The organism is Pyxidicoccus trucidator, assembly GCF_010894435.1.
GTDB classification, from domain to species: Bacteria; Myxococcota; Myxococcia; order Myxococcales; family Myxococcaceae; genus Myxococcus; species Myxococcus trucidator.
In genome coordinates, this window is the sequence record NZ_JAAIXZ010000009.1 from 167,342 (window position 1) to 398,027 (window position 230,686).

Here is a 230,686-nt window from a genome sequence, read left to right on the forward strand (position 1 = left end):
ACAGCGGCTGCGAGACTCCGGACTTGCTGGCGCAGGTGAAGCAGCTGACGGGGCAGGACGTGAGCTCCTTCCACGGCTGCTACCAGGCAACGTCCTTCACCCTGCGCGGGGACTTGAGCGCCGACTCCAGCTGCCCGAATGCACCCGGCGGCAACTACAACCTGAGCGGCTTCGTCAGCCCCGTCTGCTCGACCAATGGGGGCGACGGCGGCCAGGGCAACGACGGCGGCCAGGGCAACGACGGCGGCCAGGGCAACGACGGCGGCCAGGGCAGCGACGGCGGCCAGGGCAACGACGGCGGCCAGACGTGCGGCAATCCGGAGGTGCACGTCTTCGGGGTGTACGAAGCGAGTGGGGACCACACGTCCACGGGCGAGGCCACCGTCCACGTGGAGCGGACAGGCTCGCAGGTGCTCGTGCTCTCCTCTTATGAGTCGGTGCATTGGAAGGTCAGCGCCGTGCCCGGTGCCGACCTCCAGTACATCCTCGTGCTGGGGTACGACGCCCAAAGCGTGGATGCACCTCCCGGGGTGGAGGTGAAGGTGCTCGACACCGAGACGAGGGGCTTCATCCCGGAATGCGGGTACGAGTACCCGGACGACGACCCGCACAGCGGCTGCGAGACTCCGGACTTGCTGGCGCAGGTGAAGCAGCTGACGGGGCAGGACGTGAGCTCCTTCCACGGCTGCTACCAGGCAACGTCCTTCACCCTGCGCGGGGACTTGAGCGCCGACTCCAGCTGCCCGAGTGCACCCGGCGGCAACTACAACCTGAGCGGCTTCGTCGACCCCGTCTGCTCGACCAATGGGGGCGACGGCGGCCAGACGTGCGGCAATCCGGAGGTGCACGCCTTCGGGGTGTACGAGGCGAGTGGGGACCACACGTCCACGGGCGAGGCCACGGTGCACGTGGAGCGGACGGGCTCGCAGGTGCTCGTGCTCTCCTCTTATGAGTCGGTGCATTGGAAGGTCAGCGCCGTGCCCGGTGCCGACCTCCAGTACATCCTCGTACTGGGATACGACGCCCAGAGCGTGGAAGCACCTCCCGGGGTGGAGGTGAAGGTGCTCGATACCGAGACGAGGGGCTTCTTCGCGGGATGCGGGTACGAATACCCGGATGATGACCCGCACAGCGGCTGCGAGACTCCAGACTTGCTGGCGCAGGTGAAGCAGCTGACGGGGCAGGAAGTGAGTTCCTTCCACGGCTGCTACCAGGCAACGTCCTTCACCTTGCACGGGGACTTGAGCGCCGACTCCAGCTGCCCGAATGTACCCGGCGGCAACTACAACCTGAGCGGCTTCGTCAACCCCGTCTGCTCAGGGAGCGGCCCCTCCCCCTGAGCTCGTCCGAGTGGTTCGAATCCCGTCGGGTGATTCGACATTCCGAGGTGCGGACTGATTGAATCCGGAGGATGCGACTCTACAAAGAGAGCGGGTCCGACATGCTTGCTTGCGGCCTTGGGCGTATTTCACACCAGGGAGCGGCGTGGGCCTTCGTCGCGCTCCTGCTGGCTTCCGGGGTCGTGTCCTCAGGCTGTATCGAGTCTGTCGAGCCCGAGCCGGAGCTCGGCGCTTCCCAGGCGGAGCTGGAGCGGGTGGCCGTCACCGTTCCAATCGACCACTGCATGCTCCAGGGAATACCGGGAACGCCCTACTGGCAGACGATGCAGTCGAACTGCGTCGGCAACGGCGCGTGCAGAGCTTCGGCGAATGCCGAGTGCCAGGCGGTGGGCGACGTCTACCTGTGCCCCTGTCAGATGCTGCCGGAGGGCTGCGCGGTCTCCGAGCTGCTCCCTGGACTCGGCTCTCCCAGTTATGCCGAACGCGAAGCGGCTTCCGCGAAGCTCCTGAGCTGCTGCACGCACGACTCATATCTCGCCACCATCAACGCGCGAGCAGCCTCCACCTCCGATGAAGAAGTCCGGGTCCGCTTGCAGCGTGGCGCAGCGGCCTGCTCGGCGGCGCTGCACCCCTGCGGGACGAACATGATAGGTGGCATCAAGGAGGAAGAGGGGCTGTGCCTCTACACCGTGTCGGTGGCTCCGGATGCCACGAAGGCCCAGCCGAATACCGCCACCTGCGCGTACGACGCGGCCCGTGGCCTCTGGGTGCTGAAGGTATCCATGCCCTGCAAGACGACGCAGGTGCAGCTGTCGAGATTCCGTCCGAACTCGGGCGATGTGATCCCGACGCCGGTGCTGGGCCCATCCAACTGCGCTCAAACCCTGGTGGTTCCCGCGGACATGCTGCCTTCGGGGCAGGCCGCGTATGCCATCTCGCAGCCCGTCGCCGAGAAGGTGGATGGTGTGAGCACGGCACCAGAGCTGTGCGGTGACGAGGCACTCCGTGCGGAGGCCGCGGCGGACCTTGTCGCTGGCGGAGTGCCGGCCAACACGTGCACGAACGACCCCATCACCTACACGGATTGGGGCCGCCAGCCGCGAGCCCGAGCTATCACCTGCGGCGGAGTCACGCCCGGCTACTACTGGACCGATGCGCCACCGCCCCCCGCCATGGACGCGGGCACCGACGGAGGCAGCACCCCTCCGTCCCCCGGAGGCCCAGGAGGCCTGGATGGAGGCACGGACGGCGGCTCCTCGCCCCCGCCAATCTTCCATGACGCCGGCACCGTCCTCTCCTTCCCTTTGGGAAACTGAAGGCCGGTACACCCGCACGGCTCACTGCGAAGCGACCGTGTCCCCTTCCTCCTCCGGTTGCCTCAGCGGCCAGAGGAGGCTGGCCATGCGCATGTAGAGGTGGCTCAAGTCGCGGAGCTCCTCCTCACACACTTCGATGGCGACCTGGAGGACCCTCCCGGGCGCGAGCGTGACGGTGGAGGGGAGCCTCGCCTGGAGGCTGGGCTGCAGTCTCTGCGGCACGGCACTGACGATGTCGCGCTTCTTGAGGTCGTCGTCGTAGAGGCTTGCCCACTCCAGGAGTTGTCGCCGCAGCTCTCGCCGCAGTCTCTCCTCGGGACCGAAGACCTGCACGCACATCTGGAACAACTCCGAGCCGGCACCGGAGACGAGATCGGACCAGGTGTTGGCAAAGAGAGGCTCTCCCGCGGCCCGCCAGAAAACGCCCCACGTCGGGCTGGCGTGCTCCTGCATGAAGAGGCCGCGAGCTGTGAGGAAGCTCAGCATCGAATCGTGGAAGAACCGCACCTGGCTGGGTTCCTGGCCGGGCCGGACGCTTGGGTCGTCCGGTACCAGGACTCCCGCCTGCAGCAGCATCCCCATCCGCTCCCGAGCCGGCGCATTGCGATAGCGCAAGGTGTGGAGGCCCTGAACCCAATAGGTCTGAAGGCAGAGCTCTCCAGCCCAGGTCAGTAGCTCCGTATCGTCCTCGTGCGGTCCTGTCCCCTGCCGCCCGAGCAGGTGCCGGAAGGACTGCTCGTAGAGCGCGGCAATGCTCGTTCCCGCCACCTCGCCGAGCAGAATCGCCAGCCTGACCAGGATATTCAGGTAGGTCCCGTCCGGCCCCCGGCACGCCTGCCGGGTGCCTTCGCTGAGCGCGTGAGTCGCTCCAGGAGCGTAGGCCCGGATGAAACGGTCAAGCGCCTGCTCATCCAGACGCTGCGGCTCGGCGATGAGCCACCGCTCCGAGCATTCGACCGCCTGCCGGAACCCGGGGTGGGGACGGGAGGTGAGCAGGAGCCGCACCACGCTCCCGTATCGACCCTCGATGAATTCCTGGACCGCCTCGGGGCTGAGCGCCGACTCCGTGAGGCCATCCACGCACAGGACACAGTCGCCCCGGAGAAGCAGCACCTCTATGATGTCGGGCGTTAGCGGGCCGGACTCCCATGGCCATAGGGCGGCGTCTCCCAGGGAGGCAAGCCGGGCATCACACAGCACCGGAAGAGGTCGCGAGGGCTCCTTCTCAAAGCCTATCAGCATCAGGCGTACCACCTCACGCAGGAGCGCGCTCTTCCCTCGGCCGCCCGTAGACTCAATGAGGGCGTTGCCTCGCTGTCCGTCATCGGGATGCGAAAGGAAGCGGACGAGCCGCTCCTCCGGCGGCAGAAGGGATTCCTCAGGCAAGGCCGTCGGCTTCGAACCTTCGCTGGAGAGGGAGTGTATCCGGCCCTCGCGAAAATCCACCGGGAGCGAAACGAAATGCTCGTCGTTGGCTTGACGCCGCAAGGCCTCGAGCTTGCGCCGCACATAAGCGACGTAGTCCGCGAAGATGCGCCGGCGCGTGGCTGGCAGTTCGAGCGCCAGCGGGACCAGCCACTGAAATGGCTTGGCGGAGGACAGCAGGTAGAACACCTGTGGTGAGACGGCTCCCAATATCAGGCAGAGGAGCATCTCCACGAAGAGCACTCCCACGAAGGCAGGGAAATGGATTCTCGCTTGACGGGCCACGTTGGCGAAAACGAACCCGCTGCCCACGAGGACCTGAACGCTCCAGCTCATGAAGGGCAGCCAGCGACGGACGAGGCGCGTGCGCGGCAGCACCAGTAGGGGCACAACGAAGAACAGCGTCGCCACGAGGCAGGCCACTGCCGTTCGGAACCAGATCTGCTCGCTGAGCGGCGCCAGGAAGGGAACGTCCTTCACGACCAGCTCGGTGCGGGTTCCGATCTCGTCCTGGTACTTGAAGATGACCGTGTAGCGGCGCTTCCCCAGCGAAAGCTCGCCCAGCGCCCAGTTGAATCGGGGCTGCGGCGCGCCTGGGGAATAGCTCCGGATGGCCGAGGCCACCGGCTCGTCTGGACGGGCGGGATCCAGGATGAGAATCTCCAGGGCGCCCCCGACCTCGGCCGCGTAGGTCCGGCCCGGCCAGTCCAGGTCGAGACTGTCCACCTCTGTCCCGTGGAGCGAGGCCCGGACTTCGAGTCTTCCCTGGACGCGGACGTCTTGGCCGTTCTCGACCTCCAAGGTGCCCCGCTCGAGCTCCAGGACGGCTCCTACTTGCTGCAGGGGGACATAGGCGAAGCTGGCGGGAGTCGCCTTGATCCAGCCATGTCCCTTCTTCGCTGAAGGCAGGACATACGCCATGTCCGCGGTTGCCAGCACGAAGTGCTCTTCGAGATAGGCCTCGTCCGACAGGGAGATGAAATACAATGAGCCATCGCGTGAGGATTGAAGCCACACGCCCTCGCCCACGGGGTCCACATTCAACGAGCTGACGTCCGCGCCATCGAGCAAGGGGCTCGCCCTGACCGAGCCATGGTCGGCTCGCAGGTGGATGACACTGTTTCCCCAGAGGAGGAGGTCGTCGGAAGCTGTGGGAATGGTGGAGAGCGCTTCCACCGCATCCGAGTCGACCCGAGGGAGCAGCTTCGGCCCGCTGGCGAGAATCCTCCCACTCTCGTCCAACAGATAGGCGTCGCCCGAGTGGGTCAATGCCCAGACGCGACCGGAAGGAGTCCTGGACACGAGGACCTTCTGGCCCTTGAAGAGCGGTACCTTTGCCAACATGGACCGTCCCTGGAGGTCCACCAGATAGAGTCCGCCCTCCCAGCCGGCGGAAGGCTTCAGGGCTCCCGCTACCCACACACGCGTCCCGTCGTCCTGCGCGACGACCTGCCTGATCCCCATCCCATCCAGCAGCAGGGAGGAGCGGGCTTTGGCAGGTGCCTCCAGGTCGACAGAGAAGAGCCGCCGTGCGACTGGCACGGAGGGAGCCGGGGAACTCACCTCCGCCATCACCCATGCCCGCGTTCCGGAGCGCTCGGGGACGACCCAGATGTTCTCCTCCGCCGTTAGCAACACCCCCGAGCCTGGAAGCCTGGCTCCTGCATCGACAAAGAAGAGTTGCCGGTCCGTCTTGAACCAGGCCCCCGGTCCCTTGCCCACCGGTATCACCTGCCACGCCGCCATGTTCGCGCCGCCTTCAAGACCCAGCGCCTTGAGCGAGGAGACAGTCCTGACCTCCCCATCCGCATCGAGCAGCGCGAGGAAATCCGAGCCCCCACGGCTGAAAACGACCCAGAGGTCCGCATGCGGCTCCAGGTCCTCCTCGAGCACGTGTCGGGGATGGACATCGTAGGGAGAGAGGAAGACCTGCTCCCGGATATGAACGATCCGGTCGGCCTCGAGCACGATGCGTCCGGCAGGTCCTCCGGGAGTGGCGTCCACCAGGTAGACCCGAGCCCCGTTGTAGCGCGGCTCCTGCTCGGCGGAGATGACCCACGCCCGTCCCGGGTGCTCCGTCTGGATCAACTCTCCGGAGGGCCGCCAGGGGTTCCGCTCATAGGCGCGAGTTCCCTCGAGATCCACCACGGAGATGCCACCTTCGCTCACGACCCAAGCACGCTCCCCATCACCGAAAGGGACGAGGCTCGCCTGGGTGGCCGCCACGGGAACCGGCCAGAAGGAAGGGCCCCGCACCTGATTCTCCGCACGGGCCGGAGTCTGCCCGCACAGCATCAAGCCCGCCGCCATCAACAGGCAGAGAAGCTCTCGTACCTGTGAGCCGTGCCCAGCGCGGTATGCCCCCATGAGCAGGAAGCATCTGCATCCCCGCTTCCCCATCCAAGCCACTCCCAATCATTGTTCATGGACAGACACCTCCCCGGCATCCTGGCCCCACCTCCGGGGTCTTGCCGAATGGCGTGTGGTTGTAAAACTTCGTGTGGCAGTGCCTGAGATGACGCAGGGCCGCAAGGAAGCCTCGGAAGGGCGCGTTGGCCCATCCGTTACCTGGCCTGGAGGAGCACTGATGGAGAAGCCCCAAGAGTTGCCCGGCAGGGAAGGCATCCACTCAACCGAGAGCTCTGTGGAGTTCTGGGCCAGGAATCAACCTGCGGTGCATGTCCGCGTCTTCGCTCCATACGACTCGAAAGATAGCGACCCTGGCGCTCGTCAGGTGTGCTGCCATTGTAGTTCCTCCGAGCCGATTGAGGTTCTCGACATCACCGTGGCGGCCAACACCACGATGATCATCTACAGGAGCCCCACCACCACTGAGCCTCTCCACATCGTCACCGGTCCCGGAAGTCTCACTCTGGCCAATGCCCCTGCCGATCTGCTGGCGCAGATGAAAGTCATTCCGACCAGCGCTCGGGCTACAAGCGGGTCCAGATGAGCAGCGGCAGCGCCACGCCGAGCACAACCCCGGTATAGGCCTTCCAGTGCCTCGGACCCAGGACAGGCGTGATGAGCTGTTCCACCAGGAAGGACACCAGGGCCACCTTCACCAGGGGCAGGCCCCAGGCCCTGTCGAGCAGGTAGCCAATCCCTCCCGTCAGCCAGAGCGCGCCCACCGCGGTCACCGCGCCAATCTTGATCCACCACCGTTGGTCCGAGGCCGTGGGGTCCATGTCCTGGTGGACCTTCTTGGCCATGTCGAAGCGGCCATTGCGCATCTGGTGGGCGAAGACAGCACCGGATGCCGTCCAGAACCCGCCTGCCCCCAACATCGTCGCCAGTCCCACATCCATCGTCGTTCCCCTTTGCTCACTTGAAGGATTGTCAGCGTCCACCCGTCCACTCAGGTGCCGTGGTTGGAGCGCCGATTCGTACGTCCGTTGTGTCTCCTGCCGTCGCGGGGCGAGCTCGCCCGGTCGTCCCCCCCCGCGCGGAGCGGCTCAGGCCGAGTCACCCATCCACACGAGCGACTGCTGCCGCTCGGCCAGCTCCTTCACCGCCCGCAGGGTGGAGCGGGTCTCCTGGCCCAGCAGGTGCCGCGCCAGGAGATGGGCCTCGCGTCGGATGGAGGCCCTTCCCGGGGGAGGCTCGACCGGGTCGGGCTCCATCTCCAGGGTGTGCTCCGCCGTCACCACCACCGCGTCGCCCTCGGAGTCGAGCCGCCAGGCGCCCTGGTGCGAGCGGAAGAGCGGGAGCGAGTGCACCTGCTCGTAGTCGATGCGTCGGCTCTCATCCCCCCGGCGGACGGCGCGACACACGCGCGTTCCCGAGGGGCCCTCCGCCTCCAGCTCGAAGTCCTGGTAGCTGGGGGTCTGCTCCCGCAGCGTCACCCGCCGCACGTGTGGCAGGACGGTCGGCCAGCGCTCCACCTCCCATAGCAGGCCATAAACGAACTCGGCGGGAGCCTGGATGGTCATCGTCTCCGAGAAGCAGAGGCTCCCCGGGGTGGCCAGCGCGATCTTCTGGTAATACGCGTAGGGGGCCGTGGGGTTGCGCTGGATGAGCGCGTCCAGCTCCTCGGGAGAGTCGGCCTCGATGAGCCAGATTCCCGCGGCCATGCCGGCTCGCACGAAGGCATGCTTGAGGCGGCCGGATTCGGACAGCTCCTGGAGGTAGCGGTGCCCGCGATCGACGGTCTCCAGATAAGTGGCAATCGAGAGGTCGCGCGGAGCGGCCTCGGTCAGGACTGCGAACAGCATGGGATTCCTCCGGTTCGGGTTATGCGTTGTCCGCCATCGCCCGGGTCAGGCTCCCCAGGCTCTTGAGGGCGAGCAGCGGAAAGACCTGGGTCTTCTGGTACAGCGCCAGGGGGCCGAGCATGAGGAAGCGGTGCAGTTCCTCCGGCGACTCGACGTCGAAGATGAGGACGTTTCCCCCGCCCCCTCTCTGGACGAAGTAGGAGTGCAACTTCCCCTCGGCCTTCAGGCCCAGGTAGTACTGCTGCTCGCGTTCTCTGAGTTCCTCCACCTGCTGCGGGAGCAGATGGCGCGTGTCTTCTCGGGTGATGCAGGCAATCAACATGCTCACACTCCTGGGGGTGACGGCGGGGCAGCCCGCTCCTGGAGCCCAGCGTTCTGCTGGGCCCGCTCCCGGAGCACGCGCCGCAACAGCTTTCCGGCTCCGCTCCTGGGAATGGTGTTGATGAACTCGATGTGCGCGATGCGCTTGTAGCCAGCCAGTCTGGGATTGACCTCCGCGAGGACCCGCGCGGGCTCCGGGGCGGAGGGCCGCGGCACGACGAACGCATACGGAAGTTGCTCGTCGTGGCCCACGTCCACCCCCACCACGAGGCAGTCCTTCACGGCGGGGTGCTCCTTGAGGGCAGCCTCGAGCTCGGCGGGAGCAATGCTGTGCCCCTCGTGCTTGATGACATCCTTGAGCCGGTCGACGTAGTGCAGGAAGCCCTCGTCATCGACGAACACCAGGTCCCCCGTGTAGAGCCAGCCGTCGCGCAGCGCCCGGCGCGTCTCCTCCTCGCCCTTCCAGTAGCCCCGCATCACCTGGGGCCCGCGGATGCAGAGCTGGCCCACGGTGCCGGGCGGCACCTCGTGCTCGCCGGTGAGGGTGTCGACGATGCGCTGCTCGGTGTCCGCCACGGGAAGCCCGCAGGCGCCCGGGGGGCCCTGGTAGCCCGGAAACACCGGCGTCGCATGGGTGAGGGGCGAGGCCTCGGTCAGCCCGAACCCCTGCAGCACGGGGAGGCCGAGCCGGCGGCTCGCCTGCCGGGCCACCCGGACATCCAGGCTGGAGGCGCCGCTGCTGATGAACCGCAGCCGGGGCGCACGCAGGGACTCCAGGTCCTCCAGCGCGCTCAGCGCGGCGACCATCGGCGTCACGGTGTAGAGCTGGGTGGCCTCGTGCTCACGGGCCAGGTGCAGCAGGCGGCGAGGGTCCCAGCGGTCCAGCAGCACCTGGGTCGCACCGGAGGCCATGCTGGCACCCAGGTGCATGCTGAGCAGCACCGGGAGCCCGTTCAGCAGCACGTCGGCCTCGGACACGTGGTGGGCGCTGACGAACTGGAGCGCGTTGCTCACCAGGTTGCGGTGGCTCAGCATCACGCCCTTGGGAAGCCCTGACGTGCCGCTGGAGTACGGGATGGACAGGACGGCGTCCGGGGAGACCTCCACCTCCGGGAAGGACTCGGGAGACTGGCGGGCCGCCAGCTCGAGCAGGGAGCTGTCGCCGGAGGCAGCCCCCCCGAAGCCCACCTGCCGCCGCAGCCGGGGGAGCCGCTCGCGCAGGCCCGCCACGAGCGGGTACATGGCGCCCGAGAGCACCGCGGCGACGGCCTCCGTGTCGCGGAGCTGATGCTCAATCTCTCGCGGTCCATAGAGGGGGTTGATGGGGGTGACCACCGCGCCAATGCGCGAGATGGCGAGGAAGGTGACGAGCGCCTCCGGCCGGAGGCAGGCCGTGAGGGCGACGACCTCGCCTGGCCGCACCCCCAGCTCCTCGTGCAGCACCCGGGCGACCGCATCCGTCAGCGCATCCAGCGCGCTGAACGTCACGGAGATGCCGTCGTGGAGGATGGCGTCCCGATGCGGGCTGCGCCGGGCCGTGGCCCGCAGCAACCCGTCATAGCGGATGGGTGGAGGGCTGAACCGTGTGCGCGTCAGCGTCAGCAGCTCACTGATGGGGCGACGTCCCCCCTCGCTGGCCGCCTTGAGCGCCCGCAGCTCCTCCCGGCTGCTCGCGTCGAGCACCTTTCGGAGCCACTGCTCGGCCTCTTGCGCGCTCGCAAAGCGGTCCGAGCCGGCGCTCACAGTGCAGTCGCGGGTGAGCACGACCCGGCAGCCGAAGCCGGGCTCGGGCACTACCTCCCAGGCGCCGCTCACGGCCGTCAGCGGTGGCAGGGGGGACTCCTGCTCGAAGTCGATCCGGTAGCCGGATGGAGACAGCACACGCCGTGAGCGCGCGGTGTGAGTTCCACCGCCGATGTGCGCCGTGAGCTCGATACGCATCGAGCCCTCGCCCTGTTCGAGGACGGAGGCGGCCACGCAGCTCGGGAAGATCTCCGGCCAGCGGTCTACCGAGACGAGCAGCTCGAAGACCTGGGCGGGCTCCTGGCGAATCCAGGTGGAGTGCTCCAGGCGGAAGGACGCGGTGTCGGACATGTGGGCTGCCTCTCTCCAATCGTTGGGGCGCGGCCTGCTGGCTCGCCCTGCCAAGAGATTGGAGTGAAGGGCCGCCGCGTTGTGACCCGCGCTCGCGCGCGAGCTTCTTCCATCACAGAAGCAATTCATTCCTTCCATCTGAGGTGAAGACCGAACGGGACATCAGCCGAGGATGAACATGACGAACCAACCGCCCTTTCACCCATCAGCGTCGTCCGCGCCGGGAGCAGCGAGGCCCTGGCGGCTCGCGCCAGTCCACGAACCATCCACTCCCCTCTTCAATCGCATGCGACTGGGAGGACTGGAGTGGGAAGACATCCGCCCCTGCCTGGGGGCTTTCAAGGATGCGCCGCTCCTGGATGAGCAGGCCCTGTGGCACGAGCTCTGGACCACGCTCGGGCACACCGCCGAAGAGCTCGCCATGAAGGCGGGCGGCACGCGCGCGCGCGATACCCGCCGGCGGATGCTCCTGCGGTCCGCGGCCTGCCACCACTTCGCGCAACTGCTCTACTTCGACAACCCCGAGGCGAAGTTCATGACCCGGCGGCGGGTGACGCGGCTCTTCGAGTCCGCCAGCCCACTGCTTCCCTGGGAGGTCCGCTCGCTGAGAATCCCCTATCAGGACTTCTCACTGCCCGCGTACCTGCTGGCGGCGAGCTCCGTGGAGCGCACGCCCTGCGTCCTCCTGGTGAATGACCTGGGCACGGCCAAGGAGATTGAGCTGTATGCCCTTGCGCGGGAGTTCCTCTCGCACGGCGTCTCCGTGCTGCTCTTCGACGGACCGGGCCAGGGAGAGCTGGCGGGGCTCCATCGACTCCCGGTGCCGTTCGAGCAGGTCGTCGCCGCGGTGCTGGACAGCGTCTGCCGGCTCTCGCAGGTAGACACGGAGCGGCTCGGTATCTGCGGCCTCGGCCACGGCGGCTACCTGGCGGCCCGGGCGGCGGCGCTCCTGCCCCAGCGGCTCCAGGCCTGCGTCAGCATCTCGGGCGGGCATGACCACGACCACTACGCGAGGCTGCCCGAGCTGGCGCGCGAGGAATTCAAGTACGCCTACTGCCAGCGCTCCGACACCGCCATGGCGCGGCTCGCCCGGGAGGAGCTGAGCCTGAGAGGGACTCCGAGGCTGAAGGTGCCCCTCCTCGTCATCCAGGACCCCGAGGACTCCGCGTGGCCCCTCGCCTCCTGCATCCAGCTCCTCGAATGGGCCCGCGGTGACAGGGACTTCATGTGCCTTCCGCTCGAGCAGCTCGCGTTCGCGAGCCTCGGCCCCTGGATGGCCCAGGCCCTCTCGCGCGCGGACGCCTGAGCGCCCCGGGCCGCGTCACATCCTGAATCCCAGCCCACTGTCTCTTCCGAAAGTCACCCCATGCAAGCCAACACCACACAGCAAGCCCTCCAGTTCGTGGACGAGAGCGTCCCAGCCCTCCAGCTCGTGGACCTGAGCGTCCCGGTGGACGCGAACCACTGGGAGCCCGACGTCATCCGGTGCGAGTACATCGACCACCGGCGCGGGGCAGACCTGCTGGGCAGCGCGCTGATCCACTCCCGGGGCCGCGACTCACTTCGCGCCAGGGTGAGCGAATGGCTCAAGCACAAGCTCGGCCTCGGCGTGGACCATCGCGACTTCCCGGACGGCAAGGGCCTGTCGCTCATGCGCTACACGCTGACGACGCACACGGGCACTCATATGGATGCGCCCTTCCACTACGGCGACGTGGATGCGAAGGGCCGCCGGGCCCGCACCATCTGCGAGGTTCCCCTGGAGTGGTGCTTCCGGGATGGCGTGGTGCTGGACGTGCGGGGCCCCGCCGGAGCGGGCCCCGTCACGCGGGACGAGGTCCTCGCGGCGCTCGGGCGCATCGGCTACACGCTCAAGCCGCTGGACGTGGTGCTGCTGCGTACCGGTGGGGACACCCACGTGGGAAAGCCGGGCTACTTCTCTGGCTTCCGCGGCGTCACCGAAGCGGCGACGCGGTGGCTGGTCGAGCAGGGCATCCGCGTCATCGGCATCGACAGCTTCGGCTTCGATGCGCCCTTCCATCAAATGCTGGAGGACTACCTGCGCACGGGGAAGCCGAGCGCGCTCTGGCCCGCGCACCTCTTCGGCCGCGAGAGCGAGTACTGCCAGCTCGAGCGGCTCGCGAACCTCGACAAGCTCGAACGGCCCTACGGCTTCAAGGTGTCCTGCTTCCCCATCAAGCTCGCCCGGGCGGATGCCGCCTGGTGCCGGGTGGTGGCCCTCGTCTGAACCCTCTCACCAGGAGTCTGTCCATGTACCGCATGAAACATCAGATTGAGATTGATGCACCCGTGAAGCTGGCTTTCGAGCTGATCCGCTACGTCGAGTGCTGGCCAGCCATCTTCCCGCCCTGCAAGGCCGCCAGGGTCCTCGAGGAGGACGGAGGCCGGCAGCTCATTGAAATCTCCGCGCTCGCCAATGGCCAGCTCATGAGCTGGCACTCGGAGCGCGAGGTCCACCCCGAGGTGCGGCACATCTCCTTCCGGCAGGTGCGGCCCTCGCCGCTGCTGGAGCGGATGGAGGGAGACTGGCACTTCCACGCGCTGAGCTCGGGGACGCTGGCGGTGCTGGAGCACCGCTTCGCGGTGAAGCCCCGGCCCCATGGACTGGTGGAGGGAGTCTCCACCGAGCAGGAGGCGCACGACTTCATGGTGCGCTCCACGGACAACAACAGCCAGCATGAGCTCCAGGCCCTCAAGCAGTTCCTGGAGGCCAAGGAGCGGGCCGCCACGAAGCGGGCTCCGCCGCGCGCCGAGTTCGAGGAGAGCCTCACCATCTCCGCCCCCCCGGAGCGCGTCTACGAGCTGCTCCAGCTGGCCGTGGAGTGGCCGCGCCTGCTGCCCCACTGCCGCGCCGTGGACATGCGCTACGACGACGGGAGGAACCAGGAGTTCGTCATGACCGTGGACGTGCGGGGGAGCGAGGAGCGCATCCGCACCATCCGGCGGTGCAACACCCACGGACAGAACATCACCTACTTCCAGCCCGAGCCGCCCCCGGTGCTGCGCGTGCACACCGGCGAGTGGCGCGTGGAGCCCGTCCCGGGCGGGGCCCGCGTCGTGTCGTGGCACGCCGTCGAGCTCGCGCCGGAGAAGGCGAAGGAGCTGTGGGGAGACATCGGGACGGCCGAGGCCCTGCGCCGGGTCGCCAACGCCATCAACGCCAACAGCCTGGGAACCATGCAGGCCATCAAGGCTCGCGTGGAAGCGTGAGCACGAAAGGAACCACCATGACTGCAACGACAGACACGAAGACGGACACGCCGAAGGTCGCGCTGATTACCGGCGCGGGCCGGGGGATTGGAAGGGCCACCGCCCTGCGGCTGGCTCGGGCTGGGTACAGCGTCGGTTTGATGGCCCGCTCCCGGGAGCAGCTGGAGGAGACGGCGGACGGAGTGCGCGAGGCGGGAAGCCGCGCGGCCATCGCCGTCTGCGACGTGCGGTCGGCGGACGGAGTGAGGGAGGCGGTCAACGCCATCGTCTCCGAGCTGGGCCCCGTACAGGTGCTCGTCAACAACGCGGGGCGCGGCGGTGGCGGCGTCACCGCGAAGATGGAGGACGACCTCTGGCGCGAGGTGGTGGACACCAACCTGAACAGCGTCTTCTACGTCACCAAGGCGGTGCTCAACGGGAACTCCGACTCCACGCTGAAGTCCATCATCAGCACCGCGTCCACCGGCGGGAAGCAGGGCGTCATCTACGCGGCGGCCTACAGCGCCTCCAAGCACGGCGTCATCGGCTTCACCAAGTCCCTGGCCCTGGAGCTGGCGCCGCAGGGCATCACCGTCAACGCCGTCTGCCCGGGGTTCGTGGAGACGGACCTCGCGGGCCACGCGCGGCGCAGCTACGCGCGGCTGTGGGGCGTGGACGAGGACGGGGCCCGCAAGCGCATCGAGCAACGCGTGCCGCTGGGCCGCTACATCCAGCCGGAAGAGGTCGCGGAGATGGTGGCCTACCTGGCCTCCGCGGGAGCGCAAGGCATCACCGGGCAGGCCTTCAACGTCTGCGGCGGACTCGGAAACTACTAACCCCCAGAGCTGAGCAGGAGTTGCGCGTGAAAATCAGGGACATGAAGCAGAGACGACGGGTCGTCGTCACGGGCATCGGCATCGTCGCCCCCAACGGCATTGGCACGCAGGCCTTCTGGGCCAATGCCATGGCGGGACGCTCGGGCGTCCATCCCGTGGAGGTGTTTCCCACCCGGGGGTTCAAGAGCCGCATCGCCGGTCAGGCGCTGGACTTCGACCCGCTGGCGCAGGGGCTGAGCGCGGAGCAGTCGCGGCGGTTGGACCGGTACATCCAGTTCGCCCTGGTGGCGGCCCGGGAAGCGGTGAAGGAGTCCGGGCTCGAGTTCTCCGGCGTGGACGGCGAGCGGATGGGCGTGTGCGTGGGCAACGCCATCTGCGGCACGCCGCTCATGGAACGGGACTTCCTGACGCTGACCGAGCGGGGCACCGGGCCCATCCGGCCGGAGAAGGTCCGCCCCACCCTCTACCAGGCCTCCACCTTCAACGTGGCCTCGGCGGAGGTGGCCAGCCGCTACGGCGCCCACGGGCCCTGCGGCGCGCTCACCACGGGCTGCACCGGAGGGCTGGATGCCATCGGCTTTGCCCTGGACTGCATCCGGCACGGTGACGCGGACGTGATGATCTGCGGGGCCGCGGAGGCCCCCATCACCCCGGTGGCCATGGCGGCCTTCGACGTCATCGGCGCCCTGTCCAAGCGGAATGACGCGCCCCAGCGCGCGTCGCGGCCGTATGACGCTCACCGCGACGGGTTCGTGCTGGGCGAGGGGGCGGGCATCCTCATCCTGGAGGAGCGCTCCCACGCGCTGCGGCGCGGAGCGACCATCCTCGCCGAGGTGCGGGGCTTCGGCTCCTGCAACAACGCCTTCCACATGACGGACCTGCCACCGGACGGTGCGGCGCTCGCGCGCTCCATGCGGCTGGCCCTGGACGACGCCCGGCTGCAAGGGGCCACGGTGGACTACGTCAGCGCCCACGGCAGCTCCACCTCGCAGAACGATGCCAACGAGACGGCGGCGCTCAAGAGCGTGCTGGGAGCGCACGCGTACCGGGTGCCCATCAGCTCACTGAAGTCCATGGTGGGCCACCCCCTGGCCGCGGCCAACGCGCTGGAGGCGGTGTCCTCGGTCCTCACCATTCAACGGGGGGAGGTGCCCCCGACCATCAACTACGAGACGCCGGACCCGGCGTGCGACCTGGACTACGTGCCGAACGAGGGCCGCCGTCGGCGCGTGGACGTGGTGCTCAAGGGGGCCAGCGGCTTCAGCGGGATTCACAGCGCCCTGGTGCTCACGAGCCCGGGCTACGAGGGAGGACTGTCATGAGCCGTCGAGTGGTGGTGACGGGTATCGGGCTCATCGCGCCGGGGGGCATCGGCCACCGGGCCATCTGGGACAACGTGCGCGCCGGGAAGGAATCCATCCGGCGCGTCACCCGGTTCGACCCCACGGGCTACCCGTGCGCGCTCGCGGGAGAGGTGGATGGGTTCACGCCCACGGACTTCATGCCCCTGCGGCTGGCGCGCAAGCTGGACCCGTACACGCAATACGCCGTCGCGGCCTCGCGGCTCGCGCTGGAGGACGGGCGACTGGAGCTGGAGAAGGTGGACCGCGAGCGCATGGGCGTCTTCGTGGGCAACTGCTTCGGCGGGTGGGACTTCACGGACCGCGAGCTGCGCAAGCTCCACACGGAGGGCGTCAAGGAGGTGAGCCCCTTCCAGGCCACGTCCTGGTTCCCCGCCGCGCCTCAGGGGCAGATCTCCATCCACTTCGGGCTGCGCGGGTTCAGCAAGACGGTGTGTGGTGAGCGGGCGAGCGGGCACATGAGCGTCGCGCTCGCGGCGAGGAGCATCGCGGACGGGCTCTGCGACGTGAGCCTCGCGGGAGGCTCCGAGGCCCCCATTACCCCCTTCACCTACCTGGCCTGCGGCACCGAGGGCGTGCTCGTCGGACCGGACGCACCGGCGGCCGGCGCCTACCTCCCCTTCGATGCGGAGCGGCAGGGGCTGGTGCCCGCGGAGGGAGGGGCCTTCCTGCTGCTGGAGGAGCTCACACACGCGCTGGAGCGCCAGGCTCCCATCTACGCGGAGGTGCTCGGCTTCGGCCTGGCGAACGACGCGTGCCACCCTGCCCTCCTCCCGCCGGAGGAACGCCGCCTGTCGGTGGCGATGCGCAAGGCGCTCGAGGACGCGGACCTGACGCCCGACGCCATCTCGTACGTCCTGGCGGACGGGCTGGCGACGCCGGAGGGAGACAGGCAGGAGGCAGCGGCCCTGCGCAAGGTGTTCGGTGGCTCCTCCCGGCGCGTGCCCGTCACGGTGCCGAGGAGCATGACGGGACACCTCTACGGGGCGGGAGGCGCCCTGGACGCCGGGCTGGCGGCGCTGTCCATCCAGCATGCGCTGGTGCCGCCGACGGTGGGCACCGGGACGGCGGATGAGGCGCTGGATGTCGCCCTCGTCACCGAAGCCACCCCGCTGGAGCGGGTCGAGCACGTGCTGCTCAACGGCCGCGGCTCTGGAGGACTCAACGCGTCGCTGATCATCAGCCGCGTCGCCAGGGCCTGAGCCCTGGCCGCGGCCCCATCTCATTCAGGAGGAGAAGAAGCCATGACGGACAAGGAAAAGAAGGTACGCGAGGTGCTCTCAGCGTTGCTGGGACGGGGCGAGGCGGAGTTCGAGCCCGACGCCTCGCTCAAGGACGACTTCGACGTGGACTCCACGGAGATGGTGGAGGTCGTCTGCAAGATGGAGAAGGCGTTCTCGACGTCGCTTGGCGATGGCGCGGAGAAGAAGATCCGGACCGTGCGGGACATCTACACCCTGGTGGGCGCCGAGGCGGGGTGACGGCGGCCACGCCTGGCCGGAGGCAACACCCTCCTGCCGGGGAAAGGGGACGGGGATGATCATCGGTATGGGAATGGACCTGTGTGGGATTGAGCGGATGGCGGGGCTCGTGGCTCGGAACGAGGGCCGCTTCGAGGCACGAGTCTTCACTGCGGCGGAGCGGGCCTACTGCTGGGCACGGGGACAGCCTGCCCAGCACTTCGCGGCGCGCTTCGCGGCGAAGGAGGCGCTGCTCAAGGCGCTGGGCGCTCCAGACGGACTGGCCTGGCACGAGTTGGAGGTGTTCCACACGCCCGAAGGACGGCCCGCGCTGCGTCTGCGCGGCGCCGCGAGGCGGGCGGCGAGGAGGCTCGGAGTCCAGCGCCTCCACCTGACCCTGACGCACAGCGAGGGAATGGCGGTGGCCACGGTCATCGCCGAACGCTGAAACACATGCATCACGAAAGCCGCATTGAGGGCTCCACCCCATTGAAAGTCAACGAGGTGACACACCATGCGCTCTTTCGGCAAGACCCTTCCAGACCAGACATCGAACGAGAAGGCCCAGGGCATCCGTATCATCGCGAGCTCGCTGTTTCGCGAGCTCGTTGCCCATGGGTACTCGCAGTCCCACGTCATCAGCCTGACGTCCGAGCTGCTGGAGCTGCTCACGGCCTCGCTGGAGAGAGCGAGAGGCCAGCCGCGGGACGGCGCACTGGCCTCCCTCCTCGAGGACACGCCAGACACGGACCCATAGCGCGGCCGGTGGCGAGCTTCCGGCCGGCTCCGGAATCAGTGCTCGGGCGTCACGCGCAGGATGCCCTCGGGAATGGGCTCGTCATAGGCGAAGAAGAACTCCTGATCGTTGTAGGAGAACACCGCGCCGGTACTGTCGGAGGTCCAACTGGAGATGAGCGAAGCCAGCGCGTCCATGCGCCGCGCGGACTCCTTCTTCCAGGCGTCCCAGTCCGCATCTGTAATCTTGCCGCGGTACCAGTCGCGGTGTTTGACGTCGTGGTCCTTGTACTGCCGGGTCAGGAGCTCCTCGTACTGACGAGCCATTTCCCGTCTCCATGCCGGAAGCGCTTCCTTCCCTGTCGGGCCATTGCCAGTCCCCTGCTCCGGCGCCTGGACCGCTGGCCCCGCCATGAAGGCCGGGCCTTGCTTCTTTGCATCCCTCTCGTAGCGCTCGCGCAGCCGGACGAACTCATGCTCGAACCTGGAGAGGAGGACCAGCAGCCGCACCCACCGGTGCTCGTCGAAGTCGAACTTCTCCAGGGCCTGTGCCGCCTCCGCGCCCTTCGCCGCGATGACCTCGATGGTGTCCTCGTCCATCTTCAGGTTGAGCCCACCTTCGCCAGGCTTGAGGCTCACGTGCACCACCCGTTCCCGGTAGCTGGGCATCCGGGCCTGGGTGTTATCCCGATAGTTCTGGGCGGTGTCGAAGATGGAGCCCAGGAAGCCGCGGAGGTCCTCGATGGGGTAGACGTGGGGCCTGAGGACTTCCCGAGGCTGGGCCAGGAAGACGTCCGACTCGCTGCGATGGGCGGGGGCCTTCCTCTCCCCCGTGAAGGAGGTGGGGAGCTGCGAGTCCGCCAGGTTGATGCCGAACGTGGGCCGATCGGGGAGCCAGGCGTCGAAGATGTGGATGGGGAAGTTGCTCGCGATGCCGCCATCACTGAACCAGTTCTCCCGCAGGTCTCCGTCCTTGCCTGACTGGGGGCTCGTCACCAGCGTGTAGGGCCTCTGCTTTGTTCCCAGCTGACGCCTGCTCCTCTGGGTGTCGCTCTTGATGGAGTAGAGCCGCACCGCGCTGAGGAGCAGCGGGAAGCTGAGGCTCATCCTCGTGGCCACCAGGACGGGAAGCGCGTTGCCTGACGGAAAGGGGAAGTAACCCTGTTCCCCGGCTGCGGAGAGGTCGAAGCCCTCGAACGCGGCCTTGTCCCGCTGCCACTGCTTCTCGTAGGCCGAGTACTGCTTGGAGTCCCTCCACTCCTTGAGGTAGGTCACCACCTCTTCAGGAAAGAGCTTGAGCATGTCGTCCTCACGAAAGAGGTAGCCCGCATCCAGCTCCTCCGGGTGCGGCGGCGACTTGCGGTCCAGCTCTTTCGCATCCTCGCCGTGCAAGGTGTATGGCTGGCGTTGACTCAGATTCGTCGTCACCATCCGGAAGTCGATGGCGGCGTCCTCGGGCAGGCGCTTGTTCTTCAACATGCCGAGGGTGAGGACTTCTTGGCTGGTCATGCCGAGGCCGGCGAGCTGCTGGATGCGCTCATGAAGCCAGGGGGTCAGGGCAGGGTCCTGCCTGTTCTCGTTGGAGGACTCAGGCCAATTTCCGGTACAGAGGGCGTAGAAGCTTGCATCCTTGTCCAGCACGTACTCGAAGCTTCCCTTGAGCGAGCGATAGTTGGCGACGAGGCCGCGCGCGAGCCTCAAGAGGAACCATGCGGTCGAGCGCATGGCCAGCGTCTTCCGCGGTTTCGGAAGGGCGCGGGCAATCGACCGGACTGGCCAGGCCAGCAGTTTGGCGGAGCCACGCAGCGACACCAGGGAGACGCGCTTGCGAGGCTTGGGGCCCTCAGGGCTCTTCAGCACTTTCTGCATCAACTCCAGCAACCGGCCGTCCCCGCGTTCCCCATTCGACGACTGGTAGATGTCGATGACCTGGAGGACCTTATCGAAGAGCGGGCGCGCCTGAGGGGCTGGCTGGAAGAGGTGGAGGAGGAAGCCTTCCCGCTTGAGTTCTTCCATCATCTTGCCCAGGCCGGCGAAGCCCACCTCCGGGCTCGAGTCCTTCTCCCGGCCGAACTCGGCCGCCGCCGTGGCCGCCGCCGCGATGGCTCCCGCGGAGGTCCCTCCGACCGAACGGAAGCGGTACTTCTTCGCCAGTTGAAGGACTGCTGACGGATAGACGACCCCACTGGTGACCCCTCCCTTCATGATGAGGTCGCACTGTTCCGTGGGAGCTTGGTAGTCGGAGTTGCGGGCCGGCTTGTCCCGGTTCGGTTCTGCTTCCTGACGCATGGCTGTCTCCAGGGAGCCCGGTGAGTTCAGGACAGGGCTCCACATCCATGCTGATTTGTGACGTCAGGGTTTGTGACCGGCTGCCCATCTCCTCCACGGCCTACCCTCCGAAGACTGGCTCATGGGCAAGGTGGTGGTGACAGCACGTCACGAGCTGCAAGGGTTTGCCTTCCCGCCAGCGCCTCGTGCCGCAGTGGGCATGAGACGCTGGCGTAGGGTGGCAAGGCACCACCGACTCACTCCCGGTGGCGGACTCCCACGACTCACGCCTCGAGGCACTTGCCCCTCAGTGCTAATGTTCGTGGACGTGCGCCGGTCTCGGCGCCACGATCTCCATCGTCTCCGCCATGCCCAGGTCCGCGTGCACCAGGATGTGGCAGTGGACCATGAAGACCCCGATGTAGCGCGTGTAGCGGGTGCGCACCTTCATGCTCTGGAGAGGGGCCAGGTTGATGGTGTCCTTCCAGACGACCCTCCCGTCCGCGCGCTTGAACATGAACGGGTTGACGTGGATGTGGAAGGGATGGTCCAGGTCCCGCGAGGAGATGTTCCACTCCTCCACGGCGTCCAGCTTGAGCTTGCGCGGAGGGGCGTGGGGGTCGAACTCCTTGCCGTTGATGAGGAACTTGGGCTGGACGGCGGGGGGCGGCGGAGGATTGGGGTTGGGAGGGTCAATCGAGAAATGGGCCTCCTGGGTCCCGGTGATCTCGTCGTCCTCGATGGGCTTGAACGGGGCGAGGCCTTTCAGCTCGCTCTCCTTCGGCAGCGCCATCTCGCACTTGCCGCCCTTCACCACGACGCGCGCCAGGTCCCGGCTCGGGGTTCCACGCGCGGCCGGGTTCTCGTCCACGAGCCAGTAGACGCCCTCCGGCAGGGGCTTGCCCTTGTCATCGACGGCACGCACCAGCACGTCCGCGCGGTAGGCGGGGTGCAGCTCCGTCACATCCACCCTGTCGATGAAGCCCGTGGTGATGCCGTCCAAGGCGATCTGGTACTGGGGAATGGGCACCTCGGCTCGGGTTTTCGGGTCGCGCTTGACCAGCTTGACCTGGAGCGGCTCGCGGGTGCCCGCGTGGATGAACCGCCAGCGCTGCACCTCGCCGGGCTTGAGGATGAAGGTCGGCTCGACCTCTCCGTTGATGGTGAAGCGGCGGCCCTGCTGGATGAGTACGGGCCAGCCCCCCAGGGGGGTGAAGGTGGGGGCGTACCTCTCCACCTCGCCGATGCCCTGGGCGTTGAGCTCGTAGGCAATCTGCTGGAAGACGAAGATCCGCTCCTTGGCCTTCTTGATGGCGGGGACGCGATCGATGTCCCCGCGAATGATCAAGGCGCCGACCATGCCGCTGGCGACCTGGAGCGTCACCGAGCCGTGCTTGTGGGGGTGGTACCAGTAGGTCCCCGCGGCATGGTCGCGAGGAATCTTCACCTCGTATTGGAGGCGGTCCCCCGGGCCGGCGGCGATCATCACGTTGTCCGAGATTCCGGCCGGTGAGACATGAAGCCCGTGGAAGTGGAGGTTGGTGGCGTTGAAGCCGTGCGGGATGTTGTTGGGAGGGGGAGGCGTCCCAGGAGGAGGCGGCGGAGGTGGCGGTATCTCGGGGAGGTTGTTGTTCAGGAAGACGTTCAGCGTGTCACCGGGGCGCACCTCGATGACGGGTCCCACCAGCTTGCCGTTATAGGAGCGCAGCCGGACCTCATCCGACGCCACGACCTTCCCGTCCTTGAGCGTCTTGGCGATCTTGTTGAGGGCGTACCGGACTTCCAGCCGGACATCCACATCCTTGTTCGGCCGCTCCTCGCACCAGTCGTTCTCCTCCCTGTCCCTCTCATCAGGGGACCGGCGCACCTCCTCACGCTCGGGGATTGATTCATCACGCATCTCTCGCATGGGCATGCTCCAGGCACATCGGGTTCAGGCGAGGTGGAGTCGGCTCGACCTGGAAGTGACGTCCCGGTGGGCTGGCCCGCTGCCCGCTTCTTCTCGCCGGCCAGGCTCCAATCACAAGCCAGGAAAGCGCCGTCCACCTTTGTGGACCTGTTCACCCATTGAATGAGGAGCACCGCATGCAACGAATCACGAGCCTCGCCGATATGAGACCCGAGGAGCAGCAGCTGCAGATGGAGCGTCTGCCACCAGCCACCTACGAGGCCTGTGAACACTTCATCGCCCGCATGCAGCTGGGCGGACTGGAGTGGGGAGACATCACCCACGCGCTGCTCGGCTTGAAGAAGGCCAGCATCTACGAGGGCTGGGATGACTGGCACGACCGCTGGGCGGGCTTCGGGCAGACCTACGAGGTGCGGGCCGAGGAGGCGGAACGCCAGGGTGCGCGCGTGACGCAGCGGCAGTGGCTGCTGAAGGCCTCGGCCTGCTACCACTACGGGCAGTTCATGTTCTTCGACGACGAGGAGAAGAAGTTCCGCTCGCGTCAGAAGGTGACCGAGCTCTTCCAGCGGGCCCTTCCCTACCTCGACCACGAGATACGGATGCTGTCGGTTCCCTATCAGGACCTTCAGCTCCCCGCCTACTTCATGCCGGCGCGCGGCCCGGGCCCCTCACCGTGTGTCATCCTGGTGAATGCCCTCGAGTCGTCCACCGAGGTGGAGATGTACTCCTTCGCGAAGGAGTTCCAGGCGAGGGGCTGCTCGGTGTTCATGTTCGACGGGCCGGGCCAGGGTCTGCTGTCCAAGGACCATCCGCTGGATCCCCGGTTCGAGCGCGTCTTCGAGCCTGTCCTGAAGACGGTGATGAATCTGCCGGAGGTCGACCCGGATCGGCTGGGCCTCTGCGGAGCCAGCTTCGGAGGCCACCTCGTGTCCCGGCTGGCGGCGCTGTTTCCCCGGGAAATCAAGGCGGTCATCAACATCTCCGGAGGCTTCGACCATGACGCGTTCCTGGACATGAACGTCATGGTGCGCAAGGACTTCCGGCACGTGTTCCATCAGTCGAGCGACGAGGGCATGGCGCGGCTCGCGAAGGAGTCCCTGCACCTGCGGGACCTCCCCGGGATGACCGCCCGACTGCTCATGGTCGGCGCCCAGAAGGACATCATCATCCCCTACGAGTCCTTCCTCCGGGTCATGGAGTGGGCCCGGGGCGACACGGCCCTCATCACCTACCCGGGAACGCGGCACGTCTGCACGAGCTACTTCAGCGACTACGTCCCGCGCATGACGGACTGGATGGTGGACGCCCTGTCCCCCACCCGGCACTGAGCCGCCGCATCCCCCCTCCTCGGGACGGGAACTCCGTCGCCTCGCGGGGGGAGCAACCGCCCCCAGAACCCAGACAGCCTGGCCCTGGAGGCCACGCACGGGAGTCGTGAATCATGGCACCAGCAGCAGCTCTCCCTCGCAGGGTGCGCATTGCACGCAAGCTGCGTGAGCACCCCAAGCGCCTCATTCCCCTGGCGGTCCTGACCGTGGCGCTGCTGGCCTTTGGAGGCCAGCGCGCCTGGTCCGCCCGACAGCCCTACACCTGGGCTGGCACCGTGGAGGCCCGCGACATCGCCGTGGGCTCGCGCGTGGGCGGCCGCGTGAAGGAGGTGCTCGTCCGCGAGGGCGACCTCGTGAAGGCAGGTCAGCCGATGGTGGTCCTGGAGCCAGGAGACCTGCCGGCCCAGCGGCTCCAGGCGAGCGGCCAGCTCGTGCAGGCCCAGGCCGAGCTCGACAAGTTGATGGGCGGCACCAGCGCCGGGGAGCAGTCCGGGCCCGACGCTGGCAGCCGCAACGCACAACTGTTCCGCGCCCGCGCCGAGCTGACCTCCGCGCAGGTGGGGATGGAGAAGGCGGGGCTGGACGCGCGCCGGATGCGGACGCTCTTCCAGCAGCAGGCGATTACCCGCGCAATGCTTGACGACACCGAGGCCGGGCTCCGGCAGGCACGGGCGGAGCGGGACGCCCGCCGCGCCCGGCTCCAGGAATTGCGACAGGGCACCCGCGAGGACTTCCGCGCGCAGCAGGGCGTGGTGGAGGCCGCACGGGGCCGGCTGGAGGCGGTCGACGTGGCCCTGTCCGAGCTGACCATCCGCGCGCCCGTGGACGCCCGCGTGGAGGCGCTGGACCTGCGGCCCGGCGACCTCATCCCCGTCAATGCCACCGCCGCCAGGCTGATGGAAGAGACGCAGCTCTTCGTGCGCCTCTACGTGCCGGAGACGCACCTGGGCAGGCTGACGCCGGGGAGCCAGGTGCCCGTGAGCGTGGACTCCTTCCCAGGCCGCACCTTCCCGGGCGTCGTCGAGAACCTCGCTTCCGAGGGCGAGTACACCCCCCGCAACCTCCAGACGGCGGACGAGCGCGCCGGACAGGTCTTCGCCGCGCGCATCGGCCTGCGCGACGAGGGACTGCGCCAGCTGCGCGCGGGCATGGCCGCCTACGTCTCGGTGCCGAAATGAGCGCGTCCCAGCCGGCCATCTCCGTCCGGGGCCTGTCCCGCCGCTTCGGAGCCTTCACCGCGCTGGACGGGGTGGAGCTGGAGGTCGACCGCGGCTCCATCTACGGAATGCTCGGACCCAATGGCAGTGGCAAGTCCACGCTCATCCGCATCCTCTGCGGACTGCTGGCGCCCACGGAGGGAGGCGCGCGGGTGCTTGGCCTGGACGTGGCGCGCGAGGGAGAGGAGATCCGCCGCCGCATCGGCTACATGAGCCAGCGCTTCTCCCTCTACGCGGACCTCTCCGTCCTGGAGAACCTCCAGTTCTATGCGCGCGTCTATGGCCTGTCCGGGACACGGGCGCGGGAGCGGCTGGAAGCGGCGGTGGAGCTCACGCGCCTCCAACCGTACCTGGAGCGGCGCGCGGGGCTGCTGTCGGGCGGGTGGAAGCAGCGGCTGGCCCTGGGCGCGGCGCTGATGCACGAGCCCCGGGTGATGTTCCTCGACGAACCCACCGCCGGCATCGACCCCGTGGCCCGGCGCGAGCTGTGGGATTTGCTCTTCCGCCTGGCCGCCGAGGGCGTCACGCTCTTCGTCACCACGCACTACATGGACGAGGCCGAGCGCTGCGGCGAGGTGGGGTATCTGTACCTGTCGAAGCTGCTCGTCACGGGCACCCCGGAGGAGCTCAAGCGGCTGCCCGGCGTCAACCCACCGGGCGTGCGTCGCCTGGCGGTGGAGACGCGGCAGCCCGCGCACGCCCTCGCCTTCCTGAAGGCCGCGGACTGGTGCCGTGGCCCCACCCTCTTCGGGCAGTCCGTGGAGGCGCTGGTGGGCGAGGACCTGACGGACGCGGAGGTGGTCTGTCGGATGGAGGAGGCGGGCTTTCCCGCCTCGGGCGTGCGCGCCGTGGTTCCGTCATTGGAGGACGTCTTCGTCGAGCTCACCGAGCAGGCCGCGCGCGAGCGCGAGGCCACGAGGGCCGCGGTCCTCCAGTCCGAGCCCGTGGAGGTGGCGTCATGAGCCTGGGCCTCATCTGGGACTCCTTCGTCTCCATCCTGCGCAAGGAGCTCGTCCACATCCGGAGGGACCGGGCCACGCTCATCACCGCGCTCTCCATTCCCCTCTTCCAGCTCGTGTTGTTCGGGTTCCTGGACCAGACGGTGCGGCACGTGCCCACGGTGGTGGTGGACCAGAACCGTTCGAGCATCAGCCGCCAGTTCGTGCAGCAGCTCGAGGCCACCGACACCTTCCGGGTGGTGGAGGTGACGAGCAATCCACGGGAGGCCCGCGAGCGCATCGTCCAGGGCCGGGCGAAGGTGGGCGTGGTGTTGTCCCCGGACTTCGGCGCCGCGCGCGTCCAGGCGGACCCGGGCCGGCAGGCCTCGGTCCTGGTGCTCATCGATGGCTCGGACTCGGTGGTCAGCACGCAGGCCGTGGCGGCGGTGAACGGGCTGGCGGCGAAGGTGAGCCTGGACGCCGCCTCCGAGCAGGTCGGCGCCACGGCCCCGCCGCTGGTCGACGCGCATCCGCTCATCCTCTTCAACCCGAGCGGCCGCACGGCCAACTTCATCATCCCCGGGCTGGTGGCCATCCTGTTGCAGATCGTGGCGACGATGCTGACGGCGGTGGCCATTGTCCGCGAGCGGGAGCAGGGGACGCTGGAGCAGCTGCTGGTGACGCCCGTCCACCCGCTCGGGCTGATGCTGGGGAAGCTGGTGCCCTATCTGATGCTGGGCATGGGGGAGATGCTGCTCATCCTGCTGGCCATGCGCTTCGCCTTTGGCGTGCCCATCCGCGGCAGCCTGCTGTTCCTCTTCGCCATGGCCGTGGTGTACCTGTTCGCGCTGCTGGCGCTGGGACTGTTCGTCTCCACGCGCGCGAAGACCCAGGCGCAGGCGCTGCAGCTGGCGCAGCTCTTCATCCTCCCGTCCATCTTCCTCAGCGGCTACATCTTCCCGGCCTCGAGCCTGCCGTGGCCCCTGTATGCGCTGGGACGCATCCTGCCGGCCACGCACATGGTGGAGCTCATGCGCGGCGTGGTGCTGCGCGGCGCGACGCTGGGCGAGCTGCTGCCCAACGTCCTCGCGCTGCTGGCCCTGGCCACTGTGCTGCTGGGGTTGAGCGTGCGCCAGTTCCAGAAGGTGACGGCGTGAAGTGCCCGGTCAGAACGCCCGGATGAAGTCGAGCTCCGCCGAGGGCTTCTTCCCCGCCCCCGCGTCCGCGGGCGTCACGGCCGGGCCCTGCGTCGCCGGCACCGCCGGGCTGCCCGCCCCTTGCCACGTGGAGACGTGACGGAAGGAGTTCGCGTCGAAGCCCGCGAGCAGCAGCACATTGGGCAACGTCGACGGCAGCGGCGCGTTCTCATACGCCGCCAGATTCCACAGCACCACGTCCACCGGTCCCAGCACACGGTGCCACGCCTGCAACGCGGCCAGCAGTGGCGGCATGTTCGTTTCGAAGCGCACGCCCCGCCCTTGCAGCAGCTCCACCCTGCCCGACGCCACCGTCTGGAGCTCCGGCGGGTGGAACTGCATGTCGGAGAAGAAGTAGAGGGTGCGGGGCCTCGGCCGCGAAGGCTCATCCAGCAGGCGGAAGATCAGGTGCACCACCGAGTTGGCCACCTGCGTACTGCCCCACCCCTGGCCCTGGCGCAGCGACTGCGCGAGGTCGCAGACGCCCTGCTCCGGCTGGCGGTCCTCCAGGAAGATGTCGTCCGAAAAGGTCGCCGCGTAGCCCAGCTCGAGCGCCATCGCCGCGGCCAGCGTCACCGCCACGTCCCCCACGTGCGCGGAGCTCTTCGTGCCGCCCAGCGGCGCGGTGAACATGGAGCCGGAGATGTCGGCGATACCCAGGTTCTTGCCTTCCGGAAGCAGCCCCTCGCACACCCGCTCCAGGATGGCATCGAAGACGGGCTCGATTTCATGGACCGGGTCCGCATGGAAGCACGTCTCCTCCGCGTGGGTCTCCCGCGTGCTGCCCATGCGTGCCGCGCGCCAGCCCATGTACACCTGATGCGGCCACAGCCCCGCGAAGCGCCGCCTGCGCACCTCTCTCAGGAGCACCTTCTTGGAGACTCCCGCCAGGTACATCGCCCGCACGTAGCCCTTGAAGGCGAGGTCCGGCAGCAGCCCCGGCACATCCAGCACTCGCAGCCACGTCTCCTGCGTCGAGCCCATGAACGAGAGCGCCTGCTCCGTGGACAGCCGCCCCTGGACGAAGCGCTCCACGTCGGCCGCGCCCCCTCGGAAGAATGCGCGCCGGGCCGCCAGCAGCGGCAGCCCCTCCGTCAGGCTCCCGCGCTCGCGCGTCGGTGCGTGCAGGTAGCGGTAGAGCTTCAGCGTGCGCTCATCCAGGTGCGCCTTCGCCAGCCCCATCGCATCCACCAGCCGAAGGCTCGCGCGCTGGCCGTTCTTCCGGCGCCGCAGCACCGGGAACTGCCGCCCCGCGTACTTGAGCACCTGGTACTCGTCCATCTCCGCCAGCGCCCGGGCCATGCCCTTGCGCGCGGCCACGGGCACCTCGCCCAGCCCCAGGTTCTCGAAGTGCGTGACGAACAGCACCACGTCGTCCGCGCGGTGCCGCAGGCAGCGGAACGTGTACTCCTCCGTGAAGGCGCCCTCCGGGTCCGCCGCCGCGAGGATGGCCGGCGCGAGGCTGCCCTGGATGCGGTTGCCCTTCCCCTTCACCGGGTCTCGCATGTACGCCGCGAACTTCCAGCCGAAGCCGCGCTCATGCCGTTCGGCGGCGAGCAGGGCGGCCGAGTAGGCCCGCACCTCCTCCACCTGCGTCCGGTAGAACGAATCCTCCAGCAACGCCGCGCCCTTGGTGAAGGTCAGGTGCGTCAGCGGATCCGACTGGGACAGGTCGAAGGCGGCGGCGCCCGCATGCGTCAGCGTCCCGACGACGTCACGCAGTACCCGAGGCATGTTCCCTCCCGACCCGGAAAGAAAAGTCGGTGCCCCATCCCCACCGGCATTGCCGGCACGGATTCATGGACGAAGTAGGGGCACCAGATGTGGAACAGCCTACGCCAGATCCGCTGGGCGAGGCGAATGGTTCCTCATCGAGGCGCGCCGTGCAGGACCCGGTAACGGCAGACGAAGTCCACGACGCCTCGCGCTATCATCCCTCCGCACGGCGCTTCAGCGGGGCATCGGAGCTCGAGGCCCCGTGAAGCCCAGGCAGGCACACTGGAGCGCCACATGAGGGAGACGAGTCATGTCGCTGGCCGATGATGCCTCTGCGTTTGGTGAAGTCACCGGATGCGCCTCGCTTCAGGAGGTGCTCCAGTTTTTTCGAACGCGGTGTGACGACCGCAGCGAAAGGGCCGCTGCGGCGGCCTACGGAATGGTGCTTGTGGCGAAGTCGGCGGAGCGCGGTCCCTATCGTGAAGACGCGCTCGCCGCCCTGAATCAGCTCGCGAAAGCGAAGGCCGAACTCGACATTGCCGCCCTGCACCTTCCGCCTGTCATCGACATCACGACCGGAATCATGCTCGCCGCGCAGCGATACGCGGACGAGATGACCATCCCCTGTACGGAGTGGCCGTCCGTCGACGAGATTGCGGCTGTTGTCGAGCGCGAGGCCCGGACGTTCGTGAAGGCCTCGCAGCGCCCCTCGTGACCACGGCCTCCTCGGGCGCCTATCGGGGACGGGGCGCGGGCTTCACGTCCGTGTTCTGCCCGGCCACGATGCGCCACGCTCCGTCCGTGCGCTTCATCACGTACCGCATCTGCGTCCGCAGCAGCCCCTCCTCGGTGTTCTGCACGCCCGGGGGAAGGCCGGTGTGCCCCGTCACCTCATGGACCGTGTCCACGATGGCCACGTCCGGGGCCGGGAAGATGAGCGCGCGCACGGTGACGCGGTCCTGAGAGCCCTTGAAGATGCTGGCGAAGATGGCCGCGTGGCGCTGCTCGATCTCCGCGTGGCCCTGGAACACCGTGCCGACGATGTTGATGAACGCGGCGTCCGACGTGAAGTCCCGGCTCCACGCCACCGCGTCCTGGCGGTTCCAGGCCTCTGCCTGGGCGCTCACGAGCTCGCGGAGCACCTGCTCGTCCCTGGCGCGGTTGGGAGTCGCGCAGGCGGTGGACAGCAGCAGGCTCAGGGCCGCGAGGACCGGGACGGAAACAAGGCGTGTCATGGCGGGAAGCCTGCCATGACGGCCCTGCCGTGAGCACCGGAATCTCGCCCCTGGCCCCTCCGATGGGAGGCTGCCATCGTGGTACGTTTGCCCCACCATGAAGGTTCTCGTCGTCAACGTCGGCTCGACCTCAGTCAAATACAACCTCTATGAGATGGACACCGAGGCCCGTCTCGCGGCGGGGCGCGTCGAGCGCATCGGCACCGCGGAGGCCCTGCACGTCCACGAAGCGGGCAGCGCCCCGGTCGACGGGCGGGAAATCCAGGGCGCGCTGCGCTCCATCCTCGCGCACCTGACCCGAGCGGGGGGCCCACTGCCGGACGCAAGCTCGCTCGCGGCGGTCGGACACCGCGTCGTCCATGGGGGCGAGCGGCTCATCACCCCGACGCCCGTCGACGAGAAGGTCGAGGCCATCATCGAGGAGTGCGCGCGCTACGCCCCGCTCCACAACCCGGTGAACCTCGCCGGCATCCGCTCGGCCCGCGAGGTCTTCCCCTCGGTGCCGCACGTCGCGGTCTTCGACACCGCGTTCCACGCGCAGCTTCCGCCCCAGGCCTACACGTACGCGGTTCCGCACGAGCTCTACCTGTCCAAGGGCGTGCGCCGCTACGGCTTCCATGGCCCGAGCCACCAGTTCATGGCGCTGTCCGCGGCCGAGCACCTCAAGACGGACCTGTCGAGGCTCAAGCTCATCACCTGCCACCTCGGAGGTGGCGCCAGCATCTCCGCCATCGAGCGCGGTGTCTCGGTGGAGACCTCCATGGGCATGACGCCGCTGGAAGGGCTGGTCATGGGCACGCGCGCCGGGGACCTCGACCCCGCGCTGCCGCTGCTGCTCGCGAAGGATGGCATGACGCCGGAGCAGATCGACACCCTGCTCAACCGCCAGTCGGGCCTCGCGGGCCTGTCGGGCGTCAGCGCGGACTTCCGGGACGTGCAGCAGGCGGCGGACGCCGGCAACCCGCGCGCGCGCCTCGCCATCGACGTGTTCGTCCACCGCATCCGCAAGTACATCGGTGCGTACGCCGCCGTGCTGGGCGGGGCGGATGCGCTCGTGTTCACCGGCGGCATCGGTGAGAACTCCGCGCTGGTGCGCAGCCGGGTGTGCGAGGGGCTGCTCTTCATGGGCGTCTCCCTCGACGAGCGAGCCAACGAGACTCAGCGCCCGGCGGACCATGGCGGCATCGTGGAGGTCTCCGCGCCGCGCGCCCCCACGCAGGTGCTGGTGGTGCGCACCGACGAGGAGCGGATGATTGCCCGCGAGGTGATGCGCTGCCTGGTGGGGCCCACGGCAACGCTGCGCAGCGTGCGCGCGCGGCCGATTCCGGTGGGCGTCAGCGTGCGCCACGTCCACCTCAGCCGCGCCGACTGCGACGCGCTCTTCGGCCCGGGGTATGAGCTGACGAGCAAGCGCGACGTCACCCAGCCCGGGCAGTACGTCACGCGGGAGACGGTGGACCTGGTCGGCCCCAAGGGAGAGATCCAGCGCGTCGCCATCATCAACCCGCTGCGCAAGCAGACCCAGGTGGAGCTGGCGCGCACCGACGCCTTCACGCTCGGCGTGACACCTCCCCTGCGCGAGAGCGGCAAGCTCGAGGGGACGCCCGGCATCACCCTGCGCGGCCCGGCGGGCACCGTCACCATCCCGAGCGGCGTCATCCTCGCGCTCCGGCACGTGCACATGAGCCCGGAGGAGGCGCGCGACTTCGGCGTCAAGGACCGCAACGTCATCCAGGTGCGCGTCGAGGGAGACCGCGAGATGACGATGGGCGACGTCCTCGTCCGCGTCCACCCCGACTTCCGCCTCGACATGCACGTCGACACCGACGAGGCGAACGCGGCGGGGTTGACCAGCGACAGCGTCGTCGCCTTCGGCGGCGTGCAAACGGGCGGGGCCTGAGGGCTTGAACCGTGGGGAGGCGGGGCTGCTACCACCCTCCCCTCTGGAGGCACGCTCTACTTCAAGTGTGCCGGACCGGGGTTCGCCGCGCTGAAGGGCCCGGAGCGTGAGCTCGGGGCCCTTCAGCTGCCGGGCTACTTCTTCTTCTCTTCCTTCTCCTTCTTCTTCTTCTGCTTCTCCTTCGTCGTCAGCTTCGGCTTGTTGTCCTTCTTCGCCTTCTCTTGACCCTTGGGCATGGTGTTGCTCCTTGAGCTCGACAGCGGCGAGCCTCACACCCTCATGCCTCCTATCCCGTCGCGCGGCAAGTCCGAGCGCCGTGCGAAGCGCTGACCTCATGACTGAACGATGACCATCTCATGGGCGAGAGGACACCCTCTCGTCCGGGCGGCTGCGTACCTTGGCTCTCGGGTGCTCTCACCCGTTGTTCCCCAAGGGGCCGCCCGTGGCCCAACGCGCGAGGAGGCGCGTCTCGTTCCAACCATGCACTTCAATCTCTCAGACCTGTGGGATCAGATGGGCCTCTTCGCGCGGTTCGTCGTCACAGTGATGACCCTGATGTCGATCTTCTCCCTGGTCGTCCTCGCCGAGCGCGTCCTCTTCTTCCGCGCGTCCCGCCGTCACTCGCGCAAGTTCGCCTCGGAGATGGGCACGCTGCTCGAAGGGGGTGACTTCGAGGCCGCGGCCCAGAGCAAGACGGGAATGGACGTGGGCTACCTCGGCCGGACCATCCGCGCGGGGCTGACCGCCTACCGCGGCTCCGCCATGGACAGCCGTGAGGAAGCCATGGAGTCGGTGGCGCGCAGTCTGGAGCGTCAGGCGCAGCGCGAGGTCCAGAGCCTCAAGCGCGGCCTGGGCCATCTGGCCACCGTGGCCTCCACCGCCCCCTTCGTGGGCCTGCTTGGCACCACCATGGGCATCGTCACCGCGTTCGAGCAGATGGCCGCGGCGGGCGCGGGTGGCATTGGCACCATCTCGACGGGTATCGCCGAGGCGCTCGTGACCACGGCCTTCGGTCTGCTCGTCGCCATCCCCTCGGTGATGGCCTACAACTCCCTGCAGAGCTGGGTGGATGCCCGCGCGGTGGACCTCTCCGAGGCGAGCAACGAGTTCCTCGACGCAGCGGCCCGCGCCCTCAAGCGCGCACGCGCCACCGCGCGGTGACACGGTCCTCGCCTGCCTGACGAAGGCCCCTGGAGCACCATCGTGGCCGGAAGCCGCTGGAGCCAGCGGCTTCCGGCCATGCCCCAATGCAATACAACTCAATCAGAGATTCTTTTCGAGAATCTGGACGATGCGACCCTTCTTGTCCGGGAGGTCGTTCTCGTTGCCGCTGAAGTTGTGCCTGTAGAACAGGGTCTTGTCGGCGAAGCTGTAGAACTGCCGGTCGGCCGGCTCGATGCCACTGACAAAGTACTTCTTGAAACCGTCACGCAGCGCCTGCTTCGAGAAGTCGTCGACGGCGAGGGCTTGAATCGCCAGCCGCAGGGGCTCGAAGTAGATGACGTTGATTCCCTCCTCGAAGAGGTGGGCCTGACCCTCTTCGCCCAGCGTGGACCACTCGACCTCGATCTCCAGGGGATACCCCAGGAGGTCATTGAACTTCTTCTGCCAGGTCGGGAACACGTTCTGCTGATACAGCGCGAGCGCTTTTCTCTCTGCCAATCCCATTGCGTACCCTCGATGTCATTCCAGTGACTGGGGGGCGGCACGATTCTATGAACGCCCCGGGGTCGTCAAATGCACTGAGTCTGAGAATCCGAGATGTCTCAGCCCCAAGCCTATTCCAGCGCAAGCGCGCGCCTGATGGCTGTCTCCACCGGCGAGTAGGATTGCTCCAACCGTTCCAGCATCAGTGGCTCGGCCGGCAGGAGCGACGGCTGCGCCATGAAGCGCGGGTTCTTGCCCCGATGTGGCTGAGCGGCATGCACCAGGAAGGGATGGCAGAGATAGACGGTTCCCGCCTCGCCGGTCGCCAGCGCTTCGGAACGATGGGCGCTTCGCGCGAAGCCATCGGCGGCCAGCTCGCGCAAGGACATGCCCGCTTCACCGGCCGGAGCCAGTTGACGGGCCATGTCGAAGTGGGAGCCGATCCGGATGCGGGTGGGGGCATCGTCCTCCCCGACGTCGGAGAAGAGGAAGAGCATCAACAGGGCCCTGCCCTTCGAGGAGATGTTGACGCGCCACTCCATGAAGTCCGGATGCTCGTGGTTGAAGGAGACATCGACATGCCAGCCGGCGTCGCCCGGGTCGTCTGGGGAAGGAAAACGGACCGGGAACGTGCCGAGCGTGCCGCGTTTCTCCCAGCGACCGGGACCGACGAGCTGGTCGAGCGCCTGATGCAGGACCGGTGTATTGGCGGCGGCCCTGAACGGCGGATGCCCATACTGGTTGAGACGGATGACCGGCCGGGTCCAGGTGCTGGGGTCATCCGGCGTGCAGCCCGTATCGGCCCAGAGGATGGCGCGGGCCTCGTCGGCCAGGGCTCGCGGGAAGGCGTGGTCGATGCGGACGAAGCCGTCAGTGATGAACTGCTCGATTTGCGCTCGAGAGAGCGCGGGCGTAATGCCAGGCATGATGGAAACCCATGAGTTCGCAATGGCTGTTACGAAAGCACAGCCGAAAAGGGCCGGCCGTCAGGCCGCCCCGGAAGAATGCTCTTGAGGCGCCTCAGGCGCCCAGGAACACCGCGAACTGCATGCAATGGGTCATCATCATGTCGGGCCAAACGATAGCCGGCCCCTCTTGGGTGTCAACCCAAGGGGGCGCGGACGAGACGGCGGCTCAGCTCCGGGGCGGAGCGAGGCCGCCAGACGCCAGACGCCGGCCTCGCACGTAGGTGGCCCGCACGGGCCCCGCATCGCGCCGGAACAGCAGCGCATCGACAAGTGCATCCTGTGCCGACACGTGCGCGGGCACGTCCACCGCCACCAGGTCCGCCTCGTAGCCTGGAGCGATGCGCCCCACGCCCTCCAGCCCCAGCGCGAGGGCCCCTCCCGCCGTGGCGCGCCACAACAACTCCTCCGGAGTGACCGGCGACTGGAGGACCAACGCCGCGTCATACGCGCTCGCCGCCACCCGCCGCAGGGAGAAGGTCCGCCCCGCGCCCATGTCCGTCCCCAGGCCCACCCGGATGCCCCGCTCGGTGGCCTTGCGTAGCGGCATGCACCCGCTGCCCAGGAAGAAGTTGCTGTCCGGGCAGTGCGCCACCACCGCGTTGCGACGCGCCATCCGCTCCCACTCCCCTTCCGACAGGTGGATGCAGTGCGCGAACAGACTGCGGCTGCCCACCAGCCCGTGGTCCTCGTACACGCCCAGGTAGTCCGCCGACCCGGGGAACGCCGCCGCCGTGGCGCGCAGCTCCTCGCGGTTCTCCGACAGGTGCGTCTGCATCCACAGCCCGTGCCGCTCCGCCAGCCGCCCCGCGCCCCGCATCAGCTCCGAGGTGCAGCTCAGCGCGAACCGTGGCGTCACGCAGAAGCGCAACCGTCCCTCGTCGTGGCCGTGCCAGCGCTCGATGAGCGTCTCGCAGGCCTCCAGCGCCGCCGGGGCCTCGCGCAGCACCGCCGGGGGGGCGCCCCGGTCCATCAGCGTCAGCCCCGCCATCGCCCGCAGGCCTCGCCGGGACAGCTCGGCGAACAGCGCGTCCGTGGCCTCGGGGTGGCTGGAGCTGAAGATGGAAGCACTCGTGGTGCCCTGGGCGATGAGCGCGTCGCAGAACTCCACTGCCACCTGCTCGGCATAGGCCCGCTCCCGGAAGCGGCCCTCCTCCGGGAACACCGAGCGCTCCAGCCAGGTCAGCAGCGGTCCGCTCGCGCTGCCAATCATCCGCGTCTGCGGGAAGTGGATGTGCGTGTCGACGAAGCCCGGTAGCAACACCGTCCCGGGGTGCGTCTCCGGGACGCGGCAGTCCGCGGGGGCAGGCCCCACAGCCTGGATGCGCCCGCGCGCGTCCAGTTCGATGAGGGCATCCGGCAACAGCTCGAAGCCGGCCTGCTCCGCTCGAGGACGGAGGACGCGACCACGCAGGGTGGGAAGGGACTGATGGGACAAGTCAGGCTCCAGCGAAAAATCCCGCGCAGTATGGCTCAGCCCTGAACAGGGGCCACCTCCATGGGTTGGCCACGAAACACTGATAGTGAATTTTTGCTCACTCCCCGTGGATACGGGGATCCAACCTCTGCACACTGCCGCGCCCATGACGCCCGGCGGACCTTCGATGCGGGCGGAGGTGAAGAGCCATGGATCCCACCGAGCTGTCCTCCCTCTACCGGCAGGCGCTGAAGGTGAAGGACGAGGCGGTGCGTCAGACGCTGGCCCGGTCCGTCGCGCAGGTCGCCGCCTCGCGCACCGTGCTCGCCGACGCCCGGCAGCGCGCCAACCTGCCGCAGCTCGCCGAGGCGCTGATGAAGCGCGCCAACGCCGAGCTGGACGAGGTACAGAACGCAGCCCAGCGGGCCGTGGGAGAGAAGAACCCCACCGCCCAGGCCGCCGCCGCTGAGGCCATCGCCGCCCAGGCGCTCGCCGCGGAGGCCATCGCCGCAGAGGCCATCGCCGCAGAGACCTTCGCAGCGGAGCCGATGGTGGCCGAGACCTTCGCCGCCGAACCGATGGCCGCGGAGCCACTCGCGGCTGAGCCCTTCGCCGCCGAACCGATGGCGGCAGAGCCAATGGCTGCAGAGCCGATGGCTGCGGAGCCACTCGCAGCGGAGCCCTTCGCCGCCGAACCGATGGCCGCGGAGCCGATGGCCGCAGAGACCTTCGCCGCCGAACCAATGGCTGCGGAGCCAATGGCAGCAGAGCCCTTCGCCGCCGAACCAATGGCTGCGGAGCCTTTCGCCGCCGAGCCCTTCGCTGCCGAGCCGATGGCCGCAGAGCCCCTCTCAGCCGAGCCGATGGTGGCGGAGCCAATGGCGGCAGAGCCGATGGCTGCGGAGCCGATGGCGGCAGAACCAATGGCGACAGAACCAATGGCGGCAGAACCAATGGCGGCGGAGCCTCTCGCCGCTGAGCCATTAGCAGCCGAAACCCTCGCAGCCGAGCCTCTCGCCGCAGAGCCCCTGGCGGCAGAACCCCTCGCCGCTGAGCCCTTCGCCGCGGAGCCGATGGTGGCCGAGCCGCTCACCGCCCAGCCCTTCATGGCGCAGCCCGGCGCGGCCGCCCCCGGGAGGGCCGGCTTCGCGGACGCCTTCGGCGCCTTCGTGGCCGACGCCACCCGCCCCGGTTCCGGTAGCGGAGAGTGAGCCCTATGGCCGACTCCGTCCACGCGCTACGCGACACGCTGCTCAAGGACACGGTGACCTGGTGCACGACGCGCTCGCGCTTCTATCGGAAGCGCTTCGCGGAGGCGGCCAACCCGTTCCGGGGGCTGGAGGACCTGGCGCGGCTGCCAGTGCTCTTCCGCGAGGAGGTCGTCCAGCACCAGGGGGACCTCCTGTGTGACACGGGCACGCCGGCCGCCGTGCAGCACACCACCGGAACCACCGGCGCCTTCCTCCAGGTGTACCGGGGTCCCGCGGAGCAGGCCTTCGTCTGGGACTTCTTCGGCGCCCAGCTCATGGCCGAGCCCCGGCCCGGCCCGCGCCCGCTGTACATGAACCTGATGAACGCCTACCACGGCGCGCTCACGCCCATGCCCAGCCACGCCTACGTGATGTCCGTGGGCGTGCACGACAAGGCGCAAGCCGTCCAGGCGCGCGGAGTGCTCGAGCGAACCCACACGGTCCCCGGCGTGGCGCCGCGAGTCTCCGTGGTGATGGGCACCGAGCGCATGGTGAAGGCCCTCACGGCCTACCTGCTCGCCGAGGGCGTGGACCTGGCGAAGAACCCGGTGAAGACGCTGGTGCTCTTCGGCGGCCACGTGACGCCCGCCCGCCAGCGGCTGCTGGGCTCGCTGTGGGGCGCCAAGGTGCAGAACCGCTACAGCCTCACCGAGATGTTCGGAGGCGCGGTGGAGTGCGGCTCGGACGGCACCTGGGTGTTCGACCCGCACATCGTCCCGGAGGTGGTGCACCCGCGCACGCTGGAGCCGGTGAAGGAAGGCCCGGGCGTGCTGCTGCTCACCGGCCTCTACCCGTTCATGCAGCAGATGCCGCTGGTGCGCTACTTCACCGGGGACTTGGTGGAGCCGGTGGGCGAGCCACAGGGGCCAGCCGGCCTCCAGGTGCGCTACCTGGGGCGGCTCAAGCGCTCGGTGCTGGACACGAGCGGTCCGAAGGTGGTGCCGCTGCTGCTCTCCGGTCCCCTCTACGAAGCGCTGGAAGCATTGCCGGACCTCGCCATCTCCCCGCGCTTCCCGGACCTGCCCGGCGGCCAGGGCCTGGAGCTCACGGGGGACCTGCACTACGCGGTGGAGCACCGGCCCGCCGAGCCCGGCCACCGCCCCGAGCGCATCACCCTCACGCTGGGCCTGCGCTACGCGCCGTGGATGTTCCCCGAGCGCGTGAAGGAGGTGGTGCGAGACCTGGTGCTGCGGCTCTTCGCCGTCCACCCCGAGCTCGCCACCCGGCACCAGGACGGAAGGCTGGAGCTGAAGGTCCAACCGCGCGCGGCCAGCGAGGTCGCGCCCTACGACTCGAAATGACCATGCACGAGCGGCGCGCGCGCGGAGGAGAGCCCCGGACGGTGTTCCTCTCGGGGATGATTGACGGGCTGTCCCTGGAGGACGCCTCGACGTGGCGGCAGCGGGCCTCCCGGGTGCTGGAGGACGCCGGCTTCCTCACCTACGACCCCACACGGGTGATGGTGGCGGCGGGCCCGCAGTACCGGGCCACGCCCAACGAGGTCTTCACCAATGACTGCTGGCACCTGGCTCGTGCGGACGTGCTGCTCGTCAACCTGACGCTGCCGCCCACCATCGAAAGCCAGAAGGCGCCGTTCTTCACCATCGGCGAGATGTTCCTCGCGCACGCCGCGGGGCTGCCCATCCTCGTCTTCGGCAACTGCTTCCGGGGCCGGCCCGGATACGAGGCCATCGTCACCCGCGACTTCGACGGGCTGGAGCCGGCCCTGCAGTACCTCATCCACCACTACGCATAAGCCGCGGCTTCGCGGAAGGAGCGCGCCATGCTGTATGCCACGCCAGCGTCTGAACAGGACGCCCGGACCCGGCTGCAACGGGCCATCGCGGGCTCCGAGCTGCCCTGCTACGTCTACAGCTACCCCTCCAAGCGCGCCTACCGCCCGGTGCAGCCAGCTCGCACCCTGGCCGAGGTGTGGGCGGGCGCCCGGGACAGGCTCAACCTCTACGTCCACGTGCCCTTCTGCGGGTATCGCTGCTCGTTCTGCACGCTGTTCCTCACCACCAGCCACTCGCCGCAGATGGTGGATGACTACGTGGCCGCGCTCCAGCGGCAGGTGGCCATGTACGGCGCGCTGCTGGGACACCTCGAGGTGGTGTCCCTGTACGTGGGCGGAGGGACGCCCACCACGCTGTCGCCGGACCAGTTCTCCACCGTCTTCGAGGCCCTGCACCGGGCCTTCCCACGCTTCTCGCCCACGGCGGAGGTGGCCGTGGAGGGCTCGCCGGACACGATGACGGCCGAGCGGCTGGAGCGCCTCAAGGCCCTGGGCGTCAACCGCATCAGCATGGGCCTGCAGACGCTGGACGAGGAGGAGCGCAAGCGCGCGGGGCGGCCCTACTCCACCCAGACGCTCTACCAGGCGGTGGAGACCATCCAGCGCGTGGGCTTCGCCAACGTGAACTATGACCTCATCTACGGGCTGGAGGGCCAGCAGCGCGAGACGTGGCTGCACAGCCTGAGCACCACGGTGGGCTTCGGGCCCCGGACGGTGACGCTCTATCCGGTGGTGTTCCGCCCGCTGACGGTCATCGACAAGCGGCGCGAGAAGCATGCGGGGGGCTTCATGGACGACGGCTCCAAGTACGCGCTCTACGACGAGAGCGTGGCATGGCTCGCCGAGCGTGGCTTCCGGCAGAACAGCTTCGTGCGCTTCTCCACGCTGGAGCACGACGGGCTGCAGCAGGAGGTGGCGGACTTCGCCGGGGTGCCGCTGCTGGGGCTGGGCGCGGGAGCGCGCAGCTACGCCGACACCGTCCATTACGGCACCGACTTCGCCGTGCGCCGCCCGGAGACGCTCGACATCATCCGCGGCTTCATCTCCCACGAGCACCGTCCGGACGAGCCCCTGGGCCTGGGCTTCGTGCTGGACGAGGACGAGCAGAAGCGGCGCTTCTGCATCCTCAACCTCTCGCTGGGGCGGCTGGAGCCGGGGGCCTACGCGCAGCGCTTCCGGGGCGCGGGCCTGGACGACTTCGCCGAGGAGTTGGACGCGCTCATCCTCGAGGGCTGCGTCACGGTGGACCGCGAGGGCTCCTACGCGCTCACCCCCCTGGGTTTCAAGTTCAGCAACGTCATCGCCACGCTGTTCAAGTCCCCCACCGTGGACGCGCTCGAGCGCGACTTCCTTCCCACCTGAAGAGGGCCTCATGAAGACGACCCGGGAGTTCGAGCACCTGCCCTTCAACGCCTTCTGGGAGAAGGGATACAAGGACGGCAACGTCTCAACCATGGGCGGGCCCAACCACGACATCGTCGAGCTGGCCGACGCGCTGCCGCCGGGCGCCCGGGTGCTGGACCTGGGCTGCGGCGAGGGGCGCAACGCCTTCTTCCTGGCGGGGCGCGGGTGCCAGGTGACGGCGGTGGACCGCTCGGCGGCGGGCATCGAGAAGCTGAGCGCGCTGGCGCGGCGCACCGGCGTCCCACTGAAGGCAGTGGTGGCGGACATCGCCCACCTGGAGCTGCACGACACCTGGGACGTCATCATGGCCCACGGCGTCATCGACTACCTGGACAACGCGACGTGGCGGGGCCTGCTGGAGCGCCTCAAGGAGCACACCGTGCCGGGCGGCTTCAACGCCTACACGTGCATGCTCTTCACCGACGAGTACCCCGCCGGCCCCGAGTTCCTCGCCGCCGGCTTCAAGCACTCGCTCGGGCAGGGCGAGCTGGCCGCCTTCTACGGCGACTGGGAGAAGGTGCGGCACGACCGGTACGTGAAGTGGGACCAGCACCCGGGAATCCCGCTGCACTGCCACCCGGTGGACAAGCTCGTGGTGCGCAAGCCGGGAGGCAGCGGCCCAGGGCCGCGGCTGACGCCGGTGCCTGTGGGCAAGGTGGACCTGCCGCGCCCGGTGTTCGACAGCCTCGCCATGGGCCTGACGGCCGATGAGGTGCTGGCCCGGTGCGGAGAGCCCGCGGTGGTGGACACCTTCACCCTGGAGGGCGTGCAGCTCGGCGTGGGGCCCACCGACTCGCTGACGGTGGACGGCTACCGGCTGAGCCTCTGGTACTACGGCCGCGCCGTGCTGTACGTCATCAACGGCCGGGTGTGGGGCCGCGCGCTCTATGACTCACGGCCCGTGCGCATGGCCTTCGGGTAGCGCCTCCGGTCGAGAACTCGCATCGGTCCGGAAGCACCGCAACTTCACGGCGGGGCGCGGGTTGACGGGGCATGCGCTCCTTCCCACTCCTGCTCCCTGCCCTCCTCGCCTGCGTCGCCTGCGGCGCGGGAGAATCGACCCCGAAGCCCCCCGGTGACGTCGCGGCCGACCTGCCCACGCAGCATGACGTCACGGGCACGTCGAACGACGGAGTCCTCCAGCCCGAAGCGATGGCGGCGGTGTGCACCCCGGGCACCTCCGTCGCCTGCACCAGCCTGGCGGCTGTGTGGTCCGGCGGCTCCGCCACCTGTCGAGCCTCGGGCAATGGCTACAATGTCTCCTCCTGCACTCGCGCCGGCAATCCCACGCGGCGGCTGATGGAGACCGTGCGCCCCGCGCTGCGCGACCCCCGCTGGGCAGAGGCGCGCTGCAACGTGGGCGACGAGTTCGTCTTCCAAATCACCTTTCCCCCCGCGCCGCCCGACGGAAGCCCTCTCACGCAGTGGGTCCTCCGCCTGGAGGGCGGCGGCTTCTGCGCGTTCGACAGCACCAGCCCCTATGGAGGCTGCTCCAACCGGGACATCGACCTCGTCTCGTCGGTGAACCTGCCCGCCGATCGCGCCCTGCGCGAGAGCGCCCCCGCGCAGCCCGACGACTTCAGCGGCGCCATCGACGTGCTCGGACACTACTGTTCGAGCGACCTGTGGACGGGCACCGCCCTCGACGCGCCCGACATCACCTACAAGGGCACGAAGCGGGACTGGCGGTACGTGGGCGCCGCCAACGTGGAGGCGATGCTCGCGGTGCTCGTGGAGCGCTATGGCCTCGACGACAGCAAGCCGCTGCGCGTGCTGTTGCGTGGAGGTTCAGCGGGCGGCTTCGGCGCCTTCAACAACACCCACCGCGTCGTCCGGCGGCTCCCCAGGGCGGCGAAGCAGGGGCGGCTGCTCGTCTTCCCCGGCTCCGGCTACGTGCCGCTCAACTGGGACGAGCCTGACTACCCCGTGCTGGGTATCGGCTCGGGCCTGGAGGCCTTCGGCCAGCTGACGACGATATGGAAGTCCTCACTCACGCCGTCCTGCGTGGCGGCGCGGACTCCCGGAGACCCCGTGCACCCGCCGCACGAGTGCATCAGCGGCCCCGTGCTCTACGACATCCTCACCGCGCCGGAGTCCGAGGGAGGCTTCGACCTGCCCACCCTCGTCTGGCAGAACCGGCAGGACCAGCTCTACATGTCCAACTCCGGCCTGCCGTACCTGTCGGCGACCAACACCCCTGCCGAGCTCGCCGTCCGCGACAGGTGGGTACAGACCTTCAACCAGGCGATGGGCATCACCGGCAGGAACACGTCGTCGAGCATGAAGTGGCTCTATGCGCCGAGCGACCCCCTCGTGCAGCGCGCCAACGGCTCGCTCGAGCCGAACGTGCATGGGGCGCAGCTCTACAGCACCGAGCCCCCGAGCGGCCAGGCCAACTCCCTCAACGCGGTGCTCTCGCGCTTCTGGAACACGATGCTCGGCTCGGGCCCCGGCCGCGGCCGCGCCGCCGGCGAGGTGCACACCTTCGACTGCAACTGGGTGCCCGACCGCGACGCCAGGGGCTGCGAATAGCGTTGCGGTGGTGCGCGCCGCGTGGCGCGGCGCGCTCTCCGCGTGTCCTTGCAACAACGTGCCGGCGAGGTGGCTTGCCGGCACGTCGTCACCTGGGCCTCGGAGGGTCAGAAGAGGACGTCGTCGAGGATGTCGGTGTGCTTGCCCGGCAACCGGGGTGCTGCCTGCGCGGCAAGCTCCTTGATGCGCGCCGCGGAGCAGCTGCAGCCCAGGGCGTCCTTGAGCTTCTTCCCCCCTGGACCGACCCGCAGGTTCTTGACGGCGTTCCACGCGTTGATGAGGCCGAACTTCCGGGTGTGCACATTCTCGCCCCGGATCGCCTTGCAGATCAGCTCGAGGTCATCGTCATCGAACTCCGTCAGGTCACGGGCGGTGTCGTCACTCGGGTCGGAGGCATAGAACACCCTGCGTTGCCTGGAGAAGGTGGGCCGGGTGTTCAGCGTCTGCATGAGCGCACTGCCCGCGGTGAGGTCTCCCCGTCCGGGCAGACAGTCGGAGACGATGAGCGGAGCGTCCGTGAACCCCTGGAAGACGGGGTCGATCAGGGTCATCCGGAGGTCGAGTTGACTGGGGCTGGGCGCCGGCTCGAGCACGAAGCCCTTGCGATGCCGGCCGCGCACCTTCTTCATGAACCCGCAGTTGGTCGGGACCTCGGTCGGCATCCATTCGTCGTCCGCGAGCGAGTGGTCCGCGCCAGTCGCGATGAGCGCGCCGAGCGAATGCGCCACCACCTGCACTGTCGTGCCCGAGTGCGCTCTCCGCGCCTGCACGATGGCGTTGCGCAGGCAGTCCGCCGTCTCCATGGGGTGCCGGTTGTCCGGGTAGAAGAAGTCATAGACCTGTGCATTGGACGGGAACTTGTTGATGGCCGGGTCCATCACGTCGGGGCCGGCACTGATGCCATGCACGGAGATGTAGGGCACCTTGTTCGGATCGATGGGCCCTCTGGGCCGCAGCTCGCACATGCCGCAGCGCTCGCGCATCCGTGACCGCTCCGCGCCATTCGTCCGGTCAGCCGCCGTGGTCGGCGTGGGGTTCAGGACGGACGTTGGAGCAAGCGTGGCCGCGAAGAAGGCCTGCACTGTCGGCCCCTCGGTCAGGAAGGAGCCCGCATCCGAGCCACCGTCAGCGCCCGCATCCGCGACAGACCCCGTCCCCGAGTCATGCCCGCCGCCCGAACCCGCATCGGCGCCCGCGTCCGAACCCGCGTCGGCGCCTCCGTCCGAACCCGCGTCACCACCACCTCCTCCGCCACCACCACCACCGTCCGAACCTGCGTCGGCGCCCGCGTCCGAGCCAGCGTCGGCGCCCGCATCCACCCCTGCGTCAATGCCTGCGTCCACCCCCGCGTCGTCGTCACAGGTGGCGGTCTCGGTGAACTCCTGCTCCGGAGGCGGACAGCCCGCGTCTCCGGCGTCACCCGCATCTCCGGCGTCACCGGCGTCAGCGCCTCCGTCACACTCGTCACAGACCTCGGGCTCCTCCTCGTCCTCGATGGACATCCCCTCGTGCCACTGCTCCGTGCTCACGGTGCCCTCGTCCTGCGCGAGGCAGGCCGACACGCCGACGGTGAGCACGAGCATCGCCAGGAAGAGCGCGCGTGCAGCGAGGGGACTGGCGGTCGGGGGTGGCGGTGGCTGGGAAACCAGCATGGGATTGTCCTGGAAGGAGAAGGAGCTGCGCGCCCCCACGAGCATAGGACAACCAGGGACACCTCACCAAGCTTTCCTGGAAATACACGATAAACACACCCCACCGACATGACCGACGACAAGGCCCGGTGATATGAGCCGCTGTCCAGAACCGGGGCTCACCCGCGAGTCACCAACAACCCTGCGCCCGGTCTGAAGAGTCATCATGTTTGATTTCGAGGGAATCGTCCGAAGCCGCTGCTCGATTCGCCGCTTTCTCCCCACCCCGATTCCTCGCGAGCTGCTCGAGGAGGCGTTGTCGCTCGCGCAGCTCGCGCCCTCCAACTCCAACATCCAACCCTGGCGTCTCTTCCTCACGGAGGGTGAGCGCACGGAGCAACTGCGCCAGGCGCTCATGGCGGAGGTCATAGCCAATCCGCGGGAGCTGGCCCCGTTGCCACCGTCTTTTCAGGCGCATCGCCGTGCGCTGGGGGGCATCGTCTACGGCGCGATGGGGGTCGCCCGCGACGATGATGCCGGAAGAGCGCTGGCCTCGCGGCGCAACTACGAGTTCTTCGGCGCGCCCATGGTCGGCATCCTGTGCATGCACAAGGATCTCGGCCTCGTGGATGCGGTGGGCGTCGGGATGTACCTCCAGACGCTGGTCCTGGGACTGACGGCGCGCGGTATCGGAACCTGTGTCCAGGCCGCGTTGACGACGTATCCAGAAGTCCTTCGCCGTGAGCTCGCAATCCCAGACGAGCTGGTCATCCTCTGCGGGCTGTCCTTGGGGTATGCGGATTCTGACTTTCCAGCGAACCACCTCAAGATAGCGAAGCACCCCGTGGAGACGAATGTGTCGATTCTCGGCCCGGAGATGCGCTCGGACACCTGAGCGTGAGACGCGGCCTCGGATGCCAGGAGGTGGCAGCCTGCAGCCTCCTCCCGGGTGGGGGTGGAGTCCCTGGCTGTGGTTCCTCGTCGCGGCCGTGGCCTGTGTGTGCATCGTCCTGCTCCTCTGGCGCAGGTAGGCCCCCAGCCGCGCTCGGTGCCGGCGAACTTCACGGCCTCCGCGGTCTCCAGCAGTCAAATCGCGAAGGCGCGCCGCCCAGCCGCTCGCGGGGCCCTGAAGGGAGGTACGGGCGGGCGTCCTGGCCCGGGCCGTCGAGTGTCACATCCGCCACGGCACGCCACTTTCCGGAGTGACTGCGTGGCCGTCTGGCCATGTGCCCCCCAGAAACCCAGGAGCCGCACACCATGAAGCGCTTCAACCTCCATGCGAATTGCAAGCCCCTCACGCGTTGTCTCCTCGCGTTCAGCCTGCTGCTGGGTGCCTCCTCCGCCCTGGCCGAGCCCCGCTGGGGCGAGTTCAAGAAGGACAAATGCACGGCGGTGGGACTCCGCCAACACTCCGCCGTCCTCCATGACATCAAGGGCTCCTGGGAGGATGCCTGCTTCAAGACAAGCGCCACCATCGACGGCCACACCTTCGCGCGTCCGGCCCGCTGCAAGAACGCCACATTCAATATGTGGGGCGAGTTCGACGTCCCGGACCCGGGCTGCATGCCCCACTGGGGCGACTTCAAGGCGGATCACTGCGTGGGCGTGGGACTGAAGCAGTACTCGGCCGTCCTCTGGAACATCAAGGACTTCTCCTGGGAGGACGCCTGCATGACCATGCCCGCGGAGATCAACGGCGTGCAGTACGACCGCCCCACACGGTGCAGGAACGTCGGCATCAACATGTGGGGTGAGTTCGACGTCCCGGACAGGGCCTGCGGCCCGGAGCCCATCCCGTGAGCGCCCGAGCGCCGAAAGGTATCGCCATGAAGCCCCACTCCCACCGACTCATGAGCATCCTCGCGGCCCTGCTGCTCGCGGGCACCGCGCAGCTGGCCGAGGCTGAGACGCGGGTGCGAATCGTCACCTGGAACGTCCACCCGCGCAGCATTGGCGGAGAGACGCCCGAGAGCCGGATGACCCGCATGCTGGCCTTCGCCCGGACCCAGAACGTCGCCATCATCGCCTTCCAGGAAGTGCCCCGCTCCCTCTTCAACGCCCCGGCCCGGATGGATCCGCTGGTGAACGCCGCGACGGCAGCGGGGTATGAGATGGCGGCCCTGCCGAGCGAGTACCCCAACACTCCGGGCCGGACCCCCACCTCCACCATCCACAATGCCTACATGGTGTTCTACGACCCGAACGTCGTTGCCCCCAGCAATGTCCCGGCCGACGCCAATCCGGTGATGACCTTCTTCCACCCGGAGCTCTTCACCCAGGGGCCCCTCAACCAGGCACGTCCCCCGGCCACCCTCACCTTCGACGTGCAACACGCGGATGGCACCACCACTCCGCTGCACCTGCTCTCGTGGCACAACGAGGCCGGCACGCTCGCCCGTCAACACGTCGCCCAGCTCGAGCAGGCCATCCACACGCACCTGGTGACGCAGCAGGGAAGCTGGGTCGTCGTGGGGGACTTCAACGTGGCGGACTCGACCCAGGAGATGGAGGACCTGGACAGGGACTTCGAGCAGCTCACCCACGATGAAACGGGCATCGACCACATCCTGTCCAACGCAACCATCACCAACGTCATCAACGACGACCCGGCCACCGCGATTGACCCCCAGTTCCGAAGCGATGGGCGGCATCTGGCCCTGTTCGGGGAGCTGAACATCCAGGGCGCGTCACGCTGAGCCGGGGTGAGGCTGAAGGGCCCGACGTGTCTTGAGCTTCGTGCGGTGTACGGAAGCACCGGGCCTTCCGTACGCCGCGACTCAACGCGGGCAGCGAGAATGCGCCGCGGCGTGGAGCGAGGCGTCGACATGGGCTCCGCCGAAGCTGAAGGTCAATCCGAGTCGTCGATGTTCCACTGGTCGTCGTGGGTCTCCTGCTTGCCCTTGGGCCGCAGGTGCGCGAACGACAGGGTGAGCTCCACCTCGAAGTCACGCGCCTGCGGGGGCTTGCCCAGGAAGATGTACCGCGTCTTGTTGCGGATGCAGGCGTTCAACATCGCCACGGGCGCGGGGTCCACCTTCCCATCCGTGCCCTGACCGTCGGGGCCGAACTTCGCGCGCAGCCGGTAGCGCCGGGGAATGTCCTGCTTGCGCAGGATGGCCTCGCTGCCACAGAAATCGTAGGCCCTCAGGCGCTTCGCCAGCTGCTGGGTGCCCCAGGCCTCGTTCGTCTGGGGCGCGCGCGGGGCGGGCTTCGGCACCGAGGGCGGGGACACGGGCGCAGGAGCCACGGTCTGTGGAGCTGACGGGCTCTGCGCTGGAGCCTGCGGAGCGGGACGAAGTACCTCCTGGGCCACGGACCTGGCGACGGGCGATGGAGGCGGGGCGGGCGCGGAGCGCACTGGGTCGGGCCCGCGGATCAGGGTGAACGCGATAACCCCCGCGAGGAACATCACGACGACCGCTCCGCCGGAGACGAGCAGCACCAGCCAGGGCCCTTGCTGTGGACGGGGCGGGGAAATGGGAGCAGCCCGCTGCGGAACCCCGGGCCTTGGCCGCGTGGCGCCGCAGTGGCCGCATACCGGCTCTTCAGCGAGCGACTTCAGGAAGGGAGCGCCACAGTGGAAGCATCGAGGAGCGATAGCCACGCCCCTACTCTATTACGCCCCGGCCACATGCGTGACGGCACCCGGCACGAGCCTCCACCCGGAGTGCGGGCCCGTCCCCCTTCATGCTAGACGAAGCCGTTACCCCGCGATTCCGGAGCATCCCATGACGACACTTCTTCGAAATGCACTCGCCCTCGTCCTCCTGTTCGTCTCCTCGTCCGCGCTGGCCTCGGAGACGTTCGTCCAGGGACGCATGGCACTCCGCGCCTGCGAATACGCCAGCTCCTATGAGGCGGAGGTGGGGCTGTCCTACCGGAACTACACCCTGCCCTGGGGCACCTCCGTGTACCTCGTCTACGGCTGGGGCGGGAGCGCCAAGGATGGCAGCAACCCGTTCGACTGGGCCAACACGCAGACCCTCGCGGTCTCCGCGTCGGCGCCGTACACCTGGAGCACCACCGTGCGGGAGACCACCTCCACCCGCAGCGGGTCCACCCTCCTCACGCACATCGACTTCGTCTGGAAGGTGGTCCTCCCGAACGGCTACGAGTTCTACGAGAAGGGCAATGGCTCCACCTGGGGCTACTACACGGCCAACCTCTCGCAGATCCAGGAGAGCCCGTGCGCCTCGTCCCCCAACTTCCCCAGCACCCCGACGTCCCTCACCGTCACGTCCGTCGAGAAGTGGTGACACCCGCTGAAGCTGTCTGAAAGACCGAGGCCGGAAGTCGCTGGAGTCAGCGGCTTCCGGCCTCGGTGTTTTCAAGCCTGAGGGGCCGGCGCCAGCCTCCTCGCGGGGGCCGACGCCGCCGTGGCGTGGAACTACGGGACGGTCGCGGTCAGCGACACACCCGTGAACGACGTGTAGCCGCGCACGGAGACGTACCAGGTCCCCGCGGTGGGGTTGGCGAACGAGCAGGTCTCGGCGTTGCCGCTGAGGTACGGGCGGCAGTTGTACGTGGTCGTCGTCGGCTGCGAGCCGCTGCGCACGTAGAGGTCCGCGTCACCCGTGCCGCCGGTCTGCGTCACCGTGAGGCTGGTGGTGCCCGCCGGGACGGTGATGGCGAAGTGCTGGAAGCTGCCGCTCGCGCCCGACAGGCCGGTCCGGGAGAGCAGCGTCGTCGTGGGCGGAGGCGTGCCGCTGATCTTCGAGGTAATCCAGCTCTCGAAGGACGACACGCGCGAGTACATGCCCGGGTAGCGCGAGTCGGCGCAGCCGTAGCCCCAGCTGACGACGCCCGCCAGCACGCGGGTGCTGCCCTTGAGCACCGTGAGCGGACCGCCGGAGTCGCCCTGGCACGAGTCCTTGCCGGGAGCCGCCGCCCCGAGCTGGTCCGCGGTGATGGTCTCATCCGGGTACGACGACTGGGCCGAGGTGTTGCTGATGAGGTTCACGTCCACCGTCTGCAGCGTGGTGGGGCTCGAGCCGCCGCTGGAGAGCGCGCCCCAGCCGGTGACGCGCGAGACGACGCCCACGTTGGTGGTGCCCGAGGAGGCGTCCGCCGCGGTGACCATACCGATGGCCTTCACGTTGGCCCCGCTCAGGTCCAGCGGCGTGGACAGACGCAGCAGCGCCACGTCCTTGCCCAGCTCGGGCGTCACGTAGCCCGGGTAGACAACGACTTCGGCCACCGTGCGAGCCTGCCCGGTGCCGTTGCGCGTGGTGCTGCCCGCCAGCACGCGGCCCGGCTTGGAGATGGACCCACCCGAGTTCACGCAGTGCTGCGCGGTCAGGATCCAGTTCGCGTTGAGCACCGAGCCGCCGCAGAAGTGCGAGCCCGAGCTGGACTGCAGCGACACCTGCCAGGGGTTGGCGGCAATCGTCGTGTTGGTGCCGCCGACAATCTCCTGCGCGCTGGAGGCGACCGGCTCCTGCGGGTGCTTCTCCTCGACGACCTCCGGACCGCAACCAACCACCAGCGACATCACACCGGCGGCAGCCCAGCGGCGCACAACCAAGCCTGAAGACATTCGGACCTCGGTAATGGGGGGATTGAAGCGCGCGTATCGTGAATGGACCCGATATCACCGGTCAACAGGGAGTTCTGACTGTTGAGAATTTGCCGGAATTGACGAACGGGTCGCCCATCCGCGCTCCACGCGGACGGCCCAGGAACGACAAGGGCCGGGCGGCTTCGTGAGAAGCCACCCGGCCCGCTGCTTCAGTACCGCGCTGTCTGGTTACAGCCGGGTGTCGGCCTCACCGCCAGCGGCTACAGGCACGTGGTGGGCACGGAGAAGCCGTTGGTCGGCGTGGTGCTGGCCGAGCCGCCGGAGACGGCGTTCGTGCCCAGGCCGAAGGCGGCGAACGCGGTCCAGAGGCGGCAGACGTCCGCGCCACCGTTCAGGGTCGTGGCCGCCTGGATGATGCCGTCACGAATCTGGGTGAAGGTGGGGCTGCACGGCGAGTTCTTCAGGCCCTGGATGAAGTACTGCATGAAGCGCTGGTTACCCGCGCCGCCCGTCGCGCTGTAGAGGTTGCTGCTGAAGCCCCACTGGGTCACCAGCGCCCAGTAGGCCTCCCACATGCCCTGGGCGAACACCGAGCCCACGCCGTGCGGCACGGCCATGCCGTTGATGCTGGCATAGGTCCACGTGTTGACGCTCGCGCTCGTGCTGTAGCGCTGGGTGCGGATGCCCACGCCGGTGGTGGCCTGGTTCAGCGCGTACGTGCCCACGCCGCGGCCCAGCGCGGCCGTGTCCGCCGCCCTCGCCGTGAACCAGAGCGACAGGAAGTCGCTGATGCCCTCGCCCGGCTGCTGCCGGTTGCCCAGGCAGGACACGTTGCTGGGGCCGCCCACCAGGCGGTTGGAGATGCCATGCCCGTACTCGTGGACGACGATGCCCGTGTCCAGGTCTCCGTCCTTGTCCGGGGTGGGCGCCGTCCAGACGTACATCTGCATGCGCGGGCGCTGACCATCCGGCGGGGTGGAGAAGTTGGCGTTGTTGGTGCCGCCGCCGTCCTGCGCCTCGGCGCGCACGTCGTCGTTGCCCAGGCCGCCGCGGCCGTAGTTGTTCACCTGGAAGTTGCCGGCCAGCTCGTTGAACCCGTACTGGTACGTGACGTCGTGGATGATGTTGTTCCAGTAGAACAGGTTGGTGACGGCCGCCGGGATGTACGTGGACGGCGCGCCCGTGAGGGCGAGGGTGAAGCTGCAGTTGAGCGCGGCGCCGCAGCTCGTCTCGGAAGCGGGCGGCGCGCCGTTGGCGTCCCGGTCCTCGTACGCATGCACGTTGTTGCCGCGGGGAATCGTGAACTCGGCCCCGGCCACGCCGTTGGTGTCATGCCAGCCGTAGGGCGAGGCCAGCGCGTTGGCGGGGTTGGTCACCGTCACGCGGCCGTCCGAGGGCGGCAGCGGCGAGGTGTGGTTGGGGCTCTCCACCGGCACCGGGTAGACCTTGTAGGAATCCGCGGCCACCCAGTCGAAGCGCGTCCAGACCTCGCCCGTCTGCGCATCCACCGTCACGTCGAAGTCGTGCTGCTGGTCCGGGGTGTGGACCTGGAAGCGCCACACCAGGCGCGCCTCGCCCAGACGCACCGGCAGCACCGCCAGCTCCGCGTCGATGGGCTCCGTCGACAGACCTTCCGCCTCCACGCGCGTGCGCTGCTTCACGCCCGCCTCCGGCTTCAGCGCGCGGGGCGCCTCACCAGACTCCGCGCCCAGGTGCTTCGCCAGGCTCGCCACCGCCTCGGCGGCTCCCACGCGAGGCTCCACGCTGGCGATGGCCGACTCCAGCGAGGGCAGGAAGTCGCTGTGTACGGACAGCACGCGCCCATCCCGGTCCACGTTGATCTGCAGCTGCGCGTTGTAGACGGGAAGTCCCTTGAACGTCTGGCGCAGGTACAGGTTCGTCACGCCGCTGTTCTTCGAATAGACGCGGTCGGAGACCTCCAGGTTGGCCAGGTCGCCCAGCTGCAGCCCGAGCGCCTCGTGGTGCTTCTGGACGAAGTCCAGGCCGACGGCCAGCGCGTCGCCGCTGCGCGGCTCGGAGAGGGCGCCCACGGGGTTGGTGAGCGAGCGCACCAGCCCGCGCGACTCATCGACCTCCACCAGCAGCTCCGGCACGCTCTGCCGCAGCGCCCTCTGCCCTGCCTGCTGCGTCACGGAGAAGCTGAAGCGCGCCTGCGCGTTGTACGTGTCGCGGGCGTCGAAGTTGCGGGCACTGTCGGAATCCGACGCGGCGCCCAGCGCCGTGGAACCCGTGAGGGCCCCCATGACGAACACCGCATGAAAGAGGCGCCTTCGGTAAGGACCTGAGGACATGTCGTGCTCCTACGCGTTGCGGGGTGAGCCGCCCGGGATGGGGCCGGCTGCTGACGACAAAGGAAAGCATACTTTCCGTGAAAAACCTATACCGCCAGTCTGTCATAAATTTACGGTTTAGCGGGAATCCCTTGTCACGAGACTGCAAACCCTGGGGGGTCCAAACAATCCCAGCTGCGGGAATCGGCAATCCCAGACACGGACATCGCAGCCGTCGTGACACGGGGCGACGACGCGAAGCGCCAGGGCGTGCGGCTTGCAGCCCTCCCCGCCATGACTTCCACCCCCACCTTCAGCGCGGAAGCCCGGCCGGTCGACACGGGCGAGCGCGTCATCCTGCTCGACACACTGCGCGGCTTCGCGCTGTGCGGCGTCTTCATGGCCAACGTCTACCTGTGGTTCAGCGGGCGGATGTTCCTGTCACGCGCGCAGTACGAGTCGACCTACGGGGACCCGACCAGGCTGGACAGCATCGTCAACCACGCCTTCGGCCCGCTGATCAGCGGCAGGTTCATCACCATCTTCTCGTTCCTGTTCGGCCTGGGGTTCGCGGTGCAGTTGGGGCGCGCCGAGCTCCGCGGCACCTCGGGGATTCCCCTCTACGTGCGACGGCTGGTGGTGATGCTGGGCCTTGGCCTCGCGCACCTGTTCCTCCTCTTCCAGGGAGACATCGTCAGCACGTACGCCCTGCTGGGCTTCGCGCTGCTGCTGTTCCATGGGCGGTCGGACCGCACCCTCCTCGTCTGGGCCGCGGGGTTCATCCTGCTCGGCGTTCCGCTGGGACAGCTGGCGCTGCGGCTGCCCCAACTGCTGGGCTCGCCGGGCGCGGCGGAAGCCCTGAAGGCCGCCAACGAGCACGCCACGGTCGTCCGGGCCCGGGTGCTGGAGGCCTTCATGCACGGCTCGTGGCTCGACACGGTGCGCGACGGCGCGGCGTATTACGTCGGGGACCTCTTCCGGGGGCTCCGCATGTTCCTGCCCGTCATCGTCGGCCGCTTCCTGCTGGGCCTGTGGGCAGGGCGCCGCCGCCTCTTCCACGACGCGCCCCGGCACCTGGGCTTCTTCCGCCGGCTGCTCGGGTGGGGCCTCGGGGTGGGGCTGCTCACCAGCGGCCTGGGCGTGCTCGTCGGGCAGCTCATGCAGCGCAAGGTGCTGCTGCCGGACACCCTCCCGTGGCTGCCCTGGGTGATGGGGCCGGTGCGCAACCTCGCGGAGCTGGGGATGGCGGGGGCCTACGTCGCGGCCATCACCCTGCTCTTCCAGCGCGCCCCGTGGCGGCGGCTGCTGGAGGTGCTCGCGCCGGTGGGCCGCATGGCGCTGTCGAACTACCTGCTGCAGACGGTGATGGGCGTGCTGCTCTTCTACGGCTACGGGCTGGGCCTCATGGGCCGCCTGGGCTCGGCGGCGCAGCTGGGGGTGGCATTGACGCTGTTCGCCCTCCAGCTCGTCCTCAGCCATCTCTGGCTGAGGCGCTTCCGCTTCGGCCCCGTCGAGTGGGTGACGCGCTCACTGACGTACGGCGGGGCACAGCCCATGCGCCGTGCCCCGGCGCCCGAGGAGGTGGTGAACGCCTGAGGCGTCAGCGCACCTGGATGGCGTCCGCCATGACGACGTAGCCCGCGGTCGTCCAGCGGCTCAGCTGCACCTTGTTCCAGCCGGCCGGGAAGGCCCAGGTGCCCAGCGTGTTCCACCGGCCGCCGTTGACCTGCTGGTTCACGTTCACCGTGACGTTGCCCGACGCGGTGGTGACGATGAAGGGCGCGGTCGGCGAGCGGTTGGTGCCCGCCACCCACCACGCGTCGAGGGTCTTCGTGGCGGCCGCCGGCAGGTAGAACTCGAAGACGGCCGGCGCGGAGATGGCCTCGGTGGAGGCGTAGTAGTAGCCGCTGCCGTAGAAGCCGGCGCTGGTGCCCTGGGCCCAGGTGCCCACCATCGAGAAGCGCGCGTTGGCGGCGTTGTTGTTGGCGTTGTGGCTGTCGACGACGAGGGCCGTGCCCGTACCGCCGCCCGTGGTCCACAGGTACGTCACGTCGACCCAGTCGTTGTTGCTCATCCCCAGGTCCGTCCAGAACGAGCCATCCGCGATGTCGATGCCCGCGGGGTTGGACGGCCGGCGCCCGAACTGGTCCAGCCCACCGTTGTAGCCATCCTGGTAGGCGGCCTGGGCCTCGGGCTTGCCCTGCGGCAGGTTCTTCCACATCTCGCGGACGCTGGAGAGATTCCAGTAGTCGTCCTTCGTGTTCCACGGCCCCACGTCCCAGACGGACGTCGTCGTGCACTTCGCCGTCTTCGAGTAGCACACCCGCACCTGGTACTCGGAGCCCCCCTTGGACGCGAGCGCCCGGCGCGACGGCAGCGCCACGAAGCGGTCATTGGTCTTGATGACATGGCCGTTGGCCGTCGTGCCGCCCACCAGCCCCTCGCGCGTGGCATAGATGCGGTAGCTCAACGGGGCCAGGCTCTGCACCGCGTCCTGGGAGGTGCCGCCCTCCAGGCTCCCCTCCAGCTTCACCTCGCCTACCAGGGGACCTCGGCCGTGCTCGTCCGCCAGGAGCGCCAGCCGCACCTGCACCTCGGTGCCGGCGCGGGGCAGGCGCACGGCCTCTCCCGCGGTGGAGGTGCTCCACTCGCTCCAGGCGCCGCTGAGGGTACGTACCCGGACGTCCACCTCCAGCTCCATGCCAGGGAAGAGCTTCGCCTGGAGCAGCGGGCGGACGGTGTCCACGGGCTGCTCCAGCCCGCGGGCCGGGAAGGTGTAGAGGCCCATCAGCCGCCGGTGTCCCTCGGGCCTGCGCATGACGCCGGAGGGCTCGAACAGCAGCCCGTCGCGGGTGCGCACGAGCTCGCTCGTGCCCTCTCCCGTGGCCAGCTCCTCCACCCAGCTCACGGCACTTCCCGCCGGGGACTCACGAAGGGACTCCGTGCCGGGCGCCACGGAGGGCTCCGAGAGCGCGGCGCCTCCCATCAGCGAGGCACCGCACATCACCGTCATGAACGTCGACCGCCACTTCGAGCGCATGGGCTGACTCCTCGGGAAGATTGCTTTCCCTGAATAGCCCTACAGCGCTTCTTTGTCTCCAAGAACCTGAGAATGACATGCGCCATCGGTTCACTCGCGGGCACGAGGAACCGGTGGCGCACGCAGTCGCGGAGGACCTAGCCGGGCTTCGGGCGCGCCGCGCGGACGGCGCGCGTCACTCCCGTCACGACGAGCAGGATGGCGATGCCGGCGATGGCGCCGAACACCGCATCGAGCACCGTGGGGAGGAGCGCGGCCAGGACACCGCCGATACCCGGCACGGTGCCCGCGCCGTGCGCGAGGTTCTCGATGAGGTGGTGCACGGGCGGAATGCCGTGGGTGAGGATGCCGCCGCCGACCATGAACATGGCGACGGTGCCGGCGACGGAGAGCGTCTTCATCAGATAGGGGGCGCCCACCAGGAGTCCCCGGCCCAGCGCGCGCTGGAACCCGCGAAAGGGGCTGGTGCCCTTCTTCGCGCTGAGGATGATCCCCGCGTCGTCGAGTTTGACGATGCCGGCGACCAGGCCATAGACGCCGACCGTCATGATGAGGGAGATGCCGACGAGGACGGCGACCCGCTGCCCGAAGGTCGCGGCGGCGACGGTGCCCAGCGAGATGACGATGATCTCCGCGGACAGCACGAAGTCGGTCCGGACCGCGCCTTTGATCTTCTCCTTCTCGAAGTCGACGATGTCCACCGCGGGGTCGGCGACAGCCTTGACGAGTTCGTCATGGTGGGCCGCGTCCTCGTCCTTGCTGTGCAGGAACTTGTGGGCCAGCTTCTCCACGCCCTCGAAGCAGAGGAAGGCACCGCCCAGCATCAGCAGGGGAACGATGGCCCAGGGAATCAGGGCGCTGATGGCCAGCGCGGCGGGCACCAGGATGGCCTTGTTGACCAGGGAGCCCTTGGCGACCGCCCAGACCACGGGCAGCTCGCGGTCCGCCGTGACGCCGGTCACCTGCTCCGCGTTCAGCGCGAGGTCGTCACCCAGGACGCCAGCGGTCTTCTTGGTCGCGAGCTTGGTCATGGCCGCGACGTCATCCAGCAGGCTGGCGATGTCATCCAGCAGGGCAAACAGGCTACTTCCGGCCACGAGCGTCTTCCTCTGTCTATGGGTCGGCTCCCGGGCACCTCCGAGAGCGGACCGGGGCGGCGCCTGGGTGGCTCCGGTCCCGGTGGGTGGGTGGGTGGGTATACCTCGGCTGGCCGACCAGGGCACGCGCCCCCCTCCTTGATACCGGCGGTTTCTGGATCTCCGAGGCCGATTCGGGCATTCGGGAGAGCTGCGTTCGACGGCTCAGGGGACAGGGGCCCACATCCAGCGAGGGAACCGCATGCGAGCCTGTCCGTGCTGCCTGGAGCCGCTGACGTCCGGCATCCTGGGCCTCGGGGGCCGCCGCCTGACGGGCACCTGTGCGGTCTGTGGGGATGCCGTGTGCCAGACCTGTGTCGGCACGCGGGCACTGGACGCGGGAGCTCCGAGGAAGCGGGTGTGCCGGTCCTGCCTGTGGGAGCACCTGGCGGACCGGGGCGAGACACCGCCCTTCCCCGCGCCGCCCGGGCAACGAGAGCGGGCGGCACGGGCCGCGCGTGAGTCGTGCGTCCACCCACGCGTGAAGCAGTGCATGGGCTTCTGCCCGGACTGTGGTGACGAGGTCGACTGGAAGGATGAGCACGGCAACCCGGCCTGTGACGCCTGTGGTGCGCCCTCGCATCCGCTCTTCAACTGCTGCTGGGCGTGCGGCGAGTCGTTCGAGGAGGACCACGAGCCCCGCCCCGTCGCCAGGGGGTACAGGCTCGAGTTCGACTGCGACGCCGCCAACTGCACGGGGAAGCTGGCATGGCTCATGCCCTTCTGCCCCTGGTGTGGCGAGGCCAGGCACTGGCAACACCCCGGGAACGGTGGCCTGGAGTGCATGAAGTGCGAGAGCAGCCTCGACCGGGGGTGGGTCTTCTGCGTGCACTGTGGAGAGGAGACACCGCTTCCCGAGGACTGCGCCCGGTGCGCCCAGGGCCTGGAAGAGGCGCAGTCCGCCGCCCGCTGTGAGGACTGCCGGAACATCGTGTGCGGGGACTGCTTCGACCTCCGCGTCGTCCCGGGGGAGTTCGGCGCGAAGCACGAGAAGCTGCTGTGCTCCACCTGTGGAGTGAGGTTCGACCGCGCCGCCGACACCGTCGAGCCACAGGCCGAGGCGGAGGAGCCGCGGGCCGACGCGGACGACGACGCGCCCGAAGCGGACGAAGACGAAGCGGACGCGCCCGAGGAGGACGAGGACGAACCCGAGGACGAACCCGAGGCGGACGAAGAGGCGCCACGGGAGCCCGCTGCTCCCCGTGACGCACCGCCCCCCTCACCGTGGGAGGTGCTCGGAGTCCCACCCCAGACACCACTTCCCGAGGTGAGGCGGGCCTACCTCGCGCTGGTGGCCCAGTACCATCCCGACAAGGTCGCCCAGCTGGGTCCGAAGCTTCAGGCGCTGGCCCAGGATGAGACGCGCCGCATCATCGAAGCCTGGGAGCGGGTTCGTAAGCAGTCGCGGTGACGCGCTGCGGCCACTCCGCTGTGTTCACAATCATCCACCCGTATCGACCGCCGACCGGGTGTCCAATATTGCACGTCCCTTACTGGTGCCACGAAGATGCGGCGGCTCCTCAAGGGGGATCAATGCAGGCAAATCGCAGACTGCTGCTCCGAAGCGTTTCCAGAGCTGTCATCGCCGCGTTGCTGCTGTCCGTCGTCATGGCGGCTCGCCCCGCCTCCGCCGCACCCTACACACTCTTCGAGAGCGGTCAGGTCCGGCCCCTGGCGCTCTCTCCCAATGGGAAGCTGCTCTTCGCGGTCAACACACCCGACAACCGCCTGGAGATCTTCCAAGTCACCCACAACGGCCTCGCCCACCGTGGCTCGGTGTCGGTGGGGATGGAGCCCGTCGCCGTCGCCGCTCGGACCAACGACGAGGTCTGGGTCGTCAACCACCTGTCCGACAGCATCAGCGTCGTGCGCATCGACGCAGGCGGGACTGGCGGCGCCGTGGTGCGGACGCTGCTCGTCGGCGATGAGCCGCGCGACATCGTCTTCGCCGGGCCGGGCCGCAGGCGTGCCTTCATCACCGCCGCGCACCGGGGACAGAATGCGCCCTTCGACCCGCAGCTCACCACGCCGGGTGTCGGCCGGGCCGACGTCTGGGTGTTCGACGCGGAGAACCTGGGCAACACGCTCGGCGGCAGCCCACTCACCATCATCCCCCTCTTCGGAGACACGCCCCGCGCGCTCGCGGCGACACCGGACGGCTCGCGCGTCTACGCGGCGGTGTTCCACTCCGGCAACCGCACCACGGTCCTCGGCGAAGCGCTCGTCCCCGATGGCGGCGAGGAGGTAGGCGGCGGCCCCGGCCCCAACATCAACTTCCAGGGCGTGCCGGCGCCGGAGGCCTCCGTCCTCCTCAAGTACAACGGCCAGGACTGGCTGGACGTGCTGGGCCGCTCCTGGACGGACAAGGTGAGGTTCTCCCTGCCGGACAAGGACGTGTTCGCCATCTCCGCCACCGCCAATCCTCCGGCGCCAGTCTCCGGCCCGTCCGGTGTCTACACCGGCGTGGGCACCATCCTGTTCAACATGGCCGTCAACCCCGTGAACGGGAAGGTCTACGTCAGCAACACCGAGGCCCGGAACGACCTGCGCTTCGAGGGGCCCGGCCTCTTCGCGGGCAGCAGCCTCCGGGGCCACCTGCATGAGAGCCGCATCACCGTGCTGGGCTCGGGCGTGAAGCCCCGGCACCTCAACAAGCACATCGACTACGACACCTGCTGCGCGCCCGTGCCCAACGCGGAGGGCGAGAAGAGCCTCGCGCAGCCGCTGGGGATGTCCGTGTCCTCCGACGGCGCCACCCTCTACGTCGCGGCGTTCGGCTCGTCCAAGCTGGGCGTGTACTCCACCGCCGCGCTGGAGGCCGACACCTTCGTGCCGAGCACGGCCAACCAGATTCAGCTGAGCGGCGGCGGCCCCACCGGCGTGGTGCTGGACGAGGCGCGCGGCCGGCTCTACGTGCTGACGCGCTTCGACAACGCCATCTCCGTGGTCAACACCACCACGCGCCAGGAAGTCGCGCACCTGCCCATGTTCAACCCGGAGCCGGCGAGCGTGGTGCAGGGGCGTCCGTTCCTCTACGACGCGCGGCGGAGCTCCAGCCATGGCGACTCGTCCTGCGCGAGCTGCCACATCTTCGGCGACTTCGACAGCCTGGTCTGGGACCTGGGCAACCCGGATGGCGTCGTGAAGGCCAACCCCAGCCCCGTCATCCCCATCCTGCCCGAGTTCGGCGACGACCCCACCCTCGGCCAGGACACGTCCTTCCATCCCCTCAAGGGCCCGATGGCCACGCAGAGCCTGCGCGGCATGGCCAACCACGGCCCCATGCACTGGCGGGGTGACAGGAATGGCGGGAGCGAAGCGGCCAACGCCCAGCCGAACGGCGGCGCCTTCAACGAGGGCGTGGCCTTCAAGCAGTTCAACCCCGCGTTCATGGACCTGCTCGGGCGCAGCGCGCAGCTCACGCCCCAGGAGATGCAGAAGTTCACCGACTTCGCCCTCCAGATCGCCTACCCGCCCAACCCCATCCGCAACCTGGACAACTCGCTGACGCCCGCGCAGCAGGCAGGGAAGGACTTCTTCGCCAACGTCACCAGCGACTTCCAGGGCTCGTGTCAGTCCTGCCACACGCTGGACCTTGGCGCGAATCCCAGCGAGGGCGCCTTCAAGGGCTTCTTCGGCGCCGACGGCCGCTCGGGCTTCGATGCGGGACGGCAGTTCCCCAAGGTGCCCCACCTGCGGAACATGTACCAGAAGGTCGGCATGTTCGGCGTGGCGTTCGAATCCGGAACCGTCCCCGGAGATGCGTTCCTCGGCGACCAGATTCGCGGCTTCGGCTTCAACAGCGATGGCACCATCCCCACCCTGTTCCGCTTCAACAGCGGCTTCGACCTGTCGCTGCTCAACCCCGTGGGCATTCCGCATACGCCCCAGGGCCGCGAGGCGAAGAAGAACATGGAGCTGTACATGCTGGCCTTCGAGAGCAACCTGGCGCCCATCGTCGGGCAGCAGGTGACGCTCACCGCGAGCAACGCGGCCGTGGCCGGTCCTCGTCTCGGCCTCCTGCTGGCCCGCGCGCAGGCTGGCGAGTGCGAGCTGGTCGCGAAGGGGCGGAGCGGACAGCAGGAGGAGGGGTTCCTCTACGTGGGGAGCGGGCAGTTCCTGAGCGACCAGCAGGCGCGGCCCTTCATCTCCAGCACCGCCCTTCGCGGGTCCGCGGGGAGGTACTACGGCACGCTGACGTTCACCTGCGCGCCTCCCGGCTCGGGCCCGCGCATGGCGCTGGACAGAGACCTCGACGGGTACCTGGACGGTGACGAGCGGGCCGCCGGGACCGACCCGGCGAATCCCCTCAGTCACCCCTGAGGCCGGGGCTCACCGCGGACCCACGCGGTGAGCCTCGCGTCTATTGAATGGTCAGGGAGAGCTGCTCACCGGCGCGTACGGGCAGCTCTTCCTCGCTGGTGAAGCGCCGCTCGGAGCCGATGCGCTCATCCCCGAAGGTCCCGATGACCTCGACGCCGAAGCGGACCCTGTCCGCCTCGCCAATCATGTGAGGAGGGATGACGAAGTTGCGGGTCGCCATCCCCGGCACCGTGCCCAGGCGGATGCGCCGGGCGCCGTTGAGCACGTAGAGGTTGAGGTCGGTGGTCTTCCGGTTCTCCACCTCCACCGTCGTCTTCGGACGAGGAGGCTTCGAGGGGTCCTCCGCGGTCTGTGCGCCACTGCAGGAGGCCACGAAGACGAGCAGGAGGAGCGGGACAGCCTGGAACGCACGCATGACAGCTCTCGATTCGCTGGAGAGAGGGTCATGCTACCAGCCCACCCGGCCGCTCCCCGGCCGTCCCGCGGGGCCGTGCGCGTGTCCGCCAGCGGAAGCGCCTCGGATTGTCAGGCGGTGGCGGCCCGGCGCGTCGACTGGAGCAAACGAACGACAAGAATCGAAGACCGTCATGACCAGGCTGAACCAGATCATCGCCGTGGAGAAGGGCGTCAAGACCCGCTCCCAGCAGGAACTCACGCAGGCCCACCACGAGTTGCAGAAACCCCAGCTCCTCGCCGGCATCTCCCGCACCTATCAGCCCCGTGACGAGGAGGGCGAGCGCTTCCCGCCCGAGTCCACCCGCGTGCAGGTGCGCACCGACGACGTCCTGAAGAAGACCAAGGAGATCCTCTCCCGGCTCTTTGACGTCACCGCCACCAAGGACCTCACCAACTGCAACGCCCGGGCGGACGTGCGCGTGGATGGCAAGGTCCTGCTCAAGGGCGCGCCCGCGACCTACCTGCTCTTCCTGGAGAAGCAGTTGGTGGACCTGCACACCTTCGTGCAGAAGCTCCCCACGCTGGACCCGTCCGAGAGCTGGGTGCCAGACCCGGCGCAGGGCCTGTGGGCGACCGAGGCGGTGCAGACCGCGAAGACGAAGAAGGTCCCTCGCAACCACGTGAAGTCCGAGGCCACGGAGAAGCACCCGGCCCAGGTGGAGGTGTATTACGAGGACATCGTCGTCGGTTACTGGAAGACGGTGAAGTTCTCCGGCGCCCTGCCCGCCATGCGCGTCAACGACATGCTGGAGCGTGTCGAGAAGCTGCAGCAGGCGGTCAAGTTCGCCCGTGAAGAGGCCAACGCCGTGGAGGTGGAGGAGCTGAAGGCCGGCGATTCCCTCCTCGGCTACCTCTTCGGCTAGCCTGAGCGCCGCAATACCTTTCGGAGTACAAACTCAAACTCAGCAGCAGACTGACGCCGAGCGTTCCCGGGTCGCCTTCAGTGCAGGTTCGAGTCCTGCCCCCGTCATCCCAACCTGCGACGGGGTAGCCCAACTGGTAGAGGCAAGCGACACCACGAGACCGCGAAGCACCCCAGCATCAGATTCTCACTCCAAGCTCAGCATTCGCTGTCGCAGGTCCGATCGACCGTTTCCGCCCGCCCCCTCGAGATGCTGGTGCAATTCCAGCCCGCCGCTCCATCCGCTTTGCGCGGCGGTCGTTCAATCGCAGGACGCGAGGTCTCAACCTGAGGCGGAGACTTCAAACGTGCGGACCTCACCCATGGCAGCAAACCGAGCCCGGTCGGGAGGACAGCCCGGCCGGGCTCACCATTTTCCAGCACTGACGTACCTGCTTGCCGCGCGCGGTCAGCCCCGCCGGGCGCGCGCGCCCCCTACCCGGCACACAAGTGCTTGACGAGGTGCCTGGGGGAGGACTCGGATGCGCGCCCATGACTGAGCTGCTCACCCGCGCCGAAGCCTCGAAGTACACGCAGACCTCTCGTCACTCGGATGTGCTCGCCTTCGTGGATGAGCTCTGCCGTCGCACGAAGCTCGTCCGGCGCGTGGACTTCGGGAAGAGCGGCGAGGGCCAGCCCCTGGTCGCCCTCATCGTGAGCGACCGCAACTGCTTCACGCCGGAGCTGGCGCGCAAGCAGAAGAAAGTCATCGTGCTGGTGGAGGCCAACATCCACGCTGGCGAGGTGGAGGGCAAGGAGGCCCTGCTCGCCCTGACCCGGGACCTCACGCTGACGAAGCTCGGCAAGAAGCTGCTGGACCGGCTGTGCCTGGTGCTGGTCCCCAACTTCAACCCGGATGGCAATGACCGCATCAGCCCCAACAACCGCAAGCTGAACCTCAAGGACCTGGAGGGCCAGGTGAACCCCGAGGGCGGCGTGGGCATGCGCTACACGGGCGAGGGCTGGAACCTCAACCGCGACAACATGAAGCAGGAGGCGCCGGAGACGCGCGCGCTCGCCTCGCTGCACCAGACGTGGTGGCCCCACGTGTTCATCGACTGCCACACCACCGACGGCAGCATCCACGCCTGCGACCTCACCTTCGACACCTCGCACTCCAACGAGCCCCTCTTCGCGGAGCTGCGCGAGTACAACCGCGAGATGCTGGAGCGCGTCTCCAAGGCCGTGAAGGGGCGCCACGACTTCGACAGCTTCTGGTACGGCAACTACAAGGTGGAGGGCGACCCGAACTCCGGCTGGCACACCTACCCCGCGCTGCCCCGCTTCGGCAGCCACTACCGGGGGCTGCTCGGCCGCATCGACGTGCTGCTGGAGACGTACAGCTACATCGACTTCCCGCGCCGCTGCGCGGTGATACGGGCGTGGCTGCTGGAGCTGCTGCGCGACGCGGCGAAGCACGCCACCGCGTACCGCGCCATCACCGCCGCCGAGGAGGAGCGCATCATCGCGCGCGGCGAGTCGCCCGACCCGCAGGCGCTGGTGGGCATCAACTACGGCGTCGCCACGCGTGACGAGAAGGGCGCGCTCGTCTTCGAGTACCCCGCCCACGCGAAGCCCGGCGACGTGGCCCACATCCTCGCCTACGACGAGGCGAGCATCGCCGCGCGGCGCTACCCCGGGAAGAAGAAGCGCACGTACCGCATCCCCCACTACCGGACGTTCATCCCCACCCAGGCGGTGAGCACCCCGGCGGGCTACCTCGTCCCGGCGGAGCTGGCGACGCGGCTGGAGGGGCACGGCATCCGCTTCGAGCGCCTGACCTCGGCGCGGCGCTTCACGGTGGACAGCTACCTGGTGGCCCGACGCGAGGAGACCTTCAGCCCCGACGTGGCGGCGAACGTGCCGCCCCCCGGCGAGGCCGAGGTGCCGCTCAGCCAGAAGCCCAAGCCCGTGCGCTTCGAGACGGTGCTCACCGTGGCCCCCGAGCGCACCACACGCGAGTTCCCCGAGGGCATGCTGTACGTGCCCACCGCGCAGCGTGCCGGCACGCTGGCCGTGTACCTGCTCGAACCGCACTCCGATGACGGCTTCTGCCGCTGGCAGTTCCTCGACGGGATGATCAAGAGCGGGGAGCTGTTCCCCATCCACCGCGTCGTCGAGCCCGTCAACGCACCGAAGAAGGCCGAGTAACGGCGACGGCTTCTCCTTGAGTGAGGGTTCCGATGCTCCGTGGGTGTCGGGCCCTCCCCTCGCGCGGCGTTTACAGGCGTCCAGGTGCCCATTCTCCGTTAGCGTCGCGCCCTCACCTGAGAGGGCTCGTTTGAGACACCTGGACTTCCTCCGCGCGGCCTGCGCCCTGCTCGCGCTCGGCGCGGGACTCGTGGGCTGTGCCACCTCCCCCCCGGGAGCGCGGCCCGTCCCCGTCGAGGCGCCCGTCCTCCTCGTGCAGGACGGCGTGCCCGTGGAGGCGGCGCGCGGCACCTGGCGCTCTCGCGGCTACGGCCTGCTGCTCTCCGTGACGGCGGCGGGACTGAAGCTGCACCACGAGACGGCGGCCGGCTGCTACCCGGACCCTGGCGGAGAGGACAGCCTGCTGGCGTCACTCGCCTACCTCGCGCCGGGGACAGCGGCGGACGCGCTGGCCCTGCTCGGTGAGCCTGGCGAGACGCGGTACTTCTTCCAGCGCATCCCTGCCCTGCCCGCGGCCTGCGAGGCCCCCGTGACGTGGACACCGCCGCGCCTGTTCGACGTGTTCGCCGCGACCTTCACGGAGCAGTACTCCTTCTTCCCGGAGTACGGCGTGGACTGGAAGGCGCGCGTCACCGCGCATCGCCCGCGAGTCACCGACGCGACGGACGCGCGCGCCCTGTTCGGCGTCTTCACCGACATGCTGAAGGGGCTGGAGGACGCGCATACCGGCCTCATCGCCGAGGTCGACGGCGAGGAGCTGGCCTTCAGCGAGGGCCAGGGGTTGACCACGAAGCGCGTGGAGGCAGAGGCGCTCAAGAACGGCGTCCCGGCCCGCGAGGCGAAGCGGGCGTGGCTGGGCGTGTACCGCGACGGCATCCTCCAGACGCTGCTGAAGGGCGCGGGCCACCACGTGGCGAACCAGCGCATCTTCCACGGGCGCATCGGCGACATCGGCTACCTCAACGTGCTGACGATGGGCGGCGTCGTCGAGGGAGAAGGCTCGCTGGCGGACGAGCGCCGTGCCCTGAAGGCCGCGCTCGACGAGGCGCTCACGTCCTTCCAGGGGGCGCGGGCAGTCATCGTGGACGTGAGCAACAACCGTGGAGGCCATGACGCCGTCGCCCGGGACATCGCCGCGCGCTTCGCGGAGGCGCGGCACCTCGCGTACACCAAGCGGCCCCGACAGGTGGACATGGCGCCGCAGCCCTTCTACGTGGAGCCCGCCACCGGGCCGCGCTTCACCGGGCCCGTGTATCTCGTGACGAGCGACGTCACCGTGAGCGCCGGGGAGATCTTCACCCTCTCCATGCGCGCGCTGCCCAACGTCACGCACGTGGGCACCCCCACCCGGGGCGCCTTCTCCGACGTGCTCGTCAAGCCGCTGCCCAACGGGTGGCGCATGGAGCTGTCCAACGAGCTGTACCTGGACGCGGATGGGAAGCTGTACGAGGCGCGCGGCATCCCTCCCGAGCAGCCCCTCGACGTCTTCCCGGAGAGCGACCTGAACGGCGGGCATGCGAAGGCGGTGCTCTCCCTGGTGGAGCTCGCGTGGCGGGGGACACAGTCTCGAAGGTGAGCAGCCCTCCTCCCGAGGGGCCTTACAGGCTGCCGACCATCCAGGCGCCCCCCAGCGCGATGGAGAGCGAGGAGGCCAGCTTCGGCACCCGCGCGCCCAGCGCCGGGGAGAACCGGCGCGACTGGGAGAAGCTGGCGATGCCCGCGGTGAGCCCGGCCATGGCCACGGTGCTGCCAATGGAGAAGCCGCCCAGGTAGAGCGCCTGGTCCGCCAGGGAGCTGGACACCGCGACGGGCAGGATGAGCAGCAGGGCCGCAGCTCCGGTGAGCCCATGCACCAGCCCCACAGCCACCACACCCCGGTTCGCCGCTTCGGGCGGCCCGGAGAAGGCGCGCCGCCGCAGCCCCCAGGCGCCCATGCCTATCAACGCGAGCGCGGCCACCCGCTCGGCCCAGACTTCGACGCCTTGCAGGTGGACCGTGGAGAGGACGAGCAGCAACACCGCCGACGCGGCGAGGGTGCCCAGGCCGTGACCGAGGCCCCAGAGCAGGCCCACCCGCCACGCACCCTGGCGACGTCCCACCGACAGCGGCGCCAGGCTGAGCAGATGGTCCGGCCCCGACAGCGCGTGCAGTGCTCCTGAGCCGAGTCCCGCCAATGCCATGACCATCTTGAGGTCTCCTTCCCCTTCCGATGCCCTGAGAAGATGGTGCCGGAGCGTCATAACCGCCATGACATTGTTCTGCTCGTTTCGATAGTCTGGGACTATCATGCCCACTCCCTACTGGATGCCGGCTTCAGGCCGTGGCTGGTCCAGCTCTTCCAGCGAGTGCTGCTCGAAACCATGCGCGCCCTGCACGTACGCGACGCGCACCCCCTGCAAGAAGCTGTCGCGTGCCTCTTCCAGCCGGCCCAGCGCACGCAAGGCCTCGCCTTCAATCCGGTAGAGCTCGGACTCGAAGTAGGACTCCCGGTAGGCCGCCACCCACTTCAGTCCTTCGCGTGCGGCGGACAGGGCCTCGTGTGGCTGCCCCAGGCGCAGATGCACCTCGGCCAGCAGGCCGATGTTGTGAGGCATCCCGGCCCGAACGCCCGCCTTCCGCCACTGGCCCAGCCAGCAGCGCACCTGCACCAGCCCTTCCTCGGGATGCCCCAGCTCGGAGCGGGCCCAGCCGAGGAGCAATCCCGACCACATGAGCCAGAGGCGGAACCAGTGCTCACGCGAGAGGGCATGGTTCTCTTCCGCCAGCTTCAGGGTGCCTGCCGCATCCCGGCGCATCATGCGGGCCACGCCCGCGTACGTCAGCACGTAGGCCAGGGTGTGGGGATGCCCGATGCGCCTGGACAGCTCCAGCGCTTCCCGCTCGAAGTTCCGGGCCCGCGCCTCCTGGCCGGTGACGGAGTCGATGACACTGGCGTAGATGAGCGCCATGGCGCGTGGGTTCGTCCAGTGCCGCACCGCCAGGGCCCGATGCTCCTCGAGGGTGAATTCCGAGCAGGCCAGCGCGCGCTCCACGTACTCCATCCCCTGCTTCACCCGCCCCCAGGTGAAGAAGTCAGCGCCCATCATCCGGTAACCCAGGGCGAGCAGCTCCCGGTTGTCCTGGCGCTGGCCCAGGTCCACCAGCTGCTCCGCCAGCTCATGGCTCAGGGAGTATTCGGCTCGCGCGAAGTAGTAGCCGAAGGGTCCCCAGTAGGACAGCTCCAGATGCGGCAGGGATTCGCCCACCTGATGGAAGAGCTCGCGCGCCCGGGAGTAGACCTGCTTGACGTCGGACGAGCGGTAGCCCTGCTCTTGTGAGAGGGGAATTCCCAGCGCGATGAGCAGCTGCAGCTCCTCGCGGATGTGCTGGTCCCGGTCCGGCAGGGCTCGCAGCAGCCTCAGCGCCTGTTGCAGGTGGTTCACCGCCTCGCGGTTGGCCGAGCGCAGGCTGGCGCGAATGCCGGCCCGCGCCCAGTGCTGGACCGCCGCCTGGCACTCGCCGGCCTCCGTGTAGTGGTGGGCGAGCAGCTCCGGCTGTGCTTCCACCCAGTCAGGGAATTGCTCCACCAGGGCCTGGGCAATCCGGCTGTGGTGCTGGCGACGGGTGCCGCGCAGCTGGGATTGATAGGCCGCCTCCTGGAGGAGCCCATGGCGGAACTGGAAGCAGAGCTCCGCATCCTCCACTCTCTGAAGCAGCCCCGCGGACACCAGGGCATCCACGTCCCGCCGCAGCCCGGCGGGGCTCCGCCGCGTCAGCGTGGTCAGCAGCAAGAGGGAGAAGCAGCGCCCCACCACCGAGCACAGCTGGGCCAGGGCCTTCTGTCGCGCGGGCAGCATGTCGAGGCGAGCCAGCAGCAGCCCGTGCAGGGTGACGGGGATGCTCCGCAGGGTTCCGAAGGAGGGCGGGGCGTCGTCGGTGGTGGCGCGCTCCAACACCATGTGCGTCATCTCCTCAACGAAGAGGGGGATGCCGTCCGTCTTGGCCACCAGTTGACTCACCATCTCCTCGGACAGGACGAGCCCACCCGCCGCCTCCTGCACCAGCGTCCCGGTCAGCTCCGCTGACAGCCGCTCCAGGGACAGGTGGTGCAGCCGCGCATCCTCCCACCAGGGGGGCTTGCTGCCGGGACGAGCGCTGAGGATGAGGAGCACCCGTGAGTGTTCCAGCTTCTCCATCAAGTAGCCGAGCAGCGTCAGCGTGGACGGGTCCGCCCAATGCAGGTCCTCGACCACTCCCAGCACGGGCTGCTCCCGCGCGACCCGGAGCAACAGGGCGGCGAGCGCCTCGAAGGTGCGCTCCTTCTGCCGCTCTGGCGATAGCTGGAGGAGTGGGTAGTTCTCCTTGACGGGCAGCGAGAGGAAGGCAGCGATGAGGGCCATCTGCTCCGGAGCCAGCCCGAAGGCCCCCAGCTGCTCCTCGAGCGTACGCAGGTTCTGCCTCGGCGAGCCCTCCGGGTCCAGGTGGAACAGGTGCTGCAGCATGGCGGTGATGGGATAGAAGGCGCTGTTGTTGAACTGCGACCAGCATTGGCAGCGGAGGTGGATGCTGCCCTCCAGCGGTACCCGTGCACGCAGCTCCTGGATGAGGCGCGACTTGCCGATTCCCGCCTCGCCCGTGAGGAGGACGAGCGCCCCCTGGCCCTGCTCGGCCCGCGCCCACCACTCCAGCAGTTGTCCCAGCTCCCGCTCGCGGTCCACCAGCGGAGAGAGCGTCCCGAGGGCCAGCGCCCGGTCGAAGCGGAACACCGCCTTGCGCGCGCGCACCACCCGCCAGCGCTCCACCTTCCGCTCTCCGGCCAGGCCCTCGAAGGTGCGGATGCCGAGGCTCTGCACATCGAAGGAGCGCTGCACCAGGGTGTGCGTCGCCTGACTGAGGATGACCTCATCGACACCGGCCTGCCTCGCCAGCCAGACGGCGATGCGCGGGGCTTCGCCCTGGATGGTGGGGGTGCGTCCGCGCAGCTCCGGGTTGATGTCATCGAACGCGACCATCTCGGTGTGCAGGCCCACGCCCACCGCCAGCGTCCCCAGGGGCAGGTGGGGGAGCTGCTTGCGCAGCACGTCCGGCAGTGAGTGGCTCAGCGCCATCCCCGCCCGCACCGCGTGCTCCGGGTCGTCCTCCTCCGCCAGGGGATAGCCGAAGCAGGCCAGCACCGCGTCCGCCACGCAGGTGGTCAGCGAGCCGCCGTGCCGCTGGATGATTTCGGAGCTGCTCTGGTGGAAGGCGGCCTCCAGCTCGCTGAAGTCCTCGGCGTCCAGCGTCTCCGCCAGCCCGGAGAGCGTGCAGGACACCAGGGTCACCTGCCTCCGCTGGGGGGCCAACGTGCGAGGCTGCTCGCGCCAGGGCCCCAACCGCTCCTCCAGCCGCTGCAGCCAGTCGCGCAGCTCCTGCGCGGAGGGCAGGCGCCGCCGCGCATCCTTGGCCAGCGCCGCGGCCACGAGTGCCTCCACCTCCTCGGGCAGCTCCGGCACGTGCGTGCGCACCGAGGATACGGGCTCCGGAGAGAGTATCTGCTGGCGCATCATGTCCAGGGTGCCGCACACGTAGGGCCGCTTCCCGGTCAGCATCTCGAAGAGGATGACGCCCGCCGCCCAGACGTCCGTGCGGGCGTCCTGCTTCTCGCCACGCCACTGCTCTGGAGCCATGTAGGACGGCGTACCGGCCGTGGGCTGGTGCGGAAGCGGCGAGCCGGTGGCGGTCGGAAGGTGGGCCAGCCCGAAGTCCAGCAGCTTCACCGCCCCCTGGGAGGTGATGAAGACATTGCTGGGCTTGAGGTCGCGGTGGACGATGCCGCGCTCGTGCGCGTGCGCCAGCCCCGCGGCCACCGCGCTCATGATTTCCAGCGAGCGCCGCAGCCCGAGCCGCGGCTCCCGACGCAGCAGCGCTTCGAGCGACTCTCCCTCCAGGCACTCCATGACGAGACAGGGGATGCGTGGCTCTCCGGCCGCCCCCGTCAGCTCGGACACGTCGAAGATGCGGACGATGTTCTCGTGGTCCAGGTGGGCGATGGCCCGGGCCTCCCGCCGGAGCAGTGAGACCAGCGGGCGATCACCGACACTCTCGGCCGACAGCAGGAATTTGAGCGCCACCTCCCGCTGCAGCTCTTTGTCCCAGGCACGGAAGACCTGCCCCATGGCACCGCCGCCCAGCTCCTCGATGATTTCGAAGCGCAGCCCGTCGGGGCCGCCCAGTCGCTCCCCCACCGCCGGCATCCGGAATGGCGGTCGCCGTTGCACCACCGCCCTCAGCAAGGAGTCGCCGAAGTCCGAGTCCGGGGTCCGGGGCTCTTCACCGGGCAACGAGCCCTCGTCGCGCAGCTTGTCATCGGTCTCCGCTGGCATGCCGCTCCCCCCAAGCCTCGACGGACCCCGTTGGGTGAGGGCCCGGCTTTGAAGCTAGGAAGCCGTTCCCCGAGATGCATCACACCCCCGGGAACCCAGACTCCTCCCTGGGGCTGGAGAAATCAGTCGAGGGGCCGCGAGGCGCGGCTCCCCAGAGGGGGAACACATGGAGAGACATGCGGAATTGCGGGCCGATTACTTCACGGAATACGCCCCCGTGCGCTCCGAAATCGAGAGCCTCCGCACCGCGGTGAAGAACAAGCACTTCTCAGACATCATCGGCGACAACGAGACCCAGTACGTCGACCTGGTGATGGAGGGCGGCGGCATGCTCGGCGTTGCACTGCTGGGCTACGTGCACGCGCTGGAAGAGGTGGGCATCCGCTTCCTGGACCTCGCGGGCACGTCGGCGGGCTCCATCACCGCGTTGCTCCTGGCGGCGGTGGACGACAAGGACAAGAAGAAGAGCGAGAAACTGCTGAATGCGCTTGCCCAGCAGAACCTCAGCCAGTTCATGGACGGCAACTGGGGCGCCCGACTCTTCAGCAAGCTCCTGATGGCCAAGCGCTTCAGGTTCCTACGCTTCTTGTTCGGCCCCTTCGCGGCGACGTCCCTTCGCAGGGAGCTGGGAATCCACCCGGGTGAGGAGTTCGAATCCTGGGTCCGAGGAATCCTGAAGGAGTGCGGGATGGACACGGCGGAAAAGCTGCGCGAGCGCATGGCGCTGCTGCCAGGACTCAAGCGGCGCCAGGAGGCGCCGATGGACAGCTACGACTGCGAATGCCGCCTGTCGCTCATCGCCGCCGAGGTGACTACCCGGTTCAAGGCGGAGTTCCCGAAACACGCGGAGCTCTTCTTCGAGGACCCGGAGCAGGTCAACCCGGCCCGCTTCGTACGGGCCTCCATGTCGGTGCCGTTCTTCTTCCACCCCATGCGCGTCAAGCTGCCGAAGTCCATCGCGAAGAAGCGCGCCATCCACTGGGAGAAGAGGACTGGAGGGCCGGTGCCCGGTTCCTCGGACACGTGCCCGGGCCCGGAGAACGAATACCTGTTCATCGACGGCGGCATCATGTCCAACTTCCCCATCAACATCTTCCACCGGGAAGGCATCCCCAGTGCCCCCACCTTCGGGGTGAGGCTGAGCGGTCGGGCGCCGACCTCCGTCACCCGGCTCAAGCACCTGGCCCAGGCCATCTTCGATTCGGCGCGGCACACCCTGGATGACGACTTCATCTTCCGTCACCCGGACTACCGGCACCTGCTGGCCCAGGTAGACACGACGGGCTACCAATGGCTCAACTTCGACATGAAGCCCGAGGAGCTGCGGACGCTGTTCCTCCGGGGAGTGCAGGCGGGCGCCACGTTCTTGAAGAACTTCAACTGGAGCAACAACGACGGGCCCGACCCGAAGAAGGAGAGCTACAGGAGCGTGAGGATGGAGCTGGTCCGGTTGAAGTCCGAGCCCGCGTAGCCAGGCGAGGCCTCGCGGACTCGCAGGCGGGCAGCGAGCCCGCACCGGCTGCCCTACCCGCCCGTCACGGGCCTCATTGCCAGCTCCACCGCGCCCACCTCGCGCCACCAGGGCGTCACCGTCTCCACGTGCGCGGGCTCGACGGCGGAGCCGAGGCGCGGAGTGAAGAGGCGCACCCGCTGTTCCGCGGCGAGGCGCACCAGCGTCTCCGCCGGCTCGTCCCACGCGTGGAGCGCCAGGTTGAAGGTGCCCCAGTGCACGGGCATCAGCGGACCGCCGCCGAGCATCGCGTGGGCCTTGAGCGCGTTCTCCGGCCCCAGGTGGATGCCACCCCAGCTCGGGTGGAACGCGCCCACCTCCAGCATCACCAGGTCGAACGGCCCGTGCCGGCGGCCAATCTCCTCGAACTCCGGCGTCAGCCCGGTGTCGCCGCTGAAGAAGACGCGGCGCCGGTCCGTCGTCAGCACCCAGGACGCCCAGAGCGTCTCGTTGCGGTCCCCCAGGCCGCGCCCGGAGAAGTGCTGCGACGGCGTGGCGGTGAAGCCCACCGGGCCCACGCGGGCCTCCTCCCACCAGTCCAGCTCGGTGATGAGCTCCGGCGCCACACCGTACGCCTCCAGGTGTGCGCCGACGCCCAGGGCGGTGATGAACGGCACACGCCGCTTCGCCAGCGCGGTGATGGTGGCGCGGCACAGGTGGTCGTAGTGGTCGTGCGACACGAGCACCGCGTCCAGCTCCGGCAGGGACTCCAGCGGCACGGGCGCCGGGTGGAACCGCTTCGGCCCGGCGAAGGCCAGGGGCGAGGCGCGCGCGCCCCAGACGGGGTCGGTCAGGATGCGCGCGCCGTCCAGCTCCAGCAGCATCGTGCTGTGGCCCAGCCACGTCACCCGGAAGCCGCTGTCCGGCCGGCGCGCCCACGCCTCCAGCGGTCTCAAGAGCGGCAGAGGCGCGGGCGGCGTCCGCTGCGCACCCCCGAAAAAGTACTCGCCGAGCAACGGCAGCGGGTTGCCCTGGAGGCCCGCGTCGATGGGCGCGGTGTTGCGGAAGTGCCCGTCCACGAACCGCTGGGAGGCGCGCGCCCGCTCGAGTCGAAGTCCAGAGAGAGACATGGCGCGTCTTTAACGGCGCTCGCCCTGCCTGGCTACCCGGCCTGTGTGAAGAAGTGTGTGAGTCACCCAAGGCGTCCGAAGCCCGGCGGCCGGACGGGCAGGCGCCCGGGCCGTCCCGGGTAGACTGGGAGGCATGTCCGACGAAAATGCCTTCGTTTCCCGCGTCCCCTACGAGCACACGCACCCGACAGTGCTCGCCATCTACTGCTCGGACGGGCGGTTCACGGATGCCGTCGAGGACCTCGCGCAGCACCTCGGGCACGAGCGCATCGACACGCTGACGATTCCCGGCGGCCCCGCGCTGCTCAACCGCTGGGTGGCGGACTACCTGGAGAGCGACGTCATCACCCGCGCCGCGCGCTTCCTCATCGAGGGGCACCACATCACCGAGGTGCTGCTGCTGGCGCACGCGGGCTGCGGGTACTACCAGACGCGGCATGGCGCCCTGGGCCCGGAGTTCGTCGCGGAGCAGCAGCTCACGGACCTGCGCCACGCCGCGGAGGAGCTCCAGAAGGCGCACCCCCGCATGGCCGTGCGACTCTTCTTCACCCGCCCCCACGGCGAGCGCATCCACTTCGAGCCCGTGTCCCTCAAGCCCTGACGGGCGCCCCGGCGCTCAGAGCGGACCGCCCAGGTCGGCTGGAGGAGGGCCCGCCGCGGCACGCTCCCCATGGCCGATGCGGGAGTGCTTGCGGCCGTAGCCGAAGTAGATGGCCAGCCCCAGGGCCAGCCAGCCGAGGAGGCGCAGCCACGTCTCCAGTCCCAGGCCCACCATGAGGGACATGCAGATGAGGATGCCCAGCACCGGCACCACCGGGACGAAGGGCGTGCGGAATGGCCGGGGCAGCTCGGGGCTGCGATAGCGCAGCACCAGGACGCCGCCGCAGACGACGACGAAGGCGAACAGGGTGCCGATGGAGACGAGCTGCCCCAGCAGGCCGATGGGAAACAGCCCCGCCACCACCATGGCCACCACGCCGGTCAGCAGCGTGGAGGCATAGGGCGTCTTGAAGCGCGGGTGCACGCGGGAGAAGAAGGGCGGCAGCAGTCCGTCGCGCGACATCGCGTAGAAGATGCGCGGCTGGGCCATCAGCATCACCAGCACCACCGAGGACAGCCCGGCGATGGCCCCCAGGCTGACGATGGGCCGCAGCCAGTTCAGCGACTCCCCCGCCTGGGAGATGGCCACGTACACGGGCTCCGGCACGTTGAGGGTGCTGTAGTGCGCCAGGCCCGTCATCACCGCCGCCATGAGGACGTACAGCAGCGTGCACACCGCGAGAGAGCCGAGGATGCCCGCCGGCAGGTCCTTCTGCGGGTTGCGCGTCTCCTGCGCGGCGGTGGACACGGCGTCGAAGCCGATGAAGGCGAAGAAGATGACGCCCGCGCCCGCCAGCACGCCGCTCCAGCCGAACTCGCCGAAGGTGCCGGTGTTCTCCGGGATGAAGGGCGTCCAGTTGGCGGGCTCGACGTAGAAGGCGCCGAAGCCGATGACGAGCAGCACCACCGTCACCTTCAGGAAGACGATGATGTTGTTGACCCGCGCGGACTCGTGGACGCCCACGACGAGCAGCACCGTCAGCAGCCCCACCAGCAGCGCCGCCGGCAGGTTGACGATGGCGCCGGTGAGGTGCGGCACGTGCGAGCCCGCCGCCACCTCGAAGGGCGCGGTGATGAGCGCCGGCGGCAGGTGCACGTGCAGGTAGTCGCGCAGGAACGCGGTGAAGTAGCCGGACCAGCCCACCGCCACCGTGGAGGAGGCGAAGAGGTACTCCAGGATGAGGTCCCAGCCGATGATCCAGGCCACCAGCTCGCCCAGCGTCGCGTAGCCGTAGGTATAGGCGCTGCCGGCCACCGGAATCATCGCCGCGAACTCGGCGTAGCACAGGCCCGCGAAGAGGCAGCCCAGGCCCGCCAGCACGAAGGCCAGGATGATGGCCGGCCCCGAATGCTGCGCCGCCGCCGTCCCCGTCACCACGAAGATGCCCGCGCCGATGATGGCGCCCACCCCCAGCAGCGTCAGGTGGAAGCCGGTGAGCGTGCGGCGCAGCTCGTGCCCGGCCCCCTCGTCGCCCTGGAGCTGGGCGATGCTCTTCTTCGACCAGATGCCCATGCGCGGCAGTCAATACCGGCGACTCCGCTGGAGGAAGCGCCGTGAGCGGCCGGCGCGGGCGAGTGTCACCCGGAGGGCGAAGCCTCCGGGCCCCGACGCTCAGGCGGGCCTAGATGCGGCGCCAGTCCTGGCGGACCGGCTGCTGCGTGCGGCGGTCCTCGCGCCTCTCGCGGCGGTCCTCGCGCTGCTCACGCCGGTCCTCGTGCATCTCCTGCCGCCCCTGGTTCAGCTCCTGCTGGCCCAGCTGGATGAGCTCCACGATGAGCGCGCGCTTGCGGTGCAGCGCCCCATCCCGACGCATGCCCTCCAGCTCCGACAGCTCCCGGGCGATGACCTGCCGCGTGCGCAGCGAGGCCGCCTCCACCCTCACGTCGCGGCGGTCGTCCGCCGCATCGCGGCGGTCGTCCCGACGGTCGTTCGAGTGCGCCCCACCCCGGCCCCAGGCCGCGTCGTTGCGGACCTCCCACCGCTCGGAGCGCACCTCGCGCTGGCTGCGCCGCGCCTCACGCACGTCCGCCGACAGCTCCGCGCGGCTCTCCGCCAGCTCGGCCCGGAGCAGCCGGTGCAGCGCGTCCTCCACCGCGCGCATCTCCCGCGCGTTCCCGCGCGCCCAGGCATTGTCAAAGCGATTGAGGACGGCCTGCAGCTCCTGCACGTCACGGCGGTCGTCGCGCTGCTCCCGACGGTCCTGACGGATTTCCTGACGGTCCTGGGAGCGCTCGACGTGGTTGCGGCGGGAGTCGGCGGCCTGCGCACTGCCAGCGAAGAGAAGGGCGGCGACCAGAGCGGAAGAATAGCGGTTCATGGGGGGTGTCCTCGTGGGCTGGGGGCCCGTTGTCGCGTTCGTACAGATGGACGGGACGGGCTCCACTTTATTCGAGGGCACCGGGACGGCCCTGCCTACATGGACTCACCCAGAGAGTCCGGCGGCTTCCGCCGCTCCTTCTCCCAGAAGTACCGGAACTCGGAGCCGAGCATCGCGAGCAGCAGGGCCGCGGCCAGCGACAGGAGCGCCCAGCCTGGCCAGGGGGATGGGTTGGTGAGCAGGAGCACGGCCACCAGCACCAAGGCGGCGGCGACGTTCCAGCACAGCGTGGCCATGTTCCAGAAGTAGAGCAGCAGCTCCGGGTCCTCGCGCTCGCGAGCCGTGGGCGCTGGCCCATAGACGTGCTCGCCCCAACTGTCGCGTGAAGCCTGCTTCAGTGAGAAGAGGGCCTTCGTCGTGCCCCAGTAGGGATGGCGGAACCACGAGTCGCCCGCGCCATTCCGGCTCCACTGCCAGGCGCCGAGCCGGAACATGAGGGAGCGCCAGACCCGCGCGACGGCATGGCAGAGCAACCCGGCGATGAAGACCAGGACGACGAGGGTGACGGCGAGCGCAAGCGCGGCGAGCCAGCCGGGCACGTCCTCCCCCTCCACCAGGGGCGACGCCCCCGCGCCGAGGATGTCCAGCAGGTTCCCCACGACGGCCTTCGACGTGGCGCCGTGGGACAGGAACAGGCCCAGGACAAGCACGGCCCCTGGAAGGAAGAAGGCGATATCGAAGACCCGGAAGAAGCCGCCGATGGCCTTCCACCCCGTAGTCACGGGCTCGGTCGGGGGTGCTGGCATGTCCGCGCCTCCCTTGTTCACGCCCGTCGCTGGCACCGGGCCCTGGTCCGAAGGTCGCGTCGCCCACGCGGGCCAGGAACTGCTCCCGGGTCCTGCACGGACGGCCGGGCGAGCGCGCGCGGGCCGCCGACGCCGGCCCATCCCTCCGGGCCGATGCCACCCCCCAACGCCCTCCCCCACTGTCGCCTGGAGCCCCGCGCCTGGCACCCGCGACATGAGGAGGACACGCCATGGAACCGCAAGCCCCGGAGCGCCTCCCGCACGACAGCGACCCCGAGCGCCGTCCCCGCCCGGAGGCGATGGCGCTGAGCTGGAAGGAGCTGCTGGCCCCCACCCAGGCGGCCATGGAGGAGCTCATCCACTGGCTGACCGGGGCCCTCGGCGAGAGCCGGACGCGGAGGACCGGCGCCTCGGACGCGTCTCCCCCCACCGTCCACGAGCAGCTCGCGACGAGCGTGCTCATCGCCGGTGACCGGGGCTTCGGCAAGACAACGCTCCTGCTGACGCTGGCGGAGGCGCTCCACCAGCCCGCGCGCTTCCTCCTGTCGCAGGCCGCCGCGGACGCGGAGCTGTCCTCCAGCGGCAGGATTTCCGCCGCGGAGAGCCACCCGCTGTACCGCCCGCTCCATCTGCTCGGTGAGCACCTGGTGATGCTCACGCCACTCGACATGGAGCCCCTGCCGGCGGAGGCCAACCTGCTGGCCACCCTGCTGGTGCGCGTGCGCGATGCGCTGAACGTGGCGCCCTCCAGCAAGGGGCGTGAGCGGCTCGCCTCCCCCGTCCTCCTGGAGGAAGGCGCGGACGAGCCCTGGAGTCAGATTGACCAGCTCGTCCGCGAGGCCACCTTCATGTGGGAGGACATCCCGGTGCAGGGGCAGGACCCCCGCCAGCGCGCGGAGTACCAGCTCCGGTCGGCGGAGCTCTTCGCCAGCTTCCAGGGGCGCTTCTACAAGGCCATCGACGCGGTGGCCCGGCACCTGGCCCGGCGCCGCTTCGGCTACGACAGCGACAGCGCCCATGAAGGCGTCATGCTGGTGCTGCCCATCGACAACGTGGACCGCAGCATCCAGCACCTCCACCTCATCCTGAAGCTGACGCGCATGGTGGCCAGCCGGAGGCTCTGGTTCCTCCTCGCCGCCGGCCGCCAGGAGTTCCAACTCTTCCTGGAGCGGACCTTCCAGAAGGAGCTGGCCGACTCCGGACGGCTGCTCCAGAGCGCGAACCGGAACGACCAGACGCTGGCCATCGCTCGCCGGCAGGCCGCCGCGGCCATGCGCCGCGTGCTCCCGCAGACGCATCGCATCGAGATTCGCTCCCTCACCGCCAGGGAGGTGTGGGATTTCCACGCGCCGGCCTCGCTGCTGGGCGAGCGCCAGGGCTCGAAGCCGCTCGGCGCGCTGCTCGCGGAGATTCCCCTGCCCGGCCGCGAGAGACCCACCGGGCCCGGGGAGCCGATACCCCCGCGGCGCTCGTTCGCCGCCCTCTTCGACCTCCGGGAGTGGCTCCATCCCGGGAGCACACTCCAGGTAGCGCCTGCCGAACCCCTCTTCACGGACGCCGCCCGGCTCGCCCTCACCATGTCGGCCCGGACGGCCCTGGACCTCTGGCAGGCGGTGCGCAAGGGCTGCTCCCGGAGCCGGCAGCGCGAGCAGGTGCCGACCTCCGGACGGGAGGAGGACGGGAACCAGGGCCCGGCGGCCTGCTCACGGCTCACCCTGGGGGGCGACGAGCCAGCCATCACCGTCAGCCACCAGATGCTCCTCATGGCCATCGACGAGAGCGACCTGCCGAGCTGGGCCAGCGAGCAGCTCCTGCACCGCCTCATCCGCTGTGACGTGAGGAAGCGCACCGTCCTGGACCTGACGGGCATGCCCATCCGCCGGCTGAAGCGCACCGCGCTGGCCGACGCGCTCGACGTGCCCCCGCTGGAGGGACACGGAGCCAGGGCGCCCGGAGCCAGGGTGCTGCGCAGCGAGCTGCACCTGCGCCACTTCCAGGACGCCATCCTCCAGCTGCACGACCTGGAGAACCCGGCCCGCTCCGTCCCGCTGCCTTCGAACGTCGCCGGCTGGTTCATGCTGCTGCACGACCTGCTCATCCGCACCGAGGAGCAGCGCGTCCTCAACCTGCAGGTCATGCCGCTCGACGTGGCCCCGGAGCTGGTGGTGAGCCAGCACGAGGCCCGGCTCGAGAAGGACTTCCTCTTCGAGCTCAACCTCTGGTGGATTCCCCCCGAGTGGGAGACCTTCATTGACTTCGCCATCTTCACCCACCAGTGGAAGGAGTGCTTCATCGAGCCGCGTCTGGCCGTGCTCCAGCAGGCCTGGGTCCACGAGCGCGGGGAAGAGACGCGGAACTCCTGCTTGCGGCTCATCCTGGCGGCCTGGGTCGACAACGTCTGCTCGGTGGCGGGAAGGCAGCGCGGTGGCTGGCAGCTGCCGCTGACCTCCACCTCCTCCGCGACCTCGCTCGAGGAGTACACGGGGGCAGTCGAGTCGTATGAGCAGGACGTCGCCCGGCATGTGCTGACGCTCTTCCAGGAGTGCCGCGACGCGCGGCTGCACCATGACCGCGCCCGCATCGCCTGGCGCTGGCTGAGGTATTCACTGCCCCTGATGCTCCAGCCGGAGTTCCTCCCGGCCTCCGTCACCCGGCCCCTCTGGGAGCTGCTCTCACCGGAGCTCGCGTGGGACACCGCGCTCCTTCAGCGGCGGCGCTTCGAGATGGTTCGCGCCGTGCTGCAGCGCTCCGACGCCTACCAGCGCCAGGAAGCGCTGTTCAATCGCGCCACCGGGCCGGGCGCGCAGCAGGCCCGCGACTTCCTCCTGGACTGCTGCGCGACCTGGTTCCGGTCCGTGGCCTCGCACTTCGATGGCCCCCCAGGCGCTCCAGGAGGGGCTCCGGAAGAAGCCCCGGCGCGGAAGCGCGCGGCCCCCACGCGGGTGCCCGCCCGGGGCGCGAAGACGGTGCGGCGGAGCGTCTCGGCGAAGGAGTCCCGGCGGAGTACGGACACTCCCGGCAAGTCTCGCCCGGGCTCCCGGAAGAGGCGGCGCTGACGTGAGCGAGCCGCAGTCACCTCCAGGCATGCCGCTGGCCCCCCGGCGCACGCCGGAGGCCTACGTCCGCGCGGAGGTCGCCAGCTTCCCCCTGGCCAGCCGCGAAGCGTTCCGCTCCGCCATGGTGCAGCTCAACCCCCTGCTCGACGGAGCCACGGGCGGCAAGACGCGGGCGCTCTGGGCGCACTGCGAGGAGCAACTCTCCCAGCACGCGGGAGGCTGGTCCCTGGACCGGCTCATCATCGCCCGCGACTTCTTCTGGTTCGGGTTCCTCCCGGGAGCCCAGCACGCCGTGGAGCCGCGGCCCGTCTCCATGGCGCGCTACCTGCGCACCCTCTCCCGCATCTACCTGGAGGCCGCCCCGGGACGCACCCGGCTGAAGCAGGGCTTCGAGACCAACTCCTTCGACGCGTCCACCCACTACCGCTGGCTCACCTTCGCGCTCCCCGAGGACCTGCTGCTGGCGGCCACCGACGCCGAGCCGCCTCCCACCGGCGTGGGCGCGGAGCCCCCCATGCTGCTGCGACACCTCGCGGACCGGGGGGTGGTGGAGATCCACCACCACATCGGCGCGGGCATGGACTTCCCCCTGCTGTGGGCCGCGCTCCAGGCGAGGCTCGCGGACCCGGCCCTCGCTCCGAGCGATCTGGACAGCCCCGCCCTGCCCTTCGACTCCGGCGAGCTGCTGCTGACCTGGCTGCTGGTCGCCGCCGTGAGCCGCTGCGTGCTGGCCGAGTTCCTCGTCCAGACGGGCGGCACCGGCCCCACCCTGCGCGGCTTCCTGAGCGCCCTGTCCACCGGCACGGACTGGACGTTCGGCCGGCGCCGCCTGCTCCTCCAGGCGCTCGACGCCCTCGCGGACGGACAGCGTGAGGAGCTGCCGGATGTCTACCGCCTGCGCGAGCTCTACCGGGACCTCCACCCGCTGCGGGACGGCCCCTCGACGAATCCCCCGCCGACGCTCGACGCGCTGTGGCGGCGCTGCGACCCCATCGCCGTCCGGCTGGGACTGCACATCCCCAATGGAGGAGAGCGCTGGCTGGTGCGCCACGCAATGACATACCTGGAGCAGCGCGAGCGGGAGCCGGGGGACGGGGACGCACTCTTCGCCCGCCTCTTCTGGCAGCTCCAGCGGGCGCGGTGCATCTACTACCGCTCCGTGGTGCAGCGGCCGATGACGGCCGGGCTCCAGTGGTTCGTCCGTTTCTATGACCGCCTGGGCTGGGCCCGCGTGCCGCTGCGCGCGGCACGCGCGGAGGTGTCCTTCGCGGTGGCGGGCAAGGGTCAGCCGCTCTCCGGCCTGGAGGTGCGCATCGCCCCTTCCGAGAGCCCCTTCGCGCTGGCCGAGGACCTCCGGGGCCTCACCCGCTCGTGGGCGTACGTGCTGGAGAAGACGCGCAGCCCGCGGCACGGCCGCCGCGAGCCGGAGTTCGGCGTCATCGTCCACCTGCTCAAGGAGAGGGACCTCCAGCGGCGCTGGGCGGCGGGCATTCCTCCCGGGGGCGAGCGGCAGACGCATGCCGAGCCCCACCCTCGCGGCGACCAGATCCGGCTGGGCGGCCGCTTCGCGGAGTTCTTCTCGCACCAGACGCGGCGGGCCCGCGCGCTGGTGGACCTGCTGCGCGCGGTGCCGCAGGCGCTCTGGCTGGTGCGGGGGCTGGACGTGGCGTCGGACGAGCTGGGCGTGCCCACCTGGGTGATGGTGCCCCTCTACCGGTATATCGAGCGCGAGGCGGCCCTGGCCGCCGTCGCTCCCGCCAGCCTCAACGCCCCGCCGCTGCGGCTGACGGCGCACGTGGGCGAGGACTTCCGCCACCTCATGGAGGGCATGCGGCGCGTCTACGAGTGCATCCAGTACCTGCTGGGCGGCGCGGGCGGCCGGCTGGGACATGCCACCGCGCTGGGTATCAACCCCCGCCGCTGGGCGGAGTCGACGGGCTCGGTGATGATGATGGCCGAGGAGCGGCTGTGGGACCTGGTCTTCGAGTGGCGGCTGTACAGCCGCTACCGCGTCGACCCCCAGCTCCAGGTGGAAGCCCCGTCGGGGCGGCCCGAGCAGGTGGAGAACCTCATCCGCCAGCTCTCCGGCAGCATCTTCCACCGCTGCCAGGAGCCCCAGGTGCTGGCCGAGGCGCACCACGTGCTGCACCAGCTCCTGTGCCGCCCCATCTCCCGCGTGGCGGCCGGGGGCAGCCTGGATGCGTTCGTCCGCGCACTGAAGAACCTGGACCCGGAGCAGGTGCGCAACTACCGCCAGGTGCGCCAGCTGCTCCAGGACTACCGCGAGGATGAGACGGTCTTCCTGCGCGGGCGGGACCTGGTGGACATCACCCTCGACGCCTCCGAGGTGTCCGCGCTGCTGGCCGTGCAGAACGCGCTGCGCCGCGAGGTGGGGCTGCGGGGGCTCGTCGTCGAGGTCAACCCGTCCAGCAACCTGCTCATCGGCGACATGATGGACCTGCGCAGCCACCCCATCCTCCGCCTCTTCCCCCCGGAGCGCGAGGAGGGTGCGCCCCCGCCCGTGCCCATCGCCGTGGGCTCGGACGACCCCATCACCTTCAGCACCTGGCTGCTCCGCGAGTACGCGCTGCTCCACGAGGCCGGGCTCATGGCCGGCTACTCCGAGCGCGTCGTCCACGACTGGCTGGAGACCATCCAGAAGATTGGCATGGACGCCCGCTTCACCGTGCCCTGGCACCCCTCCGCCCGCCGCCAGGCGGAGCGGCTCCTGGACGCGCTGGAGGACTACCTCCAGCTCCCGCAGAGCAGCCGGACCCGGTTCCCGGCGCCCGGAAGTGAGTAACCGAGGTCGGCGCGGAGTGGCCCCAGGGCGCGGCGGAGCCCGCTGAAGAAGAAGGGGCCCGGACCTCCCCGGTCCGGGCCCCATCCACTTCAGGCCGGTGTGGCCAGGACTACGGCCGCAGCTCCCAGACGGAGCGGCCGTACGTGGCGGCGCGCACCAGGCTGGAGTCCGGGAGGATCTGCACGTCCGTCACATTGACCAGCGGCATGCCGGCGCCGAAGCGGGTCCACGAGGCGCCCGCGTCGGTGGAGCGGTACACGCCCAGGTGGGTGGCGGCGTACAGCGTGGTGTTGCTGCCCGGGTCCACCGTGACGGTGTTCACCGGCACGCCGGCGGGAAGGCCGCTCTCGATGACCGTCCAGCTGGCGCCGAAGTCGGTGGACTTCCACAGGTGGCTCTTGGTCCCGTCCGCGGCCACCGAGCCTACGTAGAGGGTGTTGGCGTTGGTGGGGTCGAAGGCGAGGTCGCTCAGGCTCAGGCCGTTGTTCGGCAGGGCCGCCGCCTGCGTCCAGGCCGCGCCGCCGTTGCTGGTGAGGAACACGCGGCCGCCGCTGGCGACCGTGCCGATGACGTTGGCGTTGGACTTCGCCGCGGCCACGTTGCGCAGGAAGATGCCGGCGGGCAGGCCGCTCACGCCGAGCGCCGTCCACGAAGAGCCGAAGTTCGTGGAGCGGTACACCTTGGTGTTGGTGTGCGTGTAGATGGTGTTGCCCGTGGCGTCAGCCGCGCCTGGCGCCATGCGGGTGATGAAGGGCGCGGTGCTGCTGTTGTTGCACTCGGTGATGCCGCTGCACGCGGACACCCAGTTCAGACCGCCGTCGGTGCTGCGCTGGATGCGCGAGTAGTACAGCGAGCCCAGCATCAGGCTGCCGTTGGTGGGGTGGATTTCGCAGTCGAAGCCGTCGCCGCCAATCTCCTGGTTGTAGACGGCGGTGTCGCTCACGCGCACGCGGGTGCCGTTGTCCTGCAGGCCCGCGATGACCGCGTTGCGGTTGGCCCCGGAGATGCCGATGTCGTAGATGAGGTGCGAGGCGATGCCCACGTTGAGCGCGTCGCTGAAGGTGGCGCCGCCGTCGCTGGAGACGAAGATGCCGCCGTCGTTGCCCACGTAGAGCTTGCCGGACGCGTCGTAGGCCGCCGCGTGGAAGTCCGCGTGCACGTACGGCAGGCTGAACTGGCCGAGCCAGTTGGAGACCTGGTAGTACGTGGAGCCACCGTCCGTCGTCTTGGCCATGTGCAGCGCGCCGCCGAAGAACACCAGGTTCGGGTTCGTCGGGTTGACGATGAGCATGTGGTCATACCAACCCTGCCCATTGAAGAGGGTGCTGACGGTGCGGCCCTCGGCGTTGCCGTTCTTGTAGCGCTTGGCGCCCGCGCCCAGCGCCGTCCAGGTGGTGCCGCCGTTGGTGGACTTGAAGATGTCCGCCAGGCCGCCGCTGGGGTCGGCCGCCAGCGCGTACACCGTGTTGCGGTTGGAGGGCGCCGCGGCCAGGGTGATGCGCTCGATGCCCGCGCTGGCGGTGACGCCGGTGCCGCGCGTCCACGTGGCGCCGTTGTCGCTGGAGACCCAGATCTGCCCCTGGTAGGTGCCGCTGGCGGCCAGGGGGTCCGCGTCGATGGCGGCGACGAACTTCGTGCCACCGGCCCACTCCACGGACCAGCCGTACGCGGCGCCGGCAAAGCCCGTGCTCAGGGAGATGGCGGACCAGGTCGCGCCCGCGTCCACCGAGCGGAACAGGCCCGCGTTGGTGGCCGCCAGCACGATGTTGCTGTTGCCCGGCGCGACGATGAGGTCCGGGATTTCGGTGGCGCTGCCCAGGTACACGGGGGCGAACCAGGTGTTGCCGCCGTCGGTGGACTTCACCAGGCCGATGCCCGTGCCGTCGAACGGGTCGCCGAGGCCCAGGTACAGCGTGTTGTTGTTGTTCGGGTCCATCGCCAGCGAGCCCGTGGACAGGCTGCCCAGCGTCTCCGACCTGGGAGTCCAGGTCGTCCCGCCGTCGGTGGTCTTCCAGACGCCGCCGCCCGAGAACGCGACATAGATGATGGCCGGGTTGGCGGGGTCGATGACGATGTCGCGCACCCGGCCCGTGTCCGTCTTGTTCAGGCTGTAGCTGCCGTTCTGCATGTAGTTGGCCTTGGTCGGGCCGATGTTCACCCACGTGGTGCCGGTGGCCGCCAGCGAGGCGGACGGCTCACCCGCGGGGAGGATGGGCGAGCTGGTGCCCGGCAGCAGGGACGCGTACGTCGCGCGCTCCTTGGCCGCCGCCTCGTTCATGTGCTTGCGGAAGGCCGCCGACCACGGGCCGCCCTTCTTCGACTTGCCGTACGCCTTGCCGTAGGCCTCGTTGTACCACTCGTCCATGGCCCGCCGACGGCCGTTCGGGTCGTCCTTCTCCGCGGCGACGGACGCCCCGCTCAGGACCACTGCCGCTGCCGCGATCAACCGCTGCCACTTCTTCAGCTGAGACATCCGTGCTCCTGCTCGTGATGGGTCAACGCGCTGCCGGGGGGATTTCGACGGTACCGCATTTTCAGTTTATTAGAATATAACAAGGAAGACTGGGAATCCTTTGAAGGCAAAGGAATCAGGTTTCTGTTGCCCGTCTCCGGGGCGGTGGGCGCGGTCGGGCAGGACCCGCCGTGCTCGCCTGAATTTCCCGTCCGGTTTTGGGAGACTCCGTCCTGCCCCGAGCGGCCACTTCACACGGGGCTGTACGCTGCTGCTTCGCACCCCATGAGCACCTCCTTCGTCGCGCCCGTGCAGGCCTTTCTCGAGGGCGCAGCGCGCGCCTGTGCACCGGACGAGGCGGACACCCTCGGCCCGCTGCTGGAGGAGGTGCTGGCACGCGGACGCGACGCGTGGCCCGGGGTGCGCGTGGCCGAGGAGGACTTCGCGCGCCACCTGGGCACGCGCGTGGCAGCGGAGGGGACGCTGGCGGACGGCCTGCGCGCCCTGTACGTGGAGGACCTCTACCTCGCCTGGGCGTGCCTCGCCGGAGACCGGGCCGCGCTCGACGCCCTCCAGCGCGTGGTGCTGGTGCCGGTGGGGCGGGCCGTGCGCCGGGTGGACGCCACGGAGGCCTTCGTGGACGAGGTGCTCCAGCTCACGCGGATGCGCCTGCTGGTGGGCGGTGGGCGCCAGGGCCCGCGCCTGGCGGAGTATGCCGGGCGGGGCGCGCTGCGGCGCTGGACGGAGGCCGTGGCCCTGGGCGTGGCGGTGTCGCTCAAGCGCGGAGCGGTACGCACGACGCCGCTGGACGACACGCTGCTCGTGTCGGAGCTGCGCACCGCGGACCCGGAGCTGGCGTTGATACAGGAGCGCTACCGCCCCGCGTTCCGCGCCGCCTTCGCGGAGGCCCTGGCCGGCCTGTCCGCGCGTGACAGGAACCTCCTGCGGCTGAGCCTGGTGCAGAACCTGGGAGTGGAGTCGCTGGGCACGCTCCACCAGGTGCATGCCTCCACCATCTCCCGCTGGCTGGCGCGCGCCCGCCAGTCCCTCCTGGAGGACACCCGCGCCGGCGTCGCCCGGAGGCTGGCGCTGACCTCCTCGCAGCTCGACAGCCTGCTGCGCGTCATGGACGCCAGCCTCGCGTTGAGCCTCACCTCCCTCCTGGACGAAGGGTGACTGCCATGCGCGAGGCGCCCCTGCCCGACTGTCTCGATGAGACGCAGCTGCTCGACCTGGCCGACGGCGTGGCGCCCCCTGCCCTGCGCGCCCGCGCCGAGGGCCACCTGGACGGCTGCGCCTCGTGCCGGGAGCTGCTCGCCGGGTTCCTCCAGGCGAGGGCCCCCGCCCCATCCGAAGGCGACACCGCGCCGCCCACGCAGCCCGTCACCACCGTCCTCGAGGACACCCAGGCCATGGCCACCCCGCGCGTGCGCGCGCTGGAGCGGGGCACGCTGCTGGGGCGCTACGTGGTGCTGGAGCGGCTGGGCGCGGGGGGCATGGGCGTGGTGTACGCGGCCTATGACCCGAGCATCGACCGGCGCATCGGCCTGAAGCTGATGCAGGCCCCGCCCGGCGTGGAGGGGGCAATAGAACGGCTGCTGGGCGAGGCCCGCGCCGCCGCGCGCACGCAGCATCCCCACGTCGTCGCCGTCCATGACGTGGGCGTGCTCGGCAACCTCGTCTTCATCGCGATGGAGCTGGTGGAGGGAGGAACGCTCCGCCAGCACCTCGCCACCCGCCGCCCGGGCTGGCGCGAGGTGGTGCGCCTGTACCTCGAGGCCGGACGGGGGCTGGCGGCCGCGCACGCCGCGGGCGTGGTGCACCGTGACTTCAAGCCCGACAACGTGCTGGTGGACCGCGCGGGGCGGGCGCGGGTGACGGACTTCGGGCTGGCACGGTTCGCCTCCTCGGAGCCTGGCGTCCCCTCGGCCGGCGTCAGCGGAGCCCACGGCACCGGCCGGAGCAGCGGCCCCACCGGCCCGGCCACGTCGGTGGCGGGCACGCCGGGCTACATCGCCCCGGAGACGCTCGCCCGAGGGCCCGTGGACGCGCGCGCGGACCAGTACAGCTTCTGCGTGGCGCTGTACGAGGGGCTCCATGGCAGGGCGCCCGGTGCCCCGGGGCAGCGCGTGGTGCTGGAGCGCACCTCCGTGCCCCGCGCGGTGCAGGCCCTCGTGGAGCGCGGGCTCTCGCCGGTGCCGGACGCGCGGCATCCCTCCATGGACGCGCTCCTCGCGGCGCTGGAGCGGACCCTGTCGCCGCGCCTCGGGCGTCACGCGGGAGGAGTGGCGGCGGGCATGGGCGTGGCCGCCGCCATCGCCGCCGTCCTCGTCGCGCGGGGGCCCCAGCCGTGCACGGACAGCGCCCAGCGGCTGGCGGGCGTGTGGGACGCGGCACGGGGCGTGGCGCTCCAGCGGGCCTTCTTCGCCTCGGGGGCGCCCGCCGCGCCCTCACTCCACGCGGCCGTCAGCCGGGCGCTGGAGTCCCATGCAGCGGCCTGGGCGGACGCCCACCGCGAGGCGTGCGAGGCCACGCGGGTTCGGGGTGAGCAGTCGGAGGCGGCGCTGGACTTGCGCATGCACTGCCTGGAGCGCCGCAGGCGCGAGCTGGGCGCCACGGTGGACCTGCTCCTCTCCGCGGACAAGGACGCGGTGGTGAGCGCGCCGCAGGCGGTGCGGAGCCTGGAGCCGGTGGCCGACTGCGCCGACGTGGAGGCGCTCGCGCGGCCCATGCCCCTGCCCACCCAGGGGCAGCAGGCCACGCGCGTCAAGGCGGCCTATGACCGGCTGGCGGACGCGAAGGCGCGGGACAACGCCGGGCATTGGAAGGAGGCGGCGGGAATCGCGGCGACGGTGGCCACCGAGGCGGAGGCCGTCGGGTACAAGCCCCTGCTGGGAGAAGCGCTGCTCACCGAGGGCCGCGCGCTGCGGCACCTGCGTCAGGAGAAGGACGCGGCGCTGCGCCTGCGCCGGGCGGCGCTGGCGTCACAGGCAGGGCGAGACGACGCGCGGGCCGCGGAGGCGTACATCCACCTCGTCTTCGTGGAGGGCGAGCTCGCCGAGCGCCCGGAGCAGGCGGAGCTGTGGCGGGAGCTGGCGCAGTCCCTGCTGGAGCGCATTGGCGGCGATGACCCACTGGAGAGCGAGCTCGCCTTCCACCAGGGCCTGGTGCTGACCCGCCAGGGCCATCCCGCGGAGGCCATTCCCCTGCTGCGCAGCTGCCTCGCCATGCGCGAGCGGGCCTTCGGGAAGGACCATGCCTCCCTCGTGGACGTCCTGCGCATGCTGGGCTCCGCGCAGCGGAGCGCGGGCCTGCTGGAAGAGGCCCTGGCCACCCAGCGGCGGGCGCTGTCCCTCACCCGGCACCACTTCGGGGCAGACCATCCCTCCGTCGCGATGATGCACAACAACCTGGCCAACACGCTGTTGACGCTGCGCCGGTTCGACGAGGCGCTCGCCGCCCAGTCGGAGAGCCTGGCCACCTTCGAGCGCGTCTACGGGCCGGGGCAGCCGGTGAACTACATTCTCGGACTTCTCGGCAACATGGGGGTGCTGCACTTCCAGCGTGGGGACTTCGCGCAGGCGCGCCGCTCCCTGGAGAAGGGCTGGGCGCTGGCGCAGGAGCACCGGCCCCCGGGACATCCGGACCGTGCGTCCCTGGCCGGCCCGCTGGCCCTGGCGCTCACGAACCTGGGGCACACGGACGAGGCGCTGCGCATGCTGGCGTCCATGCGCCAGGAGCTGGCCGCGGCGGAGGCGGAGGGCCGCAGCAGCGTGCGAAACGGCGAGCTGATGGAGCAGGAGGCGGAGGTGCTCCTGCGGGTGAGTCGCTTCGAGCAGGCCGCGGGCGCCGCGCGACGGGCCGTGGCGATGCTGCGCGGGCTGGACGCGAAGGACGAGCTGGCGGGCGCCCTCTCCACGCTGGGGCGGGCGCTGCTCGGAGAGGGCCGGCTCCTGGAGGCCGAGCGCGTGGCGAGAGAAGCCCTGGCGCTCCGGCGGGAGCTGGCGGAACCCCGGGCCTCGGCGCTGTCGGAGCCGCAGGCCGTGCTGGGACAGGTGCTGCTGGCGAGAGGCGACGCGGCCGGAGCCCGCGCCCTGCTGGAGCAGGCGGTGGCGGGCTGGGAGCAGGACGGTGCGGATGCGCTCAATCTGGCGGCTGTCCGCTTCGCGCTGGCCCAGGCCCTGCGGAAGGACGGGAAGGACGCCGCCCGCGCCCGGTCCCTGGCCCTCGCGGCCCGCGACGCGGTGGCGCCCACCGCCGAGCCCCGCATCGTCCGGCTCGACGAGCTGAATGCCTTCCTCCTGCACTGACGCCCACCCGGCCCTTGGGGTCGGCACGGGGCGCGGCGCTCGCGTACACTCCGGCGCACGATGAACCGCGAAGAAGCGAATCAGGCCCTCCAGCTCATCCGGCGCGTCGTCGCGCAGGCGCGTGACGACTCGGCGCTGCAGAACTGGGGCGTCATCTGGATGCTCCACTCCTTCGTCAATGGCGCGGGCTTCGCCGCCACGAACTGGCTCTGGACGGAGGGGCACCGCGCGCCCGGCCCCTATGCGCTCCTGTGGGCCGGGGTGATGACCTTCAACATCACCAGCATCTTCGTGCTGAAGCGCGGGCAGACGGCCGGGGCCCGCTCCTTCATCGAGCGGCAGATCTGGGCCATCTGGACCACCTTCATCGTGGGCACGGTGCTGGTGGCCCTCCTCAACTGGCTGCTCGGGCTGGACAGGCTCTTCATGCCCGCGGTGGCGTGCGTCCTCATCGGCACGGCCTTCTCCATGATGGGCGCGCTGATGGGGCGCGTCTGGTACGCGGTGGCCGTGGCCTTCGCACTGGCCGCGCTGGGGATGACGCAGGTGCCGGACCACGCCTTCAACCTGCTGGGCGCGGTGTGGTTCGCCTCACAGTTCGGCGGCGGCTTCGCCCTCCACCGCGCGCGCGTCCGCAGGCTGGCCGCCGGGGGCGTCGGGGCGCGGCTGGTATGAGCCCGGAGTCGCTCGCCGCGCTGGTGGCGTTGGCCGTGGAGCCGTTCGGGATGCCCGAGGACGCGCTCCGCCAGCGGCTCGCCGACGCCGGGGTGAAGGACCCGGCGCCGGTGCTGCGAGGCCTCATCGCCGCGGGACTGGTGCGGACGCCAGGCCGCCTGTGCTCACTGACTCCAGCGGGACACGAAGCGCTGCGCGACGCGGAGGACGCGCTCGTCGGCGCGCATGACCCGAGCCCCACCACACGCGGGATGGAGGAGTGCCCCTCCGTGCCCTGGCTCACCCAGGTGCAGACGCACTGGGTGGAGGCGGTGTCCATCAACTATGCCGTGGAGCCGGAGCGCCTGGCGCGGCTGCTGCCCACGCCGCTGGAGCCAGAGGTGTTCCACGGCAGCGCTTGGGTGCAGGTGCTGATGTCATCGCTGCGGGACATGCGGCCCCAGGGCATCAGCCCGCTGCTGGGCGTGTGCTTCTACCAGGTGAGCTACCGCGCGGCGGTGCGCTACCGTAACGCGAACGGGGACTGGCGGCGCGGCGGCTACTTCGTGCGCAGCGAGACGAGCGACCCGGTGATGCGCCACGTGGGCAACGCGCTGAAGGAGTTCAAGTTCCACGAGTTCGGCGAGGCGCAGATGGTCATGGCGCGCGAGGGAGATCTGCTCACGGCCGCGGTGGACCCGGAGCCGGCGTTCCCTGGCGGCAGGCTGGTGGGCGTCTTCGACACGAGGCCCCTCCCCCACCCTCCCACGGGCAGCGTGTGGAAGGGGCTGGAGGAGATGCACGAACCGCTGGTCGAGTGCTACGACGCGCTCGGCGTGGCGGACGGCTTCGTCTACGTGCTCACCATCGACCGCGAGCCGTGGAACGCGCGCTTCGTCGCCCCGGTGCAGCTCTACTCCGAGTACTTCGACGACGGCCCCCTGGCCCCGGGGGCGAGACTGGACTCCGTGCTGCACCTCACCGAGTGCGCCTACCGGTGGAGACCGCTGAGGAGGGAACGCCATGCGCGATGAGGCGGGAGTCTGGAACGGATGGCGGGGCGCGGGTGTCCCAGGCCGCATGAGGAACGTCGCCGCCTGTCTGCTGGTCTTCGCCACGCTCACCGCGCACGCGGAGGAGGCCCGTGTGGCCGCCGCGAGGAAGGCCCGGGCGCCCGTCGTCGCCGCGCTCTTCAAGTCCGCGGGGGTGGCCTGGCCTCCGGAGCAGATGTACGTGCGGGCCTTCAAGCACGAGCGCGAGCTGGAGGTCTGGGCGGGCCCGAAGGCCGGGCCCCTGGTGAAGGTGAAGACCTACCCCTTCTGCGCCGCGTCGGGCGAGTTGGGGCCGAAGCGCCAGCAGGGCGACCTGCAGGTGCCCGAGGGCTTCTACTCCATCGACCTGTTCAACCCGTACAGCAACTACCACCTGTCCATGCGCGTCAGCTATCCGAACGCGGCGGACAAGCACCACAAGACGGCCGCGGACCCGGGAGGCAACATCTTCGTCCACGGCAACTGCGTGAGCATCGGCTGCATCGCCATCCAGGACGAGCCCATCGAGGAGCTGTACCTCATGGTGCTGGACACGCGCGCGAATACGAAGCGCAACGTCCCCATCCACATCTTTCCGCGCAGGCTCGACGCCAAGGGCATGAAGGCGCTGGAGGCGGACCGCTCCGCCACGGACCCGCTCGTCGCGTTCTGGCGAAGCCTCCAGCCGGCCTACAGCCTCTTCGAGGAGGCACGGCACGTCCCCGTCACCTCGGTGGACTCGAAGACGGGCACCTACGTGGTGAAGCCGGCGCGGCAGTCCCGTGAAGCGGGAAGCGCGCGCCGGTAGGGCCCGGCGGCGCCGGAGCCCTGCGCTTCGGGCTCCACACCTGGGCGCGGTTCACCGCTTGGAGGACTGCTTGCTGGCGGGCGCCTTCGGGGCTTTGGGAGCGCAGCGCCCCGTCTTCGCCTTCTTGCCCGAGCTCCAGAAGTGGTCCAACGGCCGCGCCTTCGTGTCGATGACCCGCGACGAGTACCAGTAGTGGTTGCGGATGATTTGCGACACGTAGTCGCGCGTCTCTCTCACGGGGATGGACTCGATGAAGTCGATGAGGTCCGTCCCCAGGAGCCCCTGCCGCTTCCAGCCGTTCACCCGCCCCATCCCCGCGTTGTAGCTGGCGAGCGCGAGGGCGCGGTTGCCGCAAAAGTAGTCGAGGAGATAGCGCAGGTACTTCGTCCCGACCCGGATGTTGGGCTCCACCTGGAGGAGCTGCCTGCTCGCGCCCTTCTCCAGCCCCTCGGCGGTGCCGGGCAGGAGCTGCATCAGCCCGAGCGCGCCCTGCCCGGACTCGGCGTTGGTACGAAAGGAGGACTCCTGCTTCATCACGCTCAGCACCAGGGCGGGCTCCAGCCCGTGCTCGGCCGCGTACTTCTGGACCAGCTCCAGGTGCCTTGGCGGGAAGAGCAGCCGGAGGGCGAACGGCGTGAGCGCGTCGGGATGCTTCCTTCGGAGCAGCTCGCTGACCGTCTGGAACGCCGAAGGGTCGTCCCCGGCCTCCGAGTGCAGCAGCGCCACGTACAGCAGGAAGGGTGAGCCGAGCCGCGCCGGCTCTCGCGTCGCCAGCCCCTGGAGCTCCTCCGCCGCGAGCGGGGCCATGCCCTCGGCCAGGAAGTGCTCGGCCCGCTCCACGCGCTGCTGCTCGCACGGGTCGAGCGCCGCGTCTCGCGCCGCCACCTTCGGCTTGGTGGGGGAAATCCTCGCCTGGAGGTCCTCCCCCGCGTCCCCCGCCGCGAGCAGGCCGTACCAGGTGAGGGGCGCGTCCTCCACGAGCGCCTTGAACACCTCCCTGGACTCCTTGAGCTTCTTGCTCCGGACGAGCGCGCGGCCCCTCCAGTAGCGAGCGCGGAGGACATGGGCCGACGTGGGGTACTTCTCCGGCAGGGACTGGAAGGCGGCGGCGGCGGCCCCGAACTTCCGCGCCTGGTAGAGCGCCATCGCTTCCGCGAACGCCCGGGTGTCCGGGGCCACGGCGGGCGCGGCGGAGGTGCTGGGCTCCGCAGGTGGAAAGGGGCCGAGCGACTCGAGGGGGACGTGCTTCACGATGGCCAGCGTCTTGGGCGAGCCTCGCGCCTCCAGTTGGACGAAGCGGCGGAGCCACTCCACGCAGGTGGGGGAAACCGAGGGCTTCGCCTGCCGCGCGCAGGACTCCGCGTAGCGGCCAAGCGTCTCCGGCAGGAAGCTCCTCAGCAGCTCGGCGGTGGCGAAGTGCGCGAAGGCGCTCTCGTAGAGCCGCTGGGCCTCCGCCCATTGTTGCTGCCCGTGATGGGCCTCACCCGCCACGGCCTCGGTCCGCCCGAGCTCCTCCGGCAGCTTCCGCGCCGCGACAGGGGATGGGCAGCTCTCCGCGGCGCGCTGGTAGAGCGCGAGGGACTTCGTCGCCGCCTCCAGCGCCTCCACGCGCTTGCCCCCGGCGAGGAGCTCCCGCGCCACGGTGCGTGAGCTCGCGGCCTCGAGCTGGAGGCCATAGGGGAGGAAGAGCGGGTCCGCTTGCAGGAGCGTCGCGACGCGCAGGACCTCCGCGGGCTGTCGAGAGCCAGCTTCGAGGGCGAGCCGCAGCTGCCGCGCGGCCGGTGAGCGGCGTGTCTGGACCGCGTCACGCAACTGCTCGACGGAGCGCTCGGGGGTGAGGGTGTCGACGCCTCCGTCGCTGGCGGGCGGAAGTTGCCAGGCCCCGGCGGGCGGCGCACCCCATGGGCCCACGCCTCCGAGGAGGACGAGACAGGCAACCCACCCCACGAGCTTCCCCCCACGCATCCCGCCTCCTTTGGAGCACCGCGAGTCACCGGCATCCCCGCTCCGCTCCGGAGCGCCGCATGAGGCGCTCCGGGACGTAGGCGAGAATACACCGCTCCGCGTGGCCAATCTTCACAATGGCCCTGAGCGGAGCTCCACTCCAGAGCCGAAGAAAAGGTCAGGGCGTCACGGCGGCGGCGAACCTCCTGCGGCCGTCGCGGATGGTGAGGATGACGGCCGGCTTCACCGGGTTGCGGTTGGCGTCGAGGGAGAGTGTCCCCGTCGCACCCGGGAAGTCCTTCGTCGCGGCGAGCGCGTCGCGGATGGCGGGGCCGGACAGGGGCTCCGCCCTGGCGATGGCGGCGAGCGCGACCCTGGCGGCGTCATAGCCGAGCGCCGACGCGGCCTCGGGGGAGCGGCCGTAGCGCGCGCGGAACGCGGTGATGAAGCGCTGCAACTCCGGCGCGGGGTTGTCCTCCGCGTAGTGCGACGAGTAGTACGCGCCCTCCAGTGCACCGCCCGCGAGCTCGAAGATGCGGTCGGACTCCCAGCCGTCTCCGCCCAGCAGCGGCTGCGTCATGCCCAGTTCGCGCGCTTGACGGGCGATGACGCCCACCTCGCTGTAGAAGCCGGGGAGGTACAGCGCCTGCGGCTTCACCTTCTTCACCGCGAGCAGCGGCGCGCGGTAGTCGGTGTCGCCCTTGGAGTAGCTCTCCACCCCCACCACCGAGCCGCCCAGCTTCTTGAAGGCGTCCTGGAAGGCCTCGCTGAGGCCGAGCGAAGACGCATTCCTGGCGTCGTGCAGCACGGCCACCCGCTCGAGCTTCAGGTTCTCCCGAGCGAAGCGCGCCATGGCGCCGCCCTGGAACGGGTCGATGAAGCAGGTGCGGAAGATGTAATTGCCCTTCTTCGTCACGTCCGGGTGCGTGGCGGACGGCGTCACCATGGGCACGCGCGCCGCCTGCACCGCGTCCGCGATGGCCAGCGAGCCGGAGGACGTCACGTCCCCGAGGATGAGCACCACACGGTCCTGCGTGAGCAGTCGCTGCGCGGCGGCGACGGACTCCTCGATGCGGCCCTGGCTGTCATAGGAGCGCAGCTCCACCTTGCGGCCCTTCACTCCGCCAGCAGCATTGGCCTCCTCCACCGCGAACTGGATGCCGTCGCGCACCACGGTGCCGAACGACGCCTCCGAGCCCGTGAGGCTGCCCAGCGTGCCGATGACGATGAGGCCCGCCTCCGGGGCCGCCTGCCGTGCGGGTGCCGACTCGGGAGCCGGAGGCGCGGATGGCGGGGCCTTCCGCTCACAGGCGAGGGTTCCCAGGACGAGGGCGGCGAGAAATGGGACGAGGCGGGGCATGGGGGCTCTCCGGGCGCGCACTCTCGCACGAGCGCGGTCAGAACACCTTGCCCGGGTTGAGGATGCCCAGCGGGTCCAGAGCGCCCTTGATGGTGTGGTGGAGCCGGAGCCCTCCCGCGCCAAGCTGCTCGCCGAGGAAGGGCCGCTTGAGCGCGCCGACGCCATGCTCGCCGGTGATGGTGCCCCCCAGTTCGAGCGCGGCGCGGAGGATGTCATCGAAGGCCGCGTGCGCACGCTCCAGGGCCACGGAGTCGTTCCGGTCGAAGACGACGGTGGGGTGCATGTTGCCGTCACCGGCATGGCCGAAGGTGCCGATGAGCACTCCCCTGCGCGCGGCAATCCGCTCCACGGAGGCCAGCAGCTCCGCGATGCGTGACAGCGGGACGCCCACGTCGTCGAGGAGCGTGGCGCCCTGCTTCTCCAGGGCGGGATAGGCAAGCCGGCGGGCCTGCATCAGCAGCTCGCCCTCGGCCTCGTCGGCGGACTGCGCGACGAAGGTGGCTCCGGCGGCCTCACAGAAGGCGGCCATGCGGGAAAGCTCCGCCACGCCCTGCTCTCCTCCCGCGTCGGAACGGGCGAGCAGGAGGGCCGCGGCGTCGACGTCCAGCCCCATGGCCCCGTGGGCCTCGACTGCGCGGACGGTGGCGCGGTCCATGAGCTCCAGGAGTGAGGGACGTGTGGAAGCCATGATGTCCGTCACGGCGACTCCGGCGCCCACGAGCGTGGGAAACGAAGCGACGAGCGTCGTCGCCTTCGGAGGCCGGGGACGGAGCTTGAGCGTGGCCTCGGTGATGACACCCAGGGTGCCCTCGGAGCCGACGAACAGCCGGGTGAGGCTGTAGCCGGCGGAGCTCTTCATCGTGCGCCCTCCGGTGCGGACGACGGAGCCATTCGCGAGGACGGCCTCCAGGCCGAGCACGGCGTCGCCGGTGACGCCGTACTTCACACAGCACAGGCCGCCCGCGTTGGTGGCGAGGTTGCCTCCGATGGAGGAGAACTCCCAGCTCGCGGGGTCGGGCGCGTACCAGAGCCCCTGCTCCGCCGCAGCGGCCTTGACGGCGGCGTTGAGGACTCCGGGCTGGACGACGGCGAACATGCCGCGCCGGTCCACCTCCAGCACGCGGTTCATCCGGGACAGCGAGAGGACGATGCAGCCGTCCACCGCATTCGCTCCACCGGAGAGGCCCGAGCCCGCGCCCCGGGGGACGACAGGCACGCGGAGGGCGGAGGCGACTCGGAGGACGGCCTGCACCTCGGCGGTGGAGGCGGGACGGACGAGGACCCGGGGCATGCCCGCCGGGGCCCACTCGGCCTGGTCACGCCGGTGGGCCTCCAGTACATCGGCGTCAGTGACGACGGACTCCGGCGGCAGCACGGCCGCCAGCTCCCGCAGCACGTCGGGTGTTCCCTGAGTCGTCACCGTGCACCTCCCTCCAGCCGCTCCAGTTGCCCTTCCGCGATGTCGCGGTAGTGCGGAACGACCTCTACCGCGAGCACGTCGCGCAGCTGCTGGCGTGCCCCCTCCACGTCCCCCGAGTCCTCCAGGCGGTACATCCGGTGCAGCGCATCCGTGATGCGATTCGAGCCCTCGGTGATGCGGCGCCTCATTTCATGCAGTAGAGCGGTAGCGCGCTCCACGCTCGCGAGAGCGGCCGTCACCTCGGAGTCAGGAATGGCCACCGTCGGAGCGGTACGCCACAGCAGGTCGCGCACCTCAGGGGTGAGCTCCAGCAACTCCCCTTGCTGGACCCGGTTGTCCAGCATCCGCACCGGGTACCAGTCGTCCTCCAGGCTCCCCATCTGCTCACCTCTTTCCTCTCGACGGGAAACACATGCCGATCGGCCAGTCCCGCTGTCCCTCACACCTGCGCAGACAGTTGTAGCAGTTGCCTGTCCATCCCTTGTTCTCGCAATCCACGAAGCCCTTGATGCACCTCTGCTTCCAGTCCGGAAGGTGGTTGTTGTTGGCGAAGTCGTCGACGTCTTCGGCCTCGGGGTAGCTCATGGCCTCATGGGCTGCCTGCAAGACCATCAGCGTCGTCAAGATATCCTCCCTGCTCGCGGCGCAACTCTCCGCGGGGCTGAGCGGGTACTTCTTGATGCAGCAGGACATCGAGGACTCACCCGGTCGGCATGATGCCGCCGTCGCGGCCGTACATCCCGAGGTGAGCGCACCCATCAACATGGCCAGAGCGAGGGCCCAAGCGCGGTTCATTCGATTCATTCTGGCCACACCGCACGTGGGTTGCCACCCGGCCGGGTGACGGCTAGTTTCTGGGGACTCCTGCGTCCTCGCAGCCGGTCTCGCCAGCCGGTCCCAACTCGGCGTCTTGATTGTCCTCGGTCCCCAGTTTGATGTGGTCCTCGCGCGAGAACATCCGCGCACGGTTGCTGTCCATCCTGGAAACGACTCCCCGGCAGGACACCGCGCTCCGCAGGAGCATCGTCCGGCTGCTCGGCATCTTCGGGAGCCCGGAGCAGCTTCCGCTCCTGCGCTCCCTGTTCTTCGACGTCCGGGAGCACTTCTCCCTCCGCAACGCGGCGCTGGACGCAGGCCAGAGACACGGCCTGCACCTGTCCGGCCCAGAGCTCACGCTGCTCCTCGAACGGGACTCGACGCTCCACTGCGACGGTCATGACCATCCAGGCCCGTGTGTGCCCTCGCTGGGACAACTCCTCTCGCTGGTCCGAGCGGAGGACGGCGACACCCGCGCCGCCGTCGAGACCGTGCTGCTCCACGTGTCCGCCTGGCAGCGAGCACAGCTCCTCGCGGAGACGGACTGCACGCCCCTCCGCCCATGGATGGAAGAGTGGCTGTTCGCGCGCTGGTACTCCGTGGACCGCCAGCTCCTGGTGGGAAACCACCCGTGGGGACAGGAGTGCAACTTCTGGGTGGCCATCACCCACCGCGACAGGCCGGAGGCGCGGCGGCTCCTCGTCGATTGGACCTGGGACCGGACCACCGGAGCGCTGGAAGAGCGCCCATACTGGGAACTCTCCGACGAGGAGCGCGAGCAGCTCCTGGAATCCGTCCCCCTGCTCCGCCACCGCTTCGCCGAGTCCCTCGTCCTGCCGCTGCCAGAGCTCCTCACCTGTCTCGAACCCGACGCGCTGTTGCGCCGGCTGCGCCGCATCGTTCGCGCGGAGAGCGTCGCCTGCCGAGTGCCCTACTCCCTCATGGAAGGCCCCGAGGAGTTCCCCCAGGCAGTGCGGCTCCTCGGTGAATGGCGCGGCGCACGCGCGATGCTGTACCAGCTCCTCTGCGACTTCCAGGTGGAGCTCAGTGTCAGGACCCGGCTGGCCGTGAGCCTGTTCGAGAATGACCGTGCCGCCGCGGGTCGCTGGACCATCGCCGCGATGCGATACCCGGACAACGCGGCCCTCGTCCACCAGGTCCTCGGGCTCGCGGCGAGCGCGCCGACGCACGGAGACCGCTCCCTGTTCCTGGCCGCGCTGCGAAGCACGGATGACGTGGCACACGGCCTCGCGCTCGAAGGGCTCTTCACGCTGGGCGAGTCGGGCGAAGGATGGTGCGACCGGCTCGGCTCCCTGACCCACTCCCCCCTGCCCCTGGTGCGCCTTCGAGCGGCCGCGTGCCTCGTGAAGCAGGGCCGGAGCGAGTGGCTCTCCTTCATCCAGACAGCGGCGCTCGAAGCGCCCGAGCCCTGGCTGCGCGCCGACGCGGTTCGCTGGCTCGCCGAGGTGGCAGCGGAAGCCAGTCGGCCCATCCTGAGGCAGGCCCTCCTCGCGGAGGCCCACCTGAAACCCGGGAAGCGCTCCTCCGCATCAATCGAAGCGACGTGGGCTCTGTCGCGGCTCGGCACTGACGAGGATGCGACCGCCCTGCTCAACGCGAGCCTCCACGGCTGCTGCTCGTACCTCGTCGAGGCAGCCCTGGAGCGTCACCTGGCGCGGCAGGAGGGACGCCCGTTCGGGGACGTCCCTCCTCCGTCCTGGCGCGAGGACGCGTCCGAGCGCCTCCTGGAGCTGCTCAGAGCCGATTCAGGAACTTGAGCAGGTCCTGCTTCTGCGCGGCGCTGAGGGCCTCGGGGAGCCCGCCGGGAGACTCCGGCGGGTGGACGGGCGGCAGGTTCAGCTGGACCGTGACGGGCAGGATGAGCTGGCTGTAGGTGTCGACCGCGTCCTTCAACGTCTCATGGCTGTTGTCGTGGAAGTACGGAGCGGTACCCGCGACGCCTCGAAGCGCCGGGATGTCGAAGAGCTCGAAGTCCAGGGGGTCTCCGGTGATGAGGGCGCGGCCCGCATCGGTGGTGAACCACTGCGGGGCGAAGTTGGGACCGACAATCGGCGCGCCGTTCTCGTCCAGCGCCGGGTTCCCGTCATAGGGGTCTCCGCTGGCGGTCACCGGAATGGGCGGGAGGTCGGTCACCCGTTGCTGGCGCGTGCCATCCGTGTAGAAGCGGAAGCGATATCGCGGCAGCTCGACGGAGGCGTTGTACGTCGGGAACTGTCCAAGCTGGCCCAGGTAGGAGAAGAACCCGAACCCCACGTTGACGAACTTGTCATCCGCGCGAGGCACCGTCACGGGAACGGGCCCCACCTCCGGGATGACGGTGAACACGAGGTTTCCATCGGGCTTCAGCTTGTTGCCCTGTCGCACGGCCGCATTCAGTCCGGGATGCGCGATATCGGTCTGCGTCGCCCCGCCGTGGCAGCCCTCACAGGCGACCTGGAAGACCTCCCGGCCGCGCTGCTCCTGGAGACTCAGCAGCATGAAGCGCTCGGGGATGGGAACCTGGGTACGGGGAACGCCGTGGTTGAGCAGCTCCGCGACGAACCGCGAGCGCGGTGACGAGAACATGCTCCGCTGGAAGTCGGCGACCTTGCGCAGCTGCGCCAGGGACACCGGGCCCCCCTCACTGTGACTGGTGATGGCGGACTGGGCCTGCACCTCCAGCTGGGTCTCTCGGCCGTCGTACTGGAACGCTCCGGTGATGGCCGTGTCCTGGATGCTCGGCACCGCGCGCCAGACCGCGACCTTCCGGTCGGCCGGGGTGATGACCTGGCCGTCCACGTCGATGACATCCATGTTGGCGGGCAGCGGCAGGACGACGCGGACGAGCCCCTTCTTGAGGTGCTCGTACGTGGGAACCGCCGCTGACGGGTCGTCCGCGTCGATGCGATTGAACAGCGGGTCGCCCGGGTTGGCGGCCAGTCGCGCCACCACGTTCGCGGGCCGAAGGGCCGTGCTCTCGTCGAGGACATGACAGGTGGCGCAGGAGCGCCCGTTCGTATTCGCGAACGCCTCAGTGAAGAACTTCCTGCCGTTGGACGTGCGGCTCAATCCGGATTGAGCTTCGGTCAGCGATTCCGCTTCGACCAGGGACTCAGCCTCGAGTGGCGGCGCTTCGTCCTGAGTCGATTCCGAACAGCCCGTCACTCCGCCGAGTGCGAGCGCACCGGACAGACACGCAATGAAGCGCCTGCGAATCATGGTTTGTCTCCGCGCTGAATGGCGGGACAAAAACACCGGGGTCTGGTGGAACTGTCACTGGCCCCGGCTAGGCTCCCTCGCGAGGAGCCGAGGAGGACTCATGCACCCCGGAGTGTCATTCACCGCCGATGACACGAAGGACTGGCACCTGCCCGTCGCGGGTCCAGGCCTGCTGCTGGATGTGCCCGCGAAGGGGCGGTGGCTTCAGCGCCCGGCCCTGCACCTGGAGGCCGCGCCCGACTATCGGCTGCGGCTGATGAGCGGAGGACAGTCGCTGCTCTGGGTGCGCATCGCGAGCTACTGGGACCGGTGTGCCTTTCTCCGAGGGACGCCTCACGTCCCCTGGCGACTGCCAGCGCTCTCGGCACCCGAGGTGCGCGCGGTGGCACAGGAGCCAGGAACTCCGCCGTGGTGGGAAGCCTGGGCGTGGCACCTGGGGCGTGCGCTCGTGGAGGCTCCAGCGTCCGTACTGCACACGGGCCGCTGGTGCCTGCGGCCGTTGTGTGCCATTGCCGCGGACCTGGCCTCGCGCCATGCCATCAGCACGATGGAATGGGAGTTCGGCCAGCCGCCCGCGCCGCCGCACTCGCTGGACACGGTGCTCCGCTTCCAGCCGGCCTGGGAGGAGAGCTGGTGGCAGGAGCTGCCGGAGCAGAAGCCCGGTGTCCTGCTGCCGCTGCGCGCGCCGTCCGACGCGGACGACGGCCGCATCAAGAGCTGGCGCAAGCGCGCGAGGGACGGGACGCTGCCGCCCGCGCTGCTGCTGTACGTGGACATCCTCGCGAAGTGGCTGGTCCTGGACGGGCATGACCGCGTGCATGCGGCCCTGCTCGAGGGCGTGGAGCCACCGCTGCTCGGACTGTGGCCCTATGTGGAGACACGGCGCGCGGAGAGCCGGGTCCGGGAGGAAGGCGCCCTGCTCGGCGCGGAGTTCCAGCTGCGCGCGGGAGCGACCCCCGAGGTCATCGACCGCGTCAATCGCCAGCTGGTGCGGAGCTTCGACTGGCCCGAGCGGGGCACCGTCACCCGCGCGTGGCCCCTGGCCGGCGGTCGCGAGGCCTGGCGCACCGAGGTGTCCGCATGGCGGCGACGGAATGCCATCTCCTGGGACGGGGACGACTGGGATTAGACTCGCGGACTTTCTGGGAGCCTCCGTCCATGCGCCACCCCCTGGTCTTCGTCCTGTCCGCCCTCTGCCTTCTTCTCGCGCATCCGGCGCGAGCGCAGGCCATCTCCTCTGCGTACACCGACCTTACGAACTGCCCTCGCGACACCACCCACGATGAGGACGCGGAGGAACACGGCTCCGATGCGCCCACCGATTGCCCGGGCCCTGGCGGCGAGTACCGCGTCCACGAGTACTACAGCGCGTACGGCATCCACCGGAGCATCGACCTGAACGCCGAGCCCTCCAGCTTCTCGGTCCGGCTGCTCCCGACGAAGGACGAGTGCCCGGTCTCCCGCTACGGCAACAAGGTGGAGTGGCGGCTGAAGGGAGGTAAGCCCTTCGCGGTGATTCAGCGCGTGACGTGCTTCGAGGACACGGGGAGCGGGCCGGGAAAGCGGCTCGCGGAGTATCTGGTGGTGAAGGGCCTCAAGGGCTTCGAGTCGCTGGACGGCGCGGTGTCCGCGAAGCAGAAGAACGCGAACGAGAAGGCTCGGGCCCTCGCGGACAAGGCAGCCCAGGGGCGCTGACACGTCCAGCGCGGGCCCCGGTAACGCGTGAGGCAGTGGGCGGCGCGTGAGCCGCCCACCGCCACGTTCCTCAGCGAGGCGCGGGCGTCGGAGGAAGCTCGCCCTTCCCTTCCTTCGCTCCCGCGTTCACCACCACGGCCTGACCGGGCGCACGCGCGGTGCCGTCCGTCTTCAGGATGTTCACCAGGGCCATCATCTGCGCCACCAGGGTGGCCACGCCCTGCCCGTCCTGGGCCCCACCGCTCCCGCCGATGGAGACCGAGCGCAGCTCCTGCGGCTTCGGCAGCTTCTCCGCGATGTCCGGCAGCAGCTCCACCAGCCGAGCCTGCACGTTGGCCGGGGTGAGCTCGTTGAGGATGCGCTGCCGCGTCTCCAGCAACTCCAGCTCCATCTTCGCCTGACGGTTGGCCGCCGCGCGCTCCACGTCGCTGACCTCGGTGAGGGCCAGCACCTCCCGCTTGTGCTTGGCCGCTTCCGCCTCCTGCTTCTGCTTCGTCAGCTCCGTCTCCACCGCCAGTCGCGCCTTCTCCAGCTCCGCGGCCTGGAGCGCGGACTGCTGCCGGTCCACCGCGAGCCGCCGCGCGTCCTCCTCCTCACGCTGCTGCCGGCGCAGCTGCTCGGTCTGCTCCCGGTCGTACGCCTCCGCGTTCTTGTGCGCCCGCAGCATGGCCAGCTCGCCGTCGCTCTCCAGCCGCATGCGCTCCCGGGCCTGCTCCACCTCCAGCTCCCGGTGGGCCAGCGCCTCCTCCGTCCCGAGCGACGCCAGGCGCGCCACCCGCTCGCGCTCGGAGCGGAATGGCGTCTGGAGGCTCTCCCAGAGGCGCGCGGAGCTGACCACCGCCTCCTTGATCTGCACGGTGACGATGCGCAGCCCCAGGCCCTTGTCTCCGCCGCCACCACCCTCGGCCACGTGCCGCAGCCGGGCCGTGAGCTCCTCGATGATGGGCTGCTTGTCGGACAGCACCGCGTCGATGCTCATCGTCGCCACCTTGTCCTTGATGGCCGCCTCCGCCTGCTCGCGGAGCTGGACGTTCACCACGCGCATCGGGTCCTCCGCGTCCGTGAAGTCCAGCTTCCGGTATGCGGTGCCGAAGTCCTCGATGATCCACTGCACGTAGCCCTGCACCAGCAGCCCCTGCAGCTCGCGGCAGATGCAGTGCGCGTTGATCATGATGGTCTGCATCGCGCCCGGCGCGACGATGAAGGAGTCCTTCGACGGGTCGAACCGGAACGACACCCCCAGGCCGATGTGCAGTGGCTGAGGATGGCCCCGGCGCGTGTGGACGACGTAGGCGTTGGGCGGGACGATGACCGTCTTCCACCGCCAGAAGCCGGTGACGCGCACGTCCACCGCGTTGCCCGTCCGCTCCGCCACGGCCGCCGCCGCGCGCCGCATGGGCGCCATGTTCTGCTGGGCCTGCACGGGCGACATCACCTTGCGCGCCTTCAGGTCCACTTCCACGCGCTGCTGCTGCTCGCGCACCTGGTCCAGGTACTCGTTGCGCACCGGCTCCTTCGATTGCATGCCCACGCGGCCCCCGACCCCAGCGGGGCGCCGTTCATCGGCGCACGGCTACCGGGGCTCTCCATGGAGGGGAGTCTACCGGAATGCGTCGACGATGTAGGCGCCCGCCGAGGAGTACTGGAGGACGGCCATCCCGGGCTTCGATTCGGGCAGCTTCTTGAGCTGACCGCGAAATGGGCCGTCATACAGGGTGATGGGGCTGTCGGACCTGACCCGGCGCTGACGCCCGGAGAGGCGTTGGCCGGAAACGAGGACGGTCCGCAAAAGTGACTTCGCGCGGGCTGCCATCTCCACCGAACCCTTGTCCAATGCACCGTGCGCTCGAACGATGCGTCAGGGCTCCGCGTGACAATGACCTCCATTCCACTGGAGGACAGTCATGCACGGGGTGCTGTTGGTGTGGCTGCTGCTGGGGCAGGCCGGGGACGCCGAGCAGCCGGTGGTGGAGGGTGAAGGTGAGACGACGTACTGGCCGGGGCCCGACGAGGAGAGCCTGCACTACGGCGTGAGCCTGGAGGTGTCCGGGCTGACGCTGCTGCCAGGCATGGAGGAGGGCTCCGTCGAGGGCCATGCGCAGGTGGAACCCACGTTGATTCTGGATGGCGGGGAGCGCTTTGGCCTCAACATGGGCGCGCCCTTGAGGCTGCAAGTAGCGAGAGGCGCCCACGCGGCCACGGGCGGCGACCTCCTCCGTGCGCGGGACTGGGACAGCCTCTCGGACGTCGGCCAGCTGGTACGCGAGCTGAGGGTGGGCGCGGCCACCTCGCCCGCCATGCTGCGAGCAGGCGCGCTGGAGGAGTACAGCCTCATGGGTGGCCATCTGGTGGGCCGCTACTCCAACCGCTTCAACCCCGACTACCACCCGGCCGGCGCCGTCCTCTCAGGCGCGCTGGTGCCACTGTACGCGGAGGCCTTCACCAGTGACGTCCTGGCCGCGCGGCTGGTGGGCGGCGAGCTGACAGTCAACCTCGCGTAGCTGCTGGGCGACGCCTCCCAGCCCTCGGACTGGTGTGCGCTGTCGCTGTCGGCCGTGCATGACGTGGGCAGGGCGGAGGGGCGTACCCCCGAGGTGACGCTGGTCCATGCGGATTTTGACGCGGCTCTCGTCTTCCGGGACGACTTCCAGGTGTTTCTCCTGGCCGGGGCAGGCACGCGCGCGGGACGGGAGGGAGCATGGGGTGCCCTGGTAGGCGCGGGGCTGGAGAGCGTCTCCGACACACTGCGAGTACATGCGCAGGTGGAGGCGCGGCGGCAGCATGGCGGCTTCCGCCAGGGCTTCTTCGGCCCGGACTACGAGCTGGGACGCTTCGTCGCCGCCGGGCATGCCTCGCTACCGGCGGCGCAAGCACCCTTCCCGGACGGCTACTCCGTCTTCGGCGAGCTCACCATCGCCCGCGACACGCTGCATCTGGACCATGCGCGACGCGAGCTGCACCTGAGTCTGGCGGCCGAGGCCTTCAGCTGGGGGCGGCTGGACACCCAGGTGCGCATCTCTACGTGGCGCATGCTGCGCCACCTGTACCTGGCGCTGGACGTGCTGGGGGTGGGCGTGGGGCAGCCGAAGGCGCGCTACGCCGTCTCCGGAGAGGTGCGCTACCGCTTCACCCGATACCTCTATGTTCTGGGGCGTGGGGGCACGCTGCTGTCGTTGCAACCGGACGCCACCGTGCGGCCCGGGGTGCAGGCCCAGCTGGGCCTCGGCGCCACCTACGCGCGCTGAGACGGCCGCGTCCTTTCACGTGACGACGTACTTCCGGGGAATGCCATGCATCCTGTCTTGACGCGCGGAGTGGCGGCCGGGCTGGCCCTGTTGCTGGTGGTTTCGAGCGCGCCAGCCCGGGCGGACGGCGGAAGGCGCTGGTGGTGGCGACAGCGGCGGCGCGCACCTTCGCCGAGGTGAAGGTGGCGGGAGAGCGCTTCGGGCGAGCGGTGGGGGAGGACGGAGCGCGGGTGCTCTTCGTCCTGGCCTCCCTCGCCATGGGGAAGGACCTGCACGGCATCCTCAAGCGGCTGCCGCGAGCACCGCCCTCGGGCCCGGCGCTGGTGGCCGAACTGCCCGGAGGCATGAGGGTGCGGCTGCCGGCGCTCAAGCCTCCGTCGGGGACGGCGGGTGCAGCGACGGCCATGGACGGAGGCAAGGTGGTGTCCGTCACCGTGGTGGGTGACCGCTTCGTCGTCGCCATGGCCGCCGGGGCCGGGGGCGCGGCGGGGGGCGGCCTGAGTGGGGGCAGCGGTGCGGCGTCTGTCTCGGGCTCGCCAGCCCCGTCATCCAAGCGGTTGGCGGCCAACCTGGAGTCAGCGGGCGTGCGCCGCCCTCAGGGCACGGATGCGCACCACATCGTCGCCGCGAATGCCGAGGCGGCGGGATCTGCACGCGCGGTGCTTCATCGCTTCGGCGTGGACATCGACGATGCCGCGAACGGCGTCTTCCTGCCGAGCAATAGCCATGTCATCAACCCGGCACCGGGTTCGGTTCATTCGACCATTCACACGAATGAGTATTACAGTGCGGTAGATTTTGCATTGAGGCGGGCCAGGAGCCGGCAAGACGTGCTGGAGATTCTCAGCCAACTGCGCCAGATGCTGCTCTCGGGCTCATTGCCATGAGACGGTCGGAGCAAGATTTGAAGATTTTTGTGTTTGTAGGAGAAGAGGGGTTTGAAACCGCTCAACCCGTTGAACAGGAAGAATATACGCGGCTGGACTCGCTGATTGATGGGACCCCGCGAGCGGACTCATGGGAGCCCTTGCTCATGAAAATCATCGACAAAGGGGAACGCCGTCGCACCTTGCAACAGTCAGATGCGCCATGGATGACCGGAGACCTGCTCGTTCTCAGGCAGAATGCTGCTGAGGCGCTCAGGCCATTTCTCGCAGGCCATGGTGAATTCCTGGCCCTGGCGTGCGAACAAGCGGCCCTGGTCATGTTCAACGCCTTGTGTATGGTCGATGCTCTCGACGAAGCCGCATCAACCCTGAAGAGGCTTGACGATGGACGTATCTGGTGGGTTGGAAAATACGTCTTTCATAAGGCAGCCGTTCAAAGCCTACAGGCCTTCAAGCTGACAAACCTCCAGCCCAGCCCGCTGTTCGTAGGCGAGGAGTTCCTGGAACGGTGGCGAGCCGCCGGCCTCAAGGGTTTGGCGTTTCGGCAGGTATGGGAAGGCTGAGCCCGCCCTGCTGACGCGAAGCGGCGCCCCTACTTCTTCGAGCGCAGCAGCACGAACTCCACACGGCGGTTCAGCTCACGGCCGCGCGGAATGAGGTTCGGCGCCTTGGGGCGGGCATCTCCCACGCCCCAGGTCTCGATGCGAGACGGATCCAGCCCCGCGGCCACCAACAGCTCCGCCACCGCCCGGGCCCTGGCCTCGGACAGTCCCTGACGGGACTTCGCGGCGCCCTCGCGGTTGTCGGTGTGCCCTTCCAGGCGCAAGCGGAGGGACTCGTCGCGCACCATCATGTCCACCAGCAGGGCCAGCCCGGCGGTGGAGCCCTTCTTCGGCGCGGACTGCTGCTCGGCGAAGCGCGGCTGCTTGGGCAGCTCCACCCGCTCGTTCTTCACGCTGGCCTGCTGCGTCTTCTTCGCCGGGGCCTTCGCGAGCGTGAAGGCCACCGTGGGCTCCGTGTCACGCGTCAGCTTCACCTTGCGAGTCTGCGCCAGGTAGCCGCGCGACAGCACGTCCACCGAGTACTCGCCCGGCGGCAACATCACCGGCGTGGGCTTGCGCGCCTTCGGGTCCACGAGCACCTGCTGCGGCGCCCCCTTCCCCCGCACGTACACCGTGGCCGAGATGGGCTTCTTCCCCGCCAGCACCTTGAGCAGCAGCTTCGCGGGCGCCACCGGCCCCTGCTCCGGACGCTGCGATACCGGGACGACGGCGGGCACCGCGGCCGTCTGCGTGGGCTGTGTCCCCGACACCGGCTGCACCGGAGGCGGCGTGACGGGCGCCACGGGCGTCTGCGCCACCTTCGTGGGAGTCCCGGCGTCCGCCGCGTCCGGAATGGCCACGTCCGCGAGCTGCGCGGTCATCTCCACCGACACGTCATGCGACAGCTTCAGCTTCAGCCGGGGGTCCGGCGCGGTGGGATTGATGCTCGGCAGCACCTTCACCCGGACCCGCAGACCCTTCTGCACCTGGAACGTGACGGACGCCGTCAGCTTCCAGAGGAAACCGCTCTCCTCGCTGAAGAGGTTCCACGCCTCGTTCGCATACGTGACGTGCGACACGAGCGTGAAGGAGCCTTCCTCCACCTTCACCACCGCCAGCTTGTGCTGGCCCGGGGCGTTGAGCTTCTCCGCCCCCGGGACGGCCAGCGGCTGGCCGTTGAGGGAGAAGTCCGCCTCCACCAGCTTGTAGCCGCGATTGGTGCCGGCGCCGGGGAGCCCCTCGAAGGAGATGACCACCTCCGGGGGAGGCGTCTTCACCAGGGCCTGGAGCTGCCGGTCCAGGTCGTCGCGCGCACGCTGCTCCACGGACGAGGGCTCTGCCGCGCGCGCGGAGGCGGCGAGCAGTCCCATGATGACGAGTAGCAGTGCCTGAGAAGTGGAGGAAGCCACGGGGGGCTACAGCATCTCACAACCGGGGCACATCGCGAGTTGTCCGCCAGCAGGGCTGACGACCAGCCGACCCTTCGGTCCCCCTCCCCGCCCCGGACCCGCGTCATCCTGACGACATGGCCAGGCAGCTACCGCTGCCTGCCCCCGGCCACGTGTACGACACCTGCCCCTACCTCGACTTTTGGCTCCCATCGGGAGAGGTTTTCCGCCCCCGGGCGGGCCCCTCGCGGCGCCAGCCTTCCGACTACCCATCCAGGCCCCATCGGCGCTACGCCTAGGCTCCCCATGAACGACTTCCAGTTCCAGGAAATGTTGCCGCTGGGCAAGGACGAGACGCCCTTCCGGCTCCTCACGAAGGATCACGTCTCCACGTTCGAGGCCGCCGGGCGCACCTTCGTCCAGGTCGAGCCCGAGGGGCTCACCCTCCTCACCCGCGAGGCCATGCGCGACATCGCGCACCTGCTGCGCCCCGGACACCTGGGCCAGCTCGCCCACATCCTCAAGGACCCGGAGGCGTCGGCGAATGACCGCTTCGTGGCGCTGGAGCTGCTGAAGAACGCCAACATCGCCGCTGGCGGCGTGCTGCCCTCCTGCCAGGACACGGGCACCGCCATCGTCATGGGCAAGAAGGGCCAGTACGTCCTCACCCAGGGCAATGACGAGGAGGCCATCTCCCGGGGCGTGTTCGACACGTACCGCACGTCCAACCTGCGCTACTCGCAGATGGCGGCGCTCGACATGTACAAGGAGGTCAACACCAACAACAACCTCCCCGCGCAAATCGAGCTCTACGCCACCGAGGGCGACGCCTACAAGTTCCTCTTCATGGCCAAGGGCGGCGGCTCCGCGAACAAGAGCTACCTCTTCCAGGAGACGAAGGCGCTGCTCAACCCGCAGAGCCTGCTGTCCTTCCTCGACGCGAAGATCCGCTCGCTGGGCACCGCCGCGTGCCCGCCGTACCACCTGGCCATCGTCGTGGGCGGCACCTCCGCCGAGTTCGCGCTGAAGACCGCCAAGTACGCCTCCGCCCGCTACCTGGACACGCTGCCCCGCGAGGGCAACGCCATGGGCCGCGGCTTCCGCGACGTGGAGCTGGAGCAGGAGGTGCTCAAGCTCACGCAGCGCACCGGCATCGGCGCGCAGTTCGGCGGCAAGTACTTCTGCCATGACGTGCGCGTCATCCGCCTGCCCCGCCACGGCGCGTCCTGCCCGGTGGCCATCGCCGTGTCGTGCTCGGCGGACCGGCAGGTGCTGGGCAAGATCACCCGCGACGGCATCTACCTGGAGCAGCTGGAGGCGGACCCGGCGAAGTACCTGCCCGAGACGACGGAGGCGGACCTCAACGGAGAGGTGGTGAAGATCGACCTCAACCGCCCCATGAGCGAGATTCGCGCCGAGCTGTCCCGCTACCCCATCAAGACGCGCCTGATGCTCTCCGGCCCCATGGTCGTGGCGCGCGACATCGCGCATGCGAAGCTCAAGGAGCGCCTGGACGCAGGCCAGGGCATGCCGCAGTACCTGAAGGACTACATGGTCTACTACGCCGGCCCGGCGAAGACGCCCGAGGGGTACGCCTCCGGCTCGTTCGGCCCGACGACGGCCGGCCGCATGGACGCCTACGTGGACCAGTTCCAGGCCCAAGGCGGCAGCTTCGTGATGCTGGCCAAGGGCAACCGCTCGCCCGCCGTCACCGAGGCGTGCAAGAAGCACGGCGGCTTCTACCTCGGCTCCATCGGCGGCCCGGCGGCGCGGCTGGCCCAGGACTGCATCAAGAAGGTGGAGGTCCTGGAGTACGAGGAGCTGGGCATGGAGGCCGTGTGGAAGATCGACGTGGTCGACTTCCCCGCCTTCATCGTCGTGGACGACAAGGGCAACGACTTCTTCGCCAACATCAACAAGCCGACCGCGAAGAAGGCCTGAGGCATGGCGATGCGCCCCGGGGCTTCAGACCCGGGGCGACTCGCTGCTCACGGGCGCGGGGGCCGGCGGCGGGACACGCTTCTTCGGAGGGATGATGGAGCGGCGCGGCCCCTTGAGGGCGACGCCCAGCAGCATGGTCGCCGGGAGCAGCATCCCCAGGCCCTGCGTGAGATTGTCGGGAGGCCGCACGACGGCGCCCAGCACCATCGCGGAGAAGAGAAGGCCGCAGACCAGGCGGATGATGAGGGAGCTCACACGGAACCTCTATCAGGAGTGTCCGCCAGCCTAAGCACCCGGGGCTGACTGTCCACCCGCCCCCTCGCTTTCCAGCCGGCCGCCACGCCCCTGCCTGCGCCTACACGGGGCGCTCACGTCGGCGCGGCGGCCCGGGCGGAACCTCGCGCCGGGCCGCCACCGGGAAGCCTCACCGCACCAACATGCCGAGCTTCGGTGCCGGCGGGCCGCCCACGGGCGCCGCGGGCACCGGAGCGGGCGCGGGCGTGGGAGCCGGCGGCGCCACCGTCACGTCCTGCGCCAGCGACTCCAGGTCATGGAAGCCCTTGCCGCTCACGTCGGCGCCCTGGAAGCGGGCCCACCCATGGAGGCCCCGGTGGAAGGTGCGCGTCATCTGCCAGAGCTGCATGCCGCTGTTCGCCGTGTACACGTAGAGCGTCCGCTTCGGGTTCCACGGGTTGGGCAGCGCCAGCGCGAGCCCGTCGTCCGGCTTGCCGTACGTCTTGCCCTCCCAGCGGAAGTAGCGACGGCCCAGCTCCAGCGGGAGCTTCTTCTCCGCGACGAGCCGCGCCAGCAGCGCGTTGTCCTCCGCGCCCCCCAGCAGGACGAGGTCCCGGTCCGCGAGCTCCGCGTCCGTCACCTCGCCGTCCGGCTTGAGCTGCGGCAGCACCTCTGTGAAGGCATCCGCCAGCACGTCGCGGTAGCCCAGCGCCAGCGTGCGCATGGACTCCGTCTGCCGTGCCGTGCCGTGCACCAGGAGCAGCCGCTCGAAGGCGTCCGTCTGGTTGGACAGCACCTGGAAGCGCTCGCGCGGCACGGGGATGTCGTTGGCCGCGTTGAACACCACGCGCACCGGCGCCTCCGCCGTGCGGAAGGTGAACGTCTCATTGCCGCTCTTCACCTCCACCCGCTCGAACGTGGAGCCCTTCGCCGTCCGCACCTCCACCAGCGTGATGAAGTGCCAGGGCCGCGCGCCCGGCTGCTCCACCTTCAGCGTCACCTCGTAGCCGTCCTTCACCTGCGCCGCGGTGGCGCGGATGCGCGGCTGGGGCAGGCCGGTGCGCTCCAGCCACTGCGCGACGAAGGCCCCCACGTCCTTGTTGGTGGCCTCCAGCACGGTGCGCTTGAAGTCCGCGGTGGTGACGTCCTTGTTCGCGTAGCGCGAGTGCACCGCGCCCATCGCCTTGCTGAAGTCCTGGTTGCCCAGCAGCAGCCGAAGCTGGTGGAGCGCGAAGGTGCCCTTGATGCGCGGCACCAGGTACGCGCCATAGCGACCGTAGTCCGTCTTCGCATTCACGGGCACCACGTCCGCCTCGCGCGAGGTGGTGAAGAGGTAGCGCGCGTTCAGCTCCGCCAGCGCGTCGCGCTGGTGCTCGAAGGCCTTGTCCTCACCGTCCGGCAGGCCCTTGAGCATCCTCCAGTAGGCCGAGGTGCCGCTGGCCAGCCAGTTGTCACCCTCCGTGGAGGGGAACACCGTGTTGGCCCACAGCAGCTTCTCGTCGAAGGAGACGACGTCCTTCACCTTCGCCAGGTCCCGCTTCGGAGCGGCGGGCTCCTCCGGGGCCTTCCACGCCTTGCGCGCCTCCTTCAGCCGGTCCGCGACGACGATGGGGCTGAAGGTGGTGTAGCCCAGCGACAGGTGCGGCGTGGCGCCGGGCAGGTCCGGCATGAAGCGGCTGCCCACCATCTTCTCGCGCAGCGTCGTCTTGCCGTAGTGGGCCAGGAACATCAGCTTCTCGACCATCTCGGACGTGGTGACCTTGCCGTCACACGCGTGGGGCCGGTTGATGGGGCTGGAGGCCAGCATCCGGGTGGCCGAGTCCAGGTCGAAGCCCTTCTTGCCGAACTTCGCGTAGTACTCCCAGAAGGCGATGTCCCGGTTCCACGTGTTGAAGGTCAGGTCCACCGGGGCGTTGTCCGGGTTGGGCACGTACTCCTTGCGCACCTCCAGGTCCCTGTTGTTGTTGTTCGCCCAGATGAAGTCCTTCAGGTTGCCCGGAGTGTCCGCGGCGTTGCCCTTGCTGCCCGTGCGCCACAGCCGCGTCTTCTTCGTGCCGAGCAGGAAGCAGGCGCCCTCGTCCGTCTTCGTGTCCGCCAGCGTCCAGTCGTTGGTGTAGAGGCCGTTGTTCCCGTCCTTCATGATGCGGGCCACGTCGTCGATGGAGGACGCGTACTGCGCCGCCTTGCGGATGCGGTTGCTCTGCGGCGAGCCGTTCATGTCGAACGGCGTCTGCCCCACCGTCGTCTCGCCGATGACGATGCCCGCGGAGTTGACGTACCAGTCCGCGCCGCTGTGGATGCCACCCGGGAAGGTCTGCATCACGAAGCGGTGGCCCTTCGTCGGCTGCACGTCCAGCACCACGTCCCAGTGGACGCCGGTGTAGCCGTTCCACATGAAGATCTGCCCGATGATGGCGCGGCCGTCCTTCGTGGCGGACTTCGTGGCCACGAACGAGGAGCAGTGGTCGCCCTTGCCGGCGCGCTCCGTCTCGTCCTCGGCCTTGAGGAAGGTGCGGCCGGACAGCGGCGTGGCCGTGGCGTTGTTGGCCTCGTCGAGCTGGCCCGCATCCACCGCGGAGTTCAGCGTCACGATGTCCAGCAGGTCCAGCTGGCGGTCCTTGAACTTCGCGCCGGCCTTGTTGGCGCCATCGGCGATGCCCTTCATCTCCTCCAGGTACTCGGCGTCGTACTTGCGCAGGAAGAGCGCGTCCGCGAGCAGCCGGGCATGGCCCCACCCCTTCACCGCATCCGTCTTGTCCTTCTGGATGCCGAGCTTCTCCATGTAGCGGACGATTTCCCCGGACGTGAGCTCGCCGAACTGCTGGCCGCGCTCGTACGGCTCGCCCTCGATGTGGACGTAGATCCACCCGCCGTCGTCATAACGGAAGCCCTTGCCGGCCCAGCGCACGGACTCCATCGGGACGTAGGCGGTGATGTCCTCCACCTTCTCCAGGCGCACGTCGTCGAACCAGGCGGTGCCGGACGCCTTGCCGTTGCGGCCCAGGTGGAGCTGCACGCGGTCCGAGGACTGGGTGGCGAAGAAGAGCACCGACACCCGGCTGCCCGCCTCCGCGGCCGGGGCGGGCGTACAGTTGGTGAAGGGGAAGCTCTTCATCGAGAGACAGGCGCCATGCGCCGTGGGGTAGCGCGCCTGCGGGTCCGCCTGGACTCCGCGCGTGCGCACCCAGGCGCTGAGCCGGTAGAGCTGGCCCACCTGGAGCTTCATCGCCTCGGACTCGACGGTGGTCTCCGCGCCGCCCTGGGGGCTTTCGATGGCAAGGCCCTTCGCGCCCTCCACCTTCGCCTCCGAGGAAGCGGCCGCCTTGCCCTGGCCCTTCGCCGTCCAGAAGGCGGGCAGCGCCGAGGAGCCTCCCGCCATCTCGAAGGTGCCGTTGGGCACGAGGATGGGAGTGGACGCGGGCGCCGCCCGGGCGGGCGTCGCGTGAAGCACGCCCACGGACAGCAGGAGTGCGCCGAGGAGCTTCGACGTCAAGCGGTGGTCGGACATGTAGGAGGTCCCATCCCGGGCGGGGCCGGGCATCGGCTTGGGAGTGGCAGAAGCGCATGACACTTCCCCCGTCCCCAAGCGTCAACCGTGACCGGACAGGTAGGCGAATGACGCGCAGCGGCTTGTCTTCCTGCCCGCCCGCCGGGCCGTCAGCGGAGCACGCGGGCACTCGCGCGGAGCACCCCACGCGCCACCCGGCGCACCGCGTCCACCCGCCTCGCGGGGATGGCGGGCGGGTCCACCGGAGCGTCCCAGTCGAAGGTGCGCAGCCGGGACAGGAACCCTTGTCGCACACAGCCCTCCAGGCTGAAGACGTGGAGGTCATGCGTCCACCGCACCGCGAGCCGCAAGTCCCGGGAGAGCTCCGCCCAGTCCAGCGGCGGAGGAAGGCGCGCGCCCGGCAGCTCCACCCCGCCCCCGGTGATGCCCACCGCGATGGAGGACGCCCCCGGGCCGTAGCTCCACAGCACCGCCGCGCCGTGCGGGCGCACGAAGCTGGAGTAGAGCATCAGCACCTCGCGGTCCGCCGGCAGGTCCAACACCCCGGACAGGCGCTGCAGCAGCGTGGAGCGCGACTGCCGCTCGTCCACGATGAACGGGAACTGGTAGGTGTCCACCCGGTACCCGTCCGCGCGGATGCGCTCCACCAGCGCGACGTACCCGGCCCGAGCCTCCCGCACGCGCCCTCCCCGCACCACCCTGGGCAGCAGTCCCGACAGCCGTCGCCACCCACCTTCGAGCACCTCACGCAGCTCGCGAAGGTCAGGCTCGATGTCCAGGCCCACACCCGCCCACTCCAACCCGTGCTCCGCCGTCCACGCGCGGAAGGCGTCGTAGCGCGCCGTGGCCTGCGCGACGTTGCCCGCGTGGAACCAGTAGCCCTGGTCCTCGGGTAGCAGCAGCCACGCCGTGACGGGAATGCCCGCGCGGTTCAGGCGGCGCACCTCCTCCGCGCGCTCGGGACCCAGGTCGAGCAGGCCCAGGCTCACCCCCGCCCGCAGCGCCACCAGGTCCTCGAGCACGCCCGAAGTGGCGAGTAGCTCACGCAACGGCCCGGGTGCCAGCTCGCAGAAGAAGGTCAGCAGGTGCAATTTCATGGCAGCTTCGCCTTACCACCGAGGAGGAATGACATGGAATTCCACAGAGGCCGCCTGTTCGACCACGTCCATCTGCGCGTGAAGGACCTCGACGCGAGCAAGCGCTTCTACCGCGCCGTCCTGGACATCCTCGGAGTCCCCTTCGCCCTGGAGGGCCCGCACTACTTCGCCGCCGACGAGCTCTTCGTCAGTCCCGTGGACCCGGGCACTCCCCCCGCCGCGCGAGGCGTGCACCTGGCCTTCCAGGCGAAGGACCGTGAGACGGTGCAGCGCTTCCACACGGCGGCGCTCGCGGCGGGCGGCCGCGACAACGGCGGCCCGGGCGAGCGCAACTACCATCCGGGCTACTACGCCGCCTTCGTCCTGGACCCGGACGGCAACAACATCGAGATGGTGTTCCATGGCCCGGCGCGTCGCTCCGCGGCCTCCGTGGTGATGACGACCGAGGGCTGACCCGCCCGCGCCCGGAGCCTGTTGCCCGTTGACACTTCCGGCCGTGAAGCGGTCGACGCTTCGGGGCGCCGTGCGTCCACACGTGGACGGGATGAGCGCTCGCTGACGCAGCGGTGACGTGCCATGGATACCAACACTCCATGGCGGCGTCCCCACGAGGCATCCAGTCCCTTGTCATCGAAGAGAGCGTGAAGCCCCGGCTGCGGGGGCTGTCGCACCTGCTCGCGGCCGTGGCGGCGCTCTGCGGCTGCGTCCAGCTCGCGCTGGCCCCGGCCCAGGGCGCCCGGTACGTCGCCGCCCTGGTGTTCGGCCTCAGCCTGGTGCTGATGTTCGGCGTCAGCGGGACGTACCACTGGCCCACCTGGAGCCCCGCCGCATACGCGCGCCTGCGGCGGTGTGACCACGCGGCCATCTACTTCCTCATCGCCGGAAGCTTCACCCCCATGGCCGCGCTGGAGACGACGAGCGGCTGGAGCGGCCCGCTCCTCTGGGTGATGTGGGGCTGTGCACTCACCGGCGCGACGCTCGCGCTGCTGGGCATCTCCGCGTCGCGCGGGCTCCGCTCCGCCCTGTACGTCGTGCTGGGGGCCCTGGCGACGCCGGTGGTGACGCAGCTGCCGGCGGTGATTGGCTCGGGCCGCGTCGCCTGGCTCGTCTCCGGAGGCGTCCTCTATGCCCTGGGCGCGGTGGTGTACGCGCGCCGCTGGCCGGACCCGAAGCCCACCTTCTTCGGCTACCACGAGGTCTTCCACCTCATGGTCATCGCCGCGGCCGCCGTGCACTACGGCGTCCTCGTCGACGTGCTGTGGAGCCGCTGAGCTGCTGAGCCGGGCCGCTACGCGCGCACCAGCACGGCGGGCAGGAGCGGCACCTTGAGGAACTCCACGCGCGTGGGGCGCACGGGCACCTCCGGCCAGCCGGGCTGCGCCAGCGCCGCCAGCAGCTCCGTCACCGGGTACTGGAAGGACTCGAAGTGGCTCGGCCCGGACATGGGCTCCAGGCCCCAGGCGAGCGCGATGCGCAGCCGCTCACAGCGGGCCAGGTCCGCCATGTACGCGGGCAGCGTGCCGCGAGGGGCCGCCTCCAGGTAGCGGCAGAAGGCGATGGCCTCCTCGCGGTTGAGCAGCTCCGGGAGCGCGTCCTGGAGGAAGTCCTTCAGCACCGGCAACAGGCCGGGCCTCACCGCGGGGTCCGCCCACGGCAGGTGCTCGTGCACGCGAGACAGGCGGTGGCCGTCCAGCATCCGCCCCGCCCGCTCCACCACGTTGGCGTCCGCGCCCGCCAGGCCCTCGCGCTCACGCGGGGTCAGCGCGTAAGGCGCCATGGCCGCGTGCGCGTCCTGCAGCCAGGCCTGGCGAAAGCGCGCGTCCACATGCAGCCGCGCCAGCACCTCCAGCGTCTCCGGGTAGCCCATGATGTCTTCTCCTCAGGCCGCGCTCGCCCCGCAGCGCTTGAGGATGGCGCGGGCACGGGCCAGCTCCTCCACCAGCCGCGAGAACGGCGGGAAGCCGCTGTCCATCTCGAAGTTCACTCCACGCACCGGGCAGCGCGGCGCCACGTACTCCAGCAGCCGCCACACCTCGTCCGGAGAGACGGACGAGTGGCTGTCCACGTACACGCCCTCCATCGTCACCCCACCCGCCAGGTGGATCTGCACCACCCTGTCCAGCGGGAGCCGGTCCACGAAGTGGTACGGGTCGAACTTGTGGTTCACCGCGTTGGCGTAGACGTTGTGCAAATCCAGCAGCAGCCCGCAGTCCGACTCCTTCACCACGCGGGTGAGGAAGTCGGCCTCGTCCAGCGTGCTGAGCGGCGTGTCGAACAGCCAGGCGATGTTCTCGATGACGAAGGGCATGCCCAGGTCCGCCTGCACGCGGCGGATGTTGCGCACGCACGTCTCCAGCGCCTCCTCCGTGAAGGGCACCGGCGTGAGCGAGCGCACCGGCAGCTCGCCCGCGCGGGTGAAGCACAAGTGGTCCGAGTGCCACGCCGCCCGGGTGAGGCCCAGGAAGCGCTTCAGGTCCTCGCGGTAGCCCGGCCCGTCCACGCCGTCCGAGCCCACCGACAGCTCCAGGCCGTGGCCGGCCAGCGGGAAGCGCTTCGCCAGCACCTCCAGCCGCCGCACCGCGTCCTCCGTCAGCGGGAGGAAGTGCTCGGGCATCACCTCCAGCCAGTCCACACCCGGGTTGCCCCGGGCGAGGTTGGGCTGGAAGTCCCAGCGATAGCTGAGCCCCACTCCGAGGAACGGAATCGCCGCCACGGCCAGCCTCCTACTTCTTCCTGCGCGCCATCACCTGGAAGTGCTGCCCCTGCAGCGCGAAGCCCTCATGCGCGAACTTCTCCTGCATCGCGATGATTTCGTCGCGCGCCGCCCACACGTCGAAGTCCGGGCCGCGCTCGGCCTGCATCGCCTCGAGCATCTCGAAGTACATGACGGGCTTGCCGAAGATCTCCTCCACGTCGGCGCCGGCGGCCTTCACGCCGTCGTGCAGCTCCTTCAGCGTAAAGAGGTGCACCGGCAGCCCGTACGGGCACTTGCCGCGCCCGGTCATCAGCATCTTCAGGGCCTCGGCCTTCTTGCCGTGCTTCAGCTCGAACATGAAGTGCTCGTTCAGGTTGTCCACGCCCATGATGACCGGCCCGCCCGGCTTCACCACGCGCACCAGCTCGCTCATGGCCTTGGGGTACTGGTCCAGGCAGTAGGACACCGGGTCGCCCTCGCTGAACACCAGGTCGAACGAGGCGTCCTCGAAGCGCAGGTCCGCCACCGTGCCCTCGACGAAGGTGGCCCGCTCCAGCAGCCCCTTCGAGGAGAGGTGCGCCTTCGCCGAGTCCAGCATGCCCGCGGAGATGTCCAGCACGGTGACGTGGTGGCCGGCCTCCGCGAAGCGCGCGCTGAACTTGCCGCCACCGCCGCCAGCGTCCAGCACGCGCCAGGACGTGCCGGCCGGAGGCAGCACCTTCTGGACGGCCGCCCAGGTGAGGTGGTCGTAGACCACCCAGAACAGCTTGTGCGCCGCCTTGGTGTAGTTGCTGTTGTTGTACGTCGACGACACCTGGTCGTAGCGGCTGGAGATGTCCTGCGGCTGGGGAGGCGTGGGGGTGGTGGCGCTCATGACGGGTTCACTCCGGGCACATCAATACGTGAAGGAGATCTTCGAGAGGATACGGCGCTCCTGCGAGCCGTTGAAGGGCTGGTCCGAGTAGACCAGGAAGAGGTCGCTCCACGGCCGGTAGTGCCAGCCGAAGACGGCGTCCAGCAGCGTGCCCTTCACGTTGCTGTAGTCGGCCAGCTCGGAGACGGCGCCCTGCTGGAAGGTGATGCGGGTGTAGAGGTTCGGGTTGAACTGGTAGCGCAGCTGCGCGTAGCCGCTGTACGAGTGGCCCGTACCGGACGTGCCATACAGCTCGCTGTGCGTCGGCACGTCCTCGCTCTCCGTGTAGAAGGCGCTCAGCCTGGCCTGGAGCCGGTTGCCCAGCTTGTAGTTGAGGGCGGCGTTGATGCCGCGCGTCGGCCCCCCCAGGAAGCGGCCGGTGAAGGCCGTCAGCGTCAGGCTCTGCCAGTCGTTGGGGAAGAGGATGAAGCCACCCGTGGCCACCCGGTCCTTGAAGCCCTCGTTGTTGTCGTAGACGTAGTCCGCGTAGAGGGCGAAGTTGTGGTGCAGGTAGGGCGTCACGTTGACGCGCTGGCGCAGGCGGGTGCGCACCTTCTCGTGGTTGCGCCGCCAGAGGGTGTCCCAGGTGAGGTTCACCTGCGGCAGGAAGCGCAGCCCGGGGAACGGCGTCAGGTACAGGTGCGTGTTCCAGCCCTGCTTGTCGAGCACCGGCGTGTAGCCCAGGGGGTTGGCGTACCGCTCGCCGATGTCCTCCAGGTGGACCCAGAACTCGGAGTTGGTGTCGAAGCGGTGGATGGCCAGCTTGTACGCCTCGGAGTTCTTCGAGCCCGCCGCGTCGCTCCAGCTCTTGAGCGCCTGGGCCTGGATGAAGACCTCTTCCCAGATGTGGATGTTGGCGTCGAGGCCGGCGGTGCGGAACCAGCCGTACTTGTCGCCGTAGCGGCTGACGCCGATGAGGTTGATGGCGGAGCGCTTGCCGATGTCGTGCTGCAGGCGAAGGACGCCGGAGTTGAGGTTCTCCTTGATGGTGGTGCCGTCCCCCGGGTCGTCCTCGTGCTGCACGTCGAGGAGGGCGAAGCCCAGGCCGCCGACCTTACCGGTCAGCTGCCCGCCGCCCCAGATGCGGTCATGCGGCTTCATGGCGATGCGGCGGGAGGTGAAGATCTTGATGGGCGCCAGGAAGAGGTGCTCGGACTCCACGAAGAAGGGACGGCGCTCGGGAAGCAGCGGCTCATCGGTGTCCAGCAGCAGCCGGTCCTGGTCCGCCTCCACGTCTGAGAAGTCCGGGTTGACGGTCAGCTTCAGGGCCGCCCAGGGGGTCGGGTCGATGCGGGCGTCAAGGCCCGCGTTGGGCCGGAGCATCTTCCGACTCTCGGTGGTCTTCAGCGCGAAGTCGGTGGCGACGTACGGGGTGACGCTCCAGCTGCGGCGCCCCTGGATGTTCTTGAGGCCCTCCAGGTGCGGGAAGCGGCTCACCTTGGCGCTGTTGACGCCGTCCGGCGTCCAGTTGCTCCACTCCTGGGTGCGGGCCTGCTCGCGGTCCAGCATCAGGCCGAACGTCACCTCCTCGCCCTCCGGGAACTGGAAGTTGGCGAAGGGGATGCGCATCTCGGAGTACCACCCGGTGTCGGTGACGGAGCCCATGGTCTCCCACTCACCCACCCAGGACGTGGTGAAGGCCTCGCCGTCCGCGACGATGCGGCCGTCGGTGCGCACGCCCAGCGGATTGGTCCAGAAGTAGTAGGCGTTCCGGTGGTCCTTGAACGTGTCCAGCATCACCGTGACGTTGTCCTCCTGGTGGAGGAAGGAGTCGTTCTGGACGCTGTAGGCCGTGATCTTCGACGGGTCCTTGTCGAGGCAGTGGAAGAGCACGTACAGGTTGTGCTTGTCGTAGAGGATGCGGACCTTGGTGTCGTCAGGCGCCGGCTTGCCGTAGTTGATGCGCGTGAGGTACCAGCCAGAGACCTCCGTCGCCGTCTGCCACACGGCCTCATCCGGCTTGCCATCGATGGTGATGGGCTCGGCGGTGAAGGTGGCCTTGTAGTTGTAGTGCTGCTTGTCGGGGGGTGAATCGGCAAAGGCCAGAGCGGGCAGACACGCGACGAACAGCGCGGCGCCCCAGGCACAGGTAGACGGTTTCATCCGGGCTCCTGGGATGGGGTGAGGACGGGGGTGTGGGCGACAGGTGCCGGTGCGCTGCGCTCCGGAGCCCAGGCCATGGCGACCAGGGACAGGAGCAGCGCACCGGAGGACAGCAGGAAGGCACTGGAGAGCCCGGCATGCCGGGCGACGAAGCCATAGCTGAGGGGCGCGAGGACCTGGGCAAGCGCCGCGCACGAGCCGAGCGCGCCGAGGAAGCGGCCACGCTCCGAAGTCGGAGCCACCTCCACCACCACCGCCTGGGCGGCGGGCCGGTGGAGGCCGTCCGGCACGGCGAGCAGCGCCCAGGCCACCACCATGACGATGAGGCCGTACGGCGCGGGCAGCCAGCCGGCCAGCCCGAGCACGGCGCTCATGAGCACCATGCCCGCCAGGCCCGCGAGGATGAGGCCGCTGCGCCGGGGCAGCCCGTCCGACAGGCGCCCGCCAAAGGGCTGCGCGAAGGCGTAGACGAGCCAGGAGACGGCGACCAGCGGCCCCACCAGCTCGGCGGGCGCGCCCAGTTGCATCGCGTAGAGCGGGATGTAGATGGGGAAGAGGTTCAGGGCGAAGGCGAAGAAGAACTGCCAGACGAAGAGGCCGGCCATGCGCGGCGTATCGCGCACGTAGTCGAGCGGGGCGCGCAGCGACTCCAGCGCCAGCCGCAGGTGGCTGCCCTTCGGCTCCGCCTTCGGTGCCTCGCGCCTGGGCTCCTCCAGCTTCAGGAGCAGCAGGCTGCTGACGAGGAAGAGCGCGCCGGCGAGGAAGAAGGTGTGCTGCGTGCCCAGCCAGCGGATGACGGCGGCGGAGGCCGCCAGCGCCGCGACGAAGGTGAGGCTGCTGGTGGCGTCCAGGAGGGAGAAGATGGTGGCGCGCTTCTTCGACGGCGCGAAGTCCGCCACCAGCGCGCCATTCACCGGCTGCGCGGTGCGCGCCAGCAGCAGCTTGAGCGACAGCGCCGCGGCCAGCGGCAGCGGGTGCGAGAAGAGCGCCATCAGCGGCACCAGCAGCGACGTGGCCAGCGACAGGCTCACCACGAAGGCCTTGCGGCTGTAGCGGTCCGACAGCGCCCCCATCACCGGCTGCAGGAAGATGGGCACCAGCGAGCCGGCCGTGTACACCAGCCCGATGCCCTGCAGATCCAACCCGCGCGACTGGAGGTACAGCGGCATCACCGGGTTGAGCAGCCCTCCGGCCACCGTGCCCACCAGGCCGGACACGAGCAGCACCCGCAGGTTGCCCAGCCCCTGCGTCAGCTCGTACATCTCGCGCACCGCGCGAACGCCCCGGGCAATCATGCCGCCACCCCGCCCGGAATCGCCGCGCCCGCCGCGGCAGCGGCCTGACGCAGCGGCAGCGCGCCCAGCACGGACTCGGCACCCTCGGTGAGGGTGGCGACGGGGCGCACGTCGAGGGAGGCGAGGGGCGCGGCGTCCCACTGGCTGCCGGCGGGCACCCACACCGGCACGCGCCCGGCGGCCGCGTGGACCTGGCGCACGTAGCCGTCCGCGACGGCCAGCTTGCCCTGGAGCTTCTCGAGCGGCGCGGACACCAGCGCCTCGCCCGCGTCCAGCGCCACGCCCGTGGCCAGGAAGGGGGCGGGCAGCTCGCGCCCGGCCAGCAGCGCCACCCACGCGACGAACAGCGGCAGGGACGCGCTGCGCCCGTCCAGCAGCACGCGCCGGCCTCGCACGGAGACGAACAGGTCCGTCTCGTCCCAGGGCAGCGCGTAGCGCCCGCGGCCCACGGCCGCCAGGTGGCGCAGGTGCTGCTGCCAGGCCGGCGCGTAGCCGGTGTCACGGGACAGGTCCACCCAGAGGCGGCCTTCGCCCGGGCGTACCGCCACGTCGACGGACACGGCCCGGAACAGCGGCGCGCCATGCAGGTCGGCCTGGGTGAGCAGCAGGAGTGGCGTGGACGAGGAGCTCAAGGGAAGGGAGCAGCGAGGTGAAGAGGGAGGAAAACACGGGCGGGACTCGGCCCCCGAAGGAGCCGCTTCCCGCCCGCGAGCTTCAACTACTCGGCGACGCGAACCTGCGCGGCGACCATGGTGCCACCGCAGGAGCACTTGTCGGACGAAGCGGAAACGCGAACGATCTGGGCCTTGACGTACATGGTGAACCTCTTTCGGGGTGCTGGGTTGAGCCCATCCACGGTCCGGCGAGCCGGCCCCCGGACGGGGTGCTGCGCAACGGCGAGGGCGGAAGGAAGACCTCCCGCCCCTGCCGGTGTGGACTACTCCGCGATGCGGACCTGCGCGGTCATGGTGCCGCCGCAGGAGCACTTGTCGGACGAAGCGGCAACGCGGACGATCTGGGCCTTGACGTACATGGTGAACCTCTTTCGGGGTGTTGGGGTTGAGCCCAACCGCGGCCCGGCGAACCGGACCGCGGGCGGGGTGCTGCACAACGGTGCGGGTGGAGAGAGAGACCCTCACCACCCGCGCCGAGGAGGACTACTCCGCGATGGTCAGGTTCGCGGACATGGTGCCGCCGCAGGAGCACTTGTCGGACGAAGCGGCAACGCGGACGATCTGGGCCTTGACGTACATGTGTGGACCTCTTTCGGTGCTGCGGGTTGTGGGCGTGAGCCCGGATGAACTACGGAACACAACGGCTACTGGATGACCGCCGCGTCGGCGAGGGTCATGGTGCCGCCGCAGGAGCACTTGTCGGACGAAGCGGCGACGCGAACGATCTGGGCCTTGACGTACATGGGGATCTCTTTTCGGTGATGTGAGTGGTTGGGGGGCGTGAGCCCGGACTACTGGATGACTTCGGCGTTGTTCAGGGTCATGGTGCCGCCGCAGGAGCACTTGTCGGACGACGCGGCGACGCGAACGATCTGGGCCTTGACGTACATGGTGGACCTCTTTCGGTGTTGGGGTTGAACCCGGCCTCGTTCCGGCGAACCGGCTCGCAGCCGAGGCGCTACGAGCGACACGGGCCTGAAGAAGACTGATTGCCCGCGCCGCCACTACTACCCGAGCCCCCTGACACGCGTTCTGGGACACCGCGGGTCGCGCGCTCATGAGCAGGCACGACGATAGATACACGCGTTGCAGCCACGTCCATCGTGGTCCTCTTGGGGGTGTGGGTTTGAAGAGCGCCGCAAACGAGAAGGGCGGGGAGGTTTTCCTCCCCGCCCTTCCTTACTTCCCAACTACTGGATGACCTCGCGCACCGTCATCGTGCCACCACAGGAACACTTGTCGGAGGAAGCGGCAACGCGGACGATCTCAGCCTTGACGTACATGATGTACCTCTCAGGTGTTGGGGTGTTGGGAGCTTCGAACTACTCCGCGACGGTGAGGACCGTCATGGTCCCGCCGCAGGAGCACTTGTCGGAGGAAGCGGCGACGCGAACGATCTGGGCCTTGACGTACATGGTGAACCTCTTTCGGTGGTGGGTTGGCCTGTGCTGTGAAACAATGCGTTCCGTGTCACAGGCGTTGTGTGTGTTTTTAAGAAAATGAAACACACACATCTGGTGGCTCTTCGGGCAAAGCGAGGCCATGGCCTGACTTGCCAGGGAAGAACCCAATGAGTTGTGCTTGCAGGATGAGAAGGCGTTCTCAGGAAACGCCGGACGGCTCGCAGAGTCCGAGTTCCAGGAACTGAGCTACAGTACTCTGGACGTCTTCAACGATTTCCTGGCGGGGAGCCGTTGCGCCCAGTCCGCTGGAGAGTGCCTGCACCGCGTCCTCGAGCGTGCTGCCAGTGCGGCACAGCTCGAAGATACGGGCGGCGGTCTCGTTTACTCGGAAGACCTCTCCACCTTCGGTGTCCAGGAGGAAGAACGCGTCCTGCTGCTGCTGGACCATGACACCGGCCACTGCTCGTGGAAGGACCAAGATGCGCTCTCCTGGTGACCGCGGTTTTCCCGGACTGCCGTATGAATCCGCTCAGACCGTTACAAACCGCGCTTCTCTATTTCCGTGTTTCTAAATCCTTCCACTCCTGTAGTCAATACCTCGCAGCCCTGAGGTGAAAAAAGACCCCCAACTCCGTGAAATCACAGGCTGAAACAGGAACACGAAAAACAGTGACGCGTCGCATGCACGCGGCGGGTCGAAGCGCGGCGGCGTTTCATGCCGCGCTCCGCCGCGAAAAAAGCGCTCAGTACGTCCAGGGGAAGCGCTTGAAGTCGCGCTTGCGCTTCTGGACGAAGGCGTCGCGTCCCTCCTGGGCTTCGTCGGTGCCGTAGGCCAGGCGCGTGGCCTCGCCGGCGAAGAGCTGCTGCCCCACCATGCCGTCGTCGGGGAGGTTGAAGGCGTACTTCAGCATCTTGATGGCGGTGGGGCTCTTCGTGTTGATCTCCGCGGCCCAGTCGAGCGCGAAGTCCTCCAGTTGGGCGTGCGGCACCACGGCGTTGACCATGCCCATCTGGAAGGCCTCCTGGGCGGAGTAGTTGGCACCGACGAAGAAGATTTCTCGCGCGCGCTTCTGCCCCACCTGACGCGCCAGCAGCGCGGAGCCGTAGCCGCCGTCGAAGCTGGCCACGTCCGCGTCGGTCTGCTTGAAGACGGCGTGCTCCTTGCTGGCGAGCGTCAAGTCACAGACCACGTGCAGGCTGTGCCCGCCGCCCACGGCCCAGCCCGGCACCACGGCGACGACGGCCTTGGGCAGGAAGCGAATCTGCCGCTGCACCTCCAGGATGTGGAGTCGGCCCAGACGCGCCGGGTCGGATTCCCCCTCCTCGCCTTCATACTGGTAGCCGTCCTTGCCGCGGATGCGCTGGTCCCCACCCGAGCAGAAGGCCCAGCCGCCGTCCTTGGGTGAAGGCCCGTTGCCGGTGAGGAGCACGCAGCCCACGTCCGTCATGAAGCGCGTGGCCTCCAGGGCGCGGGACAGCTCGTCCACGGTGCGGGGGCGGAAGGCGTTGCGCACCTCGGGCCGGTTGAAGGCGATGCGGACGGTGCCCTGGTCCACCGCGCGGTGGAAGGTGATGTCCTTGAACCTGAAGCCGTCGACGGGCTTCCAGCGGGCCGGGTTGAAGATGGCCGAAACCATGGATTCTCACTCGCGAAAAAGGGGTTGAACGGGCGCGGACGCTAGGCCCGGGGGCAGCGTCCGTCCAGGGAAGCGCGTGCTGCGCACGCACCGCGGCATGGCCATGCTTCGGGGTGGCGAGGTGTGTCGCCGCGCCGGGGGGTGGCAGCGGATGAAGCGGATGGCCAGGGGGGTTGTCGCCGGACTCATGCTGGGGGCCCAGGCGCTGGCACAGGGCTCGGCACCCCCTCCGGTGCAGCCGCCAGCCCCGGAGACCGAGAGCGTCCAGGGCCGCGAGCAGGTGCTCTCCGGCCGGGTGCTCGGGGCGTCCACGGGTATCCTCTATATAGAGAGCGAGCTGGGGCCGGCCGTCCCCCTGCGCGTGACGCACGCGACGCGCCTCCAGGGCCGGCGCATTCCCAGGGAGCAGGGAATCGAGGCGTACCTGCGCCAGGCGCTCCCACCCGGCAAGACGGTGCGCGTCACGTTCGACGTGCGCACCCACGACGACGGAACGCCGGAGAACGTCGTCAGGACCCTGGACGTGCCGTAGCCGCGCGCTCCGTCGCGCCCGCCCGGAATCCGACACACGCCCCCGCCGCGAAGTACGAGCCGTCTGTCCTGCGCTCGCGGCCAGGCTCCGCCCACGGGGCCTGTGCGCGTCGGCCAGGTTCCATTGCCTCGCGAGCCGCCTTGGCCTCGCTCGCCCGGGCCACCGAGAGTGGCCGGATGACGCGCGGGGGAAGGGAGGCCGGCGCCTCCCGGAGCGCGCCACAAGCGAGGACGGACCATGGCTGTGGAACCCCGGTTCCTGTTGCACCGGCGCACCGTGCTGGCCGCGATGGTGGGCAGCGCGGCGGCAACCCTCCTGGGCTGCGGAAAGGACTCCGTGTCCCGCCCTCCTCCGGGGCCACCGGCGGAGGGCGTGCACATCCCCGACGTCCGTCCCGGCGAGGACGTGTTCGGCTATGTCCAGCGGCTCAAGGGGGGCTTCGACGAGACGCTCTACAAACAGGTGCTCGGCGCGGCCAACGCGTTCAAGGAGGGCGACGCGCTGGTGGGCGTGGCCGCCTCGGACGACGCCTCCCGGGTGAATGCCCGCCAGCTGCTGGAGAACACGCGCCTGGTGGACCTGGGCGCCCACCCGCTGCACCAGGACGGGCTCCACGCGCTGCTGGTGGAGACGGAGGACCGTGTCGCGGCATCCTCCACCGCGGACTGGACGCTGGGCCGGCTGAAGCAGTCCCTGCTGGAAGACGACGAGGCCGCCATCCATCTGCTGATGCCGGGCCTGGGCAGCGACGTCATCGCCTGCGTCGTCAAGCTGATGAGCGACGAGGAGCTCATCGCCGTGGGGCGCAAGGTGTTCAACCCGCTGCCGGGCAGCAACCTCGGCGCGCGCGGCTACCTGGGCGCGCGCGTCCAGCCCAACTCCCCCACCGACAACGTGGACGACATCCGCTGGCAGGTGTTCGACGGCTGGGCGTACGCGGTGGGCGACGTGGTGCTCGGCTGCAACCCGGTGTCGTCCACGCCGGAGTCGGTGGGCGCCATCGAGTCCGCGCTGCACGAGCTGCTCGTGACGTTCGGCCTGGAGGACGTGCTGCCCCACTGCGTGCTGTCCCATATCGACGTGCAGGCGGAGGTGGAGCGCCAGCGGCCGGGCACCACAGGCATCTGGTTCCAGAGCATCGCCGGCAGCGACACCGCCAACGCCACCTTCGACATCTCCGTGGAGAAGATGCTCGGCTACGCGGACACGCGCTCGGGGAAGTACGGGCTCTACTTCGAGACGGGCCAGGGCGCGGACTTCACCAACGGCCACGGCCATGGCTACGACATGGTCATCCACGAGTCGCGCAAGTACGGCTTCGCCCGCGCGCTGACGCAGCGGGTGGCCAAGGCGCAGGAGGGCGCGGGCCGCGCCGCCGCCCCGTGGGTCCACCTCAACGACGTGGCGGGCTTCATCGGCCCGGAGGTGTTCCGCACCCGGGAGCAGCTCGTGCGCTGCTGCCTGGAGGACATCGTCATGGGCAAGCTGCACGGGCTCACCATCGGCCTGGACGTCTGCTCCACGCTCCACATGGACGTGTCGCTGGATGACCTGGACTGGTGCCTGGAGCGCATCATGCCCGCCAATCCGGCGTACCTCATGGGCCTGCCCACCAAGAACGACCCGATGCTGGGCTACCTCACCACGGGTTTCCAGGACCACGTCCGGCTGCGCGAGCGCTTCGGCTACAAGGTGGAGGACAGGATGTGGTCCTTCTTCCAGCGCCTGGGCGTCATCGACGCGGCGGGCCGGCCCACCGAGCACTTCGGTGACCCCGTCTGGGTGTACCTCCAGTACCTGCGCGCGAAGGGAGACACGCGCCCGGAGGCAGACGTCCGCGCGGAGGCCGCGCAGCAGCTCGCCAGCATCCGCTCACGCGGGGTGCCCATCGCCGTGGGCCACGGCGCCAATCCGTGGGACTTGGAGCCGGCGCTGGAGGCGGAGATGCGCCGCGTCTACGCGGACGCCAAGACGAGCCTGTGGACGGAGCTGTCCGAGCCCTTCATCGCCGCCGTGCCCGGTGGCGTGCGGCTGGTGACGAAGTCGAAGGACCGCAGTGAGTACATCCTCCATCCCGAGACGGGTGAGCAGCTGGACCCCGCGTCGCTGGACGCGCTCCGCTCGCTGCGGGTGCGCCATGCGGGCCGGTACGACGTGCAGGTGCTCGTGTCGGACGGGCTCAACGCACTGGCCATCATGGATGACGGGCAGCTCCGCCCCTACCTGGACGCGCTGCGCGCCGAGCTGACGAGCGCCGGCTACACGCCCGCGCCGGAGCACCTGGTGCTCACCTCGGGCCGCGTGCGTGCCGGCTACCGCGTGGGCGAGGCGCTCTTCGGCGGGCTGGGAGACGCGGCCCGGCACCGCGCCCTCATCCACGTCATCGGCGAGCGCCCCGGCACCGGCCACCACACCTTCTCCGCCTACATCACCGCGCCCGCGGTGGAGGTCTGGTCCCAGGCCGGCCGCGTGGACCACAACATCACCCGGGTGGTGTCCGGCGTCGCGCTCACCGCGTATGCGCCCAGGCTGGCCGCGCCGGAGACGGTGCGGCTCCTCAAGCAGCTCGCGCCAGTGGGGGGATAGGGCTCCGGGACGGCTTCGCGAGGCCCATTGCGCGGATGACGAGCGTCAGACGCTCCAGGTAGGTTGCATGGCACGCACGCCACCATGCAACCCGCCCAGAAAATCCCCGTCCTCCTCGAGCGCCTCCGCGAAGCCCACCCGGAGGCGCGCTACGAGCTCAACTGGTCCACGCCATTCGAGCTGCTCGTCGCCACCATCCTCGCGGCACAGTGCACGGACGAGCGCGTCAACCGTGTCACCGCCACCCTCTTCCCCAAGTACCCCGGCCCGCGTGCCCTCGCGGACGCGGACACCGCCGCGCTGGAGGAGGACCTCAAGCCCACCGGCTTCTACAAGCAGAAGACGAAGTCCGTGCAGGCCATGAGCCGCGCGCTGCTGGAGGACTTCGGAGGTGAGGTGCCGCGCACCGTGGACGCACTGGTGACGCTGCCCGGCGTGGCGCGGAAGACGGCCAATGTCGTCCTCAACACCGCCTTCGACCTGCCCTCGGGCATCATCGTCGACACCCACGTGGCGCGCGTCAGCCAGCGCCTGGGGCTGACGAAGCACGACAAGCCCGACGTCATTGAAGAAGACCTGATGAAGCTGGTGCCCCAGGAGCAGTGGACCTTCTTCGGGCCCGCCACCGTGCTCCATGGCCGGTACACGTGCACGGCGAAGAAGCCCAAGTGCGAGGAGTGCATCTTCAAGGACCTCTGCCCGCGCATCGGGGTGTGAGCCCTGCCGCCGCGCTGTCCGTTCGTGGGACTCGCGCGCGAAAACCGTCCGGCCCTGGGACGCGCGCGAGCCGCGTGTGCCCTGGAGTCGGAGATGCGCGGCGGCGCGGAATACGGGCGGCCGTGCTGGGGTTCGGCCGCCTCTTGAAGGGACATGACCCCTGCCCCTTCCGACGTCACGGCGCCCATCGCCGAGGCCCGTCCAGTCGACTCCGGTGAGCGACTGGCGCTGCTCGACACGCTGCGTGGTTTCGCGCTCTGCGGCGTGTTCGTCTCCAACGTCTACATGTGGTTCAGCGGCAGGGCCTTCATCCCCCGCGCCCAGATGGAGGCGTTGATGACCAACGCCTCGCGCCTGGACACCCTCACCACGCAGGCCTTCATGCTGCTGGTGTTCGGGAAGTTCATCACCATCTTCTCCTTCCTCTTCGGCCTCGGCTTCGCCGTGCAGCTGGGCCGGGCCGAGGAGCGCGGCGCCTCCATTGCCCCGCTCTACTCGCGGCGGCTGGGGGTGATGCTGATGATGGGGCTCACCCACCTGTCCCTGCTCTGGTACGGGGACATCCTCAGCACGTACGCCGTGCTGGGCTTCGGGCTGCTGCTGTTCCGGCGGCGCTCGGACCGGACGCTGCTCATCGCCGCGGCGCTGCTCATCTTCGTGTGGCCCATCCTCGGCACCGTCATCCTGCGGCTGCCGCAGCTGCTCGCCGACACGCCCGAGGCCGCCGCCGCCATCGGGAAGGCCGCGGGAGAGCGCTCCGCGGCCATCAAGGCGCAGGCGCTGGCGGCCTTCTCCGGAGGGAGCTGGCTGGACGTGGTGAAGGGGGGCGGCAACTTCTACGTGCGCGACTTCCTGCCGATGATTCTCGCCACCATGCTCGCCACCTTTGGCCGGTTCCTCCTCGGCCTGTGGGCGGGGCGCCGCCGGGTGTTCCACGATGCGCCCCAGCACCTGCGCCTCTTCCGCCGGCTGCTCGGGTGGGGGCTGCTAGCCGGGGTGATTGGCAGCGGCGCCGGGCTGGTGATGCAGCAGCTCATGCTCCGGAAGATTCTCACCCCGGAGACGCTGCCGACGTGGATGCCCTTCGCCATGGCCCCGCTGCGGCACCTGGGCGAGCTGGGCTTCGCGGCCGTCTACGTGTCGGGCATCACCCTGCTCTTCCAGCGCGCCACCTGGCAGAAGCTGCTGGGCGTGCTCGCGCCGGTGGGCCGCATGGCGCTGACGAACTACCTGTCGCAGACCGTCCTCAGCGTCCTCTTCTTCTACGGGTACGGCCTGGGGAACATCACGAAGGTGGGGCCGGCGGCGTGCTTCGCGCTCTGCCTGGCCGTCTTCTGCGTCCAGGGGGTGTTCAGCCACCTGTGGCTGTCGCGCTTCCGCTTCGGCCCCGCGGAGTGGGTGTGGCGCTCGCTCACCTACGGAAAGGCCCAGCCGATGCGCCGGAGCGACGCGGCCGGCCACAGTGCCACGGTGCCGGCGTAGCAGAGGGGGCATGCCGTCCCCACGCGGAGCCTGCACCGCGTGGGGCGGGCCGCTGCCTCGCGGCTACTGTCCGTCCGTCTCGTTCTCGGGCGAGTCCATCTCCACTCCGTCCTCGTGGTCGTCGTCGCTGTGCTCGGCGTTGAGCGTGGGCTCGTCCCCCTCCGCCTCCCTGGGGGCGTGGATGGTGGCGGGCTTGCTGAACTCCACCACGTTGCTCAGGGCCGCCCGGGCACTGCTGGCGCACCCGTAGTTGGACACGTACGCCTTCAGGTGGGTGGCGGCGTCCCAGTGCACCTCGTCATCCAGGGACAGGTCGGAGGTAACGGTCGTCGAGGCCCCCGGCGACAGGCTGAAGTAGGTGGAGCTGGCCTCGTCGAGGTCACCGGCGCTGTCCGCGCCGTCATAGAGCCGGACACACAGGCTCGCGCTCGCCCGGGCGGAGTGGTTGTTCGTCACGGAGAAGGTAATCGCGACGGAGCCCGAGGGGTCCTCCTGGCTCAGCCGTGCGTCCTTGATATCGAAGATGGCGACGCCGTCCTCGAGAGTCGCCGTCGGCCGGGCCGCGGGAGCGTCCTTCGGAGCCGGACGGCCCGTCAGGTCCAGGTGGCTCACATGACTGATGACGGAGCTCGCCGTGGGGCCGAGGCAGTTCGACGCGGCGTAGAGGCGGACCGTGCTGGCGTCCACCCACGTCTTCTCCAGGGTGGGCCACTTGTCCTCGAACCCATCCGACTCTCCCCCTCTCAGGCTGATGGGACCCAGGGTGACGTCCGTGAGCAGGTAGCCGTCCTTGTCATGGACCGCCAGACAGCTGAAGCCCCGCGCGCGCCTGGCGCCCTGGTTCGCCAAGGTGTACTTGATCATCGCCTCGGTGCCGGCCTTGGTGAGCTTCACGTCCTTGAAGAGAAACGGCGTGGGCGTGTCCGCCAGCACCGCCGCACCCGCGGCGTTCCCGGCCGGCGCCGGCTCGGCGGCCGCCGTGGCCTGTCCGGCATCCCGGGGGCTCGACTCCGCCACGGGCGCGGGCTCCTGCTTCTTGCAGGCCCCCAGTGACAGGGAACACACCAGCGCGATGGCCCAGGCCGGGCGCGCGCGAGAAATCGGTCTGCGCATGAGGACTCCCCCCTCGTGAGACTTCGCTCATAGCGCGAGTGCCACACGCACACCAATGCCCTCGCCCGGCCTCCAGGGCACCCGCCAGTCGCCCGACGGTCATCCGCGCGGCGCGGCCGGCTTCGAGCCGGGCCTACCCGGGCGGCGGCGCCAAAGTGCGCTACCGCACCGGGCTCAAGGGCCACCTGGTGGCCGAGTTCAAGGAGCTGCTGGCCCGCCGGCTGCCCTTCTGCCGGGTGAGATACGCCTTCTGACCCGCACTCGGCGTCCGGAACGTGACTGCCGGGGCCCGGGCTGTGGCAGACTCGGTCGGAAGATGTGGGATTGGGTCCGCCAACTGGCGGAGTGGTCACGTGAGGATGCGCCCTTCGCCGTTGCCACGGTGACGGCCTGCCAGGGCAGCACGCCCGCCGAGCCCGGCGCGAAGCTGCTCGTGCGCGCGAACGGCGTGTTCCACGGCACCGTGGGCGGTGGCCACCTGGAGCAGCTGGTGCTCGCCGACGCGCGGACCTGCCTGGAGAAGGGCGAGCCGCGCTCGTACCGCTACCCGCTGGGCGCGAAGCTGGGCCAGTGCTGCGGAGGAGTCGTGGACGTCTTCGTCGAGCCCGTCAACCACGGTCCCCGCCTCTATCTCTTCGGCGCCGGCCACGTGGGCCAGGCGCTGTGCCGCACGCTGGAGGGCACGCCCTTCCAGGTCCACCTCGTGGACGAGCGGCCCGAGTGGCTCCAGGGCGAGCGCATCCCCGCGTCCGTGGTGCGCCATGACGAGCCGTGGGACGCCTTCGCCGCCAGGGCTCCGTGGGACGCGCGCCGCACGTACGTCGCGGTGATGACGCACCGGCACGACCTGGACCAGGACATCATCGCCTTCGCCGTGGAGCGGCCGGCGCGCTACCTGGGCCTCATCGGCAGCCGTACGAAGTGGGCCCGCTTCCGCCAGCGCCTGGAGGCCCGGGGCGTGCCCACGAAGAACATCGACCGGGTGCACTGCCCCATGGGCGTGGAGATTGGCGGCAAGTCGCCGCAGGAGGTCGCGGTGAGCATCGCCGCCGGCCTCCTCCAGGTGCACCACGGGTTGAGTGTCGACATCCGCTCCGGAGCGTCAGCGTCGGAGCCCCCCCGTCTGCACGGGGAATCAGAGCCGCCCCGCGTGCGCGGCGTATCATCTGGAGAATGAGCGTCATGTTCGAGTTCCTGCTCAACGGCACGCCCGTCCGTGTCGACGACGTGTCCCCCAACACCACCCTGCTGGACTTCCTGCGCGCGCGCGGAGCCACGGGGACGAAGCAGGGCTGCGCCGAGGGAGACTGCGGCGCGTGCACCGTGGCCATGGTGGACCGCGACGCCCAGGGCAACCGCTGCCTGCGCGCCTTCAACTCCTGCATCGCCCTGGTCCCCATGGTCGCCGGCCGGGAGGTCGTCACGGTGGAGGGCGTGGGCCGCCCCGAGCAGCCCCACCCCGTGCAGCAGGCCATGGTGAAGCACTACGGCTCGCAGTGTGGCTTCTGCACACCGGGCTTCATCGTCTCCATGGCCGAGGCGTACTCGCGCAAGGACGTCTGTACGCCGGAGGCCGTGGCGGACCAGCTCTGCGGCAACCTCTGCCGCTGCACCGGCTACCGCCCCATCCGCGACGCGATGATGGAGGCGCTCGCCACGCGTGACGCCAGCGCCGCACTCGAGCCGCTCCCGGGCCTGCCCCTCGGAGGCCCCGCCGCACCGCTCCCCTCGCTGCGGTACGAGGCGGGCGGGCAGACGTTCCTCCGCCCCACTTCGTGGGAGGAGCTGCTCGCGCTGCGGGCCGCGCACCCCGAGGCGCACCTCGTCGCCGGTGCCACCGAGCTGGGCGTGGACATCACGAAGAAGGCCCGGCGCTACCCGTTCCTCATCTCCACCGAGGGCGTGGAGTCCCTGCGCGCCATCCGCCGCGAGGCGGACGGGTGGTACGTGGGCGGCGCCGCGTCCCTCGTGGACCTGGAGGACGCGCTCGGCGCCGACTTCCCCGAGGTGGCGAAGATGCTGAACGTCTTCGCCTCCCGGCAGATTCGCCAGCGCGCCACGCTGGCCGGCAACCTGGTGACGGCGTCGCCCATTGGAGACATGGCGCCCGTGCTGCTCGCCCTGGACGCGTCGCTCGCCCTCGCGTCCGTGAAGGGCGAGCGCACCGTGCCCCTGTCCGACTTCTTCCTCGCGTACCGGAAGACGGCGCTGCAGCCGGATGAAGTGGTGCGCCACATCGTCATCCCCCACGCCGCTGTCCCGGCGGGCGGGCGGCGGCTGTCCGACTCCTTCAAGGTGTCCAAGCGGCGCGAGCTGGACATCAGCATCGTCGCCGCGGGCTTCCGCGTGGAGCTGGACGCGGAGGGCGTGGTGCGGCTGGCACGACTGGCCTACGGCGGCGTGGCGGCCACGCCCGTGCGCGCGCGCCGCTCGGAGGGCCTGCTCACCGGGCAGCCGTGGACCCGTGAGACGCTGGCGCGGGTGCTGCCCGTGCTGTCGGAGGAAATCACCCCCATCAGTGACTTGCGCGGCAGCGCGGAGTACCGGCGCGGGCTGGTGGTGACGCTGCTCGAGAAGTTCTTCTCCGGCGAGCGCAGCCCCTCGCTGGACGCGGCGCCGCGCTTCACGCTCGGCGAGCCGGGGGCTCCGGCGGACGCCGGGCGCGAGCTGCGGCACGAGAGCGCGCTGGGCCACGTGACGGGCGGCGCGCGGTACGTGGACGACCTGGCGCAGCGACAGCCCATGCTGGAGGTGTGGCCGGTGTGCGCGCCGCATGCTCACGCGCGCATCCTCCGCAGGGACCCCATCGCCGCGCGGAAGATGCCCGGCGTGGTGGCGGTGCTGATGGCCGAGGACATCCCCGGCACCAATGACACCGGCCCCATCCGCCATGACGAGCCGCTGCTCGCAGACCGGGAGGTGCTCTTCCACGGGCAGGTGGTGGCGCTGGTGGTGGGCGAGTCCGTCGACGCCTGCCGCGCCGCCGCTCGCGCCGTGGTGGTGGAGTACGAGCCGCTGCCCGCCGTCCTCACCGTCGAGGACGCCATCGCCCAGGGCAGCTACCACACCGAGCCCCACGTCATCCGCCGGGGCGACGTGGACGCGGCGATGGCGGGCAGCCCCCACCGACTCTCCGGCACGCTCTCCATCGGCGGCCAGGAGCACTTCTACCTGGAGACCCATGCCGCCTTCGCCGAGCGCGGCGACGACGGCGACATCACCGTGACGTCCTCCACCCAGCACCCGTCGGAGGTGCAGGCGGTGGTGTCCCACGTGCTGCATCTGCCGCGCAGCCGCGTGGTGGTGAAGGCCCCGCGCATGGGCGGCGGCTTCGGTGGCAAGGAGACGCAGGGCAACGCGCCCGCCGCCCTGGTGGCCCTGGCCTCGTGGCACACGGGCCGCCCGGTGCGGTGGATGCTCGACCGCGACGTGGACATGACGCTCACCGGGAAGCGCCACCCGTTCCACGCCACCTTCGAGGTCGGCTTCGACGCGCAGGGCCGGCTGCTCGCGCTGCGCACGCACCTGGTGTCCAACGGCGGCTGGTCGCTGGACCTGTCCGAGTCCATCCTCGACCGCGCCCTCTTCCACCTGGACAACGCCTACTACGTGCCGGCGCTGGCGTACTCGGGCCGCGTGGCGAAGACACACCTGGTGTCCAACACGGCGTTCCGTGGCTTCGGCGGGCCCCAGGGCATGCTGGTGTCCGAGGAGATTCTCGCCCGCGTGGCCCGCGCCGTCGGCCTGCCTCCGGAAGAGGTGCGCGAGCGCAACCTCTACGTCGGCTCGGGCGAGACGAACACCACGCACTACGGGCAGGAGCTGGAGGACGAGCGCATGCCCCACCTGTGGCGTGAGCTGAAGGAGTCCTCGGACTTCGCGCGGCGGCGCCAGGAGGTGGACGCCTTCAACGCGCAGTCCCCGCGCATCAAGCGGGGCCTGGCGCTCACGCCCATGAAGTTCGGCATCTCCTTCACCGCCACGTTCCTCAACCAGGCCGGCGCGCTGGTCCACGTGTACCGGGACGGCTCGGTCATGGTGTCCCATGGCGGCACGGAGATGGGCCAGGGCCTGCACACCAAGGTGCTGGGCGTGGCCATGCGCGAGCTGGGGGTGCCCGCCAGCGCCGTGCGGATGGCCAAGACGGCCACGGACAAGGTGCCCAACACGTCCGCCACCGCCGCGTCCAGTGGCTCGGACCTGAACGGGGCCGCCGTGCGCAATGCGTGCGTCACGCTGCGCGAGCGTCTGGCCCCCGTGGCGGCGCGGCTCCTCTCGGAGAAGCTCGGGCGCGGCGTGGCCCCCGAGGCGCTGGTGTTCCAGGACGGGCACGTGGGGCCCGAGGGCGAGCCGGACGTGTCCCTGCCCTTCGCGTCCGTGGTCGAGGCCGCGTACCTGGCGCGCGTGGGCCTGTCGGTGACGGGCTACTACCAGACGCCGGGCATCGGCTACGACAAGGCGCGCGGCCGGGGCCGGCCCTTCCTCTACTTCGCCTACGGCGCCGCCGTGTCCGAGGTGGAGGTGGATGGGTACACAGGCATGAAGCGCGTGCTGCGCGTGGACCTGCTGGAGGACGTGGGCGACTCGCTCAACCCCGGCGTGGACCGTGGGCAGATTGAGGGCGGCTTCGTGCAGGGGCTGGGGTGGCTCACCGGCGAGGACCTGCGCTGGGATGCCAATGGGCGGCTGCTCACGCACTCGGCCAGCACGTACGCGGTGCCGGCGTTCAGCGACGCACCGGTCGACTTCCGCGTGCGGCTGATGGAGAAGGCGCGCCAGCACAACACCATCCACGGCAGCAAGGCGGTGGGCGAGCCTCCGCTGATGCTCGCCCTGTCCGCGCGTGAGGCGCTGCGGGACGCGGTGGCCGCCTTCGGACAGGCCGGTGGTGAGGTGGAGCTGGCCTCGCCCGCCACGCACGAGGCGCTGTTCCTGGCCATCCAGAAGCGGCTCGCGCGTGGCGCCAGCGAGGACGGGCGCGAGGCGGCCTGAGGCCCCTCCGGGACCGGGCAGGCACCGTGCTGTTCGGAAATGTCGGGGGTTTTGCGCGGCTTGCCCCCGTCACGCGGCGACTGACACCACCGGATTGAGCACGTAGCGACCGTACGCCACGAAGGCGACCAGAACCCCCATCACGAGCGCCCAGGTCATCGGGTTCTCGGGCGTCATCTTCGTCGAATAACGCGCGTACAGCGCGACGAGCGCAAAAGTCTCGAGCGTGAGCACCGCGGCCGCGTGCGCGGTAAGACCGGGCATCCACTTCAACGCCGCCGGAACGATCAGCAGCACGCCACCAGCAACCTCGAGGAAGCCGAGCACCTGCCATCCCCTGTGGGGGACCTCGCTGAACTGGCTCGCGAGCTGCTGAAACGAGAACGCCTTGTACAACCCGCCTGAGAGGAACAGCAGCGCGAGGACGGCCTGAAGGACCCAGAAGACGATGTTCATATGTGGTGGCTCGGTAATCAGGCCTTGAGGGCCGGGTTGTCGCTGACAGGAGAAGGCAAAGCGGCGCCGCCCGACGCCTTCTCGAACGTCCTGGCGAGCTTTCCGTGCATCATCTTCCAGCCGTACTCGGCGCCGTGGAACGCTTGGTCCTCCTTGAAGCCGGAGTGCTCGAAGAGCACGCGCGTCCCATCGCCATCGGCTTCGAGGCGGTAGCTGACGCGCGTATCCAGCCAGCCCTCGCCAACCACCCACGTGAACTCGAGCTCGGACGGAGGAACGCACCGGAGCACCTCGCAGTGCACGACGAGTCCATCGAACCTGGCCCGAGGGTCCGGAGGCACGCGGAACGTGAAGCGATGCCCGACGCGCGGCTCGAAGTCGTTCGGGTACATCCAGTCGGCGAGCGCCTCGCGGGTCGCGAGCGCGCGCCACACTACGGCGGGCGACTGGGTGAACTTCAGCTCCCGTCGGATTGTCTTCGTCGTCATCGCTCGTTGCCCTTCTCGAGGTGCCGCCGCAGGCGAGTGAAGTTGTCGTCCCAGAACCGCTCGTAGTGAGCGAGCCAGTCGCGCACCGGCTCCAGTCGCTCCGGCACGAGGCGGTACCGCCGTTCCCTGCCGTGCCGTTGCTCGGCAACGAGGCCCGCCTCGAGCAGCACACGCAGGTGCTGAGACACCGCCGGGCGGCTCATCTCGAAGTTCTCGGCGATCGCATTCACCGGGCGGTCGCCGTCGACCAGCAGGTCGAGCATGCGGCGCCGCGCCGGATGGCTGATCGCTCCGAACACCCCGGGCTCCGTGTGCATCATCGCCCGCCAATAATGCGTAAGGAGATGCTTACCTGTCAAGCGGACGAAAGAAAGCGGTGCGGCGCAAGGGCTTGTTCGTTTGCAGTGCCTGCCGACGGCGCCACGGCGGCGCGCGTGCTCATCGTCCGGAGGCCGACCCGCTCAGTACTTCTGGCTGTGCTCGACCTTCACGCTCCCGTCATTGAACGGGAAGTTCTTGCCCAGGTCCTTCCGGGCGTCCTTGCTCGCGGAGGCCTCGTCGGTGCCGAAGCCGACGCCCATCGCGCGCCCGGTGCAGCCCGCCTTGCCCACTCCGGCGGACACCACCACCAGGTGCCGCCCCAGGCTCTTGCCCTTCTTGTCGTTGTCCTTGTGATTCAGGCGCTTCAGCGTCGGGTACTGCTCCCGGGCCTTCTGCTCCGCCGCCTTCGCCACCTTGCCGGCGTCTCCGGCCTCCACCACGTAGCCGAGCGCGCTCGCGCAGGCCCCCTCATGCGTCACGGCGACGATGGTGTGGATGGCGTCCTCGGCGTGGGCCACCGAGCCCAGCAACATCGAGGTGAACAGCACCGCGCGAAGGACGGGCTTCAGCGTGTACGTGGACATATGAGGACCCCCAGGAGTGGACCGCGGATGCTAACGCAGGTCCGCCCCCCGGAGTCCCTGGATGATGGCCCCGGCCTCAGCGCGCGCCGTGCAGCTCCGCCACCTGGGGCATGCCGGCCACGGGGGCAGCCCCCTCGACGAAGTGCTCTCCCGCCCAGCGGGACAGGTGGCCGATGCACGCGTCGATGGCCCCGCCCGTGGTGAAGATGTGGTTGGTGCCACGCAGCCGCAGCCGCTCCAGGGTGGCGACCTTCAGGTCAGCGAAGGCTGCCCGGTGGATGCGGTCGAAGAAGACGTCGCGCAGCTTGCCCTCGGCGGTGATGACCAACACCGGCACGCCCCGCTCCACCACGCGCTGCCACGCGCGCACCAGCGGCACGTTGGCCACCGCAGGCAGCGTCCCCCAGTCCATCAGCAGGTCCAGCAGGAACTGGCGCGGGAAGGGCACGTAGCGGAACAGCCGCGCGTACTCGTTCTCCCGCGTCAGCATCCGCATCCAGCCCCAGTACGAGAACAGCTTCGACGTCACGCGCCGCAGCGGCAGCCGCGAGCGCAAGGTGGCCTTCCCTGTCTCCTCCGGGGGCGCCTCTCCACCGGCGCCGGCCGCCTCCTGCTCGGACAGGTAGAACTCGGGCTCGAACATGAACACGCCCTCGATGCCCTCGGGCGCGCGGTCCGCCAGGTAGAGCGACGTCGTCGCCGCCCCGCACAGCCCGCCCAGCACCAGGCCCTTCAGCCCATGGCGCTTCAGCAGCTCCGCGTGGACGGCCTGCGCCACCTCCACGAAGCCGCCGCCGCAGACGAACTGGTACAGCTCCGCCGTCGTCTCCGGCAGCGGGCCGTCCGAGTCGCCCAGCCCCGGCAGGTCCACGCGGAAGCACGGGAAGCCCTGCGCCGCGAGCGCGTCCGCGGCCCGCGCCGACAGGCCACCATGCCCCGAGCGCGGCACGTGCCCCGGATTCAGGAAGAGGAAGCCCACCCGGCTCGGCTTCGCCGCCGTCGCGGGGTGGTACGTGCCCCACAGCGTGTGCCCCTTCACCTCCAGTTGGATCAGCTCTCTCATGAGCGTGCCCCCTCCCTCACGTCCGCCGCGCCAGCCGCGAAGGCCGCGCTGTCATCGAACAGCTCTCCCAGGTCCGGCAGCAGCCGGTTGCTCGTCGTCCAGAAGAAGGGGCGCGGCGTGCGCACCGAGCGGCTCCGGCCCGGCGCCAGGAAGCGCTCCGCCGGACGCCCATCCAGGTGCACCACCCGCCACGGCCGCGCGTCGTCCCGCACGGGCAGCGCCAGGTCGTACGCCTCGGCGCTCCGCCACAGGCCGCGGGACCACGCGAAGCCCTCCACCTCCATGAAGCCCCCCGCCTCCAGCTGCGCCACGTAGTCCTCGCGAGAGCGCACCACGCCCCCCGTTCCCTCCAGGTTGTCCGCCGCCACCTTGCGCCGCAGCACCTCCATCAGGTGCGCGCGGCCGGACTCGGGCGGATCCCACAGGAGCAGCCCGTCCGCGCGGTCCGTCTGGAAGACGCGCGCGGCCAGCAGCGCCCCCAGGCGCAGGCCATGGAGCACCACCGGCACGCCAGGGCGCTCGCGGCGCAGGTGCTCCAGCCCCGCGCGCACGTCCTCCTCCCAGCGCTGGAAGGTCATGTCCTCGAAGCGGCCCGTGCTCTCCCCGCAGCCCCGGTAGTCGAGGCGCAGCGCGTCCACGCCCTGGCTGGCCAGGTGCCGCGCCCACCGCGTCCAGACGACGTACGCGTGCGCACGCTCCAGCCCCAGGGGGCCCGCCAGCAGCACCGCGGCCCGGCAGCCTCCCGGCGCCCGGTGGTGGACGAAATAGAGAGAGTCCTCTCCCTGGGTCAGGAACCCGGGCGATTCGGTCAAGGCCTGCATGTGGTGGATGTTCCCCCGGTGACGCGCGTCGGGATGCTACGAACGCGGTACAGCGAGAGTCAAACATTCCCTATCGCATGGTTGCCAATGCACTGGCAGCGGCCTTCAGGGGAGGGGGCCCGCGCACCCAGGCTCCGTCAGTGGAACCCCTGACCGGGGCGCCTCACGGGAGAGGCAGAAGGCGCTCGCGCCGGAAGCTCTCCGGGCTGGTGCCCCACCAGCGCTTGAAGGCGCGGTGGAACGCCGCCGGCTCCGCGTAGCCCAGGAGGAAGGACACCTCGGCAATGGACATCCGCCGCCGCAGGTAGGCCTCGGACAGCTCGCGGCGCAGCGCCTCGACGATGGCGGCGTAGGACTGTCCCTCCTCCGCCAGCCGCCGCTGCAGGGTGCGCGGCGGCTGGCGCAGCGCCCGGGCCACCGCGGCGAAGGAGCAGTCCCCTCCGGCCAGTGCGCGCCGTACCGCCTCGCGCACCCGCTCCGTGGTGGTGCTCGCCTGGGGCAGCCGCTCCAGCACGCGGCGCGCCTGCCGCTCGAACATGGTGTTCAGCAGCGCGTCCGCGTGGACGAAGGGCCGGCCCGCGTCCTCGTGGGAGAACTCGATGTCGTTGGCGGTCGCGCCGAACTCCAGGGGGCAGCCGAAGAGGGCCTCGTGCTCCGCGGTGTCCTCCGGGGCCGGGTGGGCGAAGCGCACGCGCAGGGGCCGCACGTCCACGCAGGTGAAGAAGCGCACGCCGGTGGCGAACTGGACGAGCGCGGCCTCGGTGAGGTGCCGGTGCGCGGGCCGCCACGTCCCCACGGGCGTGAAGCGCATGCGCACGCCGCGCTCCGTCTCCTCCATCCGGAAGCGCTCCCCGTCGCCCCAGACGCGCTGGTAGCGGCAGCCCCGCTCCATGGCGTCGCGCAGGGTGGCGCTGGTGAGGACCACGAAGGTGGCCGGGTCATCCAGGTCCACCATGTCCACGCGGGCGATGTGCAGGCCCAGGTTGGCGTCCCCGGAGCGCGCGGCCATCCGCTCCAGCATGTCGTCCAGGACGGTGTAGGGGATGCGCAGCTCGGGGTCGTCCAGTTCTTCCAGCCGGAGGCCGGCCTCGCGCCCGAGGGCCTCCACCGGCAGCCCGAGCCCCTCGGCCACCCGCAGCGCCTGACGCGCCAGACGGGCCGAGAGGGACGGCTCGGAGCTGGAGGACACGGGCGCCTTCGCCACACCGGGCACCGTAGCGGCGGGCTGGCGTGCGCGGCAAGCCGTTCTGGCGCCAGCAGTCACTGCGGCGGCGCCTCCGGGCCGACATCCTCGCCCCATGAACGAGCCTCCCGCCCCGCTGATGCCCCGCCTGCACCTCTTCGAGTTCATCGACCAGTCCTGGTGCCCTTCCGCGCTGAGGGACCTGGCCACCGACTACCTGCACACCGTCAGCACGCGCATGGGCGTCTTCGACGCCTCGGCCGGGGTGCTGGCCCGGGGCCTGAGCGCCTCGGAGGGCGGCGAGCTGGTGGACCTGGGCTCCGGCGGCCGGGGCCCCCTGCCCCGGCTCCGGCGGCTGCTGGCGGAGGGGCACGGCGTGGACGCGCACCTGGTGCTCACCGACAAGTACCCCAACGCCCGGGCCGCCGAGCGCGCCCGGGCGGAGGGCGTCGACTACCTGGAGCGCTCCGTGGACGCCCTGCGCGTGCCCGCGGACCTGCGCGGCATGCGCACCCTCTTCAACGCCCTGCACCACTTCCGTCCCGAGGACGTCCGCGCCCTCTTCGCCGACGCGCAGGCCCGGGGTGTCCCCATCGCCACCTTCGAGTCGGTGCGGCGCACGCCAGCGGGCATCCTCTCCATGCTGCTGGTGCCGCTGCTGGTGCTGCTGTTCACCCCGCTGGTGCGGCCGCTGACGCCGCTGCGCCTGCTGCTCACCTACGTGGTGCCGGTGGCGCCGCTCATCATCTTCTGGGACGGCCTCGTGTCCGCGCTGCGGGCCCACCGCCCGGAGGAGCTGCGCGCGCTGACGGCCTCGCTCGCGCGCGAGGGGTACACCTGGGAGGTGGGCGAGGCGACGGCGCCCGGCAGGCCCGCCATCAGCTACGTGCTGGGCAGGCCCACGCGCTGAGTCAGTGCAGCGCCGCCAGGAGGACGAGGATTCCGTTGATGCCCAGCCCCATCGACACGTAGCCGGGACTGGCGCGCGAGGTGCCCGCCGCCAGGTTCAGGTGGCCCAGCGTGCCCAGGCACAGCTTCGCCCCCACCTCGGCGCCGACGTTGGGGCCCTGGCCGGGGATGGCGCTCGGGGCGCCGCCCAGCATCAGCCGCGCGTAGGGCGCGAGCCAGGACGAGAGGAAGTGCTGGTAGCCGACGAAGCCGTTGAGCTCCGAGGCCCCGGACTGGCTGAAGGCCACGTTGGCGCCGAAGGTCAGTCGCCGCTCGAAGAACGCCAGGGGCTGGATGTTGAGCGAGATGTCGCTGCCCAGCCCGTTCGCGGCGTCCACCCGGTACGCGAAGACGAACTCGAAGTCCGGCTTGTCGAGCGCGGGCGCCTCCCGCCGCAGCCGTGCCGCCGCCTCCAGGTCTCCCTCGCCACCCCGGGCCTCGCGCAGGTCCGCCAGCGCCATGGTCCCCTCCTCGTCCGCGGCCTCGTACATCCTGGCGAGCGGGGGCTCGGCGCCGGCCAGGTCCCCCGCCCCCATCCGCAGCCGTCCCTGCGCAAGACAGGCGGGCAGCTCTCCGGCCTCGCACGCCCTGCCGAAGGCCTTGTCCGCGGCGGCGTGGTCGCCCTGCTGGAGGAGCTGCTCGCCCCACCGGCCACACGCCGAAGCCACGCCCCGCTCGCAGGCCGACATGGGAGACATCGTCCCTGTCGTGGCACAGGCCACGCACCCCAGGGAAGCCAGCACTGCCAGGAGCCGCACGCGTGTCATGAGGGCCATTCAACCACGGACGCCCGAGTGGCCGCCTGGCGCCCATCCGCCACCGGAAGTGGCCTCGGACTCCGGGCCCATGGACATGGCGCCGGCCACGCCGCGCCCGTTGCCCATGCGACAGATGGGCCCGCCCTCCCGCTCGCCGGGGGCCCCGCGAGGAGGCGGCAGCCTGCGCCCTCCTGCCTGCCTGCTGTCCACCCTGACGAGGTAGACCGGCCGGCCCTCAAAGGCCCGTGTGCCCCCTGGCCTCCAGAGGGATCAACGCAGAACTTGAGGCCACACAGGAGGACCGGTGCCCCAAGTCGCCACCCAGCACGACTGCCATGTTTCTGCTCCGCACTCGCGGCTCCCATGGAGGGAGCCCGCATGAAGGTGCCCGAGCTGCTGGAGCATCTCCCCGGGGTGGGCCCCCTGCTCTCCCGCGTGCCAGGCGGCCACGAGGAGCCGCTGGCCCGCCGCGAGCCCACCGTCACCTTCCCCGACTTCGACGCCGTGCCCCGGTCGGAGACGGAGCGGGCCCTGGGCGACGGCCGTACCTTCGTCGTCCGCCATCCCTCGCCCCGCCCCGCGCGCGGGCCCGGGCTGACGGTGATGAGCTACAACATCCTGCTCGGCGGCCAGCGGCGGGAAGCGCTGCTGGCGTACTTCGACCACCTCGAGGCCGAGGGCCGGATGCCGGACGTCATCGGCCTGCAGGAGGCCAACGTGCCCATCACCGTGCTCCTGGCGCGGCGGTATGGGTTCCACATGGCCTACCAGGGGCATGACGGCGGCCCTGGCGCGCGGCTCGTCAACGGCAAGGCCTACCTGACCCGCCACCCGCTGGTGGACGCGGCGCACTACACCTACGTCATCCCCGACTCCGTGCGCGAGGCGGCCATCGTCCGCCGCGGAGACCCGTGCGAGCTGCCCGAGGACCGGGGCGCGCTCTACATGCGGCTGGAGGTGGAGGGCCACCCGCTGGTCCTCTACAACGTGCACCACGCCCTGGGAGACTCCGGCATCAACGCGCGCAACCTGCGCCAGCTCAACGCGCTGCTGCGTCACCGGGAAGTCGCGCACGCGGTGGTGCTGGGGGACTTCAACGCCAACACCGCCATCAAACGGGGGGGCTCGTGGCTGATGGCCCACCTCCTGACGTACGACGACACCGACACGATAGAGGAGTACGCGGTGCGCTACGGCGACCCGCACGCCAGCGTGGGTGACAAGGGCGTGGGCAACATCGCCGACCCGCGCCTGCGTCACGAGCTGCACGAGCTGGAGCTGGTGCTGCCGGAGACGATTGCCCACGCCACCCTCGCGCAGGTGCGGCTGCAGGATGGCTCCCTGATGACGCCGAAGCAGGCGTGCATCGAGCTGCGCTCCGGCAAGGTGCCGCGCGGGAGCGAGCACTGGCTGCGGCTGCAGGACATCGCCGACAGCGCCACCCTCACGTCGCTGCCGGACGAGCGCGGCGTGGTGCCCGCCACGGGCAAGCGCTTCGACAACATCTACGCCACGCCCAGCCTGGTGCCCGTTCTCTTCGAGGTGGACCGCAGCACCGAGTCCTCCGACCACCAGCCCGTGGTGGCGCACTACACCGTGCGCGGCCCCGGCACCCGGGAAGTCAGACCTCCCTCGGGGAACAGCAAGCCGGCCTGAGCCGCCAACCCGGGCTCAGAGGAGCACGAAGTCCATGTTCTTGAAGCCGCGCGTGCGCGCGCAGACCTCGTAGCCCTCGCTGCCGCCCTCGTCGTTGGTGTTGCCTTCGATGGTCTGGAAGGTCTCCTCGTCCACCTCGGTGACGATGCCGGCGTGCTCCCAGTCCGTGGCCGTGCGGCGGCGCAGGAAGAGGCTGCCAGGGTGGATGAGCGTCCGGTCGGGCGGAGCGGTGAGCGTGGACAGGAAGCGGCTCCGCTCCCGGGCGAAGGAGGCCAGCGTGTCGCAGGAGGACGTGCGCGCCACCGGCGGAGAGACACCGAGCGTCCTCGCCGCCTGCTGCACGCAGAAGGTGGCGAAGCCCGCGCACCAGGCCCACTGCGCGCCCTCGTGGCCGTCCAGGTAGAGGCGCACCCACGGGCCGCGATTCTCTCCGCCAATCTCGCGCGGCTGCTGGCGCAGGTGCTGCGTGGCGTAGGCCACCACCAGTGAGCCGAACGAGCGACCCTGGGCGGGAATCGACGCCAGGGCAGTGCGCATGGGCGCCACCATCCGGTCGAAGGTGGCCGCGTCAGCGACGCCCGTCACCGCGAGCCCGGCCTTCGCCTGGAACCGCTTCAACGCGGCCTCCGTCGCAGCACCGAAGTCGCCGTCGACGGCGACCGCGAAGCCACCGAGCGACAGCCATTCCTGGATGCGTCGCACGCCAGGGCCCTGCTCGCCTCGGCGATACACCTTGTCCAGCTCGAGCTCGTTCATGACTTCCCCCCGCCGGCAACCGCGAGCGCCGGCACGCGCATCATCCTGGCACTGGCATGGAGCGGGAGCCAAGAGCAGGGCAGTGCGGCCCCGCGACACCGCGAGGCCTTCACTCCCGAAGCGTGCATGAGGGCGACGTGTCACGCGTCGGTGACGCGTCAGCGGCGCTCGTCCTCCTCGAGCGGACCGCGTCCGTTCTCCAGTGGACCTTCGCCGTCGTTGATGACGCCGGGCTTGTCACCGATGGGGGCCTTGCCGGAGCCGCCCACGCCCTCCTTGAAGCCCTCACCCGCTTCACGGGCCGCGCCCTCGACCTTGTCCGCCGCCTTCTTCGTCCCCTCCTCCACGTCCTTCGCGGCCTCGCCTACCTCCCTGCCCACCTCACGGGCGTCCTCGCGCACGGCCTCCTCCTGCCGCTCCGTGCAGCCCGCCGTCAGTCCGAGCACCCCACACAGGCCCGCCATCGTGAGCCACCGCCATCCCTGTCGTGCCATCGCGTGCCTCCTGGTTCCTGATGCGTCCTCGTCAGGCGGAGAAGGTAGGCACGCCTGCTGTCAGAGGCTCTCCGGGCAGCGGGTGAGAGATGTAATCCAGGCGTCCACCAGGGCCGTACCCTCGGCGTCCACCAGGCGCGTGGCGAGCGGCGGCATCTGGAAAGAGTCCCGCGCGTGCATGCGCAGCGACACGAGGGACTTCTCCGGGTGGCCCGGCAGCACCAGCCGCGCTCCGGGCACGCCCAGCTCCCCCAATTCCGGTGGCGCGTCACACACCCCGGCCCCCGCCAGCGGCGTGGTGAAGCGCAGGTCCGCCGCGCCCCGGCCAAGGCCATTGGGCCGGTGGCACACGGCGCAGTTGACGTGGAGGTACGCGCGGGCCCGGGCCTCCGCGGACTCCGTGCCGTCGTAGCGCGGCAGCCGGGGGAGCGCCTCCGGCAACGCCGGCAACGAGAGCAGGCCGATGTGCTCCAGCGTCGCGAGCTGCGAGGCGCGGCGGGCCCCCGGGTAGACGAAGTCTCCGTTGAGCTGCGCCACGTCCAGGCCCAGCACGTGCCCCGCGGCGGCGTTGTGGCACTGCATGCACTCGCCCCGGCTGGGGAAGGTCCACGTCCCGCCCGCCACGGCCTTCACCTTGCCCGCGTCCAGCAGCACCGCGTCCGTGCCGGCCTCGTTCCACTCGTAGGTGTAGCCGGCCCAGCTTCCGTCCGGGTGGCGCATGAAGAGGCGCGTCTCCACCCGCTGGCCATCCAGGAGGAAGGTCTTCACCGCCACGCTGCCCGGGGGCGGCTCCAGGACACCCTCCGCGCCCACCACCACCGTCGTGCCATCCGGCACCGCGAGGAAGCGCTCCTTGTCCGCGCTGTCGGACCACAGCGGCGCATTCACGCCGTAGGGGATGAGCCCGCCCGCGGGCTTCCTGGCGTCCTGGGGGTCCACGCACCCCGTCTCCGACAGCCTCGTGGGGAACGGGCCCCCCGGTGCGGCCTGCGCCGGGACGAGCCGGTGGAGCCCGCCGCCGCCGAAGTCCACCACCAGCAGCTCGCCATCGTTCAGCTCCGCGAAGGAGGAGATGTTGAGCGAGGTGGAGAGGACGCGCTGCGGCTTCGCCCCGCCGCCAGGCGTGGCATTCCCCGGCAGCGTCCAGATGCGCCCCGAGCCGAAGTCCCCGAAGACGTACTGGCCCGCGAGCGCCGGCACCGCGCCGCCCCGGTACACGTAGCCTCCGGTGACGGACACGCCCTCGTCGCGGCCATACATCGCCACCGGGGGTATCAGCCCCTGGGTGGAGCACGCACCGCTGCGCACGCAGGTGGTACCTTCGAGCACGCTCCAGCCGTAGTTGCCTCCGAGCACCACGCGGTTGATTTCCTCCCAGCGCTTCTCCCCCACGTCGGCCAGCCACAGCGCGCCGGTGCGCCGGTCGAAGCTCCAGCGCCACGGGTTCCGGAAGCCGAGCGCGTAGATTTCCTTCCGCCCGCCGCCCTGGGCGTACGGGTTGCTGGAAGGAATGGCGTAGGGCCGGGCGCCGTCCACGTCCAGGCGCACCAGCTTCCCCAGCAGCCGCTCCTTGTCCTGCGAGGTGCGGTTCGGGTCCTCGCGGCCACCGCCGTCACCGAAGCCGACATAGAGGTAGCCGTCCGAGCCGAACGCGAGGTGCCCCCCGTTGTGGTACGAGTACGGCTGCTCCAGCTTGAGGACCAGCTCCTCGCTGCGAGCGTCCAGCGTCGCTCCGCCGTCGGTGCTGCGGTAGCGGACGATGTATGAGTGCAGCTTCCCCTTGGCGTCGTCTCCGATATAGGAGAGGAACACCTCTCCGTTCCGGGCGAAGCGTGGGTGGAAGGCCATGCCCAGCAGCCCCGACTCGTTGTGGGAGGCATTCACCCGCCCCGAGAGGTCGATGACCAGCGAGCGGCTCGCGGGGTCCGCCTCGTTCGAGAAGGCCCACACCCGGCCTTCCTTCTCCACCACGTAGATGCGGCGGTTGTCGCCAGGCGCCTGGAGCGCGAACAGCGGCTGCTGGAACTCCAGCTGCGGGAAGACGTGCTGGAGGGCCACGCCGGTGGCCTCCGCGGGCCGGGCGGGAGCCACGCAGGTGGGGTTGGCCGGCCGCGTGTCGAGGCCGAAGGGGACGGGAGTGTCGGGGGTGCCGGAGTCGGGCGGAGGCCCCGCGTCGGAGTCCGATGCGTCCTCGGGGCCGGGACCGGCATCCGGCCCCGCGGGCTGCTCCGCGTCGTGCGGGGGCTCGTCGGGTGTCTCCCCGTGGCCACCGACTGCGCCGGGACAGGCCGCGGGGGACACGAGCAGACCAATGGCGAGGACAAGGGTGCCGAGGAGGGCCAGCACCGGCGGACGTCGGGGCATACCGCCCTCTCCCACTGAATGGCCCCGTCGGGGGATTGCCCCCAGGACGGTCTGCCCGGTGTTGGACGCATGTGCGGCTCGGGAGCCCTCGCGGGCGTGGCCGGGTGGACAGACGCAGACGCGACGCCGGGCGACTCCGGGCATAGGCTGTCGAGTCATGGACCTCATCGTCGAGAACGGGTTGGTGTTCGATGGTCTGGGTGCTCCGCCGCGCCGCCGCCATGTGGGCATCCGCGAGGGCATCGTCGCCGCCATCTCCGAGGCGCCCCTGCCTCGCGCGCCGCACACGCGCGTCATCGACGCCAGCGGCCACTGGGTGACGCCCGGCTTCATCGACTTCCACACGCACTACGACGCGGAGGTGGAGCTGGCCCCGTCCCTCTCCGAGTCCGTCCGCCACGGCGTCACCACCGTGGTGATGGGAAGCTGCTCACTCAGCCTCGCGCTGGGCACGCCGGAAGACCTGGCCGACATGTTCTGCCGCGTGGAGGCCATCCCCTACCCCACCGTCCGCGCGCTGCTGGAAGAGCGCAAGCAATGGAACTCGCTGGGCGGGTACCTGGAACACCTGGACGCGCTGCCGCTGGGCCCCCACGTGGCGTCCTTCGTCGGGCACTCGGCGCTGCGCGCGCACGTCATGGGTCTGCACCGCAGCCTGGAGCACGGCGTCCGGCCCTCCGAGGACGAGCTGCGCCGCATGGAAACCCTGGTGCACGAGGGGCTGGACCTGGGCTACCTGGGCCTGTCGGTGATGACGCTCAAGTGGGACAAGATGGGCGGCTCGCGCGACATCCGCAGCCGGCCCCTGCCCTCCACCTACGCCCGCTGGAGCGAGTACCGCCGCCTCACCCGGCTGCTGCGCGAGCGCGGCCGCGTCTTCCAGGGCGTGCCCAACATCAGCACCAAGGTGAACGTGCTGCTGTTCCTCCTGGAGAGCATGGGCCTGGGGCGCCGGGCGCTCAAGACGACGGTCATCTCCATGATGGACCCGCGCGCCAGCCGCGGCATCCACCGGACCATCGGCTTCCTGTCCCGGCTGGCCAACCGGCTGCTGGGCGCGGACTTCCGCTGGCAGGCGTTGCCCGAGGTGTTCGACCTGTGGGCGGACGGCATCGACCTGGTCGTCTTCGAGGAGTTCGGCGCGGGCGCCGCCGCCCTGCACCTCCAGGACGCCGCGTCCCGCGCGGACCTGCTGACGAACCCGGAGTACCGCGCCCGCTTCCGGCGCCAGTGGACCAACCGCTTCCTGCCGCGCGCCTTCCACCGCGACTTCAACGAGTCCCGCATCCTCAAGTGCCCGGACGCGAGCGTGGTGGGGAAGTCCTTCGCGCAGGTGGCAAAAGAGCAGGGCCGGCACGCGGTGGACGTCTTCCTGGACCTGGCGGCCACGCACGGCGACGCGCTGCGCTGGTACACGGTGATGGCCAATGACCGGCGCGAGGAGCTGGAGCGCATCTGCCGGCACCCGGACATCCTGGTGGGCTTCTCCGACGCGGGCGCGCACCTGCGCAACATGGCCCACTACAACTTCCCGCTGCGGCTGCTGCGCCTCGTGCGCGAGGCGGAGAAGCGCGGCGAGCCCTTCATGCCGGTGGAGCGCGCCGTGCACCGGCTCACCGGGGAGATTGGCGAGTGGTTCGGAATGGATGCGGGGGTGCTCGCCGAGGGCCGCCGCGCGGACCTGGTCGTCATCAACCCCGAGGGCCTGGACGCGAAGCTGGACGAGGTGGCCGAGGCGCCGATGGAGAACTTCGGAGGCTTCGTGCGGCTGGTGCGGCGCAACGATGCCGCGGTGAAGGCCGTGCTCATCTCCGGCCGCGAGGCGGTGCAGGACGGCGCGGTGTCCCCCGCCCTGGGTCGCGAGCGCGGCTTCGGAAAGGTGCTGCGCGCGCGGGCCTGACCCCAGCCTGTCAAGTGTCCCGCAGGACATGTGTTTTCACGGGCGGTTTGTTCTCGAAGCTCGGATTGCCTCAAGATGTAGGCAGCGGAGGTCCAGCGCATGGGCGGGGAGCTGGGAGCACCACGAGCCTCTGGAGCACCCCGACGGCGAGGCCCGGTGCTCCTGCGCGTCTGGTACCCCCTCCCACTGCTCGCGCTCGCCGCGTTCGTCCTGTCCGGTGCGGCCCCCAAGCCGGAGCGCGCGGCAGCGCGCATCTGGCTCACCGGCGCCCCCACCCGCCCCCTGGAAGCGCGGCTCAGCGTGGTCCAGGCAGACAGCCACCGGCCCTATGTGCCGCCGCGCGGCCCCGAGGGCACGCCCGTGCCACTGCGCGAGCTGGCGCGCCTGGAAGCGCTCGGAGACAGGCCCGGCATCGCCGCGTCCTATCTCGTCCATGGTGACCCACAGCAGGCCCTGGCCCACCTGAACCACGCGCCCGCCACACCGGGGCGCGAGAGTGACCGCGCCGCCGCCGCCTTCCTCCTCAAGCGCCATGACGAGGCGCTGTCCCTGCTCGACAGCGCGCTGGATGCGCAGCCCCGCCACCCGCAGGCGCTGTGGAACCGCGCGCTGGTGCTGCGCGAGCTGGGACTGACGCTGCTCGCCGCGGCCGCCTTCGAGGAGGTGGCGGCCCTGGGCGAGCCCGGCTGGAGCACCGAAGCCCAGGAGCACGCCCGCGCCCTGAGGGAGCGCGAGCGGGAGCGCTCCGACCTGTGGCGTAGCACGCAGACGGCCATCATCGCGCTCGCCACGGACACGGCCGCGCCCGTCCCGCTGGAGGCGGCCCGACGCCTCCCCGGCACCGTGCGCGCGCACTTCTACGACGCGGTCCGCTCCGCCATGACGGCCGCGCGGGTCCGGGACCTGCTCCCGCTGGCGGAGGTGCTGGACCGGGCCTTCGGCGGCTCGGCGCTGACGGACTACACCCGGCGCGTGGCGGCGCGCGACTTCACCCGCCGCTCGCCGCTGGCCGGCGAGTATGCGCGGCTGGTGCGGCGCACCCACGCGGACCCGGCCGCCTTCATCCAGCGGCTGCGCGGCTCGGGCGAGGAGGACCTGCTGCTCGGAGCGCTGCTGCTCAGCCCCACGGTGCCCCGCGAGCTCACGGAAGTGGAGACTCTCGCCAGTCACTGGAATGACCCGTGGGTGGGGGTGCTGGTCCAGGAGGAGCTGTCGCGCCTGGAGTACCTCGCGGGCCAGCCCTGGCAGGCCGGGCAGCGCCTGCGGAGTGCGCTGCGCAAGTGCCGCGAGCAGGAGCTGGGCCTGCGGTGCCTGGACCTGCAGCGCAGGATGAGCCACGCGGCCACCTCCGCCAACCGACTGGCGGAGGCGGAGGAGCTGGCCCGCGCCAGCTGGCGCGAGGCGCGGCACCTGGGCGAGTGGGGACAGGAGGGCTTCGCCATCCGCGAGCTTGGACAGGCCGCGCGCTACCAGTTCCGCGTGGCGCCCGCGCGGGCCTACCTGGACGAGTTCCTCCAGCGGAGCCCCGGCGACTGCGATGCGCGCAACTACGTGCACCGCAACCTGGCCTCGCTGGCGATGATGCGGCTGCGCCCCGAGGAGGCCCGGCTCGCGCTGGACGAGGCCCAGGAGTGCAACCCGTCCGTGGGGCTGGTGGGCGCGTGGATTCTCGCCGACCTCGGCCGGATGGATCCGCGCCCGTCGGACGAGGAGGTGGTGCGTCGGGAGCTGGCGCAGGTCAACCCCACCCGGGACGCTCCCGGGCGCAGGGTGCTGGCCACGCTCATCGCCGCCCGCTTCGCGGTGGAGCGCAACCACGACGAGGGCAAGGTGCTGCTGCGGCGGACCATCGCCGAGGCCGAGCCGATGCTGGCCACCGACGCGGACGCGAGAGATGCCCGGGCCGTGGCGTACCAGACGCTGGCCGTCAGCGCCGGCAAGGCGGGTGCCTTCGCGGAGGTCCCCGCGGTGGTGGCGGAGCAGCTTGGAGTAACGGCGCCGGAGCGGTGCGTGCTGGCCGCCGCGATGGAGGCCGAGCGCACGGTGGTGGTGGCGCGCGGCCCGTCGGGCGAGGTCCGGGGGCACCATGACGCCTCCCGCCGGGAGCCGCTGGGTGACGACCTGTCCGGCGTGGTGCCTCGCGAGCTGGTGGCGCTGCTGCGACGCTGCTCCCAGGTGGACGTGCTCGCGGCACCGCCGCTGGACAGCCGCGCCGGGCTGCTTCCGCCGGACCTGGCGTGGCGCTACCGCGTGGGGCCCGCGACGGCCCGCGTGCCCACGACGAGCCTTCCGACGCAGCACCTGGTGGTGGCCAACGTGGAGACGCCGATGTCGCTGCGCCTCGCGCGCCTGCCCTCGTGGGAGTCCGCGCGCGAGCAGCCCGGGCAGTGGGTGGAGCTGGAGGGCCCCCAGGCGACGCCCTCGCGCGTGCTGGAGGCCATGACGCGAGCCACCGACATCGAGGTCCACGCGCACGGCATGGTGGACCGCAGCCTGTCGGACGCCACGGTGATTGCCCTGGCTCCGGAGCATGACGGCCGCTACGCCCTCACGGCGGAGGCCATCCGCAAGGTGCGACTGGAGGGTGCGCCGATGGTGCTGCTCGGCGCGTGCAGCGCGGCGCGGCTGCCGCCCCTGCTCCACCAGACGTCCTCGCTGCCCCAGGCCTTCGTGGACTCCGGGGCGAGAGCGGTGTTCGCCGCGACGGTGGACATCCCCAACACGGCGGGCCGCTTCTTCCAGGCCGTGCGGGAGCGAATCCACGCGGGCGCCGGCCCGGCCCAGGCCCTGCGAGAGGAGCGCCAGCGCTGGCTGCGCGAGGAGCGCTCCGCGCAATGGGTGACGCGGGTCCTGTTGTACGAGTAGGACGCCCTTCCCGCCCGACGCCTCCGCCTGGCGGGGTCGCGCCGTGAGGGGCGTCATGCAGAGGGGGAGGTGGAATGCGCATAGAGGAACCGCTGGCTGTCCACAGCCTGCACTTCGACCGGGGAGACCGTGCCAGCGGCGCGATTCCGCTGTGGGACCCCATCACCGACACACGCCTGGGAGAGCTGCCCGAGTGGATTCGCGGCCGACGCGAGGAGCCCGTCGCCTACGTCCGCGGCGCCCGGCCCTCCGTGCACGTCACACTGCTGGCGAACCACTTCGTGCCCCGTACGTTCGACCTGAGCGCCTTCGGCCCCGGGCTCGGCGAGGGCGGCACCGTCCGGTGGGTGGGGCCCCATCCGGTGGCGCTGGAGCGGACGGCCGGGTGGACGACGCTGCCGGAGCCGGTGCCCTTCAACCGGCCGCTCCCCCACCGCATCGGCACGCACGCGCTGGAGCTCCAGTGGTACGCGGAGTGGACGGACGCGCACGGCGCCGCGCGCAGGCTGTTCCTGGGAGACACCCGGCACGAGGTGTTCACCACGGGCGCGCCCATGGAGCACGGGCTGCCCGGGGCGCCGCCCACGGGGGCCTATGCGCCGCTGCTGCGCTGGTCTTCGCGGTGGTGCGCGGGACTGGAGGGGCGGAAGGCGCTGTGCGACGCCCTCCTCCGGGGCCTGCCGGAGACGCGGATGACGTACGGGCTGCCCGCGTGGTCCGTGCGGCACATGCTGGTGGCCGGCGGCGGCATGTGTGGCGGCTGGTACCAGCTGTTCCAGCAGCTGGCCAACTGCCAGGGCGTCACCGTGGAGGGCCGCACGCTGCACCTCGTGCCCCTGCATGACCCGCGCACGGACGAGGTGCGCTGGGAGGCGCTGGTGGCCGTGGCGCCTGGGCTCAACCAGGTGGAGCCGTGCAGGCAGACGCGGTTCCAGGGCTGGTTCAACGACTGCGCGCGCTACCCCTTCGCTCCGGACACGCCAGTGGAGCTGCTCGGCCGGCAGGACTCGCGGTACTGCTTCTTCGCGGGCTGGGACGACGGGCACTCGGTGTGCTTCCTGGAGGACGGCGGCCGGCTCTATCTCTACGACCCGAGCTTCCGCACCGAGGCCGTTGCGCTGGACATGCCACTGCCGTCACCGGATGGACAACCGGTGACACTGGGACCGGAGTCGTCCTTCCGGAAGGACTTTCTCCACCAGGCGATGCCGTATGTCATGGGCACGCTGCGCGCGAATGGGAGACTGTGGGAGGTGGACGTGATGCGGGGCGCGTTCGGCCTCACCGTGAAGACCGAGCAGGTGCCGGAGCTCGGCATCCTGTGGACACGCTAGGAGGCGCCATGCCGTCGACACGCGAACAGCTCAGACAACTGGTGGCGGAGCGCACGGCTCCGCCCCAGGGCTTTGACTGGGACGCGCTGATGGAGGCGCTGGGTCAGCTCGAAGACGCGGCCCGGGGGCGCACGGCGAGGAAGGCGGCGCCGCTGGAGGCCGAGGACATCGACGCGCTGGTGGACCTGGTGGACCGTCGCGGGCGCGTGCCGCTGCGAGGCTCCGTGCCCGCGCCCCACTGCATGCCGCCCGAAGAGCTGCTCCAGTACCGGGCCCTCAGGATATTGGACGCGGCGGGGCGGGTGGACTGCGTGCGGGACTCGCTGGAGGCCGTGGGCAGTGAGGCGGGCTCTCCTGCCCTGCGCGAGCTGGTGCGCCAGTTGGTGGCTGCCCCTGTGAAGGACCCGGGCCGCCCGGCCTGAGACAGGAGCGAGCGCGTCCTTCAGCCGCCCTTGCGCCAGGGCGGAGGGGTCGGCTCGGGAGGTGCCGGGTCCTGCTCCCAGGTCGCATTCGGCGCGGAGACGGCGAAGGACGCGAAGGCCACGGAGACGCTCGCCTCCAGCACCCGGTAGCCGTACCACCAGCCCACGGGGAGCAGGGCCAGCTCTCCCGGCCCCAGCTCCACCTCCAGGCGTGTGGCCGCCGCCCGCTCTCCGGGCTCACCCGTCATGCGGCGCAGCTCGAAGGCGGGGACGAGCTGGAGCCGCCGCCGCCCATGCACCTGACAGAGCAGCGCGTTCTCCCGCACGGGCTGGTCTTCCGACTGGAAACCCTCCACCTCCAGCGACAGCACCGGCCCGCCTTGGCGCGCCTCGGCCAGCACGAAGTCCGCGGGTGGCCGCAGTGACTCCAGCAGCGGGCGCAGGTCCGGGTGCGCCCCCAGCGACACCGCGCGGGCGCCGCGTCCGGCCGCGTCCCTCATCCCCAGCGCGTCGAGCAACGGGGAGAGCCGCTCCGGCAACCAGCCCGCCGCCTCCGCCACCACGGTGCCCCGCAGCACCACGGGCCTGTTCTGGAAGTAGAAGCGGTCGAAGAACTCCTCCCGGGACAGGGACTCGCGGCGCTCCACCCGTGTATGGCCTTCCGCCTGCCGGTAGAGGTCCCCATAGAGGTCCAGCAGCCCTTCGAGCTTCCGGTGCAGCCCGAGCGCCTTCCGGGTCCCCTCGAAGCACGGGTCCTCCAGCTCGGCCTGCACGGCCGCGCGCGCCAGCCCCGCGTCCACGCCCGCACCTTCGAGCACCTCGACGAGGTCCGGTGCGTCCGCGCCTCGCAGCAGGTTGTCCACCACCCAGCGCCGCCACTCGGGCGTGAGCCGCGCACCGCCGTCGCCTTCCTTCATCGCGCCACCTTCTCCGGCTGGGGGCCGAGCCAGTAGTCCCGCCACTCCGTGTTCCGCGAGGCCCGGTCGAAGCTCACGAACGTCACCGACAAGCTCACGTCCAGCGCCCGCACCGCGTGCCACCAGCCCACCGGGATGAGCAGCGCATCCCCCGGTCCCACCTCGCACGTGTGCACCGTGGCGCGAGCGAAGTCCGGGAAGCGCGTCACGTCCGGCGCGCGGATGTCCACCGCGCTGTAGAGGCCCCGGTCATTGTAGAGCCAGGGTGTCTCCCACGAGGGCACCAGCCAGAAGCGCTTGCGCCCCAGCACCTGGCAGAACAGGACGTTGAGGTGGTCGTGGTGCAGGTTGGACAGCGTGCCCGCCGGGCCGAACCACAGGTGCACGCTGTGCGGCGAGGAGAGGTCCGGCTGGATGTAGCCGGCCGGCGCCCGCAGGTCCGCGAGCAACGGCCGGAAGGCCTCGCGCAGCAACAAGCTGTTGCGGGCGACGAGGTAGACGTCGTTCGTCTCGCCCCCCTCGCGCATGCGGGCCACCAGCTCTCGCAGGGACAGCGAGCGCCGCAGCCGCTCCGCGTTGAAGTCCGGGTCCGCGTCCGACTCGCGCCCCGCCATGACCTCCACCGGCTCGTCTCCGAAGCGCTCCGCGAGCCACTCCGGCGTCCAGCGGGACAGGGCGGGCCAGTCCGCCATCAGTCCCTCGATGATGACGGGACGGTTGCGGTGGTAGTAGCGCTCGAAGAACTCCTCCGGCGGCAGGTGACGCCGCCGCTCCACTACCGGAGCCTCGCCAGTGGGGTGCTCCTGCCGGTACAGCGCGGCCCGGGACTCCAGCAGCGCCTCCAGCTCGCGGCGGCGGTGCGTCGTCGCTCGCGCCTGGATGACGGCGGGATGGGCCGCGACGGACTCCACCTCCGCGCCGGCCTGCTCGGGGGTGAGGCCCGCCTCCTCCAAAAGCACGTTCAGACGACGCGGCGACACTCCGCGCGTCAAGTTCTCCGCGATCCACGCTCGCCACGGGTGCGAGGGGTTCTGAGCAGGCGGCATCACGCGCGGGTGCGATATACCACTAGTGGAGTCCCCGTAGTCGCGTTGGAGACCTGCGATGAGCCTGTCGGATCCGCCCCCGAAGATCGTGCCGAACCCGCCGCCCAACCCGTCCACCCGGAAGGAGCTGATCGTCCCCAATCCGGGCAGCCACTCCCACCCGGACACCGAGCGCACCCGGCCGACGGCTCCGCCCTCCACGCCTCCGCTGGAGAAGTGAGCGCCGGCCCCCGGCGCCTCACCGCAGCTTCCACCAGGTGTTGCCTCCCGGGACGTCGAACTCCTGGAAGGTGACGGACACGCTGACGTCGAGCGCGAACACCTGGTGCCACCAGCCCGCGGGGATGAGCAACATCTCCCCGGGCCCCACCACCGCCTCCAGCACGTCCGCCTCCCGGTACGCAGGGAAGCGCTCCAGGTCCGGCGCATCCGCGTCCACCTGGCTCCACACCTCACGATGGCTGTAGAGGTGGTGCGTCTGGAATGAGGGGATGAGCCGGAAGCGCTTGCGCCCGGCAATCTGCCCGAAGAAGACGGTGCCCAGGTCGTGGTGCATCGCCGTACGCGTGCCCTCGGGCCCCACCCAGAGCTTCACCGCCCCCACGAGGTCCGTCTGGCGCAGCACACCCGGCGGATAGCGCACGTCCTCCATCAGCCCGCGCAATTCCGCGCGCTCCAGGGCGAAGTTGCGCGCCGTGAGGTACAGGTCGTTGGAAGGGCCGCCCTCCAGCAACCGGCGGATGAACTCCCCGAAGCGCATCACCGTGCGGCAGTCCTCCGGGTCCAGGTCGTGGTCCGCGCGCGAATCGCGGCCCGCCATCACCTCCACCTCCACGTCGCCGTAGCGCTCCGCCAGGGCCCGGGGCTGCCAGCGCTCCAGGGCGGGCCAGCCGTCCATGAAGTCCTCCAGGATGACGGGCCGGTGCGCCAGGTAGTAGCGCTCCATCAATTCGCGCGCGGACACGCCCCGGCGGCGCTCCAGTCGCTGGTGCCAGCCGGACTGACGATGCAGCGCCACCCGGGTCTCCAGCAGCGAGCGCAGCCTTCCGTGGGACGCCGCGCGACGCCGCCCCTGCGCCACGGCCGGGTGCTGGCTGGCGGACTCCACCGTGGCCCGCGCCTCCGCTGGAGCGACGCCCGACTGAACCAACGTATGCGTGAGCGTCTCCGGCGCCACGCCCAGCACCAGGTTCTCCGCCAGCCACGTCCGCCATCCTGGCGTCAGCTTGGAGGTCACGTCTCCCATGCACCCGTCCCTTCGAGCCGCGGGCGACTGTAGTCCATGGGAGAGCGGGCGGACGGGCCTCCTTCTTCCTGCCCTACCCTGGAGCGGGCCTCCTCCGGCCCACCGGTTCCGACACGGCCGGACGCCTAGATTCCCTGAAGGAGGCCCGAATGAACTCAGGCAGCGGCACGTCCCGGCTCTTCCGCCATACGGCTGGCGCGGCGGTGCTCGCCGCCCTCTTCGGGCTGGCAGTCCCAGCAAGCGCCCGGGCGCCGGAGCAGGCGCCGCAGCTCACGTGCTACCGGATGGCGCTCGACAACGGGCTGACCGACGAACACGCGGCCACCCAGCTCTGCCGGGGCGCCCGCTCGACCGCCCCCGCCCAGTGCTTCCTGCGCGTGCAGGAAGAGGGCTCACTCACGGAGGGGCAGGCCATGCAGCTCTGCCAGTTCGCCACGCCCGATGACGACCCCGCCACCTGCTACCTCCAGGCCCAACGGAAGACGTTCATCGAGCCGTGGCGCGGGGTGCAGCTGTGCCAGCCTCCCATTCAAGACGTGCAGCGCTACTGCCCCATCATCGTGAACTGATGTTTGGGGCGGGCTAGAGTTGGGGAATGAAGGACCTTCCCACGGCCCGTGATTTGGAACTGAGCGCGGCCGAAGCTCCACCCCTCCCCCGCCAGTTGCTGGCGCCCGGGAGCGAAGCGCTCGCCATGCTGGTGCGCCGTGGCTTCCAGCCCTCCGTGGCCCCGCTGGACCTGCCCTTCCCGGCGGACCTGGCGCCCGAGCGGGTGGAGCGACTGGCGGAGCGGCTGGGCCACTACGCGTTCCGGCTCTTCCTTCGCGGCGCGATTCTCCGGCGCGGCAGCTTCCTCCCCGCCGAGGCCACGAAGTACCTGGAGGAAGCGCAGGCGGCAGCGTTCGCCGACGACCTGGTGGCGCTGGGGCTTGCCGCTCGCGAGGAGGACGGGCGCTACCAGTTGCTCCATCCCGCCGCGAGCTTCGGCGGCACGCTGGAGTGGTACGTGGCGCGCGAGCTGAGCGGGCGGTTCGGCTTCGACGTGGCCGCCGGGGTGAAGTTCCACGCGCCCGAGGTGGGCGGGGACCTGGACGTGGTGGCCGCCGCCGAGGGCCGCCTGCTGTACCTGGAGATGAAGTCCTCGCCGCCCAAGCACCTCGCGCCCGACGAGGTAGGAGCATTCTTCCGGCGGGTGCGCGCGCTGCGCCCGCACCTGGCCATCTTCGTCATGGACACCGCCCTGCGCCTGTCCGACAAGGTGCTGCCGCTGCTCCAGGCCGAGCTGAGCACCCAGCCTCCACCCGCGCCCCGCCGGGTGCTGCGCGAGGTCTGGGCCCTCACCCCGCACCTCTATGTCGTCAACGCGCGGCAGGACCTGCTGACCAACATCGGCATCGCCATCGCTGAAGGCTTCCGCGCCCTCGCGCCTCCGCCTCCGTAGGCGTGGCCGCCGTCACGCGGCGGGAGCAGGACGGTCCCCGTGGCGGCGGAGACGACCGCCCGCGACAGGAGGCAATGAAGCCCTCGCGAATGCCCGTAGAGGACGTCTTGCGCCCCAGCGTCCACTCAATGGGAGAAAGGAATGCCCCGCTCGCGATGAAATCGCGCATGGGCATTGCCCTCACCTGGTCACCAGCCTCCTGGCGCACACCTGCACGGCGCGCCGCCGTCCCTGTCACCCCGCTCGGACCGGGTTGCGACCGGAAGGAACCTTCGTTCCACGGAGGCCTCCCTCCCGCGCCGACGAGCTGCGCCGGAAGGAACCTTCATTCCGCGACGGCCGCCCATGAGCCAAGGGCCATGGAAGGAACCTTCATTCCGCGACGGCCGCCCATGAGCCGAGGGCCATGGAAGGAACCTTCATTCCGCGATGGTCCGAGTGCATGGCTTCTCCTCGCCCTGAGTCAGGCACCTGTCGGCCCCTCACTCACGCTTGGGCCGCCGCGTTCTCCGGGCCCCGCTTCCCGTGGCGTCCCGGGGCTTTCGTCCCCCTCCGGGTCTGCACGCGCATCAACTCGCCGCGTGCGGCTGTTGCCTCCGCCGCCGGCCGTCGGACGAGCCGAGAACCCTCCCGGCGACGCCTACGCATCCACCACAGCGTCACGGCGGCCACGGCAACCAGGGCCCCCAGGCGCGTCAGCGAGGGGAACAGCGGCGACGGATCTCGAATGACCATGAGGGCCTCCTGAGCGGGACACGCCCCGGATTGCACCCTGGATGCCATTCGCCCGGCCCGGTGGCATCGGGAGGTTGCACACCGCCCGCACTTCCTGTCGCGCCAGACTGGCGCACCGGATTGGCGCGGTCGCACCATTCTGGAGCCACCAGACTCACGAAGCCGCGCCCACCTGCTGCTCCCGCATCGCCAGCGCCTCGCGCAGCCGGACGATGTCCACCGGCTTCACCAGGTGCTCGTCGAAGCCGGCCTGCAGCGCGCGAGCGCGGTCCTCCTGGAGGCCGTAGCCCGTCAGGGCGATGAGCAGCAGCCCACGCCCTTCCTCCGTGTCGCGCAGCGCCCGGGCCACCCCATAGCCGTCCAGCCCTGGCAGCCCGATGTCCAGGAGGACGACGTCCGGCCGCAGCTCGCGCGCCTTCGCCAGTCCTGACAAGCCGTCCTCGGCCTCGAAGACGGTGTGGCCATCCGCCTCCAGCAACTGACGCACCAGGTGGCGGCTGTCGGCGTGGTCCTCCACCAGCAGCAGCCGGCGTCCCACCCCGGGGAGCACCTCGGCGACCCGAGGCTGCGGCGCTTCCCGCGCCGCGCCGCGCGGCAAGCGCACCGTGAAGGTGCTCCCCCGGGAGGCGCCCTCGCTCCGTGCCCGCACGGTGCCTCCGTGCAGCTCCACCAGACGCTTCACCAGCGTGAGGCCCACCCCGAGCCCGCCCTGGGAACGGTCCAGGGAGCGGTCCGCCTGGAAGAACAGCTCGAAGACGCGCGGCAGCACCTCCGGCGGCAGGCCCACGCCCGTGTCCGAGACCTCCAGCACCACGTCCTCTCCCTCCACACGCGTCCGCACGGAGACGCGGCCGCCCTCGGGCGTGTACTTGAGCGCGTTGGACACCAGGTTGGTGACGACCTGGCCCAGGCGGCTCTCGTCGCCCTCCAGCCACGTCGACTGCACGTCCACTTCGAGCCGGTGCGCCTGCGTCCGCCCGGAGGACTCGAGCGCGGCCATGGCGCGGCGCACGCACTCGGACAGGTCCATGGGGCCCTTCTGCAGGGTGATGCGGCCGCTGCTGACGCGGGCCACGTCGAGCAGATCATCCACCAGTCGGGCCAGGTGGAAGGCCTGACGCTCCACCAGGGCCCGGGTCCGCTCGCGCCGCGCGTCGTCGCGGGCGATGGAGAGCACCTTCACGCCGCTGGTGATGGCGGACAGCGGGTTGCGCAGCTCATGTCCCAGCATGGCGAGGAACTGGTCCTTGGCGCGGCTGGCCGCCTCGGCCTCGGCGCGCGCGGCCTCGGCCTCGCGCATCTTCGCCCGCAGGGCCGCCTCCCGCTCCGCCGCCAGCGCCGTGGTCCGCGCGAGCGCCACCCGCAGCCCCTCCAGCTCGGAGATGCCGGTGGGGCCCACGTTGGTGAAGGCCGCGGGCGTGGCCGCGCTGTCCGTCGCCGCGCGCGCCAGGGCCCGCAGCGGGTGGGTGATGCGGCGCCCCACCCAGGTCGCCCAGGCTCCCGCCACGAGACAGCACACCAGCCCCGCCACGAGCAGCGCGAGCAGCGAGCGCTCCATCGGAGCGGAGAAGACCGCCCGGGGCGCGGAGAACACCACCGTCCAGGGCACCACCTGCGCGCGGGACACGGCCGAGAAGACCTCCATCCCATCAATCGTCCTCGCGGGAAAGAACCCCTCCGGCGAGTGGGCACGCATGTTCGCGACGAACGCCGGAGACGCCACCTTGCCCACGAAGCGCTCCGCCCCGCGGCTGCGCGAGAGGATGACACCCTCCTCGTCCACCAGCGTGCCCACCCACTCGCTGGGGATGCGCTGCTCGGACCAGAGCTTGTCGAAGTGCTGCATCGAGTACAGCGCCACCAGGACGCCGGTGATGCGCTCCCCGCGCCGCACCGGCATCGCCACCACCACCGTGGGTGGGCCCTGCATCCGCTCGACGGGGTAGTCCACGATGACCGGGCGCCCCGTCTCCAGGGCCTCTCGCAGATAGGGGAGCCCCAGCGGGCTGGACACGCTCGTGCCGAACGGCTCGTCCGTGGTGAGGAGGGTGCGTCCGTTCGCATCCACCAGCGCCAGGGAGCTCCACGGCTGCCGCGAGCGGACGACGGTGCGGGCCGTCGCATAGAAGGTCTCGTACTCCCCTCGCGCCAGGAGCTCGGAGTGGGACAGCACTTCCAGCGCCCGGATGGACTGGCCCAGCTCGCGGTCCACCGCCAGCGCCAGCGCCCGGGCCGTCTCCCGCATGCCCTGTTCCCTGGCGCCACGCTGCGAGGTGGCGAAGCGGTCGACGGCCCCCGCCGCGAAGAGGACGAGGGGAATGAGCAGCCCCAGCGCGAGCAGCGCGAGGTGGAAGCGAAGCGGGCGCGCCTTCATCGACCGGATTCTGGGAGAGACTCGAGCATGGAGGAGGCCGACGCCGTTCGAGGGGGAGCGTCGCGTCCCCCATCCTGCCCGGCCCGGGAGTCAAGAGGCCCCTCTCGTATCTCGGACTGGCACGGGTTGAACAGTTACCCCCGGTGCTCCTCGTCTCCTGTCCAAGCTATCCTGAGGCCCATCCCGTCCGAGCGGGATTCGAGGGCCCCCATGAGAGCCGCGCCATGGATGCTGAGTGCCGTGCTCGCGGTGGCGGCCGGCTGCGCGCCCACCACGCTGAGCCCCATGGGCGTACGGCTGGCGCGGGGAGACCCGAGCCACATGACGACCCGCGCGGGCATGCGCACCGGCCCCCGGATGTCCGTGCCCCTCCAGGCCCCCGAGGACTTCGAGGGCAACCGCGCGCCCTTCTCCTCCCCTCAGTGGAGCGTGGCGTACGAAGCGGACCTGCTCTTCCCGGTGGGCGGCGGCACCGGCCTGCACGTCGGCTTCCAGGGCGAGGTCGGCTGCGATGAACTCGAGGCCACCTGCCCCGTCCCCATTCCCGGCTACGGCCTCTCCATGGGCCTGTCCCACTACTTCGAGCTCGGTGACGTGAGCCTCGCGCCCGCGGTGATGCTTCGCGGGGCCACGGACTTCGGCCTGGCCTCGGTGGGAGGCCCCTCCAGCGTGGTGGGCGCGGAGGCGTCCGCCTCGCTCGCGGTGCGCATGGACGACACGGTGGTGGGCGTGGTGCCCTTCCTCGGCGTGCACCGCGTCGTCATCGGCGACCGCACCACCACGGCCACCTACGGAGGGATGGCGCTCGCGGGGCACTTCGAGTTCGGCGACGGAGAGTTCCTGGAGCTCACCGCCGGCGCCGGCCGCGTGGACATGCGCGGCGTGGAGCCCTGGTGGGCGCCCATCTTCGGCTTCCGTGGCGGCCCCTGAGCGCACCGGCACGGCGAGCAACGTCGACTGCCGCATACTCGCGGGCCGGTCCATTGACACCCCGAGAGCCGGAAGCGCACAGTCGAATGCGCCATGAGCGCGAATACCCCTTCGTATCAGTCGTGGCTGGAGTCCTTCGCCGCCGAGCACGGCGCCGCCGCCGGCACCATCCACGTGCAGCGTGGAGCGGACCTGGAGCTGGTCGCGGCCCTCAACATCCCACCGCCCGTGCTGAACGCCGTCCGTCTCGTCCCGCACGGCAAGGGCATGGCGGGGCTGGCGCAGGTGCGCAAGGCGCCGGTGCAGACCTGCAACCTGAAGGAAGACGACACCGGCCGCATCAAGCCGGGCGCGAAGGCCGTGGACGCGCGCGCGGCGGTGGCGCTGCCCGTGCTGGACGGCGCTGGCCAGGTGCGCGCGGTGGTGGGCATTGCCTTCCTGACGGAGGGAGCGCTCCCCGCCGAGCGCGAGCAGGCGCTGATGACGGCCGCGGCCCGACTGCCGCTCACGGATGCTTGAGCCCACACGGGGCCTGACGCCTCCTGGCGCCGCGCGGGCTCGCGCCGTGGCGGGCTGGGCGACCTTCTGCGCCCTGCTGCTGGCCTTCGTGCTGGTGCCCTTCGCCCTCTTCGGCCCCGACCTGGACGCGGTGACGCAGCGGTACCTCGCCGCACGGCCTCCCGCCTGGCAGGTGGCGCTGGTGCTGGGCGGGCTCCTGGCCGGGGACATCCTGCTGCCCGTGCCCTCCAGCCTCGTGAGCACCGCGGCCGGAGGGCTGCTGGGCTTCTGGGGCGGCCTCGCCACCAACTGGGCGGGGATGATGGTGGCCTGCGCGGTGGGCCATGGCCTGGGCGCCCGGGCGGGGACGTCCGCGCTGCGGCGCATGACGGGTGAGGCGGAGGTGGAGCGCCTGGCGCGCGCTTACGAGCGGCTGGGCCCGTGGTTCCTCCTGGTGTTCCGCGCGGTGCCGGTGCTGGCGGAGGCCTCCGTCGTGTTCGCGGGCACCAGCCGCATGCCCCGGCGGAGCTTCTTCACGGTGTGCGCCCTGTCCAACCTGGGCGTGGCCGCCACGTACGCGGCCCTGGGCGCCACGGCGGCGGAGCTGGAGTCCTTCCTCGTGCTCTTCGCGGGCATGGTGCTGATGCCGGGCCTCGCGCTCGCCTGGGTGCGCAGCCGGGTGCAGACCCCTTCACGCTGAGTCGAGGAGCCGGGCGCGCTCACGAGGGCGCGCCCGGTCCAGCGTGAATCACGCCCGCGCGGCGCGAGCGTCGCGGCCCCGGGCGCGGGCGGCCTTGGAGAGCGCATCCGCGCCCTTCTCGTCGCCGCGCATCCACTCCTTCATGGCCGGCACCACCTGCTTGCTCCAGCCCTTGCCCGCGCGGATGCCGAGGAAGTCCTTCACCAGCGCGTCCAACATGGCCGCGAGCTGCTCGGTGAGGAAGAGACGCTCGGAGATCTGGTCGTCCTCCTCCTCGCTCATCAGCGCCGGCAGCTTCGCCGCGCGGACGTCGAGGAACTCGGAGTCCACCGTGACTTCGTACTCCTTCTCGCCGTTGGTGAGCCGCAGCCGCGCCTGGGCCACCAGCAGGCCCCGGTCCAGCGAGTGCTTCACCTGCTCGGAGTACGGCGCCAGCGTGCCCTTGGCGCTCATCTCCGTCACGTCGCCCGCCACGCCGCGCAGCACCACCCGGCCCATGAAGAGCACGGTGACGCCCTCGCCCTCGTGCTCGATGAGCACGTCGCCCGACTCCGAGCGCCACAGCAGCCACGTGAGGAACTCGCGGCCCAGATAGGCCCGGCCGCGCAGGAGCGCCTCGCGGGCCTTGCCCTTCTCGACCTCGGCCTCGTCCTGCTTCTCCTCGGTGGCGGCGCCGTCCACGCCGGTGTCGCCCCGCATGAAGGCCGACTCGGCCCGTGCCTGCTCACGCCCCGCCATGGGTCACCTCGTCCGCCGCCGTCGCCGGCAGGTCCATGCCAATCAGCTCCGCCGTAGGCCCCAGGGAGGCCTCGTCGAGCCCCTCGGTCCGCGCATGGTCCGCCGGCGTCATGCCGGTGAACTTCACGCTCAGCGCGCTCTCCAGCGCCACCATGATTTCGTCCACCGTCTTGCGCGAGGCGGCCCAGATCTGCACCTGCTGCGTCTTCAGGTTCCAGGCCACGTCCAGCACGGCGGTGCGGGGCGTGGCGCGGTTGCGCAGCATCTGGCGAATCTCGCCCTTGAACTGCGTCTTCTCGCCGCGGCTGGGCGGACGGTCATTCTCCTTCTCGAAGGCGGCGGCCCACTTGGTGAGCTCGGCCTTCATCGCCGCGGCGGGCACCTTGATGGAGTCGATGCGGAAGGCGAACAGCGCGTACTCGCCGTAATAGAGGCGGCTGGTGGGGAACTCGATGGAGTCCGCATTCTCCAGCTCCACGAAGCCGGCCGCGCGCTCTTCCTCGGACTTGCGGTCGATGGGCTCGAACGCGTGCGCCTTGAGGCCGCGCGTGAGCCAGCGCTTGATGTCGGAAGGCGCTTCCTTCGCCGGTTCGGCCCGGAAGCGCGAGAAGGTGACTGCACCACGAAGGACTGGCATGGGGCGCGGCAGGATGGGGGGCTCGCGCCGCGTCGTCAAGGCACTCGCGGTCACTGGACGCCCCCTGCTCCACCCGCGTGATTTCGCGCTAGCGTTCTCCTCATGTTTCGTATCACCACTCTCGTCGTCCTGATGTGTGCGCTCCTGCCCCGATGGGGGCTTGCGCAGGACACCGGCACTGCCGTGCCCCCCGGGGATTCCCTCGTCGCGCCGCCGCTCGTTCCCGCGCCGGAGCAGGTGGAACCCGAGGCTTTCGAGCCCGCCGCCGCGACTTCCGCGATTGACCAGCCCCAGGAAGCGAAGGGCATGCCCGCCGCGCCTCGCATCCTCCTGGAGACGCTATCGGGCGGAGCGGGCATGGTGGCCGGAGGGCTGGGGGGCCTCGTGCTCGGCATCGTGACGACGGATTGCGCCCTGTTCGAGTCTGACTGCTCCGCGGCGGTCGCCTTCGCCCTGTCCGGAATGGCGCTCGGCTCGGCGCTGGCGACGTGGGGCGCCGGCAGCCTGATGAATGGCAAGGGCGGCTTCCTGAGCACGCTGCTGGGCGCTGTCCTGGGCACGGGCGCGGGGTTGATCGCCGTGTCGGCCGACCAGGACGGCACCCTGGCGCCCATCGCGCTGCTGTCCCTGCCCGCCGTTGGCGCGATGGCGGGCTTCGAGCTGTCGCGGCACCTGGAGCAACCCTCGCGATTCTCCCTCACGGGAGACCGCGTCCCCATGGCTCCGACTTTCGGCACCACGCCGCACGGTGGCTTCATGGGTGGAGTCTCCGGCCGCTTCTGAGCGCGGCCTCCAGCCCCACCCGCACGCTCGCCAGCGCGAAGAACCGAAGGAATCGGCCCGAGTCCGTACAACAGGCTACCGCTCCCACCTTCAGGCGGGAGCGGCCGGACCATTCATTCCTTCGAAGGAGCGTAGAGATGCCTGTGCTGCCCCCGTTCAGTCTCCGTGTGTCCCTGGTGTTGCTCATGCTGGCGGTTTCAGCGTGCGGCACCGACGACGAGCCAACGGGAGAGCCCGACGCGGGCACGGGCACGGACGCGGGCGTCAGCCTGGACCCGGCCCCTACCCGCACGCAGCCCGGCGAGTACACGTGCACGGGCTGCCCGGACAGCGACATCGCGTCCTTCCAGCTCAACGCGGGCGAGGTGACCCGGGAGACATTCGAGGGGACGGTGAGGAACGCGCAGGGGAACGGCACCTTCTTCGTCGCGGGCACCGACGGCCAGCAGCTCATCGGCACCATCGAGACCAACCCGGACACCGGGGACTTCAGCTTCACCGCGCCGCTCTTCTGCGGCGAGCAGCTCGTGAAGTGCGTGTGGTCCAACAGCGCGGGTTCCTATGTGCTCGTCACCCGCGTCATCACCACCGACTGCGTCACCTCGGACATCCGCGCCACCCTCTCCTGGGATGGACTGGGCGCCGACTGGGAACTCCACCTCATCAAGCCGGGCGGGCGCATCAATGACGACGTCACGGACTGCACGTGGACCTCGTGCGTGAACAGCTCGCCGGACTGGGGTGTGCAGGGCGATGCGTCCGATGACCCGAAGAAGGACGTGGACGACACGGGAGACTTCGGCCCGGAGAACATCTTCCTCAGCAAGCCGGAGAATGGCGTCTACCACGTCATGGTCGAACACTGGGGCAGCGGCAGCCCGGAGTCCGACGGGCGGCTCGTCCTCAACGTGGCCGGAAAGGTGACGGTGCTCGACATCCAGAATCTGCCGTCGAGGACCGTCTGGCGCGCGGCCACCATCACCTGGCCCGGTGGCGTGGTGACCCCGTCCACCGAGAAGTACGACTGCTCCGGAACCTGGAGCAGCGGCTGCGAGGCCGCGCTGCCGTAGCGGGACGTGCCGCTACTTCGCAATCCACGCCGCGAAGCGCTTGTCGAGGATCGCCGTCGCCTTGTCGACGGCGTCCCAGGTGTCGTCATCGAGCTTGGGCTCGTCGTGACCGTACGGGCCCGCGCGCTTTCCGAACACCTTCTTGAGGTCGGCTGTAATCCACAGATTGTTCATGTTGTGGAACCAGCGCCACGCCATCTCGCGGAGCCCCGGCGCATCGCGGAGGTGGTCACTCCAGAGGCCGCGCGGAAGCGCCTGCTTCACGAACTCCGACCCCTTTGCCTTGCGCGCTGCGACTGCCGCGAGCAGCTCGCGGTGCGCCGGGAACCGCGAGCTGTCCAACAGGCCTCGGGTCGCGGCATAGCCGACGAAGAGCCCTGTCGTCACGTCGGGATACCGCATCAGCGCACCCGCGCTCTTCACGGCGAGGGTGACGGAGACGGACTCGTCGAACTCGACCTGGAGCTCAACGTGCCCCGCGGTGTCGAGCGCGTAGGACCAGTCGGCGACGGTGAGTTCATCCTCGTCAGCGAAGGCGGCACTGCGCCCGGTGGGCGGGCCGAGCAGCTTCGTGACCTCCGCCTCCGAGGTCGCCTTCCACGGCACCCCCAGGACGTCCTCGCCAAGCTTCGACCGCACCCACGCGAAGGAGAGGTAGGGGATGAACGTCTTCGCGGTCTTGGGAACCTGCGGAAAGGCCTCGTTCAGGACTTCATGCGAGAAGACGAGCTCGACGCCGTGCTTCGCGGCCTCCACGTTCACCGAGTCATTGTTCTCGCTGGTCGATGGCGGCACCTTCTTGCCGAGCACCCCTGTCACATAGGCGATGACCTCGGGGTCGTCCGCGCGTCTTCCAAGCAGTGACGCCAGTTGCTGCGTCTTCGGACCGAGCTTCTTCATCAGCGCCGTTGGCGCGGCCCTGGGCGCAGCGGCCACGGGCGCTGCCGCAGGGGAAGCAACCGCGGCGTCGCCGTCGAGCCAGGCTGCGAAATCAAAGGACTTCGCCTTCGGCACCTTGACCTTCTTCGCCTTCAGCCACGCGGCCAGCGCTTCTCGTCCGGAGGCTCCGTCCTCGTCGTCGAGGTCATCGACCTCCGTTTCGCCCGTGGACCACAGCGTCAGGAACTCCTCGAGGCTGTTCGCGACGGTACGCGCCTCGCCCTCCGAACCCAGCAGCGCTACCGCGGGCGGAGCCTTGGCTCCGGTGTTCACGAGCGCGAGCAGCGAGCCGTCAGGAAGACTCAGGAACGCGAAGGCGTCACGGCGAAGCCGGGCTGCCTTGTCTGGATTCCACTCCTTCGGAATGGCCTGGGCTTCGAGCGCATCGAACCAGCCCAGCGTTCCATGCGTCTGCTTGCCAACCCAGCCGCCGACGTCCTTGAGCAACGTCGGAATCTCATGACCCTTGGGAGCCGCGGAGAGCTTGACCGTGTATTTCGCCATTCACGGCAGCTTCCGCCAGATTCGCGAGGTCGCAAACACGATTCGGGTCGAGCTCCATCGCCTCGCCGCCCCCTGCTCTACCGGGGCACCGAGCCGCTCGCGGCCACGGCTGTTCCCGCCAGCCCCGAAGCTCCCAGCTGTTCGAGGAGTGAGCGCAAGTCGTAATAGAAGCGCTCACCTGCCATCAGCCCGTCTCGGAAGGTGATGAAGACCGCCAGCCGCAGCTCCACCGGTCTCCCGGTAGCGGCGAGGCCCTGGAAGTCTCCCACGTGCCGTCCGACGTAGCGGGCCTCCGCGATGAGTGTTCCGTCCTCGGTCCAGTACTTGCGTTCTCCCTTCACCACCACGTCGAACGCGCTCCACCATTCGGCGTAGTACGCCTCCGCGCCCGCGCGGCCGTGGTAGGTCCGGCCGAGTGCGACATCCTCGAAGATGCACGTCTCGTGCACTGTTTCGAGCGTCTCCCTCATCAGGTGCTGGTTCTCCGCCTCGACATGGCGCCTGACGAGCAGCTCATGCCCGCGCCTGAGTGCCTCCGCGCCTTGGACGTGTTGAAGCTCCTGCATGGCAACCTCCCGGGACTGCGTAATGGACCCGGTGAGCATGTGGAGGAAGAGGTACAGTCAGAAGGTCCATTCAGGACCTTTCTACTGGTCCACTTCCGCTCATGCCCAGGCGCGCCACGACCTACCTTCCGCCGCTGGAGCGGCCCCTGCGGGCACGGACGCGCCAGCGCGATCTATACGAGCTCCTGCGGGCGGCCATCCTGGACCGTCGCCTTCGCCCCGGCACCCGGGTGCCGTCCACGCGCGAACTGGCGCGTGAGTACGGCGTGGCGCGCGGCACCGTCGTGGCTGTGTATGGCCAGCTCGTCTCGGAGGGGTATCTCTCCGGACGCGTGGGCGCCGGCACCGTCGTGAGCGAGACGCTCCCCGACGAGCTGCTTTCGCGCGGGCTGCCTCCGCAGCCGCGCTCCACCACGACGTCCCACCCTCCGCTGAAGCCCACGCTCTCGCGGCGCAGCCGCCTGTTCGTGGACAGCCCCTTCCCGCTGAGGCCCGCGGCCCTGGCGGGACAGGCCTTCGTGGCGCACCGGCCCGCGCTCGACGCCTTCCCCGTGAAGCTGTGGGCCCGGGTGGCGTCCAGCCGGCTCCGGCGGCTGTCGGGAGCCGCGCTTGCGGATGGAGACCCGCTCGGAGATGCGCGGCTGCGCGGCGTGATTGCCGCATACCTCGGCTCGGCGCGGGGCGTGCGGTGCGAACCGGACCAGGTCTTCATCCTCTCCGGAACCCAGCAGGCGCTCGAGCTGGTGGCCAGGCTGGTGCTCGACCCCGGAGACGCGGCCTGGGTGGAGGACCCGGGCTACCCTGGCGCCAGCCGCGTCCTCCAGGCCTCCGGTGCCACGCTGTGCCCGGTCCCCGTGGACGCGGAGGGCCTGTGCGTCTCCTCCGGCGAGGACACGTCGCCCCGGGCCCGCCTGGCCTGCGTCACGCCCGCCCATCAGGCTCCGCTCGGCGTCGTCATGTCCCTGCCACGCAGGCTCGCGCTGCTCGACTGGGCCCGCAGGCGGCGCGCGTGGATCTTCGAGGACGACTACGACAGTGAGTACCGCTACGAGTCCAGGCCGCTGCCGGCGTTGCAGGGACTGGACTCCCTCGGCTGTGTCCTCCACGCGGGGAGCTTCAGCAAGACGCTCTTCCCGTCACTGCGGCTGGGCTACCTCGTGGTGCCCCACTCCATCGTGGACGTCGTGGCGCGAGCCCGCTCCCTGGTGGACCGGTATCCCGGCATCCTGCCCCAGGCCGTGCTCGCGGACTTCATCGAGGACGGACACTACGCTCGCCACCTGCGCCGGATGCGCGAGCTCTACGCCGAGCGTCGCGATGCGCTCGCGCGCTCCATCGCGAACCGGCTGGGCGGCGCGCTGGCCCTGCCGGAAGGGGGCGCGGGACTCGACACGGTGGGATGGCTGGGAGCCGGCTTCGAGGAGCAGGACGTGGTGACGACGGCGGCCGCGCACCGCGTCCTCCTGGAACCGCTCACCCGCTACCGCCTCCAGGCGAAGCTGCCGCCGGGCGTCCTCCTGGGCTTCGCGTCGCTCTCGGTGCGGAAGATAGACGAGGGCGTGACACGCCTGGCTCGCGTGCTGGACGGGCGTTGAGGTGCGGGGCCACCCGCCCGTCGGCGGTCCTGATGTTCACCTCAGCCCATACTCACGCGGGGCAGCGTGAAACGAAAGGTGCTGCCACTGCCGAGGCTGCTCTCCGCCCAGATTCGCCCGCCATGCGCCTCGACGATGCTCCGCGAGATGTGCAACCCGAGCCCGTTCCCGCGGCGGTCGAACCGGCTCACCTGGCGGAATCGCTCGAAAATCGTCTCCAGCAGGTCCTCCGGGATGCCCGATCCGGTATCGGTGACGGAGACCCTGCATTGCTCGCCGTCCAGTTCGGCGCGCAGCTCGACCCGACCGCCCTCCCGAGTGAATTTCATGGAATTGCTCAGCAGGTTCGCGAGGACCTGGAGGATGCGCTCCGGGTCGAAGATCGCGAGGAGCGAACCGGAGGGTTCGACGAGGGATAACGAGAGGCCTTGAGCGGAGGCCGCGTGCTGGAAGACTTCGACCGACTCCCGCATCACCTGGGTGACGTCGTTGGGCACGGCATTCACCTGGAGCTGGCCCGCCTCGATGCTGACGACGTCGAGCAAGTCGTTGATGAGGCGGTTCATGCGAGCCGTGAAGCGCTGGATGCCCTCGGCACGCTTCACGACTTGCTTGCCGCTCTCGTCGTGGGTCGCCTCCTTCACCAGGAGGGCTGTGCTCACCGCGACGCCGCCCAGCAGCGAGCGAAGGTCATGGCTGACCATCCCCAGAAAGTCATCGCGCGTGCCCAACGCCGCATCGGCCCCCTTGCGCTCGAGCAACAGGTCCTTGTCGGTCTCATCCCGCTCGAAGCGAAGGAGCTCGGCGAGCGCTCGCCGCCGCGCCTCACGCTCGCTGGTCAGCTGAGCGGCCTGCGCGCTGCGCTCCTGGGCCAGGGCGCGGTCTTCCTCAGTCCGCTCGCCCCGGAGCGCGGCGCTCGAACCGACGCCGGCCGTGTCGGCCTTCGCGCGGGCTGCCTTGAGCACGTCATCCGCGCGGCCCTGCGCACGGGCCAGAACCTCGTCCGAGTCCGCCTCTATCGAGGCCCGCTTCCTCTCCAGCTCTCCGTCCGTCTTCGCACGCTCGTTGCGAAGGCTGCCATCGGTCTGCTCGCGCTCGGGCTTCCTTTGACTCATTTCTTCATTCATAGGGTGCTCCACCTCTCATGAACACTTCGGCGCGGACGAGGGCGGTGAAGACGTGCATTTCTTGGCGCTTCACGGCCAGGCCTCCGGAGGCTTGCCCCTTCGAAGGAGCCCGGGCAGGCGAGCAATGGCGCTCGAACCGAGATAGCTTGAGCCTGGCCGCCACGAGCGCCGAGACGGAAGGACACGATGGAGCGCAGCTACCGCGGCTACACCTTGAGACGCGCCCTCCCCGGGGAGCTACCGTCCCTCCCTGACGTCGAGCACCTCGCGGCACAGCAGTTCCGCCACTCGCCACATCCGGATGCGGCCGAGCTCCCGGTGCAGTCGCTCGAGCAACTGCACGAGCACCAGCAGCAGGGTGGCGTGTGGGTGGCCGTGGCGAAGGATGGCGCCATCGCGGCGTTCGCCATCTGCAAGCCTGTGGACGGCGACCTCTTCATCGTCGAGACGGACGTGCACCCGGCCCATGCGCGGCAGGGGCTGGGTGCAGCCCTCTTCGAGCTCCTCGGCCAGTGGGCCCGGGAGGAAGGCTACCCTGCGCTGCTGCTCACCACCTTCGGGGATGTCCCCTGGAATGCGCCCTACTACGAGCGCCTCGGCTTCCGCATCCTCCGAGCCGACGAGCAGGGGCCGGGGCTGCGCACCATCCGCGCCCAGGAAACGCAGCTCGGCCTCCCTCCCGAGAGCCGCGTCTGCATGAGGCTCGCGCTCGCCGCGCCACCCGCCCCGACTCGCTGAAGTCGCGGCGGGTCGGTCAGAACGCCAGCCAGCGCGCGGACGAGACCTTGTCGCCGAAGCTCCAGCTGTTCAGGTTGACCTCGCGGATGGTGCCGCTGCCGATGAGGTCCTTGTAGCTGCCGCCGTAGTTCGAGTCGTTGTAGAGCCGCACGCGGTGGCCGGGCGGGATGCACCAGCGGACGGCCGAGGCCTTGTCGTTGAAGGCGTCGATGCTGTGGAAGCTGGCCCAGTTCTTCAGGCTCCGGTCCGCGTAGTCGAAGATGAAGCCGCGGTCGCTGAAGTCGGAGTCGTCGTAGAAGTCGACATAGGCGTGCTGGAGGTCGGAGCCGCACCCGGCGTCCGCCCAGATGTTGCGGAACTCCACCAGCTTCACCGAGCCCGCGGGGCCGTCATCCGCGTGCTCCGTCGCGTAGAGGACGAGGTTGCGGTCCGGACCGACGAAGATGCCGCCGGCCGCGTCGAGGTTGCACTGCCGCGAGCCATCATTGCTGCAGTACAGGTGCTTCGAGGCGACATGCTCCAGGCGCATGTGGCCGTCGACGTTCACCCGGTAGAGGTGGGCGTAGTCATCGCTGACGGCGCCCCACCGCAGCCCGCCCAGCCGCGTGCCCACCATGTAGAGCTGCGAGTCGTTGCAGTCCGTGACGAGGTTGAGGTTCTGGAAGGGCCCCCACTCGCCGGAGGCCAGCTCCCAGTCGTACCACTGATCCGTGCGGCTCCACTGGTTGGTGCCGGAGCGGAGGTTGCTCTCGGTGGAGAAGAAGACCTCGAGCGACTTCGCGTCGTACTGCCCGAGCAGCAGCAGGTAGCGCCCGTTGGACAGCTTCGTGAGAGACGCCGTCCCCGCGTTCGCGGTGTTGCCGTAGATGAACGCGAACGGGCTCGGGCTCAGGGTGGAGTTGTAGTCGTAGAGCGCGATGCGCCCGGCCCAGGGCCCCTCCTCCATGGGCAGGGCGACGATGTTGCCCACCGCCTGCATGCCTCCGCCGTGGGTGTAGCCCTCCAGCACGGGGAGCGCCGTCACCGCGCGGTCATCCCCCGGCGGGGCCGTGTCCTCGGGCTGGGCAATGGTGGTGGCCAGCCGGTTGGAGCGGAAGCGCAGCCCCTCGCCGTTCCGGGTGGCCATGTGGACCAGGTGGCCCACGTTGCCGCCGGGATTGCCATCCCGCTTGGACAGGACGAAGTAGCGGCCGTAGTCGAGCGGCAGGCGCTGGATGCCCTCCCAGTGGTTGCTGCCCGGGTAGGCGACGTTGAAGTTGAACGGCCCCGGGTTGAAGCCGAGCACCTCGCCATGATCTCTCAGTTCGGCGAAGCGCGCGGGCACGTCGGGGATGCACAGGTTGCAGTCCAGGCTCCCCCAGGCGCAGGAGGTGTCTCCACCCAGGGTGACGAGCGCGGAGGACCGCGCGGTGGCGGTGGCCTCGCTCGTGGTGGAGGCGGCCTCGGTGCCCTCCGACCCGCAGGCGGTGAGCCCCACGAGCGCCACGAGTCCGGTCAGCGCCAGTACCGGCGCATGAGAATGCGTGTCTTGAAGCTGGAACATGGTTTCCTCCTCGAGCGTGTTCACTGTCAGGCGTCGCAGGCCTGTTTCTCCCGCGCGCGTCAGGCTGACGGCGTCCACGGCACGATGCGCAGCGTGCTGCCGTCTTCCATGGGCTTCACCTCGTGGAGCGTCATCGCGAAGGTGCCCGTCGCCGCGTCGCGCGTGTGGTGCACGATGAGGGGCATCAGGGGCAGGCCCGGCATCGCCTCGGTCATCCAGGCGTAGCCGTCCTCGGGAGTCTTCGCCTCCAGGACACAGGCCACGCCGTGCCCCGTGAGCGCTCCGTTGCAGAGCATCTGCAGGTCCTCCAGCGTGCGCACCTCGTCCGCGAAGAGGAGGTCGGGGTCCTGCCGCAGGAACGAACGCACCGCCTGCGCCACGGTCCGCTCCTGTCCCACCCTCACCATGCCGATGGCGTTGCCCGCGCCGCCCTTCGGTTCCGCCACCGCCGCCAGCGCATGCACGTGGTCGGGCAGCGCATCCATGAGGGCGCGCAGGGTCGTGCTCCGACCCGTTCCGGAGGCGCCCGTGAGCAGCACCAGCTGTCCGCTGAACAGCGCCTTGCCCAGCTCCCGGAAGTGCGCTTCCAGGAACGTCCCCGCGTCGGCGGCGAGCGGCAGGCGGGTGATGCTCGGGAACGCCTGACGCGTCTCGCGGTCTCGTGCCAGCGCCGTGGTCCAGGTGCCCAACGCGTCGTCGCGGAACGTCACCCGGAACACCAGGTCCGGGTCCGCCGCGCCCGAGGGGAAGGAGACGCCGCCGCGCTGGGGCATCCTCGGATCCGCGCCGCGTTTCGCGTACGCCGCCAACGCCTGCCCCAGCGGCCGGTACAGCGCGTAGGCCATGGGCTGCCGTACCGGTACCCGCTCCGCGGCGAGCAGCCCCACCCGGTCCGGCGAGTCCTCCGTGATGAAGAAGAACGAGAGGCCCGCGTTGATTCGCATGGCAGGCGTCGCTCCCCCGCCCTCCGCGTCGGTCTCGTCGTAGTCCTCCGCCGCCCAGACGGAGAACAGCGCCGCGCCCGTCCTCGCCGCGACGTCGAACAGGGCCGCCGCCAGGGCCTCGGGCGTCGACGGCGACAGGGGCGCCTCCGCCGGTGCCCGACCCGCCGCCTCCAGCTGCGTCAGCAGGCTGGCGAACACGGCGTCAGGCGTGGACGGAGGCTCGGGCTTCAGGTTCGGAGTCGTCATGGCACGCGGACGATGCCACGGCGCGCGCCAGCCCCGCCACGGCCGACGACGCCGCCCCTGCTCGGGAGTCCGGACATAGCGTCGACTACGTCGGACGTGGTTGGAGCCGGGCTGGAAAGGATTCCTCCACCCCCGGCAGGAACAGGGGCTCCCCCGCGCGCGCCGCGGCGATGGCCAGCTCGAAGTCGAGATCGCCGTACCTGTCGAGCAGCGCGGGCGGGAAGAACCGCCCGTCCTCCCCTTCCCGCTCGTTGGCTATGTCGGGCTCGAGCTGCTCCCAGTAACGCGTGCTGGCATAGATGAGCGCCCGGATGCCGCCGCTGGCATAGGCGGCGGTGTACGTGTCCAGGAACAGCGCGCTCGCCGAAAGCTCCCCTCCGACGGAGAGCACTGCGTTGCGGTCACCGTACTGGCCAAAACAGGCTCCCGCGAGCTGGACCCCGCCGTCGACGAAGATGCGGGCGCCATTGGCAAAAGCGAGCGAACGGGCACGCAGCATTCCCGTGATGCAGATACACGCTGGCGTGTAGTCATCCGTCCACAGACCGGCGTGCTCCGTCGTCGTCAAGTCGCCGTCGATGACCACGACATAGGGGCCCCTGCCCGTCTCGATGGGCTCCTCCGTCTGGCAACCGGAGCGATAGAGCCGCACGGAGATGGGCGCGGGGGTGGTGGATGCGAGCTCCGCGAACTCCCGGTGCCAGGGCCGTGCCTGGAACTGGGAGATCAGCTCTGGAATCGTGCTCTGTTGTCCCGCCTCATCGAGCCGCATGGGTTCCTTACTACCAGGACCGCGGATCGGACGCGCCCAGCTCGGCCTGCAATCCCTGCCCTGGGGCGCGCGTCACCTCCGCGAGGAGCATGGGCCGGAGCACCCCCTTCCGGGTGGCGTGATTCAAGAACGCACGCGTCGGGTGGGTGATGCGGAAGGAATCGAATGCGCCCAGCTGGCGCACGGACAGACCTGCCTCCTCGAGCACCGGCACACGCTCCTCCGGCAGGAAGAGGTGCACAGGGCCGGTCCGCGTCGCCTGCGTCAGCGCCTCCAGGTCCCAGTGCTCGACTGTCGCGTGGGCGTAGAAGTGAAACGAGTAGGCCGAGACTTCGAAGACCCCCGTCCTACGAGGGGGCTGACGGTTGAGCAGCAGGGCTGCATTGCTCCCCGCCTGATAGCGCGACAGCTCCGGGAAGAAGAACAGGTTGAGCGTGCCGCAGAAGGCGAGCGCCACCCCGAAGCTCCGGCCCACGGCACCGGCCACGTCCGTGCTCCGGAAGCAGGCGAACGTCAGGCCCGCGCAACCCACCAGCCAGAGCACCGCCCACCCGAGCTGGGGAGGACGGAAGAAGCCGAGCACGAGGGCCCCGAGGACCCCCATGCACACCGCCACTCCGGTCTGCGTCCAGGCGAGGACCCTCGGGCGCGAAGTGGCCTCCCACCGGGTCAGCCACACGGCGACGATGATGCTGAAGTAGGGAAAGAGGATGTTCGCGTAGTGCGGCAACTGGAAGCGCGAGAGCGAGAAGACCAGCAGGGGGACTCCGGCGGCGCCCCAGGTAAAGAGCTCCTGGTCCCCCCACCCCTGTCTCCACCAGCGCTTCAGCTGCGAGAAGCACGCGGCGTAGAGGAGCAGCGACCAGGGCAGGAAGGCCCAGAGCAGCGTGTGGAGGAAGAAGAACGGGTCTCCCTTCCCGCGAATGGGGCCGGTGTTGAAGAAGCGGCCGAACTGACTGTCCCAGAAGAAGAAGCGCAGCCCGGAGACACCCGTGCGTCCGAAGACCTCCTTCTCGGGATGGAGGTCGAACTGCACGTAGAGACAGGCGAGCTCCGGAAGGATGAACAGCGCGACCAGGGCCAGGGTGAGCCACCAGCGCGGCTGGAGGAGCTCACTCCACTGCTGGTGCACTGCCCACTGGAGCAGGAGCGCTCCACCCAACGCGAGGAGCACGAAGGGCCCCTTGGTCATCACCGCACAGGCGGCCAGGAGCGCGGCCCAGACCAGATGCGCGCTGAACCGACGCTCGTGGGCGCGCACCAGATGGTAGAGGCTGCCGGCGAGCAGGCCCGTGAGGTAGGGCTCGGCGCGCACGTCATTGTTCGAGAGCACCAGATGGTACGCGGAGAGCAGCAGGAGCACCGCCAGCCGCGCCACGGTGCGTGAGTAGAGGTGCCGCGCGAGGAGGAACGTGTAGACCAGCGACAGCCCCCAGAACAGGAGGGCGGGGAGCTTGTAGCTGAGCGTTCCCACTCCGAAGAGACGGAAGGAGAGCGCCGTCACCCAGAAGGGAAAGTGGGGCTTGTCCAGCCAGTCCTGCCCCGCCAGGACGAGCCTGACGAAGTCGCCCGTCTCCGCCATCCGCCGGGCCAGCGTGCCGTAGAGCGCCGCATCTGGCTCCGCGACGGGGACCCAGAGGCCACTCAGGTTGACGAGCAGCCCCAGGAGCAAGAGGGGCGTGAACCAGCGTTCCAACCAACGGGCCAACGACTGTGGCACGTGACTACTCCGTCCATGATTCCGGCCCCCGGGCGGCACCAGTGCAAGCCATCTGCCAGTGCGTGTCCGAGGTCCGTCACGGCTACGCGTTCACCTCGGCCCCATGAACGCTGACGCTGATGTCATGGCGTCGCGGATTCATGATGGGTCGCGTGACGGCGGAGCGGGCGCGGTCAGCCCCGGACTCCGTCCTTCCGCCGCGGAGGGCCCCTACGCAGCGCGCAGCGTCGAAGGGGCCGCCTGCTTCACGGGCTCGGGCTCCAGCGCCACCCGCTGCAGCACGCCGGAGAGGCCCTTGAGAGCAATTGCCGCCGTGCGGGCCACGGCGAGCAGCGCGAGCGGCCCCTCCATGCGGTCCCACGGGCGGGCGTCGAAGACAATCCACATCGCGCCCGCGGCCGCCATCGCCCACCACGCCCAGGCGAGCTTCCCGCCGCGCATCATGTACGCCACACGCAGGATGGGCGCCACGAGCACGATGGTGACCAGGTCGCCGAACGCGGAGACGACGCTGGCGAGCGTCTGCGAGCCGGAGGCGCCGCCGTCGATGAGCAGCCGCACGTTGGTGCTCAGCCGCGGCAGGACGATGGCGAGCGCCACCACGGTGCACAGCGCCCAAAGCCCGTGGCTCTTCCAACTGCTGGGAGGCTGGAGCCCCGAGCGACGGTAGGTGAGCGCGAGCAGCACGAGCGCCCCGGCATTGAGCAGGTTCAGCACCACCACGGCGAGCGTGCGCACGGCGGCGAGCGCCGAGTGCTCGAAGGGCACCTCCGGGACGGCGACCATCCAGCCCACGCGCAGCAGGGACGCGACGAGGAGCAGCACCGCCGAGGCGGCGAACAGCGTCCACACGCGGCGCAGGTAGTCGCCCGCGGAGAAGCCACGCGCCGCGAGCACCGTGCCCAGGATGGCCACGAGCGAGGCGGCAAGCCCGGCGAACTGATGGATGAGCGGGAGCCTCGCGGGGGTCTGCAGCGAGAAGAGCACGGCGCCGGCGTGCAACAGCACCAGCCCGGCGGCGATCACCGCGACCGAGCGCTCATTGAAACGGGGGGTCATCGCATCTCCGGATGGGCCGTCAGCGCTTCGAGGACGGCCTTGGCACGCGCGGCGCCAAGGAAGGTGTTGAGCATGGGCCTGAGGCCCTCGATCAGCGCGGGCAGGTCCGCGGGGGTGAGCGACTCCACCGGACGCTTCAGGCTGCGCAGCGCCGCTGTCTGTAGCGCCATCTTCGCCGTGAAGTCACCCAACAGCGGTCCGAGCTGTCGCTCGATGCTCTCATGCCATCGTCCGGCCGCGGCCGGTGCGCCTGTGGTGGAAATGGAACGCCTCACTCGTGTTGCAGTTGATTCGCAGTCTCGCCCGTCCGCGCCCCTCCCGCCACCACCGTGAAGGCCCACCTCCTCCGCTTCCGCGCAGCTACACTCCCCGCGCGTGGGCACCCACAGCGAGCAGGACTGCATGTCCGCGTGACAGTCCCAGCCCCCGGAGGCATACCGGATACCCGGCAATTCTCCGCAGTACGCCGCAATTCGAGTGAGCGCCGACTGTGGCTCGAACGCATGGCCCGCTTCGCGCGCGAGGCGCTGGGCCTGGATATCCAGGCGGAAGCGAGCTGACGCGGTCGCCCCGCGCTACCCGTTCCGAGGCAGGCGGACACGGAAGGTCGTGCCCGCCTCTCTCGTGGACTCCACCTCGACCCTGCCCGAGTGGGCGCGGACGATCTGGTCCACGATGTAGAGCCCCAGGCCGATGCTGCGCAGCTCGCTGCCGCTGTCGGCGCCGCGGGTCATCGGCTCGAACAGGCCTGGCAGGATGTGCTCCGGAATGGGGGGGCCCTGGTTGCACACGGAGATGACCACCTGCCCTGCCTCCGCCTCCGTCTTCACCCGGATGGGCGTCCCCGGCGGGCTGTACTGCACGGCATTGGTGAGCAGGTTGGTGAGGACCTGGGCAATGCGGTCCGAGTCCCACGAGCCCCGCCCGTCGCCGGTGCTCTCCAGGTCGAACCGCCGCCCGGGCGTGGCCAGCCCCACCTCGTCCACCACCTGCTGCGTGAGCACCTGGAGGTCCATGGGCTTGAACTTCACGGGAAGCGCCTGGCCCATGCGGGCCTGGGTGAAGTCGAGCAGATCTCGGATGAGCCGGTTGGCCCGGTCCGCGGACTCCAGGATGCGGCTCAGGCCGCGGCGAGCCCGGTCATCCAGGTCCGTGCGGCGCATCAGCGTCGCGGTCGACAGGGTGATGGCGTTGAGGGGGTTGCGCAGGTCATGGCTCACGATGCCGATGAGCTGCTCGCGCAGCTGCGCGGCCTCCCTGGCGCCGAGCAGCTGGGCGTCACGGCGCCCCAGCTCGTCCTCCTGCTCCAGCTGGTAGCCCACCAGCTCCGCGAGGTGGTGGAACACCTCCAGCTTGTCCTCGCCGACATCCGCCGGGCGCGGGTCCATTGCGCACAGCACCCCGAAGAAGGCCCCATTCCGCCGGAACAAGGGCACGGCCATATAGCTCTCGATGCCGTAGAGCTTCGGCGCCGGATGGTGCGTGAACCGGGGGTCCACGCTTGCCTGCCTGATGACGAGCGGCGCGACCGCGCCGTGGACGGTGCTTCAATATGTCGTGGCGACTTCCAGCGTATCCCCGGGGTGCAGCCCGAAGTTCACCTCGTCCAGCACCGCGCAGCACGTCCAGGACTCGGCCGTGACGCGAGTCACCACCCCGAGCCGGAGCCCCGTGGCCTGCAGGAGCAGCCGCAGCACTGTCTTGACGGCGCCGATACGGCCCACCGCCGCGACATCCGCCGCCAGCTGAGGGTCGAGGACGAGACTGCTCGGAAACGCGGGCTTCGATGATTCCGACATGGCTTCCTGAAGCTAATGGCCGGCGTTACCGTGCAGCAGGACCCCATGAGGCACGAGGACGGGCGGGTCGGATACCAGACGACCGGCCCCGTCGGACGTGTGCTGCCTCTCACGGGTTCGCATGACAGACCCGGGATGCGGCGGTAGCGTGGCCGCCGACATGCGCCGCGTCCTCCTCGTCCCGCTGCTGGCCTCCCTCTGCCTCGCCGGTTGCTTCCGGGACAGGCGGCCGGAGGGGCCCTCCTTCCCCTCGCTCGCGAAGTCCCTCTTCGACACGCTGGAGGACGAGGGCTCCCTGGCGAGCGCCTACGTCGTGGACGCGGTGACAGGCGAGCCGCTCTACACCCACCGCGAGCACGTGCGCCTGCTGCCCGGGTCCACCATGAAGGTGGTCTCCACCGCGTCGGTGCTCTCCGCGCTGGGGGCCGACTTCCGCTACCAGACGCCGGTGGCGCTGAAGGGCGCCCTGGCCGACGGCCTCTTCCTGGGGGACGTGGTGGTGGAGGCCGCCGGAGACCCGTCCCTGGGCTCGTGGCGCTTCCCGGAGACGGCGCTGGCCTGCGAGCAGGTGGCGGACGCGATGCACGCGCGCGGCATCCGCCAGTGGCGCGGGCAGGTGCGCGTGCGCGGCACCGACGAGTCCGACGTCCCCTTCGGCCCGGGCTGGGCGTGGGACGACGCCGCGTATGCCTACAGCGCCGCCCCCACCTCCTTCGTCTTCCGGGAGAACGTGGTGGACCTGTCGCTGTCCCGCGCGGACGGCGTGGACTGCGCGCAGCCGCCCACCGTGCAATTGACGCCCGCCTTCGCGTCGCTGCCCGCCGTGGTCAGCGTGGACATGAGCGCCGAGCGCGCCAACCTCTCCTGTGTGCGTCAGCGCGGCGGGCCCGGCGTGCGCTGCGTGTGGCGCTCGCCCGCCAACCAGTGCCCGCGCTCCGCCACCGTGAAGCTGGCGGTGGACGACCCGCAGGTCCTCTTCTCCGCGTGCGTGGAGGAGGCCCTGCTCCAGCGCGGCGTGCGACGGCTGCCCATGACGCTGGAGGCGCCCGCCCCGCTCCGCCCGCCCGTGCCCGAGCCGCTCGTCACCCTGGTCAGCCCGCCCCTGTCGGAGCTGGTGAAGGCCACCAACAAGGAGTCCCTCAACCTCTACGCGGAGCGGCTGGGACTGCGCTTCACCCGCGAGCGCACCGGCACGGAGACCTACACGGCCCTGCGCTCCGCCCTGGCCGGGGAGCTCACCCGCCGGGGCATCCCCACCAGGGACTTGCGGCCGGTGGATGGCAGCGGCCTGTCCCGCTACAACATGGCCACCGCGCGAGGGCTGGTGCGCGTCCTGTTCACCAGCCTGCGGGAGCCCTACGGCGCCGCGCTGGTGGACAGCCTGTCCGTGGCCGGCCAGGACGGCACGCTCGCCACCCGGCCCGTCACCCCGAGCACCGCCGGCCGCATCCGCGCGAAGACGGGCAGCCTCTCCGGACAGCGCTGCTTCGTGGGGGTGGTGGACCGCCCTGGAGACCCGTTGCACCCGCGCGTCGTCTTCGCGCTGATGCTGGGCAACATGGACGAGGGCACCGCGCTGCCCTCCAGCGAGGCCTTTGACCGCTTCGCGGCGGCGCTGGTGGAGCTGCCCCTGCGCTGACGGCCCGGGTACCGGGGTTGACGCGCCGCATTCCCGCCGCCAGGACGGCCGGAATGCGTGCGAACACCCGGGCGACGACGACATTCCCAGTGCGCGGAAGGTGCGCCAGGGGGCGGGAGGACGTGGCAGGCTGCGCGCGACTTCCCCACCCACGAGGTGAACCGTGAAGCTGAAGAGCGCATTGACGGCGGCGGTGCTGATGCTGCCCCTGGCCGTCCCCGCCGCCCCCGCGGCCAAAGGGACCTCCAAGCCGCCCGTGACCGAGAAGCAGGAGAAGGTGGACACCTACCACGGCACGGAGGTGAAGGACCCGTACCAGTGGCTGGAGGCGTCCTCGGAGCCGAAGGTCAAGGAGTGGAACGACGCGCAGAACGCGTACACGCGGGCGATGCTGGACAAGCTGCCCGGGCGCGAGGGCCTGCGCCAGCGCATCACCGAGCTGCTCGGCTGGAAGTCCCCGGGCTACGGCGGCCTGCAGGAGGCTGGCGGCACCCTCTTCTCCATGAAGGTGCAGCCGCCCAAGCAGCAGGCGTTCCTGGTGGTGCTGGGCCCGGTGGACGACACGTCCAAGGAGCGCGTGCTCGTGGACCCCATGGTGGTGGACCCGTCCGGCCACACCTCCATCGACTGGTACGTCCCCACGCAGGACGGCAAGAAGGTGGCCGTCTCCATGTCGAAGAACGGCACGGAGAGCGGTGACGTCACCATCTACGACGTGGCCACCGGCAAGGCGATGCCGAACGAGATGGTGCCGAAGGTGAACGGCGGCACCGCGGGCGGCAGCCTCGCGTGGAACGCGGACGGCACGGGCTACTTCTACACGCGCTACCCGCGCGGCGAGGAGCGCCCCGCGGCGGACCGCGACTTCTTCCAGCAGGTCTACTACCACCAGCTGGGCACGCCCACGGAGAAGGACACGTACGCGTTGGGCAAGGACTTCCCGCGCATCGCCATGACGGAGCTGGAGACGTCCCACGACGGCAAGTACACGTCCGCGGTCGTCGCCAACGGTGACGGCGGCGAGTACATGCTCTACCTGCGCGGCCCGTCCGGCCAGTGGGCGCAGGTGTCGAAGTTCGAGGACAAGGTCATCCGCGCCGCCTTCGGCCATGACGACGCGCTGTACCTCCTGAGCCGCAAGGACGCGCCGCGCGGCAAGGTGCTGCGGCTGCCGCTGGCCACGCCCACGCTGGACAAGGCGACGCTGCTGGTGCCGGAGGGCGAGGCCAGCATCCAGGGCTTCTTCCCGGCGAAGACGCGGCTGTACATCAGCGAGCAGCTCGGCGGCCCGTCGCAGCTGCGCATGGTGGACCTGAAGGGCCAGGCGCTGGGCATGGTGCCCACGCTGCCGGTGTCGTCCGTGGGCGGGCTGGTGAGCTCGGGCAGCGGGGACGACGTGCTGTTCGTCAACTCCAGCTTCGTGCAGCCCATGGCGTGGTACCGGTACTCGGCCAAGGACAACAAGGTGACGAAGACGGCGCTGGCGCGCACCTCGCCGCTCGACTTGAGCGACGTGGAGGTGGTGCGCACCGAGGCCACGTCCAAGGACGGCACCAAGGTGCCGGTCACCATCCTCAAGAAGAAGGGCACGAAGCTGGACGGGAAGAACCCGGCGCTGCTCACGGGCTACGGCGGCTTCAACATCTCCATCACCCCGGGCTACAACGTGCTGGCCGGGCTGTGGATGGAGCAGGGCGGCGTGTATGCCATCGCCAACCTGCGCGGCGGCTCGGAGTTCGGCGAGAAGTGGCACGCCGAGGGCTCGCTGACGAAGAAGCAGAACGTCTTCGACGACTTCTACGCCGCCGCGAAGCTGCTGGTGGACCAGAAGTACACGCAGCCGAAGAAGCTGGCCATCCAGGGCGGCAGCAACGGCGGCCTGCTGATGGGCGCGGCCGTCACGCAGCACCCGGAGATGTACGGCACCGTCGTGGCCCGCGTGGGCATCTACGACATGCTGCGCGTGGAGCTGACGCCCAACGGCCAGTTCAACATCACCGAGTACGGCACCGTGAAGGACCCGGAGCAGTTCAAGGCCCTGCACGCGTACTCGCCCATGCACAACGTGAAGGACGGGACGAAGTACCCGTCGGTGCTCTTCACCTCCGGCGCCAATGACCCGCGCGTGGACCCGTTCCACTCGCGGAAGATGGTGGCCCGGATGCAGGCGGCCAGCAGCTCCAAGCGCCCCATCCTCCTGCGCGCCAACGCGGAGACCGGCCACGGCGCCGGCACCCCGCTCAACGCGCGTATCGAGGAGGAGGTGGACGTCTACTCCTTCGTCTTCAACGAGCTGGGCATGAAGTACCGCCCGCCCGCGAAGAAGGTCAGCGCTCCCGCGCCGCAGTGACGCGCGTCAGGAATTGACGGGCCCCCGGCCCGCCGTGGACACGGTGCTTCCGTGGCCGCGGCGGGCCCTGGTATTTCGGGGCGTCCCTCGCCGCGCTACAGCTCCACCTGGGCGCCCAGCTCGACGACGCGGTTGGGCGGAATCCGGAAGAAGGCGGTGGCCGAGCGGGCGTTGCGGCTCATCCACACGAAGATGGCCTCGCGCCACATCGCCATGCCCGGCTTCTTGCCGACGATGAGCGTCTCGCGACCGAGGAAGAAGCTGGTGCTCATGACGTTGAAGGGCAGCCCCGCCTCACGGCAGCGCTTGAGGATGTCCGGAATGGACGGGTCATCCATGAAGCCGTAGCGAGCGGTGATGCGCCGCATGCCCAGCGGCAGGTTCTCCACCCTCACCCGTTCGGCGGGCGGGACGTGGGGCAGGTCCTCGGTGGTGATGGTGAGCAGCAGCGTCTGCTCGTGCAGCACCTTGTTGTGCTTCAGGTTGTGCAGCATCGCGCTGGGAGCAATCTCGGGGTTGCCCGTCATGAAGATGGCCGTGCCCGGCACCCGGTGGGGCGCGTTCTCTCCGAAGCTCTCCAGCAAATCCATGAGGCCGAGGGACGAGGCGTGCAGCTTCTTCCCCAGCAGCTCGCGGCCGCGCTTCCACGTCGTCATCAGGGTGAAGAGGACGGCGCCCATCGTGAGCGGCAGCCAGCCACCGTGGGCCACCTTGACGATGTTGGCGCCGAAGAAGGACAGGTCGACGGCGAGGAAGAGCGCCGCGATGGGCACCAGCAGTGAGCGCCGCACGCCCCAGCGCTCGCGCGCCACCACGTAGGCCAGGCACGTGGTGATGGCCATGGTGGCCGTCACGGCGATGCCGTACGCGGCCGTGAGCGCGGTGGAGGAGCGGAAGCCCAGCACCACCGCCACCACGCCCAGCAGCAGCGCGAGGTTCACCCCCGGCAGGTAGATCTGCCCCTTCTCCTCGGCGGAGGTGTGCACCACTTCCAGACGGGGCCAGTAGCCGAGCTGGATGGCCTGCCGGGTGAGGCTGAACACGCCGGAGATGAGCGCCTGGGAGGCGATGACGGTGGCGACCGTGGCCAGCCCCACCAGCGGGTACAGCGCCCAGTCGGGGGCCAGGTGGAAGAACGGGTTGGAAGCGACGGAAGGATTTCTCAGCAGCAGCGCGCCCTGCCCGAAGTAGTTGAGCAGCAGCGCCGGCAGCACCAGGGCGAACCACGCCAGGCGGATGGGCCGGTAGCCGAAGTGGCCCATGTCCGCGTACAGCGCCTCGCCGCCGGTGACCACGAGGAACACCGCGCCCAGGACGAGGAAGCCGTGCCAGCCGTTGTGCACGAAGAAGCGCACGGCATGCGTGGGAACCACCGCCTGGAGCACCGAGGGGTTCTTCACCAGCTCGTGAACGCCCAGCACGGCGATGACGATGAACCAGACCACCATCATCGGGCCGAACACCCGGCCGATGCCGCCCGTGCCCTTGCTCTGCACGAAGAAGAGCGCGAGCAGGATGGCCAGCGCGATGGGCACTACATAGGGCTTGAACAGCGGTGTCGCGACGCCCAGCCCCTCCACGGCGGAGAGCACGGACACGGCCGGGGTGATGACGCCGTCGCCATAGAGTAGCGCCGCGCCGAACAGGCCCAGCGTCAGCAGCACCACCCGGCGAACCCCGCTGCCCGCGCCGCCCCCGCGCTGCACCACCAGCGCCAGCAGCGCGAGGATGCCGCCCTCCCCCCGGTTGTCCGCCCTCATGACGAAGCCGAGGTACTTCACGGAGATGACGACGATGAGGCTCCAGAAGACGAGGCTCAGCACGCCCAGCACGTTGTCCGGCGTGGGGGCGATGCCGTGCTCACCGCTGAAGCAGTCTCGCAGCGCGTACAGCGGGCTGGTGCCGATGTCGCCGTAGACGATGCCCAGCGCGCCGAGCGCGAGAGGGGCCAGGCGTGCGAGGGGCTCGCGGGGGGACGGCGGGGTGGAAACGGGAGCGGCCGAGCTCGCGGACGTAGGCGAGCCCGGCCCGTGACTGCTGGGGTCGGAAGACATTGCGTTCTCCTCGACGCCTGCGGGGTTAGCTGACGGACTCGGGCCAAGAGAACCAGCCCTACACTCGACTTCGAGCGACTCGCCCCAACGAACCTGGGTCCCCCGCTCCCGCACGTGGCGGGATTCGGCGTATTGCGGCAATACCTAGTCCCCGCCCCTGCGAATCGCAATGACCCTGGGGAAATCACCAGGGAAGTCGAGCACTTGCCTGAGACCCTGGGACCGCTCAGGCGAAGCGGACCTCGAACGCCCGGGCGTCGGGCTCGACGAAGCGGAGCAGCGCCTCCCCCTCCCCTGCCAGCGCGTCGCGCGTCTTCTTCGTCAGCGTCTCGAAAGGCTCGGCGACGAGCGTCGCGGTGGCCTTCTTCCGCTCCACCTTCCACGTGCCCGTGACGAAGCCGTCCACCAGGAAGGTGGCGGGGATGCGCAGGTTCTTGGTGATGAGCTTCGAGCGATGCGCGTCCGCCACCAGCCGCGCACGGTCGTCATGGCCGAGGACGAGGCTGTCGAACTCGGGGAGGAAGCGCATGGGCGCGGGCATGTCCCCGGGAGGACGCGGCGCCTTCGGCAGGTCGAACAGCTCGCGGCCCTTCTCGTCGCGGAACGTGCGCAGCTTCGGCTTCAGCGAGACCAGCACGTCCTTCAGGCCCTTGAGGCCCGTCCACGTCTGCGCGTCGCTCGCGGTGGCGGGGCCGAAGGCGGCGAGGTAGCGCAGCACGAGCGTGTCGAGCCGGGGTGCGGTGTCCAGCGGCTCGCCCAGCCAGGACTCCGCCAGGGCGAAGTCCGTCGCGGGTGGGAAGCCCCACTCCTCATCCGTGGGCACCTGGACGAGCGGCAGGTACATGCGCACCAGGAAGCCCATGGCCCGCTCGTCCGCCTTGGGGTTGCGCTCCATGAGGTGGTCCCGCACCTCCTCGAAGGTCCGGGGCTCCTCCTCCAGGTATTCGCGAGCGGTGACGAGCAGGGGCTCGAGGTCCAGCCCCTCCGCGCGCTCGCGGAGGATGGCGTGCGCCGAGGCCTCGAGCATGGACGAGAAGGCGGAGCGCAGGGCCACGTAGTCCTTCGCTGTCGCGAGGTGCAGCGTGCCGCGCATCAGCGTCGCGCGGACGACCTCGCGGCGCTGGAGCAGCCGCGTGAGGTCCTCCCGCCGGAAGCCCTCGACTCGGGACCAGAGCCCGACGAAGGGCGGCTTCGCCTGCTGGGCCTGGAGCGCCACGAGCCGCTCCACCGCGCGAAGCAGCGGAAGCTTCTCCCGCTCCAGCAGCAACTGGCGCGCGAGCGTGGCGCGGTTGAGCTCTCGGGTCGTCAGGGTGTCCGGCGTGGCGCTGGTGCGGGGGGGCATTGGACCTCGGGCGGGCGACTGCTGGCGGGGAGCCTGAGCCGCGGGTGCTGTGTACCACCGTGCGTCGTGGACTCGAGTGCTCACCGTCACGCTGGAGCCGCCTGTCGCCGGGTGCCACCATGCGCCACATGGACTCCACCCCGCTGGACGCGCTCCCCACCCCCGCCGCCGTCGTGGACCTGGACCGTGTCGAGGCCAACCTGCGCCGCGTGGCCGCGTATGCGCGCGAGCACGGCCTGCGCTTGCGTCCCCACACGAAGACGCACAAGACGGTGGAGCTCACCACCCTCCAGCTCCAGGCCGGCGCGGCGGGTGTCACCGTGGCCACGCCTCGCGAGGCCGAGCTCATGGCCACCGTCGCGGACGACGTGCTCCTGGCCTACCCGCCCGTGGGCGCCGCCCGGCTCGCGCGCCTCGTGGGCCTGCCCGAGCGCGTCCGGCTCACCGTGGCGCTCGACTCCACCGAGGCGCTGGAAGGACTGGGCCGCGCCGCCCAGGAGGCCGGGCGCACCGTGGGCGTGCTGGTGGAGCTGGACATGGGCATGCGCCGCGTGGGCGTGCAGACGCCCGAGGAGGCCGTCGCCCTGGCCCGCGCCGTGGCGTCCACCCGGGGCGTGGAGTACCGCGGCGTCATCTTCTATCCGGGCCACGTGCGCGCGCCCCAGGTCGAGCAGGGCCCCGCGCTGCGCGAGCAGTCCTCCCGCCTGGGTGCCTTCGTGCAGGCGCTGACCGCCGCCGGACTGAAGCCCGAGACGGTCAGCGGTGGCTCCACGCCGACGCTGTGGCGCTCACACGAGGTGGCCGGGCTCACCGAAATCCGCCCCGGCATCAACGTGCTCAATGACCGCAACTCCGTCTTCGTGGGCGCGTGCGCGTGGAGCGAGTGCGCGTACTCCGTGCTCGCCACCGTGGTCAGCACCGCCGTCCCGGGGCAGGCCGTCATCGACGCGGGCTCCAAGGCCCTGGCCAAGGAGGAGGGCATGGACCCGGCCGGGGGCTACGGCGCCCTGCTGGACCGGCCCGACGTCCTGGTGCGCAGCCTGTCCGAGGAGCACGGCATGCTGGACCTCACCGGCACGTCCTGGCGTCCCCGCGTGGGAGACCGCGTGCGCGTGGTGCCCAACCACGTCTGCGCCTCCGTCAACCTGCACGCGCGGCTGCACGTGCTGCGCGGAGGAGCCCGGCACGCCACATGGGAAGTCGCCGCGCGCGGGTGGTGACGGGCGTCAGCCCAGCCGCGCCAGCTCGCGCTCCAGCAGCGTCTCCAGGTCGCGGATGCTCCGGTAGACGATGCAGCGGTAGGACTGCACGTCGAAGCGCAGCTCCCTCACGTCGCGCACCAGCAGGATGGTGGGCCGCCCCTTGCCCCAGGCGTAGCCGACCTCCAGGTACACGTTGGGGTTCGCCATGGACAGGTCGGCGATGACCACCTTCGCCGTGTCGATGCGCTCCTTGATGCGCTGGATGATGGGGCCGTCGAACACCGCCTGGTCCACGCGCTCGCACAGCAGGCCCGCCGCCTTCACCGGGCCCTGGATGCCGTAGTGGTAGGTGTCCTCCAGCTCCGGCGAGAAGGGCATGGCCACGAAGGCGTGCGGCTTCGCCATGGACACCGTGCCCGCCGACGCCATGGGCGGCGCCTGCACGAAGGCGCTCATCCGCTGGACGCGGAAGCCGCCGCCCGGCAGCGCCGTCACCCCGGGTGTGCCGCTCAAGCCCCGCTCCATGGCCTTGCGCAGCCGGCCCGCGCGCCGCGCGTCCAGCTCCACCACCGTGAAGCGCTCCAGCCCTTGCGGCCCGGTGCCGCGCTGGAAGGCCTCGACGAGGCCGCCGACGAAGGCGAGCACCGCCTCATCCTCGTCCAGTCCGTAGTTGGGCCCGTGCACCGTGCCCGCCACGTGCTTCAGCGCCGAGTGGGACTCCAGCGCCTTCAGCGCGCGCACCGTGAACTGGCGGATTTCGTGGTAGCCGAAGTCCCCCAGCCGCACCGTGCCCACGAAGAGCGCCAGCGGCGAGGCCAGGCTCCCGCGCGTCTCCACGAAGCGGTACTCCCCCGGCTGGACTTCCAGTTGGGACAGCGGCACGCCCGCCGCCTCGAGCCGCTTCGCCGCCGCGCCCGCCGCGCCGTAGAGCCGCTGCGCGTACTTGAAGACCACCGCGTCCGCGGACGTGTCCGCGAGGTCTCCCACTTCCAGCACCACCTCGAGGGACACGCTCATCGCACCCGAGTGTAGGCGCCCCCGCCACGTCCCCCCAACCCAGCTCCGCGTCATCCAGCTGGGAAGAATTTCGAAGCCCGCCGCGAATTCTCAACCCCCGAGTGCGACCCAATTGGAAGACTCCAATCGTATTGTGTTAAGAGCCCGCGTTCCCGGTAAGCCCGGGTACCCCATATCCCCTGGGGGGGGGTCCATCCCGACACAGCCACGTGGCTCGGGACGCGGAGGAGAGACATATGGCGAGCATCGGCATCGTTGGCGCCGGCACTGCCGGTTTGCACCTCGGACTGAAGCTGCTGTCCCATGGCGTTCCCGTCACGCTCTATGCGGAGCAGGACCCCGCGAAGCTGCGCGCGGGCCGGCTGCCCAACACGGTGGCGCACCACTCCCCCACCCGGGCCCACGAGCGGGAGCTGGACGTGGACCACTGGGGCGGGCCGCAGGCGGACATGCACCACATGGGCATCCACGTGAATGCCGGGCCGCAGTCCTTCGGCATGAAGGGCCGGCTGGAGAAGTCCTCCATCTTCGTGGACTACCGCCTGTATCAGCCGAAGCTGGCCGAGGACTTCGTGGCGCGCGGAGGCCGGCTGGAGGTGCTCCCCGTGGACGCCGCCGCCCTGGAGTCCCTGTCGCGGAAGCATGACCTGGTGGTGGTGGCCACCGGCCGCAACGGGCTGACGTCCCTCTTCCCGCGAATCCCGGAGCTGTCTCCGCACACGAAGCCCGCGCGCCTGCTGTTCGCGGCGCTGCTCAAGGGCGTGCGGATGGAGGAGCCGGTGGGCATGAACGCGCACCTGGTGCCGGGCCACGGAGAAATCTTCGAGGCGCAGGTCATCTCCCGCCACGGCCGCGTCCCGAGCATCCTCATCGAAGCGCTCCCCGAGGGCGAACTGGCGGTGCTCAGCACGCAGCGCTACGACGAGGACCCGCGCGCCTTCGAGGCGCTGCTGATGGACCGGCTGCGCCGCTTCGCGCCCGCCACCTATGAGCGGGTGAATCCCGCGGAGTTCGGCGTCCTGGGGCCCATGGACTGGATTCAGGGGGCCTTCACCCCGGTGGTGCGCCGGGGCTGGGCGCCGCTCGCGAACGGCCGCTTCGTCATGGCCGTGGGCGACACCCACGTGACGAACGACCCCGTCGCGGGCCAGGGCGCCAACGCGGCGTCGGCCTCCGCCTTCGCGCTGGCCGCGAGCATCCTGGACGCGCTGGGCACGGAGCGCCCGTTCGACGAGGCCTTCTGCCGCGCGGCGGGGGAGAGGATGTGGGTCGCCGTCGCTCCGGCGACGCACTGGACCAACGCCCTGCTCCAGCCGCCTCCGCCGCACGTGGTGGACGTGCTGGTTGCCGGCAGCCAGGAGCCCCGCGTCGCGGACGCCATCGCCAACGCCTTCATGATTCCGGAGAACATCCTCGGCGCCTGCGCCACCCCGGAGGCCGCCGCCGCCTTCGTCGCGCGCAACCGCCCCCCGGCACGGGAGTCCGCCCCCGAGGCGCTGGCGTGGCGCCCCCTCCCCGAGGACGTCGCGACGAAGGTGGCCGAGGTCCGCTGAGTCGCCGGAGCCCGGCCGCGACGCGCCGGGCCTCCCCGGTCGACGCTTGAATCGGGACAGCGGCGGGCGGGGGGCGCGGCTATCTTCCGCGCCATGCGATTCGCCATCGTCGGTTCGGGAGGAGTGGGCGGGTACTACGGGGCGCGGCTGGTCCGCGCCGGCCATGAGGTGACGTTCCTCGCCCGGGGCGCGCACCTGAAGGCCATGCGCGAGCGTGGGCTGAGCATCCGGAGCGAGGAGGGGGACTTCACCGTCCCCGTGCGCGCCGAGGAGGACGCCGCCCGCGTGGGCCCCTCGGACGTCATCCTGCTCGCGGTGAAGAACTACGACGTCCCTTCGGTGCTGCCCACCGTGAAGACGCTGGCCGCCGCGTCGGACCGGCCGGCCCTGGGCGGCTCCACCGCCGCCATCCTCACGCTGCAGAACGGGGTGGACAGCCCCGGCGAGGTGGCCTCCGCCGTGGGTGAGGCGCCCGTCATCGGCGGCACCACGTACATCTCCACCGCCATCTCCGAGCCGGGTGTCATCACCCAGACGGGGACGCTCCACCGCATCATCCTGGGCGAGGTGTTCGGCGACACGTCCCGCGTCTCGGCGCGCGTGCAGTCCCTGCGCGACACGCTGGCGGGCGCGGGCCTCAACGTGGAGGCGGTGGCGGACGCGCGCGCGCCGCTCTGGGAGAAGCTCGCGTTCCTCGCCGCCATGTCTGGCTTCTGCACCGCCGCCCGCCTGCCCCTGGGGCCGCTGCGGGACGCGGGGCCTGTCTTCCGCGAGCAGTTCCAGGAAGCCGCCGCCGAGGTGCTCCGCGTCGCCGCCGCCGAGGGCGTGAAGACCACCACTCTTCCCGAGGACGTGGCCCGCTTCATGGACGGGCTCCAGGACAACATGCGCCCGTCGATGATGGTGGACGTGGAGGCCGGCAAGCCGCTGGAGGTGGAGTACCTCCAGGGCACGGTGTCCCGGCGCGGCCGGGCCCGGGGCGTGCCCACGCCGGTGATGAGCACACTGTATTCCCTGCTGCTGCCGCATGCTGGGGGGATGAGGAAGCCATGAGGAGCCTGCCACTGCTGCTGATGATGCTGAGCGGGAGCGCCTGTACGCCACGGCAGTCGTCCATGCCCGTCCCCCTTCGCGAAGAGCTGAACAAGGACGCCATCCAAGAGGTGCTGGCAGCCCACCGACCGGAGATCCGGGCCTGCTACGAGCAGACCATCCGGACGCGCGGCTTCACGCCTGAAGGCCGGCTGGTCGTGGGGTTCGTCATCGAGGCGGATGGCGCGGTGAGGGAGAGCCGGTTGGTGTCCGCCACCACCGACTCTCCGATGCTGGAGCGCTGCGTCCTGGAGCGGGTGGCGACCTGGACGTTCCCCCGTCCACAGAGCAACGGCAGGGTCAGCGTCCACTACCCGTACGTTTTCGTGCAGGCGCCCCCGGAAACACCGAAGCAGGCGCCTGCGCCCACGCAATGAGCGGGCGGGATTGGCATATGTACGGGACATGACCGAGCCGAAGTCGCGCCCTGCTTCGAAGAACGACCTGCCCCCGCTGGTGGGCCGCGTGGCCTTCCTCGCCGTCGCCTCCGGGCTGACGCCGCTCATCCCGGTGCCCTTCCTGGACGACTACGCCCTGCGCCAGACGCGCGAGGGCATGGTCCGGCAGATTCTCCGGGAGCACGGCCTGCCCGCCCCCGAGAAGGCGGTGGGGGTGCTCGCCGGCTCGCACGTGAGCACCTCCCTGGGCGGCCATGTGAAGAGCGCCCTCAAGGGCGTGCTGCTGTTCCCCGTGCAGAAGCTCTTCCGGAAGGTCTTCTTCGTCCTCTGGGTGAAGGACTGCGTGGACATGGCCTCGCTGTCCCTGCACCACGGCTTCCTGCTCACCCATGCGACGGAGCGCGGGGACCTGAACGCGGACTCGCTGGCGGGTGACACGCCAAGGAAGGTCCACGACGCCATCGTCGCCGCCTGCGCGGAGGTGGACGCCCGCCCCATCAATCAAATCCTCCGCAGGCTCTTCTCCAGCAGCCGCCTGCTGATGGCCGAGGCCACCCGCGCCTTCTTCAGCCCGAAGAACCGGGGCCCCCGCACGCCCGACGCGGAGGCGAGCGCCGAGGTGAAATCGCTGACGGACCGGCTCCTCGCGGAGTTGTGGGAGGAGCGCGGCTACTTCGTCGCCCTGCGGCAGGCCTATGACAAGCACCTGAAGGCCGGCCCGAAGGCGGTCGCTTCAGGGAGCTGAGTCGGCGGTGGCCCGGGCCTCGCGGATGCGCCGGGAGAAGTCCGGCTGGCCATCCGCCGCCTGGGCCTTCGCATTGATGAGGTGCCGGGCGCGCACCACCTCCAGCGGCGCGTCCTTCTCGATGAGGCCCAGCTCGTACGCCAGCGCGTCCGAGTACGCCGGCAGCAGCGTCCGGTGGTCATACGGCACGTCCACCGCGGCGACCTTCTCCACGTGGCGCACCAGGTTGGTGGTGCAGTTGCTGGAGAGCGTGTCGTAGAACTCCGGCCGGGCGTGCAGCGCGTTCATCCGCGCCACCATGTCCAGGAAGAAGGAGGCGATGCGCTCCTTCGACGCGTCCACCGGGTACAGGAACACGTCGTCCTTGCGGTGGTTGGAGCGGAGCTGGACGAGGTCCCGCTCGTCGCCCACCACGTAGATGAGCTCGAACTGGCGGAACAGGCCGCCCAGGGCGGAGAACGTCTCCCCCTTCTCGCGCCGCACCTCCACGGAGAAGACGACGTAGCGCCCGTCCGAGAAGCCGAAGCTCACCATGGTGTGCGCCGCGCCCCAGACGCCGGAGAACGGCTCCACGATGAACCACGCCCCCGTCAGCTCGCGCGCGTCATACGTGGCCGTGTACCAGGCCGCGTCCCAGTCGGAGGTGCTCCGGTAGCGGAAGTCGCGCACGTCATGAATCGTCACGCGTGAGCCGTCCACCTCCGCCCGCGCCGCGCGCGCCAGGTCCGGCGCCCAGTCACGCTGGCCCGAAGGCGTCACCGTCCGCATCCAGCCGTACACCGCCACGCAGCCCACCGCCACCACCGTCACCGCCGCCAGCCCGGAGCGCCGACGCCACACCGCCACCGCCGCCCCGGCCAACACGAGCGCCAGCAACGCCCGCGCCGGGTGCGGCCCCTCGGCCCCCGCCCCCGTCAGGGCAAGGGCGAGCGCGACCCAGGCGCTCCCCAGCAGGAGGACCAGGGCGGTGGAGATACGGAAGAAGAGGCGCATGGCCGGAGTATCCGCGCCCTGGCCCACGGTGTCATCGGCGCGTCACGGCGTGGCCTCGGGGAATGGGGCTGGCGCGGCGTGTTCACTCCCCGTCCGAAGCCCCGCCGGCCGGTCGGATTGGCCCTGCCAGGCGACGGGCGCAGGGTGCCCCACCCCGCGCCCCGGGGCCCGCGCCGGGCCTCGCACGGGCGTGGAGACAGGAGCGTCACGATGCGAAGGGAAATGCTGACACGTCTCGCGGTACCGGGCCTGGTGGCCTGCGTCCTGTGGCTCACCGGCTGTGGCAACAACACGGAGGCGGACACGACGCTGGCGGGAGGCAACGAGGTGCCCCCCGTCACCACCTCGGCGACGGGAGCCGCCAACGCGGAGCTGGAGGGTGACGAGCTGGTGGTGAATGGAAGCTTCTCGAACCTGAGCAGCGACCTGTTCCCCGTCGGCGGGAGCGCCGCCCACGTCCACAACGCCCCAGGGGGCGAAAACGGACCCATCCTCTTCAACCTGGAGGTCTCGAGCACCGACAACCGCAACGGCACCTTCATCGGTCGCAAGACGCTGACCGAAGACGAGAAGGTGCTCTTCGAGGACGGCAACCTCTACGTCAACATCCACACGGCCAACTTCAACTCGGGAGAGCTTCGCGGCCAGTTCAAGCCGTAAGCCCGGCGATTCCGCTCGTGCCGGAACTCCGGCACGGCGGCCAGGGCCCGCGCCAAGGCCTGCTGCGTCATAAAACAGCAGGTGCGTCATCGCGTCCCCACCTGCTACAAACGCCCGATACTTCTGAGTTTTTTTGTCTGAAGACCCAGACTAGTCAGACGCATCCATTCCTACGTGAATACGTGAGGTTCACGTCAGAGCCGTGCTCCATGATAGTTAAGTCCAGACCATCCCGGTGGATGGTCCCGCCTACGCGGCGACGGACAGCTACGCCTACGCGACTTGGAGCAGCGAGTGGAACTCACCAGCGTGGATCATGTGGAGCTACATGTAGGCGACGCAATGTTGTCGGCCTACTTCTTCTGCCACGCGCTGGGATTCCGGATGGTGGCTCACGCCGCCCCCGAAAGTGGGCTGGAGGGGCGCAGGTCCATCCTGCTGCGGCAGGGCAGCATGCGGGTGGTCGTCACTTCGGCGCTCGACTCGAAGGGCCCGGTGGCGGACTACGTGCGCGCGCACGGCGACGGGGTGAAGGACGTGGCGTTCGCGACGCCGGACGCGGAAGGGGCCTTCCATGAGGCGGTGAGCCGGGGCGCGCGGCCGGTGCAGGCGCCCATCACCTACGAAGGCGCGGGCGGGCGCGTGGTCAAGGCGACCATCGCCGGGCCGGGGGACCTGGTGCATTCCTTCATCCAGCGCGACTCGACGGCGGGCGTGTTCCTGCCGGACGTGTACCTGCCGCTGGAGACGGCCCCGGGAGGCACGGAGGAGATGTTCTCCGCGCTGGACCACGTGGCCCTGTGCCTGGAGCACGGCACGCTGATGGACGCGGTGGCCTACTACCTGGACGTGCTGGGCTTCGAGCAGACGCACGAGGAGAACGTGCGCACCGAGTACAGCGGGATGAACTCGCGGGTGGTCCAGACCGCTGGCGGGCGCATCTGCTTTCCCATGCAGGAGCCGTTCACCGGCGCGCGGCGCGGGCAGCTCGAGTACTTCCTGCAGGCCCACGGCGGCTCCGGCGTGCAGCACCTGGCCTTCCTGGCGTCGGACATCACCCGGGCGGTGGACGTGCTGCGCCGGGGCGGCATGAGGATATTGGACGCGCCGCCGGACTATTACGAGACGCTGGAAGCCCGGCTGGGCGACCTGTGCGGCTTCCGCCGCGAGACGCTGCAGGAGCGCAACATCCTGATGGACCGCGACGCCTGGGGCCATCTGCTGCAGGTGTTCACGCGCACGCAGCACGCCCGGAACACGCTCTTCTTCGAGGTCATCCAGCGGCAGAAGGCTCGCGGCTTCGGCGGCGCCAACATCCAGGCGCTCTACGAGGCCAAGGAGCGCGATTCGATGCGCGCTGACCTCCAGAGCTGATCCTCACCGGGAAGGAAGAGGCCGGGACCGGGGCAGCGCGCCGGGGCCCGGCGTCACGCCGTGGCAGCACGGCGCTCGCACACGCCAGTGCCCCTCGCTCGGGGACCTCGGAACGGCGGTGCTGGAGCGCCTCAGCCAGGGAGTTACACTCTCGTCAGAGTTCCTTGAAATCCAGGGGGTTATGGGCCCTCGTGGGCTGCTAGACAACCCGTGAGAAACGAGAGATGAAAGGCAGCGGGCATGGCTCGACTTGGACTCTCCTTCCTGATTCAAAAGCCGCGGTGTCCCGAGGCGCCCCTCGCGGCGTCCGGCGCTCCGTGTCGCGTGGCGCCAGCCGCACCGGAGCAGGTCCTCCGGGGGGCAGCCCGTGCCGGGAGGCACTGACCGCGACGGCATTGATGACGCCGTCCGGATGAGGCCCGCACCGCCACCCAGGAAGTGAATCAGCCATCCGGGCGACGTCCATCCGTCCGGTCCGACAGACAGCCTTACGCCTGAGGGCGGGAGCACCCATGAGTGACCAGAACGAGAAGGCGGCCAGCGACTTCCCCACGCTCGTGGACCTGCTGCGCTATCGCGCGGAGCGCAAGGGCGACGCGCTGCTCTACCGCTTCCTCGAGACGGGCGACGTGGACGGCCCGGTGGAGGAGTGGAGCTACACGCGGCTGGACACGCGGGCGCGGGCGCTGGGCGCGCTGCTGCGCGAGCTGGGCGCGAAGGGCGAGCGGGCGCTGCTGCTGTACCCCCCGGGCATGGAGTTCGTCGCCGGCTTCATGGGCTGCCTCTACGGCGGCGTGGTGGCGGTGCCGTGCTACCCGCCGGACCCCACGCGGCTGGAGCGCACCCTGCCCCGGCTGCGCGCCATCGCCCAGGACTCCGGCGCGAAGTACGTGCTGACGACGAGCTTCATCCTGGAGATGTCGGAGCTGTTCAAGCCCCAGGCGCCGGAGCTGGGCGAGCTGCAGTGGCTGGCCAGCGACGCGGTGCCCGAGGCCCGCGCGGCGGACTGGAAGCTACCGGACGTGGACGTCGGCTCGCCGGCCTTCCTCCAGTACACGTCGGGCTCCACGGGCAACCCCAAGGGGGTGATGGTGAGCCACACCAACATCCTCCACAACGAGGCCCTCATCACCCGGGGCTTCGGACTGGATGCGTCGCGCTCGTCCGGCATGGGCTGGCTGCCGATGTTCCATGACATGGGGCTCATCGGGAAGGTGCTCCAGCCCATGTACCTGGGCTTCCCGTGCACGCTCATGTCGCCCATCGCCTTCCTGCAGCGCCCGCTGCGGTGGCTGGAGGCCATCTCCCACTACAAGGCGACGTGCAGCGGCGGCCCCAACTTCGCCTATGACTTGTGCGTGCGGAAGGCCACGGACGAGGACCGCGCGCGGCTGGACTTGAGCAGCTGGGACCTGGCCTTCAACGGCGCGGAGCCGGTGCGGCGCGAGACGCTGGAGCGCTTCGCGGCGGCGTTCGCCCCGAGCGGCTTCAAGTCCACCGCCTTCTACCCCTGCTACGGCCTGGCGGAGGCCACCCTCATCGTCACCGGCGGCACCAAGGGCCAGCCCGTCGTGCAGGGGCGCTTCGACGCGGAGGCGCTGGAGCGCGGCAAGGGCGTGGACGCGTCGGCCCAGGCGGAGGGCCCGAAGGCGCGGACGCTGGTGGGCGCGGGCGTGAGCGCGCCGGACCAGCGGATGCTCATTGTCCACCCGGAGGCGCGGGTGCCGTGCGCGGCGCACGAGGTGGGCGAAATCTGGGTGTCGGGCCCCAGCGTGGCCCGGGGCTACTGGGCGCGGCCGGAGGAGTCCGCGCACGCGTTCGACGCGCGGCTGGCCTCGGGCGAGGGGCCGTTCCTGCGCACGGGCGATTTGGGCTTCGTGTCCCCGGAGGGCGAGCTGTTCGTCACCGGCCGGCTCAAGGACCTGCTCATCATCCGCGGCCGCAACCTGTACCCCCAGGACTTGGAGCTGGCGGCGGAGCGGGCCCACCGCACGGTGCGGGCGGGCTGCTGCGCGGCCTTCAGCGTGGACGTGGAGGGCGAGGAGCGGCTGGTGCTGGCGGCCGAGGTGGATGCGCGCGACGGCTTCGACGCGTCCTCGGTGGTGGAGGCGGTGCGCCGGGCCCTGGCCGAGGAGCACTCGGTGCACGCGCATGGCGTGGTGCTGCTCCAGGCGCGCAGCATCCCCAAGACGTCCAGCGGGAAGATCCAGCGCCGCGCCACGCGGGCGGCGTTCCTCGCTGGCGAGCTGGAGGTGGTGGAGTCCTCGGTGGTGACGGGCGAGTCCTCCGCGCCGGCCGAGGACGCAACGCCGGCCGTGCCACTGAAGGAGCAGCTCACGACGGCGTCCGAGCCGGAGCGCCCGGCGGTGATGGAGCGCTTCCTGCGCCAGACGGTGGCGCGCGTGCTGCACGTGGACGCGGCGACGCTGGCGGGCGACACGGACCTGGCGGGCCTGGGTCTGGACTCGCTGATGGTGCTGGAGCTGCATGGCCAGCTGGAGACGCAGCTGGCGGTGCGGCTGCCCGCGGCCTTCCTCTGGCAGAACCCGACGCTGGCCTCGGCCGCGTCGCAGCTGCTGGAGGCCTGGAAGGGCGTGCGCCCGGAGTCCGCGCTCGTCGCGCCCCCGCTGGTGGCGGACGCCACGGGCGCGGAGGCGCCGCTGTCCTCGGGCCAGCAGCGGCTGTGGTTCCTGGACCGGCTGGTGCCGGAGAGCCCGCTGTACAACGTCCACTTCCAGCTGCGCCTCTCCGGCCCGCTGGACGAGGCCGCGCTGCGCCGGAGCCTGGACGCGCTGCTGGCGCGCCACCCGGTGCTGCGCTCCACCTTCCCGGAAGTCGGAGGCCAGCCGCGCCTGGACGTGCGGCCCGCCGCGCCGCTCGCGCTGCCGAAGGCGGACCTCCGCGCGCTGGCGCCCGAGGCCCGTGACGCCGAGCTGCGCCGGCTGTCGCTGGCGCAGGCGAAGGAGCCCTTCAAGCTGGGCGAAGGCCCGCTGGTGCGCGCCGAGCTGGTGGCCCTGGCCGACGCGGAGCACGTGCTGCTGATGACGCAGCACCACATCGTCACGGACGGCTGGTCCATTGGCGTGCTGGCCCGCGAGCTGGCCGCCCTGTACCGCGCGGCCGTGGCCGGCGAGTCCCCCACCCTGCCCCCGCCCGCGCTGCACTACCCGGACTTCGCGCGCTGGCAGCAGGGGCTGGGCGCGCTGCTGGACGGACAGCGTGCGTACTGGGGGCAGAAGCTGGCCGGCCTCCCGCGACTGGAGCTGCCCACGGACCTGCCTCGTCCGAAGGAGCCCCGCTTCCAGGGCGCGCTGCACCGACTCACCGTGCCCCGCCAGCTCGTGGAGGAGCTGCGGGCGATGAGCCGGCGCGAGGGCTGCACCCTCTTCGTCACCCTGGCCGCGGCGTGGACGGCGCTGCTCCACCGCTACAGCGGGCAGGAGGACTTCGGCGTGGGCACCGTGGTGGCCAACCGCGAGCGCGCCGAGCTGCGGGACCTGGTGGGCTTCTTCGCCCACACGCTGGTGCTGCGCGAGGACGTCTCCGGACAGCCCACGTTCCGCGAGCTGCTCGCCCGCACCCGGCGCACCTTCCACGAGGCGCTGGCCCATGCGGACCTGCCCTTCGAGGAGGTGGTGGGCGCGGCCCGCGTGGCCCGCGGCGCGGACAACCCGCTGTTCCAGACGAGCCTCCTGCTGGAGGCGCTGCCCCCCACGGACATGGCCGTGCCGGGCATGGCGTGGACGCCGGTGCTGCCGGTGCCGGATGGCGCGGTGGAGGGCACGTCGAAGTTCGACCTCCAGCTGTCTCTGGTGGAGACGGCGGACGGCCTGACGGGCGCGCTGGAGTACCGCACCGACCTCTTCGCGCCTTCCACGACGGCGCGGCTGGCCGGCCACCTGGAGACGCTGCTGCGCGCGGTGGTGGACGCGCCGGACGCCCGCGTGGAGGACCTGCCGCTGCTCACCAGCGAGGAGTCGAAGCGGCTGCTGGTGGAGTGGAACGACTTCACCCCGCCCGCGCCCGAGGACGCGGCCCGCTGCGTCCACGCGCAGCTTCGCGCCCAGGCGGCGCGCACGCCGGACGCGGTGGCGGTGGCCGGGGACGACGAGACGCTCACCTACGCGGAGCTGGACCGGCGGAGCGACGCGCTGGCCTGGCACCTGCGAAGCCTGGGCGTGGGCCCCGAGGTGCGGGTGGGCCTGTGCGTGGAGCGCTCGGCGCGGATGGTGGTGGCGATGCTCGGCGTGCTCAAGGCCGGCGCCGCGTACGTGCCGCTGGACCCTGACTACCCGCGCGAGCGGCTGGCGTACATGCTGGAGGACTCGGGGGCGGCGGTGCTGCTCACCGAGGCGCACCTGGACGGCACCGTGCCCGCCGGCCGCGCGCGCACCGTGCTGCTGGACGGCCCGGACGCCTTCGCGGCCGTGGGCAATGACGGGCCTCCGCCGTCCGGCACGGGCCCGGAGAACCTGGCCTACGTCATCTACACGTCCGGCTCCACGGGGCGCCCCAAGGGCGTCATGGTGCCGCACGGCGGCGTGGACAACTTCTTCACCGCCATGGACGCGCGCGTGGGCCACCAGCCCGCGGGCTCGTGGCTGGCCGTCACCAGCATCTCCTTCGACATCTCCGTGCTGGAGCTGCTGTGGACGCTCACGCGCGGCTTCAAGGTGGTGGTGCAGGGTGAGGGCGCGCTGCTGAAGGCGCCCGCCCGCGTCTCGGCGGCGCGTCGCAAGCCGGCGGAGTTCAGCCTCTTCTACTTCGCGGACGACGCGGACGACGCGGGGGGCAACCGCTACCGGCTGCTGATGGAGGGCGCGAAGTTCGCGGACCGGAATGGCTTCGCGGCGGTGTGGACGCCGGAGCGCCACTTCCACGCCTTCGGCGGGCTCTACCCCAACCCCTCCGTGGCGGGCGCGGCGATTGCCGCCGTCACCGAGCGCGTGGGCATCCGCGCCGGCAGCGTGGTGCTGCCGCTGCACCACCCGGTGCGCGTGGCGGAGGAGTGGGCGCTGGTGGACAACCTGTCCCAGGGCCGCGTCGGCATCTCCGTCGCCTCCGGCTGGCACGCCAACGACTTCGTCTTCGCGCCGGAGCGTTACGAGAAGCGCCGCGAGCTGATGCTCGAGGGGCTGGACACCGTGCGCCGGCTGTGGCGCGGCGAGACGGTACGGATGCCGGGCGGCGCGGGCACCCAGGTGGACGTGACGCTGCGGCCCCGTCCCGTGCAGGCGGAGCTGCCGGTGTGGCTCACCGCCGCGGGCAATCCGGAGACGTTCATCTCCGCGGGCCGGCTGGGCTGCCACGTCCTCACCCACCTGCTGGGACAGACGTGGGAGGACCTGGAGAAGAAGCTGGCCCTCTACCGCGACGCCTGGCGCGCGGCGGGCCACCCGGGCGACGGCCACGTCACCCTCATGCTGCACACCTTCATCGGCGAGGACGCCGGCAAGGTGCGCGCGGTGGTGGAGAAGCCCTTCCGCAACTACCTCAAGAGCTCCGCGGACCTGATGCGCGGCCTGGCGGGCACGCTGGGCGTGGACATGGGCTCCGCCGCGTTCACCGAGGCGGACCTGGACCGGCTGGCCGGCCACGCCTTCGAGCGCTACTTCGAGACGAGCGGCCTCTTCGGCACGCCCCGCTCCGTGCGCGAGCAGGTGGAGCGGCTCAAGGCGTCCGGCGTGGACGAGGTGGGCTGCCTCATCGACTTCGGCATCCCCGCGGACACGGTGCTGTCCAGCCTGCCTCTCTTGAACGAGGTGAAGGCCCGCAGCGACAGGGACAGCCGCCGCTCCGGTGGCGCGCGTCCGATTCCGCTCCAGCTCCGCGAGCACGTGGTGACGCACCTGCAGTGCACGCCCTCGCTGGCGCGCGCGCTGCTGGCCGACCCCGAGTCCGCCGAGGCCCTGGGCGGCCTGCGCCGGCTGATGGTGGGTGGCGAGGCCCTGCCCTCCCCGCTGGCCGCGTCGCTGAAGGCGGCGCTGCCGGAGGGCGCCGAGCTGGTCAACATGTACGGCCCCACGGAGACCACCATCTGGTCCTCCACGCACGGCGTGACGCAGGAGGCCGGGCCGGTGGCGTCGATTGGCTCGCCCTTCACCCGGACGCAGTTCTACATCGTGGACGCGAAGCTGCGGCCGGTGCCGGTGGGCGTGCCCGGCGAGCTGTTCATCGGCGGCGCGGGCGTGGTGCGCGGCTACCTGGCGCGGCCGGAGCTGACGGCGGAGCGCTTCGTGCCGGACCCGTTCGCACGCGAGCCGGGCGCGCGGCTGTACCGCACGGGAGACCGGGCGCGGTGGCGCGAGGACGGCACGGTGGAGTTCCTCGGCCGCGTCGACTACCAGCTCAAGGTGCGCGGCTTCCGCATCGAAGCAGGTGAAATCGAGGCGGTGCTGGCGTCGCAGCCGGCGGTGCGCGAGGCCGTGGTGGTGGCGCGCGAGGACGAGCCGGGCGACGTGCGCCTCGTCGCGTACGTGGTGCCGCGCGACGGACAGCCGGTGGATGCGACGGCGCTGCGCGACGCGGTGGCGCTGCGACTGCCCGAGCACATGGTGCCGTCGCTGCTGGTGGAGCTGCCTGCGCTGCCGCTCACGCCCAACGGCAAGGTGGACCGCAAGGCGCTGCCCGCGCCGACGGCGGCCCGGGCCTCGCGCGCGGCGTACGTGGCGCCGCAGAGCCAGCTGGAGCAGCAGATCGCCGAGGTGTGGCGGCGGGTGCTCAAGCTGGAGCAGGTGGGCGTGCACGACAACTTCTTCGACCTGGGCGGGCACTCGCTGCTGATGGTGCAGGTGCACACACAGCTCAAGGCGGCGCTGGGGCAGGACCTGGCGCTGCTGAAGCTGTTGGAGCACCCGACCATCAGCGCCCTCGCCCGCCACCTGCGGCAGGAGCCTGCCTCCGGCGCCGCGCCGGTGGAAGCCGCCCAGGACCGGGCGAAGAAGCAGCTCGAAAGTCTCAAGCGCCAGCAGCAGCGCGCAAGGAAGCAGGGGTAGAGCGTCATGGGTCGTCACAGCCAGTACGAGGGGGACGCGGGGCTCGCGGTAGCCATCGTCGGAATGTCCGTGCGGGTGCCCGGCGCGGAGGACGTGGACGCGTTCTGGCGCGTGCTGCGCGGCGGCGTGGAGGCCATCTCGTTCTTCACCGACGAGGCGCTCAAGTCGCTCGGCGTGGAGCCGGCGTTCCTCGCCAATCCGAACTTCGTCCGCGCGGCGCCCGTGCTGGAGCGGCCCGGCCGCTTCGACGCGGCCTTCTTCGGCTATGCGCCCCGCGAGGCGGAGCTGCTGGACCCGCAGCACCGCATCTTCCTGGAGTGCGCGTGGAAGGCGCTGGAGCACGCGGGCTACGCCCCGGGCCGCATCCAGGGAGCCACGGGCGTCTACGCCGGCTCCAGCCTGAGCAGCTACCTGCTGTTCAACCTGCTCACCCGCGCGGAGTTCCAGCAGGCCGAGGACACCTTCCCGGCCATGGTGGGCAACGACAAGGACTTCCTCGCCACGCGCGTGGCGTACCACTTCAACCTCAAGGGCCCTGCCCTCACGGTGCAGACGGGCTGCTCCACGTCCCTGGTGGCCACGCACCTCGCCTGCCAGGCGCTGCTGGGCTACCAGTGCGACGTGGCGCTCGCGGGCGGCGTGTCCGTGCACATGCCGCAGCGCTCGGGCTACCACTTCCAGGAGGGTGGCATCACCTCTCCGGACGGGCACTGCCGCGCGTTCGACGCCCAGGGCCAGGGCACGCTGTTCGGCAGCGGCGCGGGCGTGGTGGTGCTCAAGCGGCTGGAGGACGCGCTCAACGACGGCGACACCATCCACGCCGTCATCCGTGGCTCGGCCATCAACAACGACGGCGCGGTGAAGGTGGGCTACACCGCGCCCGGCGTGGAGGGCCAGGCGGAGGTCATCGCCCGCGCGCAGGCCGTGGCGGAGGTGTCTCCGGACTCCGTCACCTACGTGGAGGCGCACGGCACCGCGACGCCGCTGGGTGACCCCGTGGAGGTGCAGGCGCTCACCCAGGCGTTCCGCGCCGGCACCGACAAGCGCGGCTTCTGCGGGCTGGGCTCGGTGAAGACCAACGTGGGCCACCTGGACGCGGCGGCGGGCGTGACGGGGCTGGTGAAGACGGTGCTCGCGCTGGAGCACGGCGAGCTGCCGCCCAGCCTGAACTACGAGAAGCCCAACCCGCGCATCGACTTCGACAGCAGCCCCTTCTACGTCAACGCCACCCTGAAGCCCTGGCCGGAAGGCCCCACGGCCCGGCGCGCGGGCGTCAGCTCGTTCGGCATCGGCGGCACCAACGCGCACCTGGTGCTGGAGGAGGCCCCGGCCACCGCGCCCGGCGACGCGCCCCGCCCCTGGCAATTGCTGGCGCTGTCCGCGAAGACGCCGAGCGCGCTGGAGACCCTGACCACCGGGCTGAAGCAGCACCTGGACGCGCACCCCGAGCAGGCGCTCGCGGACGTGGCGTGGACGCTCCAGGCGGGCCGCAAGCCCATGGAGCACCGCCGCGTGGTGGTGTGCCGTGAGCGCGAGGACGCGCTGCGGGCGCTGGAGACGAAGGACCCGCAGCGCACCTTCACGCTGGCGCCGGGCAACACCGTGCCCTCCGCCGTCTTCATGTTCCCCGGCGGCGGCGCGCAGTACCCGGACATGGGCCGCGGCCTGTACGCCTCCGAGAAGGTGTTCCGCGAGGCGGTGGACAAGTGCTGTGAGCTGCTCCGCCCCCGGCTGGGCTTCGACCTGCGGCCGGACATGTACCCGGACGCGTCGCGCGCCGAGGACGCGGTGCGGAAGCTCAAGCGCACCTCGCTGGCGCTGCCCGCGCTCTTCACGGTGGAGTACGCGCTGGCGCAGCTGTGGCAGTCCTGGGGCGTGAAGCCCGAGGCGCTCATCGGCCACAGCCTGGGCGAGTACGCGGCGGCCTGCCTCGCGGGCGTCTTCTCGCTGGAGGACGCGCTGGCGCTGGTGGTGCTGCGCGGCAAGCTCTTCGAGGAGCTGCCCGGTGGCGGCATGCTCAGCGTGCCCCTGCCCGAGGCCGAGGTGCGCCCGCTGCTGGGGACCACGCTGTCCATGGCCGCGGTGAACGGGCCCTCGCAGTGCGTGGTGGCAGGCACGGTGGAGGCGATTGAAGCGCTGGCCGCGGAGCTGACGAAGCGCGAGGTGGAGTTCCGCCACATCCCCATCGACGTGGCGGCGCACTCGCACCTGGTGGAGCCGATTCTGGCGCGCTTCCAGGCCTTCGTCGGGACGCTGAAGCGCAACGCGCCCACGCTGCCGATTGTCTCCAACGTCACCGGCACGTGGATGACGCCCGAGGAGGCCGCAGACCCGGCGTACTGGACGCGGCACCTGCGGCAGACGGTGCGCTTCGGCGACGGCGTGCGCACGCTGGCCACCCAGCCCGGCCGCGTCTACCTGGAGGTGGGCCCGGGCCGCACGCTGGGCACGCTGGCGCGCCTGCAGCTCACGGGGCCCAAGGCGCCTCCGGTGCTCTCCTCGCTGCGCCACCCGCAGGACCCGGTGGCGGATGACGAGTTCCTCGCCACCGTGCTCGGCCGGCTGTGGGCCGCGGGCATGGAGGTGGACTGGAGCGCCGTACACGGCGGAGCGCGGCGCCTGCGCGTGCCGCTGCCCACCTACCCCTTCGAGGGCCAGGACTACTGGCTCGCGCCGGAGGCCGCCTCGTCGCGCCGCAAGGGCCTGGCGCGCAAGAGCGCGGACGTGGCTGGCTGGTTCTACCTGCCCTCGTGGCAGCGCGCGCCGCTGCCGCTGCCCACGGCGGCTCCGGTGGAGGCGCGCGGCTGGCTCGTCTTCCAGGACGCGCGCGGCATTGGCGCGGCCCTGGCGGAGCGGCTGGAGCGACAGGGCCACTCCGTCGTGCGAGTCACCCCGGGCTCCCGCTTCAACGCGGAGACGGAGCAGCACTTCACCGTGGACCCGCGTGAGCGCGAGGACTTCGCCAGCGTGCTGCGCGCGCTGAAGGCCCGCGACTTCAAGGTGGACCGCGCGGTGTACCTGTGGAGCCTGGATGCCCCCGTCGGCGTGGAGGCGCTCCCTCCCGGGGCGCGCTTCGAGGAGTCGCAGGAGCGTGGCTTCCTCGGCGTGCTGAAGCTGTCACAGGCGCTGGCCGAGGCGGATCTGCCCGGTCCGGTGGAGTTGACGGTGGTGGGCCGCGAGGCGCTGGAGGTGGAGAGCGCGGACGCGGTGGCTCCCGAGCACGCTCCGCTGGTCGCGCTGTGCAAGGTGATTGCGCAGGAGCAGGACACCCTGGCCTGCCGCTACGTGGACCTGCGGGCCCCGGTGGCGATGGCCACCGAGGCGCTGCTGCGCGAGGTGACGTCCGGCTCGTTCGAGCCCGTCGTCGCGTGGCGTGGCTCGCACCGGCACGCGCAGACGTACGAGCCGCAGCGGATTGAATCGGATGCACCGGCGGCCCGGCCCCTCAAGACGCGCGGCGTGTACCTCATCACCGGCGGCCTGGGTGGCGTGGGCCTGCTGCTCGCGAACCACCTGGCGCGGAACCATCAGGCGCGGCTGGTGCTGGTGGGCCGCTCGGGCGCGGGGGATGTGGACGACCGGCGCCAGCGCGCGGTCCAGGCGCTGGAGGCCGCGGGTGCGGAGGTGCTGGTGGCCCGCGCGGATGTCTCGGACCCGGCCCAGCTTCGCGGGGTGCTCGCGGAGGCGGATGCCCGCTTCGGAACGGTCGATGGTGTCATCCACGCGGCGGGCCTGGCCGGTGACGGCGCGGTGGCGCTGCTCAGCGGGCTGGACGCGGCCACGTGCGCGCCCCACTTCCGGGCGAAGGTGCATGGCACGTATGCGCTGGAGGCGGCGCTGGCGGGCCGCCCGCTGGACTTCGTCCTGCTGGTGTCCTCCAACGCGGCCGTGCTGGGCGGCCTGGGGCTCGCGGCGTACGGCGCGGCCAATGCGTTCCTGGACTCCTTCGCGGCGTCACGCTCGCGGGACGGCCAGGCGCGCTGGCTGAGCACCAACTGGGACGGCTGGCCCGTGGTCGCCGAGGGCGAGCGCGCGGTGCAGACCAGCATCGACCAGTTCGCCATGTCCGCCACCGAGGCGGTGGAGGCCTTCCGCCGCGTGGTGGAGGCCCCGCTGGCCGGACAGGTGGTGGTGTCCACGGGCAACCTGGACGCGCGGCTGGCGCAGTGGGTGCGGCGCGAAGGCGCGGCGGCGAAGAAGGACTCGGCCGGCGGCGCGCTGCACGCGCGGCCCACGCTGGGCACCGAGTACGTGGCGCCCACCGACGACGTGGAGCTCGCGCTGGCGCGGGTGTGGCAGGAGCAGCTCGGCCTGGAGCAGCTCGGCATCCACGACAACTTCTTCGACCTGGGAGGCAACTCGCTCCTGTGGCTGAAGATTGTCGGGCGCCTGAAGCGGGAGCTGGGGCGGGACGTGCCGCTCACCTCCGTCTTCGAGGCCCCCACGGTGGCCACCCTGGCGAAGAAGCTGGGACAGGCCGCCTCGGCGGAGACTCCTGGTTTCGAGGCCAGCCAGAGCCGCGGCGCACAGCGGCGGGAGCGGCGCAGCCGGCGCGAGTAGCGCGGCCCGCCGCTCTGTAGTGCAACACCGAGACACGCAACCCTGGAGTCGAAGACGTGGACAGCCGACCGACGCTGGAGATTGACGACGCCGACATCGCCATCATCGGCATGTCCGGACGCTTCCCTGGAGCGCGAAGCGTCGCGGAGCTGTGGGCCAACGTCCGGGGCGGCGTGGAGTCCATCAACCACTTCACGCGCGAGGAGAGCCGCGCGGCCGGAGTGCCCGAGGAGCAGTTGGAGGACCCGTCCTTCGTCAGGGCCGCCGCCGTGCTGCCAGAGCCGGAGTCCTTCGACGCCGCCTTCTTCGACATGCCGCCGCGCGAGGCGGAGCTGACCGACCCGCAGCACCGCGTCTTCCTGGAGGTCTGCTGGGAGGCGCTGGAGCACGCGGGCTACTCACCGCGTGACTACTCCGGTCTCGTCTCCGTGTATGGCGGCGCCACGCTCAACACGTACCTGTTGATGAACCTCGCGCGGAACCCGCGCGTGCTGGCGGCCTTCGACCCGGTGCAGGTCAACATCGGCAACGGTGGCGACTTCCTGGCCACCCGCGTCTCCTACAAGCTCAACCTGCGCGGCACGAGCCACACGGTGCAGAGCGCGTGCTCCACGTCGCTGGTGGCGGTGCACCAGGCCTGCCAGAGCCTGCTCAACGGCGAGTGCGACATGGCGCTCGCGGGCGGCGCGTCCATCAACGTGAGCTTCCTGCACGGGTACCGCTACCAGGAAGGCGGCATGACGTCCCCGGACGGACGCTGCCGGCCCTTCGACGCGAAGGCGCAGGGCACGCTGTTCGGCAGCGGCGCGGGCGTGGTGGTGCTCAAGAAGCTGCGGGCCGCGGTGGACGACGGGGACACCATCCACGCCGTCATCAAGGGCTCGGCCACCAACAACGACGGCTCGCTGAAGGCGGGCTACACCGCGCCCAGCGTGGAGGGTCAGGCGCAGGTGGTGGCGGAGGCGCTCGCCGCGTCGGGCCTGGACGCGGACGCCATCAGCTACGTGGAGGCGCACGGCACCGCCACGCCGCTGGGAGACCCGATTGAAGTGCAGGCCCTCACCAAGGCCTTCCGCGCCACCACCCAGCGGCGGCGCTTCTGTGCCCTGGGCTCGGTGAAGGGCAACGTGGGCCACCTGGACGCGGCCGCGGGCATCACCGGCCTGATGAAGACGGTGATGGCGCTGAGCCACGGCGAGCTGCCGCCCAGCCTCCACTACGAGCGTCCCAACCCGGCCATCGACTTCGACGGCAGCCCCTTCTACGTCAACGCGGCGCTCAAGCCCTGGCCCACGGGCCCCACGCCGCGCCGCGCCGGAGTCAGCTCCTTCGGCGTGGGCGGCACCAACGCGCACGTCGTGCTGGAGGAGCCGCCCCGACTTCCCGCCAGCGCGCCTTCGCGCCGCGCGTGGCACCTGCTGCCCGTCTCCGCGCGCACGCCCACGGCGCTGGAGTCCGCCACGCAGCGGCTGGCGGAGGCGCTGCGGAGCCAGCCGGGTGTGAATCTGGCGGACGTGGCATGGACGCTCCAGGCCGGACGCCAGCGCTTCGCGCACCGCCGCTTCGTGCTGGCGAGCAGCGTGGAGGACGCGGTGCAGGCGCTGGCCCAGCCGCAGGGCCCGCGCGTGCTCACCGAGTCGCAGGACGCGGTGGAGCGCCCGGTGGCCTTCCTCTTCCCCGGCCAGGGCTCGCAGCACGTGGACATGGGCCGCGCGCTGTATGACTCCGAGCCCGTGTTCCGCGCCGAGGTGGACCGGTGCGCGGAGACGCTGAAGCGTCACCTGGACGGACTGGACCTGCGCACGGTGCTGTACCCGAAGCCCGAGGCGGCAGAGGAGTGTGGCCGCAAGCTGGCGCAGACGTCGCTCACGCAGCCCGCCCTGTTCACCCTGGAGTACGCCACCGCGCGCCTGTGGATGTCCTGGGGCGTGAAGCCCGCCGCCATGCTGGGACACAGCATCGGCGAGTACGTGGCCGCGTGCCTCGCCGGGGTCCTCACCCTGGAGCACGCGCTGCAATTGGTGGCCGCGCGTGGGCGGCTGATGCAGGGGCTGCCCTCGGGCGCCATGCTCGCGGTCCCGCTGTCCGAGGACGAGGTGCAGCCGTACCTCGCGGCCGGACTGAGCCTCGCCGCGCTGAACTCCCCCATGCAGTGCGTGCTGTCCGGCCCCCATGAGGCGGTGGAGGCGGCACAGAAGCAGCTCAAGGACGCGGGCGTACAGTGCCACGTGCTGGTGACGTCGCACGCGTTCCACTCGGCGATGATGGACCCCATCCTCGACGCCTTCACCACCCAGGTGGCGGCGGTGCCGCTGCGGGCGCCCACCCTGCCCTTCATCTCCAACGTCACGGGCACGTGGATTACCGCGGAGCAGGCGACGAGCCCGCGCTACTGGGCCCAACACCTGCGCGGCGCGGTGCGCTTCGCGGATGGCCTGCACGCCCTCTTCTCCGACCCCAAGCGGGTGCTGCTGGAGGTCGGTCCCGGCCAGGTGCTCGGACGGCTGGCGAAGCGCCACCCGGAGTACACGCCCGCGCGCGCCGTGCTTCCCTCCATGCCGCTGCCGCAGGACACCGCGCCCGCCGGTGCGGCGCCGCTCGCGTACGAGACGCTCGGCCGGCTGTGGCAGGCCGGCGCCACCGTGGACTGGAAGAGCCTCCACGGCACGGAGCGCCGCCAGCGTCTGCCGCTGCCCACCTACCCCTTCGAGCGCCAGCGCTTCTGGGTGGAGCCCGCCGCACAGGCCCTGGAGGCTCCCGCTGCCAGCGCGAGCGCCTCCGCCGTGCGCGAAAGCGCGACGCCCCAGGCGCAGGCGCCGATGGAACAGTGGTTCTACGTGCCCTCCTGGAAGCGCGCGCCCCTGGCGTCGGCATCCACGAAGGAGTCCGCGCGTCGCGTCTGGCTGGTGCTGGAGGATGAGGTCTCCGCCGGTGATGCGGTGCTGGCCCCGGAGCCCGGCGAGGAGCGCATCGTCATCCGCGTGCGGCCCGGAACGGGCTACTCCCAAAAGGGAGAGCGGGACTTCACCTTGGCGCCGGACTCGGTCGCTGACTTCGGCGCGCTCTTGGGAGCCCTGCGTGCAGCGACGCTGCTTCCCGATGCAGTGCTGCACCTGTGGAGCCTCACGCGCGACGTGCCCGCCTCCTTCGCCCAGGCGCAGCCCGGCGGCTACCTGAGCCTCCTGGCCCTGTCGCGAGCCCTGGCCGAGCATGCGCCGGACCGCCCCTGCGGCGTCTGGGTGGTGTCCAACCACCTGCATGACGTGACGGGCGACGAGGCGTTGTCCCCGGAGAAGGCCACCCTGCTGGGCCCGTGCCGCGTGGTGCCGCAGGAACACCCGCACCTCGCCTTCCGCAACGTCGACGTGGTGCTGCCTTCCGCGAGCACGCAGCTTCCTGAAAGCACCGTGCGCGCCCTGCGCGCCGAATTGCGCTCCGCCAGTCCCGACGCCGTGGTGGCGCTGCGCGGACCGCACCGCTGGGCGCAGGCCGTGGAGCCGCTGTCGCTGCCCCAGCCCGCTTCCACTCCGGTGCGCGAGGGCGGCGTGTACCTCGTCACCCACGGACTGGGCGGCATGGGCGCCATGCAGGCCCGGGGGCTCGCGCGGGGCGCGAGGGGCGTGAAGCTGGTGTGCGTGGAGGCTCCTGGCCTCCCCGCGCGCGACACGTGGGACGCGTACCTCGCTGGCCACGCCGCGACGGACGCGGTGGCACAGCGCCTCCGCCGCGCGCGCGAATTGGAGTCGCTGGGCGCCGAGGTGGTGGTGCTCGAAGCGGACCTGGGCAGCCTGGAGTCGATGAAGGCGGCCGTGGAAGCGACGGTGGCCCGCTTCGGCGCGCTGCACGGCGTGGTGCATGGCGCGTGGCTGCCTCCGGACAGGGTGGCGCGACTGGTCTCCGAGACGGACGCCAGCGTCAACGCGTGGCACTTCGAGCCGCGCGCCCGGGGCCTGGCCCTGCTGGACGCGGCGCTGGGAGACCGGGCGCTCGACTTCCGCGTGGTGGGCTCCTCCGTCTCCGCGGTGCTGGGTGGCGTGGCCACTGCCGCGCACGCGGCGGCGAGCCTGTACCAGGACGCCTTCGCCCAGGCCCGCTCCCGCGAGGGCCGGCACTGGCTGAGCCTGGGCTGGGACGTGGTGCGCGTGGAGGACTACGGCGCGCACCCCGGCACCCGGGGCGCGGAGCTGGACCGGCTCGCCCTCTCCCCCGAGCAGGGCGCCGACGCCTTCACTCGCGCAATCGCACACGCCACGGGCCCCTACATGGCCGTGTCCACGCATGACCTGGGCGCGCGCCTGAGCCGCTGGGTGGCGCCTCGCGAGACGGCACCCGCCGCGACGACCGGGGCCGAGCCCGATGCGAGCACGCGTCCCCTGCACGCCCGCCCCGCCAGCCTGCGCAGCGCGTACGTGGCGCCGTCCTCGGAGCTGGAGCGCACGCTGGTGGACCTGTGGCAGCAGTCGCTCGGCGTGGGCCCCATCGGCATCCAGGACAACTTCTTCGAGCTCGGAGGTGACTCGCTCATCGCCGTGCAGCTCAGCGACAGGCTAAAGCGGAAGCTGAAGGTGGACGTGCCGGCCTCCAGTCTCTACGAGGGCGTCACCGTGCAGGCCCTGGCGGCGCTGCTCAAGCCGCCCGAGGCGGGCCCCGGCGGAGCCGCCGCCGAGGCTGAGGAGCGCGAGTCCGCCCTCCAGCGCCGCAAGCAGAACCTCCAGCGTCAGCGCTCGCGCCGGCGCGCCGACGAAGAAGAGGAGGACGGCGCCTGAGCCCGCTCCCCTCTCGTTAGCGGTAGTCTCCAGCCCCCACACTCCATGCGCGCGGTCCTCACCAACTTCGGAACTCTCGGCGACGTGCAGCCCTTCCTGGCGCTGGCCGTCGAGCTGAAACGCCACGGCCACCACCCGGTGCTGGCCGCCGCGCCCTCGTACCGGGCGATGGCGGAGTCACTGGGCATCGACTTCGCCCCAGTGGGCCCGGACCTGCGCCAGGCGCAGAGCGGCATCACCCAGGCGATGATGGCGGCCCCGGACGTGCTCCAGTCCACTGGCGGCATGTTCCAGCTCTTCCAGCCGCTGGCGGAGGCGCTGCCTCGCATGCTGGAGGACTTGCGCGAGGTGTGCCGGGGCGCGGACGTGCTCGTCAGCGGCCGCGTGCAGCCCGCCGCGCGCATGGTGCATGACCTGACGCACGTGCCCTTCGTCACGGTGCTGGTGGAGCACAGCGGCAGCGGCGGAGGGAATCCCGCCTTCCAGGCCGCGGTGCGCGCGCTGGTGAACCCGCTGCGCGACTCGCTGCGCCTGCCTCCGCTGGAGAACCCGCTGGTGGACGGCCTGTCGCCGCAGCTCGTCCTCACCGCGCTCAGCCGGCACGTGCGCCCGCCGCCCGCGGACCTGCCGCCGCACCACCACACCGTCGGCTACTTCTTCCTCGACGAGCCGGACTTCACCCCGGACGCGGAGCTGGCCGCCTTCCTCGCGGAGGGCGAGCCTCCGGTGTGCATCACCTTCGGCAGCATGACTCACGAGGACCCGGCCGCGCTGACGGACGCGCTGGTGGAGGGCTCGGTGCGCGCCGGACGGCGGGCGCTCATCCAGCACGGCTGGAGCGGCCTGGGCCAGCGGACCCTGCCTCCCACGGTGCGCGCGCTCGGGCAGGTGCCACACGCGTGGTTGCTTCCCCGCGTGTCGTGCGTCGTCCACCATGGCGGCGCGGGCACGACGGGTGCCGCATTCCGCGCGGGAGTTCCGCAGGTGGTGGTGCCGCACACGTATGACCAGTTCACCTGGGGCGAGCTGGTGCAGGAACTGGGCTGCGGTGGGCCCGCGGTCCCCATCGGCGAGCTGAGCGCGGTGCGGCTGTCGGAAGCTCTCGATACGGTGCTCACCGCGACGCGCTACCGCGAGGCGGCGGCGCTGCTGGGCGAGAACCTCCGCTCCGAGCATGGGGCGGCGAAGGCGCGCCACCTCATCGAGGACCTGGTGCGGCGGGTGGGGCTGTCGACGGCTACGGCGGACGACGGCGCGGCGGACGAAGCAACGGATGACGATGGCGCCCGGCAGCAGCGGCGCCGAGCCGCGCTCAAGCAGCAGCGGGCGCGGAAGACGGAAACCTGAGCGGTACGCGGGAGAGACACATGGCCGGAGATTCGTCCAACACGGGCACCACGGGACTGGAGATCGCCGTCGTCGGCATGGCGGGACGCTTCCCCGGCGCACGGGACCTGGAGGCCTTCTGGCGCAACCTGCGCGACGGCGTGGAGTCCATCACCTTCCTGAAGGACTCCGAGCTGGAGGCCAGCGCGCTGGACTCGCCCGCCATCCGGAGCGACCCCAACTACGTCAAGGCCGCCGCCTTCCTCGAAGACGCGGACATGTTCGACGCGAGCTACTTCGGCGTCACCCCCAAGGAAGCGGAGGTGATGGACCCGCAGCAGCGCGTCTTCCTCGAGTGCGCCGTGGAGGCCCTGGAGAACGCCGGCTATGACGCCGAGCGCTTCAAGGGCCGCGTGGGCGTCTATGCCGGCGCGCGCACGGACACGTACGTCTTCAACCTCTTCTCCAACCAGGCCGCGGTGGGCGGGTTGGACCCGTTCGAGATTGGCCTCGGCAACGACCTGGCCTTCCTCACCACGCGCGTGGCGCACCGGCTCAACCTGCGCGGCCCGGCGTACTCCGTCCACACCGCGTGCTCCACGTCGCTGGTCGCGCTCCACCTCGCCAGCCAGGCGCTGCTCGCCGACGAGTGCCAGCTCGCGATTGCCGGCGGCGTGGCCATCAACGTGCCGCAGAAGGTGGGCTACCTCTACCAGTACGGCAGCATCATGTCCCCGGACGGGCACTGCCGCGCGTTCGACGCCAAGGCGGCGGGCACCATCTTCGGCAGCGGCGTGGGACTGGTGGTGCTCAAGCGGCTGGAGGACGCGCTCGCGGACGGGGACACCATCCACGCCGTCATCAAGGGCTCGGCCATCAACAACGACGGCTCCGTGAAGGCCAGCTTCACCGCGCCCAGCGTGCAGGGCCAGGCCACCGTCATCAAGGACGCGCTCGCCGCCGCGGACGTGCCGGCGGACTCCATCTCCTACGTGGAGACGCACGGCACCGGCACGGCGCTGGGTGACCCCATCGAGATTCGCGCCCTCACCAAGGCGTTCGGCAACAAGACGCGCGGGAAGCGCTCGGTGGCCATCGGCTCGGTGAAGACGAACGTGGGCCACCTGGACGCGGCGGCCGGCAGCGCCAGCCTCCTCAAGGCCATCCTCGCGCTGAAGCACCAGCAGTTCCCGCCCAGCCTGCACTTCGAGTCGCCCAACCCGCAGATCGACTTCGACAGCGGGCCCTTCTACGTGAATACCGCGCTGCAGCCCTGGGCGCGCGGACGCACGCCGCGCCGCGCGGGCGTCAGCTCGTTCGGCATCGGCGGCACCAACGCGCACATCGTCCTGGAGGAGGCCCCGCCCGCCACGGCCACGGCCCCCGGCCGGCCGTGGGAATTGCTGGTGCTGTCCGCGCGCAGCCACACCGCCCTGGACACCGCCACCGCCCGGCTGGCGCAGCACCTGGAGGAGCATCCGGAGGCGGCGCTGGCGGACGTGGCGTACACGCTCCAGGTGGGCCGCAAGGCCCACTCGCACCGCCGGCTGGTGGTGGTGAAGGACGGGAAGGACGCCGTGCGCGTGCTGCGCATGGCCGAGCCCCAGCGCGTCCTCACCGGCGCGCACGAGACGGGCAACCGGCCCGTGTCCTTCCTCTTCTCCGACGCGGGCGCGGGTGCCCCGCTGGAGCCGCTCTACCGCGCCGAGCCCGCCTTCCGCGCGGAGGTGGACCGCTGCGCGGAGCTGCTCCAGCCGAGCCTGGGCAAGGACCTGCGCTCCGCGCTGTACCCGGACGATGGGAGCGCTCCCGCCCTCTCCGGCCCGCTGTCCGCCACCGCGCGCTTCGTGGAGCCGTATGCCCTGGCCCGCCTGTGGATGACGTGGGGCGTGCAGCCGGAGTCCCTGCTGGGTGAGGGCGTGGGCGAGCTGGTCGCCGCGTGCCTCGCGGGCGTGCTGCCGCTGGAAGACGCGCTGGCCCTGGCCGTGGCGCGCGGCGGTGGCGCCGAGCCCGTGCTGAGCGGCAGCGCATTGAAGGCCCCGGAGGTGCCCGTCTACTCCGCCGCCACCGGCGCCCTGCTCACCGCCGACGAGGCCACCCGCGCGGCGACATGGCTGGACCGGAGCCGGCCCTCGCGCGTGACGGACGGGCTGCGCGAGCTGGTGAAGGAGCCCACGCGCGTGCTGCTCGCCATGGGTGCGCCGGGAGCACTGCTGGAGGCGGCGCGCACGCTGGCGGGCGCCACGGGGACGCGCTCGGTGCTGGCCTCGCTGCCCGCCTCCGGTGACGCGACGCCCGCCTCCGCCGCCGTGCTCACCACGCTGGGCCGGCTGTGGCTGGAGGGCGTGGAGGTGGACTGGGAGGGCCTGTACGAGGGCCAGTCGCGCCGCCGCGTGCCGCTGCCCACCTATCCGTTCGAGCGCCAGCGCTTCTGGGTGGCCCCGGCCGAGCGCACCGCGCAGGCGGCGCAGCAGGGGCCGCAGGGCAAGCTCGTGGACATGGCGGACTGGTTCCACGTGCCCTCGTGGCGGCGCACCGCTCCGGCGTCGTTGGACCGGAAGGCGCTGGCCGAGCGCCGCTGCTGGGTCGTCCTGGTGGACGGCCTGGGCGTCGGCGAGGCGCTGTGCCGCCGCCTGGAGGACGCGGGCCAGCAGGTGGTGCGCGTGCGCCAGGGCTCGTCGTTCATGCGCGACGCGGAGCGCCGGTACGCGCTGGACCCTCGTACGCCCGGTGACTACGCCACGCTGTGGAAGGACCTGACGGACCAGGACCTGCAACCGTCCACGGTGGTCCACCTGTGGAGCCTCACGCCCCAGGCCGAGGGCGCCACCGGGTCGGAGCTGTTCCGCAAGCTGCAGGACGTCGGCTACTACAGCCTCCTGCACCTGGGACAGGCGCTGGCGAAGGGAGACACCTCGCGGCAGGTGCGCGTGGAGGTGGTGACCAACCGCGTTCATGACCTGGAGGGCGAGCACCACGCGCTCCCGGAGAAGGCCACCCTGCTGGGCCCCTGCAAGGTGATTCCGCAGGAGCAGCAGCACGTCACCACGCGCTGCATCGACATCCTCGCGCCGGAGCCCCTCACGGACGCCGTGGCGGAGACCGCCGCGCGCCTGCTGTCCGAGCTGAGCCAGAAGCCGAAGGACGTGGTGGTAGCGTGGCGTGGCAACCACCGCTTCGCCCAGGCCTTCGTGCCCATGCGCCTGGAGGCCGACGGAGAGCCGCCCCACCCGCTGCGGGAGAAGGGCGTGTACCTCATCACCGGCGGCCTGGGCGGCGTGGGCCTGCTGCTGGCCGAGCACCTCGCGGAGACGGTGCACGCGCGGCTGGCGCTGCTGGGCCGCTCGGCCTTCCCGGAGCCCTCCGAGTGGGACGCGTACCTGGCGACGCACGCCCAGGACGACCGGGTGGCCGTGCAGCTTCGCCGCATCCGCGAGCTGGAGAAGCGCGGCGCGGAGGTGATGGTGGTGCGCGCGGACGTGGCGGACGCGGCGCAACTGGAGACCGCGGTGGCGCGCGTGGAGGCCCGCTTCGGCGCGCTGCACGGCGTGCTGCACGGCGCCGGAGTCACCCAGGGCCCGTCCCTCTACAACCCGCTGACGGACATCGGCCGCAACGAGTCCGAGACGCAGTTCGGCCCCAAGGTGTACGGCACCTACGCGCTGGAGCAGGTGCTGCGCGGCCGGGCGGTGGGCTTCGTGCTGCTCTTCTCGTCCAACGCCGCGGTGCTGGGCGGCCTGGGCTACCTCACCTACGCGTCCTCCAACCTGTTCATGGACGCCTTCGCCCAGGCCCGCGCCGGGCGCCCCGGCACCCGCTGGGTGAGCGCGTCGTGGGACCCGTGGCCGGAGGAGACGAAGCACAACAACGTGCGCACCAGCATGGACCAGTACGCCATGACGCCCCAGGAAGGCGCCGAGGCGGTGCGCCGGCTGGCGACGCTCGGCGTGGACGGCCAGGTGGTGGTGGCCACCGGGGATTTGCCCCAGCGCTGGAAGCTGTGGATTCAGCGCGACACCTCGCAGCAGGCGTCGGGCCCGCGCACCGTGGGCAAGGCGCGCCGCTCGAAGACGCCCTACGTGGCGCCCGCCACTGAGTTGGAGAAGCAGCTCGCCGCGCTCTGGCAGGAGGTGCTGGGCGTGGCCGAGGTGGGCCTCAACGACAACTTCTTCGACCTCGGAGGCCACTCGCTGCTGGCCACCCGCGTCGCGGGCCGCCTGCGCACCCAGTTCGACTTCGACGTCCCCCTGGCGAAGCTCTTCGAGGCGGCCACCGTGTCCGCCCTCGCGAAGCTCGTGGCCGACCACCAGGCCGCGCTGGAGGAAGCCGCCACCCAGGCCGCGCTCGACGAGCTGGCCAACCTCAGCGACGAGGAAATCGAGGCCGAGCTCGCTCGGCGCTCGAGCTAGGCCACCGCGACACAGACCTACACCCTGTCCCCGAGCGGCGGCACGCTAGAACCGGAGCTGGCTTCTGGCCTACCATGCTTGACGCCTTTTTCGGGGATGTGAGCAGAATGCACCCACTCCCAGGAGTCGAACACCATGGCAGATGAACGCGAAGACACGACAATCTACAAGGTCGTCGTGAACCACGAAGAGCAGTACTCCATCTGGCCGGCGGACCGTGAGAACGCGCTCGGCTGGAAGGACGCGGGCAAGCAGGGCCTCAAGGCCGAGTGCCTGGAGTACGTCAAGCAGGTCTGGACGGACATGCGCCCCCTGAGCCTCCGCAAGAAGATGGAAGAGCAGGCGCAGGCGAAGAACTGAAGCAAACGGGTTCACGCCCCCAGGGCCGGCGTCAGCCAGCGTCCGGGGGCGTGCTTCCCACCCGCATTGCATGCGCAGGCCCCGGAGGGCCGCCATGTGACGGCCTCCAGGCCCCGCGCTTGATTCAAGGACTCCCTCTCCCCGCGAAGCGCGGAGAGGGCGGGCCAGCCTCGCTCAGAGGTCCGGCGGCGGGCGGACGCCCAGGTGGCACGCGCGCAAGGCCAGCTGCGTGCGGTTCTCCGCGCCCAGCTTGCGGTAGAGCTGCGTGACGTGCGACTTCACCGTGCGCTCGGCAATCTGCAGGTGCGCGGCGATCTTCAGGTTGTCCGCGCCTCCCGCCACGTATGCGAGCACTTCTCGCTCGCGCTGTGTGAGCGCCAGCAGCACGCTGGCCGTGGGCGACGTCACCGGCGGGTGCTCGAAGTCGTTCCTCAGCAGCTGCACCGGGAACAACCGCTCGCCCCGCACCAGCGACTGGATGGCGGACGCCACGGCGGTGGTGCCGAGGCCAGCGCGGAAGAGGTAGCCGGAGGCTCCCTCGTCGAAGCACTGCGAGATGACCTCCGGCTGACTCACGGCGGAGAGCAACAGCATCCTCACCTCCAGGCGACGCTTGCGCGCCTCCCGCAGGAGATTGATGCCCTCCGTCACGGAGCAGCCGACAGCCGCCTCGCTGTCACCCTCCACGTCCATCACCGCCACCTGCGGCGGATCGGTGCCCAGCCCATCGAGGAAGAGGCGCACGTCCCTCGTCACCGAGGACACCTGCACGCCTTCCCCGCGGAGTCCGTCGGCAAGGCCCTGCCAGGCCGCCCACGGTCCCTCGAGAATCGAAACACGAATCGCTGCTTGATTGGATGTTGCCATGCGAAGGCCCCCCAGCCGTCATGGCGAAAACTTCTCGGACTACTCTTTGACCACAGCCGACTCCGTTACTCAGGTGCCAGCGGGGAGAGACCAGGGAAGAACGAGCACGTCCGCTGAATCACTACGGGGTCGGCCTGCCGATACAAGACCTGACTCCTGACTGCTTTCGACTTTCGACTACGCCTGCTGCACTCCCGGGCCGCACCTCCTCGGCGGCCCCTTCCTGAGTCCTGCTGCATGAAACCCTAACACCGGGAAAGCGCAGACGCGAACCAGCCCCGGCGGGAGTGTCTGGTGTGCATGATTCGGTGAGGGTTCCAGGGGCTTCAGACGTTGGTTCGTCATCGTTGTCCTCCGCCGGACAGGCCCCGCAGTTCACTATCGAATGCCTCGGCCCTTCAGTACCTGCCCCACCGTCCAGCGTCAGACATCCGGCCGTAACCTGTAATACCAGAAATGCCAGTCATAGCGCGAAGAGTCAAGCGCCCTGGGGCCGGCGCGAGGGCGTGTATGCTGAGGGGCCTACATGAGCACCGCCCCGTCTCCCCATCTCGACGTCGCCACGCCTGAGCGCGTGGCGCTCACCCTGCCCGTGGCGGGCATCGGCTACCGGTGTCTGGCCTGGCTCGTGGACGCGAGCCTGCTGTTCTTCTTCTGGATTGTGGCCTACTTCGTCTTCACCCTCCTGGTGTCGGACGTGCTGGGCGTGCTCCAGGCGCTGTCCGGGCTCGGGCAGACGTTGCTGGTGGTGGGCCTCTTCGCCACGCAATGGCTGTACTGGACGGTGGGCGAGGTCTTCTTCCATGGGCAGACGGTGGGAAAGCGGGTGTTGGGCATCCGCGTGGTGAGGATGGACGGCTCGCCGGTGGGCCTGTTCGAGAGCGCGGTGCGCAACCTCTGCCGCGCGGTGGACTTCCTGCCCATGCTGTACGCCGCCGGCTGTATCTCCATGCTGCTCACCCGCCAGCACCGGCGCCTGGGTGACTTGCTGGCCGGCACGCTGCTGGTGCGCGAGGAGCGCATCGACCTGGACAAGTATACCGCCGTGTCCCGGCCCCAGGCCGTGCCCGCCGCCCCCACCACGACGCGCGCGCTGACGCCCACCGAGGTGGAGCTGGTGCTGGCCTTCCTGACGCGCGCCCCCGGCTTCACGCCGGACGTGCGGCGGCGGATGGGGCAGACGCTGGTGGACCGCGTGGGCGGGCTGAGCGGCGAGCAGCGCGCGGAGGTGCTCGCCACGCCGGAGCGCACCGAGGCCTTCCTGCGCGCCCGGGTGGAGGCCTGACGTGGCCCTGCCCCTGCCCGCCTTCGTGGCGAAGCGCCGCGTGGACTGGGACGCGCTCCAGGCGCTGCTGGGCCGCCAGCGGGCCGGCGCGCTGAAGCTGGAGGAGCTGCGCACGCTGGACACGCTCTACCGCCGCGCCGCCTCGGACCTGGCGCATACGCAGACGTTCTACCCGGGCACGGACGCGCACCGCTTCCTCAACCAGCTCTGCGGCCAGGCCTACGCCGCCATCTACCAGCCCCCGCGCGAGCGCTGGCCGGCGGTGCGCGCCTTCTTCAAGCACGACTTCCCGGCCACGCTGCGCCGCGAGCTGCGCTTCGTGGGCGCCAGCGCCGCGCTGTTCTGCCTGGGACTGCTGCTGGGCGCACTGGTGGTGCTGTGGGAGCCCCGGGGCGCGGAGCTGCTGGTGCCGGCCGGGGTGCGCCAGTACGTGGCCCATGGCCGCATGTGGACGGACGACATCCTGTCGGTGGCGCCGCCCAACTCGGTGGCGTCCGGCATCGCCACCAACAACCTCACCGTCACCATCGTCACCTTCGCCCTGGGCCTGCTGGGCGGCCTGGGCACCGTCTACATGCTGGTGAACAACGGCGTGCACATCGGCGCCATCGGCGCGCTGTGCGCCCGCGAGGGCATGACGCGAGGCTTCCTGGACTTCATCGCCGCCCACGGCCCGGTGGAGCTGTCCATCATCGTCATCGCCGGCGCGGCGGGCCTCATGGTGGGCCAGGCGCTCATCGACCCGGGAGAGCTGCCACGCGGCCAGGCCCTGACGCTGCGGGGGCGCGAGGCGGTGAAGCTGGTGCTCGGCTGCGCGCCCTTCCTGGCCCTCATCGGCGTGGTGGAGGGCTACGTCTCCCCGGGCAGCCTCTTCCCCACCTGGGTGAAGGCGGGGCTGGGCCTGGCCCTGGGAGCGCTCTTCTGGGGCTACCTGCTGCGGGCCGGCAGGACGGAGGCCGGGGCCACGGGGCTCGAGCCCGAGGTCAGCGCTTCCTGACGCTTGCGCTGGCGGTGGCGGAGGATCTTCTCGTAGGCGGCGTTCAGCTCGCGCATCTTCTCCGCCGAGCCGCCGCGGTCCGGATGCCGCTCCATCGCCAGCTCGTGGTAGCGCGCGCGCACCGTCTCCGCCGAGTCCTGCGGCGACACGCCCAGCAGCCGGTACGGGTCCTGGTCCTCCAGCGCGTTCAGCCAGCGGTCCAGCCGGTCCTTCACCTCGAGGAAGCGCTCATCCTGGGCCCCGGTGTCCTTCACCGGGTGCGTGCGCACCTTCGCGTCCGCCCGGAAGACCTCCGAGTACGTGCTGGACACCCAGCGGTGGCACCCGGAGCACCGGAAGTAGCGCACCCGGGTCCCCGCCTGCTGGGTCATCCGGATGCCGCAGTGGGTGCACTCCACCTCGACGTTCTCCAGCGTCTGCCAGTTCGCGACCGCCGCGCTCATCAGCCCTTGCTCCCTCTTGCAACACTCATGTAGCAGCGCCAAGGTCCCACGATCGGAGATCGCGTCAAGAAAAACTCCGGGGTGGTTTCGGGGTAGAAAGAAGCCCATGCGTCCCCTGCTCCTCACCGGACTCCTGGTCGCCGCCGCCGCCGCGCATGGCCAGGCCCCGGCCCGCCCCCGTCCCCCTGCCCCGGTCCGCCCCGCCCCGGCGCGGGAGCAGCCCGCGCCCGCCACCCCGCCCCCGGCGCAGCCCTCCGAGGCGCTCCCGCCCCCCACCGCCCCGCTCCTGCCCGCCGTCGAGCCTCCCGTCACCGGCCCGGACGACACCGCCCTGCTGCGCGCCCTGCTGTGGGCCGCGAAGCCCGCGCCGGAGGAGGTCCGCGCCATCGCCATCGAAGACGTGGCGCTGCTGGGCGACGCGCGCGCCCTGGACTCGCTGGCCACCTTCATGTGGGACCCGAACCCGCGCATCCAACAGGCGGCGCTGCGCGCGGTGGCGCTCTTCCAGCACCCGCGCGCCGAGGAGATTCTCGGCAACGTGGTGCGCCACCCGCGCATGCCGGACGCGCTGAAGATTCAAGCGCTCAACGGGCTCATCTTCCAGCGCACGCCCACCGCGCGGCGCACGGTGCAGGACGCGGCCCGGGACTCGCGCCTCACCGCCTCCGTGCAGAACGCCGCGCGCACCGTGGCCACGCAGTGGGAGGCGACGCCCGCGGCGAGCCGCTGACGCCTGCCCGCCTGCCCTCCTTCCAGGCCGGCGCGTGTAGCCTCCTGAACGGGCCTGCCCCCGCGGACGGGGGGCGGTTTCCTGGAGAAGTCACGGCCCTGCGCTAGAATGCGGGCCCATGAAGATCACCCCGCTCGACATCCGGCAGAAGCGGTTCGAAACGGCCCTGCGCGGCTTCTCCCGCCGCGAGGTGGAGGCCCACCTCGAGCTGATCGCCGGTGAGTTCGAGGAGGTGGTGAAGGAGAACATCGCGCTCAAGGAGGAGCTCAAGCGCACCCAGCTCAAGCTCGAGCAGCACCAGGAGCGGGAGCGCACCCTCCAGGAGACGATGGTCACCGCCCAGCGCATCAGCGAGGACCTCAAGTCCGCCGCGAAGAAGGAAGCGGAGATCATCATCGCGGACGCGGAGCACCAGGCGGAGAAGATCGTCCACGGCGCCCACCAGCGGCTGGTGCAGGTGGTGGAGGACATCAACGAGCTGAAGCGCCAGCGCACCCAGTTCGAGTCCCAGGTGCGCTCCGTGCTGGACGCGCACCAGAAGCTGCTGGAGACGTTCAAGGGCCCCTCCTTCGCGGACCGCGACTACGCGCGCGTCGAGGACAACGTGGCCTACCTCTCCCAGAAGAAGGCCAACGTCTCCGAGTAGCCCGTGGCGGCGCCCTGGCTGAAGGCCGTTCCGGAGGGCGTGGAGCTGGCGGTGCTCGTCCAGCCGCGCGCCTCGCGCACCCGCGTGGTGGGCGAGCACGACGGCATGCTGAAGCTCCAGCTCGCCGCGCCTCCCGTGGACGGCGAGGCCAATGCCGCCCTGCTGGAGTTCCTCTCCAAGCAGCTCGGGGTCCCCCGGCGGCAAATTACACTCACCGCCGGTGACGCATCGCGCCGCAAGCGGGTGAAGGTGGTGGGGGTTGATGCGGCTCGGGTCGAGGCTGTTATGTCTGGGGAAACGTGAGGCCCGCCGCTCATGCGCCACCTGCTCCTCCTGCTCCCGCTGCTGCTGGCCACACCCCAAGCCCGGGCGCAGGAGCCGGGAGGCCCCCATGGCTCGCATGCGCGCGAGCTGGTGGTGAACGACGCCGCGCTGGTGCCCCACGAGCGCCCGTCGGTCGTCAGCGGTGAAGTCACGACGAAGCGCTTCCGCATCCTCCACACCGCGGGGGCCACCGTGGCCGCGCGGGAGCTGGCGGCGCAGATTGAAGGCATCCGCGACGGCTTCGGCAACATCCTCGGGCGGGACTGGCCGGGGGTGACGGAGATCCGCCTGGGCAAGGACCGCGCGGAGTTCGAGGCGCTGGCGCTGCCCGGGGGCCGGCCTCCCAGCTGGGCCGTGGCGCTGGCCTACCCGGCGCATCAAATCATCCTCCTGAACGCCCGGAGCCTCCACGAGCCGGACGGGCAGCAGACGCTCCGGCACGAGCTGGCGCACGTGGCCCTGGGCCAGCTGGCGAAGGACTGGCCCCGCTGGTTCCAGGAAGGCGTCGCGCAGAACGTCACCGGAGAGCGCTACTCCCTCACGCACTACTCCGCCCTCTTCCGCGCGGTGACGCAGGAGCGCGTCTTCACCTTCGAGGACCTGGAGGACGACTGGCCGGACCACCCGGCCGACGTGGAGGTCGCCTACGCGCAGAGCGCCGCCTTCATCGCGCACCTGTCCGGCAAGTTCGGCCCGGAGGCCATGGGGCTGCTGGTGGACGGCGTGCGCAACGGCGAGCCCTTCGAGCAGGCCTTTGGCAAGGCGTTCCGCATCTCGCTGAGCCTGGAGGAGAAGGACTGGCGGGAGGGGCTGGCCGCGCGCTACGGCTGGCTGCCCCTCACCACCAGCTCCGCGCTGCTGTGGCTGGTGGCCTCCGCCCTGTGCGTGGCCGCCTACGTGCGCCGCCGCCAGCAGAAGGAAGCCCGCCTGGCGGAGATGGCCGCCCAGGACGTCGCCGAGGACGCCGCCCTGCGGGTGCTGGCCGCCCAGGCCTCGGCGCTTCCGGGCACCCTTCCCGGCTCCGAAGTCACCGGCCCCGTCCCGGAGCTGGCCTGGCCCGAGTGGCCCGCCGCCACCGCCAGCGCCAACGAGCCGGACAGCCTCGAGCCCCGCGAGTCCCAGGACGCTCCGGGCCGCGCCCACGAGGCCCCCTCGCACGCGGACGAGCCCCGGGAGGCCCTCTCCGAGGAGTCCCCGGTCGACCCGCCGGCGGAAGCCGAGGACCTGGGCGACCCGCGCGGCCCCCGCTCCCCGAAGCCCACCCTGCACTGAGGCCGCAGCTCCCACCGGGAGCCCGCCCTGTCCTTCTGGACACCCCTACAGTCGGACCCCCGGAAGAAATTACCTGCTGCATGCCTCTCTGCCTGCCCTGGGGGTCAGTCCAAATGGCTGATTTCCCTGGGAAACAGCCTCCCCTGGGCGTTGGCAGTCCGCTTGCTATGGCCTCCCGTCGCGATGCGGAAGGCACTGGACATGAACGAGCGGGGACGTAAGGCGGCGGTGCTGGCGCGGTTCTACCGCCAACAGCCGGATCGCATCGCGGCGCTGTGGCGCCGGATGCGGCTGGCGACAGAGGCGGAAGGGGCGGTGGCCCCGCTCGGCCAGCTGGACGGGCTGGTGGAGCCCTTCATCCGCGAGGTGGGCCGGACGCTGGAGGGCGAGGAGTCGAGCCCCTGGAGCCGCACGCGGGCGGTGCTGCGCCTGTCGCCGGAGCGCGGCGCGCGCGCCCTCTATGACGAGTTCGCGGCGCTGCGGCGCTGCCTGGTGGACGCCTCGGAAGTACTGGGCGGCGGGGATTGGGAGCGCGAGCGCATCAACCGCGCGGTGGATGAGGCGGTGGACTCCGCGGTGGCGCTGCTGCAGCGCCTCAAGGACCCACGCGCCGACGGGCCACGGGTGGCTTTTGGAGGCCTGGTCGTCGAGTACTTCGAGCGGCCGTCACGAGTGAAGCGCGCGCCGCCGGACGCGAAGGACGGACGTCCGGCGATGCACTGAGGCTGGGGTTGGTCGGGTTTGCCGACCCGTCCGGCTTGATGCTCCCTCGCTAGGGAGCGTCCGAGGCCGGCGGGAGGGAGCGCGCCGTGGGTGGGGGCCCGTGGCGTGCCTTTGGGGAGCGTGTTCCCACTGGGGAGTGGTGAGCGCGCCTCGTGAGCTGCTGGCAATACGCGTGGATGGGGGTCCGCGCGAATCGCCGGTCGGACGGGTCGGCACTTTTTTGTCGTGAGCACCGTGGGGACGGTGTGTGGGTGTTGTGGGTGGGGAGCAGGGACGCGGGACGGGCGCCTACGGGGGTGGGCGCTCGTCCCGCACTTTTTTGGGGCGCGTCAGTGCGCGTCCGTCCAGCTCCGGCCCGCGCCCACGTCCACCTTGAGCGGCACCTTCAGCTCCGCCACCGAGGACATCCCCTTCATCGCCAGGGCCTTCACGCGCTCCACCTCGGCGTCGGGTGCCTCGAAGAGGAGTTCGTCGTGCACCTGCAACAGCATGACGGTGCGCAGCCCCTCGGCCTTGAGCGCCGCGTCCACCACGAGCATCGCCTTCTTGATGAGGTCCGCGGCGGTGCCCTGAATCGGCATGTTGATGGCGGCGCGCTCGGCGGCCTGCGCCACGCCCCGGTTCTTGGCGTTGAGGTCCGGCATGTAGCGGCGGCGCCCGTAGAGCGTCTCCACGTAGCCCGTCTTCCGGGCCTTCTCCACCGTCTCCACCAGGTAGTTCCGGATGCCCGCGTAGCGGACGAAGTAGCGCTCGATGATGTCCCGCGCCTCCTCCTGGGGAATGCCCAGCCGCGCGGACAGGCCATGCGGTGACAGGCCGTAGGCGATGCCGAAGTTCACCATCTTCGCCCTCCGGCGCTGCTCACGGTCCACCTGCTCGGGTGGCACGCCGAAGACCTCCGCCGCGGTGCGGGTGTGGATGTCCTGGTCGTTGAGGAAGGCGTCGATGAGCACCGGGTCCTCCGCGATGTGGGCCAGCAGCCGCAGCTCCACCTGGCTGTAGTCCGCGCTGACCAGCTGGTGCCCCTCGGCAGCCACGAAGGCGCGGCGGATTTCGCGGCCCAGCTCCGTGCGGATGGGGATGTTCTGGAGGTTGGGGTCCGTCGACGACAGGCGGCCCGTCGCGGTGGCGGCCTGGTGGTACGTGGTGTGGATGCGTCCGTCGGCGGCCACCAGCGTGGGCAGCGTGTCCAGGTAGGTGCTCTTCAGCTTGGACAGGCTGCGGTACTCGATGATGGCGCCGGGCAGCGGGTGCTCCTCGGACAGCTTCTCCAGCACCTCCTGGTCCGCGGACGGGCCCGTCTTGCCCTTCTTGATGATGGGCAGCCCCAGCCCCTCGGGCTGGGCGGAGAAGAGCACCTCCACCAGCTGCGGGTTGGAGCCGATGTTGAACTCGCGGCCGGCGTGCTTGTAGACCTCCTTCACCTGCGCCTCGACGGCGGCGTCCACCTTCACGGAGATGCGCGCCAGCTCGGTGGTGTCCAGCTTCACGCCCCGGCGCTCCATCTGCGCGAGGATGGGCAGCAGCGGCAGCTCCATGTCGCGCGCCAGCGCCGCCAGCTCCACCGTCTCCAGCTCCTTCCACAGCTCCGGCGCCAGCCGCCGCGCCGCCTCCGCGCGCACCGCGAAGCCAGGGGCCAGCTCCTCGGCCGTGTGGTCCGCCAGCGCCTTGTCCTTCTTGCCGCGCTTGCCCTCCGCCGCGGGCGGCAGCGCGGGCAGCTCCGAGCGCAGCCGCTCGCGCGCCAGGTCCGCCAGCGCGTGCTCCCGCCGGGACGGGTTGAGCAGGTAGCTGAGCAGCTCCACGTCGTCGTA

The 230,686-nt window shown here is 70.3% G+C and carries 180 protein-coding genes and 1 riboswitch (1 of these 181 only partly in view); of the genes, 98 read left to right on the forward strand and 82 right to left on the reverse strand.

All coding sequences use genetic code 11. The features are described from left to right. Both G4D85_RS48940 and G4D85_RS25205 read left to right on the forward strand, forming a co-directional pair. On the forward strand, window positions 1–1,340 hold a 1,340-nt coding region (locus tag G4D85_RS48940), incomplete at its 5' end, for a hypothetical protein (RefSeq protein WP_205525693.1). 182 nt (window positions 1,341–1,522) lie between these two features. Continuing rightward, window positions 1,523–2,656, forward strand: coding sequence for a hypothetical protein (locus G4D85_RS25205; RefSeq protein ID WP_164016389.1), 1,134 nt, complete (start codon window positions 1,523–1,525; stop codon window positions 2,654–2,656). A 21-nt stretch (window positions 2,657–2,677) separates the two neighbouring features. On the opposite strand, the gene G4D85_RS25210 is transcribed toward G4D85_RS25205, so the two are convergent. Next, window positions 2,678–6,250 carry an NACHT domain-containing protein gene (locus G4D85_RS25210; RefSeq protein WP_164016392.1) on the reverse strand — a complete coding sequence of 1,191 codons (3,573 nt, stop codon included), beginning with the start codon at window positions 6,248–6,250 and terminating at the stop codon, window positions 2,678–2,680. A gap of 418 nt (window positions 6,251–6,668) precedes the next feature. On the opposite strand from G4D85_RS25210, the gene G4D85_RS25215 reads away from it, so the two are divergent. Beyond that, window positions 6,669–7,034 carry a hypothetical protein gene (locus tag G4D85_RS25215; protein ID WP_164016394.1) on the forward strand — a complete coding sequence of 122 codons (366 nt, stop codon included), beginning with the start codon at window positions 6,669–6,671 and terminating at the stop codon, window positions 7,032–7,034. On the opposite strand, the gene G4D85_RS25220 is transcribed toward G4D85_RS25215, so the two are convergent. From G4D85_RS25220 to G4D85_RS25235, 4 genes are all read right to left on the reverse strand, one after another. Then, window positions 7,015–7,389 carry a hypothetical protein gene (locus G4D85_RS25220; RefSeq protein WP_164016396.1) on the reverse strand — a complete coding sequence of 125 codons (375 nt, stop codon included), beginning with the start codon at window positions 7,387–7,389 and terminating at the stop codon, window positions 7,015–7,017. The two genes, G4D85_RS25215 and G4D85_RS25220, sit on opposite strands and share 20 nt — an antisense overlap. 147 nt (window positions 7,390–7,536) lie before the next feature. Then, window positions 7,537–8,295, reverse strand: coding sequence for a muconolactone Delta-isomerase family protein (locus G4D85_RS25225; protein ID WP_164016398.1), 759 nt, complete (start codon window positions 8,293–8,295; stop codon window positions 7,537–7,539). A 19-nt stretch (window positions 8,296–8,314) separates the two neighbouring features. Further along, window positions 8,315–8,617, reverse strand: coding sequence for a muconolactone Delta-isomerase family protein (locus G4D85_RS25230; RefSeq protein ID WP_164016400.1), 303 nt, complete (start codon window positions 8,615–8,617; stop codon window positions 8,315–8,317). A 2-nt stretch (window positions 8,618–8,619) separates the two neighbouring features. Then, complete coding sequence (locus G4D85_RS25235) at window positions 8,620–10,710, reverse strand: AMP-binding protein (protein WP_164016402.1); 2,091 nt, start codon at window positions 10,708–10,710, stop codon at window positions 8,620–8,622. A 286-nt stretch (window positions 10,711–10,996) separates the two neighbouring features. On the opposite strand from G4D85_RS25235, the gene G4D85_RS25240 reads away from it, so the two are divergent. From G4D85_RS25240 to G4D85_RS25280, 9 genes are all read left to right on the forward strand, one after another. Then, window positions 10,997–12,016, forward strand: a complete 1,020-nt coding sequence (locus G4D85_RS25240) for an alpha/beta hydrolase family protein (RefSeq protein ID WP_164016404.1) — start codon at window positions 10,997–10,999, stop codon at window positions 12,014–12,016. A 60-nt stretch (window positions 12,017–12,076) separates the two neighbouring features. Beyond that, window positions 12,077–12,958, forward strand: a complete 882-nt coding sequence (locus G4D85_RS25245) for a cyclase family protein (protein WP_164016405.1) — start codon at window positions 12,077–12,079, stop codon at window positions 12,956–12,958. 23 nt (window positions 12,959–12,981) lie between these two features. Next, window positions 12,982–13,941, forward strand: a complete 960-nt coding sequence (locus G4D85_RS25250) for an aromatase/cyclase (protein ID WP_164016407.1) — start codon at window positions 12,982–12,984, stop codon at window positions 13,939–13,941. A gap of 17 nt (window positions 13,942–13,958) precedes the next feature. Next, the gene (locus G4D85_RS25255) at window positions 13,959–14,756 is read left to right on the forward strand and encodes an SDR family NAD(P)-dependent oxidoreductase (RefSeq protein WP_164016409.1); all 798 of its coding nucleotides are present in this window, start codon (window positions 13,959–13,961) and stop codon (window positions 14,754–14,756) included. Between the two features lie 41 nt (window positions 14,757–14,797). After that, window positions 14,798–16,078, forward strand: a complete 1,281-nt coding sequence (locus G4D85_RS25260; RefSeq protein WP_164016412.1) for a beta-ketoacyl-[acyl-carrier-protein] synthase family protein — start codon at window positions 14,798–14,800, stop codon at window positions 16,076–16,078. Further along, window positions 16,075–17,319, forward strand: coding sequence for a beta-ketoacyl-[acyl-carrier-protein] synthase family protein (locus G4D85_RS25265; protein ID WP_164016414.1), 1,245 nt, complete (start codon window positions 16,075–16,077; stop codon window positions 17,317–17,319). Before G4D85_RS25260 ends, G4D85_RS25265 begins: the two co-directional genes overlap by 4 nt. A gap of 42 nt (window positions 17,320–17,361) precedes the next feature. Beyond that, complete coding sequence (locus tag G4D85_RS25270) at window positions 17,362–17,598, forward strand: acyl carrier protein (protein WP_164016416.1); 237 nt, start codon at window positions 17,362–17,364, stop codon at window positions 17,596–17,598. Between the two features lie 55 nt (window positions 17,599–17,653). Then, window positions 17,654–18,025 carry a holo-ACP synthase gene (locus tag G4D85_RS25275; protein ID WP_164016418.1) on the forward strand — a complete coding sequence of 124 codons (372 nt, stop codon included), beginning with the start codon at window positions 17,654–17,656 and terminating at the stop codon, window positions 18,023–18,025. A gap of 66 nt (window positions 18,026–18,091) precedes the next feature. Next, complete coding sequence (locus G4D85_RS25280; RefSeq protein WP_164016420.1) at window positions 18,092–18,334, forward strand: hypothetical protein; 243 nt, start codon at window positions 18,092–18,094, stop codon at window positions 18,332–18,334. A 35-nt stretch (window positions 18,335–18,369) separates the two neighbouring features. Here the strand turns inward: G4D85_RS25280 and G4D85_RS25285 are convergent, their stop codons facing one another. After that, entirely contained in the window at window positions 18,370–20,601 is a 2,232-nt protein-coding gene (locus tag G4D85_RS25285) for a patatin-like phospholipase family protein (RefSeq protein ID WP_164016422.1), read from the reverse strand. Window positions 20,602–20,893: 292 nt separating this feature from the next. Continuing rightward, on the reverse strand, window positions 20,894–22,489 hold the full coding sequence (locus G4D85_RS25290; protein ID WP_164016424.1) for a multicopper oxidase family protein: 1,596 nt from the start codon (window positions 22,487–22,489) through the stop codon (window positions 20,894–20,896). A 176-nt stretch (window positions 22,490–22,665) separates the two neighbouring features. On the opposite strand from G4D85_RS25290, the gene G4D85_RS25295 reads away from it, so the two are divergent. From G4D85_RS25295 to G4D85_RS25310, 4 genes are all read left to right on the forward strand, one after another. After that, a complete protein-coding gene (locus G4D85_RS25295) occupies window positions 22,666–23,817 on the forward strand; it encodes an alpha/beta hydrolase family protein (protein WP_164016426.1) in 1,152 nt (383 codons plus the stop codon). Window positions 23,818–23,960: 143 nt separating this feature from the next. After that, entirely contained in the window at window positions 23,961–24,995 is a 1,035-nt protein-coding gene (locus G4D85_RS25300; RefSeq protein ID WP_164016428.1) for an HlyD family secretion protein, read from the forward strand. After that, window positions 24,992–25,996, forward strand: coding sequence for an ABC transporter ATP-binding protein (locus G4D85_RS25305; protein WP_164016430.1), 1,005 nt, complete (start codon window positions 24,992–24,994; stop codon window positions 25,994–25,996). Before G4D85_RS25300 ends, G4D85_RS25305 begins: the two co-directional genes overlap by 4 nt. Then, a complete protein-coding gene (locus G4D85_RS25310; RefSeq protein ID WP_164016432.1) occupies window positions 25,993–27,129 on the forward strand; it encodes an ABC transporter permease in 1,137 nt (378 codons plus the stop codon). Before G4D85_RS25305 ends, G4D85_RS25310 begins: the two co-directional genes overlap by 4 nt. A 9-nt stretch (window positions 27,130–27,138) precedes the next feature. Here G4D85_RS25310 and G4D85_RS25315 read toward each other — a convergent pair whose 3' ends face one another. Then, window positions 27,139–28,902, reverse strand: a complete 1,764-nt coding sequence (locus G4D85_RS25315; protein WP_164016434.1) for a hypothetical protein — start codon at window positions 28,900–28,902, stop codon at window positions 27,139–27,141. A 292-nt stretch (window positions 28,903–29,194) separates the two neighbouring features. Here G4D85_RS25315 and G4D85_RS25320 point away from each other — a divergent pair, with 292 nt between their 5' ends. Beyond that, window positions 29,195–29,599: a hypothetical protein gene (locus G4D85_RS25320; protein WP_164016436.1), complete on the forward strand. Its 405-nt coding sequence runs from the start codon at window positions 29,195–29,197 to the stop codon at window positions 29,597–29,599. A gap of 19 nt (window positions 29,600–29,618) precedes the next feature. Here the strand turns inward: G4D85_RS25320 and G4D85_RS25325 are convergent, their stop codons facing one another. Then, on the reverse strand, window positions 29,619–30,119 hold the full coding sequence (locus G4D85_RS25325; RefSeq protein WP_164016438.1) for an SgcJ/EcaC family oxidoreductase: 501 nt from the start codon (window positions 30,117–30,119) through the stop codon (window positions 29,619–29,621). A 97-nt stretch (window positions 30,120–30,216) separates the two neighbouring features. Between G4D85_RS25325 and G4D85_RS25330 the strand changes: the two genes are divergently transcribed. Next, window positions 30,217–32,019, forward strand: coding sequence for an acetate/propionate family kinase (locus G4D85_RS25330; RefSeq protein ID WP_164016440.1), 1,803 nt, complete (start codon window positions 30,217–30,219; stop codon window positions 32,017–32,019). Window positions 32,020–32,499: 480 nt separating this feature from the next. Then, window positions 32,500–33,180, forward strand: coding sequence for a MotA/TolQ/ExbB proton channel family protein (locus G4D85_RS25335; protein ID WP_164016441.1), 681 nt, complete (start codon window positions 32,500–32,502; stop codon window positions 33,178–33,180). A 102-nt stretch (window positions 33,181–33,282) separates the two neighbouring features. On the opposite strand, the gene G4D85_RS25340 is transcribed toward G4D85_RS25335, so the two are convergent. From G4D85_RS25340 to guaD, 3 genes are all read right to left on the reverse strand, one after another. Next, complete coding sequence (locus tag G4D85_RS25340) at window positions 33,283–33,681, reverse strand: hypothetical protein (protein ID WP_164016443.1); 399 nt, start codon at window positions 33,679–33,681, stop codon at window positions 33,283–33,285. Window positions 33,682–33,797: 116 nt separating this feature from the next. Next, window positions 33,798–34,592, reverse strand: a complete 795-nt coding sequence (locus tag G4D85_RS25345; RefSeq protein ID WP_164016445.1) for a phytanoyl-CoA dioxygenase family protein — start codon at window positions 34,590–34,592, stop codon at window positions 33,798–33,800. A gap of 208 nt (window positions 34,593–34,800) precedes the next feature. Further along, window positions 34,801–36,069 (reverse strand): guanine deaminase, encoded by a 1,269-nt coding sequence (gene guaD, locus G4D85_RS25350; protein ID WP_164016447.1) that lies wholly within the window; start codon window positions 36,067–36,069, stop codon window positions 34,801–34,803. Between the two features lie 188 nt (window positions 36,070–36,257). On the opposite strand from guaD, the gene G4D85_RS25355 reads away from it, so the two are divergent. The 6 genes from G4D85_RS25355 to G4D85_RS25380 all read left to right on the forward strand — a co-directional run bounded on the left by G4D85_RS25355 (window position 36,258) and on the right by G4D85_RS25380 (window position 43,029). Continuing rightward, window positions 36,258–37,259 (forward strand): hypothetical protein, encoded by a 1,002-nt coding sequence (locus G4D85_RS25355; protein WP_164016449.1) that lies wholly within the window; start codon window positions 36,258–36,260, stop codon window positions 37,257–37,259. Between the two features lie 5 nt (window positions 37,260–37,264). Further along, window positions 37,265–38,599, forward strand: coding sequence for a phenylacetate--CoA ligase family protein (locus G4D85_RS25360; protein ID WP_164016451.1), 1,335 nt, complete (start codon window positions 37,265–37,267; stop codon window positions 38,597–38,599). A 2-nt stretch (window positions 38,600–38,601) separates the two neighbouring features. Further along, window positions 38,602–39,054, forward strand: coding sequence for a TIR domain-containing protein (locus G4D85_RS25365; RefSeq protein WP_164016453.1), 453 nt, complete (start codon window positions 38,602–38,604; stop codon window positions 39,052–39,054). Window positions 39,055–39,081: 27 nt separating this feature from the next. After that, the gene (locus G4D85_RS25370) at window positions 39,082–40,455 is read left to right on the forward strand and encodes an STM4012 family radical SAM protein (RefSeq protein WP_164016455.1); all 1,374 of its coding nucleotides are present in this window, start codon (window positions 39,082–39,084) and stop codon (window positions 40,453–40,455) included. A 10-nt stretch (window positions 40,456–40,465) separates the two neighbouring features. Further along, window positions 40,466–41,419, forward strand: a complete 954-nt coding sequence (locus G4D85_RS25375; RefSeq protein ID WP_164016457.1) for a methyltransferase domain-containing protein — start codon at window positions 40,466–40,468, stop codon at window positions 41,417–41,419. Window positions 41,420–41,490: 71 nt separating this feature from the next. Further along, a complete protein-coding gene (locus tag G4D85_RS25380) occupies window positions 41,491–43,029 on the forward strand; it encodes a pectin acetylesterase-family hydrolase (protein WP_164016459.1) in 1,539 nt (512 codons plus the stop codon). A 107-nt stretch (window positions 43,030–43,136) separates the two neighbouring features. Here the strand turns inward: G4D85_RS25380 and G4D85_RS25385 are convergent, their stop codons facing one another. Then, on the reverse strand, window positions 43,137–44,681 hold the full coding sequence (locus tag G4D85_RS25385) for an esterase/lipase family protein (protein WP_164016461.1): 1,545 nt from the start codon (window positions 44,679–44,681) through the stop codon (window positions 43,137–43,139). Between the two features lie 205 nt (window positions 44,682–44,886). On the opposite strand from G4D85_RS25385, the gene G4D85_RS25390 reads away from it, so the two are divergent. The 3 genes from G4D85_RS25390 (at window position 44,887) to G4D85_RS25400 (ending at window position 47,356) form a co-directional block, all read left to right on the forward strand. Then, window positions 44,887–45,555 (forward strand): nitroreductase, encoded by a 669-nt coding sequence (locus tag G4D85_RS25390; RefSeq protein ID WP_164016463.1) that lies wholly within the window; start codon window positions 44,887–44,889, stop codon window positions 45,553–45,555. A gap of 362 nt (window positions 45,556–45,917) precedes the next feature. Beyond that, window positions 45,918–46,460, forward strand: coding sequence for a hypothetical protein (locus G4D85_RS25395; RefSeq protein WP_164016465.1), 543 nt, complete (start codon window positions 45,918–45,920; stop codon window positions 46,458–46,460). 26 nt (window positions 46,461–46,486) lie between these two features. Continuing rightward, complete coding sequence (locus G4D85_RS25400) at window positions 46,487–47,356, forward strand: endonuclease/exonuclease/phosphatase family protein (RefSeq protein ID WP_205525694.1); 870 nt, start codon at window positions 46,487–46,489, stop codon at window positions 47,354–47,356. Between the two features lie 152 nt (window positions 47,357–47,508). Here the strand turns inward: G4D85_RS25400 and G4D85_RS48945 are convergent, their stop codons facing one another. Next, window positions 47,509–47,892, reverse strand: coding sequence for a hypothetical protein (locus G4D85_RS48945; RefSeq protein ID WP_205525695.1), 384 nt, complete (start codon window positions 47,890–47,892; stop codon window positions 47,509–47,511). Between the two features lie 496 nt (window positions 47,893–48,388). Here G4D85_RS48945 and G4D85_RS25410 point away from each other — a divergent pair, with 496 nt between their 5' ends. Further along, entirely contained in the window at window positions 48,389–48,916 is a 528-nt protein-coding gene (locus G4D85_RS25410; RefSeq protein ID WP_164016469.1) for a hypothetical protein, read from the forward strand. A gap of 131 nt (window positions 48,917–49,047) precedes the next feature. Here G4D85_RS25410 and G4D85_RS25415 read toward each other — a convergent pair whose 3' ends face one another. Together G4D85_RS25415 and G4D85_RS25420 are read right to left on the reverse strand one after the other, a co-directional pair. Continuing rightward, the gene (locus G4D85_RS25415) at window positions 49,048–50,196 is read right to left on the reverse strand and encodes a trypsin-like serine protease (protein ID WP_164016471.1); all 1,149 of its coding nucleotides are present in this window, start codon (window positions 50,194–50,196) and stop codon (window positions 49,048–49,050) included. Between the two features lie 242 nt (window positions 50,197–50,438). Next, entirely contained in the window at window positions 50,439–52,490 is a 2,052-nt protein-coding gene (locus tag G4D85_RS25420; RefSeq protein WP_164016473.1) for a M36 family metallopeptidase, read from the reverse strand. 273 nt (window positions 52,491–52,763) lie between these two features. On the opposite strand from G4D85_RS25420, the gene G4D85_RS25425 reads away from it, so the two are divergent. Beyond that, the gene (locus G4D85_RS25425) at window positions 52,764–54,065 is read left to right on the forward strand and encodes a DUF418 domain-containing protein (RefSeq protein ID WP_164016475.1); all 1,302 of its coding nucleotides are present in this window, start codon (window positions 52,764–52,766) and stop codon (window positions 54,063–54,065) included. A gap of 4 nt (window positions 54,066–54,069) precedes the next feature. On the opposite strand, the gene G4D85_RS25430 is transcribed toward G4D85_RS25425, so the two are convergent. Next, entirely contained in the window at window positions 54,070–55,509 is a 1,440-nt protein-coding gene (locus G4D85_RS25430; protein ID WP_164016477.1) for a golvesin C-terminal-like domain-containing protein, read from the reverse strand. A gap of 137 nt (window positions 55,510–55,646) precedes the next feature. Continuing rightward, on the reverse strand, window positions 55,647–56,606 hold the full coding sequence (locus G4D85_RS25435; protein ID WP_164016479.1) for a DUF808 domain-containing protein: 960 nt from the start codon (window positions 56,604–56,606) through the stop codon (window positions 55,647–55,649). 241 nt (window positions 56,607–56,847) lie between these two features. On the opposite strand from G4D85_RS25435, the gene G4D85_RS25440 reads away from it, so the two are divergent. Both G4D85_RS25440 and G4D85_RS25445 read left to right on the forward strand, forming a co-directional pair. Then, complete coding sequence (locus tag G4D85_RS25440) at window positions 56,848–58,056, forward strand: J domain-containing protein (protein ID WP_164016481.1); 1,209 nt, start codon at window positions 56,848–56,850, stop codon at window positions 58,054–58,056. A 122-nt stretch (window positions 58,057–58,178) separates the two neighbouring features. Continuing rightward, on the forward strand, window positions 58,179–60,968 hold the full coding sequence (locus G4D85_RS25445) for a beta-propeller fold lactonase family protein (protein WP_164016483.1): 2,790 nt from the start codon (window positions 58,179–58,181) through the stop codon (window positions 60,966–60,968). Window positions 60,969–61,008: 40 nt separating this feature from the next. Here G4D85_RS25445 and G4D85_RS25450 read toward each other — a convergent pair whose 3' ends face one another. Next, window positions 61,009–61,383, reverse strand: coding sequence for a hypothetical protein (locus tag G4D85_RS25450; RefSeq protein ID WP_164016486.1), 375 nt, complete (start codon window positions 61,381–61,383; stop codon window positions 61,009–61,011). A 172-nt stretch (window positions 61,384–61,555) separates the two neighbouring features. Here G4D85_RS25450 and G4D85_RS25455 point away from each other — a divergent pair, with 172 nt between their 5' ends. The 3 genes from G4D85_RS25455 to G4D85_RS25465 all read left to right on the forward strand — a co-directional run bounded on the left by G4D85_RS25455 (window position 61,556) and on the right by G4D85_RS25465 (window position 66,052). After that, window positions 61,556–62,287, forward strand: coding sequence for a DUF7873 family protein (locus G4D85_RS25455; protein ID WP_164016488.1), 732 nt, complete (start codon window positions 61,556–61,558; stop codon window positions 62,285–62,287). A 530-nt stretch (window positions 62,288–62,817) separates the two neighbouring features. Beyond that, window positions 62,818–64,476, forward strand: coding sequence for a M14 family zinc carboxypeptidase (locus tag G4D85_RS25460; RefSeq protein ID WP_164016490.1), 1,659 nt, complete (start codon window positions 62,818–62,820; stop codon window positions 64,474–64,476). Window positions 64,477–64,606: 130 nt separating this feature from the next. Beyond that, complete coding sequence (locus G4D85_RS25465) at window positions 64,607–66,052, forward strand: S41 family peptidase (protein WP_164016492.1); 1,446 nt, start codon at window positions 64,607–64,609, stop codon at window positions 66,050–66,052. Window positions 66,053–66,074: 22 nt separating this feature from the next. Here G4D85_RS25465 and G4D85_RS25470 read toward each other — a convergent pair whose 3' ends face one another. Together G4D85_RS25470 and G4D85_RS25475 are read right to left on the reverse strand one after the other, a co-directional pair. Next, on the reverse strand, window positions 66,075–66,656 hold the full coding sequence (locus G4D85_RS25470; protein ID WP_240359489.1) for a hypothetical protein: 582 nt from the start codon (window positions 66,654–66,656) through the stop codon (window positions 66,075–66,077). Between the two features lie 117 nt (window positions 66,657–66,773). Next, window positions 66,774–70,817 (reverse strand): protein kinase domain-containing protein, encoded by a 4,044-nt coding sequence (locus tag G4D85_RS25475; protein WP_164016495.1) that lies wholly within the window; start codon window positions 70,815–70,817, stop codon window positions 66,774–66,776. 166 nt (window positions 70,818–70,983) lie between these two features. Between G4D85_RS25475 and G4D85_RS25480 the strand changes: the two genes are divergently transcribed. Continuing rightward, complete coding sequence (locus G4D85_RS25480) at window positions 70,984–72,288, forward strand: patatin-like phospholipase family protein (RefSeq protein ID WP_164016497.1); 1,305 nt, start codon at window positions 70,984–70,986, stop codon at window positions 72,286–72,288. Window positions 72,289–72,341: 53 nt separating this feature from the next. Here the strand turns inward: G4D85_RS25480 and G4D85_RS25485 are convergent, their stop codons facing one another. Beyond that, window positions 72,342–73,397: an MBL fold metallo-hydrolase gene (locus tag G4D85_RS25485; protein WP_164016499.1), complete on the reverse strand. Its 1,056-nt coding sequence runs from the start codon at window positions 73,395–73,397 to the stop codon at window positions 72,342–72,344. Between the two features lie 133 nt (window positions 73,398–73,530). Between G4D85_RS25485 and G4D85_RS25490 the strand changes: the two genes are divergently transcribed. Continuing rightward, window positions 73,531–73,998, forward strand: a complete 468-nt coding sequence (locus G4D85_RS25490; protein ID WP_164016500.1) for a carbonic anhydrase — start codon at window positions 73,531–73,533, stop codon at window positions 73,996–73,998. 15 nt (window positions 73,999–74,013) lie between these two features. Here G4D85_RS25490 and G4D85_RS25495 read toward each other — a convergent pair whose 3' ends face one another. The 3 genes from G4D85_RS25495 to G4D85_RS25505 form a co-directional block, all read right to left on the reverse strand. Continuing rightward, a complete protein-coding gene (locus G4D85_RS25495; RefSeq protein ID WP_164016502.1) occupies window positions 74,014–75,510 on the reverse strand; it encodes an amino acid permease in 1,497 nt (498 codons plus the stop codon). A 109-nt stretch (window positions 75,511–75,619) separates the two neighbouring features. Then, a complete protein-coding gene (locus G4D85_RS25500) occupies window positions 75,620–76,315 on the reverse strand; it encodes a hypothetical protein (protein WP_205525696.1) in 696 nt (231 codons plus the stop codon). A gap of 95 nt (window positions 76,316–76,410) precedes the next feature. Next, a complete protein-coding gene (locus G4D85_RS25505) occupies window positions 76,411–77,121 on the reverse strand; it encodes a hypothetical protein (RefSeq protein ID WP_164016504.1) in 711 nt (236 codons plus the stop codon). Window positions 77,122–77,351: 230 nt separating this feature from the next. Between G4D85_RS25505 and G4D85_RS25510 the strand changes: the two genes are divergently transcribed. Both G4D85_RS25510 and G4D85_RS25515 read left to right on the forward strand, forming a co-directional pair. Further along, window positions 77,352–80,177, forward strand: coding sequence for a hypothetical protein (locus G4D85_RS25510; protein WP_164016506.1), 2,826 nt, complete (start codon window positions 77,352–77,354; stop codon window positions 80,175–80,177). A gap of 1 nt (window position 80,178) precedes the next feature. Then, on the forward strand, window positions 80,179–82,980 hold the full coding sequence (locus G4D85_RS25515) for an amidohydrolase family protein (RefSeq protein ID WP_205525697.1): 2,802 nt from the start codon (window positions 80,179–80,181) through the stop codon (window positions 82,978–82,980). 109 nt (window positions 82,981–83,089) lie between these two features. On the opposite strand, the gene G4D85_RS25520 is transcribed toward G4D85_RS25515, so the two are convergent. Next, the gene (locus G4D85_RS25520) at window positions 83,090–85,453 is read right to left on the reverse strand and encodes a WD40/YVTN/BNR-like repeat-containing protein (RefSeq protein ID WP_164016509.1); all 2,364 of its coding nucleotides are present in this window, start codon (window positions 85,451–85,453) and stop codon (window positions 83,090–83,092) included. 264 nt (window positions 85,454–85,717) lie between these two features. Here G4D85_RS25520 and G4D85_RS25525 point away from each other — a divergent pair, with 264 nt between their 5' ends. From G4D85_RS25525 to G4D85_RS25545, 5 genes are read left to right on the forward strand one after another with little or no spacing between them, the layout of a single operon-like run. After that, window positions 85,718–86,608 (forward strand): RNA polymerase subunit sigma-70, encoded by an 891-nt coding sequence (locus G4D85_RS25525; RefSeq protein ID WP_164016511.1) that lies wholly within the window; start codon window positions 85,718–85,720, stop codon window positions 86,606–86,608. Window positions 86,609–86,613: 5 nt separating this feature from the next. Continuing rightward, on the forward strand, window positions 86,614–89,742 hold the full coding sequence (locus G4D85_RS25530) for a serine/threonine-protein kinase (RefSeq protein WP_164016512.1): 3,129 nt from the start codon (window positions 86,614–86,616) through the stop codon (window positions 89,740–89,742). Between the two features lie 60 nt (window positions 89,743–89,802). Beyond that, window positions 89,803–90,417 (forward strand): hypothetical protein, encoded by a 615-nt coding sequence (locus tag G4D85_RS25535; protein WP_164016514.1) that lies wholly within the window; start codon window positions 89,803–89,805, stop codon window positions 90,415–90,417. Further along, on the forward strand, window positions 90,414–91,430 hold the full coding sequence (locus G4D85_RS25540; RefSeq protein ID WP_164016516.1) for a DUF2071 domain-containing protein: 1,017 nt from the start codon (window positions 90,414–90,416) through the stop codon (window positions 91,428–91,430). The genes G4D85_RS25535 and G4D85_RS25540 overlap by 4 nt, the downstream gene beginning before the upstream one ends. A gap of 46 nt (window positions 91,431–91,476) precedes the next feature. Further along, complete coding sequence (locus G4D85_RS25545) at window positions 91,477–92,235, forward strand: L,D-transpeptidase family protein (protein ID WP_164016518.1); 759 nt, start codon at window positions 91,477–91,479, stop codon at window positions 92,233–92,235. Window positions 92,236–92,286: 51 nt separating this feature from the next. Here G4D85_RS25545 and G4D85_RS25550 read toward each other — a convergent pair whose 3' ends face one another. The 5 genes from G4D85_RS25550 to G4D85_RS25570 all read right to left on the reverse strand — a co-directional run bounded on the left by G4D85_RS25550 (window position 92,287) and on the right by G4D85_RS25570 (window position 97,583). Next, window positions 92,287–94,200 (reverse strand): transglycosylase SLT domain-containing protein, encoded by a 1,914-nt coding sequence (locus tag G4D85_RS25550; protein WP_164016520.1) that lies wholly within the window; start codon window positions 94,198–94,200, stop codon window positions 92,287–92,289. Window positions 94,201–94,357: 157 nt separating this feature from the next. Then, the gene (locus G4D85_RS25555) at window positions 94,358–95,539 is read right to left on the reverse strand and encodes an ABC transporter substrate-binding protein (RefSeq protein ID WP_164016521.1); all 1,182 of its coding nucleotides are present in this window, start codon (window positions 95,537–95,539) and stop codon (window positions 94,358–94,360) included. A gap of 37 nt (window positions 95,540–95,576) precedes the next feature. Next, a complete protein-coding gene (locus tag G4D85_RS25560; protein ID WP_164016523.1) occupies window positions 95,577–96,959 on the reverse strand; it encodes an FAD-binding oxidoreductase in 1,383 nt (460 codons plus the stop codon). Next, window positions 96,956–97,339, reverse strand: coding sequence for a DUSAM domain-containing protein (locus G4D85_RS25565; protein ID WP_205525698.1), 384 nt, complete (start codon window positions 97,337–97,339; stop codon window positions 96,956–96,958). The genes G4D85_RS25560 and G4D85_RS25565 overlap by 4 nt, the downstream gene beginning before the upstream one ends. A 4-nt stretch (window positions 97,340–97,343) precedes the next feature. Continuing rightward, window positions 97,344–97,583: a hypothetical protein gene (locus G4D85_RS25570; protein WP_164016525.1), complete on the reverse strand. Its 240-nt coding sequence runs from the start codon at window positions 97,581–97,583 to the stop codon at window positions 97,344–97,346. Between the two features lie 311 nt (window positions 97,584–97,894). Between G4D85_RS25570 and G4D85_RS25575 the strand changes: the two genes are divergently transcribed. Continuing rightward, a complete protein-coding gene (locus tag G4D85_RS25575; protein ID WP_164016528.1) occupies window positions 97,895–99,553 on the forward strand; it encodes a hypothetical protein in 1,659 nt (552 codons plus the stop codon). Here G4D85_RS25575 and G4D85_RS25580 read toward each other — a convergent pair. Then, complete coding sequence (locus G4D85_RS25580; RefSeq protein ID WP_338052906.1) at window positions 99,531–100,844, reverse strand: cytochrome c peroxidase; 1,314 nt, start codon at window positions 100,842–100,844, stop codon at window positions 99,531–99,533. The two genes, G4D85_RS25575 and G4D85_RS25580, sit on opposite strands and share 23 nt — an antisense overlap. A gap of 250 nt (window positions 100,845–101,094) precedes the next feature. Here G4D85_RS25580 and G4D85_RS25585 point away from each other — a divergent pair, with 250 nt between their 5' ends. Together G4D85_RS25585 and G4D85_RS25590 are read left to right on the forward strand one after the other, a co-directional pair. Continuing rightward, a complete protein-coding gene (locus G4D85_RS25585) occupies window positions 101,095–102,123 on the forward strand; it encodes a hypothetical protein (RefSeq protein WP_164016532.1) in 1,029 nt (342 codons plus the stop codon). Between the two features lie 29 nt (window positions 102,124–102,152). Beyond that, window positions 102,153–102,689, forward strand: coding sequence for a hypothetical protein (locus tag G4D85_RS25590; protein WP_164016534.1), 537 nt, complete (start codon window positions 102,153–102,155; stop codon window positions 102,687–102,689). Window positions 102,690–102,759: 70 nt separating this feature from the next. Here the strand turns inward: G4D85_RS25590 and G4D85_RS25595 are convergent, their stop codons facing one another. Both G4D85_RS25595 and G4D85_RS50580 read right to left on the reverse strand, forming a co-directional pair. After that, on the reverse strand, window positions 102,760–104,214 hold the full coding sequence (locus G4D85_RS25595) for an SPFH domain-containing protein (protein WP_164016537.1): 1,455 nt from the start codon (window positions 104,212–104,214) through the stop codon (window positions 102,760–102,762). Window positions 104,215–104,289: 75 nt separating this feature from the next. Next, window positions 104,290–104,478, reverse strand: coding sequence for a hypothetical protein (locus tag G4D85_RS50580; RefSeq protein ID WP_338052907.1), 189 nt, complete (start codon window positions 104,476–104,478; stop codon window positions 104,290–104,292). A 115-nt stretch (window positions 104,479–104,593) separates the two neighbouring features. Here G4D85_RS50580 and G4D85_RS49650 point away from each other — a divergent pair, with 115 nt between their 5' ends. The 4 genes from G4D85_RS49650 (at window position 104,594) to G4D85_RS25615 (ending at window position 107,384) form a co-directional block, all read left to right on the forward strand. After that, window positions 104,594–105,190: a hypothetical protein gene (locus tag G4D85_RS49650; RefSeq protein ID WP_240359490.1), complete on the forward strand. Its 597-nt coding sequence runs from the start codon at window positions 104,594–104,596 to the stop codon at window positions 105,188–105,190. Window positions 105,191–105,283: 93 nt separating this feature from the next. Next, window positions 105,284–105,934, forward strand: coding sequence for a hypothetical protein (locus tag G4D85_RS49655; RefSeq protein WP_240359491.1), 651 nt, complete (start codon window positions 105,284–105,286; stop codon window positions 105,932–105,934). Window positions 105,935–106,074: 140 nt separating this feature from the next. After that, window positions 106,075–106,821, forward strand: coding sequence for an AHH domain-containing protein (locus G4D85_RS25610; RefSeq protein ID WP_164016539.1), 747 nt, complete (start codon window positions 106,075–106,077; stop codon window positions 106,819–106,821). Window positions 106,822–106,838: 17 nt separating this feature from the next. Next, window positions 106,839–107,384 carry an imm11 family protein gene (locus tag G4D85_RS25615; protein ID WP_205525699.1) on the forward strand — a complete coding sequence of 182 codons (546 nt, stop codon included), beginning with the start codon at window positions 106,839–106,841 and terminating at the stop codon, window positions 107,382–107,384. Window positions 107,385–107,413: 29 nt separating this feature from the next. On the opposite strand, the gene G4D85_RS25620 is transcribed toward G4D85_RS25615, so the two are convergent. Beyond that, entirely contained in the window at window positions 107,414–108,772 is a 1,359-nt protein-coding gene (locus G4D85_RS25620) for an OmpA family protein (protein WP_164016544.1), read from the reverse strand. Window positions 108,773–109,057: 285 nt separating this feature from the next. Here G4D85_RS25620 and G4D85_RS25625 point away from each other — a divergent pair, with 285 nt between their 5' ends. Then, window positions 109,058–110,692, forward strand: coding sequence for a fumarate hydratase (locus G4D85_RS25625; RefSeq protein ID WP_164016546.1), 1,635 nt, complete (start codon window positions 109,058–109,060; stop codon window positions 110,690–110,692). A 24-nt stretch (window positions 110,693–110,716) separates the two neighbouring features. Here the strand turns inward: G4D85_RS25625 and G4D85_RS25630 are convergent, their stop codons facing one another. The 3 genes from G4D85_RS25630 to G4D85_RS25640 all read right to left on the reverse strand — a co-directional run bounded on the left by G4D85_RS25630 (window position 110,717) and on the right by G4D85_RS25640 (window position 115,531). Beyond that, entirely contained in the window at window positions 110,717–110,947 is a 231-nt protein-coding gene (locus tag G4D85_RS25630; RefSeq protein WP_164016548.1) for a hypothetical protein, read from the reverse strand. A gap of 169 nt (window positions 110,948–111,116) precedes the next feature. Beyond that, a complete protein-coding gene (locus G4D85_RS25635) occupies window positions 111,117–114,434 on the reverse strand; it encodes a C45 family autoproteolytic acyltransferase/hydrolase (RefSeq protein WP_164016550.1) in 3,318 nt (1,105 codons plus the stop codon). A gap of 149 nt (window positions 114,435–114,583) precedes the next feature. After that, window positions 114,584–115,531, reverse strand: coding sequence for a hypothetical protein (locus G4D85_RS25640; protein ID WP_164016552.1), 948 nt, complete (start codon window positions 115,529–115,531; stop codon window positions 114,584–114,586). Between the two features lie 33 nt (window positions 115,532–115,564). On the opposite strand from G4D85_RS25640, the gene G4D85_RS25645 reads away from it, so the two are divergent. Both G4D85_RS25645 and trhA read left to right on the forward strand, forming a co-directional pair. Then, on the forward strand, window positions 115,565–115,984 hold the full coding sequence (locus tag G4D85_RS25645) for a VOC family protein (protein WP_164016554.1): 420 nt from the start codon (window positions 115,565–115,567) through the stop codon (window positions 115,982–115,984). 140 nt (window positions 115,985–116,124) lie between these two features. Further along, complete coding sequence (trhA, locus tag G4D85_RS25650; RefSeq protein ID WP_164016556.1) at window positions 116,125–116,802, forward strand: PAQR family membrane homeostasis protein TrhA; 678 nt, start codon at window positions 116,125–116,127, stop codon at window positions 116,800–116,802. Between the two features lie 17 nt (window positions 116,803–116,819). Here the strand turns inward: trhA and G4D85_RS25655 are convergent, their stop codons facing one another. The 8 genes from G4D85_RS25655 to G4D85_RS25690 all read right to left on the reverse strand — a co-directional run bounded on the left by G4D85_RS25655 (window position 116,820) and on the right by G4D85_RS25690 (window position 126,251). Then, window positions 116,820–117,398, reverse strand: a complete 579-nt coding sequence (locus G4D85_RS25655) for a hypothetical protein (RefSeq protein ID WP_164016558.1) — start codon at window positions 117,396–117,398, stop codon at window positions 116,820–116,822. Window positions 117,399–117,410: 12 nt separating this feature from the next. Next, window positions 117,411–118,244, reverse strand: a complete 834-nt coding sequence (locus tag G4D85_RS25660) for an MbnB/TglH/ChrH family RiPP precursor modification enzyme (RefSeq protein ID WP_164016560.1) — start codon at window positions 118,242–118,244, stop codon at window positions 117,411–117,413. A 10-nt stretch (window positions 118,245–118,254) separates the two neighbouring features. Then, on the reverse strand, window positions 118,255–119,100 hold the full coding sequence (locus G4D85_RS25665; RefSeq protein ID WP_164016562.1) for a class I SAM-dependent methyltransferase: 846 nt from the start codon (window positions 119,098–119,100) through the stop codon (window positions 118,255–118,257). A 21-nt stretch (window positions 119,101–119,121) separates the two neighbouring features. Beyond that, window positions 119,122–121,242, reverse strand: a complete 2,121-nt coding sequence (locus G4D85_RS25670) for a carbohydrate binding family 9 domain-containing protein (RefSeq protein WP_164016564.1) — start codon at window positions 121,240–121,242, stop codon at window positions 119,122–119,124. Beyond that, the gene (locus tag G4D85_RS25675) at window positions 121,239–122,537 is read right to left on the reverse strand and encodes an MFS transporter (RefSeq protein WP_164016566.1); all 1,299 of its coding nucleotides are present in this window, start codon (window positions 122,535–122,537) and stop codon (window positions 121,239–121,241) included. Before G4D85_RS25675 ends, G4D85_RS25670 begins: the two co-directional genes overlap by 4 nt. Next, window positions 122,534–123,169, reverse strand: coding sequence for a hypothetical protein (locus G4D85_RS25680; protein ID WP_164016568.1), 636 nt, complete (start codon window positions 123,167–123,169; stop codon window positions 122,534–122,536). The genes G4D85_RS25675 and G4D85_RS25680 overlap by 4 nt, the downstream gene beginning before the upstream one ends. 1,644 nt (window positions 123,170–124,813) lie before the next feature. Continuing rightward, entirely contained in the window at window positions 124,814–125,062 is a 249-nt protein-coding gene (locus G4D85_RS50825; RefSeq protein WP_164016571.1) for a PqqD family protein, read from the reverse strand. Between the two features lie 295 nt (window positions 125,063–125,357). Then, complete coding sequence (locus G4D85_RS25690) at window positions 125,358–126,251, reverse strand: 1,4-dihydroxy-2-naphthoyl-CoA synthase (RefSeq protein ID WP_164016572.1); 894 nt, start codon at window positions 126,249–126,251, stop codon at window positions 125,358–125,360. A gap of 160 nt (window positions 126,252–126,411) precedes the next feature. Between G4D85_RS25690 and G4D85_RS25695 the strand changes: the two genes are divergently transcribed. The 4 genes from G4D85_RS25695 (at window position 126,412) to G4D85_RS25710 (ending at window position 131,568) form a co-directional block, all read left to right on the forward strand. Next, on the forward strand, window positions 126,412–126,783 hold the full coding sequence (locus G4D85_RS25695) for a hypothetical protein (protein ID WP_205525700.1): 372 nt from the start codon (window positions 126,412–126,414) through the stop codon (window positions 126,781–126,783). A 237-nt stretch (window positions 126,784–127,020) separates the two neighbouring features. Next, a complete protein-coding gene (gene eutB / locus G4D85_RS25700) occupies window positions 127,021–129,369 on the forward strand; it encodes an ethanolamine ammonia-lyase subunit EutB (protein WP_164016576.1) in 2,349 nt (782 codons plus the stop codon). 84 nt (window positions 129,370–129,453) lie between these two features. Then, entirely contained in the window at window positions 129,454–130,086 is a 633-nt protein-coding gene (gene nth / locus G4D85_RS25705) for an endonuclease III (RefSeq protein ID WP_164016578.1), read from the forward strand. A 153-nt stretch (window positions 130,087–130,239) separates the two neighbouring features. Then, window positions 130,240–131,568 carry a DUF418 domain-containing protein gene (locus G4D85_RS25710; RefSeq protein ID WP_164016580.1) on the forward strand — a complete coding sequence of 443 codons (1,329 nt, stop codon included), beginning with the start codon at window positions 130,240–130,242 and terminating at the stop codon, window positions 131,566–131,568. Between the two features lie 63 nt (window positions 131,569–131,631). Here G4D85_RS25710 and G4D85_RS25715 read toward each other — a convergent pair whose 3' ends face one another. Then, window positions 131,632–132,681 (reverse strand): hypothetical protein, encoded by a 1,050-nt coding sequence (locus G4D85_RS25715; protein ID WP_164016581.1) that lies wholly within the window; start codon window positions 132,679–132,681, stop codon window positions 131,632–131,634. A gap of 316 nt (window positions 132,682–132,997) precedes the next feature. Between G4D85_RS25715 and xdhC the strand changes: the two genes are divergently transcribed. Beyond that, window positions 132,998–133,858 (forward strand): xanthine dehydrogenase accessory protein XdhC, encoded by an 861-nt coding sequence (xdhC, locus tag G4D85_RS25725; RefSeq protein WP_164016583.1) that lies wholly within the window; start codon window positions 132,998–133,000, stop codon window positions 133,856–133,858. After that, a complete protein-coding gene (gene xdhB / locus G4D85_RS25730) occupies window positions 133,855–137,673 on the forward strand; it encodes a xanthine dehydrogenase molybdopterin binding subunit (RefSeq protein ID WP_164016585.1) in 3,819 nt (1,272 codons plus the stop codon). The genes xdhC and xdhB overlap by 4 nt, the downstream gene beginning before the upstream one ends. A gap of 69 nt (window positions 137,674–137,742) precedes the next feature. Here the strand turns inward: xdhB and G4D85_RS25735 are convergent, their stop codons facing one another. From G4D85_RS25735 to G4D85_RS25765, 7 genes are all read right to left on the reverse strand, one after another. Next, window positions 137,743–138,129, reverse strand: a complete 387-nt coding sequence (locus tag G4D85_RS25735) for a DoxX family protein (RefSeq protein WP_164016587.1) — start codon at window positions 138,127–138,129, stop codon at window positions 137,743–137,745. Window positions 138,130–138,146: 17 nt separating this feature from the next. Continuing rightward, on the reverse strand, window positions 138,147–138,617 hold the full coding sequence (locus G4D85_RS25740; protein WP_164016589.1) for an SRPBCC family protein: 471 nt from the start codon (window positions 138,615–138,617) through the stop codon (window positions 138,147–138,149). Next, window positions 138,614–138,916 (reverse strand): ArsR/SmtB family transcription factor, encoded by a 303-nt coding sequence (locus tag G4D85_RS25745; protein WP_240359493.1) that lies wholly within the window; start codon window positions 138,914–138,916, stop codon window positions 138,614–138,616. The genes G4D85_RS25740 and G4D85_RS25745 overlap by 4 nt, the downstream gene beginning before the upstream one ends. A gap of 162 nt (window positions 138,917–139,078) precedes the next feature. Beyond that, window positions 139,079–139,522 (reverse strand): hypothetical protein, encoded by a 444-nt coding sequence (locus G4D85_RS25750; RefSeq protein ID WP_164016593.1) that lies wholly within the window; start codon window positions 139,520–139,522, stop codon window positions 139,079–139,081. Window positions 139,523–139,598: 76 nt separating this feature from the next. Further along, window positions 139,599–140,585: an alpha/beta fold hydrolase gene (locus tag G4D85_RS25755; RefSeq protein ID WP_164016595.1), complete on the reverse strand. Its 987-nt coding sequence runs from the start codon at window positions 140,583–140,585 to the stop codon at window positions 139,599–139,601. Then, complete coding sequence (locus G4D85_RS25760; protein WP_164016597.1) at window positions 140,582–141,406, reverse strand: serine aminopeptidase domain-containing protein; 825 nt, start codon at window positions 141,404–141,406, stop codon at window positions 140,582–140,584. The genes G4D85_RS25755 and G4D85_RS25760 overlap by 4 nt, the downstream gene beginning before the upstream one ends. 163 nt (window positions 141,407–141,569) lie before the next feature. After that, entirely contained in the window at window positions 141,570–142,595 is a 1,026-nt protein-coding gene (locus tag G4D85_RS25765) for an AraC family transcriptional regulator (RefSeq protein ID WP_240359494.1), read from the reverse strand. Between the two features lie 109 nt (window positions 142,596–142,704). On the opposite strand from G4D85_RS25765, the gene G4D85_RS25770 reads away from it, so the two are divergent. Continuing rightward, a complete protein-coding gene (locus tag G4D85_RS25770) occupies window positions 142,705–143,499 on the forward strand; it encodes a hypothetical protein (protein WP_164016601.1) in 795 nt (264 codons plus the stop codon). A gap of 1 nt (window position 143,500) precedes the next feature. On the opposite strand, the gene G4D85_RS25775 is transcribed toward G4D85_RS25770, so the two are convergent. Then, entirely contained in the window at window positions 143,501–144,226 is a 726-nt protein-coding gene (locus G4D85_RS25775) for a hypothetical protein (protein ID WP_240359495.1), read from the reverse strand. A gap of 447 nt (window positions 144,227–144,673) precedes the next feature. On the opposite strand from G4D85_RS25775, the gene G4D85_RS25780 reads away from it, so the two are divergent. Further along, on the forward strand, window positions 144,674–145,951 hold the full coding sequence (locus tag G4D85_RS25780; protein WP_164016605.1) for an endonuclease/exonuclease/phosphatase family protein: 1,278 nt from the start codon (window positions 144,674–144,676) through the stop codon (window positions 145,949–145,951). A 15-nt stretch (window positions 145,952–145,966) separates the two neighbouring features. Here G4D85_RS25780 and G4D85_RS25785 read toward each other — a convergent pair whose 3' ends face one another. From G4D85_RS25785 to G4D85_RS25795, 3 genes are all read right to left on the reverse strand, one after another. Then, window positions 145,967–146,707 carry a peptidoglycan-binding protein gene (locus G4D85_RS25785; protein WP_164016607.1) on the reverse strand — a complete coding sequence of 247 codons (741 nt, stop codon included), beginning with the start codon at window positions 146,705–146,707 and terminating at the stop codon, window positions 145,967–145,969. A 158-nt stretch (window positions 146,708–146,865) separates the two neighbouring features. Then, window positions 146,866–147,201, reverse strand: a complete 336-nt coding sequence (locus tag G4D85_RS25790) for a hypothetical protein (RefSeq protein WP_205525702.1) — start codon at window positions 147,199–147,201, stop codon at window positions 146,866–146,868. 60 nt (window positions 147,202–147,261) lie between these two features. Then, complete coding sequence (locus G4D85_RS25795; RefSeq protein ID WP_164016609.1) at window positions 147,262–149,565, reverse strand: PQQ-dependent sugar dehydrogenase; 2,304 nt, start codon at window positions 149,563–149,565, stop codon at window positions 147,262–147,264. Window positions 149,566–149,722: 157 nt separating this feature from the next. On the opposite strand from G4D85_RS25795, the gene G4D85_RS25800 reads away from it, so the two are divergent. The 4 genes from G4D85_RS25800 (at window position 149,723) to G4D85_RS25815 (ending at window position 156,086) form a co-directional block, all read left to right on the forward strand. Next, a complete protein-coding gene (locus tag G4D85_RS25800; protein WP_164016611.1) occupies window positions 149,723–151,465 on the forward strand; it encodes an N-acyl-D-amino-acid deacylase family protein in 1,743 nt (580 codons plus the stop codon). Window positions 151,466–151,621: 156 nt separating this feature from the next. Further along, window positions 151,622–154,330 carry a CHAT domain-containing protein gene (locus G4D85_RS25805; RefSeq protein WP_164016613.1) on the forward strand — a complete coding sequence of 903 codons (2,709 nt, stop codon included), beginning with the start codon at window positions 151,622–151,624 and terminating at the stop codon, window positions 154,328–154,330. A 74-nt stretch (window positions 154,331–154,404) separates the two neighbouring features. Then, window positions 154,405–155,664 (forward strand): hypothetical protein, encoded by a 1,260-nt coding sequence (locus G4D85_RS25810; protein ID WP_164016615.1) that lies wholly within the window; start codon window positions 154,405–154,407, stop codon window positions 155,662–155,664. An 8-nt stretch (window positions 155,665–155,672) separates the two neighbouring features. Beyond that, complete coding sequence (locus tag G4D85_RS25815) at window positions 155,673–156,086, forward strand: hypothetical protein (RefSeq protein WP_164016616.1); 414 nt, start codon at window positions 155,673–155,675, stop codon at window positions 156,084–156,086. A gap of 20 nt (window positions 156,087–156,106) precedes the next feature. Here the strand turns inward: G4D85_RS25815 and G4D85_RS25820 are convergent, their stop codons facing one another. Both G4D85_RS25820 and G4D85_RS25825 read right to left on the reverse strand, forming a co-directional pair. After that, window positions 156,107–157,003 (reverse strand): hypothetical protein, encoded by an 897-nt coding sequence (locus G4D85_RS25820; protein WP_164016617.1) that lies wholly within the window; start codon window positions 157,001–157,003, stop codon window positions 156,107–156,109. Next, the gene (locus G4D85_RS25825) at window positions 157,000–157,983 is read right to left on the reverse strand and encodes a cupin-like domain-containing protein (protein WP_240359496.1); all 984 of its coding nucleotides are present in this window, start codon (window positions 157,981–157,983) and stop codon (window positions 157,000–157,002) included. Before G4D85_RS25825 ends, G4D85_RS25820 begins: the two co-directional genes overlap by 4 nt. Before the next feature lie 124 nt (window positions 157,984–158,107). Here G4D85_RS25825 and G4D85_RS25830 point away from each other — a divergent pair, with 124 nt between their 5' ends. Beyond that, on the forward strand, window positions 158,108–158,269 hold the full coding sequence (locus tag G4D85_RS25830) for a hypothetical protein (protein ID WP_164016618.1): 162 nt from the start codon (window positions 158,108–158,110) through the stop codon (window positions 158,267–158,269). Between the two features lie 18 nt (window positions 158,270–158,287). Here G4D85_RS25830 and G4D85_RS25835 read toward each other — a convergent pair whose 3' ends face one another. After that, window positions 158,288–159,295 (reverse strand): cupin-like domain-containing protein, encoded by a 1,008-nt coding sequence (locus G4D85_RS25835; protein ID WP_164016619.1) that lies wholly within the window; start codon window positions 159,293–159,295, stop codon window positions 158,288–158,290. 149 nt (window positions 159,296–159,444) lie between these two features. Here G4D85_RS25835 and G4D85_RS25840 point away from each other — a divergent pair, with 149 nt between their 5' ends. Both G4D85_RS25840 and G4D85_RS25845 read left to right on the forward strand, forming a co-directional pair. Next, window positions 159,445–159,864: a hypothetical protein gene (locus tag G4D85_RS25840; protein WP_164016621.1), complete on the forward strand. Its 420-nt coding sequence runs from the start codon at window positions 159,445–159,447 to the stop codon at window positions 159,862–159,864. A 26-nt stretch (window positions 159,865–159,890) separates the two neighbouring features. After that, entirely contained in the window at window positions 159,891–160,736 is an 846-nt protein-coding gene (locus tag G4D85_RS25845; protein ID WP_164016623.1) for a hypothetical protein, read from the forward strand. 889 nt (window positions 160,737–161,625) lie between these two features. Here G4D85_RS25845 and G4D85_RS25850 read toward each other — a convergent pair. Continuing rightward, window positions 161,626–163,845 carry a hybrid sensor histidine kinase/response regulator gene (locus G4D85_RS25850; protein ID WP_164016625.1) on the reverse strand — a complete coding sequence of 740 codons (2,220 nt, stop codon included), beginning with the start codon at window positions 163,843–163,845 and terminating at the stop codon, window positions 161,626–161,628. Window positions 163,846–164,055: 210 nt separating this feature from the next. Between G4D85_RS25850 and G4D85_RS25855 the strand changes: the two genes are divergently transcribed. The 3 genes from G4D85_RS25855 to G4D85_RS25865 all read left to right on the forward strand — a co-directional run bounded on the left by G4D85_RS25855 (window position 164,056) and on the right by G4D85_RS25865 (window position 165,973). Continuing rightward, complete coding sequence (locus G4D85_RS25855) at window positions 164,056–164,775, forward strand: hypothetical protein (protein ID WP_164016627.1); 720 nt, start codon at window positions 164,056–164,058, stop codon at window positions 164,773–164,775. A 93-nt stretch (window positions 164,776–164,868) separates the two neighbouring features. After that, window positions 164,869–165,294: a GAF domain-containing protein gene (locus G4D85_RS25860; protein WP_164016629.1), complete on the forward strand. Its 426-nt coding sequence runs from the start codon at window positions 164,869–164,871 to the stop codon at window positions 165,292–165,294. Further along, window positions 165,287–165,973, forward strand: coding sequence for a TVP38/TMEM64 family protein (locus tag G4D85_RS25865; protein ID WP_164016631.1), 687 nt, complete (start codon window positions 165,287–165,289; stop codon window positions 165,971–165,973). The genes G4D85_RS25860 and G4D85_RS25865 overlap by 8 nt, the downstream gene beginning before the upstream one ends. 48 nt (window positions 165,974–166,021) lie before the next feature. On the opposite strand, the gene G4D85_RS25870 is transcribed toward G4D85_RS25865, so the two are convergent. Both G4D85_RS25870 and rdgC read right to left on the reverse strand, forming a co-directional pair. Next, a complete protein-coding gene (locus G4D85_RS25870; RefSeq protein ID WP_164016633.1) occupies window positions 166,022–166,711 on the reverse strand; it encodes a hypothetical protein in 690 nt (229 codons plus the stop codon). Then, window positions 166,698–167,348 carry a recombination-associated protein RdgC gene (rdgC, locus tag G4D85_RS25875; RefSeq protein WP_164016635.1) on the reverse strand — a complete coding sequence of 217 codons (651 nt, stop codon included), beginning with the start codon at window positions 167,346–167,348 and terminating at the stop codon, window positions 166,698–166,700. The genes G4D85_RS25870 and rdgC overlap by 14 nt, the downstream gene beginning before the upstream one ends. Window positions 167,349–167,531: 183 nt before the next feature. Between rdgC and G4D85_RS25880 the strand changes: the two genes are divergently transcribed. Together G4D85_RS25880 and G4D85_RS25885 are read left to right on the forward strand one after the other, a co-directional pair. Next, window positions 167,532–168,131 carry a hypothetical protein gene (locus G4D85_RS25880; RefSeq protein ID WP_205525703.1) on the forward strand — a complete coding sequence of 200 codons (600 nt, stop codon included), beginning with the start codon at window positions 167,532–167,534 and terminating at the stop codon, window positions 168,129–168,131. A gap of 137 nt (window positions 168,132–168,268) precedes the next feature. Beyond that, complete coding sequence (locus G4D85_RS25885) at window positions 168,269–169,201, forward strand: hypothetical protein (RefSeq protein WP_164016639.1); 933 nt, start codon at window positions 168,269–168,271, stop codon at window positions 169,199–169,201. Window positions 169,202–169,213: 12 nt separating this feature from the next. Here G4D85_RS25885 and G4D85_RS25890 read toward each other — a convergent pair whose 3' ends face one another. Continuing rightward, window positions 169,214–170,644 (reverse strand): hypothetical protein, encoded by a 1,431-nt coding sequence (locus G4D85_RS25890; RefSeq protein WP_164016641.1) that lies wholly within the window; start codon window positions 170,642–170,644, stop codon window positions 169,214–169,216. Between the two features lie 77 nt (window positions 170,645–170,721). Next, complete coding sequence (locus G4D85_RS25895; RefSeq protein WP_164016643.1) at window positions 170,722–171,210, reverse strand: ester cyclase; 489 nt, start codon at window positions 171,208–171,210, stop codon at window positions 170,722–170,724. Window positions 171,211–171,311: 101 nt separating this feature from the next. On the opposite strand from G4D85_RS25895, the gene pdxR reads away from it, so the two are divergent. Continuing rightward, window positions 171,312–172,805 carry a MocR-like pyridoxine biosynthesis transcription factor PdxR gene (gene pdxR, locus G4D85_RS25900; protein WP_164016645.1) on the forward strand — a complete coding sequence of 498 codons (1,494 nt, stop codon included), beginning with the start codon at window positions 171,312–171,314 and terminating at the stop codon, window positions 172,803–172,805. 41 nt (window positions 172,806–172,846) lie between these two features. Here the strand turns inward: pdxR and G4D85_RS25905 are convergent, their stop codons facing one another. Then, the gene (locus G4D85_RS25905; RefSeq protein WP_164016647.1) at window positions 172,847–173,932 is read right to left on the reverse strand and encodes a sensor histidine kinase; all 1,086 of its coding nucleotides are present in this window, start codon (window positions 173,930–173,932) and stop codon (window positions 172,847–172,849) included. A gap of 186 nt (window positions 173,933–174,118) precedes the next feature. Between G4D85_RS25905 and G4D85_RS25910 the strand changes: the two genes are divergently transcribed. Further along, entirely contained in the window at window positions 174,119–174,670 is a 552-nt protein-coding gene (locus G4D85_RS25910) for a GNAT family N-acetyltransferase (protein ID WP_164016649.1), read from the forward strand. A gap of 16 nt (window positions 174,671–174,686) precedes the next feature. On the opposite strand, the gene G4D85_RS25915 is transcribed toward G4D85_RS25910, so the two are convergent. The 8 genes from G4D85_RS25915 to G4D85_RS49665 form a co-directional block, all read right to left on the reverse strand. Then, window positions 174,687–176,213 carry a hypothetical protein gene (locus G4D85_RS25915; RefSeq protein ID WP_164016651.1) on the reverse strand — a complete coding sequence of 509 codons (1,527 nt, stop codon included), beginning with the start codon at window positions 176,211–176,213 and terminating at the stop codon, window positions 174,687–174,689. Window positions 176,214–176,272: 59 nt separating this feature from the next. Beyond that, window positions 176,273–177,403, reverse strand: coding sequence for an ATPase, T2SS/T4P/T4SS family (locus tag G4D85_RS25920; RefSeq protein WP_164016652.1), 1,131 nt, complete (start codon window positions 177,401–177,403; stop codon window positions 176,273–176,275). 85 nt (window positions 177,404–177,488) lie between these two features. Next, window positions 177,489–178,175, reverse strand: a complete 687-nt coding sequence (locus G4D85_RS25925; RefSeq protein ID WP_164016654.1) for a hypothetical protein — start codon at window positions 178,173–178,175, stop codon at window positions 177,489–177,491. Window positions 178,176–178,185: 10 nt separating this feature from the next. Further along, window positions 178,186–179,895: an ArnT family glycosyltransferase gene (locus G4D85_RS25930; protein WP_164016656.1), complete on the reverse strand. Its 1,710-nt coding sequence runs from the start codon at window positions 179,893–179,895 to the stop codon at window positions 178,186–178,188. A 210-nt stretch (window positions 179,896–180,105) separates the two neighbouring features. Continuing rightward, window positions 180,106–180,954 (reverse strand): hypothetical protein, encoded by an 849-nt coding sequence (locus G4D85_RS25935; RefSeq protein ID WP_164016657.1) that lies wholly within the window; start codon window positions 180,952–180,954, stop codon window positions 180,106–180,108. Further along, the gene (locus tag G4D85_RS48950; RefSeq protein WP_205525713.1) at window positions 180,951–181,145 is read right to left on the reverse strand and encodes a hypothetical protein; all 195 of its coding nucleotides are present in this window, start codon (window positions 181,143–181,145) and stop codon (window positions 180,951–180,953) included. Before G4D85_RS48950 ends, G4D85_RS25935 begins: the two co-directional genes overlap by 4 nt. A gap of 384 nt (window positions 181,146–181,529) precedes the next feature. Continuing rightward, window positions 181,530–182,468, reverse strand: a complete 939-nt coding sequence (locus G4D85_RS25940) for a GAF domain-containing sensor histidine kinase (protein WP_275900315.1) — start codon at window positions 182,466–182,468, stop codon at window positions 181,530–181,532. A 33-nt stretch (window positions 182,469–182,501) separates the two neighbouring features. After that, window positions 182,502–182,753 (reverse strand): hypothetical protein, encoded by a 252-nt coding sequence (locus G4D85_RS49665; protein WP_240359498.1) that lies wholly within the window; start codon window positions 182,751–182,753, stop codon window positions 182,502–182,504. Window positions 182,754–182,913: 160 nt separating this feature from the next. Between G4D85_RS49665 and dacB the strand changes: the two genes are divergently transcribed. Further along, on the forward strand, window positions 182,914–184,392 hold the full coding sequence (gene dacB / locus G4D85_RS25945) for a D-alanyl-D-alanine carboxypeptidase/D-alanyl-D-alanine endopeptidase (RefSeq protein WP_164016658.1): 1,479 nt from the start codon (window positions 182,914–182,916) through the stop codon (window positions 184,390–184,392). 163 nt (window positions 184,393–184,555) lie between these two features. After that, entirely contained in the window at window positions 184,556–186,742 is a 2,187-nt protein-coding gene (locus G4D85_RS25950; protein WP_164016660.1) for a prolyl oligopeptidase family serine peptidase, read from the forward strand. Window positions 186,743–186,837: 95 nt separating this feature from the next. Here G4D85_RS25950 and G4D85_RS25955 read toward each other — a convergent pair whose 3' ends face one another. Continuing rightward, window positions 186,838–188,796 carry a potassium transporter Kup gene (locus G4D85_RS25955; protein WP_164016662.1) on the reverse strand — a complete coding sequence of 653 codons (1,959 nt, stop codon included), beginning with the start codon at window positions 188,794–188,796 and terminating at the stop codon, window positions 186,838–186,840. Then, window positions 188,796–188,936: riboswitch (cyclic di-AMP (ydaO/yuaA leader) on the reverse strand. Its footprint overlaps the gene before it by 1 nt. Before the next feature lie 86 nt (window positions 188,937–189,022). Further along, window positions 189,023–190,138 (reverse strand): winged helix DNA-binding domain-containing protein, encoded by a 1,116-nt coding sequence (locus tag G4D85_RS25960; protein WP_164016663.1) that lies wholly within the window; start codon window positions 190,136–190,138, stop codon window positions 189,023–189,025. Between the two features lie 119 nt (window positions 190,139–190,257). Here G4D85_RS25960 and G4D85_RS25965 point away from each other — a divergent pair, with 119 nt between their 5' ends. After that, a complete protein-coding gene (locus G4D85_RS25965; protein ID WP_240359499.1) occupies window positions 190,258–191,358 on the forward strand; it encodes a D-TA family PLP-dependent enzyme in 1,101 nt (366 codons plus the stop codon). Window positions 191,359–191,364: 6 nt separating this feature from the next. On the opposite strand, the gene G4D85_RS25970 is transcribed toward G4D85_RS25965, so the two are convergent. After that, a complete protein-coding gene (locus G4D85_RS25970) occupies window positions 191,365–192,357 on the reverse strand; it encodes a TIR domain-containing protein (RefSeq protein WP_205525704.1) in 993 nt (330 codons plus the stop codon). A gap of 236 nt (window positions 192,358–192,593) precedes the next feature. On the opposite strand from G4D85_RS25970, the gene G4D85_RS25975 reads away from it, so the two are divergent. From G4D85_RS25975 to G4D85_RS25990, 4 genes are all read left to right on the forward strand, one after another. Next, on the forward strand, window positions 192,594–193,910 hold the full coding sequence (locus G4D85_RS25975; protein WP_164016669.1) for a styrene monooxygenase/indole monooxygenase family protein: 1,317 nt from the start codon (window positions 192,594–192,596) through the stop codon (window positions 193,908–193,910). A 93-nt stretch (window positions 193,911–194,003) separates the two neighbouring features. Then, complete coding sequence (locus tag G4D85_RS25980; RefSeq protein ID WP_164016671.1) at window positions 194,004–194,963, forward strand: ketopantoate reductase family protein; 960 nt, start codon at window positions 194,004–194,006, stop codon at window positions 194,961–194,963. Further along, window positions 194,960–195,379, forward strand: a complete 420-nt coding sequence (locus tag G4D85_RS25985) for an AgmX/PglI C-terminal domain-containing protein (RefSeq protein WP_164016673.1) — start codon at window positions 194,960–194,962, stop codon at window positions 195,377–195,379. Before G4D85_RS25980 ends, G4D85_RS25985 begins: the two co-directional genes overlap by 4 nt. A 28-nt stretch (window positions 195,380–195,407) precedes the next feature. Beyond that, on the forward strand, window positions 195,408–196,145 hold the full coding sequence (locus G4D85_RS25990) for a hypothetical protein (RefSeq protein WP_164016675.1): 738 nt from the start codon (window positions 195,408–195,410) through the stop codon (window positions 196,143–196,145). Here the strand turns inward: G4D85_RS25990 and G4D85_RS25995 are convergent. Beyond that, window positions 196,134–197,138 (reverse strand): Lnb N-terminal periplasmic domain-containing protein, encoded by a 1,005-nt coding sequence (locus tag G4D85_RS25995; protein ID WP_164016677.1) that lies wholly within the window; start codon window positions 197,136–197,138, stop codon window positions 196,134–196,136. The genes G4D85_RS25990 and G4D85_RS25995 overlap by 12 nt on opposite strands. A gap of 210 nt (window positions 197,139–197,348) precedes the next feature. On the opposite strand from G4D85_RS25995, the gene G4D85_RS26000 reads away from it, so the two are divergent. The 8 genes from G4D85_RS26000 (at window position 197,349) to G4D85_RS26045 (ending at window position 221,588) form a co-directional block, all read left to right on the forward strand. Next, the gene (locus G4D85_RS26000) at window positions 197,349–197,798 is read left to right on the forward strand and encodes a CHRD domain-containing protein (RefSeq protein WP_164016679.1); all 450 of its coding nucleotides are present in this window, start codon (window positions 197,349–197,351) and stop codon (window positions 197,796–197,798) included. Between the two features lie 318 nt (window positions 197,799–198,116). Further along, window positions 198,117–199,172, forward strand: a complete 1,056-nt coding sequence (gene hppD, locus G4D85_RS26005) for a 4-hydroxyphenylpyruvate dioxygenase (protein ID WP_275900316.1) — start codon at window positions 198,117–198,119, stop codon at window positions 199,170–199,172. Window positions 199,173–199,684: 512 nt separating this feature from the next. Continuing rightward, the gene (locus tag G4D85_RS26010) at window positions 199,685–206,167 is read left to right on the forward strand and encodes a MupA/Atu3671 family FMN-dependent luciferase-like monooxygenase (RefSeq protein WP_164016683.1); all 6,483 of its coding nucleotides are present in this window, start codon (window positions 199,685–199,687) and stop codon (window positions 206,165–206,167) included. Window positions 206,168–206,173: 6 nt separating this feature from the next. After that, on the forward strand, window positions 206,174–210,727 hold the full coding sequence (locus tag G4D85_RS26015) for a type I polyketide synthase (protein ID WP_164016685.1): 4,554 nt from the start codon (window positions 206,174–206,176) through the stop codon (window positions 210,725–210,727). Window positions 210,728–210,783: 56 nt separating this feature from the next. After that, window positions 210,784–215,493, forward strand: a complete 4,710-nt coding sequence (locus G4D85_RS49670) for a type I polyketide synthase (protein WP_240359500.1) — start codon at window positions 210,784–210,786, stop codon at window positions 215,491–215,493. 45 nt (window positions 215,494–215,538) lie between these two features. After that, window positions 215,539–216,840, forward strand: a complete 1,302-nt coding sequence (locus tag G4D85_RS26035; RefSeq protein WP_164016686.1) for a glycosyltransferase — start codon at window positions 215,539–215,541, stop codon at window positions 216,838–216,840. 20 nt (window positions 216,841–216,860) lie between these two features. Continuing rightward, window positions 216,861–221,228, forward strand: a complete 4,368-nt coding sequence (locus G4D85_RS26040; protein ID WP_240359501.1) for a type I polyketide synthase — start codon at window positions 216,861–216,863, stop codon at window positions 221,226–221,228. Between the two features lie 135 nt (window positions 221,229–221,363). Next, window positions 221,364–221,588 carry an MbtH family protein gene (locus G4D85_RS26045; RefSeq protein ID WP_164016688.1) on the forward strand — a complete coding sequence of 75 codons (225 nt, stop codon included), beginning with the start codon at window positions 221,364–221,366 and terminating at the stop codon, window positions 221,586–221,588. Window positions 221,589–221,762: 174 nt separating this feature from the next. Here the strand turns inward: G4D85_RS26045 and fruA are convergent, their stop codons facing one another. After that, window positions 221,763–222,455, reverse strand: coding sequence for a response regulator transcription factor FruA (gene fruA, locus G4D85_RS26050; protein WP_164016690.1), 693 nt, complete (start codon window positions 222,453–222,455; stop codon window positions 221,763–221,765). A 526-nt stretch (window positions 222,456–222,981) separates the two neighbouring features. On the opposite strand from fruA, the gene G4D85_RS26055 reads away from it, so the two are divergent. Together G4D85_RS26055 and G4D85_RS26060 are read left to right on the forward strand one after the other, a co-directional pair. Then, complete coding sequence (locus G4D85_RS26055) at window positions 222,982–223,740, forward strand: RDD family protein (RefSeq protein ID WP_164016691.1); 759 nt, start codon at window positions 222,982–222,984, stop codon at window positions 223,738–223,740. A 1-nt stretch (window position 223,741) separates the two neighbouring features. Next, window positions 223,742–224,737 carry a stage II sporulation protein M gene (locus tag G4D85_RS26060; protein WP_164016692.1) on the forward strand — a complete coding sequence of 332 codons (996 nt, stop codon included), beginning with the start codon at window positions 223,742–223,744 and terminating at the stop codon, window positions 224,735–224,737. On the opposite strand, the gene G4D85_RS26065 is transcribed toward G4D85_RS26060, so the two are convergent. Beyond that, window positions 224,668–225,180: a J domain-containing protein gene (locus G4D85_RS26065; protein WP_164016693.1), complete on the reverse strand. Its 513-nt coding sequence runs from the start codon at window positions 225,178–225,180 to the stop codon at window positions 224,668–224,670. The genes G4D85_RS26060 and G4D85_RS26065 overlap by 70 nt on opposite strands. A 106-nt stretch (window positions 225,181–225,286) precedes the next feature. On the opposite strand from G4D85_RS26065, the gene G4D85_RS26070 reads away from it, so the two are divergent. The 5 genes from G4D85_RS26070 to G4D85_RS26090 all read left to right on the forward strand — a co-directional run bounded on the left by G4D85_RS26070 (window position 225,287) and on the right by G4D85_RS26090 (window position 228,875). Beyond that, the gene (locus G4D85_RS26070) at window positions 225,287–225,910 is read left to right on the forward strand and encodes a HEAT repeat domain-containing protein (protein WP_205525705.1); all 624 of its coding nucleotides are present in this window, start codon (window positions 225,287–225,289) and stop codon (window positions 225,908–225,910) included. A gap of 118 nt (window positions 225,911–226,028) precedes the next feature. After that, on the forward strand, window positions 226,029–226,556 hold the full coding sequence (locus G4D85_RS26075) for a DivIVA domain-containing protein (RefSeq protein ID WP_164016694.1): 528 nt from the start codon (window positions 226,029–226,031) through the stop codon (window positions 226,554–226,556). A gap of 3 nt (window positions 226,557–226,559) precedes the next feature. Beyond that, window positions 226,560–226,859 carry a DUF167 domain-containing protein gene (locus tag G4D85_RS26080; RefSeq protein ID WP_164016695.1) on the forward strand — a complete coding sequence of 100 codons (300 nt, stop codon included), beginning with the start codon at window positions 226,560–226,562 and terminating at the stop codon, window positions 226,857–226,859. 12 nt (window positions 226,860–226,871) lie between these two features. Then, window positions 226,872–228,152, forward strand: coding sequence for a peptidase MA family metallohydrolase (locus G4D85_RS26085; protein ID WP_164016696.1), 1,281 nt, complete (start codon window positions 226,872–226,874; stop codon window positions 228,150–228,152). A gap of 183 nt (window positions 228,153–228,335) precedes the next feature. Further along, window positions 228,336–228,875 carry a hypothetical protein gene (locus tag G4D85_RS26090; RefSeq protein ID WP_164016697.1) on the forward strand — a complete coding sequence of 180 codons (540 nt, stop codon included), beginning with the start codon at window positions 228,336–228,338 and terminating at the stop codon, window positions 228,873–228,875. Window positions 228,876–229,204: 329 nt separating this feature from the next. Here the strand turns inward: G4D85_RS26090 and polA are convergent, their stop codons facing one another. After that, window positions 229,205–230,686, reverse strand: partial view of a DNA polymerase I gene (gene polA / locus G4D85_RS26095; RefSeq protein WP_164016698.1) — the 3' portion only. The gene runs 1,236 nt beyond the window's last position; 1,482 of the gene's 2,718 nt are visible here — the last part of the coding sequence; its start codon lies beyond the right edge, outside the window; its stop codon occupies window positions 229,205–229,207.

Excerpts from the sequence above, each read along its gene's own strand:
- G4D85_RS25780 (WP_164016605.1), top strand. The coding sequence starts at position 144,674 with ATGAAGGTGCCCGAGCTGCTGGAGCATCTCCCCGGGGTGGGCCCCCTG.
- G4D85_RS25750 (WP_164016593.1), bottom strand. The coding sequence starts at position 139,522 with ATGTCCACGTACACGCTGAAGCCCGTCCTTCGCGCGGTGCTGTTCACC.
- G4D85_RS25670 (WP_164016564.1), bottom strand. The coding sequence starts at position 121,242 with ATGAAACCGTCTACCTGTGCCTGGGGCGCCGCGCTGTTCGTCGCGTGT.
- G4D85_RS25485 (WP_164016499.1), bottom strand. The coding sequence starts at position 73,397 with ATGTCTCTCTCTGGACTTCGACTCGAGCGGGCGCGCGCCTCCCAGCGG.
- G4D85_RS25975 (WP_164016669.1), top strand. The coding sequence starts at position 192,594 with ATGGCGAGCATCGGCATCGTTGGCGCCGGCACTGCCGGTTTGCACCTC.
- G4D85_RS25415 (WP_164016471.1), bottom strand. The coding sequence starts at position 50,196 with ATGTCTTCAGGCTTGGTTGTGCGCCGCTGGGCTGCCGCCGGTGTGATG.
- G4D85_RS25855 (WP_164016627.1), top strand. The coding sequence starts at position 164,056 with ATGAGAGCCGCGCCATGGATGCTGAGTGCCGTGCTCGCGGTGGCGGCC.
- G4D85_RS25970 (WP_205525704.1), bottom strand. The coding sequence starts at position 192,357 with ATGAGCGTGTCCCTCGAGGTGGTGCTGGAAGTGGGAGACCTCGCGGAC.
- G4D85_RS25475 (WP_164016495.1), bottom strand. The coding sequence starts at position 70,817 with ATGCCAGCGGAGACCGATGACAAGCTGCGCGACGAGGGCTCGTTGCCC.
- G4D85_RS25510 (WP_164016506.1), top strand. The coding sequence starts at position 77,352 with ATGGAACCGCAAGCCCCGGAGCGCCTCCCGCACGACAGCGACCCCGAG.
- rdgC (WP_164016635.1), bottom strand. The coding sequence starts at position 167,348 with ATGCCAGTCCTTCGTGGTGCAGTCACCTTCTCGCGCTTCCGGGCCGAA.
- G4D85_RS25525 (WP_164016511.1), top strand. The coding sequence starts at position 85,718 with ATGAGCACCTCCTTCGTCGCGCCCGTGCAGGCCTTTCTCGAGGGCGCA.
- G4D85_RS25990 (WP_164016675.1), top strand. The coding sequence starts at position 195,408 with ATGACCGAGCCGAAGTCGCGCCCTGCTTCGAAGAACGACCTGCCCCCG.
- G4D85_RS26035 (WP_164016686.1), top strand. The coding sequence starts at position 215,539 with ATGCGCGCGGTCCTCACCAACTTCGGAACTCTCGGCGACGTGCAGCCC.
- G4D85_RS25325 (WP_164016438.1), bottom strand. The coding sequence starts at position 30,119 with ATGACACGCCTTGTTTCCGTCCCGGTCCTCGCGGCCCTGAGCCTGCTG.
- G4D85_RS26070 (WP_205525705.1), top strand. The coding sequence starts at position 225,287 with ATGCGTCCCCTGCTCCTCACCGGACTCCTGGTCGCCGCCGCCGCCGCG.
- G4D85_RS25830 (WP_164016618.1), top strand. The coding sequence starts at position 158,108 with ATGAGCCTGTCGGATCCGCCCCCGAAGATCGTGCCGAACCCGCCGCCC.
- G4D85_RS25565 (WP_205525698.1), bottom strand. The coding sequence starts at position 97,339 with ATGGGGAGCCTGGAGGACGACTGGTACCCGGTGCGGATGCTGGACAAC.
- G4D85_RS25635 (WP_164016550.1), bottom strand. The coding sequence starts at position 114,434 with ATGTCCGACCACCGCTTGACGTCGAAGCTCCTCGGCGCACTCCTGCTG.
- G4D85_RS49665 (WP_240359498.1), bottom strand. The coding sequence starts at position 182,753 with ATGTCGGAATCATCGAAGCCCGCGTTTCCGAGCAGTCTCGTCCTCGAC.
- G4D85_RS25245 (WP_164016405.1), top strand. The coding sequence starts at position 12,077 with ATGCAAGCCAACACCACACAGCAAGCCCTCCAGTTCGTGGACGAGAGC.
- G4D85_RS25545 (WP_164016518.1), top strand. The coding sequence starts at position 91,477 with ATGAGGAACGTCGCCGCCTGTCTGCTGGTCTTCGCCACGCTCACCGCG.
- G4D85_RS26000 (WP_164016679.1), top strand. The coding sequence starts at position 197,349 with ATGCGAAGGGAAATGCTGACACGTCTCGCGGTACCGGGCCTGGTGGCC.
- G4D85_RS25490 (WP_164016500.1), top strand. The coding sequence starts at position 73,531 with ATGTCCGACGAAAATGCCTTCGTTTCCCGCGTCCCCTACGAGCACACG.
- G4D85_RS25335 (WP_164016441.1), top strand. The coding sequence starts at position 32,500 with ATGCACTTCAATCTCTCAGACCTGTGGGATCAGATGGGCCTCTTCGCG.
- xdhB (WP_164016585.1), top strand. The coding sequence starts at position 133,855 with ATGAGCGTCATGTTCGAGTTCCTGCTCAACGGCACGCCCGTCCGTGTC.
- G4D85_RS25735 (WP_164016587.1), bottom strand. The coding sequence starts at position 138,129 with ATGAACATCGTCTTCTGGGTCCTTCAGGCCGTCCTCGCGCTGCTGTTC.
- G4D85_RS25420 (WP_164016473.1), bottom strand. The coding sequence starts at position 52,490 with ATGTCCTCAGGTCCTTACCGAAGGCGCCTCTTTCATGCGGTGTTCGTC.
- G4D85_RS25315 (WP_164016434.1), bottom strand. The coding sequence starts at position 28,902 with ATGCCTCGGGTACTGCGTGACGTCGTCGGGACGCTGACGCATGCGGGC.
- G4D85_RS25850 (WP_164016625.1), bottom strand. The coding sequence starts at position 163,845 with ATGAAGGCGCGCCCGCTTCGCTTCCACCTCGCGCTGCTCGCGCTGGGG.
- G4D85_RS25365 (WP_164016453.1), top strand. The coding sequence starts at position 38,602 with ATGCACGAGCGGCGCGCGCGCGGAGGAGAGCCCCGGACGGTGTTCCTC.
- G4D85_RS25240 (WP_164016404.1), top strand. The coding sequence starts at position 10,997 with ATGCGACTGGGAGGACTGGAGTGGGAAGACATCCGCCCCTGCCTGGGG.
- G4D85_RS25980 (WP_164016671.1), top strand. The coding sequence starts at position 194,004 with ATGCGATTCGCCATCGTCGGTTCGGGAGGAGTGGGCGGGTACTACGGG.
- G4D85_RS25220 (WP_164016396.1), bottom strand. The coding sequence starts at position 7,389 with ATGGATGTGGGACTGGCGACGATGTTGGGGGCAGGCGGGTTCTGGACG.
- G4D85_RS25355 (WP_164016449.1), top strand. The coding sequence starts at position 36,258 with ATGGATCCCACCGAGCTGTCCTCCCTCTACCGGCAGGCGCTGAAGGTG.
- G4D85_RS25225 (WP_164016398.1), bottom strand. The coding sequence starts at position 8,295 with ATGCTGTTCGCAGTCCTGACCGAGGCCGCTCCGCGCGACCTCTCGATT.
- G4D85_RS50825 (WP_164016571.1), bottom strand. The coding sequence starts at position 125,062 with ATGGTCCAGCAGCAGCAGGACGCGTTCTTCCTCCTGGACACCGAAGGT.
- G4D85_RS25740 (WP_164016589.1), bottom strand. The coding sequence starts at position 138,617 with ATGACGACGAAGACAATCCGACGGGAGCTGAAGTTCACCCAGTCGCCC.
- G4D85_RS25450 (WP_164016486.1), bottom strand. The coding sequence starts at position 61,383 with ATGCGTGCGTTCCAGGCTGTCCCGCTCCTCCTGCTCGTCTTCGTGGCC.
- G4D85_RS25915 (WP_164016651.1), bottom strand. The coding sequence starts at position 176,213 with ATGTTCCAGCTTCAAGACACGCATTCTCATGCGCCGGTACTGGCGCTG.
- G4D85_RS25290 (WP_164016424.1), bottom strand. The coding sequence starts at position 22,489 with ATGCGAGAGATGCGTGATGAATCAATCCCCGAGCGTGAGGAGGTGCGC.
- G4D85_RS25785 (WP_164016607.1), bottom strand. The coding sequence starts at position 146,707 with ATGAACGAGCTCGAGCTGGACAAGGTGTATCGCCGAGGCGAGCAGGGC.
- G4D85_RS25505 (WP_164016504.1), bottom strand. The coding sequence starts at position 77,121 with ATGCCAGCACCCCCGACCGAGCCCGTGACTACGGGGTGGAAGGCCATC.
- G4D85_RS25480 (WP_164016497.1), top strand. The coding sequence starts at position 70,984 with ATGGAGAGACATGCGGAATTGCGGGCCGATTACTTCACGGAATACGCC.
- G4D85_RS25395 (WP_164016465.1), top strand. The coding sequence starts at position 45,918 with ATGAAGCGCTTCAACCTCCATGCGAATTGCAAGCCCCTCACGCGTTGT.
- G4D85_RS25330 (WP_164016440.1), top strand. The coding sequence starts at position 30,217 with ATGAAGGTTCTCGTCGTCAACGTCGGCTCGACCTCAGTCAAATACAAC.
- G4D85_RS25585 (WP_164016532.1), top strand. The coding sequence starts at position 101,095 with ATGCACCCCGGAGTGTCATTCACCGCCGATGACACGAAGGACTGGCAC.
- G4D85_RS25955 (WP_164016662.1), bottom strand. The coding sequence starts at position 188,796 with ATGTCTTCCGACCCCAGCAGTCACGGGCCGGGCTCGCCTACGTCCGCG.
- G4D85_RS25715 (WP_164016581.1), bottom strand. The coding sequence starts at position 132,681 with ATGCGCAGACCGATTTCTCGCGCGCGCCCGGCCTGGGCCATCGCGCTG.
- G4D85_RS25920 (WP_164016652.1), bottom strand. The coding sequence starts at position 177,403 with ATGACGACTCCGAACCTGAAGCCCGAGCCTCCGTCCACGCCTGACGCC.
- G4D85_RS26040 (WP_240359501.1), top strand. The coding sequence starts at position 216,861 with ATGGCCGGAGATTCGTCCAACACGGGCACCACGGGACTGGAGATCGCC.
- G4D85_RS25800 (WP_164016611.1), top strand. The coding sequence starts at position 149,723 with ATGGACCTCATCGTCGAGAACGGGTTGGTGTTCGATGGTCTGGGTGCT.
- G4D85_RS25260 (WP_164016412.1), top strand. The coding sequence starts at position 14,798 with ATGAAGCAGAGACGACGGGTCGTCGTCACGGGCATCGGCATCGTCGCC.
- fruA (WP_164016690.1), bottom strand. The coding sequence starts at position 222,455 with ATGGCAACATCCAATCAAGCAGCGATTCGTGTTTCGATTCTCGAGGGA.
- G4D85_RS25870 (WP_164016633.1), bottom strand. The coding sequence starts at position 166,711 with ATGGCGGGGCGTGAGCAGGCACGGGCCGAGTCGGCCTTCATGCGGGGC.
- G4D85_RS25695 (WP_205525700.1), top strand. The coding sequence starts at position 126,412 with ATGGCCAGGGGGGTTGTCGCCGGACTCATGCTGGGGGCCCAGGCGCTG.
- G4D85_RS25470 (WP_240359489.1), bottom strand. The coding sequence starts at position 66,656 with ATGGCATTGGCGGGACTCGGCTCAGGAGCACTGCACGCGCTGTCGGGG.
- G4D85_RS26045 (WP_164016688.1), top strand. The coding sequence starts at position 221,364 with ATGGCAGATGAACGCGAAGACACGACAATCTACAAGGTCGTCGTGAAC.
- G4D85_RS25860 (WP_164016629.1), top strand. The coding sequence starts at position 164,869 with ATGAGCGCGAATACCCCTTCGTATCAGTCGTGGCTGGAGTCCTTCGCC.
- G4D85_RS25285 (WP_164016422.1), bottom strand. The coding sequence starts at position 20,601 with ATGCGTCAGGAAGCAGAACCGAACCGGGACAAGCCGGCCCGCAACTCC.
- G4D85_RS25235 (WP_164016402.1), bottom strand. The coding sequence starts at position 10,710 with ATGTCCGACACCGCGTCCTTCCGCCTGGAGCACTCCACCTGGATTCGC.
- G4D85_RS25810 (WP_164016615.1), top strand. The coding sequence starts at position 154,405 with ATGCGCATAGAGGAACCGCTGGCTGTCCACAGCCTGCACTTCGACCGG.
- G4D85_RS26055 (WP_164016691.1), top strand. The coding sequence starts at position 222,982 with ATGAGCACCGCCCCGTCTCCCCATCTCGACGTCGCCACGCCTGAGCGC.
- G4D85_RS25280 (WP_164016420.1), top strand. The coding sequence starts at position 18,092 with ATGCGCTCTTTCGGCAAGACCCTTCCAGACCAGACATCGAACGAGAAG.
- trhA (WP_164016556.1), top strand. The coding sequence starts at position 116,125 with ATGGCGGCGTCCCCACGAGGCATCCAGTCCCTTGTCATCGAAGAGAGC.
- G4D85_RS25345 (WP_164016445.1), bottom strand. The coding sequence starts at position 34,592 with ATGCCTGGCATTACGCCCGCGCTCTCTCGAGCGCAAATCGAGCAGTTC.
- G4D85_RS25390 (WP_164016463.1), top strand. The coding sequence starts at position 44,887 with ATGTTTGATTTCGAGGGAATCGTCCGAAGCCGCTGCTCGATTCGCCGC.
- G4D85_RS49650 (WP_240359490.1), top strand. The coding sequence starts at position 104,594 with ATGCACGGGGTGCTGTTGGTGTGGCTGCTGCTGGGGCAGGCCGGGGAC.
- G4D85_RS25305 (WP_164016430.1), top strand. The coding sequence starts at position 24,992 with ATGAGCGCGTCCCAGCCGGCCATCTCCGTCCGGGGCCTGTCCCGCCGC.
- G4D85_RS25665 (WP_164016562.1), bottom strand. The coding sequence starts at position 119,100 with ATGAGCGCCACCACCCCCACGCCTCCCCAGCCGCAGGACATCTCCAGC.
- G4D85_RS25820 (WP_164016617.1), bottom strand. The coding sequence starts at position 157,003 with ATGAAGGAAGGCGACGGCGGTGCGCGGCTCACGCCCGAGTGGCGGCGC.
- G4D85_RS25840 (WP_164016621.1), top strand. The coding sequence starts at position 159,445 with ATGAACTCAGGCAGCGGCACGTCCCGGCTCTTCCGCCATACGGCTGGC.
- G4D85_RS26015 (WP_164016685.1), top strand. The coding sequence starts at position 206,174 with ATGGGTCGTCACAGCCAGTACGAGGGGGACGCGGGGCTCGCGGTAGCC.
- G4D85_RS25230 (WP_164016400.1), bottom strand. The coding sequence starts at position 8,617 with ATGTTGATTGCCTGCATCACCCGAGAAGACACGCGCCATCTGCTCCCG.
- G4D85_RS25375 (WP_164016457.1), top strand. The coding sequence starts at position 40,466 with ATGAAGACGACCCGGGAGTTCGAGCACCTGCCCTTCAACGCCTTCTGG.
- G4D85_RS25905 (WP_164016647.1), bottom strand. The coding sequence starts at position 173,932 with ATGAATGAAGAAATGAGTCAAAGGAAGCCCGAGCGCGAGCAGACCGAT.
- G4D85_RS25540 (WP_164016516.1), top strand. The coding sequence starts at position 90,414 with ATGAGCCCGGAGTCGCTCGCCGCGCTGGTGGCGTTGGCCGTGGAGCCG.
- G4D85_RS25255 (WP_164016409.1), top strand. The coding sequence starts at position 13,959 with ATGACTGCAACGACAGACACGAAGACGGACACGCCGAAGGTCGCGCTG.
- G4D85_RS25270 (WP_164016416.1), top strand. The coding sequence starts at position 17,362 with ATGACGGACAAGGAAAAGAAGGTACGCGAGGTGCTCTCAGCGTTGCTG.
- G4D85_RS25555 (WP_164016521.1), bottom strand. The coding sequence starts at position 95,539 with ATGCCCCGCCTCGTCCCATTTCTCGCCGCCCTCGTCCTGGGAACCCTC.
- G4D85_RS25360 (WP_164016451.1), top strand. The coding sequence starts at position 37,265 with ATGGCCGACTCCGTCCACGCGCTACGCGACACGCTGCTCAAGGACACG.
- G4D85_RS25495 (WP_164016502.1), bottom strand. The coding sequence starts at position 75,510 with ATGGGCATCTGGTCGAAGAAGAGCATCGCCCAGCTCCAGGGCGACGAG.
- G4D85_RS25895 (WP_164016643.1), bottom strand. The coding sequence starts at position 171,210 with ATGCAGGAGCTTCAACACGTCCAAGGCGCGGAGGCACTCAGGCGCGGG.
- G4D85_RS26065 (WP_164016693.1), bottom strand. The coding sequence starts at position 225,180 with ATGAGCGCGGCGGTCGCGAACTGGCAGACGCTGGAGAACGTCGAGGTG.
- pdxR (WP_164016645.1), top strand. The coding sequence starts at position 171,312 with ATGCCCAGGCGCGCCACGACCTACCTTCCGCCGCTGGAGCGGCCCCTG.
- G4D85_RS26010 (WP_164016683.1), top strand. The coding sequence starts at position 199,685 with ATGAGTGACCAGAACGAGAAGGCGGCCAGCGACTTCCCCACGCTCGTG.
- G4D85_RS25640 (WP_164016552.1), bottom strand. The coding sequence starts at position 115,531 with ATGAAATTGCACCTGCTGACCTTCTTCTGCGAGCTGGCACCCGGGCCG.
- G4D85_RS25380 (WP_164016459.1), top strand. The coding sequence starts at position 41,491 with ATGCGCTCCTTCCCACTCCTGCTCCCTGCCCTCCTCGCCTGCGTCGCC.
- G4D85_RS26090 (WP_164016697.1), top strand. The coding sequence starts at position 228,336 with ATGCGGAAGGCACTGGACATGAACGAGCGGGGACGTAAGGCGGCGGTG.
- G4D85_RS25440 (WP_164016481.1), top strand. The coding sequence starts at position 56,848 with ATGCGAGCCTGTCCGTGCTGCCTGGAGCCGCTGACGTCCGGCATCCTG.
- G4D85_RS25310 (WP_164016432.1), top strand. The coding sequence starts at position 25,993 with ATGAGCCTGGGCCTCATCTGGGACTCCTTCGTCTCCATCCTGCGCAAG.
- G4D85_RS25215 (WP_164016394.1), top strand. The coding sequence starts at position 6,669 with ATGGAGAAGCCCCAAGAGTTGCCCGGCAGGGAAGGCATCCACTCAACC.
- G4D85_RS25550 (WP_164016520.1), bottom strand. The coding sequence starts at position 94,200 with ATGCGTGGGGGGAAGCTCGTGGGGTGGGTTGCCTGTCTCGTCCTCCTC.
- dacB (WP_164016658.1), top strand. The coding sequence starts at position 182,914 with ATGCGCCGCGTCCTCCTCGTCCCGCTGCTGGCCTCCCTCTGCCTCGCC.
- G4D85_RS25770 (WP_164016601.1), top strand. The coding sequence starts at position 142,705 with ATGAACGAGCCTCCCGCCCCGCTGATGCCCCGCCTGCACCTCTTCGAG.
- G4D85_RS25645 (WP_164016554.1), top strand. The coding sequence starts at position 115,565 with ATGGAATTCCACAGAGGCCGCCTGTTCGACCACGTCCATCTGCGCGTG.
- G4D85_RS25520 (WP_164016509.1), bottom strand. The coding sequence starts at position 85,453 with ATGTCTCAGCTGAAGAAGTGGCAGCGGTTGATCGCGGCAGCGGCAGTG.
- G4D85_RS25835 (WP_164016619.1), bottom strand. The coding sequence starts at position 159,295 with ATGGGAGACGTGACCTCCAAGCTGACGCCAGGATGGCGGACGTGGCTG.
- G4D85_RS25430 (WP_164016477.1), bottom strand. The coding sequence starts at position 55,509 with ATGCGCTCGAAGTGGCGGTCGACGTTCATGACGGTGATGTGCGGTGCC.
- G4D85_RS25535 (WP_164016514.1), top strand. The coding sequence starts at position 89,803 with ATGAACCGCGAAGAAGCGAATCAGGCCCTCCAGCTCATCCGGCGCGTC.
- G4D85_RS25530 (WP_164016512.1), top strand. The coding sequence starts at position 86,614 with ATGCGCGAGGCGCCCCTGCCCGACTGTCTCGATGAGACGCAGCTGCTC.
- G4D85_RS25795 (WP_164016609.1), bottom strand. The coding sequence starts at position 149,565 with ATGCCCCGACGTCCGCCGGTGCTGGCCCTCCTCGGCACCCTTGTCCTC.
- G4D85_RS25595 (WP_164016537.1), bottom strand. The coding sequence starts at position 104,214 with ATGCAATCGAAGGAGCCGGTGCGCAACGAGTACCTGGACCAGGTGCGC.
- G4D85_RS26075 (WP_164016694.1), top strand. The coding sequence starts at position 226,029 with ATGAAGATCACCCCGCTCGACATCCGGCAGAAGCGGTTCGAAACGGCC.
- eutB (WP_164016576.1), top strand. The coding sequence starts at position 127,021 with ATGGCTGTGGAACCCCGGTTCCTGTTGCACCGGCGCACCGTGCTGGCC.
- G4D85_RS25370 (WP_164016455.1), top strand. The coding sequence starts at position 39,082 with ATGCTGTATGCCACGCCAGCGTCTGAACAGGACGCCCGGACCCGGCTG.
- G4D85_RS25985 (WP_164016673.1), top strand. The coding sequence starts at position 194,960 with ATGAGGAGCCTGCCACTGCTGCTGATGATGCTGAGCGGGAGCGCCTGT.
- G4D85_RS25590 (WP_164016534.1), top strand. The coding sequence starts at position 102,153 with ATGCGCCACCCCCTGGTCTTCGTCCTGTCCGCCCTCTGCCTTCTTCTC.
- G4D85_RS25250 (WP_164016407.1), top strand. The coding sequence starts at position 12,982 with ATGTACCGCATGAAACATCAGATTGAGATTGATGCACCCGTGAAGCTG.
- G4D85_RS25885 (WP_164016639.1), top strand. The coding sequence starts at position 168,269 with ATGCCTGTGCTGCCCCCGTTCAGTCTCCGTGTGTCCCTGGTGTTGCTC.
- G4D85_RS26085 (WP_164016696.1), top strand. The coding sequence starts at position 226,872 with ATGCGCCACCTGCTCCTCCTGCTCCCGCTGCTGCTGGCCACACCCCAA.
- G4D85_RS25500 (WP_205525696.1), bottom strand. The coding sequence starts at position 76,315 with ATGAACCGCTATTCTTCCGCTCTGGTCGCCGCCCTTCTCTTCGCTGGC.
- G4D85_RS25710 (WP_164016580.1), top strand. The coding sequence starts at position 130,240 with ATGACCCCTGCCCCTTCCGACGTCACGGCGCCCATCGCCGAGGCCCGT.
- G4D85_RS25790 (WP_205525702.1), bottom strand. The coding sequence starts at position 147,201 with ATGGCACGACAGGGATGGCGGTGGCTCACGATGGCGGGCCTGTGTGGG.
- G4D85_RS25890 (WP_164016641.1), bottom strand. The coding sequence starts at position 170,644 with ATGGCGAAATACACGGTCAAGCTCTCCGCGGCTCCCAAGGGTCATGAG.
- G4D85_RS25625 (WP_164016546.1), top strand. The coding sequence starts at position 109,058 with ATGAACGACTTCCAGTTCCAGGAAATGTTGCCGCTGGGCAAGGACGAG.
- G4D85_RS25965 (WP_240359499.1), top strand. The coding sequence starts at position 190,258 with ATGCGCCACATGGACTCCACCCCGCTGGACGCGCTCCCCACCCCCGCC.
- G4D85_RS25460 (WP_164016490.1), top strand. The coding sequence starts at position 62,818 with ATGACTGAGCTGCTCACCCGCGCCGAAGCCTCGAAGTACACGCAGACC.
- G4D85_RS25455 (WP_164016488.1), top strand. The coding sequence starts at position 61,556 with ATGACCAGGCTGAACCAGATCATCGCCGTGGAGAAGGGCGTCAAGACC.
- G4D85_RS25865 (WP_164016631.1), top strand. The coding sequence starts at position 165,287 with ATGCTTGAGCCCACACGGGGCCTGACGCCTCCTGGCGCCGCGCGGGCT.
- G4D85_RS25400 (WP_205525694.1), top strand. The coding sequence starts at position 46,487 with ATGAAGCCCCACTCCCACCGACTCATGAGCATCCTCGCGGCCCTGCTG.
- G4D85_RS25925 (WP_164016654.1), bottom strand. The coding sequence starts at position 178,175 with ATGCGGCTCGATGAGGCGGGACAACAGAGCACGATTCCAGAGCTGATC.
- G4D85_RS25775 (WP_240359495.1), bottom strand. The coding sequence starts at position 144,226 with ATGTCGGCCTGCGAGCGGGGCGTGGCTTCGGCGTGTGGCCGGTGGGGC.
- G4D85_RS25910 (WP_164016649.1), top strand. The coding sequence starts at position 174,119 with ATGGAGCGCAGCTACCGCGGCTACACCTTGAGACGCGCCCTCCCCGGG.
- G4D85_RS25760 (WP_164016597.1), bottom strand. The coding sequence starts at position 141,406 with ATGCAGGCCTTGACCGAATCGCCCGGGTTCCTGACCCAGGGAGAGGAC.
- G4D85_RS25320 (WP_164016436.1), top strand. The coding sequence starts at position 29,195 with ATGTCGCTGGCCGATGATGCCTCTGCGTTTGGTGAAGTCACCGGATGC.
- G4D85_RS25425 (WP_164016475.1), top strand. The coding sequence starts at position 52,764 with ATGACTTCCACCCCCACCTTCAGCGCGGAAGCCCGGCCGGTCGACACG.
- G4D85_RS25960 (WP_164016663.1), bottom strand. The coding sequence starts at position 190,138 with ATGCCCCCCCGCACCAGCGCCACGCCGGACACCCTGACGACCCGAGAG.
- G4D85_RS25575 (WP_164016528.1), top strand. The coding sequence starts at position 97,895 with ATGTGGTCCTCGCGCGAGAACATCCGCGCACGGTTGCTGTCCATCCTG.
- G4D85_RS25690 (WP_164016572.1), bottom strand. The coding sequence starts at position 126,251 with ATGGTTTCGGCCATCTTCAACCCGGCCCGCTGGAAGCCCGTCGACGGC.
- G4D85_RS25265 (WP_164016414.1), top strand. The coding sequence starts at position 16,075 with ATGAGCCGTCGAGTGGTGGTGACGGGTATCGGGCTCATCGCGCCGGGG.
- G4D85_RS25655 (WP_164016558.1), bottom strand. The coding sequence starts at position 117,398 with ATGGGCTACCCGGAGACGCTGGAGGTGCTGGCGCGGCTGCATGTGGAC.
- G4D85_RS25445 (WP_164016483.1), top strand. The coding sequence starts at position 58,179 with ATGCAGGCAAATCGCAGACTGCTGCTCCGAAGCGTTTCCAGAGCTGTC.
- G4D85_RS25675 (WP_164016566.1), bottom strand. The coding sequence starts at position 122,537 with ATGATTGCCCGGGGCGTTCGCGCGGTGCGCGAGATGTACGAGCTGACG.
- xdhC (WP_164016583.1), top strand. The coding sequence starts at position 132,998 with ATGTGGGATTGGGTCCGCCAACTGGCGGAGTGGTCACGTGAGGATGCG.
- nth (WP_164016578.1), top strand. The coding sequence starts at position 129,454 with ATGCAACCCGCCCAGAAAATCCCCGTCCTCCTCGAGCGCCTCCGCGAA.
- G4D85_RS25275 (WP_164016418.1), top strand. The coding sequence starts at position 17,654 with ATGATCATCGGTATGGGAATGGACCTGTGTGGGATTGAGCGGATGGCG.
- G4D85_RS25385 (WP_164016461.1), bottom strand. The coding sequence starts at position 44,681 with ATGCTGGTTTCCCAGCCACCGCCACCCCCGACCGCCAGTCCCCTCGCT.
- G4D85_RS25845 (WP_164016623.1), top strand. The coding sequence starts at position 159,891 with ATGAAGGACCTTCCCACGGCCCGTGATTTGGAACTGAGCGCGGCCGAA.
- G4D85_RS25295 (WP_164016426.1), top strand. The coding sequence starts at position 22,666 with ATGCAACGAATCACGAGCCTCGCCGATATGAGACCCGAGGAGCAGCAG.
- G4D85_RS25815 (WP_164016616.1), top strand. The coding sequence starts at position 155,673 with ATGCCGTCGACACGCGAACAGCTCAGACAACTGGTGGCGGAGCGCACG.
- G4D85_RS25755 (WP_164016595.1), bottom strand. The coding sequence starts at position 140,585 with ATGAGAGAGCTGATCCAACTGGAGGTGAAGGGGCACACGCTGTGGGGC.
- G4D85_RS25410 (WP_164016469.1), top strand. The coding sequence starts at position 48,389 with ATGACGACACTTCTTCGAAATGCACTCGCCCTCGTCCTCCTGTTCGTC.
- G4D85_RS25935 (WP_164016657.1), bottom strand. The coding sequence starts at position 180,954 with ATGACCCCCCGTTTCAATGAGCGCTCGGTCGCGGTGATCGCCGCCGGG.
- G4D85_RS25995 (WP_164016677.1), bottom strand. The coding sequence starts at position 197,138 with ATGCGCCTCTTCTTCCGTATCTCCACCGCCCTGGTCCTCCTGCTGGGG.